The 230,686-nt window shown below is 54.9% G+C and carries 221 protein-coding genes, 11 tRNA genes, 1 riboswitch and 1 other annotated feature (2 of these 234 running past the window's edge); of the genes, 116 read left to right on the top strand and 116 right to left on the bottom strand.

Translation table 11 applies throughout. The features are described from left to right. A protein-coding gene (locus PO881_RS04940) for an efflux RND transporter periplasmic adaptor subunit (protein WP_101762404.1) crosses the window boundary here: on the bottom strand, positions 1–392 show its beginning. 799 nt of this gene lie to the left of the window's left edge; 392 of the gene's 1,191 nt are visible here — the first part of the coding sequence; its start codon is at positions 390–392; its stop codon lies off the left edge, out of view. Between the two features lie 142 nt (positions 393–534). On the opposite strand from PO881_RS04940, the gene acrR reads away from it, so the two are divergent. Continuing rightward, the gene (acrR, locus tag PO881_RS04945; RefSeq protein WP_110867732.1) at positions 535–1,173 is read left to right on the top strand and encodes a multidrug efflux transporter transcriptional repressor AcrR; all 639 of its coding nucleotides are present in this window, start codon (positions 535–537) and stop codon (positions 1,171–1,173) included. Here acrR and rsmS read toward each other — a convergent pair. From rsmS to PO881_RS04960, 3 genes are read right to left on the bottom strand one after another with little or no spacing between them, the layout of a single operon-like run. Next, a complete protein-coding gene (gene rsmS / locus PO881_RS04950; protein ID WP_192414050.1) occupies positions 1,160–1,318 on the bottom strand; it encodes a pleiotropic regulatory protein RsmS in 159 nt (52 codons plus the stop codon). The genes acrR and rsmS overlap by 14 nt on opposite strands. 8 nt (positions 1,319–1,326) lie before the next feature. Next, positions 1,327–1,572, bottom strand: a complete 246-nt coding sequence (locus PO881_RS04955) for a hypothetical protein (RefSeq protein ID WP_280172535.1) — start codon at positions 1,570–1,572, stop codon at positions 1,327–1,329. Between the two features lie 52 nt (positions 1,573–1,624). Next, positions 1,625–2,137, bottom strand: coding sequence for a primosomal replication protein (locus PO881_RS04960; protein ID WP_101762400.1), 513 nt, complete (start codon positions 2,135–2,137; stop codon positions 1,625–1,627). 58 nt (positions 2,138–2,195) lie between these two features. Here PO881_RS04960 and PO881_RS04965 point away from each other — a divergent pair, with 58 nt between their 5' ends. The 6 genes from PO881_RS04965 (at position 2,196) to htpG (ending at position 8,370) form a co-directional block, all read left to right on the top strand. Continuing rightward, positions 2,196–2,579, top strand: coding sequence for a DUF454 family protein (locus PO881_RS04965; RefSeq protein WP_101762399.1), 384 nt, complete (start codon positions 2,196–2,198; stop codon positions 2,577–2,579). Positions 2,580–2,728: 149 nt separating this feature from the next. Beyond that, positions 2,729–3,280: an adenine phosphoribosyltransferase gene (apt, locus tag PO881_RS04970; RefSeq protein ID WP_101762398.1), complete on the top strand. Its 552-nt coding sequence runs from the start codon at positions 2,729–2,731 to the stop codon at positions 3,278–3,280. Between the two features lie 151 nt (positions 3,281–3,431). Continuing rightward, positions 3,432–5,411, top strand: coding sequence for a DNA polymerase III subunit gamma/tau (dnaX, locus tag PO881_RS04975; RefSeq protein ID WP_280172536.1), 1,980 nt, complete (start codon positions 3,432–3,434; stop codon positions 5,409–5,411). Then, positions 4,753–4,814: a sequence feature (DnaX frameshifting element), on the top strand. Its footprint overlaps the gene before it by 62 nt. A 50-nt stretch (positions 5,412–5,461) precedes the next feature. Further along, complete coding sequence (locus tag PO881_RS04980) at positions 5,462–5,791, top strand: YbaB/EbfC family nucleoid-associated protein (protein ID WP_008103874.1); 330 nt, start codon at positions 5,462–5,464, stop codon at positions 5,789–5,791. Then, entirely contained in the window at positions 5,791–6,396 is a 606-nt protein-coding gene (recR, locus tag PO881_RS04985; RefSeq protein WP_008103873.1) for a recombination mediator RecR, read from the top strand. The genes PO881_RS04980 and recR overlap by 1 nt, the downstream gene beginning before the upstream one ends. A gap of 99 nt (positions 6,397–6,495) precedes the next feature. Beyond that, positions 6,496–8,370: a molecular chaperone HtpG gene (gene htpG, locus PO881_RS04990; RefSeq protein WP_101762396.1), complete on the top strand. Its 1,875-nt coding sequence runs from the start codon at positions 6,496–6,498 to the stop codon at positions 8,368–8,370. Positions 8,371–8,423: 53 nt separating this feature from the next. Here htpG and PO881_RS04995 read toward each other — a convergent pair whose 3' ends face one another. Beyond that, positions 8,424–9,293, bottom strand: a complete 870-nt coding sequence (locus PO881_RS04995) for a LysR substrate-binding domain-containing protein (RefSeq protein WP_101762395.1) — start codon at positions 9,291–9,293, stop codon at positions 8,424–8,426. A 188-nt stretch (positions 9,294–9,481) separates the two neighbouring features. On the opposite strand from PO881_RS04995, the gene PO881_RS05000 reads away from it, so the two are divergent. The 4 genes from PO881_RS05000 to PO881_RS05015 all read left to right on the top strand — a co-directional run bounded on the left by PO881_RS05000 (position 9,482) and on the right by PO881_RS05015 (position 13,549). Further along, positions 9,482–10,312: a DUF6024 family protein gene (locus PO881_RS05000; protein WP_110867728.1), complete on the top strand. Its 831-nt coding sequence runs from the start codon at positions 9,482–9,484 to the stop codon at positions 10,310–10,312. 151 nt (positions 10,313–10,463) lie between these two features. Continuing rightward, positions 10,464–11,108, top strand: a complete 645-nt coding sequence (gene adk, locus PO881_RS05005) for an adenylate kinase (protein WP_008103865.1) — start codon at positions 10,464–10,466, stop codon at positions 11,106–11,108. A gap of 121 nt (positions 11,109–11,229) precedes the next feature. Next, a complete protein-coding gene (gene hemH / locus PO881_RS05010; protein ID WP_101762393.1) occupies positions 11,230–12,189 on the top strand; it encodes a ferrochelatase in 960 nt (319 codons plus the stop codon). Positions 12,190–12,247: 58 nt separating this feature from the next. Next, positions 12,248–13,549 carry an inosine/guanosine kinase gene (locus PO881_RS05015; protein WP_101762392.1) on the top strand — a complete coding sequence of 434 codons (1,302 nt, stop codon included), beginning with the start codon at positions 12,248–12,250 and terminating at the stop codon, positions 13,547–13,549. Positions 13,550–13,596: 47 nt separating this feature from the next. Here PO881_RS05015 and ybaL read toward each other — a convergent pair whose 3' ends face one another. Beyond that, entirely contained in the window at positions 13,597–15,285 is a 1,689-nt protein-coding gene (gene ybaL, locus PO881_RS05020) for a YbaL family putative K(+) efflux transporter (RefSeq protein WP_101762391.1), read from the bottom strand. Positions 15,286–15,744: 459 nt separating this feature from the next. Between ybaL and ushA the strand changes: the two genes are divergently transcribed. Next, on the top strand, positions 15,745–17,496 hold the full coding sequence (gene ushA, locus PO881_RS05025) for a bifunctional UDP-sugar hydrolase/5'-nucleotidase UshA (RefSeq protein WP_280172537.1): 1,752 nt from the start codon (positions 15,745–15,747) through the stop codon (positions 17,494–17,496). A gap of 50 nt (positions 17,497–17,546) precedes the next feature. On the opposite strand, the gene PO881_RS05030 is transcribed toward ushA, so the two are convergent. Beyond that, positions 17,547–17,978 (bottom strand): multidrug/biocide efflux PACE transporter, encoded by a 432-nt coding sequence (locus PO881_RS05030; RefSeq protein WP_192236693.1) that lies wholly within the window; start codon positions 17,976–17,978, stop codon positions 17,547–17,549. Positions 17,979–18,068: 90 nt separating this feature from the next. Here PO881_RS05030 and PO881_RS05035 point away from each other — a divergent pair, with 90 nt between their 5' ends. After that, positions 18,069–18,938 carry a LysR family transcriptional regulator gene (locus tag PO881_RS05035; RefSeq protein ID WP_101762388.1) on the top strand — a complete coding sequence of 290 codons (870 nt, stop codon included), beginning with the start codon at positions 18,069–18,071 and terminating at the stop codon, positions 18,936–18,938. On the opposite strand, the gene ybaK is transcribed toward PO881_RS05035, so the two are convergent. The 3 genes from ybaK to copA all read right to left on the bottom strand — a co-directional run bounded on the left by ybaK (position 18,935) and on the right by copA (position 23,064). Then, positions 18,935–19,414 (bottom strand): Cys-tRNA(Pro)/Cys-tRNA(Cys) deacylase YbaK, encoded by a 480-nt coding sequence (gene ybaK / locus PO881_RS05040; RefSeq protein WP_137385298.1) that lies wholly within the window; start codon positions 19,412–19,414, stop codon positions 18,935–18,937. The genes PO881_RS05035 and ybaK overlap by 4 nt on opposite strands. A 261-nt stretch (positions 19,415–19,675) precedes the next feature. Beyond that, entirely contained in the window at positions 19,676–20,476 is an 801-nt protein-coding gene (locus tag PO881_RS05045) for a TraB/GumN family protein (RefSeq protein WP_192414064.1), read from the bottom strand. A gap of 68 nt (positions 20,477–20,544) precedes the next feature. Then, positions 20,545–23,064, bottom strand: a complete 2,520-nt coding sequence (gene copA, locus PO881_RS05050) for a copper-exporting P-type ATPase CopA (protein WP_280172538.1) — start codon at positions 23,062–23,064, stop codon at positions 20,545–20,547. 96 nt (positions 23,065–23,160) lie between these two features. Between copA and cueR the strand changes: the two genes are divergently transcribed. Then, the gene (gene cueR, locus PO881_RS05055) at positions 23,161–23,577 is read left to right on the top strand and encodes a Cu(I)-responsive transcriptional regulator (RefSeq protein ID WP_101762384.1); all 417 of its coding nucleotides are present in this window, start codon (positions 23,161–23,163) and stop codon (positions 23,575–23,577) included. Here cueR and PO881_RS05060 read toward each other — a convergent pair. The 5 genes from PO881_RS05060 to tesA form a co-directional block, all read right to left on the bottom strand. Further along, positions 23,553–24,011, bottom strand: a complete 459-nt coding sequence (locus PO881_RS05060) for an NfeD family protein (protein WP_101762557.1) — start codon at positions 24,009–24,011, stop codon at positions 23,553–23,555. The genes cueR and PO881_RS05060 overlap by 25 nt on opposite strands. Beyond that, positions 24,011–24,925: an SPFH domain-containing protein gene (locus tag PO881_RS05065; protein WP_101762383.1), complete on the bottom strand. Its 915-nt coding sequence runs from the start codon at positions 24,923–24,925 to the stop codon at positions 24,011–24,013. The genes PO881_RS05060 and PO881_RS05065 overlap by 1 nt, the downstream gene beginning before the upstream one ends. 63 nt (positions 24,926–24,988) lie before the next feature. Then, positions 24,989–25,843 (bottom strand): co-chaperone YbbN, encoded by an 855-nt coding sequence (locus PO881_RS05070; RefSeq protein WP_280172540.1) that lies wholly within the window; start codon positions 25,841–25,843, stop codon positions 24,989–24,991. Between the two features lie 79 nt (positions 25,844–25,922). Then, complete coding sequence (locus PO881_RS05075; protein WP_137385302.1) at positions 25,923–26,696, bottom strand: SDR family oxidoreductase; 774 nt, start codon at positions 26,694–26,696, stop codon at positions 25,923–25,925. 31 nt (positions 26,697–26,727) lie between these two features. Beyond that, on the bottom strand, positions 26,728–27,354 hold the full coding sequence (gene tesA / locus PO881_RS05080) for a multifunctional acyl-CoA thioesterase I/protease I/lysophospholipase L1 (protein ID WP_210421272.1): 627 nt from the start codon (positions 27,352–27,354) through the stop codon (positions 26,728–26,730). On the opposite strand from tesA, the gene ybbA reads away from it, so the two are divergent. From ybbA to PO881_RS05095, 3 genes are all read left to right on the top strand, one after another. Then, on the top strand, positions 27,322–28,008 hold the full coding sequence (gene ybbA, locus PO881_RS05085) for a putative ABC transporter ATP-binding protein YbbA (protein WP_101762379.1): 687 nt from the start codon (positions 27,322–27,324) through the stop codon (positions 28,006–28,008). The genes tesA and ybbA overlap by 33 nt on opposite strands. Then, positions 28,005–30,422 (top strand): putative ABC transporter permease subunit YbbP, encoded by a 2,418-nt coding sequence (gene ybbP, locus PO881_RS05090; RefSeq protein WP_280172541.1) that lies wholly within the window; start codon positions 28,005–28,007, stop codon positions 30,420–30,422. Before ybbA ends, ybbP begins: the two co-directional genes overlap by 4 nt. 82 nt (positions 30,423–30,504) lie before the next feature. Continuing rightward, complete coding sequence (locus tag PO881_RS05095; RefSeq protein WP_101762377.1) at positions 30,505–31,248, top strand: class I SAM-dependent methyltransferase; 744 nt, start codon at positions 30,505–30,507, stop codon at positions 31,246–31,248. A 127-nt stretch (positions 31,249–31,375) separates the two neighbouring features. On the opposite strand, the gene purK is transcribed toward PO881_RS05095, so the two are convergent. The 4 genes from purK to ppiB all read right to left on the bottom strand — a co-directional run bounded on the left by purK (position 31,376) and on the right by ppiB (position 34,288). Beyond that, positions 31,376–32,440: a 5-(carboxyamino)imidazole ribonucleotide synthase gene (gene purK, locus PO881_RS05100; protein WP_280172542.1), complete on the bottom strand. Its 1,065-nt coding sequence runs from the start codon at positions 32,438–32,440 to the stop codon at positions 31,376–31,378. Further along, entirely contained in the window at positions 32,437–32,946 is a 510-nt protein-coding gene (gene purE / locus PO881_RS05105; RefSeq protein ID WP_192236684.1) for a 5-(carboxyamino)imidazole ribonucleotide mutase, read from the bottom strand. The genes purK and purE overlap by 4 nt, the downstream gene beginning before the upstream one ends. 131 nt (positions 32,947–33,077) lie before the next feature. Beyond that, the gene (locus PO881_RS05110; RefSeq protein ID WP_280172543.1) at positions 33,078–33,794 is read right to left on the bottom strand and encodes a UDP-2,3-diacylglucosamine diphosphatase; all 717 of its coding nucleotides are present in this window, start codon (positions 33,792–33,794) and stop codon (positions 33,078–33,080) included. Continuing rightward, complete coding sequence (ppiB, locus tag PO881_RS05115) at positions 33,794–34,288, bottom strand: peptidylprolyl isomerase B (protein WP_008103818.1); 495 nt, start codon at positions 34,286–34,288, stop codon at positions 33,794–33,796. Before ppiB ends, PO881_RS05110 begins: the two co-directional genes overlap by 1 nt. Before the next feature lie 218 nt (positions 34,289–34,506). On the opposite strand from ppiB, the gene cysS reads away from it, so the two are divergent. Together cysS and PO881_RS05125 are read left to right on the top strand one after the other, a co-directional pair. Further along, entirely contained in the window at positions 34,507–35,892 is a 1,386-nt protein-coding gene (gene cysS / locus PO881_RS05120) for a cysteine--tRNA ligase (RefSeq protein WP_280172544.1), read from the top strand. A 33-nt stretch (positions 35,893–35,925) separates the two neighbouring features. Next, entirely contained in the window at positions 35,926–37,032 is a 1,107-nt protein-coding gene (locus PO881_RS05125; protein ID WP_280172877.1) for an AAA family ATPase, read from the top strand. 25 nt (positions 37,033–37,057) lie between these two features. Here the strand turns inward: PO881_RS05125 and ybcJ are convergent, their stop codons facing one another. Both ybcJ and folD read right to left on the bottom strand, forming a co-directional pair. Beyond that, positions 37,058–37,270 carry a ribosome-associated protein YbcJ gene (ybcJ, locus tag PO881_RS05130; RefSeq protein WP_007890771.1) on the bottom strand — a complete coding sequence of 71 codons (213 nt, stop codon included), beginning with the start codon at positions 37,268–37,270 and terminating at the stop codon, positions 37,058–37,060. Further along, positions 37,270–38,136, bottom strand: coding sequence for a bifunctional methylenetetrahydrofolate dehydrogenase/methenyltetrahydrofolate cyclohydrolase FolD (gene folD, locus PO881_RS05135; RefSeq protein WP_036648219.1), 867 nt, complete (start codon positions 38,134–38,136; stop codon positions 37,270–37,272). Before folD ends, ybcJ begins: the two co-directional genes overlap by 1 nt. A 175-nt stretch (positions 38,137–38,311) precedes the next feature. On the opposite strand from folD, the gene PO881_RS05140 reads away from it, so the two are divergent. Next, positions 38,312–38,815, top strand: a complete 504-nt coding sequence (locus PO881_RS05140; protein WP_192236681.1) for a DUF1198 family protein — start codon at positions 38,312–38,314, stop codon at positions 38,813–38,815. 95 nt (positions 38,816–38,910) lie between these two features. Continuing rightward, positions 38,911–38,987 (top strand) — tRNA-Arg (locus PO881_RS05145). A 429-nt stretch (positions 38,988–39,416) separates the two neighbouring features. Here the strand turns inward: PO881_RS05145 and PO881_RS05150 are convergent. Beyond that, complete coding sequence (locus PO881_RS05150) at positions 39,417–39,653, bottom strand: hypothetical protein (RefSeq protein ID WP_192414080.1); 237 nt, start codon at positions 39,651–39,653, stop codon at positions 39,417–39,419. 1,337 nt (positions 39,654–40,990) lie between these two features. Here PO881_RS05150 and hxsD point away from each other — a divergent pair. The 5 genes from hxsD to PO881_RS05175 are packed head-to-tail and all read left to right on the top strand — an operon-like array spanning position 40,991 to position 46,024. Further along, positions 40,991–41,266 (top strand): His-Xaa-Ser system protein HxsD, encoded by a 276-nt coding sequence (gene hxsD / locus PO881_RS05155; RefSeq protein WP_280172545.1) that lies wholly within the window; start codon positions 40,991–40,993, stop codon positions 41,264–41,266. After that, positions 41,263–42,657 carry a His-Xaa-Ser system radical SAM maturase HxsB gene (hxsB, locus tag PO881_RS05160; protein WP_280172546.1) on the top strand — a complete coding sequence of 465 codons (1,395 nt, stop codon included), beginning with the start codon at positions 41,263–41,265 and terminating at the stop codon, positions 42,655–42,657. Before hxsD ends, hxsB begins: the two co-directional genes overlap by 4 nt. Then, positions 42,650–43,762, top strand: a complete 1,113-nt coding sequence (gene hxsC / locus PO881_RS05165; protein ID WP_192414083.1) for a His-Xaa-Ser system radical SAM maturase HxsC — start codon at positions 42,650–42,652, stop codon at positions 43,760–43,762. Before hxsB ends, hxsC begins: the two co-directional genes overlap by 8 nt. Then, positions 43,759–44,394: a His-Xaa-Ser repeat protein HxsA gene (gene hxsA, locus PO881_RS05170; RefSeq protein ID WP_192414084.1), complete on the top strand. Its 636-nt coding sequence runs from the start codon at positions 43,759–43,761 to the stop codon at positions 44,392–44,394. Before hxsC ends, hxsA begins: the two co-directional genes overlap by 4 nt. A 19-nt stretch (positions 44,395–44,413) precedes the next feature. Next, a complete protein-coding gene (locus PO881_RS05175; RefSeq protein ID WP_280172547.1) occupies positions 44,414–46,024 on the top strand; it encodes a TIGR04141 family sporadically distributed protein in 1,611 nt (536 codons plus the stop codon). A 744-nt stretch (positions 46,025–46,768) separates the two neighbouring features. On the opposite strand, the gene tssG is transcribed toward PO881_RS05175, so the two are convergent. The 24 genes from tssG to PO881_RS05295 form a co-directional block, all read right to left on the bottom strand. Then, positions 46,769–47,797, bottom strand: coding sequence for a type VI secretion system baseplate subunit TssG (gene tssG / locus PO881_RS05180; protein WP_280172548.1), 1,029 nt, complete (start codon positions 47,795–47,797; stop codon positions 46,769–46,771). Next, positions 47,794–49,578, bottom strand: coding sequence for a type VI secretion system baseplate subunit TssF (gene tssF / locus PO881_RS05185; protein WP_280172549.1), 1,785 nt, complete (start codon positions 49,576–49,578; stop codon positions 47,794–47,796). Before tssF ends, tssG begins: the two co-directional genes overlap by 4 nt. 7 nt (positions 49,579–49,585) lie before the next feature. Further along, positions 49,586–49,987, bottom strand: coding sequence for a hypothetical protein (locus tag PO881_RS05190; protein WP_192414097.1), 402 nt, complete (start codon positions 49,985–49,987; stop codon positions 49,586–49,588). Beyond that, complete coding sequence (locus PO881_RS05195) at positions 49,972–51,291, bottom strand: phosphatase PAP2/dual specificity phosphatase family protein (RefSeq protein WP_192414099.1); 1,320 nt, start codon at positions 51,289–51,291, stop codon at positions 49,972–49,974. Before PO881_RS05195 ends, PO881_RS05190 begins: the two co-directional genes overlap by 16 nt. Position 51,292: 1 nt before the next feature. Further along, complete coding sequence (locus PO881_RS05200) at positions 51,293–53,047, bottom strand: bifunctional alpha/beta hydrolase/class I SAM-dependent methyltransferase (protein WP_280172550.1); 1,755 nt, start codon at positions 53,045–53,047, stop codon at positions 51,293–51,295. After that, positions 53,044–53,676, bottom strand: a complete 633-nt coding sequence (locus PO881_RS05205) for a lysophospholipid acyltransferase family protein (RefSeq protein ID WP_280172551.1) — start codon at positions 53,674–53,676, stop codon at positions 53,044–53,046. The genes PO881_RS05200 and PO881_RS05205 overlap by 4 nt, the downstream gene beginning before the upstream one ends. Before the next feature lie 9 nt (positions 53,677–53,685). Beyond that, on the bottom strand, positions 53,686–54,615 hold the full coding sequence (locus PO881_RS05210; protein ID WP_137385335.1) for a phosphatidate cytidylyltransferase: 930 nt from the start codon (positions 54,613–54,615) through the stop codon (positions 53,686–53,688). Continuing rightward, positions 54,608–55,210 (bottom strand): CDP-alcohol phosphatidyltransferase family protein, encoded by a 603-nt coding sequence (locus PO881_RS05215; protein WP_280172552.1) that lies wholly within the window; start codon positions 55,208–55,210, stop codon positions 54,608–54,610. The genes PO881_RS05210 and PO881_RS05215 overlap by 8 nt, the downstream gene beginning before the upstream one ends. A gap of 29 nt (positions 55,211–55,239) precedes the next feature. Then, positions 55,240–55,761 (bottom strand): type VI secretion system lipoprotein TssJ, encoded by a 522-nt coding sequence (gene tssJ, locus PO881_RS05220; protein ID WP_280172553.1) that lies wholly within the window; start codon positions 55,759–55,761, stop codon positions 55,240–55,242. Continuing rightward, positions 55,758–59,084, bottom strand: a complete 3,327-nt coding sequence (locus PO881_RS05225) for an ImcF-related family protein (RefSeq protein ID WP_280172554.1) — start codon at positions 59,082–59,084, stop codon at positions 55,758–55,760. Before PO881_RS05225 ends, tssJ begins: the two co-directional genes overlap by 4 nt. Continuing rightward, positions 59,065–60,201, bottom strand: coding sequence for a hypothetical protein (locus PO881_RS05230; RefSeq protein ID WP_280172555.1), 1,137 nt, complete (start codon positions 60,199–60,201; stop codon positions 59,065–59,067). The genes PO881_RS05225 and PO881_RS05230 overlap by 20 nt, the downstream gene beginning before the upstream one ends. After that, on the bottom strand, positions 60,198–60,461 hold the full coding sequence (locus tag PO881_RS05235) for a PAAR domain-containing protein (RefSeq protein WP_192236665.1): 264 nt from the start codon (positions 60,459–60,461) through the stop codon (positions 60,198–60,200). Before PO881_RS05235 ends, PO881_RS05230 begins: the two co-directional genes overlap by 4 nt. Next, on the bottom strand, positions 60,458–62,767 hold the full coding sequence (locus PO881_RS05240; protein WP_280172556.1) for a DUF2235 domain-containing protein: 2,310 nt from the start codon (positions 62,765–62,767) through the stop codon (positions 60,458–60,460). Before PO881_RS05240 ends, PO881_RS05235 begins: the two co-directional genes overlap by 4 nt. Then, positions 62,752–63,279 carry a DUF3304 domain-containing protein gene (locus tag PO881_RS05245; protein WP_280172557.1) on the bottom strand — a complete coding sequence of 176 codons (528 nt, stop codon included), beginning with the start codon at positions 63,277–63,279 and terminating at the stop codon, positions 62,752–62,754. The genes PO881_RS05240 and PO881_RS05245 overlap by 16 nt, the downstream gene beginning before the upstream one ends. After that, positions 63,276–64,061 carry a YceK/YidQ family lipoprotein gene (locus PO881_RS05250; protein ID WP_280172558.1) on the bottom strand — a complete coding sequence of 262 codons (786 nt, stop codon included), beginning with the start codon at positions 64,059–64,061 and terminating at the stop codon, positions 63,276–63,278. Before PO881_RS05250 ends, PO881_RS05245 begins: the two co-directional genes overlap by 4 nt. A gap of 5 nt (positions 64,062–64,066) precedes the next feature. After that, the gene (locus tag PO881_RS05255) at positions 64,067–64,804 is read right to left on the bottom strand and encodes a DUF4123 domain-containing protein (RefSeq protein WP_280172559.1); all 738 of its coding nucleotides are present in this window, start codon (positions 64,802–64,804) and stop codon (positions 64,067–64,069) included. A 2-nt stretch (positions 64,805–64,806) separates the two neighbouring features. Then, positions 64,807–67,191, bottom strand: coding sequence for a type VI secretion system Vgr family protein (vgrG, locus tag PO881_RS05260; RefSeq protein WP_277974628.1), 2,385 nt, complete (start codon positions 67,189–67,191; stop codon positions 64,807–64,809). A 36-nt stretch (positions 67,192–67,227) separates the two neighbouring features. Further along, complete coding sequence (tssL, locus tag PO881_RS05265; protein WP_280172560.1) at positions 67,228–67,884, bottom strand: type VI secretion system protein TssL, short form; 657 nt, start codon at positions 67,882–67,884, stop codon at positions 67,228–67,230. A 556-nt stretch (positions 67,885–68,440) separates the two neighbouring features. Next, positions 68,441–68,923 carry a tellurium resistance protein TerW gene (locus tag PO881_RS05270; protein WP_192236659.1) on the bottom strand — a complete coding sequence of 161 codons (483 nt, stop codon included), beginning with the start codon at positions 68,921–68,923 and terminating at the stop codon, positions 68,441–68,443. Between the two features lie 175 nt (positions 68,924–69,098). Next, complete coding sequence (locus tag PO881_RS05275) at positions 69,099–70,043, bottom strand: HpcH/HpaI aldolase/citrate lyase family protein (protein ID WP_280172561.1); 945 nt, start codon at positions 70,041–70,043, stop codon at positions 69,099–69,101. Next, positions 70,043–71,122, bottom strand: a complete 1,080-nt coding sequence (locus PO881_RS05280) for a cysteine protease StiP family protein (protein ID WP_280172562.1) — start codon at positions 71,120–71,122, stop codon at positions 70,043–70,045. The genes PO881_RS05275 and PO881_RS05280 overlap by 1 nt, the downstream gene beginning before the upstream one ends. After that, positions 71,112–71,897 (bottom strand): hypothetical protein, encoded by a 786-nt coding sequence (locus PO881_RS05285; protein WP_271460070.1) that lies wholly within the window; start codon positions 71,895–71,897, stop codon positions 71,112–71,114. The genes PO881_RS05280 and PO881_RS05285 overlap by 11 nt, the downstream gene beginning before the upstream one ends. After that, the gene (locus PO881_RS05290) at positions 71,890–73,017 is read right to left on the bottom strand and encodes a phosphoribosyltransferase domain-containing protein (protein ID WP_192414133.1); all 1,128 of its coding nucleotides are present in this window, start codon (positions 73,015–73,017) and stop codon (positions 71,890–71,892) included. Before PO881_RS05290 ends, PO881_RS05285 begins: the two co-directional genes overlap by 8 nt. A gap of 10 nt (positions 73,018–73,027) precedes the next feature. After that, complete coding sequence (locus PO881_RS05295) at positions 73,028–74,086, bottom strand: ATP-grasp domain-containing protein (protein WP_192414134.1); 1,059 nt, start codon at positions 74,084–74,086, stop codon at positions 73,028–73,030. Between the two features lie 320 nt (positions 74,087–74,406). Here PO881_RS05295 and PO881_RS05300 point away from each other — a divergent pair, with 320 nt between their 5' ends. Genes PO881_RS05300 through PO881_RS05325 form a run of 6 tightly spaced genes read left to right on the top strand, consistent with a single transcriptional unit; the run spans position 74,407 to position 78,966 of the window. Next, positions 74,407–74,991 carry a TerD family protein gene (locus PO881_RS05300; protein WP_192414135.1) on the top strand — a complete coding sequence of 195 codons (585 nt, stop codon included), beginning with the start codon at positions 74,407–74,409 and terminating at the stop codon, positions 74,989–74,991. Continuing rightward, complete coding sequence (locus PO881_RS05305; protein ID WP_280172563.1) at positions 74,991–76,166, top strand: TerD family protein; 1,176 nt, start codon at positions 74,991–74,993, stop codon at positions 76,164–76,166. Before PO881_RS05300 ends, PO881_RS05305 begins: the two co-directional genes overlap by 1 nt. 20 nt (positions 76,167–76,186) lie before the next feature. Next, positions 76,187–76,642, top strand: a complete 456-nt coding sequence (locus PO881_RS05310) for a tellurite resistance TerB family protein (protein ID WP_101763276.1) — start codon at positions 76,187–76,189, stop codon at positions 76,640–76,642. 24 nt (positions 76,643–76,666) lie between these two features. Beyond that, entirely contained in the window at positions 76,667–77,704 is a 1,038-nt protein-coding gene (locus PO881_RS05315; protein ID WP_008103746.1) for a TerC/Alx family metal homeostasis membrane protein, read from the top strand. 50 nt (positions 77,705–77,754) lie between these two features. Next, positions 77,755–78,333, top strand: a complete 579-nt coding sequence (locus PO881_RS05320; protein WP_008103744.1) for a TerD family protein — start codon at positions 77,755–77,757, stop codon at positions 78,331–78,333. A gap of 57 nt (positions 78,334–78,390) precedes the next feature. After that, positions 78,391–78,966 carry a TerD family protein gene (locus PO881_RS05325; protein WP_101763275.1) on the top strand — a complete coding sequence of 192 codons (576 nt, stop codon included), beginning with the start codon at positions 78,391–78,393 and terminating at the stop codon, positions 78,964–78,966. Positions 78,967–79,091: 125 nt separating this feature from the next. Here PO881_RS05325 and PO881_RS05330 read toward each other — a convergent pair whose 3' ends face one another. Then, a complete protein-coding gene (locus PO881_RS05330) occupies positions 79,092–79,772 on the bottom strand; it encodes an HAD family hydrolase (RefSeq protein ID WP_101763273.1) in 681 nt (226 codons plus the stop codon). 111 nt (positions 79,773–79,883) lie between these two features. Continuing rightward, entirely contained in the window at positions 79,884–81,008 is a 1,125-nt protein-coding gene (locus tag PO881_RS05335; protein WP_101763272.1) for an AI-2E family transporter, read from the bottom strand. A 204-nt stretch (positions 81,009–81,212) separates the two neighbouring features. On the opposite strand from PO881_RS05335, the gene PO881_RS05340 reads away from it, so the two are divergent. The 4 genes from PO881_RS05340 (at position 81,213) to PO881_RS05355 (ending at position 85,716) form a co-directional block, all read left to right on the top strand. Continuing rightward, on the top strand, positions 81,213–81,443 hold the full coding sequence (locus PO881_RS05340; protein WP_280172564.1) for a DUF1272 domain-containing protein: 231 nt from the start codon (positions 81,213–81,215) through the stop codon (positions 81,441–81,443). Between the two features lie 798 nt (positions 81,444–82,241). Further along, positions 82,242–82,727: an RcnB family protein gene (locus PO881_RS05345; protein ID WP_192414138.1), complete on the top strand. Its 486-nt coding sequence runs from the start codon at positions 82,242–82,244 to the stop codon at positions 82,725–82,727. Between the two features lie 107 nt (positions 82,728–82,834). Beyond that, positions 82,835–83,662, top strand: a complete 828-nt coding sequence (locus tag PO881_RS05350; protein ID WP_110865702.1) for a Cof-type HAD-IIB family hydrolase — start codon at positions 82,835–82,837, stop codon at positions 83,660–83,662. Between the two features lie 125 nt (positions 83,663–83,787). Then, positions 83,788–85,716 carry a methyl-accepting chemotaxis protein gene (locus PO881_RS05355; protein ID WP_192236650.1) on the top strand — a complete coding sequence of 643 codons (1,929 nt, stop codon included), beginning with the start codon at positions 83,788–83,790 and terminating at the stop codon, positions 85,714–85,716. 32 nt (positions 85,717–85,748) lie between these two features. Here PO881_RS05355 and PO881_RS05360 read toward each other — a convergent pair whose 3' ends face one another. Next, entirely contained in the window at positions 85,749–86,900 is a 1,152-nt protein-coding gene (locus PO881_RS05360) for an iron-containing alcohol dehydrogenase (RefSeq protein ID WP_233501651.1), read from the bottom strand. A gap of 283 nt (positions 86,901–87,183) precedes the next feature. Here PO881_RS05360 and gntT point away from each other — a divergent pair, with 283 nt between their 5' ends. After that, the gene (gene gntT, locus PO881_RS05365; RefSeq protein WP_101763267.1) at positions 87,184–88,500 is read left to right on the top strand and encodes a gluconate transporter; all 1,317 of its coding nucleotides are present in this window, start codon (positions 87,184–87,186) and stop codon (positions 88,498–88,500) included. Positions 88,501–88,539: 39 nt separating this feature from the next. Here gntT and PO881_RS05370 read toward each other — a convergent pair whose 3' ends face one another. After that, positions 88,540–89,622: a malate/lactate/ureidoglycolate dehydrogenase gene (locus PO881_RS05370; protein WP_210081530.1), complete on the bottom strand. Its 1,083-nt coding sequence runs from the start codon at positions 89,620–89,622 to the stop codon at positions 88,540–88,542. Positions 89,623–89,728: 106 nt separating this feature from the next. Next, complete coding sequence (locus PO881_RS05375; RefSeq protein WP_101763266.1) at positions 89,729–89,974, bottom strand: hypothetical protein; 246 nt, start codon at positions 89,972–89,974, stop codon at positions 89,729–89,731. A gap of 986 nt (positions 89,975–90,960) precedes the next feature. Here PO881_RS05375 and pagP point away from each other — a divergent pair. From pagP to PO881_RS05390, 3 genes are all read left to right on the top strand, one after another. Next, positions 90,961–91,494 (top strand): lipid IV(A) palmitoyltransferase PagP, encoded by a 534-nt coding sequence (gene pagP / locus PO881_RS05380; protein ID WP_280172878.1) that lies wholly within the window; start codon positions 90,961–90,963, stop codon positions 91,492–91,494. Positions 91,495–91,644: 150 nt separating this feature from the next. Next, positions 91,645–91,854 (top strand): transcription antiterminator/RNA stability regulator CspE, encoded by a 210-nt coding sequence (gene cspE / locus PO881_RS05385; RefSeq protein ID WP_007890714.1) that lies wholly within the window; start codon positions 91,645–91,647, stop codon positions 91,852–91,854. A gap of 355 nt (positions 91,855–92,209) precedes the next feature. Continuing rightward, a complete protein-coding gene (locus PO881_RS05390) occupies positions 92,210–92,635 on the top strand; it encodes a GNAT family N-acetyltransferase (protein WP_280172565.1) in 426 nt (141 codons plus the stop codon). Here the strand turns inward: PO881_RS05390 and PO881_RS05395 are convergent. After that, the gene (locus tag PO881_RS05395) at positions 92,619–93,974 is read right to left on the bottom strand and encodes an aminotransferase class I/II-fold pyridoxal phosphate-dependent enzyme (RefSeq protein WP_280172566.1); all 1,356 of its coding nucleotides are present in this window, start codon (positions 93,972–93,974) and stop codon (positions 92,619–92,621) included. The genes PO881_RS05390 and PO881_RS05395 overlap by 17 nt on opposite strands. 137 nt (positions 93,975–94,111) lie before the next feature. Here PO881_RS05395 and PO881_RS05400 point away from each other — a divergent pair, with 137 nt between their 5' ends. The 6 genes from PO881_RS05400 to tatE all read left to right on the top strand — a co-directional run bounded on the left by PO881_RS05400 (position 94,112) and on the right by tatE (position 98,800). Beyond that, positions 94,112–95,071 (top strand): ABC transporter substrate-binding protein, encoded by a 960-nt coding sequence (locus tag PO881_RS05400; RefSeq protein ID WP_277974638.1) that lies wholly within the window; start codon positions 94,112–94,114, stop codon positions 95,069–95,071. A gap of 2 nt (positions 95,072–95,073) precedes the next feature. Next, complete coding sequence (locus PO881_RS05405; RefSeq protein WP_008103707.1) at positions 95,074–95,868, top strand: deaminated glutathione amidase; 795 nt, start codon at positions 95,074–95,076, stop codon at positions 95,866–95,868. A gap of 19 nt (positions 95,869–95,887) precedes the next feature. Then, on the top strand, positions 95,888–96,775 hold the full coding sequence (locus PO881_RS05410; RefSeq protein ID WP_277974639.1) for an ABC transporter substrate-binding protein: 888 nt from the start codon (positions 95,888–95,890) through the stop codon (positions 96,773–96,775). After that, positions 96,772–97,731 carry an amino acid ABC transporter permease gene (locus tag PO881_RS05415; RefSeq protein WP_280172567.1) on the top strand — a complete coding sequence of 320 codons (960 nt, stop codon included), beginning with the start codon at positions 96,772–96,774 and terminating at the stop codon, positions 97,729–97,731. Before PO881_RS05410 ends, PO881_RS05415 begins: the two co-directional genes overlap by 4 nt. Continuing rightward, the gene (locus PO881_RS05420; RefSeq protein WP_110865712.1) at positions 97,728–98,498 is read left to right on the top strand and encodes an amino acid ABC transporter ATP-binding protein; all 771 of its coding nucleotides are present in this window, start codon (positions 97,728–97,730) and stop codon (positions 98,496–98,498) included. The genes PO881_RS05415 and PO881_RS05420 overlap by 4 nt, the downstream gene beginning before the upstream one ends. A gap of 98 nt (positions 98,499–98,596) precedes the next feature. Continuing rightward, entirely contained in the window at positions 98,597–98,800 is a 204-nt protein-coding gene (gene tatE / locus PO881_RS05425; RefSeq protein WP_064740541.1) for a twin-arginine translocase subunit TatE, read from the top strand. Between the two features lie 88 nt (positions 98,801–98,888). On the opposite strand, the gene PO881_RS05430 is transcribed toward tatE, so the two are convergent. The 14 genes from PO881_RS05430 to leuS form a co-directional block, all read right to left on the bottom strand. Next, positions 98,889–99,917 (bottom strand): hypothetical protein, encoded by a 1,029-nt coding sequence (locus tag PO881_RS05430; RefSeq protein WP_280172568.1) that lies wholly within the window; start codon positions 99,915–99,917, stop codon positions 98,889–98,891. A gap of 147 nt (positions 99,918–100,064) precedes the next feature. Further along, positions 100,065–101,030: a lipoyl synthase gene (gene lipA, locus PO881_RS05435; RefSeq protein ID WP_101763255.1), complete on the bottom strand. Its 966-nt coding sequence runs from the start codon at positions 101,028–101,030 to the stop codon at positions 100,065–100,067. A gap of 176 nt (positions 101,031–101,206) precedes the next feature. After that, positions 101,207–101,857: a lipoyl(octanoyl) transferase LipB gene (gene lipB / locus PO881_RS05440; protein WP_280172569.1), complete on the bottom strand. Its 651-nt coding sequence runs from the start codon at positions 101,855–101,857 to the stop codon at positions 101,207–101,209. 69 nt (positions 101,858–101,926) lie between these two features. After that, positions 101,927–102,190, bottom strand: a complete 264-nt coding sequence (gene ybeD, locus PO881_RS05445) for a DUF493 family protein YbeD (protein ID WP_008103691.1) — start codon at positions 102,188–102,190, stop codon at positions 101,927–101,929. Positions 102,191–102,286: 96 nt separating this feature from the next. After that, the gene (gene dacA, locus PO881_RS05450; RefSeq protein WP_101763253.1) at positions 102,287–103,498 is read right to left on the bottom strand and encodes a D-alanyl-D-alanine carboxypeptidase DacA; all 1,212 of its coding nucleotides are present in this window, start codon (positions 103,496–103,498) and stop codon (positions 102,287–102,289) included. A 117-nt stretch (positions 103,499–103,615) separates the two neighbouring features. Then, a complete protein-coding gene (rlpA, locus tag PO881_RS05455; RefSeq protein ID WP_280172570.1) occupies positions 103,616–104,710 on the bottom strand; it encodes an endolytic peptidoglycan transglycosylase RlpA in 1,095 nt (364 codons plus the stop codon). A 10-nt stretch (positions 104,711–104,720) separates the two neighbouring features. Then, the gene (gene mrdB / locus PO881_RS05460; RefSeq protein WP_101763316.1) at positions 104,721–105,833 is read right to left on the bottom strand and encodes a peptidoglycan glycosyltransferase MrdB; all 1,113 of its coding nucleotides are present in this window, start codon (positions 105,831–105,833) and stop codon (positions 104,721–104,723) included. A gap of 8 nt (positions 105,834–105,841) precedes the next feature. Beyond that, positions 105,842–107,746 carry a peptidoglycan DD-transpeptidase MrdA gene (gene mrdA / locus PO881_RS05465; protein WP_101763251.1) on the bottom strand — a complete coding sequence of 635 codons (1,905 nt, stop codon included), beginning with the start codon at positions 107,744–107,746 and terminating at the stop codon, positions 105,842–105,844. Positions 107,747–107,779: 33 nt separating this feature from the next. Next, positions 107,780–108,250, bottom strand: coding sequence for a 23S rRNA (pseudouridine(1915)-N(3))-methyltransferase RlmH (gene rlmH, locus PO881_RS05470; RefSeq protein ID WP_008103678.1), 471 nt, complete (start codon positions 108,248–108,250; stop codon positions 107,780–107,782). Between the two features lie 3 nt (positions 108,251–108,253). Beyond that, positions 108,254–108,571: a ribosome silencing factor gene (rsfS, locus tag PO881_RS05475; protein WP_008103673.1), complete on the bottom strand. Its 318-nt coding sequence runs from the start codon at positions 108,569–108,571 to the stop codon at positions 108,254–108,256. Positions 108,572–108,662: 91 nt separating this feature from the next. After that, positions 108,663–109,307: a nicotinate-nucleotide adenylyltransferase gene (gene nadD, locus PO881_RS05480; protein ID WP_277974643.1), complete on the bottom strand. Its 645-nt coding sequence runs from the start codon at positions 109,305–109,307 to the stop codon at positions 108,663–108,665. Next, positions 109,300–110,331, bottom strand: coding sequence for a DNA polymerase III subunit delta (gene holA / locus PO881_RS05485; RefSeq protein ID WP_110865717.1), 1,032 nt, complete (start codon positions 110,329–110,331; stop codon positions 109,300–109,302). The genes nadD and holA overlap by 8 nt, the downstream gene beginning before the upstream one ends. After that, entirely contained in the window at positions 110,328–110,927 is a 600-nt protein-coding gene (gene lptE, locus PO881_RS05490; RefSeq protein ID WP_110865718.1) for an LPS assembly lipoprotein LptE, read from the bottom strand. Before lptE ends, holA begins: the two co-directional genes overlap by 4 nt. A gap of 14 nt (positions 110,928–110,941) precedes the next feature. Beyond that, the gene (leuS, locus tag PO881_RS05495) at positions 110,942–113,524 is read right to left on the bottom strand and encodes a leucine--tRNA ligase (RefSeq protein ID WP_137385363.1); all 2,583 of its coding nucleotides are present in this window, start codon (positions 113,522–113,524) and stop codon (positions 110,942–110,944) included. A 222-nt stretch (positions 113,525–113,746) separates the two neighbouring features. Here leuS and PO881_RS05500 point away from each other — a divergent pair, with 222 nt between their 5' ends. Next, positions 113,747–114,229 (top strand): zinc ribbon-containing protein, encoded by a 483-nt coding sequence (locus PO881_RS05500; protein ID WP_007890691.1) that lies wholly within the window; start codon positions 113,747–113,749, stop codon positions 114,227–114,229. Between the two features lie 85 nt (positions 114,230–114,314). On the opposite strand, the gene PO881_RS05505 is transcribed toward PO881_RS05500, so the two are convergent. From PO881_RS05505 to miaB, 9 genes are all read right to left on the bottom strand, one after another. Continuing rightward, positions 114,315–115,040, bottom strand: coding sequence for an amino acid ABC transporter ATP-binding protein (locus PO881_RS05505; RefSeq protein ID WP_008103661.1), 726 nt, complete (start codon positions 115,038–115,040; stop codon positions 114,315–114,317). Next, complete coding sequence (gene gltK / locus PO881_RS05510; protein WP_101763247.1) at positions 115,041–115,718, bottom strand: glutamate/aspartate ABC transporter permease GltK; 678 nt, start codon at positions 115,716–115,718, stop codon at positions 115,041–115,043. Then, positions 115,718–116,458, bottom strand: coding sequence for an amino acid ABC transporter permease (locus tag PO881_RS05515; RefSeq protein WP_061717388.1), 741 nt, complete (start codon positions 116,456–116,458; stop codon positions 115,718–115,720). The genes gltK and PO881_RS05515 overlap by 1 nt, the downstream gene beginning before the upstream one ends. A 161-nt stretch (positions 116,459–116,619) precedes the next feature. Then, positions 116,620–117,513, bottom strand: a complete 894-nt coding sequence (locus tag PO881_RS05520; RefSeq protein WP_280172571.1) for a glutamate/aspartate ABC transporter substrate-binding protein — start codon at positions 117,511–117,513, stop codon at positions 116,620–116,622. Positions 117,514–117,950: 437 nt separating this feature from the next. Further along, entirely contained in the window at positions 117,951–119,477 is a 1,527-nt protein-coding gene (lnt, locus tag PO881_RS05525) for an apolipoprotein N-acyltransferase (protein ID WP_280172572.1), read from the bottom strand. Positions 119,478–119,481: 4 nt separating this feature from the next. Next, entirely contained in the window at positions 119,482–120,363 is an 882-nt protein-coding gene (gene corC / locus PO881_RS05530; protein WP_176971375.1) for a CNNM family magnesium/cobalt transport protein CorC, read from the bottom strand. A gap of 82 nt (positions 120,364–120,445) precedes the next feature. Beyond that, positions 120,446–120,919: an rRNA maturation RNase YbeY gene (ybeY, locus tag PO881_RS05535; RefSeq protein ID WP_280172573.1), complete on the bottom strand. Its 474-nt coding sequence runs from the start codon at positions 120,917–120,919 to the stop codon at positions 120,446–120,448. After that, positions 120,916–121,989 (bottom strand): PhoH family protein, encoded by a 1,074-nt coding sequence (locus PO881_RS05540; protein ID WP_101763243.1) that lies wholly within the window; start codon positions 121,987–121,989, stop codon positions 120,916–120,918. Before PO881_RS05540 ends, ybeY begins: the two co-directional genes overlap by 4 nt. A 207-nt stretch (positions 121,990–122,196) precedes the next feature. Beyond that, positions 122,197–123,621: a tRNA (N6-isopentenyl adenosine(37)-C2)-methylthiotransferase MiaB gene (gene miaB, locus PO881_RS05545; protein WP_101763242.1), complete on the bottom strand. Its 1,425-nt coding sequence runs from the start codon at positions 123,619–123,621 to the stop codon at positions 122,197–122,199. A gap of 169 nt (positions 123,622–123,790) precedes the next feature. Between miaB and ubiF the strand changes: the two genes are divergently transcribed. After that, positions 123,791–124,963, top strand: coding sequence for a 3-demethoxyubiquinol 3-hydroxylase (gene ubiF, locus PO881_RS05550; protein ID WP_192414172.1), 1,173 nt, complete (start codon positions 123,791–123,793; stop codon positions 124,961–124,963). Between the two features lie 105 nt (positions 124,964–125,068). On the opposite strand, the gene PO881_RS05555 is transcribed toward ubiF, so the two are convergent. The 12 genes from PO881_RS05555 to nagB all read right to left on the bottom strand — a co-directional run bounded on the left by PO881_RS05555 (position 125,069) and on the right by nagB (position 131,961). Beyond that, positions 125,069–125,143 (bottom strand) — tRNA-Gln (locus PO881_RS05555). A 28-nt stretch (positions 125,144–125,171) separates the two neighbouring features. Then, positions 125,172–125,246 (bottom strand) — tRNA-Gln (locus tag PO881_RS05560). A 6-nt stretch (positions 125,247–125,252) separates the two neighbouring features. Further along, positions 125,253–125,329: transfer RNA gene (locus PO881_RS05565), tRNA-Met, on the bottom strand. A gap of 26 nt (positions 125,330–125,355) precedes the next feature. After that, positions 125,356–125,430 (bottom strand) — tRNA-Gln (locus tag PO881_RS05570). 34 nt (positions 125,431–125,464) lie between these two features. Further along, positions 125,465–125,539, bottom strand: a tRNA-Gln gene (locus tag PO881_RS05575). Between the two features lie 21 nt (positions 125,540–125,560). Further along, positions 125,561–125,645 (bottom strand) — tRNA-Leu (locus PO881_RS05580). A 7-nt stretch (positions 125,646–125,652) separates the two neighbouring features. After that, positions 125,653–125,729 (bottom strand) — tRNA-Met (locus PO881_RS05585). A gap of 214 nt (positions 125,730–125,943) precedes the next feature. Then, positions 125,944–127,611: an asparagine synthase B gene (gene asnB, locus PO881_RS05590; RefSeq protein ID WP_277974647.1), complete on the bottom strand. Its 1,668-nt coding sequence runs from the start codon at positions 127,609–127,611 to the stop codon at positions 125,944–125,946. Between the two features lie 317 nt (positions 127,612–127,928). Then, entirely contained in the window at positions 127,929–128,681 is a 753-nt protein-coding gene (locus PO881_RS05595; RefSeq protein WP_036649098.1) for an HAD-IIA family hydrolase, read from the bottom strand. A gap of 41 nt (positions 128,682–128,722) precedes the next feature. After that, a complete protein-coding gene (locus tag PO881_RS05600; RefSeq protein ID WP_137385370.1) occupies positions 128,723–129,943 on the bottom strand; it encodes an N-acetylglucosamine repressor in 1,221 nt (406 codons plus the stop codon). Positions 129,944–129,950: 7 nt separating this feature from the next. Further along, the gene (nagA, locus tag PO881_RS05605; protein WP_137385371.1) at positions 129,951–131,099 is read right to left on the bottom strand and encodes an N-acetylglucosamine-6-phosphate deacetylase; all 1,149 of its coding nucleotides are present in this window, start codon (positions 131,097–131,099) and stop codon (positions 129,951–129,953) included. 61 nt (positions 131,100–131,160) lie between these two features. Then, positions 131,161–131,961: a glucosamine-6-phosphate deaminase gene (gene nagB / locus PO881_RS05610; protein WP_101763237.1), complete on the bottom strand. Its 801-nt coding sequence runs from the start codon at positions 131,959–131,961 to the stop codon at positions 131,161–131,163. Between the two features lie 341 nt (positions 131,962–132,302). On the opposite strand from nagB, the gene nagE reads away from it, so the two are divergent. The 3 genes from nagE (at position 132,303) to PO881_RS05625 (ending at position 136,782) form a co-directional block, all read left to right on the top strand. Further along, entirely contained in the window at positions 132,303–134,330 is a 2,028-nt protein-coding gene (gene nagE, locus PO881_RS05615; protein ID WP_192414251.1) for an N-acetylglucosamine-specific PTS transporter subunit IIBC, read from the top strand. 152 nt (positions 134,331–134,482) lie between these two features. After that, the gene (glnS, locus tag PO881_RS05620; RefSeq protein ID WP_280172574.1) at positions 134,483–136,150 is read left to right on the top strand and encodes a glutamine--tRNA ligase; all 1,668 of its coding nucleotides are present in this window, start codon (positions 134,483–134,485) and stop codon (positions 136,148–136,150) included. Between the two features lie 236 nt (positions 136,151–136,386). After that, on the top strand, positions 136,387–136,782 hold the full coding sequence (locus PO881_RS05625; protein ID WP_101763235.1) for a hypothetical protein: 396 nt from the start codon (positions 136,387–136,389) through the stop codon (positions 136,780–136,782). A 61-nt stretch (positions 136,783–136,843) separates the two neighbouring features. Here PO881_RS05625 and fur read toward each other — a convergent pair whose 3' ends face one another. From fur to ybfF, 4 genes are all read right to left on the bottom strand, one after another. Beyond that, on the bottom strand, positions 136,844–137,293 hold the full coding sequence (gene fur / locus PO881_RS05630; RefSeq protein ID WP_007890672.1) for a ferric iron uptake transcriptional regulator: 450 nt from the start codon (positions 137,291–137,293) through the stop codon (positions 136,844–136,846). Positions 137,294–137,647: 354 nt separating this feature from the next. Beyond that, positions 137,648–138,178 (bottom strand): flavodoxin FldA, encoded by a 531-nt coding sequence (gene fldA, locus PO881_RS05635; protein ID WP_110865727.1) that lies wholly within the window; start codon positions 138,176–138,178, stop codon positions 137,648–137,650. 137 nt (positions 138,179–138,315) lie between these two features. Continuing rightward, positions 138,316–138,591, bottom strand: a complete 276-nt coding sequence (gene ybfE / locus PO881_RS05640; protein WP_007890670.1) for a LexA regulated protein — start codon at positions 138,589–138,591, stop codon at positions 138,316–138,318. A gap of 167 nt (positions 138,592–138,758) precedes the next feature. Next, a complete protein-coding gene (gene ybfF, locus PO881_RS05645; protein ID WP_280172576.1) occupies positions 138,759–139,523 on the bottom strand; it encodes an esterase in 765 nt (254 codons plus the stop codon). A 248-nt stretch (positions 139,524–139,771) separates the two neighbouring features. On the opposite strand from ybfF, the gene seqA reads away from it, so the two are divergent. Together seqA and pgm are read left to right on the top strand one after the other, a co-directional pair. Then, on the top strand, positions 139,772–140,311 hold the full coding sequence (gene seqA, locus PO881_RS05650; protein WP_101763231.1) for a replication initiation negative regulator SeqA: 540 nt from the start codon (positions 139,772–139,774) through the stop codon (positions 140,309–140,311). A 24-nt stretch (positions 140,312–140,335) separates the two neighbouring features. Further along, the gene (gene pgm / locus PO881_RS05655) at positions 140,336–141,976 is read left to right on the top strand and encodes a phosphoglucomutase (alpha-D-glucose-1,6-bisphosphate-dependent) (RefSeq protein ID WP_137385374.1); all 1,641 of its coding nucleotides are present in this window, start codon (positions 140,336–140,338) and stop codon (positions 141,974–141,976) included. 39 nt (positions 141,977–142,015) lie between these two features. On the opposite strand, the gene kdpE is transcribed toward pgm, so the two are convergent. After that, positions 142,016–142,690: a two-component system response regulator KdpE gene (kdpE, locus tag PO881_RS05660; protein ID WP_101763229.1), complete on the bottom strand. Its 675-nt coding sequence runs from the start codon at positions 142,688–142,690 to the stop codon at positions 142,016–142,018. Positions 142,691–142,936: 246 nt separating this feature from the next. Between kdpE and PO881_RS05665 the strand changes: the two genes are divergently transcribed. The 11 genes from PO881_RS05665 to nei all read left to right on the top strand — a co-directional run bounded on the left by PO881_RS05665 (position 142,937) and on the right by nei (position 152,191). After that, entirely contained in the window at positions 142,937–143,137 is a 201-nt protein-coding gene (locus PO881_RS05665) for a YbfA family protein (protein WP_280172577.1), read from the top strand. Positions 143,138–143,289: 152 nt separating this feature from the next. Next, complete coding sequence (locus tag PO881_RS05670; protein ID WP_101763228.1) at positions 143,290–144,246, top strand: 2-thiouracil desulfurase family protein; 957 nt, start codon at positions 143,290–143,292, stop codon at positions 144,244–144,246. A gap of 12 nt (positions 144,247–144,258) precedes the next feature. Then, positions 144,259–145,686 carry a deoxyribodipyrimidine photo-lyase gene (gene phrB, locus PO881_RS05675; RefSeq protein ID WP_280172578.1) on the top strand — a complete coding sequence of 476 codons (1,428 nt, stop codon included), beginning with the start codon at positions 144,259–144,261 and terminating at the stop codon, positions 145,684–145,686. Positions 145,687–145,704: 18 nt separating this feature from the next. Continuing rightward, complete coding sequence (locus tag PO881_RS05680; protein WP_280172579.1) at positions 145,705–146,448, top strand: type 2 GTP cyclohydrolase I; 744 nt, start codon at positions 145,705–145,707, stop codon at positions 146,446–146,448. A gap of 174 nt (positions 146,449–146,622) precedes the next feature. After that, positions 146,623–147,279 (top strand): 5-oxoprolinase subunit PxpB, encoded by a 657-nt coding sequence (pxpB, locus tag PO881_RS05685; RefSeq protein ID WP_280172580.1) that lies wholly within the window; start codon positions 146,623–146,625, stop codon positions 147,277–147,279. After that, a complete protein-coding gene (pxpC, locus tag PO881_RS05690) occupies positions 147,273–148,205 on the top strand; it encodes a 5-oxoprolinase subunit PxpC (RefSeq protein ID WP_280172581.1) in 933 nt (310 codons plus the stop codon). The genes pxpB and pxpC overlap by 7 nt, the downstream gene beginning before the upstream one ends. Next, positions 148,195–148,932 (top strand): 5-oxoprolinase subunit PxpA, encoded by a 738-nt coding sequence (gene pxpA / locus PO881_RS05695; protein WP_101763223.1) that lies wholly within the window; start codon positions 148,195–148,197, stop codon positions 148,930–148,932. Before pxpC ends, pxpA begins: the two co-directional genes overlap by 11 nt. Positions 148,933–148,991: 59 nt before the next feature. Then, on the top strand, positions 148,992–149,720 hold the full coding sequence (locus tag PO881_RS05700) for a DUF969 domain-containing protein (RefSeq protein WP_110865738.1): 729 nt from the start codon (positions 148,992–148,994) through the stop codon (positions 149,718–149,720). Beyond that, entirely contained in the window at positions 149,720–150,736 is a 1,017-nt protein-coding gene (locus PO881_RS05705; protein WP_101763221.1) for a DUF979 domain-containing protein, read from the top strand. Before PO881_RS05700 ends, PO881_RS05705 begins: the two co-directional genes overlap by 1 nt. A gap of 7 nt (positions 150,737–150,743) precedes the next feature. Further along, on the top strand, positions 150,744–151,391 hold the full coding sequence (gene pcp, locus PO881_RS05710; protein WP_101763220.1) for a pyroglutamyl-peptidase I: 648 nt from the start codon (positions 150,744–150,746) through the stop codon (positions 151,389–151,391). An 11-nt stretch (positions 151,392–151,402) separates the two neighbouring features. Next, positions 151,403–152,191, top strand: coding sequence for an endonuclease VIII (nei, locus tag PO881_RS05715; RefSeq protein ID WP_280172582.1), 789 nt, complete (start codon positions 151,403–151,405; stop codon positions 152,189–152,191). A 36-nt stretch (positions 152,192–152,227) separates the two neighbouring features. Here nei and PO881_RS05720 read toward each other — a convergent pair whose 3' ends face one another. Beyond that, complete coding sequence (locus PO881_RS05720) at positions 152,228–153,511, bottom strand: citrate synthase (protein ID WP_008107361.1); 1,284 nt, start codon at positions 153,509–153,511, stop codon at positions 152,228–152,230. Between the two features lie 594 nt (positions 153,512–154,105). On the opposite strand from PO881_RS05720, the gene sdhC reads away from it, so the two are divergent. The 22 genes from sdhC (at position 154,106) to PO881_RS05830 (ending at position 173,849) form a co-directional block, all read left to right on the top strand. Then, on the top strand, positions 154,106–154,537 hold the full coding sequence (sdhC, locus tag PO881_RS05725; RefSeq protein WP_168197448.1) for a succinate dehydrogenase cytochrome b556 subunit: 432 nt from the start codon (positions 154,106–154,108) through the stop codon (positions 154,535–154,537). Then, a complete protein-coding gene (gene sdhD, locus PO881_RS05730) occupies positions 154,531–154,878 on the top strand; it encodes a succinate dehydrogenase membrane anchor subunit (RefSeq protein WP_049850912.1) in 348 nt (115 codons plus the stop codon). The genes sdhC and sdhD overlap by 7 nt, the downstream gene beginning before the upstream one ends. After that, positions 154,879–156,645 carry a succinate dehydrogenase flavoprotein subunit gene (gene sdhA, locus PO881_RS05735; RefSeq protein WP_280172583.1) on the top strand — a complete coding sequence of 589 codons (1,767 nt, stop codon included), beginning with the start codon at positions 154,879–154,881 and terminating at the stop codon, positions 156,643–156,645. 14 nt (positions 156,646–156,659) lie between these two features. Beyond that, a complete protein-coding gene (locus tag PO881_RS05740; protein ID WP_007890649.1) occupies positions 156,660–157,376 on the top strand; it encodes a succinate dehydrogenase iron-sulfur subunit in 717 nt (238 codons plus the stop codon). A gap of 207 nt (positions 157,377–157,583) precedes the next feature. After that, a complete protein-coding gene (gene sucA / locus PO881_RS05745; RefSeq protein WP_280172584.1) occupies positions 157,584–160,391 on the top strand; it encodes a 2-oxoglutarate dehydrogenase E1 component in 2,808 nt (935 codons plus the stop codon). A 15-nt stretch (positions 160,392–160,406) separates the two neighbouring features. Further along, the gene (gene odhB / locus PO881_RS05750; RefSeq protein WP_101763215.1) at positions 160,407–161,633 is read left to right on the top strand and encodes a 2-oxoglutarate dehydrogenase complex dihydrolipoyllysine-residue succinyltransferase; all 1,227 of its coding nucleotides are present in this window, start codon (positions 160,407–160,409) and stop codon (positions 161,631–161,633) included. Between the two features lie 60 nt (positions 161,634–161,693). Then, on the top strand, positions 161,694–162,860 hold the full coding sequence (sucC, locus tag PO881_RS05755; RefSeq protein ID WP_007890646.1) for an ADP-forming succinate--CoA ligase subunit beta: 1,167 nt from the start codon (positions 161,694–161,696) through the stop codon (positions 162,858–162,860). Next, on the top strand, positions 162,860–163,735 hold the full coding sequence (sucD, locus tag PO881_RS05760; RefSeq protein WP_101763214.1) for a succinate--CoA ligase subunit alpha: 876 nt from the start codon (positions 162,860–162,862) through the stop codon (positions 163,733–163,735). Before sucC ends, sucD begins: the two co-directional genes overlap by 1 nt. 664 nt (positions 163,736–164,399) lie before the next feature. After that, complete coding sequence (cydA, locus tag PO881_RS05765) at positions 164,400–165,971, top strand: cytochrome ubiquinol oxidase subunit I (RefSeq protein ID WP_101763213.1); 1,572 nt, start codon at positions 164,400–164,402, stop codon at positions 165,969–165,971. Positions 165,972–165,982: 11 nt separating this feature from the next. Next, positions 165,983–167,122, top strand: a complete 1,140-nt coding sequence (gene cydB / locus PO881_RS05770; protein WP_101763212.1) for a cytochrome d ubiquinol oxidase subunit II — start codon at positions 165,983–165,985, stop codon at positions 167,120–167,122. 15 nt (positions 167,123–167,137) lie between these two features. Further along, positions 167,138–167,251: a cytochrome bd-I oxidase subunit CydX gene (cydX, locus tag PO881_RS05775; RefSeq protein WP_007890642.1), complete on the top strand. Its 114-nt coding sequence runs from the start codon at positions 167,138–167,140 to the stop codon at positions 167,249–167,251. Continuing rightward, positions 167,251–167,544: a cyd operon protein YbgE gene (gene ybgE, locus PO881_RS05780; protein ID WP_101763211.1), complete on the top strand. Its 294-nt coding sequence runs from the start codon at positions 167,251–167,253 to the stop codon at positions 167,542–167,544. Before cydX ends, ybgE begins: the two co-directional genes overlap by 1 nt. A 198-nt stretch (positions 167,545–167,742) precedes the next feature. Further along, the gene (gene ybgC / locus PO881_RS05785) at positions 167,743–168,147 is read left to right on the top strand and encodes a tol-pal system-associated acyl-CoA thioesterase (RefSeq protein WP_008107385.1); all 405 of its coding nucleotides are present in this window, start codon (positions 167,743–167,745) and stop codon (positions 168,145–168,147) included. Further along, entirely contained in the window at positions 168,144–168,830 is a 687-nt protein-coding gene (tolQ, locus tag PO881_RS05790) for a Tol-Pal system protein TolQ (protein ID WP_101763210.1), read from the top strand. The genes ybgC and tolQ overlap by 4 nt, the downstream gene beginning before the upstream one ends. A gap of 13 nt (positions 168,831–168,843) precedes the next feature. Beyond that, complete coding sequence (gene tolR / locus PO881_RS05795) at positions 168,844–169,272, top strand: colicin uptake protein TolR (RefSeq protein ID WP_008107389.1); 429 nt, start codon at positions 168,844–168,846, stop codon at positions 169,270–169,272. Between the two features lie 26 nt (positions 169,273–169,298). After that, a complete protein-coding gene (tolA, locus tag PO881_RS05800) occupies positions 169,299–170,576 on the top strand; it encodes a cell envelope integrity protein TolA (protein WP_280172585.1) in 1,278 nt (425 codons plus the stop codon). A 116-nt stretch (positions 170,577–170,692) separates the two neighbouring features. Next, entirely contained in the window at positions 170,693–171,988 is a 1,296-nt protein-coding gene (gene tolB, locus PO881_RS05805; protein WP_101763208.1) for a Tol-Pal system beta propeller repeat protein TolB, read from the top strand. A gap of 64 nt (positions 171,989–172,052) precedes the next feature. Beyond that, positions 172,053–172,571, top strand: a complete 519-nt coding sequence (pal, locus tag PO881_RS05810; protein WP_101763207.1) for a peptidoglycan-associated lipoprotein Pal — start codon at positions 172,053–172,055, stop codon at positions 172,569–172,571. A gap of 9 nt (positions 172,572–172,580) precedes the next feature. After that, on the top strand, positions 172,581–173,375 hold the full coding sequence (gene cpoB / locus PO881_RS05815; protein WP_101763206.1) for a cell division protein CpoB: 795 nt from the start codon (positions 172,581–172,583) through the stop codon (positions 173,373–173,375). A gap of 166 nt (positions 173,376–173,541) precedes the next feature. After that, positions 173,542–173,617: transfer RNA gene (locus tag PO881_RS05820), tRNA-Lys, on the top strand. Positions 173,618–173,670: 53 nt separating this feature from the next. Continuing rightward, positions 173,671–173,746, top strand: a tRNA-Lys gene (locus PO881_RS05825). Positions 173,747–173,773: 27 nt separating this feature from the next. Beyond that, positions 173,774–173,849, top strand: a tRNA-Lys gene (locus PO881_RS05830). Positions 173,850–174,273: 424 nt separating this feature from the next. On the opposite strand, the gene PO881_RS05835 is transcribed toward PO881_RS05830, so the two are convergent. Next, positions 174,274–175,740, bottom strand: coding sequence for an AlkA N-terminal domain-containing protein (locus PO881_RS05835; RefSeq protein WP_280172879.1), 1,467 nt, complete (start codon positions 175,738–175,740; stop codon positions 174,274–174,276). A gap of 158 nt (positions 175,741–175,898) precedes the next feature. On the opposite strand from PO881_RS05835, the gene PO881_RS05840 reads away from it, so the two are divergent. From PO881_RS05840 to pnuC, 3 genes are all read left to right on the top strand, one after another. After that, positions 175,899–176,405, top strand: a complete 507-nt coding sequence (locus PO881_RS05840) for a methylated-DNA--[protein]-cysteine S-methyltransferase (protein ID WP_280172586.1) — start codon at positions 175,899–175,901, stop codon at positions 176,403–176,405. A gap of 135 nt (positions 176,406–176,540) precedes the next feature. Further along, positions 176,541–177,602, top strand: coding sequence for a quinolinate synthase NadA (gene nadA / locus PO881_RS05845; RefSeq protein ID WP_280172587.1), 1,062 nt, complete (start codon positions 176,541–176,543; stop codon positions 177,600–177,602). Positions 177,603–177,629: 27 nt separating this feature from the next. Further along, positions 177,630–178,352, top strand: coding sequence for a nicotinamide riboside transporter PnuC (pnuC, locus tag PO881_RS05850; protein ID WP_110865748.1), 723 nt, complete (start codon positions 177,630–177,632; stop codon positions 178,350–178,352). Here pnuC and zitB read toward each other — a convergent pair. The 4 genes from zitB to PO881_RS05870 all read right to left on the bottom strand — a co-directional run bounded on the left by zitB (position 178,346) and on the right by PO881_RS05870 (position 183,392). Further along, positions 178,346–179,311 (bottom strand): CDF family zinc transporter ZitB, encoded by a 966-nt coding sequence (gene zitB, locus PO881_RS05855; RefSeq protein WP_277975817.1) that lies wholly within the window; start codon positions 179,309–179,311, stop codon positions 178,346–178,348. The genes pnuC and zitB overlap by 7 nt on opposite strands. Beyond that, the gene (locus tag PO881_RS05860; protein ID WP_280172588.1) at positions 179,280–182,366 is read right to left on the bottom strand and encodes an ATP-binding protein; all 3,087 of its coding nucleotides are present in this window, start codon (positions 182,364–182,366) and stop codon (positions 179,280–179,282) included. The genes zitB and PO881_RS05860 overlap by 32 nt, the downstream gene beginning before the upstream one ends. Continuing rightward, complete coding sequence (locus tag PO881_RS05865; protein WP_137385389.1) at positions 182,348–182,932, bottom strand: response regulator transcription factor; 585 nt, start codon at positions 182,930–182,932, stop codon at positions 182,348–182,350. Before PO881_RS05865 ends, PO881_RS05860 begins: the two co-directional genes overlap by 19 nt. A gap of 103 nt (positions 182,933–183,035) precedes the next feature. Continuing rightward, positions 183,036–183,392, bottom strand: coding sequence for a YbgS-like family protein (locus PO881_RS05870; RefSeq protein WP_192414256.1), 357 nt, complete (start codon positions 183,390–183,392; stop codon positions 183,036–183,038). Positions 183,393–183,691: 299 nt separating this feature from the next. Between PO881_RS05870 and aroG the strand changes: the two genes are divergently transcribed. After that, complete coding sequence (gene aroG, locus PO881_RS05875) at positions 183,692–184,744, top strand: 3-deoxy-7-phosphoheptulonate synthase AroG (RefSeq protein ID WP_110865751.1); 1,053 nt, start codon at positions 183,692–183,694, stop codon at positions 184,742–184,744. A 61-nt stretch (positions 184,745–184,805) separates the two neighbouring features. On the opposite strand, the gene gpmA is transcribed toward aroG, so the two are convergent. From gpmA to modE, 6 genes are all read right to left on the bottom strand, one after another. After that, positions 184,806–185,558 carry a 2,3-diphosphoglycerate-dependent phosphoglycerate mutase gene (gene gpmA / locus PO881_RS05880; RefSeq protein ID WP_008109047.1) on the bottom strand — a complete coding sequence of 251 codons (753 nt, stop codon included), beginning with the start codon at positions 185,556–185,558 and terminating at the stop codon, positions 184,806–184,808. 150 nt (positions 185,559–185,708) lie between these two features. Continuing rightward, a complete protein-coding gene (galM, locus tag PO881_RS05885; protein ID WP_280172589.1) occupies positions 185,709–186,743 on the bottom strand; it encodes a galactose-1-epimerase in 1,035 nt (344 codons plus the stop codon). Then, positions 186,737–187,885, bottom strand: coding sequence for a galactokinase (galK, locus tag PO881_RS05890; RefSeq protein WP_280172590.1), 1,149 nt, complete (start codon positions 187,883–187,885; stop codon positions 186,737–186,739). Before galK ends, galM begins: the two co-directional genes overlap by 7 nt. After that, on the bottom strand, positions 187,886–188,929 hold the full coding sequence (gene galT / locus PO881_RS05895) for a galactose-1-phosphate uridylyltransferase (protein WP_222233149.1): 1,044 nt from the start codon (positions 188,927–188,929) through the stop codon (positions 187,886–187,888). Between the two features lie 291 nt (positions 188,930–189,220). After that, a complete protein-coding gene (modF, locus tag PO881_RS05900; RefSeq protein ID WP_280172591.1) occupies positions 189,221–190,693 on the bottom strand; it encodes a molybdate ABC transporter ATP-binding protein ModF in 1,473 nt (490 codons plus the stop codon). Positions 190,694–190,769: 76 nt separating this feature from the next. After that, on the bottom strand, positions 190,770–191,552 hold the full coding sequence (gene modE / locus PO881_RS05905) for a molybdenum-dependent transcriptional regulator (RefSeq protein WP_280172592.1): 783 nt from the start codon (positions 191,550–191,552) through the stop codon (positions 190,770–190,772). A gap of 118 nt (positions 191,553–191,670) precedes the next feature. Here modE and PO881_RS05910 point away from each other — a divergent pair, with 118 nt between their 5' ends. From PO881_RS05910 to modC, 4 genes are all read left to right on the top strand, one after another. Then, positions 191,671–191,829: an AcrZ family multidrug efflux pump-associated protein gene (locus tag PO881_RS05910; protein WP_007890616.1), complete on the top strand. Its 159-nt coding sequence runs from the start codon at positions 191,671–191,673 to the stop codon at positions 191,827–191,829. 128 nt (positions 191,830–191,957) lie between these two features. Then, positions 191,958–192,731, top strand: a complete 774-nt coding sequence (gene modA, locus PO881_RS05915) for a molybdate ABC transporter substrate-binding protein (protein WP_280172593.1) — start codon at positions 191,958–191,960, stop codon at positions 192,729–192,731. Continuing rightward, the gene (modB, locus tag PO881_RS05920) at positions 192,728–193,420 is read left to right on the top strand and encodes a molybdate ABC transporter permease subunit (RefSeq protein ID WP_192236612.1); all 693 of its coding nucleotides are present in this window, start codon (positions 192,728–192,730) and stop codon (positions 193,418–193,420) included. Before modA ends, modB begins: the two co-directional genes overlap by 4 nt. Next, a complete protein-coding gene (gene modC, locus PO881_RS05925) occupies positions 193,420–194,478 on the top strand; it encodes a molybdenum ABC transporter ATP-binding protein ModC (RefSeq protein WP_280172594.1) in 1,059 nt (352 codons plus the stop codon). The genes modB and modC overlap by 1 nt, the downstream gene beginning before the upstream one ends. Positions 194,479–194,540: 62 nt before the next feature. Here the strand turns inward: modC and PO881_RS05930 are convergent, their stop codons facing one another. After that, entirely contained in the window at positions 194,541–195,359 is an 819-nt protein-coding gene (locus PO881_RS05930; protein WP_280172595.1) for a pyridoxal phosphatase, read from the bottom strand. 148 nt (positions 195,360–195,507) lie between these two features. Between PO881_RS05930 and pgl the strand changes: the two genes are divergently transcribed. Beyond that, positions 195,508–196,503, top strand: a complete 996-nt coding sequence (gene pgl, locus PO881_RS05935) for a 6-phosphogluconolactonase (protein WP_192236609.1) — start codon at positions 195,508–195,510, stop codon at positions 196,501–196,503. Between the two features lie 60 nt (positions 196,504–196,563). Here pgl and PO881_RS05940 read toward each other — a convergent pair whose 3' ends face one another. Beyond that, entirely contained in the window at positions 196,564–197,040 is a 477-nt protein-coding gene (locus PO881_RS05940) for a kinase inhibitor (protein WP_280172596.1), read from the bottom strand. Positions 197,041–197,070: 30 nt separating this feature from the next. Then, on the bottom strand, positions 197,071–198,366 hold the full coding sequence (gene bioA / locus PO881_RS05945; RefSeq protein WP_280172597.1) for an adenosylmethionine--8-amino-7-oxononanoate transaminase: 1,296 nt from the start codon (positions 198,364–198,366) through the stop codon (positions 197,071–197,073). 88 nt (positions 198,367–198,454) lie between these two features. Here bioA and bioB point away from each other — a divergent pair, with 88 nt between their 5' ends. The 4 genes from bioB to bioD are packed head-to-tail and all read left to right on the top strand — an operon-like array spanning position 198,455 to position 202,045. Beyond that, positions 198,455–199,486, top strand: coding sequence for a biotin synthase BioB (gene bioB, locus PO881_RS05950; RefSeq protein WP_192236606.1), 1,032 nt, complete (start codon positions 198,455–198,457; stop codon positions 199,484–199,486). Beyond that, positions 199,487–200,638 carry an 8-amino-7-oxononanoate synthase gene (gene bioF, locus PO881_RS05955; RefSeq protein ID WP_280172598.1) on the top strand — a complete coding sequence of 384 codons (1,152 nt, stop codon included), beginning with the start codon at positions 199,487–199,489 and terminating at the stop codon, positions 200,636–200,638. It begins immediately after the preceding gene. Further along, positions 200,622–201,377 carry a malonyl-ACP O-methyltransferase BioC gene (bioC, locus tag PO881_RS05960; RefSeq protein WP_280172599.1) on the top strand — a complete coding sequence of 252 codons (756 nt, stop codon included), beginning with the start codon at positions 200,622–200,624 and terminating at the stop codon, positions 201,375–201,377. Before bioF ends, bioC begins: the two co-directional genes overlap by 17 nt. Beyond that, the gene (gene bioD, locus PO881_RS05965; RefSeq protein WP_280172600.1) at positions 201,374–202,045 is read left to right on the top strand and encodes a dethiobiotin synthase; all 672 of its coding nucleotides are present in this window, start codon (positions 201,374–201,376) and stop codon (positions 202,043–202,045) included. Before bioC ends, bioD begins: the two co-directional genes overlap by 4 nt. Positions 202,046–202,084: 39 nt before the next feature. On the opposite strand, the gene PO881_RS05970 is transcribed toward bioD, so the two are convergent. Next, positions 202,085–202,801, bottom strand: a complete 717-nt coding sequence (locus PO881_RS05970) for an ATP-binding cassette domain-containing protein (RefSeq protein WP_110865765.1) — start codon at positions 202,799–202,801, stop codon at positions 202,085–202,087. A 901-nt stretch (positions 202,802–203,702) separates the two neighbouring features. Between PO881_RS05970 and uvrB the strand changes: the two genes are divergently transcribed. Continuing rightward, the gene (uvrB, locus tag PO881_RS05975; protein WP_101763180.1) at positions 203,703–205,724 is read left to right on the top strand and encodes an excinuclease ABC subunit UvrB; all 2,022 of its coding nucleotides are present in this window, start codon (positions 203,703–203,705) and stop codon (positions 205,722–205,724) included. Positions 205,725–205,839: 115 nt separating this feature from the next. Here uvrB and yvcK read toward each other — a convergent pair whose 3' ends face one another. Next, positions 205,840–206,742 (bottom strand): uridine diphosphate-N-acetylglucosamine-binding protein YvcK, encoded by a 903-nt coding sequence (yvcK, locus tag PO881_RS05980; RefSeq protein ID WP_280172601.1) that lies wholly within the window; start codon positions 206,740–206,742, stop codon positions 205,840–205,842. A gap of 195 nt (positions 206,743–206,937) precedes the next feature. Continuing rightward, positions 206,938–207,073, top strand: a riboswitch (molybdenum cofactor riboswitch). Between yvcK and moaA the strand changes: the two genes are divergently transcribed. From moaA to PO881_RS06015, 7 genes are all read left to right on the top strand, one after another. Continuing rightward, a complete protein-coding gene (moaA, locus tag PO881_RS05985; protein ID WP_137385410.1) occupies positions 207,063–208,049 on the top strand; it encodes a GTP 3',8-cyclase MoaA in 987 nt (328 codons plus the stop codon). (Overlaps the previous riboswitch by 11 nt.) 17 nt (positions 208,050–208,066) lie before the next feature. After that, positions 208,067–208,582, top strand: a complete 516-nt coding sequence (gene moaB / locus PO881_RS05990; protein ID WP_101763177.1) for a molybdenum cofactor biosynthesis protein B — start codon at positions 208,067–208,069, stop codon at positions 208,580–208,582. Positions 208,583–208,584: 2 nt separating this feature from the next. Then, a complete protein-coding gene (moaC, locus tag PO881_RS05995) occupies positions 208,585–209,070 on the top strand; it encodes a cyclic pyranopterin monophosphate synthase MoaC (RefSeq protein ID WP_280172602.1) in 486 nt (161 codons plus the stop codon). Continuing rightward, positions 209,063–209,308, top strand: coding sequence for a molybdopterin synthase sulfur carrier subunit (gene moaD / locus PO881_RS06000; protein ID WP_101763175.1), 246 nt, complete (start codon positions 209,063–209,065; stop codon positions 209,306–209,308). The genes moaC and moaD overlap by 8 nt, the downstream gene beginning before the upstream one ends. A 2-nt stretch (positions 209,309–209,310) precedes the next feature. After that, on the top strand, positions 209,311–209,763 hold the full coding sequence (moaE, locus tag PO881_RS06005) for a molybdopterin synthase catalytic subunit MoaE (protein ID WP_280172881.1): 453 nt from the start codon (positions 209,311–209,313) through the stop codon (positions 209,761–209,763). Positions 209,764–209,844: 81 nt separating this feature from the next. Continuing rightward, positions 209,845–210,939 (top strand): DUF1615 domain-containing protein, encoded by a 1,095-nt coding sequence (locus tag PO881_RS06010; protein ID WP_101763173.1) that lies wholly within the window; start codon positions 209,845–209,847, stop codon positions 210,937–210,939. Positions 210,940–211,002: 63 nt separating this feature from the next. Beyond that, on the top strand, positions 211,003–211,710 hold the full coding sequence (locus tag PO881_RS06015) for a Bax inhibitor-1/YccA family protein (RefSeq protein WP_101763172.1): 708 nt from the start codon (positions 211,003–211,005) through the stop codon (positions 211,708–211,710). Positions 211,711–211,767: 57 nt separating this feature from the next. Here the strand turns inward: PO881_RS06015 and PO881_RS06020 are convergent, their stop codons facing one another. Genes PO881_RS06020 through PO881_RS06030 form a run of 3 tightly spaced genes read right to left on the bottom strand, consistent with a single transcriptional unit; the run spans position 211,768 to position 214,744 of the window. Then, the gene (locus PO881_RS06020) at positions 211,768–212,742 is read right to left on the bottom strand and encodes a lysylphosphatidylglycerol synthase domain-containing protein (RefSeq protein ID WP_280172603.1); all 975 of its coding nucleotides are present in this window, start codon (positions 212,740–212,742) and stop codon (positions 211,768–211,770) included. Then, complete coding sequence (gene clsB, locus PO881_RS06025) at positions 212,742–213,986, bottom strand: cardiolipin synthase ClsB (RefSeq protein WP_137385413.1); 1,245 nt, start codon at positions 213,984–213,986, stop codon at positions 212,742–212,744. The genes PO881_RS06020 and clsB overlap by 1 nt, the downstream gene beginning before the upstream one ends. Then, the gene (locus PO881_RS06030; RefSeq protein WP_280172604.1) at positions 213,983–214,744 is read right to left on the bottom strand and encodes an endonuclease/exonuclease/phosphatase family protein; all 762 of its coding nucleotides are present in this window, start codon (positions 214,742–214,744) and stop codon (positions 213,983–213,985) included. The genes clsB and PO881_RS06030 overlap by 4 nt, the downstream gene beginning before the upstream one ends. 177 nt (positions 214,745–214,921) lie before the next feature. Here PO881_RS06030 and PO881_RS06035 point away from each other — a divergent pair, with 177 nt between their 5' ends. The 4 genes from PO881_RS06035 to PO881_RS06050 all read left to right on the top strand — a co-directional run bounded on the left by PO881_RS06035 (position 214,922) and on the right by PO881_RS06050 (position 219,259). Next, positions 214,922–215,314 carry a YbhQ family protein gene (locus tag PO881_RS06035; RefSeq protein ID WP_101763168.1) on the top strand — a complete coding sequence of 131 codons (393 nt, stop codon included), beginning with the start codon at positions 214,922–214,924 and terminating at the stop codon, positions 215,312–215,314. Between the two features lie 215 nt (positions 215,315–215,529). Further along, positions 215,530–216,918 (top strand): ATP-dependent RNA helicase RhlE, encoded by a 1,389-nt coding sequence (gene rhlE / locus PO881_RS06040; protein WP_008102680.1) that lies wholly within the window; start codon positions 215,530–215,532, stop codon positions 216,916–216,918. Between the two features lie 4 nt (positions 216,919–216,922). Further along, positions 216,923–217,873 (top strand): tRNA dihydrouridine(16) synthase DusC, encoded by a 951-nt coding sequence (gene dusC, locus PO881_RS06045; protein ID WP_137385415.1) that lies wholly within the window; start codon positions 216,923–216,925, stop codon positions 217,871–217,873. A 177-nt stretch (positions 217,874–218,050) separates the two neighbouring features. Then, a complete protein-coding gene (locus tag PO881_RS06050) occupies positions 218,051–219,259 on the top strand; it encodes an MFS transporter (protein WP_101763166.1) in 1,209 nt (402 codons plus the stop codon). A 44-nt stretch (positions 219,260–219,303) separates the two neighbouring features. Here PO881_RS06050 and PO881_RS06055 read toward each other — a convergent pair whose 3' ends face one another. Next, positions 219,304–220,914, bottom strand: a complete 1,611-nt coding sequence (locus tag PO881_RS06055) for an inorganic phosphate transporter (RefSeq protein WP_280172605.1) — start codon at positions 220,912–220,914, stop codon at positions 219,304–219,306. A 162-nt stretch (positions 220,915–221,076) separates the two neighbouring features. On the opposite strand from PO881_RS06055, the gene PO881_RS06060 reads away from it, so the two are divergent. Further along, complete coding sequence (locus tag PO881_RS06060) at positions 221,077–222,102, top strand: transporter (RefSeq protein WP_280172606.1); 1,026 nt, start codon at positions 221,077–221,079, stop codon at positions 222,100–222,102. 83 nt (positions 222,103–222,185) lie between these two features. Here PO881_RS06060 and PO881_RS06065 read toward each other — a convergent pair whose 3' ends face one another. Together PO881_RS06065 and PO881_RS06070 are read right to left on the bottom strand one after the other, a co-directional pair. Further along, positions 222,186–223,238 (bottom strand): L,D-transpeptidase family protein, encoded by a 1,053-nt coding sequence (locus tag PO881_RS06065; protein ID WP_101763163.1) that lies wholly within the window; start codon positions 223,236–223,238, stop codon positions 222,186–222,188. 196 nt (positions 223,239–223,434) lie between these two features. Further along, a complete protein-coding gene (locus PO881_RS06070) occupies positions 223,435–225,249 on the bottom strand; it encodes a glycoside hydrolase family 15 protein (RefSeq protein WP_101763162.1) in 1,815 nt (604 codons plus the stop codon). 117 nt (positions 225,250–225,366) lie between these two features. On the opposite strand from PO881_RS06070, the gene PO881_RS06075 reads away from it, so the two are divergent. Further along, complete coding sequence (locus PO881_RS06075) at positions 225,367–226,143, top strand: SDR family oxidoreductase (protein ID WP_280172607.1); 777 nt, start codon at positions 225,367–225,369, stop codon at positions 226,141–226,143. Here the strand turns inward: PO881_RS06075 and PO881_RS06080 are convergent, their stop codons facing one another. Further along, positions 226,144–226,719 (bottom strand): DedA family protein, encoded by a 576-nt coding sequence (locus PO881_RS06080; protein ID WP_271460024.1) that lies wholly within the window; start codon positions 226,717–226,719, stop codon positions 226,144–226,146. 166 nt (positions 226,720–226,885) lie between these two features. Here PO881_RS06080 and PO881_RS06085 point away from each other — a divergent pair, with 166 nt between their 5' ends. From PO881_RS06085 to PO881_RS06095, 3 genes are all read left to right on the top strand, one after another. Beyond that, positions 226,886–227,473 (top strand): Yip1 family protein, encoded by a 588-nt coding sequence (locus PO881_RS06085; RefSeq protein WP_101763159.1) that lies wholly within the window; start codon positions 226,886–226,888, stop codon positions 227,471–227,473. A 222-nt stretch (positions 227,474–227,695) separates the two neighbouring features. Then, positions 227,696–228,625, top strand: coding sequence for a D-alanyl-D-alanine endopeptidase (gene pbpG / locus PO881_RS06090; protein WP_137385419.1), 930 nt, complete (start codon positions 227,696–227,698; stop codon positions 228,623–228,625). A 254-nt stretch (positions 228,626–228,879) separates the two neighbouring features. Beyond that, positions 228,880–230,686, top strand: the 5' portion of a protein-coding gene (locus tag PO881_RS06095) for a DUF3772 domain-containing protein (RefSeq protein WP_101763157.1). 635 nt of this gene lie beyond the right edge of the window; 1,807 of the gene's 2,442 nt are visible here — the first part of the coding sequence; the start codon lies at positions 228,880–228,882; the stop codon falls past the right edge of the window.

Below are 230,686 nucleotides of genomic sequence, written 5' to 3' on the forward strand. Positions count from 1 at the left end.
TTATAGCGAGTAATGGTTAACTGCGCAACACGCGCATTGGCTTCAGCCTGGGCGAGATCCGCTTTAGCGCTGTCGTAGGCCGCCTGATAGGTGGCGGGATCAATCTGATACAGCGACTGACCGGCTTTTACATCACTACCTTCAACAAAATTACGCTTGAGGATAATTCCTGACACCTGAGGGCGCACTTCCGCAACGCGGAAAGCCGAGGTACGGCCCGGCAGCTCGGTGGTAATTTTCAAGGGTTCGTTTTTTAACGTTACAACACCCACTTCTGGGGGCTGCTGCTGGGCGGCTTGCTGGGATTTATTATCATCACATCCTGTTAACACAAAGCTGCCTGATAGCATCAGGACGGCCGCCAGAGGCGCTAATCCTCTGTTTTTATTCATAAATAAACCTCTAGTGTCCGATATCAAATGATCAATGGATCACAAACCGATAAACCCATTGCTGCGTTAAAACACGGGTCATGCTATGGTACATACATTCACAAATGTATGTAAACTTACAAGTTTGTAAAAAAAGCCCAGCATGGCACGAAAAACCAAAGCGCAAGCTCTTGAAACACGGCATCAAATTCTTGACGCCGCATTAGCACACTTTTCCGAACATGGTGTGGCCGCCACGTCTCTGGCGGATATCGCAACAGCGGCCGGCGTCACGCGCGGGGCTATCTACTGGCATTTCAAAAATAAAGCCGATCTCTTACAGGAAATCTGGCTGCGTTGTGACGCTGGGCTGGACGATGTGGAACTTGAGTATCAGACAAAATACCCGGGCGATCCACTTTCTGTTGTTCGTTCTATGTTGATCTATATCCTTGACGCCACAGCAAAGGATCCGCAAAGACGCGCATTAATGGAGATTATCTTTCACAAATGTGAGTTTGTTGGCGAAATGTCGACGTTACAGGATATGCAGCAGAGCTTACTGCAAGCGTGTTACGATCGAATTGAAACTGTACTACGTCTTTGTATTGATGCCAGCCAATTGCCTGCGAACCTGAATACGCGTCAGGCGGCGCTACTGATGCGCGGCTATATCAATGGCATGATGGAAAGCTGGCTGTTCAACCCGCAAAGTTTTGATTTAGCAGCCGATGCGCCTCAGCTGGTGGATGCGTTTCTTGATATGTTGCGCCTGAGTCCAACGCTGCTTAGTCGGCCTTGATTTCCGCCGCTTGTTTCTGCTCATAATCTCGCTGAACAATCGCCAACGCAGCCAGCACGGTGGCGGTAGGGACATTATTCTCTTCAAGCAGTTGAATCAGATCGACGGCAAGTTTGATTTCGTCGGGTGCGCTGTCCAGTGACATTTTTTCTCCTAAATACGTAATTTCGCCGCGACCAGCAGCATTAACAGTGCGCCCAGCAGTGCGCTAGCGAAACCGGCTGGATGCAGGGCGGCCAGATCGCCGGTGGTGAAGTAGGTGGCGATATAGCCGCCAATCAGCGCGCCAATCACCGCCAGCACCAACGTCGGCACAAATCCTCCCGGACGACCGGGAAAACTCACCCGTTTGAGCCAACCTGCCGCTAAACCGATCACAATCCATAATACCAGCGTCATGATTTTACTCCTTTTTCTCACCGCAATGAGTATAGAGGAAAAAGCGCCGCGTTCAGCGCGGCATAGGCGGCAACTCCAGTTTGTAGATAGCGGCGCGGCAGCGTGCCAAACGTTCTTGCAGCTGATCGACTTCACGAATCAACTGCTGCTGAACGCTCAGCGTTTCAGCGCGCGCCAGATGCTGCTCGCGCTGCGCAATCATCGCCAGTAAGCGTTTTTCGTAGCCTTGATACTCTTCACGCTTGGCCTGGCGTGCATCGACACGTGGCCGCTCGCGCTTGACGCGCAGCTGCTGGCTCTGGCATTCGCGCTGCAAGGCGGCAATTTGATCCAGCACTTTCTCCGCCAGCCATTGACGGCGCGCCACATCAGTGTCAGCAGCGGTTAACTGCGTCACATTGCCCTCCAGTTCGCGCAGATAATCCGCCAGACGCGTGCCGCTGGTGCGAAACAGGTGAGAATCAAAACGGGGCTGACGACAGGCACCATCCGGCTGCTGCGCAATCTGCTGGCGCAGTAACTCTAACATGGCATGGAGACGTTGCTGGGCGGGCGGTTGGGGCATCACTCTGTTTCCGACTGTGTTAACGTAACGCTGTTTTTGACTTATTCAGGCATCAGGCATGCAGCGCATTTTACTACTGAGCCTTGGCTGGCTGGCGATTGTGCTAGGTACGCTGGGCATTGTATTACCTTTATTACCAACGACGCCATTTGTGTTGCTGGCGGCCTGGTGTTTTGCCCGCTCGTCGCCGCGTTTCCATCATTGGTTGCTGTGGAAGTCGCCGTTTGGTCGCTTTATTCGCCACTGGCAGCAGCATCGTGCCATGCCGCCCGGCGCCAAAGGGCGCGCCATGTTGCTGATTGTGATTACCTTTTCGGTGTCCCTTTATTTAGTAAACCTGCTGTGGGTGCGCATCCTGTTAGGCGCGATGCTGTGCCTGCTGCTGCTTTTTATGTGGCGCATTCCGGTTGTAACCGAGGATGCCAACCCGCCACAACAGTAGCGTGAGGGTTGCATTTAGCCGGGTATTTGAATAGATTTGGGCATCTTCGTGCGTGGCTTCCCTTATAAACGACTTCGCTTAACCCGGTTTCCGGGGTTTGGCGCTAGAGAAGCTGCGCGTATTAGATATTTTCTCCAGGCGTAACATTTATGACCGCAACTGCGCAGCAGCTTGAACTCATCAAAAACAGCATTAAAAGCATTCCTGACTATCCGAAGCCGGGCATTCTGTTCCGTGACGTGACCAGTCTGATGGAAGATCCGCAGGCGTATGCCGCGTCGATCGCCATTCTGGTGGAGCGTTATCGTAACAAAGGCATCACCAAGGTGGTGGGAACGGAAGCGCGTGGCTTCCTGTTTGGCGCACCGGTGGCGCTGGGTTTGGGCGTGGGTTTTGTGCCGGTGCGTAAGCCGGGCAAACTGCCGCGTGACACCTTCAGCGAAAGCTACGAGCTGGAGTACGGCACCGATGCGCTGGAACTGCACAAAGATGCCATTAAACCAGGCGATGTGGTGCTGGTGGTGGACGATCTGCTGGCGACTGGCGGCACGCTGGAAGCAACGGTGAAGCTGATCCGCCGCGCCGGTGGAGAAGTGAAAGACGCCGCATTCGTGATTAATCTGTTTGACCTGACCGGTGAAGCCCGCCTGACTGCTATGGGCGTCGAGTGCTTCAGCCTGGTGAATTTCCCCGGCCACTAAGGCCTGCGCGCTCCGCTGCACGGCGGGGCGCCACCTCTGCAAAGTTAGTGGTTGCTGATCCGCTGGTGGCTGTTAAACTACTGCCAAAATAAACAGGGTTTGCGAAGCTGCATTTTCTCCCTTCTCCCTAAATTCCAGTGATTGAATCCACATGAGCTATCAGGTACTTGCGCGAAAATGGCGTCCCCAGGCCTTCGCTGACGTAGTCGGTCAGGAACATGTGCTGACTGCGCTGGCCAACGGGTTGTCACTGGGACGAATCCATCATGCTTATCTCTTTTCTGGCACACGCGGCGTCGGGAAAACCTCGATCGCCCGTCTGCTGGCGAAGGGGCTTAACTGTGAAACCGGCATCACGTCAACGCCGTGCGGGCAATGCGATAACTGCCGCGAAATCGAGCAGGGCCGTTTTGTCGATCTGATTGAGATCGATGCCGCATCACGCACCAAAGTTGAAGATACGCGCGATCTGCTCGATAACGTGCAGTACGCGCCGGCGCGCGGTCGCTTCAAGGTCTATCTGATCGATGAAGTGCACATGCTGTCGCGTCACAGCTTCAACGCGCTGCTGAAAACGCTGGAAGAGCCGCCATCGCACGTTAAATTCCTGCTGGCGACCACCGATCCGCAGAAGCTGCCTGTGACGATTTTGTCCCGCTGCCTGCAATTCCATCTCAAAGCGCTGGACGTGGAGCAAATCCAGCAGCAGCTGGCGCATGTGTTGCAGCAGGAGCAGATTGCTGCCGAACCGCGTGCGCTGCATCTGCTGGCACGCGCCGCTGACGGCAGCATGCGCGATGCGCTGAGCCTGACCGACCAGGCGATTGCCATGGGGCAGGGCAGCGTAACGCGTGACACCGTGGCACAAATGCTCGGCACGCTCGACGATGAACAGCCGCTGGCGCTGATTGAAGCGCTGATGGATGGCCAGGGCGAACAGGTGATGGCGCTGCTGAATCAGGCCGCGTCGCGTGGGGTTGAGTGGGAAGCGCTGCTGGTCGAGATGCTGCGTTTACTGCACCGCATTGCGATGGTGCAGCTGCTGCCAAGCTCGCTCAGCGAGGACGATCTCAGCCAGGCCGATCGCCTGCGCGAGTTAGCCCGCGTGTTGCCACCGGCTGACGTGCAGCTCTATTACCAAACGTTGTTGATGGGACGTAAAGATCTGCCGCTGGCACCGGATCGGCGCTTAGGCGTAGAGATGACGCTGCTGCGGGCGCTGGCGTTCCATCCGCAGGCAACGATTGCGGAGCCGGTGGCGCGTCCCACCTTGACGCCACAAGCTGCTCCGCAGGTTGCTGCGCCACAAGCCGCAGCGAAAGCCGCGCCCGCACCGGCTGCGCAGCCGCAGATGGCACCGCCGAACCCTGACGCGCCGCCGGTGTCGGATGATTATCCAGACATGCAGCCCGCGCCCGATCCGTTACCTGACTCCACCAGCCAGTTGTTACAGGCGCGAACGCAGTTGCTGCGTCAGGGAGCCGGCAAAGCAAAAAAGAGTGAGCCGGCAGCGCGTTCCGCGCGGCCGGCGAATCCGGCGCTGGAACGTCTCGCTAGCGTCACTGAACGTGTGCAACAACGTGCGTCTGAACCCACGGTAAAAGCCCCGGCCAAACCGGAAGCTTATCGCTGGAAAACGCAGCTGCCGGTGGAGGTTAAAGCGGAGCCGGTGGCGACGCCAAAAGCCTTGCGTTCGGCACTGGAGCATGAGAAAACCCCTGAGCTGGCGCTGCGTCTGGCGGAAGAAGCCCAGCAGCGCGATGCGTGGGCTGCTGAAATCGCCGCGCTGACGCTACCGAAACTGGTGCAGCAAGTGGCGCTCAATGCGTGGAAAGAGGTGGGCGAAGCAGGCGTTACGCTGCATCTGCGCAGCAGTCAGCGCCATCTGAATTCAGCTTCTGCCAGGCAGGCGCTGGCGGAAGCGCTAAGTCAGTCTGCCGGTCAGCCGGTTGAATTGACGATTATTGAAGACGATAATCCTACGGTATTGACGCCACTGGAGTGGCGCCAGGCCATTTATGAAGAGAAGCTGTCGCAGGCGCGACAGTCGATCGAAAGCGATACCCATATTCAGACATTGCGTCGATTCTTCGATGCCGATTTGGATGAAGAGAGTATTCGACCGGTGTGAACATGCTGCCGCGCGTCAACTGCGCGCAGCCCCAGCAGAGAGAGAAAACTATGTTTGGTAAAGGCGGATTGGGCAACCTGATGAAACAGGCCCAGCAGATGCAAGACAAAATGGCCAAAGTGCAGGAAGAGATCGCCGCGATCGAAGTGACCGGTGAATCAGGCGCTGGCTTGGTTAAAGTAACCATCAACGGTGCGCACAACTGCCGTCGTGTTGAAGTCGATCCTAGCTTGCTGGAAGATGACAAAGACATGCTGGAAGATCTGATCGCCGCGGCCTTCAACGATGCGGCACGCCGTATTGACGAAACGCAGAAAGAGAAGATGGCTGCGGTCTCTTCAGGTATGCAGCTGCCGCCTGGCTTCAAGATGCCGTTCTGATGCAAACCAGTCCACTGCTTGAATCTTTGATGGAGTCGTTGCGCTGCCTGCCGGGCGTTGGCCCGAAGTCGGCGCAGCGTATGGCTTTTCAGCTGTTGCAGCGCGATCGTAGCGGTGGCATGCGTCTGGCGCAGGCATTGACCCGCGCCATGTCGGAAATCGGTCACTGCGCCGATTGCCGTACCTTCACCGAACAGGAAATCTGCACCATCTGCGCCAATCCGCGTCGTCAGCAAAACGGCCAGATTTGTGTGGTGGAGAGCCCGGCAGATATCCACGCCATTGAGCAGACCGGCCAGTTTGGCGGCCGCTACTTTGTGCTGATGGGGCACTTGTCACCGCTGGATGGCATTGGTCCACAGGATATCGGCCTGGATCGGCTGGAGCAGCGTCTCGAGCGCGAAACCTTAACCGAAGTGATCCTCGCCACCAATCCCACGGTGGAAGGGGAAGCCACGGCCAACTACATCGCCGAGTTGTGCGGACAATATGGCGTTGATGCCAGCCGCATTGCACACGGTGTGCCGGTCGGTGGTGAGCTGGAAATGGTCGATGGCACCACGCTGTCGCACTCGCTCGCCGGACGCCACAAGATTAATTTCTAATCACTTGCCGATGTCTTCACAGACATCGGCTTGAAATCCTCTCCTTCATCCCCATTTCTCTCTCAACGTATCATCAACCCCGATTCAGTTGAGGTAGCAATGACCATGAAAGGACAAGAGACGCGTGGCTTCCAGTCAGAGGTAAAACAACTTCTGCACCTGATGATCCATTCACTCTATTCAAATAAAGAGATTTTCCTGCGCGAGCTGATTTCCAACGCTTCAGATGCCGCCGACAAACTGCGCTTCCGCGCGCTGTCGACGCCCGATCTGTATGAAGGCGACGGCGACCTGCGCGTACGTATCTCGGTCAATCCGGAAAATCGCACGCTGACGCTCAGCGATAACGGCATCGGTATGCGCCGTGATGAGGTGATTGAGAACCTCGGCACCATCGCTAAATCCGGCACCAAATCCTTCCTCGAATCCATGGGCTCCGACCAGGCGAAAGACAGTCAGCTGATCGGCCAGTTCGGCGTGGGCTTCTACTCTGCGTTCATTGTGGCGGATAAAGTCACCGTGCGCACCCGCGCCGCCGGTGCGAAAGCCGATGAAGCGGTGTTCTGGGAATCTGCTGGCGAAGGCGAATATACGCTGGCAGAGATTGAGAAAGCCGATCGCGGTACCGAAATCACGCTGCACTTCCGTGAAGGCGAAGATGATTTCCTCGATGCGTGGCGCGTGCGTAACGTGATCAGCAAATACTCCGATCACATCGCGCTGCCGGTTGAGATTGAAAGCAAAGACGAAGAGAGCGACACCACCACCTGGGAAAAGATCAACAAAGCCCAGGCGCTGTGGACGCGCAACAAGTCTGAGATCAGCGACGACGAGTACAACGAGTTCTACAAACACATCGCCCACGATTTCAGCGATCCGGCGATCTGGAGCCATAACCGCGTGGAAGGTAAGCAGGAATACACCAGCCTGCTGTATATCCCGGCGCGTGCGCCGTTCGACATGTGGAACCGCGACAGCAAGCACGGCCTGAAACTCTACGTACAGCGCGTGTTCATCATGGACGATGCCGAGCAGTTCATGCCGAACTACCTGCGCTTCGTGCGTGGTTTGATAGATTCCAACGATCTGCCGCTGAACGTATCGCGTGAAATCCTGCAGGACAGCCGTGTGACCCAGAGCCTGCGTGGCGCGCTGACCAAGCGTAGCCTGCAAATGTTAGAGAAGCTGGCGAAAGACGACGCGGAAAAATATCAGCAGTTCTGGAAAGAGTTCGGTCTGGTACTGAAAGAAGGTCCAGCCGAAGACAACGCTAACCAGCAACAGATTGCCAAACTGCTGCGTTTCGCCACCAGCCAGAGCGAAAGCGCAGAGCAGACCGTTTCGCTCGACGATTACGTGACGCGCATGGTGGAAGGTCAGGACAAGATTTACTACATCACCGCCGACAGCTATGCCGCCGCGAAGAGCAGCCCGCATCTGGAACTGTTCCGCAAGAAAGGCATCGAGGTGCTGCTGCTCTCCGATCGTATCGACGAATGGATGATGAGCTACCTCACCGAGTTCGACGGCAAAACCTTCCAGTCAGTCAGCAAAGCGGATGATTCGCTGAGCAAACTGGCCGATGAAGAGACCGAAGAGCAGAAAGAAGCGGAGAAGGCGCTGGAGCCGTTTGTTGAGCGCGTGAAAACGCTGCTGGGCGAGCGTGTGAAAGAGGTGCGTCTGACGCATCGTCTTACCGACACGCCAGCGATCGTCACCACCGATGCTAACGAAATGACCACGCAGATGGCGAAGCTGTTTGCCGCGGCCGGTCAGGACGTGCCGGACGTGAAGTACATTTTCGAGATCAATCCGGATCATACGCTGGTGAAACGCGTGGCCGATACCCAGGACGAGACGCGCTTTGCCGAGTGGGTTGAGCTGCTGCTGGATCAGGCGCTGCTCGCCGAGCGCGGTACGCTTGACGATCCAAACCAGTTCATCCGTCGTATGAACCAGTTGCTGACGGCGTAATCGCACCAAACCCGAAAGGTCGCCATTCATGGCGACCTTTTTTATATCTGCTGTTAAATCTGCGCCTGATCTCGCAACCAATCGCGAAACAACGTAATCTCCGCATCGTGCTGACGCGAAGTCTTGGTCATCATCAACGTGGCACGATCGACGCGCACAAAGCCCAGCGGTGCGATCAAGGTGCCGTCACTCAACTCCTGACGCACCAGCAAGCGTGGCGCCATAATCACGCCCAATCCGTTTCTCGCCGCCTGAATGGCTAACGTCAAATTATCGAAATGCTTGCCGATCCAGTAATTGCCGCGTACGCCGCTGGTTTTCGCCCATTCGGCCCACGCATGCAGCCGCGTATCGGCGTGCAGCAGCGGCAGCGAGGCGAGATCCTGCTCGCTTTGAAAGCGGGCGGCAAACTGCGGGGCGCACAGCGGGCCGATGTAATCATCGCTGATCAAGGTGGCATCAATATCGTCATCCGGCGACTGCTCGGCACTGAGAATCAGCACATCGGTGTGCTCGCTGCGCAGCTGGTCAATCTCCACCAGCGGCTGAAACTGCACTTCAATATCGGGATAGCGCTGATAGAAGCTGGCGATGCGCGGAATTAGCCATTGCGAGAGAAAGCTGGGCGCGCAGGAGACGCTGATATGATGGCGCATGCCGGTACGAATGCTTTCGCAGGTGGTGGAGAGCTCGCTAAAGGCTTTCTGACAACTCACCAGCAAACGTTCACCGTGTGAGGTTAATTTGACGCGTCCATTGGTACGCACAAACAGCGGCTTCCCCATCCAGCTCTCCAGCTGTCGAACCTGATGGCTAATGGCGCTATGGGTGACATGCAGACGTTCGGCCGCTACGCTAAAACTGCTGAACAGTGCCGCCTGGTGGAAATAGTGCAGTGCACGTAACGATGGAAGCACGGTCATACTCGTCCCCTGTGTAAAAACCTAACAGGGATTGTCAGTTTATATCATTTTAATGTCCAGCCGCATTGGCCTAACCTTTCCACCAGATTCTGGCAGGTTGACGGCTACGGCTCTCTGTGTTTTACGCCGACTATCACCGCAGGTTTCACCTCCCACACACAGCATAATAACCAGAGACATACCACGCGATGGCTCCACAACTTGCTTCTGCCAGGGCGGCGGCGGCGCGCGATAAGCTTCGCGGCTCGCTTTCCCGTTATTACCGGCTTGAAAATTTCGATCTCTTCTTCGCTCCCTCTTTGCATATCTCGCGAGTGCTGCTTTCCCAGCTGTTTCTCCGTCAGGAGCAATCACGTAATCACACGCGCTATGCCTCGCACTATCCGGTTAGTGAACTGAGCGTGCTGCCCACTTTGCCGATGACGGCGGGCAATATTGCGCTGGTGGATCATGTTGATATGCAGCAAGGTCGCGTGCGAGCGTTAAGCGAATGTCAAAGCCACGGCGTTACCGATGCATCGGAGTCGTTTGCCACGCAGCTGCATAAACGGCTGGTGAGCGATGCGCGACTGTTTGTCGCCCGCCTTGATCGCCATGCGGCGTTATGCGGCGATCTGGTGTTAATCGCATTGCGCACCGCCGATTTCAGCACATTGGTGCGCAGCGAGCTGCGGCTGTTTGAGCAAGGATTAGCGCTCGGTGGCGCGCCAGAACAGGCGCTGGCAATGATGAAGGACAGCGAATGGCGTCCGTACAATATTGCGATGGTGGAAAAAATCGCGCTCGACTCGCCATTCATCCTGCACTCCATTCAGCAACCGGGTTTACCCTTTGCACTTTTTCCGCTGCCGAACGGCCTTAATGCCAGTGAATTGCCGCAGGATGTTCAGGTGCTGCCCGAACAGGCGCAATTACGCTTGCGCGCCGACGTGCGCGGTGGGGTCAACAAACAGCTGAACGTCACACCCGCACTGAAAAAACGCCTCAAAGACGTGCTCATGCTTAGCCGTGATTCCTAAAAACGGGCACTCTGCTGGTATTTGCTGACAAAGCAGGTCAAAGTAGACCTTTCGTGGCGAGCGCGCCCGTTTCCTTGTGGTGCGCGGGCCATAATGGTATGTTCTTCGCCTTCTCAGATTGAACAATGCGATTCGCAAGGGGAATTACGCAATGCGTATTATTCTGCTCGGAGCTCCGGGCGCAGGTAAAGGCACTCAGGCTCAATTCATCATGGAGAAATACGGTATTCCGCAAATCTCCACCGGTGACATGTTACGTGCGGCAGTAAAAGCAGGTACGGAACTGGGCCAACAGGCAAAAGCGATCATGGATGCCGGTAAACTGGTGACTGACGAGCTGGTGATTGCGCTGGTTAAAGAGCGTATCGCGCAGGAAGACTGCAAAAACGGTTTCCTGCTCGATGGCTTCCCACGCACTATCCCGCAGGCTGACGCGATGAAAGAAGCGGGCATCAAGGTTGACTACGTGCTGGAGTTCGCTGTACCGGACGAGCTGATTGTGGATCGTATTGTTGGCCGTCGCGTACACACGCCATCGGGCCGCGTTTATCACGTCACTTACAATCCACCGAAAGTGGAAGGTAAAGATGACCTGACCGGCGAAGAGCTGACCACGCGTAAAGATGACCAGGAAGAGACCGTGCGTAAGCGTCTGGTGGAATACCATCAACTGACTGCGCCGCTGATTGCCTACTACGGCAAAGAAGCGCAAGACGGCAACACCGAATATCACAAAATCGACGGCACGCGTCCTGTCGCCGAAGTGAGCACGCAATTGGCCACGATTCTCGGTTAATGCGTTGAGGGGCCGGTTGTCCGGCCCTTTTGCAGCAATTGCTTTCCCCTCCTTCAATTTCCGCTACAATTTCCCCCTGATTTTGCATTCGACCCATTCGTTTCGACATCAAGGAAATACCATGAGGCAAGAAAAGCCCGGGGTTTTGCTGGTTAACTTAGGCACACCAGACGCACCCACAACACCTGCGGTTAAACGCTATCTGAAGCAATTCCTCGGCGATCCACGAGTGGTTGATACACCGCGCTTATTGTGGTGGCCGATTCTCAATTTCATCATCGTGCCTTTCCGTTCGCCACGCGTATCGAAACTGTATGCTTCCGTATGGATGGATGAAGGTTCGCCGCTGATGGTATTCAGCAAGCGTCAGCGTGAAGCATTGGCGCAGCGCCTCGATATGCCGGTTGAACTCGGTATGAGCTACGGCCAGCCAAGCCTCGACAGCGCGCTGAAACGCTTGCTGGATCAGGGCGTGACCAAACTCATCGTGCTGCCGCTCTATCCGCAGTTCTCCTGCTCGACGGTTGCCGCGGTTTGGGATGGCTTAGCCACCAGCTTTAAACCACTGCGCTCGCTGCCGGAAGTGGCGTTTATCCGCGATTACGCGGAGCATCCGGCTTACATCGCTGCGCTCAAAGCCTCGGTTGAGCGCTCGTTTGCGCTGCATGGCGAACCGGATCTGCTGGTGCTGTCCTATCACGGCATTCCGCAGCGTTTCGCCAATGAAGGCGATGATTATCCGCTGCGTTGCAAAGACACCACCGATGCGCTGGCCGCGGCGTTGGGCATTGCGCCGCACAAGATCATGATGACCTTCCAGTCGCGCTTTGGTCGCGAGCCGTGGCTGACACCGTACACCGATGAAACCATGAAAAGTTTGCCGGCCAAAGGCATAAAGCACGTGCAGGTGATGAGTCCGGGCTTTGCGGCGGATTGCCTTGAAACGCTGGAGGAGATCAGCGGTGAGAACTGCGAGATCTTCCTGCATGCCGGCGGCGAAAAGTTCGAGTACATTCCTGCGCTCAACGCCGATGCGGAGCACATTGAAATGATGGTGCAACTGGTCAACGCGCGCCGTTAAGGGTGTGGCAGAGAGTGTGATATCATTCTCTGCCTGATTTTCCCTGACGGCACTCTCGATGAAATTTCCCGGCAAACGCAAATCCAAACACTATTTCCCCGTCAACGCGCGCGATCCGCTGCTGCAAGCCACGCAGCAAGAGCAGGAAGAGGGCAGTTGGGTGGTGGGTATCGACCAGACGCTGGTGGATATTGAAGCCAAAGTCGACGACGACTTTCTGCAGCGTTACGGTTTAAGCGCCGGTCACTCGCTGGTGATCGACGATGCCACCGCCGAGGCGCTCTACAACGAACTGATGCGCGAAGCGCTCATCAGCCATCAATTTGCCGGTGGCACCATCGGAAATACCCTGCATAACTACTCGGTGCTGGCAGATGACCGCTCGGTGCTGCTCGGCGTGATGTGCAATAACATTCAGATCGGCGGCTACGCCTATCGCTACCTGTGCAACACCTCCAGCCGCATGGATCTTAACTTCCTGCAGGGCGTCGATGGCGCGATTGGCCGCTGCTTTACGCTGATTGGCGAGCAGGGCGAGCGTACCTTTGCCATCAGTCCCGGCTTGATGAACCAGCTGCAGGCCAACAGCATTCCGGAAGAGGTCATTGCAGGCGCGTCGGCGCTGGTGCTGACTTCCTATCTGGTGCGCTGCCAGCCGGGCGAACCGATGCCGGAAGCCACTTTACGCGCCATCGACTACGCCAAAAAACACAACGTGCCGGTGGTATTGACGCTCGGCACCAAATACGTGATTCAGGATAATCCGCAGTTCTGGCGCGATTTCCTGCGCGATCACGTCTCAATTGTGGCGATGAACGAAGAAGAAGCCTTTGCGCTGACCGGCGAGCAGGATCCGCTGCTGGCGTCGAATATGGCGCTGGATTGGGTGGATTTGGTGCTGTGTACCGCTGGGCCAACCGGTTTGTACATGGCCGGTTTCACTGAAGAAGAGTACAAGCGCAAAACCAACCATCCGCTGCTGCCGGGCGCGCTGGCTGAGTTCAACCAATATGAATTTAGCCGCGCGATGCGCCACAAGGATTGCGATCAGCCGCTGCGCATCTTCTCGCATATCGCGCCATATATGGGCGGCCCAGAGAAGATCATGAACACCAACGGCGCAGGCGATGGTGCGCTGGCGGCGCTGCTGCACGACATCACCGCTAACAACTTCCACCGCCAAAAAGTGCCGAACTCCAGCAAACACGGCCGCGCCTACCTGACCTATTCGTCGCTGGCACAGGTGTGTAAATACGCGAACCGGGTAAGTTATCAGGTGCTGAACCAGCATTCACCGCGCCTGACGCGCGGCCTGCCGGAGCGGGAAGACAGCTTAGAAGAGTCATATTGGGACAGATAAAACGCAAGGTCGCCGTTCATGGCGACCTTGCCAAAGACCGCACTCACTTAAATCGGGCACTCACGTACAATCGGGTTCTGCGCAATCTCTTCTTCCAGCACATGCAGCATGCTGTTGGCGATCTCACGCTCGCCCATCACCACGCGATTCGCGCCGCGCTCCATTATGTAGGTCACTTCATCGTCATAATGCGCACGGGCAATTATCTCAATGTCCGGACGCTTTTCGCGCGCTGCCGTCACGACTTCACCGGCTTCGTAGCCATTCGGAATGGTCAGCAGCAGCCAGCGGGCGCAGTCGAGGCGCGCCAGTTCCATGGTATCCACGCGTGCCGCATTGCCCAGCACCGCTTTGATCCCTTGCTCGCGCAGCGCTTCAACGCGCGGACGGGAGTTCTCCACCACCACCAGCGGCACATCCGCTTCCATCAGCTTTTGCCCCAGCAGGCTGCCGACGCGGCCATAACCTACTAAAACTGCGTGATTGCAGATATCCACCGGAATCTGCTTCTCTTCTTCGATCGCTTCTTCCAGCGTCTGTTCTTCGATGGTCTCGGTTTTGTCGAGGTAGCGTTCCAGCACGCTAAACAGAATCGGGTTAAGCATGATGGAGAGAATCGCCGCCGCCAACACCAGATTGCGGCCTTCCTCGCTCAGCATGCCGAGCGAGATGCCGAGGCCGGCGAGAATAAAGGCGAATTCACCAATCTGCGCCAGGCTCACCGAAATGGTCATCGCGGTGCGACGTGAATGACCCAGCAGCGTTACCAGCAGCCAGGCGGCAATGGATTTGCCCAGCACGATAATCGCCAGCGCGCCAAGCACCGCCAGCGGCTGCTCAATCAGGATCATCGGGTCAAACAGCATGCCGACGGACACAAAGAACAGGACGGCGAACGCATCACGCAGCGGCAAGGTATCGTGCGCCGCGCGGTGGCTAAGTTCAGATTCGTTCAGCACCATGCCGGCAAAGAAGGCGCCGAGGGCGAAGGAGACATCAAAGAATTCGACGGCGCCAAAGGCGATACCGAGCGCCAGCGCTAACACCGCAAGGGTAAACAGCTCACGCGAGCCGGTCGCGGCACTTTTTGCCAGAATCCACGGCACCACGCGACGGCCAACCACCATCATCAGCACCATAAAGGCGACGACTTTACCGATGGTCAGCAGCAGATCCCACAACAGCAGCGTTGGGCTGGCGTTGCCCTGTTCCAGCATGCCGGCGATGGCTGGCAGCAGCACCAGCGTCAGCACCATCACCAAATCTTCCACGATCAACCAGCCAATGGCGATTTGCCCGCGCTGGCTATCAATCAGCTGACGCTCTTCCAGCGCACGCAGCAGCACCACGGTACTGGCGGTGGAAAGACACAAACCAAATACCAGGCCGGTCATCCACGACCAGCCCATTGTCCATGAAAGTCCCATTCCCAGCAGCGTCGCCACGGCGATTTGCGCGATGGCGCCAGGAATGGCGATGGACTTTACCGACATCAAATCCTTCAGCGAGAAGTGCAAACCGACGCCGAACATCAGCAGAATAACGCCGAGTTCAGCCAGTTCAGGGGCAAGGTTGGTATCCGCGACAAAGCCTGGCGTGAAAGGGCCGGCCAGGACGCCAGCCAGAAGATAACCGACTAACGGTGAGATGCGCAGGCGGTTTGCCAGCATACCAAGGAGAAATGCGAGGACCAGTCCCCCGACAATGGTAGTGATCAACGGTGTGGTGTGATGCATGCCTGTCTCCTTGTGTGCAAATGTATCCGCTTGTAACAACCTAGTGTAATGCACAATCACTCACCGCGTTTAAACATTTGAGCGGTTAAAGCCCACTAAATTGAAAAAATGAGACTAAAACGCAGCTGAAGCTCCATTTTCGTCAGTTATCTCACGATATCGACTGGAAATACGCAGAATGACGGGTGACGCGGAAAAAATAGTTGCAGTGGGAAATTGGCTTCGCAGCAGGGGTTGTTACGGATAAAGCGGTCCTAAGTCGATAAAGTCACCGCCAAGTGTAGAATTGGGTTGTCATTCCCAGCGAGAAGCGAATTTAAAAATGCTGGTCGTCACGCTGTGCCATGATGCAATGCGTGTTTCATCTTGAGTTAGCCAGCCATCTGTGCGACACAGAAGGGCGATAACGCACATTAAGTCCACCGCTAAGTGGAAAAACGCAGAATAAGGAGATCGACTTTGTTTTTATCACCGCGAAAAGGGCGCTGGCTAGCGCTGACAGTGTTACTGCTGCCGATGCTGGCGCAGGCGTGGCAAACGGATCGCAGTTATCGTTTCAGCATTCTGCACACCAACGATCATCACGGTCGTTACTGGCCGAACGCACAAGGCGAATATGGCCTTGCGGCACAGAAAACGCTGATGGATCAACAGCGCTACGATGTGCAGGCCAAAGGTGGCGGCGCGCTGATCCTGTCGGCGGGCGATGTGAATACCGGCGTGCCAGAGTCAGACATGCTGGATGCTGAACCCGACATTCGCGGCATGAACCTGGTGGGCTATGACGCCATGGCGTTGGGCAACCACGAATTCGACAAACCGCTTAGCGTGCTGCAACAGCAGCAGAAGTGGGCCAAATTTCCGTTCCTTTCGGCCAACATCTATCAAAAAGGCACCGACACGCGCTTATTTAAGCCGTGGGCAACCTTTAACCGCATGGGGCTGAAGATTGCGGTGATCGGCCTGACCACCACCGACACGCTGCGCATCGCCAATCCGGAAAACATTGCGACGATTGATATTCGCGATCCGGTGAAAGAGACCGAAAAAGCGGTGGCGGAACTACGCGCCAGCGAAAAGCCTGATGTCATCATCGCGCTGACACACATGGGCCACTACGACGACGGTCAGCACGGCAGCAATGCGCCGGGCGACGTGGAGCTGGCGCGCAGCCTGCCGCTGGGCACCATCAACGTGATCATTGGCGGCCATTCGCAGGATGCGGTGTGCATGGAGAAAGAGAACGTCAGCGTAAAAGATTATCAGCCAGGCCAGCCCTGCCAGCCGGATCGGCAAAACGGCGTGTGGATCATGCAGGCAAAAGAGTGGGGCAAATTTGTTGGGCGCGGCGACTTCACCTTCCGCAATGGTGAGCTGACGCTGGAGAATTACCAGCTGATCCCGGTCAACCTCAAGCATAAAGTAAAGAATCTTGATGGCAGCGAATCCTGGCTTACCTGGCAGGAAGAGATCCCGAAAAACAGCGCGATGATGAAGCTGTTAACGCCGTATCAACTGCGTGCTGGCAAGAAACTGGATGTCAAAGTCGGCAGCAGCGACGGCGTGTTTGTCGGTGAGCGCGACAAGGTACGCTTTGAGCAGACCAATCTTGGGCAGCTAATTTTGCGCGCCCAAATGGCGGCGACCAAAGCGGACTTTGCGGTGATGAGCGGCGGTGGCATTCGCACTTCGCTGGCGCAGGGTAATCTCAGCTGGCGCGATTTGTTGCAGGTGCAGCCGTTTGGCAATCAGGTGGTGTCGGTGACGCTGAGTGGTAATGAAGTGCTGAATTATCTGGCGACGGTTGCCAATATCAAAGTGGATTCCGGCGGCTTCGCGCAGTTCAGCAACATCAGCCTGGTGGCGGATGGTAAAGGCGTCAGCGACGTGAAGATTAATGGCGAACCGCTGCAAAAGGATAAAACCTACCGCATGGCGACTAACAGCTTTAACGCCAGCGGCGGCGATGGTTATCCGAACATTGAAACCCATGCTGGCTTCAGCAACAGCGGGCAGCGCGATGCGGATGTGCTGCGTGATTATGTCAGCCAGCATTCACCGCTGAAGGTAGCGGATTATCAACCTGGCGGGATTGTGCATCTGACAGCAGCACAAATTGAAGAGCGCAACAAAGCGCTGGAGAAGCAACGCAAACCAAGCTACCCGCAAATGATTCTGGCCTGGATCTGGCCGCGCGCCGCACAACATTAAACTCTGCGCTCGTAGGTCGCCATTTATGGCGACCACTTTTTATATGCGCATCAGGCCCGACAGGATTTCTGCGTCACCCAACGGTGTCGCAACTTATCCCACATCCAGTTGTAAACCATGGTATAGGGCAGGAAGAACAGGAAGAACGCCACTTCCAGTACAAAGGCTTCCAGTAGCGAAATATTCAGCATCCAGGCGGCAATCGGCAAGCCAATCAGGATAAAACCGCCTTCAAAGCCTAGCGCATGCATGGCGCGTAAACCGAATCCGCGTTTCACCTGTGGCGGCCAGATGCGGTCAAAGCCGGTGTTATAGATCATGTTCCACAGCATGGCGACGGTCGACAGCATAATCGCCAGCGCGCCCATCTGAAACAGCGGTTTCTCCATGATCCAGGCAGCCAGCGGCGCAACAGTGATAAGTGCTAACCCTTCAAAGCCTGCGGCATGACAAAAACGTTCTTTCAGCGAACGGGTACGCATATAAACCTCCTTATTGGTGATAACCCCTATTTTCGCACTGGGTGATGCTAAGATAAAATGATCACCTATCGATAAAAGCGATGGTTCAACATGAAATATTCCCCGGAATCCCTTGAGGCGTTTGTGCAAACCGTGGCCAGCGGATCCTTTTCGGCGGCGGCGCGCGCGTTGTCTAAAAGCCAGTCCACCATCAGTAACGCGATCGCTAATCTGGAAGACGATCTGGGTTTCACGCTGTTTGATCGCAGCGGACGTAACCCGGTATTGACCGAGCATGGCCAGCGCGCGTTTGCGCAGGTGCAGCAGATTCTGGCCGCCAGCCAGCGGCTGGATGAGCTGGCAGTGCGCTTGTCGCAGGGCGTAGAACCGCGCCTTAGCCTGGCGATCTCCGATTTTTGGCAAGCGGATCACCATGAAAATCTGCTTAACCGGTTTGAGGTGCGTTATCCAGATATCGATTTTGAGTGCATGATCGCCGAGGATGCTGATGCATTAGATTTGATACAAGCCGGGCGCGTGCACCTTGGCGTGGTGCGGGCGCAGCCACAATTGCCACCGGATTTGGCGGTGGCACGCTTGCAAGTGGGGGCGCAGATGGCGATTTACCTTCATCAGGATCATGCGCTGTCGCAGGCTCAGCAGGTGAGTGAAGGGCAGTTAGGTGAGTTGCGGCATCTGCGACTCAATACCTGGGTACAAAATCGCGATCCCTTGCCCGCCGGACGCGTGTGGTCGGCGCCATCTTATTTATTGCTGTTAGAGATGGCGGAGCAGGGTTTTGGCTGGAGTATATTACCGCGCTGGCTGGTGGAGCAGTTTGGTCATCAGGTGCTGAAGGAGTTGCCGGTGCCGGGCTGGCCGCAGCATATCGCGGTTGATGTGGTGTGGTCGCGGCGTAATCCGCCGGGACCGGCCGGGCGCTGGATGATCGATCAACTCTGCGCCCAGCAGCCCGACTAATCGCGCCGTGCGACGTCGGCCAGCGGCGCATCCAGCAGGCGAGACAAATCTTGCGCGGCCAGCTCGATATCCAGCCCACGTTTGCCGCCGGAGATAAAGATGGTGGCAAACTCCGCTGCCTGCCGATCGATCACCGTCGGCAGACGTTTTTTCTGTCCCAGCGGGCTAATGCCGCCTACCAGATAACCGGTCACGCGCTGTGCCAGCTGCGGATCGGCCATATCCGCTTTCTTCGCGCCCAGCGCTTTGGCGACCTTTTTTAGATCCAATTGGGTTGAGACCGGCGTCACCGCAACCGCCAGCGCTTTAGCATCGCCGTTGAGCGATACCAGCAAGGTTTTGAACACCTGGCGCGCATCCAGATTAAGTTTACGCACCGCTTCGTCGCCAAAATTGGTTTCGTGGCTATCGTGGTCGTAGGGATGCAGGGTAAAGGTGACTTTTTGTTTTTCCAGAAGTTTTACCGCAGGCGTCATGATCGGTCCTTGTTAGGAAAATTCTTATTTCAGTTTTGATGGAAAAACAGTGGCGAAATTCTGAACTTTGCGCGAGAATTGGCCCGCGCCAGCAAGAGATTGTTGGTGATAACCAAAATCATAAACAAATTCCTCTTTGACGGGCCAATAGTATTATTGGCCTTCTTTTTTTCTGCCAAACGCACAGTTAATCAACCGCACAAGCCCGTAGCGGCGCGTCTCAACGCGCAATAAATTGCGCCGCTACGAAATGTGCATAAATCAGCTCTTCAGCAGTCCCGGCAAATTATCATCGCCATACAGATGCAGTGCGCCCACCGCCACCACATAACGCCCTTTCGGTAACGCCAGCAGCAGCTCGCGCCAGTGCTGGTTGCGGTTGCGCATCAGCGTGTCGTTCAGCTCGCTGCTAAAGGTGGTCGGCAGCGCCACCGGTTGCTGGGTGGGCGGCGCATCCAGCCACCAGCTGATCATGGTTTGCAGCAGGCGCGCGTTGGTGTGCCAGTGTTCCAGCGTATCCAGCAACAGCGGCAAACCATCCTGCGGCAGCGATTTCAGCAGGGCGATCTGCGTTTCCGGACCTTCCAGCTCGATAATGCGTTTGTTGGCCGCTTTGGCCGCCTGCAACAGCTGATAATCGATACCAAACTGCGGACGCAATCCCAGCCGCTGCGCCTGTTGCGCCTGCAACATCAGCGCGATCTGCCAGAACGGCAGCGTATCGAACAGGCTCAGTGACAGCGAAAGCTCATCGCACAAGGCCTGCAAGCGCTGCAGCACGTCGTCGTCGAGTCGCATTGCCAGCGGCGGATGTTCATCATCATTGCTGAACGGCGATTCGCCTTGAGTGATATCGGCTTCGACAATCAGCGCGTCGGCTTTATGCAGCTGGCGCAATAGCCCGGCAGGCAGCGGCTGCATATCGCGCGTGCCCATGTGAATGCTGCCCGCCAAATGCAAACGACGATCGCCCAGCTGAATATCCATGGCCGGCCAGCTGTAACTGGCCGGAAAAAGGGTCGCGATCCGTTGTTGGATGCTGTGCCACAGACCGTGTCTCATTCCCTGTCCTTTTTAAGGCAAAAAACCATGCTAGCGATTTCATCTCATGAAAAACAGGGCTGGAATGGCTATTGCCGTTGCGCCGGCTTGAAGCGCAACAAACGGTTAGCGTTGCTCACCACGGTAATGGATGACAGCGCCATCGCCGCGCCCGCGACAATCGGGCTCAGCAGCATGCCAGTAAACGGATAGAGCACGCCGGCCGCAATGGGAATCCCGAGGCTGTTGTAGATAAAGGCGCCCAACAGATTTTGCCGCATATTGCGCAGCGTAGCGCTGGAGATCGACAGCGCATCGGCGACGCAGTGCAGATCGTTGCGCATCAGCGTCATGGCGGCGGTTTCTACCGCCACATCGCTGCCGCCGCCCATTGCAATGCCGACATCGGCCTGCGCCAGCGCGGGCGCATCATTAATGCCGTCGCCGACCATCACCACTTTGCGGCCTTGCTGCTGTAACTGAGTAATCGCCTGCGCTTTGCCATCCGGCAACACGCCGGCAATCACTTCATCAATACCCGCTTCGGCGGCAATGGCCTCCGCGGTTTTCTGGTGATCGCCGGTCAGCATAATCAGGCGATAACCTTGCTGATGCAGACGCTGCAGCGCCGCTTTACTCTCGGGACGCAAGCTGTCACGCAGCGCGATCAATCCCAGCAGCTGCTGATTGTCGGCCAGCAGCACCGGCGTTGCGCCTTGTGCGGCGAAGCGCGCGATATCGTCCTGCGCGGCGCGGTAATCAACCTGCTGCTCATCCAGCAGCGCCTGATTCCCCAGCAGCAGCGTTCTGTTTGCCACTGTAGCGCTGATGCCTTTGCCGCGTATTGTACGAAATTGCTTAACCGCTTCGGCGTTCACCGCAGGCGCAGCCTCAAGAATCGCTTTGGCGAGCGGATGGCTGGAGCCTTGCTCCATCTGCGCCGCCGCGCTGAGCACCTGCTCGCGATTCCAGTCGCCATACAGCACCACATCGCTGACCTGCGGCGTGCCGCGCGTCAGGGTGCCGGTTTTATCAAACACAATGGTATCGACTTCGCTGGCTCGCTGCAGCGCATCGGCGTCACGCACCAGCACGCCCAGCTCTGCGGCGCGTCCGACGCCAGCAATCACCGACATCGGCGTGGCTAAACCCAAAGCGCAAGGGCAGGCGATGATCAGCACCGTGGTGACAATTACCAGCGTGTAAGCCAGTTGCGGCTGCGGACCCGCCAGATACCAAATAACCCCGCTCAGCAGCGCAATCGCCACCACCACCGGCACAAATACGGCGGAGATGCGATCCGCCAGTCGGCCAATATCCGGTTTGCTGCTTTGCGCCTGACGCACCAGATTGATAATGCGCGCCAACGTGGTGTGGCTGCCGATGGCGCGCGCCACAAAGTGCAGCGTGCCGTCTTGTACCTGCGTACCGGCAAAGATTTTATCTCCCGGCTGTTTGGCCTGCGGCACTGCCTCGCCTGTCAGCATCGCTTCATCCAGCCAGGCTTCACCGCTGGCGACCTCACCGTCCACCGGTACGCGATCGCCGGTGACCAGCTTCAGCGTCATGCCGGACTTAACCTCGCTGAGCGGCAGCAGTGTTTCACCCTGATCGCTGATGACCCGCGCCTGCGCCGGAGTTAAATCCAGTAATCGTTCCAGCGCCTGCGAGGCGCGCTGGCGTGCGCGCTGCTCCAGCGCGTGGCCGAGATTGATCAGGCCAACGATCATCACGCTGGCTTCAAAATAGAGATGACGCGCCTGATGCGGGAAGAATTCGGGCCAAAGGGCGACGCTCATCGAATAGAGCCACGCCGCGCCGGTTCCCAGCGCCACCAGCGTGTCCATGGTGGCTGTGCCGTGACGCAAACTGCGCCACGCGCTGCGATAGAAGTGGCCGCCGGCCATCACCATCACCAGCAAGGTAATCACGCCGAGCGTGCGCCACAGCGTTTGGTTATCTGCGCTCAGCATCATGTTGTCGCCGAGCATGCCCCATATCATCATCGGCACGCCGAGCAGCAACGCCAGCGCCGATTGCCAGCTAAAACGGCGCATAGCGTGCTGCGCGCTAACCTGCTGGCGTTCGCGGCGGGTTTGTTCATCCTCGATCACTTCGGCGGAATAACCAGCCTGATCGACCGCGCTCACCAGCGCTTCGGCGCTTGCATCACCCATGATCAGCGCGCTGCGCTCACCGAGATTGACGCGTGCCTGGCTGACGCCCGGCACTTTTTGCAGCGCCTGTTCCACGCGGCTTACGCAGCTGGCGCAGCTCATGCCGCCAATCAGTAAATGATGCACAGGAAGCTCAGCTTCAGTGGATTGTGCCGGTTGCGACTCCGTTGTCAGCGCCTCCGGCGGCGGCTCTGTAGCTGTCAACGGATCAAGCTTTGGGCTGGCTGCGCCGTCTTTCAGCACCGCGTGATAACCGGCTTGTTCAACCGTAGCGATCAGATCGCTGGCGCTCGCCGCACCGGTCACGCGCGCTTCTTGCTGCGTGACGTCCGCCTGTTCAACATCGCTGCGCTGCTCCAGCGCTTCTTTGACGCGTTTTACACAGTGGCCACAGGACAAGCCGTCCAGCGCCAGCAGTTGGGTATGTGACATGGTGTACTCCTCAGGCTAATGATTTTGACTGCATGCAAAATTTGCATTAGAACTACAGCCTAAACCTTCCCCTGAATGGAAGGTCAAGGGGGAAAAATGAACATCAGCGATGTGGCAAAAAAAACCGGACTCACCAGCAAAGCGATTCGCTTCTACGAAGAGAAGGGCGTGGTGACGCCGCCGTCGCGCGGTGACAATGGCTATCGCCATTACGCGGCGCATCATATTGATGAGCTGAATCTGCTGCGCCAGGCGCGTCAGGTGGGATTTACGCTGGAAGAGTGCCGTGAACTGGTGACGCTGTTCAACGATCCCGCGCGCCACAGCGCCGATGTAAAAGCGCGCACTTTGCAGAAAGCCGACGAGATTGCTGCGCACATCGAAGAGTTACATGCAATGCGTGCGCGCTTGCTGGAACTGGCGGAGGCTTGCCCCGGCGATGACAGCGCAGAGTGCCCGATCATCAATCACCTGGCCGGTTGCTGCCATCACGCCGATGGAAAGCGCGGCTGAATCATCAGCGTAATGCCGACCACGCCAGTGACAATCACCGGCGTGCCCGCCGGCAGGTCGCTGTCCGCCTGCACGCGCCAGCTGCTGTCACCAATGCGTACGTGTCCAAGGCCGTTTTTCAGCGCATTATCCAGCGTCAGCTGCATGCCCATTAACTGGTTACCGCGTTGGTTAAGCGTGTTAGCGACCTGCGACGATTCGCGATAGCGCATCCAGCGATGCCAGAAGAACGCGCTGAACAACGTCATCACCGCAAACACAATGCCCTGACTGGTCCATGAGATGGGAAACAGCCACTCAATCAGCGCCACCGCGACGGCGGCTAAGCCACTCCACAGCAGATAACCGCTGGTGCCGAGCATTTCGGCGGCCAACAGCAGGCCGCCCAGCGTCAGCCAGAACCAGTGTGGATGCGCAATCAGCTCCATCAGGATCATGGTCTGCGCTCCGTCCGGTTCTCCTTCAGCAATTCACTGATACCGGCAATTGAACCGAGCAGGCTGCTGGCGTCCAGCGGCATCATCACCACTTTGCTGTTGTTGGCTTCGCCGATTTTTTGCAGCGCGTCGGTGTATTTCTGCGCCACAAAGTAGTTCACCGCCTGAATATCACCGGCGGCTATCGCCTCGGAGACCATGCGCGTCGCCGTGGCTTCCGCTTCTGCCTGACGCTCGCGCGCTTCAGCTTGCAGGAAGGCCGAGGTGCGTTCGCCTTCTGCTTTGAGGATCTGCGACTGCTTGTCCCCTTCGGCGCGCAAAATCGCCGCCTGACGTACGCCTTCGGCGGCAAGGATATCGGCGCGTTTGGTGCGTTCCGCCTTCATCTGCGCGTTCATCGCGGCGATCAACTCCTGCGGCGGGCGCACGTCACGAATTTCGATACGGGTAATTTTCACGCCCCACGGATTGGTGGCTTCATCAACGATATGTAGCAGACGCGTGTTGATGTTGTCGCGCTGCGACAGCATCTCATCCAGCTCCATGCTGCCGAGCACGGTGCGGATATTGGTCATGGTCAGATTCAGGATCGAGAGTTCAAGATTGCTGACTTCGTAGGCGGCGCGCGCCGGATCGACAACCTGAATAAAGCAGACTGCATCAATGGTGACGTTGGCGTTGTCTTTAGAGATGATTTCCTGCGAAGGGATATCGAGCACCTGTTCCATCATATTGATTTTGCGACCAATACGATCCATGAATGGCACAAGCAAATTGAGGCCGGGCGCCAGGGTTTTGGTGTAGCGGCCAAAGCGCTCTACCGTCCACTGGTAACCTTGTGGAACAATTTTTACACCGGCCCACACGGTAACGAGTGCGAGCACAATGATGACGGGAATGACCGTTAACATATAACCTCCTGGCTGTCAGATTGTCGGGCCGAGTCGTTCGGCCCGTTTAACGCGCGGTACCGATCAGTACAGCAGCGAGTAAAGCTGGCGGCGATAGCGCGTGGCGAGGGTGTCGCCGGTGCCGAGTGCGGCCAAAATTTCCTGGAACATTTTACGCACCTGGCCGTCACCAACGCTGAGATCGCTTTTCAGGAAGCTGAATAACAACTCCAGCGCTTCCTCGTTGCGACCAACCTGATGCAGCTGTAACGACAGTTTAGCAGCCAGTTCGGCATTGGTCGGATCGCTGGCTAACTGCTCCTGCAACAGCTGAATTTCTGGCGTATCGGCGGCCTGCTTTAGCAGATCGATTTGCGAAATCAGGCTCTGATAGCGCGTGTCCTGATCCTGCAGCGGCACCGCATCCAGCACGGTTTCTGCTTCGTTGCTGCGGTTCAGGGTGATCAACACTTCTGCCAGCAGGAAGCCAATTTCGCTGTTTTTGTTGCTCAGCTGCCAGGCGTCTTTCAGCAGCGGCAGCGCTTCCAGCGGTTTGCCTTCGTGCATCAATTGCATCGCCTGCTGCGCTTTAACTTCTTCTTCACGCGGCAACACTTTTTGCAGCAGAGCGCGAATCGCCTCTTCCGGCTGCGGTCCCTGGAAGCCGTCAACCGGCTGACCGTTCTGGAACAGATAAACGGTTGGGATCGAGCGCAGGCCAAACTGCGATGCCACCATTTGCTCTTTATCGCAATCCAGCTTCGCCAAAATAAACTGACCCGCATACTCCTGCGCCAGGCGATCCAGCACCGGCGTCAGTTCCAGACAGTGCTGACTGCGTTCGGACCAGAAATAGAACAGCACCGGCAGCTGCATCGACTGTTCTAAGGTCTGCTGCAGGTTGGATTCGTTGATGCCGATAATCAAAGCGTGTGACATGAATACGTCTCTTGTCAGAAAGTGTGTTGAGGATATGGGGGCAAGCTGCCCCGGTTCAAGTTTGATTCTGCGTTGCAGCTTAGTTGCTGCGCAAAATGCGATCCAGTATCCAACCTGGCAGCAGGCGTTTCAGCAGGCTCATCGCCCAAGCCACCAGCGTTACCGGATAGCGCAGGCGCGGATGTTTGCTCTCTAACGCGTGGCGCAGCTTCGGCAAAATCGCTTCCGGCGGCAGCGTGAAACGCGCAGCGATGCCCGGATTTTGTACCGGTTTATCCTGCTGGCCCTGATGCACGTTATCGGTGAAACGCGTGCTTATCGGGCCCGGTTCAATCAGGCTAACGCGCACGCCAGAGTCGCGCACTTCAAGACGCAGCGCATCGCTCCAGGCTTCCAGCGCCCATTTGCTGGCGGCATAGGCGCCGCGCCCCGGCGTCGAGATCAGTCCCAGTACCGAACTGGTATTGACGATGCGTCCGTTGCCGCTGGCTTGCAGCGCGGGCAGCAGGCGCATGGTCAGTTGATGAGTGCCAAACAGATTGGTGGAAAATTGCTTCTCTAATTGCTGACGCGAAACGCTGCTGAGCGGCCCATATTGACCAAAACCGCCGTTGTTAAACAGCGCGTGCAGGCGATGATCGGTGAGTTCCAGCACGCGATCGGCGGCGGCATCGACGCTGGCGGCATCATCGAGATCGAGCTGCACGCCAATAAATCCCAATGCTTCCATGCGCGCCACATCGTCGGCGCGGCGACAGGCGGCCAGCACGCGATAGCCGCGCGATAAAAGGTCATTTGCGGCGACCAAACCAATGCCGCTCGAGCAGCCGGTGATGAGAATTGTTTTTTGCATTTCTTTACCCGTTAAAAATCACACGCCTGCATTAATCATGCTTTACTAGCGGAGCCAGTTCGGTCGCCATCAGGTTGGCGATAAACGGCTGAGCATCCGGATTGGGGTGAATTCCATCCTGCTGCATCCACTCCGGCTTCAGGTAGACCTGCTCCATAAAGAAGGGCACCAGAGGAATGTCGTACTGCTGTGCCAGGCGCGGATAGATCGCGCTAAACGCTTCCGTATAACGACGTCCATAATTAGCCGGCAGACGAATCTGCATCAGCAGCGGCTGCGCTTTCGCGGCTTTCACTTCGTCAATCACTTTGGTCAGGTCTGCGGCGATATTCTGCGGCGGGAAACCACGCAGGCCATCGTTACCGCCCAATTCGATTAACACCCAGCGGGGTTGATGCTGTTTTAATAGGTCCGGTAAACGCGCCAGCCCTTGCCCTGCGGTATCTCCGCTGATGCTGGCGTTGACCACTTTGGGCTGCTGTTGCCACTCTTTATTTAGCAGGCTGGGCCAGGCCGCCGTGGCCGACATGCGATACCCGGCGCTCAGGCTGTCGCCCAATACCAGCAAGGTATCGGCGGCGGCGAGTCGGGACACCAGCAGAAGCAATAACAACAGGAAGGGATAATGCCAGCGGAAAACATTGTTGCAGTTCATCATCTTACTAAGTCCGTCGGTCAGGGAGAGCATCAGCTGACCATCCTTACCGGAGTTGAGCTGGTTGTCAAACCAGCTGAGACCATCGCCCTGATTGGCGAGTCCGGCTCGGGCAAATCCACGCTGCTGGGGATTCTGGCCGGACTGGACGACGGCAGCAGCGGCGAAGTGCATCTGCTTGGCCAGCCGCTGCACAGCATGAATGAAGAGCAGCGAGCGGCGCTGCGCGCGCGTGAAGTGGGCTTTGTGTTTCAATCCTTTATGCTGGTGCCGACGCTGAATGCGCTGGAAAACGTGCAGCTGCCGGCGCTGCTGCGTGGCGACAGCGATCGCGAAAGTCGCCGCCAGGCGGTGGAACTGCTGACGGTGCTGGGTTTGAAAGATCGTCTGCACCATCTGCCGGCGCAACTTTCTGGCGGGGAGCAACAGCGTGTGGCGCTGGCGCGTGCCTTTAGCGGCCGTCCCGGTTTGCTGTTTGCCGATGAACCCACCGGCAACCTCGACCGTAAAACCGGCGATCGTATCGCCGATCTGCTGTTCTCCCTCAACCGCGATTTTGCCACCACGCTGATTCTGGTGACGCACGATGAACAACTGGCGGCGCGCTGCGACCGTCGCTTACGGCTGCGCGACGGCAAATTGTGGGAGGAGTCATGATTTGGCGCTGGTTTTGGCGCGAGTGGCGTTCGCCCTCGCTGCTGATTGTCTGGCTGGCGCTCACTTTAGCCGTGGCCTGCGTGCTGGCGCTGGGTTCGATCAGCGATCGCATGGAAAAAGGCTTAAGCCAGCAGAGCCGCGACTTTATGGCGGGCGATCGCACGCTGCGTACCACCGCGCCCGCGCCGGAAGCGTGGCTTAACAAAGCGCGTGATGAAGGGCTGTCGGTCAGCAGCCAGCTGCACTTTATGACCATGACCTTCGCGCAAGAGACGCCGCAGCTGGCGGACGTAAAGGCGGTGGACAATGCCTATCCGATGTTCGGCACGCTGCAAACCGATCCGCCGGGCCTACGTCCACAAGCGGGCACGGTGTTGGTCGCACCGCGTTTGCTGGCGCTGTTGAATCTGAAAGTGGGCGATAGCGTGGATGTCGGCGACACCACGCTGCGCATTGCCGGGGAAGTGATTCAGGAGCCGGATGGCGGCTTCAATCCGTTCCAGACCGCGCCACGTCTGCTAATGAATCTGGCCGACGTGGAGAAAACCGGTGCGGTGCAGCCGGGCAGTCGTCTGAGCTGGCGCTATAAATTCTCCGGCGATCCGGCACCCCTGGCGCGCTATGACAGCTGGATCGCGCCGCAGCTAAAAGCCGATCAGCGCTGGATCAGCGTGGAGAATTCGGAAGATGCGCTGGGCCGCTCAATGCAGCGTGCGCAGCAGTTTTTACTGCTTTCCGCCTTGCTGACGCTGATGCTGGCGATTGCTGCGGTGGCGGTGGCGATGAGTCATTACTGCCGCAGCCGCTACGATTTGGTGGCGGTGCTGAAAACGCTGGGCGCAACGCGCAAGGCGCTGCAGCGGCTGATTATCGGTCAATGGCTGGCGGTGCTGCTGCTGGCGGCGATTGTCGGGAGCGCCCTGGGGCAGGGCATTGAAGTGATTCTGCTGCTGATGCTGAAACCGGTGCTGCCGGGCGCGCTGCCTGCGGCGAGTTTCTGGCCGTGGTTGTGGGCGATCGGCGCGATGTTTGTGATTTCGCTGCTGGTGGGTTTGCGTCCGTATCGTTTGCTGATGGCGACGCAACCGCTGCGCGTACTGCGGCGGGATGCGGTGGCGAACGTTTGGCCGCTGCGATTCTATCTGCCGGCAATGGCGCTGGTGGTGATTGGCTTGCTGGCGCTGCTAATGGGCGGCAGCAAAATGCTGTGGGCGCTGCTGGCGGGCGTGGTGATGCTGGCGCTGCTGCTGGCGTTACTCGGCTGGGGCACCTTGCTGCTGCTGCGTCGGCTGGTGGTGCGTAATCTGGCGCTGCGCCTGGCGATCAACCGTCTGCTGCGTCAACCAGCGATGACGCTCAGCCAACTGGCGGCGTTTTCGCTGTCATTTATGCTGCTGGCGCTGCTGCTGGTGATGCGCGGCGATCTGCTGGATCGCTGGCAACAGCAACTGCCGCCGGACAGTCCGAACTATTTCCTGCTGAACATCACCAAAGAGCAGGTGCCGCAGGTACGCGAGTTCCTGGCTGGGCATCAGCTTAAGCCGGAGACCTTCTACCCGATTGTGCGTGCACGTCTCACCGAGCTAAACGGCAAAGAGGCCGATCCCCAGCTGGATAACGCGCTGAATCGCGAACTTAATCTGACGTGGCAAGCGGAGCGTCCGGATCACAATCCGCTGATTTCCGGTAACTGGCCGCCGCAGCCTGGTGAAGTGTCGATGGAGGTGGAGCTGGCGGATCGTCTGGGCGTGAAGCTCGGCGATAGCTTAACCTTCAGCGGCGATACTCAGCAGTTCAGCGCCAAAATCACCAGCTTGCGCAAGGTGGATTGGGAAAGTCTGCGGCCGAATTTCTTCTTTATCTTCCCGCCGGGCGCACTCGATCAGCAGCCACAAACCTGGCTGACCAGCTTCCGTATGGAGAGCAATCCGGCGCTGCTGGCGCAGCTTAATCGTGCATTCCCGACGCTGAGCCTGCTGGATATCGGCAGCATGATGCGCCAGATCGGTCAGGTGCTGACGCAGGTGAGCCAGGCGCTGGAAGTGATGGTGGTGCTGGTAACGGTGTGCGGCGTGCTGCTGTTGCTGGCGCAGATCCAGGTTGGCATGCGTCAGCGTCGGCAGGAGTTGGTGGTCTATCGCACGTTGGGTGCCAGTAAGCGCCTGCTGCGCGGCACCTTATGGTGTGAGTTTGCGCTACTGGGCGTGGTGTCGGGGATTGCGGCGGCGCTGGGCGCGGAAGCGGCGCTGTGGGGCTTGCAGCGTAAGATCTTCGATTTCCCGTGGCAGCCAGACTGGACGTTGTGGATCGCCTTGCCGATCGGCGGCGCGCTGCTGCTCTCGCTGTGCGGTGCCTGGTTGGGGATTCGGCTGTTAAAACAGAAGGCGCTGTTCAGAAGCTTCAATGCCGGATAAGCAAAACGATTTGTCTTAAATTTAAGTTCTGGTCTGCGTGAGTCGACTCATAAAAGCAGACCAGACTTATTTAAGGCTAAACATGTCATCTCCACTTATCGTCAAATCCGTTGTTGAAATCGGCTGCTGTAAAGTCTGCCAGGGCGAGGCCACGCTGTATGGTGTGACCGATTTCAATACCATCTGTCATTCGGAAAATGCCAGTCGTTACACTTATCCGCTCACCGGCGTGGCGATTTATTATCATCAATGCCAGACCTGTGGTTTGGTGTATACCCACGCATGCGATGACTGGACGCCAGCGGATTATGCACAGCATATGTATAACGAGGCTTACGGGCAGTTTGATCCTAACTATGAGATCAATCGACCGATGAGAAATCGCGATCTGATTTTGACGTTATTCAAAAAATATCACGGCAAAAAAATGCTGGATTACGGTGGCGGCACCGGCACGCTGGCGCGCTTAATGCAGGAAGTGGGCATTGATATGGTGGCGTGGGATCCGTTTGTGCCCGGCGATTATCCAGAACTGAATTCTTATGAATTTATGACCAGTTTTGAGGTGTTTGAGCATACGCCGGATCCGCATAAAACGCTGGCAGAAGTATCAGGTTTTTTGAAAAAAGGCGGGGTGTTTTTCTTCAGCACCGCGACCACTGACGAAGTGAGTCATTTGGGGATGACTGACTGGTATATTGCGCCGCGCACCGGTCATATTACGATTCATTCGGAAGCGTCGCTGAATGCATTGTTCAGTGCGCATGGGTTCCAGATTACGCATCTGAATCGCTGGAGCCATGTGGCGATGAAGATGGTGGGATAAAGGGAGTTCTGAGCGGGCTGATGCCCTCACCCCGGCCCTCTCCCACAGGGAGAGGGAGACAACATGTTAGCGCGATCGGTTCCCTCTCCCAGTGGGAGAGGGCTAGGGTGAGGTAAAAACAGCTGAACTACAGCTTCTCAACCGCCCACGCAATCCCGCTTGCATACGCTTCCGGCAGCAGCGGCACCAGCGCATTCAAGGCTGACGCCAGACGCGCGTGATCGCTATCGGTGAGATTAAGATGCCCAACCTTGCGGCCTTCACGCACCTCTTTGTCATACCAATGCAGATGCACCAGCGGCTGCTGCAGCCACGCCAGATTCATCTCAGTACCAATCAGATTCACCATCACCGACGGCGCAAACACCACCGGCTTTGGCAGCGCCAGGCCCAAAACCGCGCGCAGATGCAGTTCGAACTGGCTGATTGACGCGCCATTCTGCGTCCAGTGGCCGCTGTTGTGCACGCGCGGTGCTAACTCGTTGATCAGTAAACCTTCTGGCGTAATGAAACACTCCATCGCCATCACGCCGACGTAGTTCAGCTCATGCATGATGGCGCTAAGCATCGCTTCTGCCTGCTGTTGCTGTGCGGCATCGGCCTGCGGGAACGCCACGCTGGTGCGCAGAATGCCGTCCTGATGCAGGTTGTGCGTCAGCGGATAAAATACCGTGCTGCCATCGTGTCCACGCGCGCCGACCAGCGACACTTCGCCGCTGAAATTAATGCCCTGCTCAACGATGCATTCGCCGTAGCACTCATCCGGCAGCGCATCGGTTTCATTGGCGCGCAAACGCCATTGGCCACGGCCGTCATAGCCGCCGGTACGACGCTTTACAATCGCCAGTTCGCCAAGCGAGTTGAACACATTTGGCCACTCGGCTTTATCGGCCAGCAGCTGCCACGGCGCGGTAGCGAGGTTCAGCTGATCCAGCAGCTGTTTTTGCGTCAGGCGATCGGCCAGACGCGGGAAAATATCGCGATTCACAAAGGCCGGATGGCTCGCCAGTTCGCGGGTTAACGCGGTTTCCGGCCAGCGCTCGATCTCGGCGGTGATCACGCTTTCGGCGATCGGCAGCGCAGAAGGTTCTGCATCCAGGCCCACCGGATACACTGCGATGCCGAGCGGTTCACCCGCCTGGCGCAGCATGCGGCCTAACTGACCATTTCCTAATACGCAAACCGGCTTCATGCGTCCTCCCGCGGATCCGGGTTGTTCAGCACTTCATCAGTTTGCGTTTGACGCCAGTGGGCGATGCGCGTTGACAGCGCGCTGTCGTGGATCGCCAGAATCTGTGCCGCCAGCAGGGCGGCGTTGGCAGCACCGGCTTTACCAATTGCCAGCGTACCCACCGGAATGCCGCGCGGCATCTGCACGATGGAGTAGAGGCTATCGACGCCGCTCAGCGCCGCGCTTTGCACGGGCACGCCCAGCACCGGCACCAGCGTTTTCGCGGCCAGCATGCCCGGCAAATGGGCAGCACCGCCGGCACCGGCGATGATCACCTGAAAACCGTTGTCGGCGGCGGTTTCCGCGAAGCTGAAAAGTTTGTCGGGCGTACGGTGAGCTGAGACCACTTCAACGTGGAAGGGAACATCCAGGCTGTTAAGAATTTCCTCGGCGAACTGCATGGTAGCCCAGTCACTTTTGGAACCCATGACAATGGCGATACGGGCCGGGGCGGCGTTGGATGACATGCGGTCAACTCCTGTGAATATGCAAACGAACCTGGCCGGGCGGGCAGGCGAAGAAGGGCACAGAGAATAGCATGAGATGGCAGCAAGGAAAACGGTTGCGTAGGCGGAAAACGGGCATTGATGCCCGGATTTCAGAAGGGGAATTCGATCAGGCTGACGCCGCTGGCATCAAGCTGAATCATCGATCCGTTCTCATGCCAGGCACCCAGCACCGCGCGCTCGGCGTTTTTGCTGTGCAGCGGGAAGGCGTGAATGGCGGGACGATGCGTGTGGCCGTGAATCAGAATCGGCACCTCTTGACGCGTCATCGCGGCTTCCACCGCGGACTGATTGACGTCCATGATGCTGACCGATTTATGCTGATTCGCCTGCTTGCTGCCATTGCGCATGCGCGCGGCAATGCGCATGCGCAGACGCAGCGGCAACGTGAGGAACAGACGCTGCAACCAGCGCTGATGCACTTTGGCGCGGAAGCGCTGATAGCCTTCATCGTCGGTGCACAAGGTATCGCCGTGCATGATCAACACACGATGTCCGTAGCGATCGAGCACCTTCTCTTCCGGCAGCAGCGTCATGCCGCTGGCACGCGCAAAACGCTGGCCGAGCAGGAAGTCGCGATTGCCGTGAATAAAGAACTTCGGCACCGGCAGCGCCTTGAGCGCCGCAGCGATTTGCTGATGCAGCGGGTTAGGATCGTCGTCGCCGATCCAGGCTTCAAACAGATCGCCGAGGATATAAAGCGCATCGCACGTGCGCGCTTCACCCTGCAAAAAATGCAGAAAACCGGCAGTAATTGCCGGTTCTTCATGACACAGATGCAGATCTGCGATAAACAGCGTGCGCGACATTACTCGCTAACAGTCACTTTCTGGATGACAACATCTTCAACCGGAACGTCCTGATGCATGCCGCTGCGGCCGGTTTTCACCGCTTTGATTTTCTCAACCACGTCCATGCCTTCAACCACTTCAGCGAACACGCAGTAACCCCAGCCTTGCAGGCTTTCGTCACGGAAGTTCAGGAAGTCGTTGTCTGCCACGTTGATGAAGAACTGGGCTGTTGCAGAGTGTGGCGCCTGAGTACGCGCCATCGCCAGGGTGCCTTTGGTGTTTTTCAGGCCGTTGTTCGCTTCGTTGCGGATGTCTGCTTTGGTATCTTTCTGCTTCATGCCAGGCTCAAAACCGCCGCCCTGAATCATGAAACCGTTGATTACGCGATGGAAGATAGTGTTATCGTAAAAACCTTCCGCGCAGTATTCCAGGAAGTTCTTCACGGTAGCCGGCGCTTTGTCATCGAAAGTTTTGATTACGATATCGCCATGGTTCGTCTGGAAAGTGACCATTATTTTCTTCCTGTCAAGGTTGTCGTCAGTATCAACTGCCACGCCTGTAAGGCGGCGGGGCATTTTTGTAGACGCTTCTTATATCACAATTTCCAATAACGCGTCAGTAACCGGACGGCAGTTGGCAACCGAGCGATGCACAAGTCAGAAAAATACGGCACAATAACCGGCTACGCTGCAAGGGCGTATCCCGCAAACGTCAATAACGGAACCATTCAATGTTGAAGATCTATAACACCCTGAGTCGACAGAAAGAGGAATTTAAACCTATCCACGCCGGTGAAATCGGTATGTACGTGTGTGGTATCACGGTTTACGACCTCTGTCATATCGGCCATGGGCGTACATTTGTGGCATTCGACGTGGTGGCGCGTTATCTGCGTTACGTGGGCTATCAGCTGAAGTATGTGCGTAACATCACCGACATCGATGACAAAATCATCAAACGTGCCAATCAAAACGGGGAAAGCATTGAAACGCTGACCAACCGCATGATCGCTGAGATGCACAACGATTTCGCCGCGCTCGGCATTCTGCCGCCGGATCTGGAGCCGCGCGCGACCCGCCACATCGAAGAGATTATCGAGCTGGTCGGCAGGCTGATTGAACGCGGTCACGCTTATGTCGCTGACAACGGCGACGTGATGTTCGATGTGATGAGCGACAAAGAGTACGGCGTGCTGTCGCGTCAGGATCTGGAGCAGCTGCAGGCCGGCGCGCGCGTCGAAGTGGCGGATGTGAAGCGCAATCCGATGGACTTCGTGTTGTGGAAGATGTCTAAAGCCGACGAACCGGCGTGGAACTCGCCGTGGGGCAACGGCCGTCCAGGCTGGCACATCGAATGTTCGGCGATGAACTGCAAACAGCTCGGCACCCATTTCGACATTCACGGCGGCGGTTCGGACCTGATGTTCCCGCACCACGAAAACGAAGTGGCGCAATCCACCTGTGCGCACGATGGCCCGTATGTAAATTACTGGATGCACTCCGGCATGGTGATGGTTGATCGCGAGAAGATGTCGAAATCGCTGGATAACTTCTTCACCGTGCGCGATGTGTTGCAGCACTACGATGCCGAAACCGTGCGTTACTTCCTGATGTCGGGACACTATCGCAGCCAGCTCAACTACGGCGAAGACAACCTCAACCAGGCGCGTGCGGCGCTCGAGCGCTTGTACACCGCGCTGCGTCATACCGATGCCAATGCCACGGCGGCGGGTGGCGAAGAGTTTGAAGCGCGTTTCCGTACTGCGATGGATGACGACTTCAACACGCCGGAAGCCTATTCGGTGTTGTTCGATATGGCGCGTGAAGTGAATCGTCTGAAGACCGAAGACAAAGCCTCCGCTGATGCGCTGGCAGCGAAACTGCGCCAGATTGCTAACGTGCTGGGCATTCTGCAGCAGGATCCCGAGCTGTTCCTGCAAAGCGGTGCGCAGGTAAATGACGATGAAGTGGCGGAAATCGAGCATTGGGTGAAAGCCCGCTCCGATGCTCGAGCAGCCAAAGATTGGGCGCAGGCGGATGTGGCGCGCGATAAGCTCAATGAGTTGGGCGTGATCGTTGAGGATGGGCCGCAAGGTTCCAGCTGGCGCCGCAAATAACCGGAGAGGGCGAGAAATCGCCCTTTTTTATTGATGGCGATTGAACAGATTCATATTCACGGCTTCCGCTCGGTGCGCGACCTGACGCTAACGCTGCAACAGCTCAACGTGGTGAGCGGCCCGAACGGCTGCGGAAAATCCAACCTTTATAAAGCGGTGAGACTACTGCACGAAGCGGCGAGCGGACGTTTAGCGCTGGCGCTGGCGGAAGAGGGCGGCATCCAGAAAGCGATGTGGGCGGGCGGATTGCGGCGCGGCGATCGTCGCCACGATCCCAAACGTCTGGCGCTCGCGGTGGTAATGGATGATATGGATTATCAGCTTGATATCGGTTTTCCTGAGCCGTTAGCCACCAGCATGTTTAACCTCGATCCGCTGGTGAAAGAGGAGCGTATATGGATGAGCGGCCAGCGTCGGCGTCCTTCCTCCTGCATCCTGCAGCGGCAAAATCAAACCGCTTTCCTGCACAACGTTGAGGGCGAACGCGTTGCTTATCCTGCGGTGCTGCATCCGGAAGAGTCGCTGTTTGGGCAGCTTGGCGAGCCGCACCTTTATCCCGAGCTTTCCCAGGTACGTGAAAGGCTGCGCCAGTGGCGTTTCTATCATGAGTTTGCGGTGTGGCCCGGTTCGCCGATTCGTGCGCCGCAGATTGGCGTGCGCGCGCCGGTACTGAGCCACGATGGCAGCAATTTGGCCGCAGCCTGGGCTACGATTGTTGAACGCGGTCATTCCGAATTACTGCTTGAGGTGATGGCCGAAGCCTTCCCGGACACGGAATTTCACGTTGACGTGCAGAACGGGCGTTTTCAGATGCTGATGTCACGGCGGGGAATTTTGCGTCCGCTGGAGAGCGCCGAGTTCTCGGATGGCACGCTGCGCTTTCTCTGCTTAGTGGTGGCGCTGCTCAGCCCGCGTCCGCCGGCGTTTATGGCGCTAAATGAACCGGAAAACAGTTTGCATGAAGACTTGTTGCCTGCATTAGCGCGACTGATCGCCGAAGCCAGCCAGTTTAGCCAACTGTGGATCACCAGCCATTCACCGAAACTGGCGACGCTGATTGCGCAGCATACGGCGGTGAATCATATCGCGCTGGAGCAAATCCAAGGGGAAACTCGGGTGGTGGGGGAAGAGCGGATTTAGGCGTCCCGATTGGGACGCCTAAAGGTCAGGCAACAACCGTAATCTTAAAGCCCGCAAACTCGACCTTCTGGCCTTCAACAATCTTGCAGCGCTTACGCGTTTCAACTGCGCCATCGACGCGCACTTCGCCTTCCGCAATCACCGCTTTCGCCTGCGCACCGCTTTGCACCCAACCTTCGAGTTTCAGCAGGTCGCACAAATCTACGTGGGCATGTTTACCGAGAGAAAAACTGGCCATTATGCCTCCTCAATGTCGTGAAATTCTTCACACGCCGTCAGCGTGTTTTGGATCAATGTCGCGACCGTCATTGGACCGACGCCGCCTGGAACGGGCGTGATGTACGAGGCGCGCTCAGCAGCCGCTTCGAACTCCACATCGCCCACCACTTTGCCGCTGTCGAGACGGTTGATACCCACATCAATCACCACCGCGCCCGGCTTGATCCAGTCGCCTGGAATAAAGCCCGGCTTGCCGACCGCCACCACCAGCAGATCGGCGTGCTCAACGTGATGACGCAGATCTTTGGTGAAACGGTGCGTCACGGTGGTGGTGCAACCGGCGAGCAGCAGCTCCATGCTCATCGGACGGCCAACGATATTCGATGCGCCAACCACCACGGCGTTCAGGCCGTAAGTATCGATATTGTAGCGCTCCAGCAAGGTGACGATGCCGCGCGGCGTACACGGACGCAGCTTCGGTGCGCGCTGGCACAGACGACCGACGTTGTACGGATGGAAGCCATCCACGTCTTTGTCCGGCACGATGCGCTCCAGCACTTTGACATTATCGATGCCGGCTGGCAGCGGCAGCTGCACCAGAATGCCGTCGATATCGTTGTCATTGTTGAGCGTATCAATCAGTTCCAGCAGCTCGGCTTCGCTGGTGGTGGCAGGCAGATCGTATGAGCGGGAGATGAAGCCCACTTCATCACAAGCACGACGTTTGCTGGCGACATAGATCTGCGAAGCCGGGTTTTCACCCACCAGCACAACTGCCAAACCGGGCGCACGTTTACCGGCCGCCAGACGCTGCTGTACTTTTTCGGCAACCTCAAGGCGCACCTGCTGCGCAATCGTTTTACCGTCAATAATTTTTGCTGCCATCAGAGAGGAAATCCATCTGTAGAGGGTTAGATCGGGGATGGCGCCTATTCTGTCAGAAGCGCGTGCGGCTGTCAGGTAGAGATTCGCCATCAACGCCGCTTTCCCGATTTTTCGCCGTGGCGCCCGCCCGCGTTAGCGCTTATGATGCCCGGCAGTGAATGAGATGGATGACTTGATGATTTGGTTAATTCTCGCCACGCTGGCGGTGGTGTTCGTGGTAGGTTTTCAGCTGCTGACGGCCAGCTCGCGCCATGCGGTGCAGGCGCTCAATAAACGGTTGCAGCTGCCGCCGGTGCATATCGAATCGATGTTGTCGCTGATGGGCAAAGAGGCGGCAAAAGAGTTTACCGACTACATCGCGGGCGATAACGACACGCATCTGCACAATGGCGCGGCGGTGCTGCTGATTTGGCAGGTGCTGATTGTCGATGGCAGCGACGAAAATAGGCAGCGCTGGCATGGCATTTTGAGCCGGGCGGGATTTTCTGCGTTGATTTCACGGCAACAGCTGTTGCTGGCGTTGGGGTTCTTGCGTCAGCTGGAGCCGGACAGCCAGGAACTGCATGCGCTGCGCGACCAATACAATGCGCACTTCACGCAGCAAGGGATTGAGCTGGAAGGCGAAACGGAGCAGGGCGGGAATCTGGTGTCGATGAGCGAATGGCGCAAGCGGCATTAAGGGGTTTTGGTTAATCTGGCAGCACTCCGCTGCTCGTGAAGGGCAAAAACGTTGACGCGCGAGCCGCTGGACGTATAATCCGACCCAATCACTATGCGCCCTTAGCTCAGTTGGATAGAGCACCGGCCTTCTAAGCCGTAGGTCACAGGTTCGAATCCTGTAGGGCGTACCATTTTTTCGGCTATTCTCATCTGTTAAATTCTATAAATCCCTTTAAAATCAGTATTTTTACCTGACGCAAGGTCTGTTGGTGAGGTTCCTTTCCAATTCTGACTGAAGGACTGACCAGGGGGATGGTTTATCCTGTCGTTCCTCCATTTGCTGTTCATTACGGGAAATTTTCTCGCGTCTGGCTGGTACCAACTTGTTAATGGGGGCCGGACTTTTGGTTCGGATGAGTTGGTTTTCTCGCTCCAGCTCCCCGATAATACGGGTGCTGATCAAATTTACGTTTCAGCCCAGGTAGAGTTTTCCACCAACGATAGCGATCCTGCTAGCGATATTTGAATGTGCTGATCGGCCGCATCCTCATGGAGTTTGCAGGTTCGCATGTGGGTTGAGCTGAACCCATTTTTTTCATGTAATCGTAATCGATCTCTGCTCACTTCTTGTGGGATAAGGTTTCTCCGTGTGGCAGACGAAGATAATTGTGCCAGACGGGTTTTGCCACTTCCTGACGGAGCTGGCTTGTTCTCCTGAATTCGACCACCAGTTCGTCAAAGGTGACACCGGATGCATTACCACCGATAACGACCGGAACCTGAAGGTGGTGAGGCGCTGGCTTTAATGCATACGACTGCACACCAGAGAAGCTTTTGCCCTTGCGAATACGATCCATGTCTTTCATGAAATCAGGCTTAATTTTGGTCTAATCCTGTTAAGGCATTTCTCAGTCTGTTTATTTTTGCTTAAATAGCATTCAGCTCATATTCAAGTAGCTCAGTATTATTTTTCTTTTGCTGAATATATACAGTGAGATTACTGATTCCAATAACAGTGACAGCAAGTTTGTTCCACGCATCTTTATTCACTTTAGGTATTACTTCGGGAAGCTGTTGCAGTGCTGATTTTCTAAGCCATTAACCTTTAGTATGATCACCACGATAATTATTCAGTTGCAGTAACTCAAGAGCATTAGGCGCACGCTGGAACAATGTACTATGAGATTTTGTAAGGGCGTATTATCTTTGATAGAGATCGCTCTGTTAAACTGGAAGGGAAATCATCATCTAAAACGTTATTCGCATTATTCATATAAACTCCTTTTCATATGTAAAATACTGGCAAGCACAGTCCGTGTTCTACTTACTGATATGCCAGTATCTTATTGCTTATAATCAATATTAGTATTATTTCAGCTATTTAAGAATACAACTTTCTGGGTTATTATCTTGCTTTGTATTCAGGAGCAAAAAAGCAGCCTTTTATATATGGAGCGAATCCGTGTTATAAAGGCACTAAAATCAGAACTGAATCGCCACGGTTTTCACAGACTGGACTGTACGCTCCTTGGTCGATGATCCTGATGTGGGGTGATCTCCTTTACGGAAATATCAGTATGCCGAAAGATCTCTAAGCATTACGGAACTATTAAGCGTGATGGTTAAAATAGATAAAGATTAACATGTAAATTCTTTGTGTGGATGTGCACCATCCTGTAATCGGCATCCACGGCACCAAGACTGTACGATAAATCGACCATCACCCATATTTCTCATACCAAAATCATTATACTTGTAGAAAATATGTAATCTAGCTTTGCTGGAGCATGACGGGCAGCTTTTAAACATCTCGCCATTTTTTTCAATGACCATAGAATCATGAAGTGAGTTTTGACATGTAACACATACATCTTCATGCTGCATTTCAGACATAAAATCAACCTCTTCATTATATTCTAAATCAGGCTAGGTGAATGCTAGGTGCTTAAAATGCACCCTAAATCATTAGCGTGTGTAATGATACTGGCACGGGACAAAAATTTTTCAAAACAAATTTACATTCTCAATCGTAATGGTTAGCATTATGAAATAAGAATTTTCTGTTATTTTTTTAATAAAATCGTTAAAAAACAATAGCTTAATTTTTTAAGTCAAATTAGTTATGAGTCAATACGGTTTTGTACTTGTAAATAAAATTTTTAATTTTTCTTTTAATGACATTCTGGATGGTAATGTGATCGAGAAAAATTTCGCAAAAACAACAAATTCTGAGTGGGTGCTTAGAAATAGCCTCTACTGGATGAGTGCTGTAACTCGCTGGAAGCTGGATGAAGACGAGCTGAACTGGATCGTATCGTTTGAGTCTTTCAACGATGAAGTTAAATTCGAATTTCAACGGTTGCTGAACGACTACAAACTTCGAGAGAAGCTTCAGGTACAAACCGGTCATGCCAGAACTTCGATCATCGACAGTGTTCTACGAAGCATCGATTCGAGACTTGCCGAATGAATACGATGCCATTCAACTTTGACCGCCTTAGCAACGGCAAAGTCTTCATCAGTAACCTTGCTGGCTTTCACAGCTTCGTCGATAACGAAGAACTGAACCTTCTTGCTGAAAACAACTTTTCTCCAGAGCAAACCACTTCCCGACTGCTTGAAAGCAGATTGTTCATTGCAGACGATGCTACTCAAGCAGTTTCAATAGCCTCCCTGAGTTCTGCTTTTGCCAAACGACTGATGAACGAGCTGGCCGTCAGACCAATCTTCATGATTGTGCCTACTCTCAGGTGCGATCATACATGCAGGTATTGCCAGGTCAGCAGAGCATCGGTCACCGCTGATGGTTATGACCTAAACCCAGAACTGATACCGCAAATCGTCAGCACCATTAAGAAGCTGGGCACTTCACCTTACAAGATAGAAGTGCAGGGCGGAGAACCGCTTCTCAGGTTCGATCTCGTCCAGGCAATTTATGAAGAGTGTGTGAGTTCGTTAGGTAGTGATGCTTTCGAAATGGTTATTGCCACGAGTCTTTCAATACTCGATGAAAGCATCCTATCTTGGGTTAAAGAACGGAATATCACCTTTTCTGTCTCTCTTGATGGTAATGAAGCCGTCCACAATAAAAACCGTATCCTCACCAACTCTCGGGCTCACACTAAAGCTGTTACGGGCATTAGAAAAATCACTGAAGAACTGGGAGCAAACCGGATAGCTACTGTAACTACAGTTACAAAAGAGTTAACAAAAGAGCCAGCTTCCATAGTGGATGCTCATCTGTGCCTTGGCCTCACTGACATGTTTATCCGTCCAGTAAGTCCCTATGGTTTTGCTCAGAAGCAGAGCTTCACTTTTTCAATGCTTGAATATTTTGAGTTTTATAAGAAGTTAATGCAGGAAGTATTGCTTCAGAACCAGAAGGGCATACCCGTCGTTGAGCACTCAGCCTCAATCCACCTCAAGAGAATTTTCAATCCAGGCTTCAGTGGTTATGCAGATCTGAAATCACCAAGCGGAGTAGTGCTGAACTGCATCCTCTTTAACTATGACGGTAAAGTCTACGGTAGCGACGAAAGCCGTATGCTTCAGAAAGTAAACCCCGAAGCAGATTTCAGTGCTGGAGAATTTGCTTCACTCTCATTCAGTAGCAACGAATACTACCGTTCCGTCCTTTCCTCTTCATTTAACTTTGCCATGCCCGGCTGTGATACATGTGCCTATCAGCCTTTCTGTGGTACAGATCCTTGTCAGAACATAAGTGTTCATGGTGAACCTGTTGGAGACAAGAGTCGTTCCACTTTCTGTCAGTATCATAAAGGGATGTTCCGCTTCCTTCTGAACGAAATTTCTCAGGATGGGCCAATGGCTGAGATGCTCAAAAGGTGGGCTTATGTCTGAGGTGCTGAGAAACGATATTTTCCGGTTTTCATCAGACTTACCAGTTCAACAGGGCTTTTATCGCCTGTGTAAATCAAAGCCCGAAAATCCTCAGTTTTATCTGCCAAATTTGCTGATTACTAAAACTAAGTTTCATTCAAGACTGCCTGCATATTTTGCTGATTCCGTAGCAAGCAAATACCTTTTCGATTCGATAGAAGATGGCGATATTGGGATCGTCAACAACGGAAATATGCTCCGGGTGGTTCTGTCCCGAAGAGCAAACCATAACACTGTCCTTATCACGGAAAGGTGCAACAACAGTTGCCTGTTTTGTTCTCAGCCTCCTAAGACAGGTAACGATGACTGGCTTCTCAACCAGTCAGCTCTCGCTATCGCTTCTTTTTCCCTGAATGGAGTAGTAGGGGTAAGTGGGGGAGAGCCTCTACTCTATGGAGAAGACTTTCTGCACTTCCTCGATTTCATCATCGAAAATGCCCCTGACACAGCACTGCATGTACTAACCAATGGACGGAAGTTTGCGGATGTCAGCTTTACCCAGCAAATGAAAGAACGAAGTGAAAAAATCAAAATCACTTTTGGCATTCCACTTTATTCTTCAAGAGCAACAGTGCATGACTACTTGGTCGGAAGCGAGGGAGCATTTAATGAAACAGTCAGGGGACTGATCAATGCAGGTAACTCAGGAATCAACATCGAATTGAGGGTCATCCCTACTCAGGCAAACTATACAGAGCTTGATGACATCGTAGAGTTAGCTGGTCGTGTCTTCTCCAACATTAACCAGATATCTCTGATGGGGTTAGAGTCAATTGGATGGGCCCGTAATAACTGGTCATCAATCTTCATAGAGCACGACAACTATAGTGAACGAATCCTTTCTGCTGTAGACACTGCACACAGATCAGGTATCCCTTTTACCATCTTCAATTACCCGTTGTGCCACCTTCCTGAAAGGGCATGGAATTTTGCAACTCAGTCGATCTCTGACTGGAAAAATTACTATCCCAAAGAATGTGATGAATGCACTCAGAAGTCTTCTTGTGCTGGTTATTTCAGTTCATCAAAAGGCCGTTTTCATCAACCTCCGAGACCAATAATATGAAAAAGTTTAATTTCGCTGCTCTGCTTCCGGGATTTTTGGCTCTTAACAATTCTGTCTGGGCGAGTGATTCGTCTACTGGTGCCAGTGACTTACCTGGTATGACCCTGAATGAACATGATTTAGTGATAGCTCCGCTCAACACCGAAGTGCCGTTCTACATCGCCGGACACAGAAGTCACAGTTCTCATCGTAGCCACAGCTCACACCGTTCCTCATCAGGCGGTGGTTACTATGGTGGAAGCACTCCTTACTATCCCAAAACATACAGCTCACCTAGTACTTCCGACTCATCCAATTTAGGAACTCGTTCGTCATCATCTTCATCTTCTGTCCGTTCACTTCGTTCAAATGACTCTGATACCTCAACCACAACAAATTCAGCAGGAACAACAGGTGCCAATCGTGCAAGTAGTGGGCTGACTTCGGATACAGAAAAACGTAAGCGATTAATTATGAGAGTGCAGTTCGCTTTACTCGATAAAGGTTTCTATAGCGGTAATATTGACGGGAGCATGGGTCCTGCAACAAGGACAGCAATAAAGAATTATAGAGTTGCAAATGGATTGCCTACTCAAGCAAGAGAAACATTAGATACTCAATTATTGAACTCTTTAAATATATTGGCCCGATAAAATATTGGGGATAAAAAGAATGAAGATAAAACTGTCAATTTATAAAACAAAAAGATTTACAGATGACATTGATCAAGTTTTGAATCTAGAAAGAGTCAAAAGGCCTGTCGAATTCGAGGTGGAGAATGCCCGAGTGTACCTTTATGCAAAGCAAGTGGTGGATCCAACACAACCTGAATGGACAACTTTATTCACAAGCCAAAGTACGGACTTAGAACCCGATTTCTTCGGTATGAATAGTAGCACTGGTGCAGTATTAGTTGTTGAGGTTGATAATACAAGGTATCTTATTCCGTTCGGAACTGGCCATCACTTAATTAATGATGATCGTATCGTCAAAGGTTTTGGACTTAAAACAACCTTGAACTGTATTGAGCATAAAAAAATTCGTAGCTTGGATAAAGGCAGTCATAACGAAACAAATTTGCTAACTCGTAGTCAGAGCAGTAAAGAAGTTGATATATACAATCTTAAAATAGATTCTGAGATGGATATTCTCACGACACTCATAGGCACTTCCACTGAAGATGTATTAGGAAATAAAATAACAGGAAAAGATGCGTTTATAATTGTGCCTGATGTAGACATAAAATCAATCCCTGGATTATTAACTAAAATAGACTCAATTTATCTGTTACCTCTTCCCGAAGAATTCGAATGGGTTAATAATATCAAAGAAGCTGATGAAGCTGAAATTGAGATATTGGATTCAATTTTGATCGATTTAATGAAAGAAAGGGACTTCAGTGATATTTGGTTAGGTGAGCCAGAAATTGTGGATTGGGAAAACCAAATAGGCTATTGTTTCGAGAGGAAACAAAGAAGTGTTATTTATGAAAGCTTATCAGTAAATCATATATGTGAGTATTTTGATGGGAAAAATGCTGATATAACTGTTGATGAACTTAAAAGAAGTTGTTTGCATGTGTTGAATGCCGATTACGAAGCCATAAAAAAATGGTCTTTGTATAGATGTATTTATGCTGAAATAAAGGAAGGAGATCAGAACTATATTCTGCGAGATTCCATATGGTATGTTGTAGATAGAAAGTTCGTAACGAACATTGATGATGAAGTAAAAAAAATATTAAAATATGAGGAGTCAGATAAGTTCCCGGTATACTCCTATAAAAGAGAAGAAGATTACAATAAAAACGTGTGCCTATATGATAAATCATTTATACATATGGATCAAAAGTTTATTCATTACGGTGGGGGTAAAAGTAAAATTGAATTTTGCGATCTTATAAAAGACGCTTCAGATTTTATTCATTTGAAATATTATAGTGGTTCACAAAGTATGAGCCATCTTTTCTCACAAGGATTTGTCGGTTCTGAGCTTTTTATAAGCGATTCAGAGTTTCGCGCGAAGCTTAATGAGAAGCTTCCTGACCATATAAAATTAGCTGATCATATAGCACGACCTGATGCCAAAAATTATAAATTAGTTTTCGCCATAGCTACGAATAAACAACTCCCTGAAGATCTACCTTTGTTTTCAAAAATAAATTTAAAGAACTTTTACAAGAGTATCAGCAATTTTGGTTACGAAGTCAGGATCTGCAAAATAGATGTAGATCCTAAAATTTACAAAAAGAAATTATGTAGGCCTCAAAAGAACAAGCTTTAAGTTGATTATTTGATATCAGAGTTTTCTGTCAGTTAATTGAGGTAATCGCTTTAATCCCTGAGGAGTCAATGAAACACTTTCGGATTCTCAAGCATTTTCTTAATGTGAGAAGTAATAATCGTGAGATTTAAAAAATGTTCGAGCTGTAAATTTATTTAATATTTTGAGTATTAAAATGAATATGGGCTATTTATTTTTCGAGTCTCTCTGTCTTTTTTATTATCAGATTTATAATCTGCTTTCTTTCCATGTTGCTTTATAAGATACTCTGAAGATAAATTGTGATATAGATATGCCAAAATAGCGCTGGATGTTTTTCAAGCTTAATAATTAAGTTGGCACACTCTATTTGTCTCAAAGGAACCATTTTCTTCAAGGGTCTAAAAGTATAGGTCGGGAGATCTTTATCATTAATCAACTCTATCACTTTCGGGGATATGTCTTTTAAAACTGACAGGCTCGATTTCAGAGGCTCAACAATTATATTCAATGCTGTACAAAGCATTTCAACAGGAACTCCTACTCTTACAGCTTCTTTTTGACCTGCTCTCGGTTGATTAATAAACCCCGATGTTAGTCATCTCTTCATCTGACCCTGACCCCGAATATGATACAGGCATAATCAGGAATAACCGGCTTCAGGTTGGTTGCTTATTCTGGCAACCGGCAGACGTTTCGGCAAATTCGGATGGGGTCATCCAGCCCGAAAATCGTAGCATTAGCAACCTAAAAGATAAGCAGAAGTCAAGCTCGCGTAATCTCTCGATCTCCCTCACGCAAACGTCCTATTCGGATGCGCACCGTTTCCGGCATCGCACTCTGATTCTCCTCCCTCAGCCCCAGCATCATATTGCATCCATTGAACAACCCGGAATCGCCTAGCCGCGGCATTGGCAGCAATCGGGTGGGAATCGTCAGCCAAAACCGCAAATCATAGTCACAGCCCAGATAGGTACGCAGCAGCGCCATCACGTCCTGCCGGATTTGCCCGTCAGGCATCCAGCCTTTCGCTTCATCAGGATCGTCTGTTGAAAGCTCTACCCGTGAGCAGTAATCAGCCACGCGGGTTTCATCACCTAGTATCGGATTCTGATCAAGCGTCATGCCACTGCGCATTGCAAGCCGGGCGCGTTTTGCCACCGGCATCGTCACCGGATGGTGTGCGAAAACCTCAACCTTCGTATTCGGTGCCTGGCTGCGTATCACCGCTGCAATACCTTCAGCTGTGTGCGTGGTGTGCAGTAGCGGTTTTAGTATCGCCAGCAGGGGTGATGAAGGTTGGTCGCCGCTATGGTAGATGCCGGTTAGCGCCATCACGCTTTGCGAAACCGTATCGGTACCGCCTGGCTCAAAGGTTGCCGGATAGCTGTACTTGCGCCAGATGCGGTAAAACTGCGTCATCAGCCGATGATTGAAGATATCCAGAAACGCGGCCATCGCATCAGCGCCGTCACGTCCCTGGTTGATGTCATTAATGATGCTGGTGGGCAGCGGCGAATCCACGCCGTACAGGCCGAAGAAGTTGGTTCGGACCGTTGGTATCGCATCAGGGTTATCGGCGTCAATTTCCGTGCGTTTTAGCTCCCCGGCGGGAAAGCCCAGATGCGGATTGGGACGAAAACGCACTGGGTCACTTTCTGGCGTGCGGCCCGTGCCGAGGCGGCTGCCGGTCGTTTGCTCAAGCAACTGGCAGAAGCGGTAGAAGTTGTACTGCGCGGTCTGGTCATTGCCGTTATCGTCTAGCCAGAACGGCTTTTTGTTTTCTTCGCTCACATCAGCACCCTGTCAATGCGCCGCTCCGGCCAGGCCCACTCGGTGCCCGACGCGGTCAGCAGCACCGTCAGCTGGGTAAAGCGCATCACGCTGGCGTACTGCGTCAGGAACTGTTCCAGCAGCTCGCAGAACAGGCGGGCATCGCCGGTGCCGCTGAACTGGGTTTCATCAAGCGCCACGCGAATACGCACCCCGTGCCAGTGATACAAGGCGTTATAGTCCTGACGCCAGCTGACGTGACGAATACCGCTGATGCGACGGCGGTTGTTATCGTCATTGCTCCAGTCAAACAGAGCCAGCACGGCTCGAAGGCTTGCAGCGTCGTTAATCATCTGGCTCAGCGCGCGCGGATGCAGCAGCGATATCACATGCCACTGATACAGCTGCGTGGTTGGCGGGTAGTAAGGCATAGAAGGGGGATGACGCGTTGTGCACTGCAACGTTAGGTTGCCGGTGACCGCGCTTCCATCAAATACGGCTTTCTCCAGCGCCATACGCGGATAGTTACCATTGGTGCAGGTGATGTTCATAAACAGCGTGGCATCATCCTCGCCCCGATCGGTCTCGCTTGCATCGCCACCCAACATCAGCAAGGTTTCATAAAGACCGCTGACACCACGCCAGATGCGCGTATGGAAATATCGCTCCGGCCACGACTCTTTGCGTTGCAACATGCCCCCTTTTTGCCGGAAGTGCCGATACGGCACATAACGCCGCTTATCCAGTGTTTCGCTGGCGGCAACTTCATCAACACTGTAAATCTCAGTGTGCTGATCGCGCAGGCGGTGAGGACGCAGACGATAATCGAGCACCGCAGGCTTCACCTTCAGCGGCTCGGCGTTCAGCGTAAACAAGTTAATCACCGGCACGCAATGAATGCGCAGCGCGTCTGCCGGCAGGGAAATATCATGCGGAAGCGGCTGACTAAGGTGAATATCGAGAAGCACCTCGCGGCAGCGTTCGTTGAAGAGAAGTGTGTTTAGCCCCGAAAGAGTAAAGAAGGCGTAGCGAGCCGGAAAACTGAAATATTCCAGTAGCGGGCGCACTTCACCACAGAGTGCAGGACTGTCGCTTTCCGGCCAGACCGGACGCCAGTGCTGTTGCCAGCGGGCACGGATGTCGCCACTAAATGGCTGCGGATCGGGGTTATCACTCTGCGGCAGGCGAAAAGTGATGTTGCGCAGATGACAGGTCAGCGCATGGTATAGCAGCGACTGCACTGGGCGATCTCCGTTGATATAAAGCGGAATATCACTGAGATCGACCTGGCTCGTATCGGCCTGAGGGCTGAGTGTAAACCGCAGGGAGATCATCTGGTGTCCATCGGGATGGAAGGGCGTCGTTATCTCGCCCAGCGTCAGCGGATGCAATTTCAACGCATCGGTCGTGCGATAAGGGCAGCGCAGGCCAGTGATATCCATCGGTCGGGTCAGCAGCGTTGTACCTTCCGGCAGCACCGCATCACGTACCTGAGCGACGCTATCGGGCGTAAGTTCCACCACAGACATTGATGGCAGCGTGCGGTTCACCACGGGCAGCAGATGCCCAAGCAGCGGCTCCGTCAGCTCCGGAATATCGTCATCAATCTTGCGACGCATCTGCGCCATCATCAGCGAAAAACCCTGAAACAGCTGCTCGACCGAGTCGTCCATCTTCAGAGATTTGCCGTCTACGCCCAGTCGCCGTCCCGCCTCCGGATACTGCTCCGCAAACTCCTGCGCAGCGGCTTTCAGATAACGCATTTCGCTGTCGAAATATTCCAGAAAATCATGGTCGTTCATGGTTCACCTACTCACCCAGCGTGAGTGCCAGATAACTCACTGAGCAGAGTGAAGCCAACCACAGCACCAGCAGTGAGATCATTGCCCGGTAAAACATGACTCTTGTTCCGTGCAGGCGATCAGCCATAGAACGCGGGCGGGCAAATTTTTTCGGCCATAGCTGCGCCATGCCTCGGTCAAACTCAGCAAGGTCGTCTTCGTTGTTGAGCAATGCGAAGAGCCGTTCATCGAGCCATAAACGCCAGCAGTAGTAGTGTGTGATGAAGAACAACACCATTAACGGCAGGCTCAGCGCGGAGTAGAAAAGGCTGAGTATCAGCGCCAGTGGCGGCAGTGTCAGCGCGGCAAAGTAGCGCCAGCTTGCCAGATGAATTTGCACAATTCGTTTGGTCATCATGATGTCTGACATAGCTGTTCCTTGCTAAAGGCTTCGAGGATTGCAATGTGTGCAGGGGTGAGAACAATCTGCGGGCGTCGGGACTTAATGAGTTCAACGGCCTGAGTGACAGAAGCTGCATGTCCTTCCGCCAGCAGCCACGCCGCAATCACTGTGGCACTGCGCGATAAACCCAGCGCGCAGCAAACCAACACCTTGTCACTTTCCCGGTGCAGTTGCTGGAGCTGTCTTACTGCAGTGCGCAAATGCGCAATGTCGGGCACCAGCAGATCCATTAGCGGATAGGCCTGCCATCGCTGTGCGCTCCGGTTGCCTTTGTGAAATTCTGCGGTCAGATCAAAAACGGCAAAATCTTGCTGCGCCTTGTCCGGAAACCTGCCCAGCGCTACGCCAGCGGCAATCTCATTACTTTGCGCGCTATGTCGGGAAAACCAGCGGCGGGAAATCCTCACGCCTGTCAGATAGGGTAAAAGCACCAGGCGTGCGGAGAGGGATAAGTTGCCGCAACTGTTTTTTTGGAACACCGTCACGCCCAACCCGGCATAGCCCGCAGCCACCGCCAGCAGCGCTATGGCAGGCCACAACAGCAAATGACCACAGGGAATCGCTATCCCCGCCAGTAAAAACAGCATTCCACCCAGGCCGTATTTGCTTGCGAGACGTTGCGCGTGCAGAGTTGGCCGCTGCCAGCGCCATTCTCCTCTAATCGGAATCAGGTAGCTGATGATGACCGCGACCCCAATCCCGCTAATGACATCGATAACATGGTGCTGCCAGGTGGTCAGTACCGAGACAGCAATCAGCAGGAACCAACCGCCCGCAAAGATTCTTGCATTGCGATTCAGATGCTGGCGAAAGCGCAGCCAGAGCAGCCAGGTCAGAATAATGTGCAACGAAGGGGCCTGGTTATAGGGTAAATCAAACTGTTCAAGCTGGCGGAACAACCAGCCGAAGGCACCCTGGGTTTCCGGGCGCGTGAAGGTAAACTTCAGCGGGAAAAGTAAAAACGCTGCACACGCCACCAGCGATGCTGCAAGCAGGCGATAGCCGTGACGCGTCAGCTCCTGTCTTGATGTGCAGGTGAACAGTGAAATACCGTAAAGCAGGTCGATGCTCCAGTAAGGCACGATAGTCCAGGGAACAAATGGAATCGAACGTTCCCAGGCAAACACCAGGCTTTCCACATCATTGCGGGTCGCGGTGTAGGTATTCACCTGCCCGTAGCTGAGGAAAAACAGTGGTCCCAGCAACATCAGCCAGCAAAGCCCCTGTTTCCAGGGGCGAAAAGGGCGTTGTGTCAGCAACGATTCAGTCATGCTATTTTCTTACCGCCAGCGACACGGTAAAGATGCCAAACTCATCGATCAGCTGGTGGCATTTCTCAAATCCAGCTTCTTCGACCAGCGTATCCATCTCTTTCTGGCTGCGTACGCGCATCAACCAGGGAATACCGTTCTGATGGCTGGTTAAGGTCCATGCGATGGTTTTCAACTGCGGATGCCACGGTTGCCCGGTATAAACCAGCACGCCGCCCGGCGGAATGGCTGCTGCCAACCCGGCCAACGAAGTTTTAATTAATTGGTTGCTCGGGAACAGTTCATACAGGCCGGAGACAATCCCCAGCGTCGGCGCAGGCGCGAGTGTGGCGAGCGAGTCATAATCGAAGGCATTGCCTTTTTTGAACTGCGCGAGATGGCCTAATTGACGCGCTTCAATCATCGCCTGGCCTTTCTCCACATTTAGATCGCTGTAATCTCGCAACAAGATGCTTTCAATTCCCGGCTGTTTCTCTAGTGCATCAAGAACGTAGCGGCCATGTCCGGCGGCTATGTCGACTACGCGAATCGGCAAATTGTGCTCTTGCAGTTTTGCTACGGCCTGCGCAATCATCTGCTGGATATTTTCTTTGCGCATGCGAATGCCGCGCCAGCCAATGCTGTTGAGGTACTGCCTGTCGATGATACGGCCAATAATGCCGGTGCCTTCAGCCGTGTTGCGGTAGACATAATCCAGCGTGCTGCCAGAGTCAAAGCCGGTTTCATATCCGAGGCGCATGCCTTTTGACAGCCGACCAATGGTTTTCATGCCAAAACTTAATGAAGCGTAGGACACACCTTGTAGTGAGCAGCGCTTAGGTGGCGCCTGCAACTCACGGTACGCATCAGCGCCCGGACTCCACTGATCTTCATGGCTGTAATCGAAGGTGTAAGGCGCAGCGTGGTAAAGCTGTTCAATAAACGGCTTCATTTTATCGAAGGCAAGCTGGCGATCCTTCTCTCCCAGCGTATCGTGATAAAAACCGGGCAGAATATGCTGCTCTTTGATGGCGCTACGCAGCCCCTGATAGAATTTTTTCTGCGGTTTGGTGTGCACCACAAAATCATCGCCGGAAATCAGCAGCTGTGTTGGCACGGTGATGGCGGCAGAGTCAGCAACAATACGCTCCGCCGTTTTATACAGATCCAGCAGAATATTCACGGCAATCTGACGGGTGATGAATTTATCCTGCTCAAAGCTGCGAATGCGCTCGGGGTCGTGGCTGAGAAATTTCCCTTTGACGTAAGAGTTCACGTAAAACAGACCGCGAATACGTTGCAGCATAGCCAATCCCGTGCGTGCGAAAGGCACATACAGCTTCACCTTGAACGCTGGAGAGGCCAGCACCATACCGCGAATTTTAGGTGCGTAATCATGCACCCAGGTAGCGACCAGCACCGCACCGACGCTTTGCGCAATCACAACAATATCTTCAATGCTCACCCTGGCTTGTTCAGCGACAAAGCGAACAAATTCATCGACGTCCTGCACTGAGCGAGCCAGGCTTGGGCTATAACCTCGCTCTCCCGGCGAATGTCCGTGTCCACGCGCATCCCATGCGTAAAAATGGGCATCCGGCATAAGTAACTCATCGACAACATGCTGCAAACGTCCGGAGTGCTCATGCCCGCGATGAAATAGCACAATCACTTTTTTGCTCTGCGCATCCTGCGCGGGCCAGTGGCGAAAATAGAGAGATTCACCGTCGCTGGTTGAAAAAGATCCTTCGTGAAATAAACGTGCTTCCTGGCTCATGATGATTTCCTTATGGCTTGCTGTTGTAATTCGACAAAACGATTTAATAACGCGCTTTTAAATTCGGCCTTGTTGTCCTGATAACGCAGCGGATCGTCGATATAAATATCGATAAAGAACGGAACCGGTATTTTCTGACCTTTACCCATTGAGCGATCCAGCCCGTGCATATAGACCGGAATGATGGGCACATCCGGGCACTGCTGGCTGAGATGCCACAGGCCAGATTTAATTTCTGACAGTTTCCCCGGCTCGCCGCGCGTGCCTTCCGGGAAAATAATCACGATTTTCTTTTCCGCCAGTGCATCGACGCAGGCCTGCAATGGATTAGCCTGATGTGCTCCTCGATATACCGGGATGATGCCAATCACCTTGAGGGCAAACCAACCCACCACTTTGTTTTTCAGGAAGTAATCAGCCGCAGCCACCGGCTGTACGTCCACTGATGTCGAGAGGGGGAACAAGGTGAACAGCGTCAGCACATCAAGATGGCTGTTGTGGTTTGCCACAATGATCGCCGGGCCTGTTTTCGGTAGCTTCTTGCGGTTGGCCACGGCGACACCCAGCCAGATCCACACCACCGGATAAGCGATGCACAGGGTAAAGATCCAGCGCAGCATGCGGTTCATGTGCGCCTCCTACACGTAGAAGTAGTAATAGAAGTGGAAGAACAGCGGCGCAGTGTAGATGAGTGAATCGAGTCGATCCAAAATGCCACCGTGTCCGGGCAGCAATTTGCCGGAATCCTTCACACCAAAATCGCGCTTGATCGCCGACATCACCACATCGCCGCAAAAGCCGCTTGCACCAATAATCAACCCAGCACCCAGCGAGTGGAGAAAGCTCATCGGTGTCAGAAGTGGACCAAGAATCACGGCCAGCAACATGGTGGTAAAGATGCCACCCAGCAAACCTGCCAGCGTCTTATTCGGGCTGACGTTGGGCGTCACGCGAATCCTGCCCAGCGATTTTCCCCACAGATACTGGGCAATATCATTCAACTCAGTCAGCGCCACGAGGAAGAAAACCAGCAGCGCACCGGCGCTGGCATCGGCACCGGGTAAAGTCATCAGGTAGGCAACGTGGCTCAGAGCGAACACGGTGGTCATCATGCCCCAGTGCATTACCGACGCAGAGTGCAGAAAACCTTTGGTATCACCGGCAATCACCATGCGAGCGGGCAGGAACAGGAAGACATAAACCGGGATAAAAATGATGAACATGCCGTACCAGGCCATGCCGGTCCAGAGATATTGCACAGGGATAGCGGCATACATCCACAGCAGCGGCATACTGTCAGAACGCCGCGTGGGTGCTAGCGTCAGATACTCTTTTAACGACAGGAAGCTGATGAAGCCGAAAAAGGTTAGCGCCAGCCACTTCGGCGACAGCATTGCTAACGAGAACAGGCAGATAATCACCCACCAGCTATTAACGCGCTGCTGCAATTCCAGCCAGTTGCGTTGTGGGCGGCACTTTCTCAGCACAAAAATAATCAGCGTCGCCAGCATGAGAACACCGAAGATACCGCCCAGGCAGTAATAAAGCAGGTGTCTGGAGTCAGCCATTTTTCGCCTCCATCGCATTGCGGCAGCGATTCAGGCTGGTCAAGCACAGGAACAGGGCGGCGATGGCAAACACTGCGTTAGCGTAGCCGATAGACTGCGGCCACAGCGCAATAGTCAGGCCGAGAGCGCCAAAGATAAATGCGCGGTCACTTTTGCCTAACGGGCCACGGTAGCTTCGGATGCCGTTCAGCGTCTGGCACATCACACCGCAAAATTCGCTCAGCCAGGCAAGCAGCACCACCAGCACAACCCACCAGGCAGAGATGCCAGTAACAAAGGCAAAAGCGAGGTAGAGTGCGGCGTCGGAGATAATGTCACCCACCTCGTTGAGGATTGCCCCGAGGGTGGATTGCTGATGGAATTCCCTGGCTAACATGCCATCAATGGCGTTTAGCGCCATGCGGAAAAACAGGAAAACGGGCAGGGTGATAAAAAAGCGTGGATCGGGGAAACGCATCAACAATGCGCCCAGTACTACAGAGGTGAGCATGGCAAACAAGGTTACCTGGTTCGCAGTGATACCCTGCGCATGTAACCTGACGACCAGCGGTCTTAATAAATGCTGAAACTTCGGTTTTATATCGTATAGCGTCACTTTGTGGCTCCTGCCGTTAAATTGAATAGTTACTTCAATAATTCCAAATTCAGGGTGTTATCCCTTACTTCAATCGTGCGTGGTGAATCCGCATCAAGCTCCTCACGGCTCAGCACCCGTTTCCATGTACCGCGCTCCCGGTCTGGTTGGCGGAACAAGCCCACGACTGCGACAAACTGCGCCTGCTTCTCCATTGGCATATCGAGGCTGACGCTTTGTCCCGGCATGATGCTGATTTGCCGCTGCGCCACCAGACTCTCTTTCAGCACCCGATCTGGCTGTGCCAGCAGGTTGCTGTATTCGGCGTTATCGAAAGGTTGACGCGTGCTGAGCTGCAAAATAATCAGGCGCAAAGGCATCGACTGCTGGGCGTCGTCCTGATTGATCGCCGTGCGCGCAGTGAAGGTCAGGTGCAGGGTGTTGACCTGACGATAAAACACGGCATCGGCAATGCTTGCTGTTCCCTGTTTGGTTTTTTGCCACGCTCCACAACTGCTCAGCAACTTTGGCGACAGCAAAATCAGCAACATATGAGCGAAGCGAACTTTCATTGTTCACCTCCCTGATACGCATCTTCATTTTGCGTAGCGGAAATAAATATCCGCGCAGGCATGCGGAAGCCGCGCAATTCGAGTAGCGCCAGCGGGCCACTGCCGAGCTCCGTACGTATCTGATAGTTGAGTGCCAGCCCGTCTGGCGTCGGCCAGGCAACACGATAGATGTTGTTCCCCAGATTGGTGATGCGGGCTTTATCCAGCAGGCGGATCAGGCCCCAGCTTCCAGGGTGATCGGCATAAATGCGGGTTCCGGTATGGGTGCTGCGCCAGGTCAGCGTGGTTTGCGGTTGCCAGCGGTTGTCAGGCCAGTTCAGCGTTTGCCAACTCTCTTCCTGGTTAAAATATTGCAGCTTCTGGCGATCCACCGTCAGCTCCGATTCCACCACGTCGCGGGAAGGTTTTGCCATCATCTGAAAGTGCAGCTCTACATCTCCCCGGACAAATGCGGTGTTCGCGATGTGCGTCAGTTTATTCAGCGCATTCAGAAAAGCAGGATCAAAAGTCAGTCCCTGGCTGTTCATGGCATCCGGCACCCAGCGATCCCCTTCAAGCCGTAGCAGGCCAGCGAGGCGACTGTTAACGAACTGCGCGATACGTCCGGTGTCGGTACGCATAAACTGCGCTAAATGCGGTAAGGAGACGTCGCTTTGTCGGTTAGCAAACGGATAGCGGTCGGCAAACGATTGATCCCACGGCGTTACAATATCGTTCTGCCATTGACTGTTAATACTTTCAGCAGTGGGGCTGAGCACTTGCTCCCACGCCTGCACCATCGGCTCGACAAATATCGCCTGACCAAACCCGCTCCACTCCTGTCCGAGGCTGGCAGCAATCAGACTGCCGTAATCGCGGGTGTCAGTGAGATCAACGGCTTTGCCCTGAAACACCGTTAATGCTAACGACTGCATCATGGCCTGTGGATCCGGCGCGTTGGTGACCTGCTGCAGCCGCAGCCGAACACGGGTGATACGCGTCAGGAAGGTTGGCAGGCTGAGGCTATCTTTAGCCGCTGCGCCGGTATCGGTCAGCGCCAGCAAGGGTCCAAAGGCGTCATCCATTGGGCCACGTGCACCTTGTGGTCTGGCGATGGCCTGGGTTTTGTCACTGCTGAGCAAATTCTTTGCAGAGCTCACCAGCGAATCGGTAAGATTACCGCCAGTTTGCCCCGTCCGGCCTTGCACATTCAGCGTGTTCATCAGTGCAATCAGAGGTGACTGGCGTATGTCGGCCAGCAGGGTTAACTGTTCAATCGATTCTGACAGGCTCTCCGCCCGCTGCCATTGCAGGCTATTGAGAAATTTCAGCCAGGCTCCGGCGTAATCGGAGAAATAGCGATCTGTCAGCCGCGCTTGCAACGTATCCGCAGAGACATCAATATTGCTGGCCGTTTTGTTATCACTCAGCACCCAGTCAATTTCATCGCGACGCACTTTCGCCGCTTGCTCAATCGCAGGCTCTACTGCCTCTTCCCACGCTTTACGGGTAAAGACGCCGGGCACGGTTTCATCGGTGTTGAACAACCTGCTGCTGTCGGTGCCGCTGACCATCTCATTGAGTGTCATATCAGCATAATCACGGGACACCTGCTCAATAAGTTGCTGATAGCGCGAGGTCTCCGCATTGCTGGCACCAATCTGACGCAGCAGCGCTGAGCACATACTGCTGACCAGTCGCATATCCGGTTGTAACTGCCACTCTGGGTGCGCAGGCAGATTCGTCATCATAAAGGCCAGCATAGCGCCGCCATTGTTGCGCCAGCTTGCGTCCGGAATGCCATCACGCCGTTGCCAGACCTTCATTACCGTGGCGCTGAAAAACGCCGGATCGAATTGTTCGGGATGTGCCAGCATCAGGTACGCCTTCAGCAGGTCATACATGCTTTTGGCCTCATCGGCCCGCAGCGGGCTATCGGGCGGCAGGTTACGCCAGCCGCTCATCAGCGTAGCCAGGCGCTTGACGGAGGCATCACGCAGCAGCGGCATGGCCGCCTGCTGCCATTGTTGCCACAGCGAATCCAACAGTGTGTCATTCTGGCTGAGGCCAAAACGCATATACCAGGGCGCACCATATTGCTGACGATGCTGCAGACGCTCGATCTCTCTCTGCAACTCGCGCAAGGCTGAAAGTTGCTGCTGCAGCGGCTGACGGAAATCTGTTGCGGCGGCGGCAAGCTGCTGATCTGCCTGTATAAGACGCATATTGGCAATCCAGGAAAACACTAGGCAGGCCATCCACATCACCAGCAGGCAGGAGCAGAGCGTCAGCACCGTTTTCCGCCATGAGGCACCGTTAGTTAGCGGCCTGCGCCAGCGTAGCGCCAGTAAATCCCGCCAGGCTTTTCCCGGCTGCCAGGCATTTCGCAATGAAGCGCTTCCGGTGATCTCCGGCTGGCTGAGCACGACTCCCGCCAGCGGCAGCGCTCTTGCGCCTGCGGAGAGCTGCGACAAGGTTCGGGTCAGGCGATCCGCGCCACCGCTGCGCAGCACGTGCGCCAGTTCCAGTAAAAAACTGTGCTGGCGATTACGCTCAATTTGCTGCATGCCGCGCTCAACCAACTGGTGCTCAAGATCATCCAGTGACTGACGGTAATCGTCCGCACTATCACTTTGCGCAATGGTAAATCCGATCCCCTGCGCGGGGGCATTATGCAGAGAGGGCGCGTGAATCTCCCACAGCCATAGTGGGATATCCTGGCCCAACAGGTTGTAGCGCTTCTGCATCTGGCGAGCCGTGGTATCCAGCACATCCTGAGTCATTTCCGCCTCTGCGTTCACTACCCACACCACCGCATCGGCCAGATGGCGGCGAATTTTGCGTAACGCCCGCAGCTGCGCGGGTAGCTGATCTTCCTGCGGACTGCCGTGCCAGAGCAGCAAGGTATGATGCCCCTCAAGCCAGTGTTGAGTTGTCAGGCCGGGAATACTCCGTTCAACCAGATGCTCATCGCCGACCACCAGCAGAATGCGTACCCGGCTACGCCAACGCCACCGATACTGGTAGCGCATCTGGGTAATGATCTCCTGCACCCACTGATTCTCGGCAGGGCGCTGTTTCTGCGAGCCCGTAGCCTCACGCGCGTTGAGTCGCACCAGCCCGCGCCAGGCGAGAATAAACAGAGGACAGAACCACACCAGCGCCAGCCAGACCATCAATGACCAGAAAGCAATCTGGCGCGGCAGAGCTTCCGGCAGATCAATGCTGCTGCCTGCGAAGTAATAGAGCCCTGCGCCAGTCAGCACCAGCAGGGTTACGGCTAGCAAATAGCCACAAACCAGCCAGAACAGCGAGTGCCGGGAATTAGTGCGGGAGGTTTCCACGGGGAATACAAACTCCTGTAATGTATTGAGATTCCATTTCCGCGGCGATCCAGCCGCAGGACTGGCCGTTGAGCGCCGAGAGCAGCGCCAGCGACCGTAACGTAAACGGTGTGATTTGCCCGGCATGGCCGAGCCATGGGGCAAGTACGTGATCCAGCGCGGACCAGCCGCCCTCCAGCAATGCTTCCATGGCGGGGGCATCTGCCGCGATCACCGTATCCGGCATATCACTTAATCCGGCATAACGGGAAAGCTGTGCGACGATCAGAGTGGCCGTTTCACCCAACGCCGGCTGCCAGCACTCCGAGCGATGCATCAGCGCAGTCCCCTGCGCCGAGCAGAGCCAGGCAAAGGCGGCTTCCCCGGCAACCGGGGTGCAATCAGCCAATCCTTCGCCACTTCCGGCACACAGCAGCAAAATCGGAGCAGTAGTGGCGAAGAGATCGATAACGGTATCTGCGCCATCAATCGCAATGAGTCGAAGGGTTTCCTCTGGCAACGTCATGCCCGCTGCCAGTAGCGTTTCGCGAAAGGCGAGCAGACTTTGGTCATCACCCAGCCAACAGAGATGGGTGATTGGGCGTGCATTACCTGACTGAGCAAAATGCGTCACCAGGCGATTGGCGAGATAAGCCGCCAGCATGACAGGACGACTGCGGGCGCTGTTAAGCACCCGTGGGCAACGCAACGTAGCATAACCTTGCGCAGTGATGCCCGGTTGTGGGGCGTCTGCTGAGTGTGACAACAGCGCCAGATGTTCGGATGCGTCTTCTCCGGCTGGCGTCACCAGCAACACGGCTTCAACTGGCAAGGCCTGGCTGCGCTTTCGCCACCAGGCATCCAGCGCCAGTGAGGTTTCTGCATAGTGCGTGCGGCGGTTATCGCTAGATTGCAGCCATACCAACCAGCGCAGCGTCACCGCCAGCAACCAGCACAGCAGCGGCAAGACCAGCGCGCAGAACCAGAAAAGCGGCGAACGGGTCGGTTTTCCCTCCGGCCACAACAGAATGGTGGTCATCGCTGATATAAACAGCAGCACGGGCAACGCCACCCACCAGCGCCGCCAGCGGACCGGATAAATGGTGGCGTAATCGGCATAAACCGGCGGTTGGTTCATCCGCAGACATCCATGTCCGGCAGGGAACTGACCAGCGTGCAACCACAGGCGCATTTATGCCCATCGAGCGCCACCGCTTTACCGTTTACGGTGCTGTTGGTTGCTCCCTGAATAATGGTGGTCATGCCGTGCTCGTTGCATTTCGCTTTGTCATTGACGCAGGCCACCGGCTTGCCAAATGCGTCAAAGCTCCCGCTGAGCACTTCACCACCGTAAGGTTTGAGCTTATCGCCAACGCGTACCAGTTTTTTAAGCGTCATACCACTCGCGCTCCCGATGATTTCAGCATATCGACGGCAGAGGTCATCATGGCCTGGTGCTGTTCGCTCACCACACTGGTGCGAGCCAGGGCAACTGCGGTGCCTGGTTGGGTGGTTGCCTCTGGTGGAGTAAGTGTCTGAACGATACCTGTCGCCATATCCTTCACTTTATAAGTCACATTGTTATAAGCGGTTTTCGGCTCGATAAAATAGATGACGTTATTGGAGGTTGGCGCGGCGTTAATTACTTTGCCTTCGACGGAAATCAGGCGAAGGTTCTTATTGGTCTGGTTGCCGCAGTAAATCATGCGATAGCGGAAATAACCGCCCCAGGGTTCACGTCCCCCCAATGCACTTTGCATAAACCAGGCGCGGGAATCGTGAATTTGTTCATCGTAAAGGGCTAACAAGTCAGCACGCGGTTGAGTACGAATGCCGGTGCCCAGCTTGTCGATAAACAGCTGCGGATAACGACGATTGCCATCGGCTTTCATCTGCGCGTATTCCGCGTCTTCATCGTCACCGTTGATCAGGAAGATGGCGTGCTTGGGGATCACATCCAGAACGATCTGCGCAGTTTTATCTATCAAGCCACCATTAATGTCTCGCCGCCACAGCCTATAGTCGTGTTGGAATTCACGCGCAGCTTCGCGGAGTTGATATTGGGCGTTAGTCGGATCAAGATCGGGCTTGCCCTGCAAGCTTTCGTCCAGCGGCAAGCGGCTCTTTTTGGCTTCTGCTCGCCGTAAGTTAAGCGCTTTTACCGCTGCTTTATGGTCATCCGCTTCTTTTTTAAGTCCTTCAGGAGTTAGCTGGGGTGCTTTGTTAAAGAAACTGTGGGCAAACTTATCGCCCTGAGGAAGCATACTGCCGTGAGCGTAGCGGCCAATGCGCCACGCGGTGATCCAGCCAATCTGATCGATCAGCGCGCTTTCAAGTGTCTGAGAAAGTTGATAGGCGCGATAGTCTTCTGATGTATCTCCCGGCTCTTCGCTGCCTTGCAGGGTTGTGTTGAGCAGGGTTTGACGCCAGATGTTGAAGCGTTTGGCTAACATAGGTGCAACAGCAAACTCAGTAACAGAATCACCAGACATCACGCGTGATGGAGAGATATCTTTAATTAGTAAGGTTATTGCGGAGGGATGTACCAGCAATGGAGCGCCGGACTCGAATGCTGCAGCATACATATCGTGAAGAACGATTTGCGATAGAATTTCACCTGTGCCATTACATGATTTTCCCTGATCCCCTGGAGGATAGCCGCCGCCAACATCTGAGTGCATTCCAGGATAAATGACCTCCTGAGTGTTGGCCGGGTAACTGCCATCAGGGCGACGAACGGAGTCAAGAGGGAAACATAAGCGCTGTTCGTGTGCGGCAACAAAATGCCGACAACACTTAATCAATCCAGGAAATTTACGCTCATCAGGTAATTGCTGACTATTATCCGCCCAGCCCATATGTCCTGCTGCACCCGGCATCATGTGAGCAGCCCCAACAGATGCCACCGTATCCAGTAATCCCAGAAACTCAATACTGATGAGTAAACCAGCAAGTTGCAGATGATCGTTTTTTAACTTGGGGTCGGGTAACTGGGTTAACCAGTTCACAAAGGTTCGCGCTTCAGCAGCACCGCGAGAAAAACCATAGATAAACAACTTAATACCCAGAAGGTGGGGCTGCTGAGTTTGCGCTGCCTGACTTTCTAACGCTTTTAACAAGGGATTGATCGCATTACGTCGGTTCACTTCCCCTGAAAAAGCTCCGCGAGCCTGCATACTGGACAGCATTCCTTTAGCCAGGCCATCATCAAGGCGTTTAGCCCCTTTGGTAACGGCATAAGTCAACGCATCCACTAATCTGAGCAACGCCCAGTTAATTCGATCCTCTCCACCTGCGGCGAAAGCAAGACCATCGTTGCTGTAATCCATTTCGCCAATTTTTGGGAATGGCGTACCAACACCGGGAATGTAATAGCGAAAATAGCCTTCATCATCAGCATTTTGATAGGTCGCATGATACAATTTAGCGATATTGGTCGGATGAGTTGGTTTAGCTACACGCGTATCGTTCTCTTCATTATTTCCCGTGCCATCGAAAAATAGACTGATATTTAGGGTTCTACAGCAAGGTACGACGCCTTTCTTCCCAGTTTCTTCGGCAAGGTTGGCTCGGTAATCAATTTCTTCTTGAATCTGCTTTTTATAATTGGCATTAACTTGCGCTTCGCTAAGCGACAAACGACCACTATCAGGGAACTGCGGTGGTGCAAAACATGGCAGTGCTAAATTCATTTCACGGGACATGTAGCAGGCTCCTTCATGTTAATAGGCTCTTTAACCGGATAGCCCGATGTACCGTATCCAGAGCATGCGGTTGTCACCTTAACCTGTTTACAGGGTAGAAAGTGCACAGTTAGTCCACAGCGTTCCTTGCCATACTGCGGAATATTAACGATGGCGCTATGTTGCTTAAAACTGCTTTTAAGTTGTTTTTCCCAAACTAAATAATTGTCCCAATCTTTATAACTGGGTGGTGGTGGTGCAATATGAGGATCAACTTCCCATTCAACCCGAGCTTTCAAATCAGGCGTCCATTTTTCAGGAAGCATGATGCAGCAATATCCACCGCCTAAACCTGGAACGTGGTATCCATTCACTGAAAACCCATTTATACCCTGTCCCTCAACATGGTTGACTGCACGAAGATCGCCAGCGGTATAGCCGTCATCAACGCTGGCCTGCGAGCAACCTGAAAGTATCGAAGCAACGATAAAAAACAATCCTTTATTCAACCAATCGGATGTTTTCTTTTTCATTTCCAAGCTCCTTCCATCATTAACGTTATCTGTCCTGAAGCAGAACACTGAGAACGCTCGGACAATGACTGTAATTGCTGGAAAACATCTTGTATGGCTTGCTTATGAATGAAATCGTAGTTGTAATATTCATCTTCATAATTAACCAGCATGACTCGATTGCAAGGCATAAATATTGCGATGATACTTGCGGCTTTAAGCAGAGATTCATCGGGAGTATATGATTCAGTGAAGTCGCTGATATCCGTCGTCTCTGCTTGTAGAAGCCTTGTTCCAGCATCCCAGCTAATCGTCACAGATTCTGGAGCAACAGATGGATTCTCCTTTGTCATCAGGGATGCTTTATTAAGTTTTCCTGATGCGCTACCAGCCTGAGGGATAATTCTAGTTCGGGATTGAGTAAGTATTTCTCCAGTGCTTTTTTTTCGAATAGTATAATCAACGTCTGGTTGACCCGTCATATTGACGGCAAAAACTGGGACATAATTTTCCGCGGGTTGTTTATAAACTTTAGGCGAATTGCTGATGGCTAGATCGACAGGCAATAAAAGTGTATCGATCACTGCATCAAAGGGCATCGAAATAATTGAGAAAACGGGTAAAATTCCACCACTAAATAACCACATGAATGCATTAGTGGTAATGCGTATATCGGTATCAACTCCGCGATAAACTTTTTCGCTACTTTCTCCGCGCATCAATGTCCCGCATCCAGCTAGCTGCACAAACAAACTTGCGCAGATTAACTGTTTGCTCAGCGTACTAAATATCCATTTTTTCATTCGCTTTATTCCTTATAGTCCAGTAGATCGCCTATATATCCCGCCCGGCTTGCTTTAATAGCTATTTCCAGGCATTGCGCAAAGTGTTCCTCTCGTGAGGGAACCAAAGTTGCCTGCTCCTTCATCAGCGCCTCGGCATCACTGATACATCCCATCAGCTCAACCTGCTCATCACTCATGCGGTGCATCTCTGGCGCATCAGCAAGTTGTCGACCCGGGTTCCAGGTACCGGTTTTCCATACCACCTCGTCATCACGATCTCGCCAGCCCCAGAACAGCGCAATATCGGTGAAAGCCGCCTGCTGCTCTGGCGTCAGGACGTGCTCAAGTAGCGAGGGAAATACGCGATTGTCGTAATAGCGCAGTAAACCGGTTTGCTCTTCCCAGTGAACCTGTGACAGTGCCTGCAAATGGCTACTCAGCAGGTCGAATGCCAGTGGCGATATCAGCAACGTCAATCGCGGTGTCGTGGAGAAGTGTTCCACCAGCTGTTCAAGCCAGCGCTGGTGGCTGCTGATGCTAAAATGCAATCGCATCACCAGCGGTGAATACTCTGGCGTTGCCGCTTCAGGCGTGTTCGCAAACAGCTCGAACCAGCGTAACGGCGGGTTAATCTGGTTCAGCGCCTGTTGCAGCGGCTGTGCTGTGCCAGCCTGATCAACCAGCACATCGAGATAATCCTGTCCGGCAGCAGTGCAAAGCGCGTTAGCCTGTTTCAACCATCCATTATTCATGTCCGTCATCGCTATCCCCTTGGCGCAAAAGCCAGCGCGGCTTCCTGCGCTTTTTTCAGGCACTCTTTGCACACGGATTTAGGCAGATCAGGCAGCGTTGTTTCTTCGCTGGCAGGAGAATTCCAGGCATGAACGCCACGGATGCTGGTTTTACCCGGCGAATGAATTTGGATATCACCCTGCGGCGTAATCCTGATGGTTGCGCCGCCACATCCCAGCACAATGCCGTTTTTCGCGGTCAGGCGCAGTTCACCCTGAACGGTCTGCACGCTGATATCTTTCATCGCCGTCAGTCCCAGGGTATCGCCGTGCGATTCCACCGTCAGCGGGCCCTGGCCCGACACCATGCGAATCCCTTCCTGCTGCGACAGCAGGGAAATCGCCTGACCGGCGTTGACCTGAATGCGTTTGCCACTGGCAATGCTGGTTTCCGTCTGGCTTTGCAGATGCAGAGTGCTGCCTGAGTTGAGCAGAATGCTTTTGGGGCTGACAACGCCAATGCCTTCTGGCGCACTCAGCAACATGGCAGGGGATTTGAGCTGGTCGACAGCGGCCAGATAAGCCCTCAGATGCGTGACATCAGGCTGGAGATTATGGTGCGACTGAGTGATCGACTGCCAGCCGCTCATCTGGCTGATCGCACCTTTGACCAGGCTTATTGCCGGTGTCATTTCCAGCACCGGCCCGGTTGCCGTGGTCTGCTTATCAGCTGTCAGGAAAAGGCCTTTACCGGCTCGCAGCGTACCGGTGCTGTCTGTACGCAGCTCAAACCCTTCGCCGCGCTTGCTACGTGAACTGTCAACGATATGTCCGAGTGAGAGTTGACTCTTACCGCCAAATTCCGTCGACAGTTTGACATGCTCATATCCACGGCGATCCTCAAAGCGGAGTTTGTTATTCGCCGGCGTCCTCAGCACATTGCGTTGATAGTTATAGAGATTGACATGATCTTCATGGCGAGAATCATGTACCGAGCAGAGAATAAAAGGTCTGTCAGGATCGCCGTTGGTGAAGGCAATCATCACCTGCGTTCCGGCTATCAGTGGAAAGTGCCAGCCGTAGACATTGCCTGCATAGGGCTTCGCCAGCCGCACCGGTACACTTTCAAAACCAGACTGCCAGGATTCGTTTAGATCGAACTGAAAACGCACCCGATAGCGGCCATGTTCATCAAGTTCTGCATATTGCGCATTTTCTACCGGGCTGGTGACGCGAGCCAGCAGCGTGCCTGCAATGTGCGGCCAGCTTTTCAACGGTGGACGATAAGTGCTTTGCGGCCGAACGGGCACAGCGGTAAAGCGGATAACATAGGCGGTATCGCGCGAAATACGGGTTGATGAGGTAGACACTACCAGCAGGCCATCCGGCGCGTCTGGCCACTCTTTACCTTGTGGCGAGATCACCATGCCCGGACGGATATCCATGCCGTTGCTCATACCGTCGAAAGTGACCTGCTCGGTGATCAGGCGTTCCTGGCGACGTCTGACAAACCACTGTCCCTGTTCCGGTAGAGCCTGGTACTCCTTGCCGAGCAACTGATAGTTTTCACCATAGCGATACAGCTCTCCCGTAAGCGCAGGCTTATCAGGATCGGTTTCCGCTTGCGCCTGCATGTCATTTTGCGCGTTGCGGTAATACTCATCATTGAGTCGTGTGCTGGCGGCAACGGATTGGCGATTAACGGAAATATCCCAGAGAGATTCCAGGCCGCCATCAAATAACCCTGACGGATGGCGAAAGACGATGCTTTGCTCAGCACCATAGGCCTGCGCGCTGTCACCCAGTACCAGCACATCTCGGTGGTTTTCTTCATCCCAGGTGAAGTAATAAAAGACACCAATGCGCGACAGATGACGCTCTATAAAGGCGAGATCGCTCTCCGCATATGAGATATAGAAATCGCGAATAGGATATTGAGTATTCAGGCGAAAGTGATAATCCAGCGAGGAGTATTCCCAGCGTTTAAGGATATCCTCTACCGCACCCGGTACACTTTTATGCTGGTAAACGGCATAGGTCAGGCTGTTTTTTAGCAGCGCAAGGCGCGATTCCAGCGTGACCACATAACGTGTTTGGTCAGCAGAGGATTCGCACTGCTGGAAAGCGGTAACTACACCGCGCAAAATGCGGGGTTCCACTGACTGCCAGGGTTGGCCGTCAGGGTAAAACAATAACTGGGCCGTGCTGTTAATCAGAATATCGGCGGGAATATCGCGTGTAGCACTGGTGAGTTCAATACTGTACTTCCACGGCGAATTTAATGCCTCTTCACCGCTAAAACGCAGCACTGACAAAAGAATATCGGGACGCTGATTTTTCAGCGTCTGGATGCTCAGTTGATAGTGGCTGTATATCGGCGTCTTGCCAGCCGTAATCACAAAATCCTTCTTGCCCATTTACAGATTCCTTCCTGAAATTTGTTTGCCTGAAGCCTACCCTTTGACTAACAGATATTGCAGATGACCGTTCATGATGAAAGTGGCGAGAATAATGGCAACCAGCACACTGCTGCGAATAAGCCACGGAGAACGTTGCCAGAAAGATATTTTATGTTTCGAGCGCTGGATAATTATTGCTGAGTCGGCAGATCCAATCTGCTTCGGCATTAGCGCTTTTAGCTGCTGCATCAGCAACTGGCGCTCCTCATCGTCTTCCGTTCGGTATTTTCCGGCATAACCCAAATGCAACATTCTGTAGTAGCAGCTAATAGCGGCTTGAGCTGTTGCAGGTTCACGAAGCAGATTTTTGACGCGGTCAAAGAATTGCTCACCACCAATGAGGTGCCCGAGAAAGTGCCCCTGCAAAGGTGTGCGTTTCCACCAGGCAGAGATATCAGCTTGCGGAATGGTCATGATCAGTTCGTCGAGAAAGACGCAGTGCGCAAATTTGATTTCTTCGCAGAGAGAAGCTGATGCTCCCGCTGTCGTGAGGTGATGCTGAACCTGTTGAATCGTATTGAAGCAGCGCTGATAGAGTGCATCATCAATCGTGATGGATTGCCCATTACGGATCGCGAGCGCCAATAGCCAGGTATCCTGCATCAACTCATCGAGAGTATTCGCTGTGATGTTGTGTTGTGAAAACGTCATGGGCACCTTCCTGGTAACGCCTGAACATTGTTAATCCATTAATCCAATTACCGATTTCAATCGAGAAATGGCTGTTGCTCACGCTGCTTACTTAGCCGAGCAAAGGTGGACTCGCTGCCCTGAAAGAGCGATCTCCACCTACCAACGGCCCTGAGGATATTACAAGGAGTGATAGTTGATCAAACTAACAATTTGAGTTTGTGAAACAGGATTCCAATTTTAAGCAAGGATTTTCACTCGACATTACTAGTAATCCTAATGCGATTCAGTAACTGCGGTTTTTTATTTTACATTCTGATTTTGAACGATTTTTGATAATTTAATAAAGGGGAAGGCTGTTCTGCGTGAGTAAACATGTGGTGCGAAGATGTGAATGTTGAGGATGAAAATAACGATCGATGAAACGTGATTACGTTAACAGTTTTGGCAGGTTAGGGGACATTGGCAAGGTCTATAAGGTCCAGCAAAAATTTAAGGGCCTGAGGTAGATTGGTATCGCTGAAGTGCGTCGGCAATACATCCCACCACTCAATGTTGTTAAACCACTGCTGAAATATTACTGCCGTTTTAACTCGTTCTTTTTAAGCACTAACTTTTCAATCAACTCATCCAGCCCGCTCTCGACCAGCATCTCCACCGCATCACTCCGTGTCGTTTCACTCAATCGCACAACCTGGTCGATCTTCCTTAAAACAGACATCCTCAACGACAGCGACACCGCTTTCTTTTTCTCTTTATCCAGAAATACCCGGCTGACGGTTTCGCTCTGTTGCAGTTCGGCATTAAGTTTGAGCGCTTCATTAATATGGCGCAGGCTTTTCTTATCGAGTTTGCCGGGTTCAGTGAGTTGGTAGCAGTGGGTGAGGCGGCTGTATTTGATCTCCGCAGACCAGGATTCACGCAGCTCTTTTAGCGCGCGCGTCAGCGTGGGTTCGGAGCAGTCTAGCGAGGCGAGAATACGGCTGGATGCAACCGGTTTGCCGCTGCTGAGCAGTGAGGCGAGCATGAATACGCGTGTCTGTCGGGTACTGAGTTGCATGGTCGATTGAGGCCTGCGTTAGTGGTCAATGGTCGGTATCGCCCTCCTGGCAAATGGTTTTCGACAGTATCAGAGGGTATTTAAATATCAGGTAAATAGGGCCCGAAAATTCCTACGTCCGGTTTGTGATTCAGTGGTAACGCGGTGGGCAGGAATGCCCACCCTGCGGGGGTTGTCAGGTTACCAGCATCAAGGCGCCGTCTGAGCGGGTATCGGGTGCGATGCCATATTCCTGCGCGCGCGCCAGGATGGCGGCGGCCCAGCGGCGATGCGTCGCCGGTTCGCACATCGCGCCCTGCGATTTGAATACCGCCTGGCTTGAATTAAGGATGCGGAAGGCATCCGCTTGATCGCTGGCGGAAACCATCAACATCTCCTGAATCTTGCCGATTTGGCTCGGGTGAATGGCGGTTTTGCCCACCAAACCGTGCGCGATATCCAGCGCCAGTTCCTGATCCATAATCTGCTGATCGTCGATGTGCTCGCACACCGGCGCGGTCAGCGCAAAATCGCGCGACGCGAATACCGCCACCAGCATTTTGATGGTGTAACCCATCGGGCTGTCATACAGCGTGAAGTGGCGCGAACGGCGCAGCGACAGCACATTCATCAAATCGTTACCGCCGATGCGCAGGGCGATCACGCGCTCGCGGCAGGCATGGTTTTGCAGCGTGAGGGCCAGCTCGCGCATCGCCACCACATCGAACACCTCTTCGGTTTCCAGCGTCGGCATCATGCACAGATGGCTCGGTTCGAGAATCTGCCACCACATCGGCAAGGAGTCGGCGGTGAATTTCGGCAGCACAAAACCGTCTATCGCGCTGAGGTTGAGGTTTTCCACCAGCCACGCGCCCATCTCGCTGTTGCGCGGACGGATAAACACCAACGGCCACTGCGCGTTGCCATTGGCACGCTGTTCGGCGTTCAACACATTTAAGATTTGCTGGAGATTGTGCAGCGCCTGCGGCAAATCCGCATCACTGACCGCATCTTCCAGGCAGATCACCAGCGAGCGCAGGCCACTGATTTTATTGTGCAGAATGGCATCGACGATATCGCTGCGCACCGCCGGCATATACAGCGTTGCGCCCAATCGCCATGGAGAGAGACGGCCGTTCATCACAGCACCTTTTTGATTATCGTCACGGCGCGGTATTGCCCAAGATCGGCACCCGCTTCTGTGATGGTCAGCCCTTTTTGTTGGGCAAGATAGACCAGCAGCGCCACGTCGGGATCGTTCACCGAACGTACCAGCACCAGATCCGGCACGCGACGCAGCACGGCGCGCGTGGCTTCGGCGATGCCCGGCTTAATGCGGTTGATGCTGTTCACCTGATAACGCGCCGCCAGCATGGCGATCACCGCTTCACTTTGCGCCACCAGCTGCTGCTGATGTTGTGGATCCTGCTGGCACGCGGGCAGGGCGCTGACATCCAGCGATCGCGCATATTCCGCCACGGTGTTCACCAGCTGCTGGCTGCAATCGTATTGCGCCAGATGGTCGCATTGTACGCAGCCGTGCAAGCCCGCTTCAGACCACAATGATCGCGAGATTAACCCTGAAACCGGCGCGCCCATAATGCCAAACGGGATCAGCCAGTCATCATCGCTGGCCGAAAGCCACGCCCGACCGCACGGATCGGCCAGCACCACCAAGCGCGGCTGTGCCGGATAGCCGGGACGATGTTCGAGGCTGCGGATCAGCTCGCCGGTGATGGCGCCTTTGCCGGTCCAACCATCGACGAACACAATGCCTGCGGTGCCGTGGCGCGCTTCGATGATCTCCAGCGCAGCCTCATCAATCCCGCGATCGCGGATGATGCTGATGCCGTAATGGTAGGATTCGCGGCCCATCGCGCGCAGCGCCTGTTGCAGCATCACGCCGAGCGGCACACCCGCGCGTACCAGGCTGGCGAGCACAATCGGCGTGTCGCCAAACTGGTGTGCCAGCGTCCGCGCCAGCATGGTGACTTCTTTCGCCAGGCGCCCGGCACCTGCGTCAAGCGCGCGGGAAAACAGCTCAAGGTGCCAGCGCGTCGGTTCCGGTTCCTGGCTCAACATCTCGGAATAGTGACGCGCACCGGATTGGATCAGCTGCTCTTTTTGCTCCACCGGCGTCATGTCGATCTCGACCGGCTTAAGCAGAAATTCGACGTCGCCGGCTCGGTACGATCCAGAGAAAGGCAAGTTATTCACCATCTGTTTGTTCTCCGAATATTGCCTGGTTGATGCGTTCGGCAAACTGGCTCTGACGCGGAATGCCGTACCAGCTGCACAGCTTCATAAAGCGGTGATCGCTGAGGCTGTCGCCAAGGCCAATCACCGGGAAAACGCCGCGCTCGTCACGCAGTTTTTCCAGCAGGTAGCTGACGGCTAAACCTTTTTCCACCACGTTCGGTAGCCAGGCGACGTTGTTGCTGTTGCGATGGATGTAGTAGCCGGCGGTGGGGAAGCGTTGCTCGATTTCATCGGCGATGGCGTAAAGCTCTTCGAGGCGCGTGCTGTCGCGGTGCTTCATCACCAGATAGATCGGCGTGACGCCATATTCATAGTTGATGCGCGCCCAGCCGTTGATATCGCGCTCTGCCATCAGGTCGGTGATCGCCTGCTGCATCGAGAGCAGCGCCGGGCCGTACGGCGTCAGTTTTTCCAGCATCTGCGCGCGCCATTCGGCATCTTCCTCGCCTTGCGGATTGAGGATCACCGCGCCGTGCGTGGTCACCGCCCACGATCGGAAAGGGATCTGCACGCGGGCGATCTCTTCGGTGCCGCGCGCGGTGACCGGGATCAAATCGGCCTGCTCGATCATCCAGTCAACCAGCATCGACTGCTCTTCCGTCATAAAGCTGCGCGGCTGCAGGCTGAGATCGAGCGCGCCAGTACGGAACGGCTCAAGATCCAGCTCGTCCACCATTTTGCGGCGCGTTTGAAATAGCGTGTCGTCAAGGTCGGAAAAAATCACCGGTTTATTCATAGCTGATCACCTCCACCTGTGGCGCAACCTTGGCCAGTGCCGTGGTTAACAGCGGATCCACGCTGTCGACCGGCGTTTCGATGCACAGCAAAATGCGGTCAAATTGCTGATGCGCCACGTTATAAACGAAGTTGGCGATGCCGAGACCGTAGTTATCACCGAAGGCGATAGCTGATTCGATGGCAAATCCGGTAGCGATTGGCGAGCGCGTGGTGGAGCTGTATTTCACCTCTGCGCCTTGTGCCGCCAGACGTTCAGCCAGCAAGAAGGGTTCCCAGACAAATTCGCTGCTGCCGAGCACGAGAATTTTCTCTCCCGGCTGCGCCTGAATCGCGCGGCCTAAATCGCCCGCTGGCGCTGCCATACCAAGTCGGCCCCAGCGCTGTTTGCCGGTGATGGGCACGGTGGCGGCATCGTTAAGCACCATCGCTGGCATCGGCGGCAGTGCGGCGTCGGGATCCTGCTGCCAGTGCCAGTCGCCTTGCACCAGCGACACGCTGCGCACCGGCACCGGACAGCGCGCGGATAACGCATCGCCGCTCCAGTCGGTGAGCGTGACGGCGATAACCTGCTCGATCTGCGTTAAGCCGCCGTCGTTGCGCAGCGCTTCGAGCAGGTTAATAAAGGTGTTGCCGGTGGTGGCTTCGTCATCAATCATCACCAGCGTGCGCGCGTTGAGCACGCGCTGGCGCAGCTGCGCATCATCGGGCAGGTAGATCAGATGATCGGTGGCGTGGCTGTGATTTTCTTTAAACTCGCACAGCAAATCCGCCTGCTGCGGATGACGCGTTGAGGTGAGATACACCGGCTCCCTGACGCGCTGGCGCACTTCATCAAACACGCCTGCGCCGAGGCCAACGGCGGTTTCCGCCATGCCGATAAACAGCACCGGACCGTCAGAAAACGGCGGGAACTGCTCCGCCAGCTGGCGATACACGGCGCGCATTTTCTCCGGCGCCACCGGGATGTGGCGGCCAAGCACTTTACTGACGAACAAAAAAGCGCGCTTGGGATTGCGGCGCTCGGCGATCTCGAACAGATCGTCGATGGCGCTGATGCCGCCGGTTGGCGTGACGCTCAGCGTGCCGCATGACAGCGTCCTGCTCCAAAGTGTGGTCATGGATTGTTCCTTATTGAACCTGGTTGGACAGGACGGGGTTGTACGCCACCACGTCGCTCAGCGCGCGGACGGTGGCTGGCGTGAAGTCGCGGCGGGCGTCGTCAATCACCTGCTGCTGACTGATCAAGCCTAGCTGGCGCAGGGCAAACAAGCCGGGAAGATTGACGCCGCTGAAGCGGGTATAACCAATGCCGCCGGAGGGGCGCATATTGATCTCCAGTAATAGCGGTTTGCCGCTGGCGTCATTGCGCGTCTGCACGTTGATCAATCCATCCGCGCCCATCGCAGCGGCACAGGCTAGCGCCAGCTCAAAGGCTTCGCCGCGGTTTTCCAGATACTGCAGCGCCCCTTCTTTGCGGCGCGCCACGGCGGCCAGCACCTTGCCGTTTTCCGCCAGCATATCAACCGAATATTCCGGGCCCGGCAGATACGGCATCAGGACCAGCGGCTCCATGCTGTCGGCGGCCTCCAGCGCCTGTAAGTAATATTCGGCTTTCACCCGGCGTGCGTCGGGATGGGTAAACGGCGCCATCGGCGAGACACTTTCATCAAACTGCCAGAATCCCATGCCATAAATACCGGTAACCGGCTTTACGCACAGCGGCAGATCGCCAAAGGGTTTACCGGCGATCAGCTCACGCAACTGTACGGGTGAATCCACGCGCAGTGAAGGCACCACCGGCAAATTCAGGCTTTTCATATGGTGGGCAAACGCGACTTTGTCATCGGCCAGATCCAGCATCGCAACATCGCGTGCGCCGGTGGTTAAGCGCGCACCGCTGGCTTCGATAGCGGCGCGATGGGCTTCAAACCAATGAGCATGTCGACCGGTATGGATCGCCTGAATGGCATATTTTTCTACGGTGGAAAGAATAAATTCGAGGCGCTGATTAACATCACCGGGTTCAATTAATGCATGATCCGCCAGAGAAAGTATTTCATTACGCGATTGGCGATGTGATGCATAAATCGACACGTTGTAGTTATGTTTTTTAACTGCAGATGTTATGCCATTAATTATATCGCGCTGGGAGGATAAACCTTCCATTAGCCAAATTTTGTGAGACATTTCTAATTATTTCCGCAAGAGGCTGGTGGCTGGATTATGGTTTGCGAGTTTATTTCTCACTTCGAAATGAGTCAATCATAATATGATTTTTTACCCTAACGTAACCTTATGAATTTTAATGTAAAGAATTGTCATGTTTAGTGCGTTGCTGGTTCGGGCTGGATTCTTTTAAGTTGTTCTTCTGCAAGGATTTATTGTATTTCATAAAATTGCTGTGAAAATTAATGCTGAACATGAATATCCTCATGTTATGATTTTGCCCTCATGGAATTTGTTGCAAATATAAAACCCTTTTCAAACCTGTTTGAAGGAATTATGACATGGTTTCATTAAGCAAGAATCAGACGGTTTCACTCAGCAAACAAACCGCTTCGCTGAATAAATTACATTTCGGCTTAGGCTGGGATCCCATTAAAAAGAAAGGCTTCATGGGCAAGCTTTTTGGTGGTGGCAGCGATTCCATCGATCTGGATGCCAGCTGCGTATTATTGGATCAATCTGGTCATGCCATTGATACCATCTGGTTCCGCGCATTAACCTCTAAATGTGGTGCGGTGAAACACAGCGGCGATAACCGTACTGGCGAAGGCGATGGCGATGATGAAGTGATCAACGTTGAGTTGTCACGTTTGCCTGCCAACGTTGAGTATCTGGCGTTCACCGTGAACAGCTTCCAGGGGCAAACCTTCAACGAAGTGGAAAATGCCTTCTGCCGCGTGGTGGATCAAAACGGCAAAGAGCTGGCGCGCTATGAGCTGACTGAGCAAGGCAGCCATACCGGCATCGTGATTGCTTCGCTGCACCGCAACGGCGGACTGTGGGACTTCACGGCGCATGGCCGCGCGAGTGCCGGCCGTACCATTGACGCGATGCAAAACGACATCGTTGCCGCAGTGGTGCGCTAATGAATATGACGCCGGGGAGCAATGCTCCCGTTCCCGCTAATCTGCTGACGGTGCGCGTACTCGCTGGCGCCGCCGTTGATGCTTCGGCCTTTCGTCTGTTCGCCAGCGGCAAAGTCAATGGCGATGCCGATATGGTGTTCTACGGTCAGCCGGATAACGATGACCGCACCATCAGCCTGAAAAGCGAAGGGCACAACTCTGCCTTTTCTGTCGATCTCACCCGCCTGCGTCCTGACGTGCAGAAAGTGGCCTTTACCGTTACCTGTGACGGCGGCCGCAACGTGTCGGGTTTGCAACGTCTGGCTATTCAGGTGGAGCAGAGCGGTGAAGTGTTGCTGAATGGCAGCGTTGAGCTGGTAGGACGTCAGGAAGCAGCGTTGATCCTCGGCGAACTTTACCGCCGTAATAATGAGTGGAAATTCCGCTTTATTGCGCAGGGTTTCAACGGCGGCTTAAAGCCGCTGGCGGAACATTTTGGTGTGGATGTGGCTGAACCCGCGCCTGCCCCAACGCCTGCACCGCAGGCGGCACCGGCTCCAGCACCGACACCCGCGCCGGCAAAAATCAATCTGAGCAAAGTGTCTCTTACCAAAGAGAAGCCAGCCATCAGCCTGACCAAGCGCGATAACTTCGGTGAGATCCGCATCAATCTGAACTGGCACCGTGAAACCAGCAGCGGTGGCGGCGGGTTGCGCGGATTGTTCGGCGGCAACAAAGGCGTGGATCTCGATCTCGGCGCCTTCGTTGAGCTGCAAGACGGCTCGCGCGGTGTGATCCAGGCGCTGGGCGGCAATTTTGGCGCTATGCATGCCAAACCTTTCGTACACTTGCAGGGCGACGATCGCACCGGTGAAGTGACCGACGGCGAATGGCTGCACATCAACGGTCGCGAATGGAGTCAGATTCGCGAGGTATTAATTTTCGCCTTCATCTATCAAGGTGCGGCGAGCTGGGACAAAACGGATGGCGTAGTCACGCTGCACATTCCAGACCAGCCTCCGATTGAAACGCGTATGACTGAAGGGGAGAACCGCCGCAACATGTGTGCGATTGCTCGCCTGGTCAATGAGAACGGCAGTATCCGCGTCGAGCGTATCAATCAGTTCTTTAACGGGCATTCCGATATGGACAAAGCTTTCAGTTGGGGATTCAACTGGCGAGCTGGCTCCAAATAATAACAGACAGAGGATTCACTATGAGCTTTTTCAACAAGGTTAAAGGGGCATTTAATTCCGGCCGCGATGAATTAACCAAACAGGTTAGCCGCTTTAAGAACAAGAAATTTATGCAAGGAACCGTCGCGGTGTGCGCACGCATTGCGGTGGCAGACGGCGGCGTGAGCGCGGAAGAGAAGCAGAAGATGATCGGTTTTCTGCGCGCCTCCGAAGAGTTGAAAGTCTTTGATACCAATGAAGTGATTGAGTTCTTCAACAAGCTGGTGAGCAGCTTTGATTTCGATCTGGAAATCGGCAAGGGCGAAACCATGAAGTACATCATGGCGTTGAAAGATCAGCCGGAAGCCGCACAGTTGGCGATCCGCGTAGGTATTGCTGTCGGTAAGAGTGATGGTGATTTTGATGCTGACGAGCAGAAAGCGGTGCGCGAAATCGCCGTCGCTTTGGGCTTTGATCCAGCAATATTTGGTCTGTAATTTTTAATCTTTTAAGGGTTCATCATGGTGTCTACGCACATTGGCTTCCCAACTGAAACAGTCGCGGTTTTCATCGCGCTGTCGGTGGGCGCTATTTTTATCGACCTGTTCATGCACCGCGGCGACAAGCCGATTTCGCTGAAAAGCGCGGCGCTGTGGTCGGTGTTCTGGGTGGCGGTGGCGATGGGTTTCGCCGGCTTCCTCTATATCCATCACGGCGCTGAAGTTGCCAGCCTGTTTGTGACCGGTTACGCGCTGGAGAAAGTACTTTCCGTCGATAACCTGTTCGTGATGATGGCGATCTTCTCGTGGTTTGCCGTTCCGGACCGCTATCGTCACCGCGTGCTTTACTGGGGCATCATCGGTGCCATCGTTTTCCGTGGCATCTTCGTGGCGATCGGTACCGGCTTGCTGAGCCTTGGTCCGTACGTCGAAATCGTGTTTGCGCTGATCGTCGCATGGACGGCGGTGATGATGCTGAAAAGCGGCGATGACAGCGACGAGATCGAAGATTACTCGCAGCACCTTGCTTATCGCATGGTGAAGCGCTTCTTCCCAATCTGGCCAAAAATGCGCGGTAACGCCTTCCTGCTGAATCAGAAGGAAGTTGATGAAGAGCTGCAGAAGCCAGAAAACAAAGACGTAGCGATTGGTCGCGGCAAGAAAGCGGCACTGTATGCCACGCCGTTGATGCTGTGTGTGGCGGTGGTTGAACTCTCTGACGTGATGTTCGCCTTTGACTCCGTGCCGGCGATTATCGCAGTAAGCCGTGAACCGCTGATCGTTTATAGCGCCATGATGTTCGCCATCCTCGGCTTGCGTACACTGTACTTCGTACTTGAAGCATTGAAGCAGTATCTGGTTCACCTCGAGAAAGCCGTTATCGTGCTGCTGTTCTTCATCGCGGTGAAACTGGGTCTGAATGCTACCGATCATATCTGGCATCACGGCTACAGCATCTCTGCTAGCGCCAGCCTGTTTGTGGTACTCGGCGTGTTAGCGGTCGGTATCGTGCTCAGCGTGATGTTCCCCGGTAAACCCGAGGAAAAAGAAGAGAGCTGATCTTCTGCCAGCAATGAGTCTGAAAAATCATTAACCAAGAGGTAATTACAATGAGCGTTTCTCTTTCTAAAGGCGGTAACGTTTCGCTGAGCAAAGCGGCACCAACCATGAAAAACGTCCTCGTTGGCCTTGGCTGGGATGCACGTTCCACCGATGGTCAGGACTTTGACCTTGATGCGTCAGCGTTCTTGCTGTCCGCCAGCGGTAAAGTCCGCGGCGATGCTGACTTTATTTTCTACAACAATCTGGTCTCTTCCGACGGTTCCGTTTCCCACACCGGTGACAACCGTACTGGTGCAGGCGATGGCGATGATGAATCGCTGAAAATCAAACTGGATTTGATTCCGGCTGACGTCGACAAGATTGTGTTTGTGGTCACCATCCACGATGCGCAGACCCGTCGTCAGAGCTTTGGCCAGGTTTCCGGCGCGTTTATCCGCCTGGTGAACGATGACGATCGCAGTGAAGTGGCGCGTTACGATTTGACCGAAGATGCCTCCACCGAAACCGCGATGCTGTTTGGTGAGCTGTACCGTAACGGCGCCGAGTGGAAATTCCGCGCGGTAGGCCAGGGTTATGCCGGCGGTCTCGCTTCGGTATGTGCTCAGTACGGTATCAACGCGTCTTAATTATCACGGGCAGCTTCGCGCTGCCCGCATCATCCAATTAAAAGCAGGAGCTTTAAAATGGCAGTTTCTCTGGTAAAAGGCGGTAACGTTTCCCTGACTAAAGAAGCACCAACCATGAATGTTGCCATGGCGGGTCTGGGTTGGGATGCACGTGTAACAGATGGTCAGGATTTCGACCTCGACGCGTCAGTATTTATGGTCGGTGACGACGGTAAAGTGCTGAGCGATGCCAGCTTCATCTTCTTCAACAACAAGCAGAGCGCTTGTGGTTCCGTTGAGCATCAGGGCGATAACCGCACCGGTGCTGGCGATGGCGATGACGAGCAGGTTAAAATTACCCTGTCTAAAGTACCGGCTGAGGTGAAGAAGCTGGTCTTCGCGGTGACCATTTATGATGCCGAAGCGCGTAAGCAGAACTTCGGCATGGTGAGCAACAGCTTCATGCGTATCTTCAATAATGACAGCGGTGCTGAAATCGCCCGTTTTGACCTGTCTGAAGATGCGTCTACCGAAACCGCGATGGTGTTTGGTGAGCTGTATCGCAATGGTGCCGAGTGGAAATTCAAAGCCGTTGGTCAGGGCTTCGCAGGCGGCCTGTCAGCGCTGGCTTCGCAGCACGGCGTGAGCGTCTGATTCAAAGCATTGCTAACAAAGCCCCGGCTGGTCCGGGGCTTTTTACTGTCTCAATAATGGATCAAAACGACTAAGTGCTTATTGCGTAGCGACGAAGTGTCAATCGGTCGCCATGAATTGTGCCCCTAAGGATCCAGACGCAGCATGCGCAGTTTTTCCATTGGCACGCGGCGTTTTTTCCACGTTGGATGGAAATGACGCCAGTGTGGATCCTGCGCGGCGGCCAGTAACTCAAAATCACCGCGCGTATCGCCCCAGGCGCGCAGGTGATAGTTATGCAGCGGGCCGTAAACGCTTTCCAGTCGCTTGACCTTTTGCCCGCAGCGGCAGTTATGGCCGGTAATTTTACCAGTAAGAATGCCGTCAACGACTTCTAATTGGGTACCGATCAGATTGATGCCCAGACGCTCGGCGAACGGTTCTAATACCATCGCCGGCGAGGCGGAACAGATGGTCACTTCGGCGCTGGAGTTCACTTCGGCGGCAACCGCTAACAGCCCGGCTGGGCGCATTAGCTTATTCCAGTTTGCCGCGCAGAAAAGTTGCGCCTGCTGACGAATCCATTGCTCCTCAACGCCGGTTAAAAAGGTGTGAATCAACACTTCTTTTAACTCATCACGCGTTAGCTTTTTCCGCATGCAGCGCAGCGTTGGGAATGCCAGTTTGGCAATTTTGCGAGCGAACGCGCGTTTGCCAAAGCTGAAGCGCAGAAAGGGGATGAAGCTGTCGTGAATGGTCAGCGTGCCGTCAAAATCGAAGACTGACAGAACCTGATTTTCACGCGCTAAGGAGGATTCCATGGACATGTTGTTCTCTTTTGTCGCAAGCCGTAATCAATGCCACGATGATAGCAAATGGCTGGCCGATATTCTCATGCGTGAATGCGGCTACCGATAAACGGTAGCCGTTTGAAACGATTACTCGCGGATTTTGCCCTCTTCCTCGCGGGTTTTACCCTCTTCGATAAACTCTTCGTCAATCTCTTCGGAGTTCTCACGGTTATCGCGACCAGAAAGCAGATTCCAGCAGGCAATAAACAGCGCGGCGATCAGCGGACCAATGACAAAGCCGTTGATGCCGTACACTTCCATGCCGCCCAGCGTGGAGATCAGGATCAGATAGTCCGGCATTTTGGTGTCTTTACCGACCAGCAGCGGACGCAGAATATTATCCACCAGGCCAACCACCACCACGAAGAAGCCAATCAGGAACAGCGCTTTCCAGATGGCGCTGGTGGCGAAGAAGAAGATGGTTGCCGGTACCCAGACAATGGCGGAACCGACCGCCGGAATCAGTGACAGGAACGCCATCAAGGTGCCCCACAGCAAGCTACCATCAATGCCGGTGATCCAGAAGGCGATGCCGCCCAGCACACCTTGTACTACCGCAACCACCACCGTGCCTTTGACCGTGGCACGCGATACCGCTGCGAACTTCATCAGCAGGTGATGTTTCACGTAGGTTGAAAGCGGCAGCGCTTCAAGAATTAAATTCACCAGCCAGGCGCCATCTTTCAACAGGAAGAACAGCAGATAGAGCATCACGCCAAAGCCAACGGTAAAGGTGAAGGTCCCTTTGCCGATCAGGAACACGCTGCCCGCCATGTACTGGCCGCCTTTCAGCGCAAAGCCAGAGAGCTTCTGCTGAATCTCCTGCGCGTTGTTCAGGTTGTTATCGGCGAGATAGTTGCGTGCCCAGGAAGGCAGATGCTGCAGCAGATCAGCAAACACCGCAGGGAACTGCGCGGAGTTGTTCTGCAGCTTGGTGTAGACGGTGTTAACTTCAACCACCATTGAAGAGGTGATTAACGCCAGCGGCGTGAACACCATCAGGCAGATAATCAGTAACGTAGCGAACGAAGCCAGACCGTTGCGATCGCCCATTTTACGGCGCAGCAGCGACTTCAGTGGATGGAAGATCACCGCCAGAATCGCGGCCCAGAAAATGGCAGAAAAATAGGGTGTCAGCACATCAAAAAAGGCGAAGGTGACGATCGCCAAAATAACGATAAAGAAGCCTAAATTAAGTCCTTTAATACGCATTACATAGTCTCGTCAGTAGATAGGGCGAATGAACTATAGAACGCTTAACGGGGAAAGTAATGTTTTTAGGATCGATGGTTCGCTCAAGCTCGTGAAGAGAGCAGACACAGGATGTCCCGATTTGTCCGCCTGATGTCTGTTCACTGGCTGGCGCGGCAGCACTATTACGGTGATGATGGTGGCTGAAACTCACCGGAGGAAATCATGCTGGAACTACGTCCTAACTGCGAATGCTGCGATAGAGATCTGCCGCCGGAGTCGCTTGAGGCGCGCATCTGTTCATTTGAATGCACGTTCTGTGTGGCGTGCGCGGAAGGTATCCTAGCGCAGCGCTGCCCGAATTGCAGGGGTGAACTGGTGCGTCGACCGATTCGTCCTGCTGCAGCGTTAGCACGTCATCCGGCGTCCTCAACGCGCCATTTATCTTCTTCATGAGATAGTGAGCGTGCAAACCAATATTCTGCTCATGTAAACGTTTACCCTAAATAGTTTATCAGGCTGCCTCGTGATATTTAAACGTTACGCAAGCAGGGTAATTTTGAGCACGATAGTAATCACCGCTGTGTATTAATGTTGGTGATAAACAATCCGGGCCTAATAAGGAGCAGTAATTGTTAAATACTCATCAGGTTGCGCGTGCGGCGTGCTGAGATTATAAAGGTTTAAAAAGCCAATGGTGTTGTTTTTAAAGGGATATTAACCATTCTTGATAGCATGGATTAGCTGCTTGAATGCCTTATTGTTGTGTCTTTGCTGAATCTGGTCAGAGCACAGACCTTATTTATCCTGAAACAACGTTCCTAAAATAATATTTCTTTCTATCATTTAGTTTTTGCGTATTTTTCTGAAAAATAGCCCTTTTCAAAAGAATTTTTCAATTTTAAATGGTATTGTTTGCTGGCAATGCTAGTGATGTGGCGTTGTGTGCTTCAGTTTTACCCTCACTTTTGCAGGGTTTACCCCTTTATGCAATTTATGGAAATTGAATTATCCTCCCGATCCTTGCGATCGGGTTTTTCTTTATATTTCCCGCTCTCGCCGCAATAAACGCTGATGCGTCTCTTCGATCCCGTTAATGTTAGAAAATACACAATCGTTAAGAAAGTGATAAGTTGACGTAATTTCCTGTAAGTGTGCAGTTTTTAAGAGTTTTGGAAATGCTTTTCTGTCTCCAGTTAATCAATAGTAATGCTCAACGGCACAGCAACCGCCGTTATCATTGGAGGCAACACCATGAAAAAAACAACATTAACTCTTATTGCGTCATTTATTGCATGCAGCACACTGTTTTCTAGCGTCTCCTGGGCAGACGGCCCTGGTGACCAGCGCTGGCAGCCGCACGGCGGCGACCAGCATCAGGACCACGGACGTGGCCCGGATCGTGGCGGCGACCGCGGACCGGATCGCGGCAATCATCATGACCGTGGCCACGATCGCGGCCCCGGCCCGGATCGTCATGACCGTTATGCTGACCATCGTATGCCGGAAGGGCATCGTGACGGCGACCGCTTCGCCTGGGGCGGACATGACTTCCGTCGCGGCTATCCGGCACCGCCGGAGTTTCGTGGTCCGCACTATCGCGTAGATGACTGGCGCGACCGTGGACTGTATGAACCACCGCGTGGTGAGCATTGGGCTTACATCGACGGTAATTACGTGCTGGTGGCCGCAGCAACCGGCATCATTACCGCAATTCTGCTCAACGGCGCGTTCAACTAATCCCTCCGCGGATGGCTGCGGCCATCCGTGTTTCTCTGCGCTTTATCCGCTCACCAGGTTATTCTCTCTACGACCCGTTTTTCCTTTCGATACGTTAAGGAGTGATGATGACCGTGGTAAAAATGGTGGCGGTGGATAAAGACGGCACCTTTCTCGACGACAAGAAACAGTACAATCGCGCGCGTTTTAACGCCTGCTATCAGGAAATGAAGCAGCGCGGCATCAAGTTTGTGGTAGCCAGCGGCAACCAGTATTACCAACTCAAATCCTTCTTCCCTGAGATCGCCCACGAAATTGCCTTCGTGGCGGAGAACGGCGCGTGGATTATCGATTGTGATGAAGAGTTATTCTGCGGCGAGTTTTCCCGTCCGGATATTGATGCGGTGCTGGATACATTGCACAACGGTAACTATCCCGAACTGCGTTACATCCTGTGCGGACGTGACAGCGCTTACTACTTCGAAGGCCTTGATGAAAAGTGGCTGGTGAAAATGCGTCACTATTGCCATCGCCTGAAGGCGATTCGCAGCCTCGATGACGTGGCGGGCGATAAGCTGTTCAAGTTTGCGCTGAATCTGTCTGATGATTACGTGGAACCGCTGATGGCGGACATTGAGCGTCTGCATCAGGGGGCGGCTGCCGCCACGTCCAGCGGTCATGGATCGGTGGATTTGATCGTGCCGGGCAACCATAAAGGTCACGGCCTCGATCTGTTGGGCAAACGCTGGGGCATCGAACGCAGTGAAATTCTGGTGTTTGGCGACGGCGGTAACGATCTCGAAATGCTGCAGCAGTCGGGCTTCAGCTTTGCCATGGCGAACGCACCGCAGAAGGTCAAAGATGCGGCCCGCTTTGAAGCGCCGGGTAATAACGACGAGGGCGTTTTACAGGTGATTGAGCAGATGCTGGCCGGCAAACCGCCGTTTGTCATCTGATCGTCATTTACAGCTGAATTTATTCTTTGCTTTGCCGATATTCGATTGTGACGGAACGCACAATTCGCCGCTGAGCGGCACTTCTTATCTCAATCGTTAATGCAGTCGGTTAGAAAGGATAAATTATGTTGCCAACCCGTTTGGCTGCCCGCATGACGCTGGGTGGCCTGCTATTACTGTGCGTCACCACCGCAGTGGTGTTTTCCGTTCTATTGTTGCGCGGTCAGCCGCGCGTCATTGAAGCCAGCCATACGCTGATTGAGCAGGCCGGTAGCAATCTGGTCAGCCAATTAAATCAGCAGCTGGTGCGCATTGAAGGCGAGGCCGTCAGCATGGCGCGCCTTGCTGAAGTGTTGCCGCACGATGCCACGCTGTGGCAGCAAAGCTTCCCACAAATCATCAACAGCAGCGGCAATAAAACCATTGCCGGCGGCGGCGTGTGGCCGGAACCCGATGCGTTTAGCGCCGGAGTGCAGCGTCGTAGCTTCTTCTGGGCGCGTCAGGGTGATGGCGCGCTGGCCTATTCCGATGACTACAACCTGCCTGCGGGCAACGGCTATCAACAGGAAAGCTGGTACAGCGCGGTGCGTAACGGACCGCGCGATCGTTGCGGTTGGTCGGAGGTGTATCAGGATCCGGTCTCCGGTGTGAAAATGGTGACCTGCAGCGTGCCGTATGCGGCGGGCGATCGGTTTGCCGGTGTCGCAACGCTGGATGTGCAGCTGGATAATCTTGCGGGCTTTATGCAGCAGAAAGGGCAGGTGACGGGCGGTTATGCCTTTGCGCTCGATAGCGCGGGCAATCTGCTCTATTACCCAGGCCAGGATATGAAATCGCTCACCACCTTGAGCAGCCTGGCGGAAAAATCCAGCTGGCTGGCGCCGCTGGCCGCCCGTATCACCCAGTTGAAGGGCGATGGCGATGTATTACAACTGTCGGATTTTGCAGACGGCTACTTGCACAACAGCGCGCAGGTGACGCTGTTCCGCATGCCCGGCACCGGTTGGGTGATTGGCCTGGTAACGCCGGAAAGTGCCGTCAGCGGCCTGGCGCGTACCATGATGCGCGACATCTTCACTTTCCTGATTCCGGCGATGATCGTGCTGCTGCTGTTAACCTGGGCGTTTACCCAACGCATTGGCCAACGTCTGAAGGCGACGCACGCGGCGCTGGATGAGATTGCCAATGGCGATGGCGATTTAACCCGCCGTCTGACCAAAAGTGGGCGCGATGAGCTGGCGGATATTGCCGGTGCGTTCAACAGCTTTGTCGATAAGATCGCTGGCGTGATTACCCGCGTGCAGGGCAGCGGCGAAACGGTGGCGGCCAACGCATCGGGATTAGCGCACAGCAACACCGCGCTGTCGGAGAAAATCGCTGAGCAGGCTGCGGCGCTTGAGCAGAGTGCGGCGGCGATGGAGCAGCTTAACGCCACCGTGCAGCAAAACGCTGAAAATACCCGACTGGCCGATGCTGCCGCCGAACAGACCGCGCAGATTGCCCGCAGCAGCAGCGAAGTGATGGGCGAAGTGGTGAGCACCATGGGCGCTATTCAATCCTCGTCGCGCCGCGTGGCGGAGATTCTGACGGTGATCGACAGCATCGCGTTTCAAACCAACATCCTTGCCCTGAATGCGGCGGTGGAAGCGGCACGCGCCGGTGAGCAAGGGCGTGGTTTTGCGGTGGTGGCATCGGAAGTGCGGGCCTTAGCCCAGCGCAGCGCCACGGCGGCGCAGGAGATCAAAGCGCTGATTGCCGATTCCGACAGCAACGTGCTGGCCGGCAGTAAACTGGTGGAAGGCGCGGGGCAGCAGCTTTCGCAACTGGTTTCCGACGTGCATAAAGTGAAGCAGGTAGTCAGCGAAATGCGCGTGGCCGGTGATGAGCAGAGCAAAGGTATCGCGGAAGTGACGCTGGCCGTATCGCAAATGGAGCGCGGTATTCAGCAAAATCTGATGCTGGTGACGCAAACCGCCGAAAATACCCAGGCGCTGCGTGATGAAGCGGCGCAGCTGGCGCAAGAGATGGCGATGTTTAAAGTGGCTGAGCAGTAAAAAATCGGGCAGCGTCGGCTGCCCGTTATCATTTAGACGATGCGCCAGGCGGCGGCGATCATCTCGGTTAACGTCGGTGCATCGTAGCTGACCCAGCCGTTTTTGCTGTTGGCGCGCGACACAATCCAGTCAACGTCGGTGGCTGACAGCGTTGGGCCCTCTAACCAGAACGGCACGATCGCCTGCTGCTGGATCCAGGCTTTCAACGCCAGCGCGGGCGGCGCGGGATCGTCCGGCAGCAGCTGTTGGCCGAACTGCGCCATCAAACGTTGCTGTTCAGCATGCTCGGTTTCTGCCAGCACCTCGAGGAACGGGAACAGTAAACGTCCGCACACTTCGCCGTGATGGAACGGCTTGATCGCCCCCAACTCACCGGCAATGCCGTGGATCACGCCCAATCCGGCGCTGCTCAGACACACGCCACCCAACCATGACGCCATCATCATCGCTTCGCGCGCGGCATCTCCACGCTCGTCGTCACGGTTTAAATCTGGCCAGGCCTGGAAGAACAGTCGTAGCCCATTAAGCGCAGTTTGCTGGGTGAACAAATTGCCTTTGCGCGACAGATAGGCTTCGAAAAGATGGGTGAAGGCATCGATGGCGCAGGTTGCCAGCACGCTGTCGGGCGCGCCTTTTAGCAGATCGGGATCGAGAATCGCGACCTGCGGCACAAACACCGGATGGCGCAACGAGGCTTTAACCTGAATGTGCTGCTGATCGGTCACCACTGCGTTCTGCGTGGCTTCGCTGCCGGTGCCGGCCGTGGTGGGAATGGCGATCAGCGGCAAGGTCACCGCTTGCACTGGCGTATCACCGACTTTCTCCAGATAGCGCGCGGTATTCAGCGGGTGCTGCATCATCGCGCTAAAGGCTTTAGCCGCATCCAGCACGCTGCCGCCGCCAATCGCCACCACGCGATCAACATGGCCGCGCCAGCGTCGCACCCAGCCATCAATCTCATCTGGCGAGGCTTCATGGCTGACAATCTCGTAACCGATGATGTGATCGTTGAGCGCGGCACCTAAGCGCGTCCAGGCCGGACCATTCAGGAATGAGCGGCCGCAAAACAGCAGCGTCGGCTGGGTATTGGCCGCCAGCAGCGGAATCAGTTGGTCAATGCTGCCGCGCCCAAACAGGGTTTGTTGATTACTGTACAACTCGATCAGATTCTCACTCACCTGCACGTCCTTCTTGTTTGGCTCAAAGACCTAAGTGTAACCAAAAGCCGTGACACTCCCGCTGCAAACATTCTGATAACCCGCTGGCAAAAAGTTGATCACCTTCGCAAAACAGAAATTCCGCTGCGGCGCCAGGTGCTTTGTACGCAATGTTACCCTTAACATGATACCCGTAACATTGCTCAGCAGGATGTTTACTGTGGTGCACGTTGTTGATTCTCATGTCCTCTGGGATAACCAAAATAAACCGCTGCCGGTAACTTACCGTGCGCAAAAGTGGAGAAAAATTATGCCATTACTCTATGTGGCGATTGGCGTAGCGTTACTGCTGTTGCTGATGATTCGTTTCAAACTGAACGGATTTATTGCGCTGATTCTGGTGGCGCTGGCCGTTGGCATGATGCAGGGCATGCCGGTCAACAAAGTTATCGTTTCGATTAAAACCGGCGTCGGCGGCACGTTGGGCAGCCTCGCGCTGATCATGGGCTTCGGCGCAATGCTGGGTAAACTGCTGGCGGATTGCGGCGGGGCGCAGCGTATCGCCACCACGTTAATCGCTAAATTTGGTGAGAAGCATATTCAGTGGGCGCTGGTGCTGACCGGCTTCACCGTCGGCTTTGCGCTGTTCTACGAAGTGGGCTTTGTGCTGATGCTGCCGTTGGTGTTCAGCATCGCCGCCTCCGCGCGCGTGCCGCTGCTCTACGTGGGTGTGCCGATGGCGGCCGCGCTCTCGGTCACACACGGTTTCCTGCCACCGCATCCGGGCCCAACTGCGATCGCCACGCTGTTTAATGCCGATATGGGTAAAACGCTGCTGTACGGAACGCTGCTGGGAATTCCAACCGTTATTCTCGCCGGTCCGGTTTATGCGCGCTTCCTGAAAGGCATTGATAAGCCGATCCCGGAAGGCTTGTGGAACCCGAAAACCTTTACCGAAGCGGAGATGCCTGGCTTTGGCGTCAGCGTCTGGACGGCATTGGTGCCGGTGGTGCTGATGGCGTTGCGCGCAGTAGCGGAGATGCTGCTGCCGAAAGGTCACGTGTTGTTGCCTTATGCCGAGTTCTTTGGTGACCCCATTATGGCAACCTTGATTGCCGTGCTGATCGCCATCTTCACCTTTGGTCTCAACCGTGGCCGCAGCATGGATGACGTGATGGGCACCATCACCGATTCGATCAAGATCATCGCCATGATGCTGTTAGTGATTGGTGGTGGCGGGGCGTTCAAACAGGTGCTGGTGGACAGCGGCGTCGATAAATATATCGCCAGCATGATGCATGAAACCAATCTGTCGCCGATCTTCATGGCGTGGTCGATTGCTGCGGTGCTGCGTATTGCGCTGGGTTCCGCTACCGTGGCGGCGATTACGGCAGGCGGCATTGTCGCACCGTTGATCATCACCAGCGGCGCCAGTCCGGAACTGATGGTGATTGCGGTCGGCTCCGGCAGCGTGATTTTCTCTCACGTCAACGATCCGGGCTTCTGGCTGTTTAAGGAGTATTTCAACCTGACCATCGGCGAAACTTTCCGCTCATGGTCGGCGCTGGAAACCATTATTTCGGTGTGCGGTTTGCTGGGTTGCTTACTGCTTGCCAACGTCATCTAAGCATCAAGGCTGAGGCACTGCGCCTCAGCCGCTTGCGGTTTACTGCGTTAAGGCGCGGAACGCCGCGAGTTCCTCTTGCGGCATTCCCGCTTGTAACGCCGCGTCACAGATTTGCTCCCAGCTGTTGCTGTCGAGAGGAATGCCATCGCGTTCACGTGCCACGCGGTTTTGCTCTTCCCACTCGCCGGGCACCTGAATTGGTGCTTCGCCACTTTGCGGCGACTGTTTCACCCAATCCAGGAATGATTCCGCTTCTTCCTGCATCGCAGGCGCATCAAACGCATCCGGATTCACGATGATGGTGGTCATGCAGTTGAAAATGGCATCGTGGCTGGTGACCAGCGTCTCATCATGTGTGGTGCGTCCGCCGGACAGCGCGCCGCCGAGAATTTCACACATGGTTGCCAGCGCATAGCCTTTGTGCAGACCAAACGGCATCAGTGAACCATACGGCGCCTGGTGCATCACGCCTGGCTCGGTGGTCGGCTGGCCTTGATGATCAATCAGATAACCTGGCGCGACCTGCTGCTCTTTATTCCACGCTACTCGCGTTTTACCAAAGGCGATGCCGCTGGTGGCGAAATCGAGCAGCAGTGGTTTGGCATTGCGGCGCGGGAAAATGGCGCAAAAAGGATTAGTGCCAAAACGACGATCGCTACCGTTAAACGGCGCGACCATCGGATCGCCCATCACGTTAACAAAATGGAACGAGACAAAACCGGCGGCCGCACACTGTTCTGCCCAATGGCCGATGCGACCAATGTGGTGCGAATGGTGTAAACCAACCGCCGCAATACCTAACCTGGCTGCGCGCTCAATACCGAGTTGCATCGCCTCAAAGGCCGCCACCTGACCAAAACCGTTGTGCCCGTGTAGCGTCAGCACCGCGCCGGCGTCTTTTGCAATGCTGGCATGTTGGTTGAGTTGCAAAAAGCCCTGTGCCAGCGATTTCATGTAGCTCGGAATCATGCCAACGCCGTGTGAATCGTGACCCGCCAGATTCGCGGCCACCAAATGGTCGGCGACCAGGCGCGCTTCTTCGGCGCTGCTGCCAGCATGTAACCAAATGGCTTGAACAAACTGATGAAGGCGAGAAGGGGGAATAAGATGCAGAGTACTCATACGGTCAATCTCCTTATCATGAACAATCATGCATCCTGTGCCGAAACCAGTAATAACTGCAAGTCAATGATAAGAAGTAAAGGGCCACAACGTGTGGCCCAAAAACTCAGTGCGGCTGTTCAAAGCCCGCTTTGACCATCTGATCGCGCAGTGCGCGGGTAATTTCACGGTTTCCGCCAGTGATCGGATAAATGACATTGTTGACGACATCGTCAAGATAGTGTTCTTCAAACTCCTGCAGGGTGAGTTGCGTGCCACCTTCATCATTAATCGCAATACTGCCGCTGATGTGGTTGCCGTAATCCTTTGCCTTAAGGCTATAACGCCCCATGCTGGTATTAATCGTGCTCATAAAAATCTCCTTGTTACGTCGGCATTGATAACAATCGAGGCCTCTTCAGGCGCTATAAGTTTAGACCGCGGACAGGCGCTGAGTGCGGAATCAAGGAGAGGGAAAATCGCAGGCTGCGACCCGTCTCGCAGAATTAAATCGGCATTAAGCGAAACGATAGCCAAGGGTTGTGACCACTCTCGCAGCGCCCAGCGAAAGCAGAATGATCATCTATACTGGTTAGCAGACACGTTATTTTTCATACTTGAAGGAGCGAACAATGAAAATAATTCTGTGGGTTATCGCCATCATCTTCATCGTTGGGTTACTGACACTAACAGGCGTCTTTAAACTGATTTTCTGACAACAACAGGCACCTGCGGGTGCCTGAATTTTTTATTCAGCATAGGATTTTTCGCTGTCATTAAAAGACGCAATCGGCAGGATGAGATCGCCCAGCGTCAACGGTTTCTGACACTGTGCGCAGCAGGCGCCATGATGATTTATTGCATCGACCTGTTTGCAGTCCGTTAAGGTGTAAAAAAATTTAGTGCAACCGCAGCGGCTACAACGAATAGTCATGTCAGTTTTTTCCCCATCTCCGTCCTGGAGTATCGAGATTTATCTTATTCGTCGGGTGAGTTCAATTGATAAATTTTGTTAATTTATTCCATGCGTGAATAGTTGACACTAAGTTACTGAAAGCTATCTTATTGCTTGCCGTCATCATCACAACATGATTGCACTTTGTGTACATCCCTCAGTAATACCTTTCCGTTTATCCGGCGTTTCAATTTCACGTTCCGCATGAGGTAAAATTCGCCGTCAACCGAGAATTAGCCTGGAGATATTAAGCAGGTTTTTTAATATCCTTTCGGCGATTACTTAGGAATGCGTCGTACAAGAATCTGAAAAACTTGCCTTAGGGTAGTGCATTTTTTCAGCATGAATTAACAGGAAATTACGTTGTGAATCGGCACTTTTCTGCAGTTTTGTTAGGCTGCATTTTGACCTCATCGGTCTCATTTTCGGCATCAGCGGTAACAACTTCACAAGCCATCAAATCAGGCTGGAACACCTTTAGCGATAACGTGTCGCAAACCTGGTCGCAACCGCAGAATTATGATTTTTATCTGCCGGCGATTACCTGGCACAACCGTTGGACTTACGACGATGAACACATCGATAAATACAACGAGCGCCCGTGGGGCGCAGGTGCGGGCATTTCGCGCTGGGATGAGAAAGGTAACTGGCACGGTTTGTACCTGATGGCGTTCAAGGACTCCTTCAACAAATGGGAGCCGATTGGCGGTTACGGTTGGGAAGCGACCTGGCGACCGCTTAGCGATCAGAACTTTCATTTGGGCGCCGGATACACGGCGGGTGTAACGGCGCGGGATAACTGGCGCTACATCCCGGTTCCGCTGATATTGCCTTTGGCATCAATTGGATATGGTCCAGCCACTTTCCAAATGACTTATATTCCCGGCACTTACAATAACGGCAACGTTTACTTTGCTTGGCTGAGATTTGAGTTTTAAGCGCTGGCGGCACGCATAAAGTGTGATCGGCATGCAAAAAATCAATATTTATCACTTTTTCATCAAATCGCACTGGACAAATGTCACCGCAATTGCTGTACTAGACGTCGACACAGTTTAGTGTCCTTTTTTCATGTAAAGGTAATATAGATGTCTAAGATCAAAGGTAACGTAAAGTGGTTTAATGAGTCGAAAGGCTTCGGTTTCATTACTCCAGAAGATGGCAGCAAAGATGTATTCGTACACTTTTCTGCAATCAACAGCAACGGTTTCAAAACTCTGGCTGAAGGTCAACGCGTTGAGTTCGAAATCACTGACGGCGCTAAAGGCCCATCAGCTGCTAACGTTATCGCACTGTAATTAACAGTTCGAATTCTGAAAACCCGCCTTCTGGCGGGTTTTTTTTATTCATTTTTAGGCTCGCCACCAAATAATCATCCAGCTCGCTAAGGCAAGCATGCTGATGCTCAGTGCCATTAACTCATCGAAAGTGCGTGGAATAAGGTTTTTCATTTCGCCTGCCTCAGAAAGAGATTTCCCTCAGCATGCCAATGCCAGATTAAGCCAGCCTTAAGCCGTTATGACATTCTCGTGACAAGGCAGATTCTGCGGCACATCTCACAGATAACTTCCGTAACATAGCCACAACAATGCTTACTTGCAGATTTTTGTCCGGCAACGCTATATAACTGCTCAGGGAAAATGAGGAGGCAGGATGAACATACGTCAGGCACAGGCAAAAGACAGTTTTGCATTGAGCGCGTTGCTAACCGAATTAGGTTATAGCGCGACGGAAGGATTTATCGATACGCGTTTGACTCAGCTTATTCATCATCCCGATGAAATGTTGTTGGTCGCGGAACACGGCAATCAGGTGCTGGGCTTCCTCTCGTTGCACTTTATTCCGCAGCTGGCATTGGCCGGCGATTTTGCCCGAATCAGCTACTTCTGTATTGCCGAAGGCGAGCGCAGCAAAGGCAGCGGGCAGCAGTTATTGAACCACGCCGAACAGCTGGCGCGGTCACGCGGTTGCGACCGTATGGAAGTGCACTGCCATTCATCGCGCCTCAAAGCCAACCAGTTCTATGCGCGTGAAGGCTATGTGGAATCACCGCGCTATCACATTAAAGCTCTGTGTTAAGATTGAGCTCGCGTCCGCTGGCTATCACGATGGCATCGGCGATGCTGTCGAGTTGTGCCACAGGCAGCAGCGCGGCGCTGACGCGAATGAACTGCCGGCTGCTAATGCTACAGCGTTCACCGGGCAGCACGGCGATACCGCGCGCGGCTAGCGTGATCATCGCGTACTGCTCCGATTCCACCGGAATCCACACGCTCAATCCATCGCGCTCTTCCAGCACCAGACCGCGTTTCGCCAGCGCGGCCAGTAACTGCTGGCGACGCTGCGCATAGGTGGCTTTGGCCTGCTGAATACGCTGCTGAGTCTCTTCATCATTGAGCATCCACGCCACGGCATCCTGCAAAATACGGCTGGTCCAGCTCACGCCAAAGTTGCGCCACGCTTGCAGGCGCTTCACCATTTCGGCGTTTCCTGATAACACCGCCAGCCGCAAATCCGGCCCATAAGCTTTAGAAAACGAGTGCACATGCAGCACGCGTTCGGGATAGTGGAAGCCGAGGCTAAACACCGGGTAGCGCGACAGATCGCCAATGCCGTCATCCTCGACAATGACGGTGCTGCTGTTTGCCAGCACGCGCGCCAGCTCTGCACTGCGACGATGGCTCACGCTGTTTCCGGTAGCGGAATGGGTGCGCGGTTGATAAATAAACATCGCCGGAGATTTCTGCATCAGCGTGGTCAGCGTCGAGGGAATGGGACCTTGCTCATCGCAGGGCAGCGGCAGAATTTCAGCACCCATGTTGTCTAAAATATCCAGTAATCGCGTGGCGGTAGGATCTTCGATCACCACACGATCGCCCGGTGACAGCAACGTCTGAACGATCAGGTTCATGGCATCGAAGCCGCCATCGGTTGCCAACCAGGCTTCGGCGGGATAGGGCCAGCGTGGCGCTACGGCATCCAGCAATTGCGGTGAAATCGCCTCACGCTGATAACTATTCAGTTGCGGCGATGCAATGCCCGCCAGCATCGCCTGACGTAGATCCGGCAATAACGTTGGATCCGGTGAGGCCATTGCCAGTGACGCCTGAACATTCTCGCCGTAATTGCCGATCTTCTCGAAGCGAATCGGACGCGGCATCACGCTGTTACCGCTCACCCACACGCCGCTGCGACCTTTACCCGCCAGCACTTTCTGCTTCTTCAGTTGCGCCCAGGCAGCCGAAACGGTTGCCGGGCTCACGCCTAATCGCTCAGCCAATTCCCGTACTGCCGGCATCTGCATGCCCACCGCAATCTGCCCATCGCGAATCAGCGTGGATGCCGCATGCGTGATGCCTTTCACCGAAGCATCCGTGATCTGCTGGCTGAGCCACTCCAAATCCACACTTTGCGTCATAAGAAAATCCTTTGTTCAGTAACAAATAATAGATTGTTCAGATTAGTATTCGCGATTTAGACTCAAATTCAAGCACTATTTGCTGCATAAATAATCACAGCCGCAGGGCTGGCAGAACAGACGGGGAAGGCAAAACTATGGTAACCATCAGACTGGCGGTACGTGACTGGGATTACTTCACACCGCTGGCACTTGGCGATATCAAACCGGAAGGTTTCTCGCTGGAGATCGATCGTGTTGGCACGCTGGTGGATAACCTCGCCACCAGCGATAAATACGATGCCGGTGAAGTGTCGTTTAGCCGCTTTGCTCAGGCCCGGGCAAAAGGTGACACTTCACTGTTGGGACTGCCACACTTTCTGATGCGCGGTTTCCGTCAGCGCTGCATCATTACGCGCAGCGACAGCCCGATGACTTCGCCAGCGCAGCTGAAAGGTAAAAAGATCGGCGTTACCGGCTGGCAGGATTCGGGCAACACCTGGACGCGCACCGTGCTGCGTGAAGCAGGCGTAGAGATTGATGATGCGTACTGGTTTGCCGGGCGTTTGACTGAGGATCACCCGATTGTTGATCGTCTGGCCGGTTTTGGTCGTCCGGGGCGTATTGAACCGGCACCAGGTGAGCGTCCACTGATCGCGTTGCTGAAAGCGGGCGAGCTGGATGCTGTGTTTACCCCTTTTATGCCGGAAGGTTTTTTCCTCGCCGATTCAGGTTTGCGCCAGCTGCAGGTGGATTTTGCTGCTGCCGAGCGTGACTACTTTAATCGCGTCGGTTATGTGCCTGGCATTCACTTACTGGCTCTGAAGCCTGCCTTAGCCGAGGCGCATCCTTGGCTGCCTCAGGCGCTGAGCGACATCATCGATCGTTCGTACCAGATGTGGATGAAGAAGCGCGAGAAATACGCCGACACTACGCCGTGGCTGCTGGACGATTTGCGGCGCACCGCGCAGGAATTACCGGCCAACTGGAATCAGAACGGATTTTCCGTTAACAAAAAGATGATTGCCGACTTTGCGAATGAGCTGTTTCAGCAAGGCCTAACCCAAACATTGCTGACGCCGGAAGCGATTTTCCCGGCTGCGGCGCAAGGAGAATAACCATGAAAGTAGCAATGGGACAATTTGCCGTCAGCCGCGAATGGCAGGAAAACACCGATATCTGCATCGGATTGATGAACCAGGCATTGGCGGGCGGTGCTGATCTGCTGGTGCTGCCGGAAGGCGTGCTGGCGCGTGATATCGCCGATCCTGATCTGGTATTGAAAGCGGCGCAGCCACTTGATGGTCCTTTCGTCACGCAGCTGCTGGCGGTTAGCAAAGGCAACAACCTGACCACCATGATGAGCGTGCACGTGCCGACAGAAGGGCAGAAGGCGCTCAATGTACTGATCGCCATTCGCAACGGCGAAATCATCGCCGAGTACGTGAAACTGCACCTTTACGATGCCTTCGCCATGCAGGAGTCGCAGCGCGTGAATCCGGGGCGCGAAATTCCGCCGCTGGTTGACGTGGCGGGCATGAAAGTCGGGTTGATGACCTGCTACGACGTGCGCTTTCCGGAGCTGGCGCGTCGCTTAGTGCTTGACGGCGCGGATGTGCTGGTGCTGCCGGCAGCGTGGGTGAAAGGCCCGCTGAAAGAGATGCACTGGGAGTTGCTGACCACCGCGCGTGCGCTGGAAAACACCTGCTACATGGTGGCGGTGGGCGAATGCGGGCCACGCAATATCGGCAACAGCCTGGTAATCGATCCTTTGGGCGTGGCGATTGCCAAAGCGCCGGAATCGGCCGCGTTGGTGTTTGCCGATCTCGATCCACAGCGCATCGCCTACGCACGCAGCGTACTGCCGGTGCTGGAAAATCGCTGTTTTGCGCGTCCCGAACTTAAACCACTTTGATCGCTGGGGAATCTGACTGATGAAAATTTTTGCTACTGCCATCGCGCTGTCATTGGGCCTCACGGCCTGTTTCGCTCAGGCCGCCGACGTGATTCCTGCGCAAAAAGTGGATCAGGCGCTGCACGATCGTCTGCCAGCAGAGATCAAAAGCAGCGGTAAAATGATCTCGGTGAACAACGGATCTTTTCCTCCGTATGAGATCGTTAACGGTCCGCACTCAATGGACGGCGCTTCCGCCGATCTCACCGAAGCGCTGGCACAATTGCTGGGCGTGAAGATTGAACATGCCACCGTCAGCGGTTTATCGGGCGTGCTCACCGGCATTAATTCCGGCCGCTACCAGATGGCGATTGGCCCGATTGGCGATTATCCGGATCGTCAGCAGAAGGTTGATTTTATCGACTTCGTGCAGGAGTTCGTGGTGTTTGGCGTGCAGAAAGGCAATCCCTCGAAGATTAACGGTCTGGAAGATACCTGCGGTAAACGCATTGCGGTAATGGCGGCCGGTTCAGCAGAACAGGTGATTCGCAAGCAGTCCGATGCCTGTGTCGCGGCGGGTAAACCGGCGGTGGTGGTGCAATCCTTCACCGACCAACCATCATCGATTTTAGCCGTGCGCTCAAAACGTTCCGATGCTTTCTTCTCCTCGCAGGCGCCGCTGACTTACTTCATCGAACAGGCCAATGGCCAGCTGGAGCTGTCGGGCAAAGGCAAGAAAAACGGCTTTGGCGACATTTTCCAGGGCACCGTGGTACCCAAGGGTTCTGAACTCGGCAACGTGGTGCTGGATGCGTACAAAGAGCTGTTCAATAACGGCACTTACGCGGCCATCATGAAGAAATGGAAATTAGACGGCAACGTGTTGCAGCAACCGGGACGTAACCTGGCGCAAGGGGCAGCAAAATGAGTCCGGTCACCAACAATTCGCGAGCCAGGGATAAGGCCGACGTGCAGCAGCGCGATGTGGCTTTTGCCCGCAGTGCGCCCACTTATGGGCGCTGGATCTCATGGATTTTGGTGCTGGTTATTGCCGCGAACTTCCTCTGGCTGGTGGCGACCAATCCCAATTTCGAGTGGAACGTGGTGCTGCAGTGGTTCACCGAAGGTTCGGTGATGAAAGGCCTGCAGGTCACGCTCGGCTTGACGGTGGTGTCGATGATTCTCGGCACGCTGCTCGGGCTGCTGTTGGGCGTGTGGCGTCTCTCGGAAAACAAATTGCTGAGCGGCTTATCGTCGCTCTACATCTGGTTTTTCCGGGGTACGCCGCTGCTGGTACAGCTGATCTTTTGGTACAACCTGTCGACGCTGTTTCCCACCATCGCAATCATTCTTCCGTGGGCGGATATCACTTTTGCCAGCTGGAACACCAACGATCTGATCACGCCACTGACCGCAGCCATTGCCGGACTGGCGCTCAATGAAGCGGCTTATATGGCCGAGATCATTCGCGCCGGCCTGCTGTCAGTGGATAACGGTCAGGTCGAAACCACCCAAGCGTTTGGCATGAGTCGCAGTCGTGCGCTGCGCCGCGTGATCATTCCACAGGCGATGCGTTCAATTATTCCGCCTACCGGCAACCAGTTGATTAGCATGATCAAAGCGACCTCGCTGGTAAGTGTGATCGCTATGGGCGATCTGTTGTACTCGGTGCAAGCCGTTTATAACCGCACCTTTGAAATTATCCCGATGCTGATGGTCGCAGTGATCTGGTATCTGTTTATCACCTCAATTCTTAACCTTGGCCAGTCCGCCATCGAGCGTTACTACGCCCGTGGCACCACCCGCACGGTGGTGAATAAACGTCGCGTTGCCGCTAATGAAGCCGCACCAGCCGTCGCGCACCGTCTGAAGGAGGATGTATGAGTGAAGTTCAGCCGCTGGTGCGTGCGCGTAATGTGCAGAAGAGTTATGGCGATAATGAAGTGCTGAAAGGCATCGATCTCGATGTATTTCCCGGTGAAGTGGTGGTGATTCTCGGGCCATCGGGTTCGGGTAAATCCACCTTTTTACGCTGTATTAACCATCTGGAAGACATGAATGCCGGTTCGATTGTGGTCGGTGACGATCAGATCGGTTATGAACTGAAGCGCGGTATTTTGCATCGCCTGTCGGCGCGTAAAATTGCTCATCAGCGCCAGAAAATCGGCATGGTGTTTCAGCAGTTCAATCTTTATCCGCACATGACGGTACTGCAAAACATCATTGAAGCGCCGATAGGTGTGCACAAGTTTGCACGGCAGGATGCGCTCAAGCATGCGCGTGAGCTGCTGGCGACCGTGGGATTGAGTGACAAAGCCGATGCCTGGCCGCGTCATCTGTCCGGTGGTCAGCAGCAGCGCGTGGCGATTGCGCGTGCGTTGGCGATTAAACCGGCGCTGATGCTGTTCGATGAACCCACTTCGGCACTCGATCCGGAGTTAGTCGGCGAAGTGCTGGCCACCATGCGCACCTTAGCCGATCAAGGGCTGACCATGATTGTCGTCACCCATGAAATTGGTTTCGCGCGTGAGGCGGCCGATCGCGTGGTGTTTATGGATGGCGGCGTGGTAGTGGAGCAGGGCAGTCCGGAGCAGGTGATTGGTAACCCGCAACATCCGCGCACGCAGGCATTTCTCAGCCGCTTTATCTGAGCAGGCGGTCTCACTCTGTTACAGATTGCAGTTGAGGCCGTTTATAAACTGCGCGTTAATAGTCAGGTCCGTTTTTCACATTGGTTGAAAGGTAAATTATGGAAGGTATCAGTATTGCCAAACTGCTGATCATCGGTGCGCTCATCGTACTGCTTTTTGGCACCAATAAGTTACGTTCACTGGGTGGCGATCTGGGTTCCGCAATCAAAGGCTTCAAAAAAGCCATGAAAGATGATGAATCCGGCGCATCCAAAAGCAGCGCTGAAGAAGTGCCTGCTGAACGTGTCAGCCACAAAGAGTAATCTCTGCGCCTAACGTCAATAAGTGTAAATATTTATTACGTTGATAAAAAACCAGACTGTCGCCAGCCTGGTTTTTGTTTTTTGCGTCTTAGTGCCAATTGGCGTAAATGATTTCCTGCTCATCCACATCAAATATTGTTGAGCCATATAAGCCATCAAAGTCGCTCAACCCATCCTGTGTATGCCAGCCCTGCAACATATCATCAGTTAAAATTAAGGGTATCAACGATATTGTTTCTTCTTCCTCGGCTGTAATAACATCAATGAGTGCTATTTCAATTTTATCTGATTCACTCTCATCAATTGGCATAATGATTTCGCCTATTTTAGGCTTAGTCAAAAACGGATAATCAATTTTGCCACCCATTACGCCTTGCGGATTAATGGGGACTGCACTAAAAACATGCTGAGCGACAGAAATCTCGGTGGGCAGTTCAAACTGCCAACGGCCTTGGCTATCAATTTCAGAGCTGCCGACCCACACATCATCAAGATAAAAGTATAACGTCGTACCAACTGGCGCATTACCGCTGAAAGACCCTTCATCCTCATTCAGATCATCAATGATGACCTCATCTTCAGTGATGACCTTTGACTTTACCTGTACTGAAAGTTGAGGTTTGGCACTCTCGCGTTCAGGTAGCGTGGCAATTTCCACAATCTCGTGGTGCATGCCGATAGCCGGTTGCCACAGTTGTGGCTGAGGAGCATTGAATTTCGCTTCCAGCAAATCAAAATTCCATTCAGGTTCAGGCTCTTCATTAATCACAGGGAGTACATTCTCCTGGGAAGTTTGAAAAGCGATGTCTTCAGCATAAGGCATGATGTGTCGCACCTCTTCGGGCATTACAGCGACAGTTTCATGACCCTTTAGTGGCAACTCTAAATGAATTTCATCGTATCGATGCTCAATACTGATAGCGGTAGCGATAAATGCATTGGCACAGGAGGCGTGAGATGAAGTATAGGGATTGGTGTTATCTATGGGCGTGGTGCGCGCTTTAAGCGCATCCAAACTCTCTCCGGATGCACTGTTAAGCCGCACATCGGGTATTTGACCTGACAAATCGGGTTCCTGGAGAAAATCGAGCCCCTTTAAGTGAGAGGATGTTTGCATTATCTGACCTTCAAAAATAAGCACTGAGAAAAGAGAAATAGGCTCTTATGGCCTCAGCGATTAAAGCGACAGATTTGAGACAGGGATTAAGATTTTTAAGGAGATATTTGCGATTGCGCCCTGGTAAGAGCGCAATCGCGAAGCATATTACTTAACTTCCAGACCTTTGGCCTGCATATCGGCGTGATAAGAGGAGCGCACAAACGGGCCGCAGGCGGCATGGGTGAAGCCCATCGCCATTGCTTCTTCTTTCATTTCGTCAAACTCGGCCGGGCTAACGTAGCGCTGCACCGGCAAGTGGTGACGGCTCGGCTGCAAATACTGTCCCAGCGTCAGCATGGTGACGCCGTGGCGACGCAGATCGCGCATCACTTCAATGATTTCAGCATTGGTTTCGCCCAGACCGACCATCAAACCCGATTTAGTCGGGATATCCGGATGCGCTTCTTTGAAACGCTCCAGCAATTTCAGTGACCAATCGTAGTTGGCGCCAGGACGGACCTGACGGTAAACGCGCGGCACGTTTTCCAGATTGTGGTTAAACACATCCGGTGGCGTCGCGGTGAGGATTTCCAGCGCGCGATCCATACGACCACGGAAGTCCGGTACCAATGTTTCAATTTTGATGGTTGGGCTTTTTTCGCGAATCGCGCTGATGCAGTCAGCAAAGTGCTGGGCACCGCCGTCGCGCAGGTCATCACGGTCCACTGAAGTGATGACCACATAACGCAGCGCCATATCGGCGATGGTTTGTGCCAGTTTCAGCGGTTCGTTAGCGTCAGGCATATTCGGACGGCCGTGCGCCACGTCGCAGAATGGGCAGCGACGGGTACAGATCGCGCCGAGGATCATAAAGGTCGCGGTACCGTGGTTGAAACACTCTGCGAGGTTAGGGCAGGAGGCTTCTTCACACACCGAGTGCAGACCGTTTTTACGCATCGCGGCCTTGATGCCCTGAATGCGGCTGGAGTCCGCAGGCAGTTTGATCTTCATCCATTCCGGCTTACGCAGAATTTCTTCACGCTCAACCATCACGGTTTTCACCGGGATCAGCGCCATTTTGTCGGCATCGCGATACTTGACGCCACGTTCCATCTGAATTGGTTTACTCATAAATCTGCAGGTTCCGGTCGGGATTGCGATTTGAAAGCTTCCTCACTCAAACTGAGAACCAGGCTTTCAACTTTTTTTGAAAATATGGCAAAAATTATATCATCTCGTCTGCCCATAAGCAGCCGATTCGCCGGTGCAAAAGTTACAATTTTGTAAATAGGCACGTACAGTCAAGGTCAGACCGCGGCATCACTTTGCCATTCCAGTTGGGTAAATCCGGTTAAATGGGCGAAATGCTGCACTAGACGCGGCTGCACATCTGCCGGTGTGACGCCCGGCTGCAGCTGGCTAAGCTGCGTCATTTGCATCCCGGCATATCCGCACGGATTGATGCGCAGGAACGGCGCTAAATCCATCGCCACATTCAGTGCCAGGCCGTGAAACGAGCAGCCTTTACGAATGCGCAGTCCCAGCGAACAAATCTTGTCATCGCCAACGTACACGCCCGGCGCATCCGGTCGCGCCCGCGCGCTGATGTCATAGTCGGCCAGCGTGGCGATCACCGTTTCTTCTAACGCCGTCACTAACTCGCGCACGCCCATCTTGCGACGTTTCACGTCAATCAGCACATACATCACCTGTTGGCCGGGGCCGTGATAGGTTACCTGGCCGCCGCGATCGCTTTGTACCACCGGAATATCGCCCGGCATCAGCAGATGTTCAGCTTTCCCTGCCTGGCCTTGGGTAAACACCGGATGATGTTCCACCAGCCAGATTTCATCGGCAGTGCTGCTGTCGCGTTGATCGGTAAAGTGATGCATGGCATCGGAGATGGGTTGCCAATCGCGCTGGCCGAGTTGACGAACAAGAAGCGTATTAGCTGACAAAGCAGAGATCCGGTAAAGAGTAGAAGGCAGAGTATAACGCTGGCAAAGCGGACTTTGCCAGCGCCAGAATTACAGCACCATGCGCACGATTTCGATGTTGCCCAGCTCTTCATACAGGGTTTCAACCTGCTCAATGTGGGTGGCGATGATGGTAATGGAAACAGAGTGATAGTTGCCTTTGCTGCTTGGCTTAACGTCCGGTTTGTAATCGCCTGGCGCGTGGCGCTGCACCACTTCAACCACTTGATCAACCAGCTCCGGTTGCGCCAAACCCATCACTTTGTAAGTGAAAGGCGTAGGGAATTCGAGCAGTTCATTCAATTTGGTTTTCATACATTGACTCCGGTGCTTAAAAAACAGGCTCCCGCCAAGGCGGGAGCAAAGATAGTAACTTAATTGGGGGCAAATTGGCGTTTTTTCAAGCGCGCCTTAGCCGAACCAGTGGTGGAACATCAGTTTGATGTAATCGATGATGCGGCCGAAGAAACCACCTTCTTTCACTTCATTCAGCACCACCAGCGGACGCTGTTCCACCGTTTTGCCGTCGAGCTGGAAGTTGATGCTGCCCACTACCTGATTTTTCTGCAGCGGCGCATGCAGTTCAGTGTTGTTCAGCACATAGCTGGCTTTGAGATCTTTCATGCGGCCACGCGGAATGGTCAGATAGGCATCTTTCTCCACGCCCAGCTGGACACGATCGCTGTCACCGAACCACACAGGCTCAGAGGCAAACTCTTTGCCCGCTTTCAGCGGTGCGACGGTTTCAAAGAAGCGGAAGCCCCACGTCAGCAACTTCTTGCTCTCGGTTTCACGGCCTTTAAAGGTACGACCGCCCATCACCGCGGAGATCAAACGCATCTGGCCTTCTGTTGCCGAGGCGACCAGGTTGTAACCCGCTGCGTCTGTGTGGCCGGTTTTAATGCCATCGACGTTCAGGCTGGTATCCCACAGCAAACCGTTACGGTTGGTCTGCTTGATGTTATTAAAGGTGAAATCTTTTTCACGGTAAACCGCGTACTCATCGGGTACGTCACGGATCAGCGCCTGGCCGATCAACGCCATATCGCGCGGCGAGCTGTATTGGCCTTCGGCATCCAAACCGTGCACGGTCTGGAAGTGGGTGTTTTTCAGACCCAGCGCGCCAACGTAGTTGTTCATCAGGTTGACGAATGCGTCCTGGCTGCCGGCAACGTAATCCGCCATCGCTACACAAGCGTCGTTACCTGATTGCAGCACGATACCGCGCGTCAGTTGAGAAACCGGCACACGATCGCCAGGCTTGAGGAACATCAGTGATGAACCTTTGAATACCGGATTACCGGTTGCCCAGGCATCTTTACCCACGGTCACGATGTCATCGTTATGGATTTTTCCCGCTTTGACCGCCTGACCAATCACGTAGCTGGTCATCATTTTGGTCAGGCTTGCCGGATCGCGGCGTGCATCCGCGTTCTTTTCGGCCAGCACTTTGCCGGAGTTATAGTCGATCAGCACATAAGCTTCAGCATCAATGTCCGGTACACCCGGAATCATAGTCTTAAGATTAACATCGTCCGCAAATGCGGCATGGCTGAGAGAAAGGGCGACCAGTGATCCCACTGTCAGGCGTTTCAGAAAACGAGAAGGTTTCAGCGTATTCATGTTCAGGACTACAACATCCGTGGGTTTAGAGTGAAAAAAGTGCCTAACTATAGCAAACGTCCGATCGGGCGACATCTTGCTTTGCAAATCAGTTTCAGCAGGAAATGTCACTGTCCGTTACATCGATGGACGGGCAGTGGTAATAAATGAGCTCATTTGCGCTTCAGTGTTCAGACGTTGCTGCAAGGCAGCGGCTTCGGCACGGCTTTTATAGCCACCTAACTGAATGCGATAGACGTTGCCATTGGCTTCAACCGCGCCCGGCACGCCAAAGCGTTTACCCAGACTTTCGGCCAGCTGACGTGCACGCGCCGGATCGTTAATCGCGCCGACCTGAACCACATAACCGCTGCCGGCATGGGCATTCTGGCTGGTAGCTGGTGCGGCAGCAGCGGCTGGCGCGGAAGACGTTGCTGGGGCTGGCGCGGCAACCGGCTCGTTCCCTTCCAGCACGCCCGTGGCTAACGGCTGTGGCGCGCCGAGAAAACCGCTGCTCTGGACGGGCGCACCCATGCTGTCATTGCTTTGTAAGGTGCTGTTATCGACAGCGCGCACATCCTGCGGTGCAGGCGCTGGCGCCGCATTGGCGCTGCCGCCCATCATCACCATGCCGCCGCCGAGATCGGGACGCGCGGGCAGGGCGTAGCTCTGTTTGGCGACGGTGGTACCGATGGTGCCGGGACCGGAAACGGAACCATCCGGCGCCACTTTAATGTAATCAACCCGCACGCGGGTGTTGTTAGAAATATTCAGGCGATCGCCCGCCGCACGCGACAAGTCGATAATGCGGCCTGGCGTGTAAGGGCCACGATCGTTGACGCGTACCACAATTTGGCGGCCGTTGGCGAGGTTAGTGACACGCACATAGCTCGGCAGCGGCAGCGTTGGATGCGCGGCGGTCATGCCTTCCGGATCGTAAGATTCACCGATAGCGGTGCGATTCCCCTGCGCTTCGTCACCGTACCAGGTGGCTAAACCCACTTCGCTGTAGTTCGAGGGATCTTTGATCACGCGGTAGCTTTTACCGTTGACGCTGTAATCCTGGCTGGTGGAAGGATTGATCGGTTCATAACGTGGTTCCACGCCAGGAATTTCCACTACCGGGCCGTTATAGGCCGGTTGCGGTGGCGCAGTATTATTCTGCGGTTCCGGTGTGGAACAGGCAGCCAGTACCAATGATGCCAGTGCAACCCCAAGCCAGTCCTTACGCATGTGCAGCCTCTTAAACGCTTTTAGATAACATTTTTCGATGAGTATGGATCGACATCACGATGCCAAATCCAGCCATTAACACAATCAATGCCGATCCGCCGTAGCTCACCAGCGGCAGCGGTACGCCAACCACCGGTAAGATACCACTTACCATGCCAATGTTAACGAAAACATAAACGAATAAAATCAGCATCAAACCGCCCGCCATCACGCGACCAAAGGTGGTTTGCGCGCGCGCCGCGATAATCAGTCCGCGCATGATCAGCAGCAAATAGAGTACCAGCAGTAACAACACGCCAACCAGACCCAGTTCTTCCGCTAAAACGGCAAAAATAAAGTCGGTATGGCGTTCAGGCAGGAACTCCAGCTGCGATTGGGTACCGTGCAGCCAGCCTTTGCCGCGCAGGCCACCGGAACCGATAGCAATCTTCGACTGAATGATGTGATAACCGGCGCCGAGCGGATCGCTTTCCGGGTCCAGCAGCATCATCACGCGGGCGCGCTGGTAGTCATGCATCAGGAAGAACCACAAAATCGGGATAAAGGCGGCGACCAGCAATACCGCGATACCAATCAGCTTCCAGCTCATGCCGGATAAGAACAGTACAAACAGGCCGGAAGCGGCGATCAGAATCGAGGTGCCGAGATCGGGTTGTGCCGCCACCAGCAGCGTCGGCATGAAAATCAAAATCAACGCGATGCCGGTGTTTTTCAGCGTCGGCGGGCAGACATCGCGGTTAATAAAGCGCGCCACCATCAGTGGCACGGCAATCTTGGCAATCTCCGAGGGCTGAAAACGCACAAAACCAAGATCGAGCCAGCGCTGTGCGCCTTTACTGATGTGACCAAACGCGTCCACCGCTATCAGCAATATCACGCAGACAATATAGAGATAGGGCGCCCAGCTTTCATAGACGCGCGGCGGCACCTGCGCCAGCACCAGCATAACGATGATGCCCATGGCAATTTGCCCGAACTTACGCTCGGTCATGCCTGGATCCTGTCCGCTGGCGCTCCAGATGACGATGGCGCTGTAGGTCAGCAAGCTGAGAATGATCAGCATAAACAGGGGGTCGATATGGATGCGCGTCCAGATCGATCTTTTCTGCGGACTATCGTTCATGGACATTGTCATTCACCTTCGTAGCCGGGCGGTGTCGGTGCGGCTTCTGGCAGCACGGTATTGTTGTCGCCTAACATAATGTGGTCGAGAATCTGGCGCATCACGGTGCCGACAGCCGGGCCTGCGCCGCCGTTTTCCAGAATCATGGTGACGGCCACGCGCGGTTTATCGTAAGGCGCGTAGGCAGTCATTAATTTATGGTCACGCAGACGTTCGGCAATCTTGTGCGCGTTATAGACTTCATTTTCTTTCAGTCCGTAAACCTGCGCGGTACCGGATTTGGCGGCGATTTTGTAGGGCGCATCGGCAAAGCTCTTGTGTGCGGTACCGTTAGCGCGGTTGGCTACGCCATACATGCCGTCTTTGGCAATTTCCCAGTAACCTGAATGAATATCGCCAATCGGTGCATCCGGAACCTGGCGATAGGGGACCATCACCTGGCCTTCACGCGTGGCGCGCAGTAAGTGTGGCACTTTGATCACACCGTCATTGATCAGAATCATCATCGCTTTGTTCATCTGAATGGGGGTTGCGGTCCAGTAACCCTGGCCTATACCCACCGGAATGGTGTCACCTTGATACCACGGCTTCTTAAAGCGCTTCAGCTTCCATTCGCGCGTGGGCATGTTGCCCGCGCTCTCCTGCGGCAGATCAATGCCGGTGCGATGGCCGTAACCAAACTTGGTCATCCACTCTGACAGGCGATCGATGCCCATATCGTAGGCAACCTGATAGAAGAAGGTATCCGCCGATTCTTCCAGCGATTTAGTGACGTTCAGGCGACCGTGGCCCCATTTTTTCCAGTCACGATAGCGCTTTTCCGAGCCGGGCAGTTGCCACCAGCCGGGATCGAACAGGCTGGTATTGCGGTTGATCACGCCTGCGCTCAGCGCCGACACGGCAACGTAAGGTTTCACCGTTGACGCTGGGGGATAAGAGGCCTGCAGCGCACGGTTATACAGTGGACGGTTTTCGTCGCTTAACAGCGCTTTATAATCTTTGCTCGAGATACCGTCGACAAACAGGTTCGGGTCGTAGCTGGGGGTAGAAACCAGTGCAAGAATTTCGCCGGTGCGTGGATCGCTCACCACCACTGCCGCGCGGCTGCCGGTCAACAAGGTTTCGATGTACTGCTGCAGTTTGAGGTCAACCGTCAGGTAGATATCGCGTCCGGCCTGCGGAGATTGCTCGTGCAGCTGTCGAATGACGCGGCCACGGTTGTTAACTTCAACCTCTTCATAACCGGTTTTACCGTGCAGCACATCTTCATAATAGTTTTCGATGCCGAGTTTGCCGATATCATGTGTAGCCGCATAGTTCGGCCATTTGCCTTCCTGATCGAGGCGCGTAACGTCGCGATCGTTGATTTTGGAGACGTAGCCCACTACGTGCGTCAGCGTCTGGCCATACGGATAGTAGCGGCGCTGATAGCCTTTTACTTCCACGCCAGGAAAACGGTATTGATTGACGGCGAAACGCGCCACCTGCACTTCGTTTAAACCGATTTTGACCGGAATCGAGGTAAAGCGGCGCGAGCGTTTACGCTCTTTGTCAAACGCATCGAGATCGTCGTCGGTCAGATCCAGTACCGGACGCAGATCCTGCAAGGTCTGCTTCAGGTTGTCGACCTTTTCCGGCATCAGTTCGGCCTGATAAATCGTGCGGTTTACTGCCAGCGGGACGCCGGTACGATCGAAAATAATGCCGCGGCTCGGTGCCACCGGCACCAGCTTAATGCGGTTTTCATTTGAACGGGTGCTGTAGTCGTCAAAGCGCAGAATTTGCAGGTGGTACATGTTGACCACCAGAATGCTGGAGAGCAGCAGAATGCCAACAAAAGCCACCAATGCTCGGCGGACAAAAAGTTTCTGTTCGGCAGTGTAATCGCGAAAGGCGTTGCTCTGTAATTTCATCCGCTACATTTATTGTCTGGGGTTGTCAGGCGTTTATTCACGATGATAAGGATGATTCGTGGTGATGCTCCACGCACGATACAGGCTTTCCGCTACCAGCACACGCACCAGCGGATGTGGCAACGTGAGCGCTGACAGTGACCAGCTTTGTTCAGCAGCGGCTTTGCACGCGGGCGCCAGTCCTTCCGGACCGCCGATTAACAGGCTGACATCGCGGCCATCCAGTTTCCAGCGTTCAAGCTGCTGCGCCAGCTGTGGGGTTTCCCACGGCTGTCCGGGGATATCCAGCGTGACAATACGATTGCCTTTACCCACGGCGGCCAGCATCGCTTCACCTTCTTTTTCAAGAATGCGTTTGATGTCAGCGTTCTTGCCGCGTTTGCCGGCAGTTACTTCGATCAGTTCAAACGGCATATCTTTCGGGAAGCGGCGCAGATACTCCATGAAACCGGTCTGAACCCAGTCGGGCATTTTGGTGCCGACGGCCACAAGCTGCAGTTTCACGTCTTAGCTCCAGAGTTTTTCCAGCTCGTACAGCTGGCGGCTCTCTGCTTCCATCACGTGCACAATCACGTCACCCAGGTCAACGACCACCCAATCGGAGGCGGTTTTGCTGTCTACACCCAGCGGCTTAAGGCCCGCAGTGCGCGATTCCTGCACCACATGATCGGCGATAGAAGCGACGTGACGTGTTGAAGTGCCGGTGCAAATGATCATGCAATCGGTGATGCTGGATTTGCCCTGAACATCAATAGCAATGATGTCCTGGCCTTTGAGATCATCAATCTTATCAATAACGAACTCTTGGAGTGCTTTACCTTGCAAAAGGTTCCCCTTAAAAACAGGTGATTACGGACGGGCTAACGATGCGAGAAAGGTAGCCGAAAATGAAGCGGCGCAGTATAGCATGCTGCCTTTAGCTGCGATATAAGCCAACGCTATCGATGTAGCCGATCACTGCATCTGGCAGTAAATCCGCGCAGGAGATGCCTGCATGGCGGCGCTGACGGATTTCGGTGGCGGAAATGTCGAACAGCGGCGTATCCGCCAGCCAGATGTGTCCCGCCGGTGCGTGATGGAGTTGCTGCACCTCATCGGCGAGATGCTCATCAAGCCACTGCTGCATCTCTGGCGTCTCCATCTGCGCGGCGTAACCTGGACGCTTACACACCAGCAAATGGCACAGCGACAATAGATCCTGCCAGCGATGCCATTTGGCTAACGTTAGCAGAGAATCCTGACCAATGATAAACCCGAGGGGCTGTTCTGGGCCGCGTTCCGCACGCAGTGCTTCCAGCGTGGCAACTGTCCAGGACGGCGTTGCACGCGCCAGTTCACGCGTATCGATATCAAACAGCGGGCGATCGGCAATAGCACAGCGCAGCATCTCAACGCGCTGTTGCGCACTGGCTTCCGGCTGCGGGCGATGCGGCGGCACGTTGTTCGGCAGCAGCGTGACCTTTTTTAATCCCACTTGCTGTGCCAGCGCTTCTACCGAGCGCAAATGGCCGTAGTGAATCGGATCGAAGGTGCCGCCAAACAGAGCGTAGAGTTTAGACATCAGTAAAGCTCAATGGGAAATCGCGGTGACACAGCAGCAGCGACAGTGTTTCCAGCTGCGGCCACAGGTTTTGTCCGTAATCCTGCTTCATGCTGAGTTCCAGCTCTGCCAGCAAATGCACCGCGCGCTGTAAACGCTGTGCATCAAGGCGCTGCAAGGCTTCAGTAAACAGCGCGCGACGGTTTTGCCAGATACGTTGCTGATCCATCAGCGTGCGCAGCGCTTGTTTCGCCTGATTCCGCTGCAGGTGCAGCAGCGTGAGTAAATCGCGTTGCAGCGTGCGCAGTAGAATCACCGCTTCGCTGTCCTCTTTCTCCAGCTGATGCAGGATGTGCAGGGCGCGTTTACTTTTCCCTGCCAGCAATGCATCCACCCAATGGAACGGGGTAAAGTGCGCGGCATCGTTGACGGCGGCTTCCACGCGCGGCAGCGTTAATTTGCCATCCGGCCACAGCAGCGATAAGCGTTCCAGCGCCTGCGACAGCGCCAGCAGATTCCCTTCGTAGCAGTAGCAAAGCAACTGGATCGCCGCATCATCTACGCTGAGTTTCATCGCTTTGGCGCGACTCGCCACCCAGCGCGGTAGCTGTGCCTGTTCAGGGGTCTGGCACGGAACCATTACCGCCTGCGTACTCAGCGCCTTGAACCAGGCGCTGTTCTCCTGCGCTTTGGTCAGTTTCGCCAGACGCAGCACCAGCAAAATATCGCTGTGCAGCAGCGTGGAGAGTTTCACTAACTGCTCGGCGATAGCGGCATTGGGGCCGTTTTCGGGCAGTTGCAGCGTCAGGGTTTGGCGTTGGGTAAACAGGCTGAGCGATTGGCAGCTAACGAAGATCGCATCCCAATCGGTTTGCGCATCAATGGTGACGCTGAAGTGCTCTTCAAATCCCTGTGCGCTGGCGGTAGCACGGATTGCATCCGCGCTTTCCTGAATCAGCAGAGGTTCATTACCGGTGAGAAAATAACAGGCGCGCAGCCCCTCTCGAAGCTGCGCGCTCAGTTGTTCAGGATAAATCCTGATCATTGCAGACTGGTAGCTGACGAAGAGGACACTTCCGGTGAGTTCTGTCCCGGTGCAATCGTCTCAGGCTGCGGCAAAGTATCTTTGTTGCTTTCCTGCGCGGCATGCACGGTCAGCAGTTTGCGTACTAACTGCTCGGACGCGCGCTGACGCATCTCCTGCACGATCATATCTTGCTCGGCATCCTTCGCCAGTGCGGCGTTCGGGTTGTCGAAGAAAGAACGATACACGGTGGTGCTGATCGGGTAGATACCTTTACCCGGCAGCAGAACCTGTGCGGTGACCGTCATCACCAGCGAGTATTCCGCGGTGGTACCGCTGATAAACACCGATGCGGTATCACGTCCCTGGCCTTCAGCACCCAGACGCAGCGTTGGGTATTTGGCGCTGGCCGCTTTGCTGTCTTCAATGATGGTGACATTGTTGATGCGCAGCTGCTGGCGCACGGCACGCGCCAGTGGGCCATAGGGATCGCCGCTCTGGACGATAAGGGTTTTCATCTCACTCGGCACCGAGGTGGTGCCGCGGGGGTGGAAACCACAGCCTGCGGTAATCACTACCGCAAGCAGGACAAACAGCCTGATAATCAGTTGTCGCACAGTTCCTCCTGAACTTAACCTACGACCAGGTTAAGCAGTTTGCCAGGGACATAAATCACTTTACGAATGGTGACGCCATCCAGATATTTCGCCACCAAATGCTCCTGCGCAGCACGCGCCTGCACCTGCTCCTGCGTGGCATCCGGCGCAACGGTAATCTTGCCGCGCACTTTGCCATTCACCTGCACTACCACCAGCAGCGAATCTTCCACCATGGCCGCTTCATCGGCTACCGGCCAGCTGGCTTCGTCGATGCTGCCTTCGCCGCCCAGCGCTTGCCACAATACATAGCTGGCGTGCGGAGTGAATGGATAGAGCAGACGCGTCACTGCGACCAGCGCTTCCTGCAGCAGCGCGCGATCTTGCTCGCTCTCCTGCGGGGCACGGATCAGTTTGTTCATCAGCTCCATAATGGCAGCGATGGCGGTGTTGAACGTCTGACGACGACCCACATCATCGGCCACTTTGGCGATGGTTTTGTGCAGATCGCGACGCAACGCTTTCTGGTCGTCATTCAGGTTATTGACGTCCAGCGCCACGGTCGCGCCTTTCGCAATGTGCTCGTAAGCCAGTTTCCATACGCGCTTCAGGAAGCGGTTAGCACCTTCAACGCCCGATTCCTGCCACTCCAGCGTCATCTCTGCTGGCGAAGCAAACATCATGAACAGACGAACGGTATCTGCACCGTAACGCTCAACCATCAGCTGGGGATCGATGCCGTTGTTTTTCGACTTCGACATTTTGCTCATGCCGGCGTAAATCACTTCACGACCTTCGTTGTCGGTGGCTTTGATAATGCGGCCTTTCTCGTCGCGTTCTACGGTCACGTCAACCGGAGAAACCCAGTTACGCTCGCCGTTCACGCCGAGGTAGTAGAACGCATCAGCCAGCACCATGCCCTGACACAGCAGGCGTTTGGCCGGCTCATCAGAGTTCACCAGGCCAGCATCACGCAGCAGCTTGTGATAGAAGCGGAAATACATCAGGTGCATGATGGCGTGTTCGATACCGCCAACATACTGATCGACCGGTAGCCAGTAGTTCGCCGCCGCCGGATCCAGCATGCCTTCATGATAGTTGGCGCAGGTATAACGCGCGTAATACCAGGATGACTCCATAAAGGTGTCAAAGGTGTCGGTTTCACGCAGCGCAGGCTGGCCATTAACGGTGGTTTTGGCCCACTCAGGATCGGCTTTGATTGGGCTGGTGATACCATCCATCACCACGTCTTCTGGCAGGATGACCGGCAACTGATCTTCTGGCGTTGGCATCACGGTGCCATCTTCCAACGTCACCATTGGAATTGGCGCGCCCCAGTAACGTTGACGGGAAACGCCCCAGTCGCGCAGACGGTAATTGACTTTACGCACGCCCACGCCTTTGGCAGCCAGCGCATCGGCGATGGCGTTAAAGCCCGCCTGATGATCCAGACCGTTGTATTCACCCGAGTTGAACAGCGCGCCTTTTTCGGTCATCGCGGCAGCACTCAGGTCCGGTTCAGAACCGTCGAGATTCAGGATCACCGGCTTAATGTTCAGGTTGTACTTGGTAGCGAACTCCCAGTCACGCTGATCGTGGCCTGGAACAGCCATTACCGCGCCGGTGCCGTATTCCATCAGCACGAAGTTAGCGACCCACACCGGAATTTCTTCACCGGTCAGCGGATGGATAGCGAACAGGCCGGTGGCCACGCCTTTCTTCTCCATCGTTGCCATATCGGCTTCGGCGACTTTGGTGGTACGGCATTCGTCGATAAATTCAGCCAGCGCAGGATTAGTGGCAGCTGCTTGCTGCGCCAGTGGGTGACCTGCGGCAACCGCCACATAGGTTGCACCCATAAAGGTATCTGGACGGGTGGTGTAAACGGTCAGCTTCTCAGCGCTGTTGGCAACGTCAAAGGTGATTTCCACGCCTTCAGAGCGGCCAATCCAGTTGCGCTGCATGGTTTTGACCTGCTCCGGCCAATCTTCCAGCTTATCGAGATCGTTGAGCAGCTCCTCCGCATAAGCGGTGATTTTGACGAACCACTGTGGAATCTCTTTGCGCTCAACTTTGGTATCACAGCGCCAGCAGCAGCCGTCGATAACCTGTTCGTTGGCCAGCACGGTCTGATCGTTCGGGCACCAGTTCACCGCCGAGGTCTTTTTATAGACCATGTCTTTTTCATACAGCTTAGTGAAGAACCACTGTTCCCAGCGATAGTATTCTGGCTGGCAGGTCGCCAGTTCGCGGCTCCAGTCATAGCCAAAACCCAGTAATTTCAGCTGGTTCTTCATGTAGGCGATGTTGTCGTACGTCCACGGCGCCGGCGCGGTGTTGTTTTTCACCGCAGCACCTTCGGCTGGCAGACCAAACGCATCCCAGCCAATTGGCTGCAGAACGTTTTTGCCGAGCATACGCTGGTAACGCGCAATCACATCGCCAATGGTGTAATTACGTACGTGCCCCATGTGCAGGCGGCCAGAAGGATAGGGCAGCATCGAAAGGCAATAATATTTCTCTTTGCCTTCCTGCTCGGTCACTTTAAAGGTTTCGTTTTCGTCCCAGTGTTGTTGGACGCGGGATTCTATCTCTTCCGGGCGGTATTGCTCTTGCATGGCTGCCTGTGGTCCTTTGTGAAAATCGCTAAGCATACTTTTAGATCCGCATAGCATACCCATAAGGCTGCGCATCAACAACTTTTCACGCCCTCGCCGGCCGGATTTCTGCCGAATGCGCCGCCGCTTTCACCCTTTTGTGATTTCTCCACTTGCTGCCGATGCAATTGTGACAAAACCGCTAAACTTAACAGCAGTGTCCGCAGCGGAAAGGAGAATAAAATGAATAACGTGGCGCAGGAATACCGTGCAACGATTGAAGCATTATCCCAACGATTGGATCATGGCGAGCGCGATGTTGATGCGTTGGTGGCCGAGGCGCGGCAAAGTTTGCTGGCGAAAAAAACGTTGTCACCCGCCGAGGTCAATGAAGTGATGCGCGCCGTGCGGCGCGATTTACACGAGTTTGCGCTGAGCTATCAGGAGTCTTCTGATGTGGTCGGCGATTCAGTGTTTTTGCGCGTGATTCGTGAAAGCCTGTGGAAAGAGCTGGCGGATATCACCGATAAAAGTCAGCTCGAGTGGCGTGAAGTGTTTCAGGATTTGCGCCATCACGGCGTCTACCAGAGCGGTGAAGTGGTGGGGCTGGGGAATTTAGTCTGTGAGAAGTGCGGCTTCACACGGGCGATTTATACGCCAGAGAGCTTAACGCGCTGCCCGGAGTGCGGGCACGATCAGTTCCAGCGCCAGCCGTTTGAACCCTGATGTTATGAATGTATAACCCCCGCGCGATGAATCGCGCCGCTACGGGTACGAGCACTTATCGTAGCGGCGCAATTTATTGCGCTAATCAGTGCAGGATCTTCGCCAGGAAGTCTTTCGCACGATCGGATTGCGGATTGTTAAAGAAGTCATCCTTATTGGTGTCTTCAATAATTTTCCCCTCATCCATAAAGATCACGCGGTTAGCGACTTTGCGCGCAAAGCCCATTTCATGCGTTACCACCATCATGGTCATGCCTTCATTCGCCAGCTCAACCATCACGTCCAACACTTCGTTGATCATTTCAGGATCAAGCGCTGACGTCGGCTCATCAAACAGCATCGCCACCGGATCCATGCACAACGCACGCGCGATTGCTACGCGCTGCTGCTGGCCGCCGGAAAGCTGGCCGGGAAACTTATCCGCGTGCGCAGAGAGCCCAACACGTTTTAGCAAGCCCTGCGCTTTCTCACGCGAGGCCGCTTTATCACGCTTCAGCACTTTGACCTGCGCCAGCGTCAGGTTCTCGATAATGCTGAGATGAGGGAACAGCTCGAAGTGCTGGAACACCATGCCCACTTTGCTACGCAATTGAGCGAGGTTGGTTTTTTTGTTGTTCACTTCGGTGCCGGTCACCTGAATGCTGCCCTTTTGAATCGGCTCCAGACCGTTCACGGTTTTAATCAGCGTTGATTTACCTGAGCCAGACGGACCGCAGACCACCACCACTTCACCTTTTTTCACTTCGGTGGAGCAGTCGGTCAGCACCTGAAAGTGCCCATACCACTTTGAAACATTTTTCAGGCTAATCATTTAAACCGTCCTCTTTCTTTTCAGATAGGTAACCAACAGCGAAGCGCTCAGGCTGATCACAAAGTAGACCAGACCAGCAAACAAAATCATTTCAACCTGGGTTCCGTCACGCTCACCTATGGTTGAAGCGGTGCGGAAGAAATCGGCCAGGCTCAGTACATACACCAGCGAGGTATCCTGGAACAGCACGATGCCTTGCGTCAGCAGCAGCGGCACCATGGCGCGGAACGCCTGCGGCAATACGATCAGTTTCATTGATTGCCAGTGCGTCATGCCGAGCGCCAGCGCGGCATTGGACTGCCCGCGTGAGATGCTCTGAATACCGGCGCGGATGATTTCCGAATAGTACGCGGCCTCAAATAGCGCAAATGCCACCATGGCTGAAATCAGGCGGATATCGGATTTAGGCGATAAGCCCAGCACCTGTTGCAGGAAGGCGGGCACCACCAAATAGAACCACAGCAGCACCATCACCAAGGGTACGGAGCGGAACAGGTTGACGTACAGCTTGGCAAACCAGCGTATCGGCGCAATCGGCGACAAGCGCATCACCGCCAAAATCGTGCCCCAGATAATGCCAAACACCACGGCAATCGCGGTGATCTTGAAGGTAATGATCAACCCGTTCCACAAGTAAGGCAGGCTGGGAACAATTGAACTCCAGTCAAACTCGTACATTATTTGCCTCCCATATTGCCAGGCAGGCGAATTTTGCGTTCTACCACACTCATAATCAGCATGATGACCAGGTTAATGCCGACGTACGCCAGAGTGATGGCGGTAAAGGATTCATAGGCATGCGCGGAGTAATCCAGCAGCTTGCCGGCCTGCGCCGCCATATCCACCAGTCCGATGGTTGAGGCGATCGCCGAGTTCTTCACCAGATTAAGCATTTCCGACGTCATCGGCGGCACAATCACGCGATAGGCATTCGGCAGCAGCACATAGCGATAGGTTTGCGGCAGCGTCAGGCCCATCGCCAGGCCGGCATTTTTCTGACCGCGTGGCAGCGACTGAATCGCCGCGCGTACCTGTTCACAGACGCGCGCTGCGGTGAACAAACCAAGGCAAATCGTCGAGGAGACGAAGAACTGAATATTGGGATCCAATTCCGACTTAAACCACATGCCCAGCTTTTCGCCCACCAGTTCTGGCGCAACCAGATACCAGAAGAAGAACTGCACAATCAGCGGGATATTACGGAATAGCTCCACGTAGCAGGTGCCAATTGCCGCCAACAGGCGGTTGGGCACGGTACGCAGAATGCCAAATAAGGAACCTACCAGGAAGGCGATAATCCAGGCGCAGCAGGACACCGCAATGGTGACCTGAAAACCGGACCACAGCCAGCCGAGGTAAGTCGTATTGCCGAACGGGGCCTGTTCAAGAAAAATGCCCCAGTTCCAATCGATACCCATAACGAGCTCCGGTAAAAAAAGGGTAGCGAGGCTACCCATAAGATTGTTGAGCGGTGTCTTGCATCCTGCTTCAGGGGAACGGCCTGTTACAGTCTGTCTGTCCGCACCGCATGTTCAGCAATCGAGAGGGCAGCGGGGCTGCCCTTGTTGTCGTTGTTAATTCAGAGTGCTTTGTCGTTCGGTGCTTTGAACAGGGCCTGCATATCGCTTGAGAGTTCGAAGTTCAGGTTCAGATTCTTCGGTGGAATCGGTTTTTTGAACCAGGTTTCAAACCATTTTGAGGCTTCGCCAGAGGTTTGCGCTTTAGCAATGGTTTCATCCATCAGATGTTTGAACTGTGGATCCTGATTACGCAGCATGCAGCCGTAAGCTTCTTTCGACTGCGGTGTACCCACGATGTCCCAGTTGTCTGGCTTCTTGGCTTTGGCACGTTCACCTGCCAGCAGCGCGTCATCCATCATGAAGGCCACAGCACGACCGGTTTCCAGCGTACGGAAAGAATCGCCATGGTCTTTCGCGCTGATGATGCGCATATCCATTTTTTGCTCGTCGTTCAGTTTGTGCAGCAGAACTTCTGAAGTGGTACCGGAGGTCACGACAACGGTTTTACCCTTCAGATCAGGGAAATCTTTGATGTCGCCGCCTTTTTTCACCAGCAGACGCGTACCGATGATGAACACGGTGTCAGAGAATGCCGCTTGCTTCTGACGCTCCAGGTTGTTGGTGGTAGAACCGCACTCAAAATCGTAAGTTCCGTTCTGCAACAGAGGAATACGGTTCTGCGAAGTAATCGGCAGCATTTTGATCTGCAAATCAGGCTTATTCAGTTTGGCTTTAATAGCCGCGATGATGGCGTTTGAATAATCCTGTGAATAGCCAACCACTTTTTGCTGGTTGTCATAGTAAGAAAAGGGAACTGATGATTCACGATGCCCAACGACGATCACGCCGCTATCATTGATTTTTTTCAGGGTACCGGTGAGATCTTCCGCCTGGGCCGCTCCCGCTGCTGCTCCCAACAGCAAAAGAGATAATGCCACTTTGCGTATCTGCATGTTCCAACTCCTTCGTATGGATGTCGCGCAGAACATAAACTGCGCAGATTGTGATGTTGTGTGTATTTCGTGCTGCTTTTTTTGTTATCCCATAGCGCAACCGCACGCAGGATAGTGATTAACATAGCGAATTGTTAACGCAATGAAACAAAAAAGTTTCTTTTTTGCGAGCCGCTCCGCACCAATAAAAGGCAAAAATTCCCCAATGCGCCAATAGAGTGCGCATCATTGCCATAAATTAGTGCGTAAAGGTTGCACTACGCTGACAAAAGCCGATGTTTGCGAAAATCACTGAAATAAATAGCAATGATCGTGCCAGCACGATGAAGAAGTGTAAAAAGCCAGCAGAGAATCGGGGAAAGCACCACGGAAGGAAGAGAAAACAGCGCATAAAAAAGGCGAAGTATTCACTTCGCCTGTTTGCATAGCTGCCTGAACTAGTGGCGACGGCGCAGAATGGCCACCACAATGCTAATCAACGTCACTAGCCACACTGGCCAGATGCCCGCTTTCGCATACGGCGTTTCACCCTTGGTTGGCGTGACTTTGGCTTCCAGCACATCGCGTGTGAACTGCGGCAACGCTTTCTCCACCTCACCATTGGCATTTACTACTGCGGTAACACCGTTATTGGTGGAGCGCAGTAACGGACGTCCCAGCTCCAGCGCACGCATGCGCGCCATCTGGAAATGCTGCCACGGTCCGATGGAGTGACCGAACCAGGCATCGTTGGAGACGGTCAGCAGGAAGTTGGTATCGGGACGGAAGTTGGCGCGCACTTGTTCGCCCAGCACGATCTCATAGCAGATAGCGCTGGTCAGGTGATAACCCGCTACTTTCAGCTGCGGCTGGACATAGGCGCCACGGCTGAAGGAGGACATCGGCAAATCGAAGAACGGCGCCAGCGGACGCAGCAACGCTTCCAGCGGCACAAACTCACCAAATGGCACCAGATGATTCTTCTGATAGCGGTTCTGGCTTTGATAGCTGTAAGGCTGCTCGCCACCCAGCACAATTACCGAGTTATAGTCGTGATAGCGATTATCGCCTTCCACGCGAGAATCCACGATACCGGTAATCAGTGAGCTGCCGCGCGCGCGCAGGTCAGCATCCAGCGCCCGCAGGAACGGCTGCTGGTTGCTTTCCAGATCGGTAATCGCTGATTCGGGCCAGATAATGATCGGTGCTTTGCCGATAAAAGGCTGGCTATAGGAGGTGTAAACGCGCAGCGTGTTCAGCAGTTGCTGCGGATCCCACTTCATCGACTGCGGAATATTGCCTTGCACCATCGCAACATCAACGCTGCGTTCCGGCAGCGGCTGATACCACTGCATCATGCGCAGCGGCCACGGCAGTAACAGCAGGAGCGCGGCGGCTATCAAGCTTTTCACCGTACGATGATGCAGCGCGTGCACCAGCAAGCCGGCGATCACCATCAACAGGAAGGTAATGGTTTCAACGCCTGCGAGCGGCGCGAGGCCTTTTAGCGGACCGTCAATCTGGCTGTAGCCAAACTGCAGCCACGGAAAGCCGGTGAGCACCCAACCGCGCAGGAATTCGCTAATCTGCCACAGCGCGGGTGCCGCTAAAGCCAAACGCCACAGCGTGGCGCGCGGCCAGAAACGGTTGAGCAGAAGGGCAAACAGCATCGGATAAAGCGACAGATAAGCCGCCAGCAGAATCACCAGCAAGATGTTTACCGGGCCGGGCATGCCGCCAAAGGTGGCGATGCTGACGTAAACCCAATTGATGCCGCTGCCAAACAGTCCAAAGCCCCAAACGAAGCCGATTGCCGCAGCCTGCGCAGTGCGACGTTCCAGCAGCAACAGTTGCAGACCAAACAGCGAAATTATCGCCGCAGGCCAGAAATCGTAGGGGGAAAAGGAAAGGGTGCCAATGGCACCCGTAACTAACGCCAGCAGCAGGCGAACCCGCTGCTGCGAGTAAAGAGAGGCTAAAGCCATAAAGTTATTCGTCTTCCAGTTGCGGTTGTGGTGAGTCTTCCGGAATTTTTACATGCACCTGGATGATACGGCGGCTGTCAGCCATGGCGACTTTGAACTGATAGCCATCAATGACAATACTTTCGCCGCGAGCGGGAAGGTGGCCGAATCCCTGCATGACCAATCCGCCAATGGTATCGACTTCGTCATCGCTGAAATCGGTGCCAAAGACCTCATTAAAATCTTCAATTTGCGTTAAGGCGCGCATGGTGTAGGTGTAACGATTGAGCTGGCGGATATCACGATCTTCTTCATCGTCATACTCATCTTCAATTTCGCCAACAATCAGCTCAAGAATATCTTCAATGGTCACCAGACCAGAGACGCCACCAAATTCATCAATGACAATCGCCATGTGATAACGCTGCGAGCGGAACTCCTTCAGCATGCGATCGACGCGCTTGCTTTCAGGAACCACCACGGCGGTGCGCAGCACTTTTTCCATGCTGAACGGCTCAGACGCGCTGGCCATAAACGGCAGCAGGTCTTTGGCCATCAAAATGCCTTCAACATGGTCTTTGTCTTCGCTGATCACCGGGAAGCGTGAGTGGGCGGATTCAATAATCACCGCAAGGCACTCTTCCAGCGTTTGGTTGCGTTTCAGGGTGATCATTTGCGAGCGAGGGATCATGATGTCGCGCACGCGCTGTTCGGCAATGTCCAGCACCCCTTCGAGCATGTCGCGGGTGTCCTGATCAATCAGCTCTTTTTGCTCAGAATCGCGGATTAACCCCAGCAGTTCATCACGGTTTTTGGGTTCACCGTGAAACAGTTGGTTGATTAACAGGGAGAAAAATCCCTTTTTACTACTGGGTGCGTCGCTGTTTTGAGAATGGTCGTCGCTCATGGCGTTTTTATTTCGTTCTCTCTAATGAGGGATTGGGGCTGCTGGCATCCGCGCCAGCAGCGCAATAACCTGAACCAGCGGCTCAGGCGTCTTCTTTCTCCGAAATGTACGGATCAGGATAACCAAGAGCAAGCATTATCTCGGTCTCCAGCGCCTCCATCTCTTCGGCTTCTTCATCTTCGATATGGTCGTAACCCAGCAGATGCAGCGTACCGTGCACCACCATATGCGCCCAGTGGGCTTCGACGGTTCTGCCTTGTTCAGCAGCCTCTTGCTCGACAACCTGACGGCAAATAATCAGATCGCCGAGCAGTGGCAGTTCAATTCCCGGCGGTGCTTCAAACGGGAATGACAGCACGTTGGTCGGCTTATCTTTGCCGCGATAAGTCAGATTAAGCTCATTACTCTCGGCTTCATCCACCAGACGAATCGTGACTTCGCTTTCTGGTTGAAACGGCGTTACCGCCGCTTCCAGCCAGCGTTGAAAATCACTCTCCGCTGGCAGATGGTTTTCATCGGCGCAGGCCAGTTGTAAATCAAGAATCACCGCGCTCATGAACGCTCCTGCGGGCTGGTTTGGCTGGCAAGCTGAGCCGCGATAGCTTCGCGTTTGCGCTCTTCTGCCTGTTGATCACGGCGTTTCTGGTCGGCGGTTTCCCAGGCTTCATAAGCATTCACGATGCGTGCGACAACCGGATGACGCACCACGTCTTCGCTGTGGAAAAAGTTAAAGCTAATCTCATCGACTTCTGCCAGCACTTCAATGGCGTGGCGCAGGCCGGATTTGGTGCTGCGCGGCAAGTCAATCTGCGTGATATCGCCGGTAATGACCGCTTTCGAATTAAAGCCGATACGCGTCAGGAACATCTTCATCTGTTCGATAGTGGTGTTCTGGCTCTCATCGAGAATCACAAAGGCGTCGTTCAGCGTGCGTCCGCGCATGTAGGCCAGCGGAGCCACTTCAATCACGTTGCGCTCAATCAGTTTCTCTACGCGCTCAAAGCCGAGCATTTCGAACAGCGCGTCGTACAGCGGGCGCAGGTAGGGATCGACCTTCTGGCTGAGATCGCCAGGCAGGAAGCCGAGTTTCTCACCCGCTTCAACCGCCGGACGCGTCAGCAGAATACGGCGAATCTCCTGACGCTCCAGCGCATCCACTGCGGCAGCGACCGCCAGATAGGTTTTACCGGTACCTGCCGGGCCGATACCAAAGGTAATGTCGTGGGAGAAGATATTAGCGATGTACTGCGCCTGGTTAGGCGTACGCGGTTTGATTACGCCACGCTTGGTTTTGATGTTCACCGCTTTGCCGAATTCCGGCACGCTCTCAGCGCTCTGTTCCAGAACGCCGCTCTCTTTGATTGCCAGGTGAATCTGGTCCGGTTCGATATCTTTGATCTGACCGCGCATTGGGGCGGTATCAACATACAGCGTGCGCAGGATATTGACGGCAGCGTCCACACAGAGCGAGCGGCCGGTAAGCGTGAATTGGTTGTCACGGCGTTTGATTTCAAGGCCCAAACGGCGCTCCAGCTGTTTCACATTGTCATCCATCGGACCGCACAAGCTCATCAGTCGTTGGTTATCTGCCGGTTCAAGGGCGATTTCACGCGTTTCGATATTCAAATGAATCCTTAAGGTCACTCAGGGCCAGTTGAAAAGGTGTGCCGGATGTCGAAGAGCAATCTCTCCACATCTTTATGAAATTATTTATGGCGCTGCGCACTGGCGCAAGCTTCAGAGTCGATATTTGGGCAGCACTTGTGGAAAGCAAGGGCCTGGGGATGAAACAGGCGACAGCGCTTTGTGCGCTATCGCTCAACGTTCGAGGTTTCAAGGCTGGAACAGTCCGACGCCGATGTCGTTCTCTTTGCGGGTACGCGCAATCACTGACGCCGGGCTTTCGGCCACACGGAGCGCCATTTGATCTTCGGTGCGCACCAGCACGCCGCGCAGGGAGCTGGCATAGACATCAACAATTTCGACATCAACAAACTTCCCGATCATTTCAACCGGTGCTTCGAAGTTCACCACGCGGTTATTATCGGTGCGGCCGGTCAGTTCCATCACATTTTTACGCGAAATGCCTTCCACCAGCACGCGCTGCGTGGTGCCCAGCATGCGGCGGCTCCACGCCATCACCTGCTGATTGATGCGGTCCTGCAGGATGAAAAGACGCTGCTTTTTCTCCTCTTCTGTCACATCGTCGGGCAGATCGGCGGCCGGCGTGCCTGGGCGCATGGAGTAGATAAAGCTGAAGCTGACATCGAAATTCACTTCACCGACCAGCTTCATGGTCTGCTCAAAATCCTGCTGCGTTTCGCCGGGGAAACCGATGATGAAATCAGAGCTCAGCTGGATATCCGGCCGTGCGGCTTTCAGCTTGCGGATAATCGCTTTGTACTCGAGTGCGGTGTGCGCGCGCTTCATCAGCGTCAGGATGCGATCTGATCCGCTCTGAACCGGCAGATGCAGGAAGCTCGCCAGCTCGGGTGTATCGCGGTAAACCTCGATGATGTCATCGGTAAATTCAATAGGATGGCTGGTGGTGAAGCGAATACGGTCAATGCCGTCGATCGCCGCCACTAAGCGCAGCAACTCAGCAAAGGTGCAGATATCGCCATCAAAGGTGGCGCCGCGATAGGCGTTGACGTTCTGGCCCAGCAGGTTGACTTCACGTACGCCCTGAGCGGCAAGCTGGGCGATTTCCAGCAGAATATCGTCGCTCGGACGGCTGACTTCCTCGCCGCGCGTGTAAGGCACCACGCAGAAAGTACAATATTTGTTGCAGCCTTCCATGATCGACACAAAGGCGGTTGGGCCATCGGCGCGCGGTTCTGGCAGGCGATCAAACTTCTCAATTTCAGGGAAGCTGATGTCAACAACCGGGCTTTTACTGCCGCGCACGGTGTTAATCATCTCCGGCAGACGATGCAAGGTCTGCGGGCCAAAGACGATATCGACGTAACTGGCGCGCTGGCGCAGACGTTCACCTTCTTGTGAGGCCACGCAGCCACCCACGCCGATGATCAGATCGGGATTGCTCGCTTTCAGCTTTTTCCAACGGCCTAACAGAGCAAAAACCTTCTCCTGCGCCTTTTCACGGATGGAGCATGTGTTGAGCAGCAGAACGTCCGCCTCTTCAGCTTCCTCGGTAAGGGTGTAGCCGTGCGTGCTGTTCAGCAGATCGGCCATCTTCGATGAATCGTATTCATTCATCTGACAGCCCCAGGTTTTGATGTGCAGTTTTTTGGTCATCGAACTAGCCATTGATTCAAGCGAAGTGCAGGGCGCGTATTGTAATGCTTCGACGCTGTTGTTACCAGGCTTCACGCATCTGCATCGCATCGCGCTGCTAATTTCCGGTACACTTTAGCTATCAACGTGATGCTGGAAGGTTTCACGGCAAAAAGAAGGATTAGAGTCGATGCAGGATTCACATTTTGATGTGGTGATCGTGGGCGGTGGCATGGTTGGTGCGGCGCTGGCGTGTGGCCTGGCGCAGCAGCAGTTTCGCGTAGCGGTCATTGAACGGGCGGAACCGGCAAGCTTTGATGCCGGCAGCGAGCCAGATGTGCGTATCTCCGCCATCGGTGCGTCGTCGGTGGCGCTGCTGCAGCAACTGGATGTCTGGCAGCGTGTGCAGGCGATGCGCTGTGCGCCCTATCGCCAGTTGGAAACCTGGGAGTGGCAAAACGCGCATGTGAAGTTTGATGCGGCGTCGCTTGGGTTGCCCGAGCTGGGCTTTATGGTGGAAAACAGCGTGCTGCAGCGTGCGCTGTGGGAAAAAATGCAGCAAGAGGGCATCACACTGATCTGCCCGGCGAGCTTGCAGGGTTTGCAGCCGCACAGCGCTGGCTGGCAGGTGCAACTCGATAACGGCCAAACGTTGGATGCGCGTTTAGTGGTCGGCGCAGATGGTGCTAACTCGCGTGTGCGTCAGTTAGCGGGTATTGGCGTGCGCGGCTGGAACTATGCGCAATCCTGCATGCTGATAAGCGTGGAGTGCGAGCAGGAGGCGGGCGATGCCACCTGGCAGCAGTTTACGCCGCAAGGGCCGCGCGCTTTCCTGCCGCTGTTTGATCGTCGTGCTTCGCTGGTGTGGTACGACGCGCCAGCACGAATTCGTCAGCTGCAAAGTTTGCCGCTCCCGCAACTGGAGAAAGAGATTTATGCTCACTTCCCGGCACGCGTTGGCCGTATTCAGGTCAAAACTGCGGCCTCTTTCCCGCTGGTGCGACGTCATGCAACACGTTATGTGATGCCGGGATTGGCGCTGGTGGGGGATGCGGCGCACACCATCAATCCGCTGGCCGGACAGGGCGTTAATTTGGGCTATAGGGATGTGGATGCGTTGATCACGACGCTGGTCGAGGCGCGCAACCAGGCGGAGCTCTGGTCATCGGATGCTGTGCTGCAGCGTTATCATCGTCAGCGTTACAAAGATAATTTACTGATGCAGGGCGGTATGGATCTGTTCTACTTCGCGTTTAGCAATAAACTGCCGCCGCTGCGTTTTGCGCGAAACCTGGCGCTGATTGCGGCGGAGAATGCCGGAGCCTTGAAACGTAAGGTGCTGCGTTACGCATTAGGTTTGTGATTGTAGGGAGCGTATTGATGCGCTCCTGATCGAAAGTTTGCTCGCCATACTTTGCCAAACGCAGAAAACAATAAAGCCCGCATAAGCGGGCTTTATTGTGCAATTTGGCTGGGGTGCAGGGATTCGAACCCCGGAATGCTGGTATCAGAAACCAGTGCCTTACCGCTTGGCGACACCCCAATAGGTGTTTGATCAAATTGTCTTTTTATGGCTGGGGTGCAGGGATTCGAACCCCGGAATGCTGGTATCAGAAACCAGAGCCTTACCGCTTGGCGACACCCCAATAATTTGGTGGCTACGACGGGATTTGAACCTGTGACCCCATCATTATGAGTGATGTGCTCTAACCAGCTGAGCTACGTAGCCTTTGTACTGCTTACTGCGTCCGACGATGGCTGGGATACCTGGATTCGAACCAGGGAATGCCGGTATCAAAAACCGGTGCCTTACCGCTTGGCGATATCCCATTCGTCGACTTTGTATCCACAACATAATCCGGATTGGCTGGGGTACCAGGATTCGAACCTGGGAATGCTGGTATCAAAAACCAGTGCCTTACCGCTTGGCGATACCCCATCCGGCTGCCGAAGACTGAAATGGTGCGGGAGGCGAGACTTGAACTCGCACACCTTGCGGCGCTAGAACCTAAATCTAGTGCGTCTACCAATTTCGCCACTCCCGCAAAAAGATGGTGGCTACGACGGGATTTGAACCTGTGACCCCATCATTATGAGTGATGTGCTCTAACCAGCTGAGCTACGTAGCCATCTTTTTCGCGTAACCTTCATCGGCGTTGCGGGGCGCATTATGCGTATTGAGTCTTGTAGCGTCAACAATTTTTTTGCCGTTTTTCGCCTTAAAACGCCTGTTTGTCTGGCTTGTAACCAGGCTGGTGATTTATTCGGCAAATTTCAAAGGTTGTACGATAGATTGCATAAAAAAGGGCTCGAATGAGCCCCATATCTTGTTGAGTAAAAACCTTATTTATACGCGGACTGATGCACACCAACGGCGCGACCAGAAGGGTCATCCATGGATTTAAAGGCTTCATCCCACTCGATCGCTTTAGCCGAAGAACAGGCCACTGATGGACCGCCTGGCACACACTCTGCGGCGCTGGCGATCGGGAACAATTCCTCAAAGATTTCGCGATACAGATACGCTTCTTTCGAATTCGGCGTGTTGTACGGGAAGCGGAAGTGCGCAGTCGACAACTGTTGGTCGCTGATTTGCTTCGCCGCCACTTCTTTCAGCGTATCGATCCAGCTGTAGCCCACACCATCAGAGAACTGCTCTTTCTGACGCCACGCCACGCTCTCCGGCAGGTAAGAAGAGAAGCATTCGCGCAGGATATGTTTTTCCATCTTGCCGTTGCTGCCGCACAGTTTGTCTGCCGGGTTGATGCGCATCGCCACGTCGAGGAATTTCTTGTCGAGGAACGGCACACGCGCTTCCACGCCCCAGGCGGACATCGCTTTGTTGGCGCGAGCACAGTCAAACATGTGCAGAGCCAGCAGTTTACGCACGTTCTCTTCATGGAATTCTTTGGCGTTCGGCGCCTTATGGAAATAGAGGTAGCCGCCAAAGACTTCATCCGCACCTTCACCGGACAACACCATTTTGATGCCCATCGCTTTGATCTTACGCGACATTAAATACATCGGCGTAGAGGCGCGAATGGTGGTCACATCATAGGTTTCGATGTGGTAAATCACGTCACGGATCGCATCCAGGCCTTCCTGCACGGTGAAATGGATTTCGTGGTGCACGGTACCGAGGTGTTCTGCGACTGATTTCGCTGCTTTCAGGTCTGGAGAACCTTCCAGGCCAACCGCGAAGGAGTGCAGCTGCGGCCACCATGCATCGCTCTTATCCGCATCTTCAACACGTTTCGCAGCAAAGCGCTTGGTCACGGCAGAAATGATGGAGGAGTCCAGGCCGCCAGACAGCAGCACGCCGTAAGGCACGTCAGACATCAGGTGACTTTTTACTGACTCTTCCAGCGCATGTTTCAGCTCGGCGGCATCCGTAGTGTTATGCTCAACGGCGGAATATTCCATCCAGTCACGCTGCCAGTAACGACGGATTTCACCATCGGCGCTCGACATGTAGCTTCCCGGCGGGAACTCTTTGATGCTGCGGCACACTGGCACCAGCGCTTTCATCTCGGAAGCGACATATAGGTTGCCGTGCTCGTCGTTGCCCATATACAGCGGGATAATGCCGATATGGTCGCGACCAATCAGATATTGTTGCTTCACGCTGTCCCACAGAATGAAGGCGAACATGCCTTGCAGCTCGTCGAGGAAATCGACGCCTTTTTCCTGATACAGCGCGAGGATCACTTCACAGTCAGAACCGGTCTGGAAAGCGTAACGATCGCTCAACTCAGCACGCAGCGCCTGATGGTTGTAAATTTCGCCGTTAACAGCCAGTACGTGGGTGTGGTCAGCGTTATACAGCGGCTGTGCGCCGTTGTTAACGTCAACAATCGACAGACGCTCATGCACCAGAATGGCTTTATCATCCGCATAAACACCTGACCAATCCGGGCCGCGGTGACGCATCAGACGAGAAGATTCCAGCGCTTTCTTGCGCAGCTCAATAGGATCGCTTTTCAGATCCAGCACACCAAAAATTGAACACATAACTGACTCCTGATCTCACCTTGTGGCGAAGTTATTTCTACGTTTGTCCGGCAGCCTTGGCTGCGTGATGTATAAGAAAATGCGCTAAATGGCGGTGTTAGTGCAAGTAAAATTGCGATTCTTTGATAAAAAGAATGTTCATGGGCAATTAATATTGAATATTATTCAATTATTACGTGTTTATTTTAGATGTCATCTAATGAAACTGCATTATCGTTCGTTTTGTAGGCATGTGGCGAGCGGTAAAGAAAGGCATAACCACAGAAAAAACAAAAGCCCTGCATAAGCAGGGCCATAAGGAGAGGTAATGGTTGGGATCAGAACAGGTCGATATCGGCGACCGATGGATAAATCCAATCCGGGCGGAAAGGCATCGCATCAATATCACTCAGTGTGGAAACGCCAGACAGCACCAGAATGGTTTCCAGACCCGCCTGGAAGCCTGCCAGAATGTCTGTCCGCAGGTTATCGCCGACAATGACCGTCTCTTCCGAATGCGCATGCATTTTGTTTAACGCCGCGCGCATGATGTACGGACTCGGTTTGCCGACGTAAAACGGTTTACGACCGGAGATGGTTTCGATACCGGCGCAGAGTGCTCCGCAGGCAGGAACAAAGCCGCGTGCATGTGTATCGGGATTAGTGGCGATAAAGCGGGCGCCATTTGCCACGAAGAAAGCGGCTTTATGCATCATTTCCCAGTTGAAGGAGCGGGTTTCGCCGACGATAACGAAATCTGGATTAACGTCGGTGATGGTGAAGCCAGCTTTATACAGCTCATGAATCAGCGCACCTTCGCCAATTACGTAGGCTTTTTTCCCTTCCTGACGGCGCAGGAAATCGGCGGTGGCCATCGCCGAGGTGTAAAACACCGAATCCGGTACGTCAATGCCGGCGTTGGCAAAGCGGTTCGCCAGATCCAGCGCGGTTTGCGAAGGATAGTTGGTCAACACCACCAACGGCATATCCTTCGCCAGAATGCGCTGCAGAAATTCGTTCGCGCCGGGAACGGCGGTATTGTCATGCATCAACACGCCGTCGATGTCACAGATTACGCTTTTAATCGTCATAGATTGCATCCGGTCGGGCCTGCTTGACAGCAGGCTGGTGATTACTCTTCCAGCAGATGTTGCAGCAAAATGCCATTCAGCATTGCGCGTTTTGCCAACGCAAAGGCGCCAATCGCCGAGCGATGATCGAGCTCGGAACGCACCACCGGCAGATTTTTACGGAAGGCAGGCAGCGTCTGCGTATTGATACACCCTTCAATGGCAGGAAACAGCACTTTATCGGCTTCAGTGATTTCACCGGCCAACACCACTTTTTGCGGATTGAACAGGTTGATGGCGATAGCAATCGCCTTGCCTAAATAGCGGCCGACATATTCAATCACTTCGCACGCCAGCGCGTCGCCATGATTAGCGGCGCGACAAATCTGCGGCATCAGGCAATCATTTAACGTTAGTGAACTGGGATACCCTTGATTCAGTAGATGACGTACGCGGTTTTCAATCGCGCCATTAGCCGCAATGGTTTCCAGACAGCCAAAGTTACCGCAGTGGCAGCGTTCACCCAGCGGATCAACCTGAATATGGCCAATCTCGCCCACGTTGCCGTTACTGCCGAGGAAAATGTGGCCGTTGGCGATGATTCCGGCACCGGTGCCGCGATGCAAACGCACCAGAATGGAGTCTGCGCAATCGCGACTTGCACCGAAGTAGTGCTCGGCCAGCGCCAGGCTACGGATGTCATGACCAACAAAGCTGGTGACGTTGAAGCGTTTTTTCAGGCTGGAAACCAGCGGCCAATGACTTACCGCGATGTGCGGCATGTAGCGAATGATGCCGTTAATGGGATCGACCAATCCGGGCAGAATCACCGAGATAGCAATCAGTTCATGAATCTTACGCTGATGCGCGGCCATAAAGGCGCTGATGGCATTGAACAGCGCGTTCTCCAGCGTTTCCTGCGTGCGCTCGGGCAGCGGATAATCTTCCTGCGCCAGCGATTTCCCGCTCAGATCAAACAGCGTCAAGGTCGCATCATTACGCCCTAAGCGCACGCCGATAGTATGAAAATGACGGGTTTCAGTAATGATGGAGATCGCGCGACGCCCACCGGTGGAGGCTTGTTGCTCCACCTCTTTGATGAGGCCGCGCTCAATGAGCTGGCGGGTAATTTTGGTGACACTGGCGGGCGCAAGCTGACTGTGTTCGGCAATCTGAATGCGCGAAATTGGCCCCTGCTGATCGATTAGCCGATAAACGGCTGCACTATTGAGTTGTTTAACAAGATCAACATTTCCTATTTGAGACTGGCCGCCAGTGGTCATTCAATGCTTACTCGCTGAGGACGTTGTCTCCGTTGACGAACGTCTTAGTGATTTGATAATCGCGGGTAAAGACAGTCAGGTTGGCGACTTTTCCTGCTTCGACCGTGCCTAACTGCTTCTCCACACCCATCGCCTGCGCTGGATAGAGCGTCGCCATACGCAGCGCTTCATCGAGAGCGATACCGCAATGTTCAACGCTGTTCTGCACCGCTTCAATCATGGTCAAGGCAGAACCGCTGAGCGTACCGTTCTCGTCAACGCACAGGCCATCGCGATAGTATATTGTTTTGCCTGCAAAAATAAATTGATCAATCGATGCGCCCGCCGGTGCTGTGGCATCCGTCACTAACACCAGTTTGTCGCCTTTAATGCGTTTTGCATTGCGCACATTAGCGTAATGGACATGTAAACCATCCGCAATGATGCCGCAGTATACATCAGGCGAATCAAACAGCGCACCGATCAGACCTGGCTCACGTCCAGCGAAGGTTGGCATGGCATTGTAGAGATGCGTAGCAAAGCTGACGCCCGCGCTGAAGCCAATTTTTGCTTCTTCATAGGTCGCGTTGGAGTGACCCGCTGACACGATGATACCGGCATCACGCAGCTGACGAATCACCTCGCTGCCTGCATTTTCAGGTGCCAGTGTGACTTTAGTGATGACGTCGGCATTGGCGCAGAGGAAATCCACCAGCTCGGCATCTGGCAGGCGAATCAATTCAGGATTGTGTGTACCTTTTTTAGCTTTATTCAGCCACGGACCTTCCAGATGCAGGCCGATTGCCTGATTCTGATGCTTCGCCAGGTAAGCGCGCATGGTTTCGACTGCGCGTCTCATCAGCGCATCGGTGCTGGTAATCAGTGTTGGCAAATAGCTGGTGCAGCCTGATTTCTCGTTGGCGCGCTGCATGATCTCCAGCGTCTCAACGCTTAACGCATTGATGTCATCATTGAACTGCACGCCGCCGCAGCCGTTAAGCTGCAAATCAATAAAACCAGGAGCGATAAACGCACCAGCCACATCCTGCTGTGCAATTGCCGCGTCCAGGGCATCACGCGGACACACGCGCTCAATCAGGCCATCTGCAATCACAACTGCATGATTGTCCAGAATTTCATGACCAGTAAAAATCCGGCCGTTCACTAATGCGTACATCGTTTCTCTCTCCCGGCTAAGCCTGCTGCCTGAAAGCAGCAGGTTTTGTTACAACGTGTTTTCACACACCTTTCATATTTTCCGCTTCCATTTCGCGGAAATATTTCACGGTTTTCACTTTCAGTTCCATGGTGGCTGGCTCGTCACATACCACGACAGATTTGGCATGTAGCTGCAGGCAGCTGATGGTCCACATATGGTTGACGTTACCTTCAACCGCAGCCTGCAGCGCTTGCGCTTTCAAGTGGCCGGTAACCAGAATCATCACTTCTTCAGCATCCAGCAGCGTACCGACACCGACCGTCAGGGCGTATTTCGGCACCTGATCCACATCACCATTAAAGAAGCGTGAATTTGCAATACGCGTATCGTGCGTCAGGGTTTTGATGCGGGTACGTGAGGAGAGGGAAGAAGCCGGTTCGTTAAAGGCGATGTGACCATCGTTGCCCACGCCGCCCATAAACAGGTTAATTTTGCCGTAAGCGCGGATCTTCTCTTCGTATTGGCGACATTCTGCGTCAATATCTTCGGCATTACCATTCAGAAGATTGATATTTTGCTGTTGAATATCAACATGATCGAAAAAGTTACGGTACATGAAACTGTGGTAACTTTCCGGATGCTCTTTTGGCAGGCCAACGTACTCATCCATGTTGAAGGTGACGACGTGCTTGAAACTAACCTGGCCCGCTTTGTGCATATCGATCAGGTGCTTGTAAGCTTCCAGCGGTGTTCCACCGGTTGGCAGACCCAGCACGAAGGGACGTTCTGCGCTAGGATTGAACGCATTAATGCGGTTAACAATGTGGCGTGCAGCCCATTTACCCACTTGGGTCGGTGTGGCCAAAGGGATCAGTCTCATGTCTTCACCTCAATTAAGATTGGAAATGTGGAGTTGCCGTTTCTCTGACAGTTTTGCCCTTAAGCGTAATGCGTTTAAGCGTAGCCACCAGGGATAAGTGCGACTCGATATTTTTTATCATAAAATAAGTTTGTGGTGCTGGCTAGCATTTCGCATTATCAAACCACCATTTTGGTGATTAAAGTCACAGTTGTAGTGGTTTTAATTTGCGAGGCGAATTAATTTATCTTTACACTGCGCCTCGTGGTGAAAAGTGTCATCAAGGTACCGGGCGACGGGATAATAAAATCAACCTGCGCCACGGCATAACGCCAGTCTCATAGGGGGAGAATAAGGTGAGTATTCTAGGATATCTGCAAAAGGTCGGCCGCGCGCTTATGGTGCCGGTAGCGACTTTGCCGGCAGCGGCAATCTTGATGGGCGTTGGATACTGGATCGATCCAGATAGCTGGGGCGCAGGCAATGCGCTGGCAGCACTGTTGATCAAATCGGGTTCGGCAATCATCGACAATATGCCAGTGCTGTTTGCCATTGGTGTGGCATACGGTATGTCAAAAGATAAAGACGGCGCTGCAGCGTTAACCGGTTTTGTCGGCTTTCTTGTTGTGACCACACTCTGTTCTCCGGCAGCGGTGGCAATGATTCAGAAGATGCCGGTGGAGCAAGTTCCCGCTGCCTTCGGTAAAATTAATAACCAGTTTGTTGGCATTCTTGTCGGGATTCTTTCTGCTGAAGTCTATAACCGCTTTAGTCATGTTGAACTGCCAAAAGCGTTATCCTTCTTTAGCGGTCGCCGTCTGGTGCCGATCCTTGTATCGTTCCTGATGATCCTGGTTGCGTTCATTCTGATGTATATCTGGCCGATCATTTTCGGTGGACTGGTAAGTTTTGGTGAGCATATTCAGAAGCTGGGTTCCGTCGGTGCGGGCATCTACGCCTTCTTTAACCGTCTGCTGATTCCTGTTGGCTTACACCACGCATTGAACTCGGTATTCTGGTTCGATGTTGCCGGTATCAACGATATTCCTAAATTCCTTGGCGGCGCACAGTCTATCGCTGAAGGTACAGGTATCCCAGGCATCACCGGTCGTTATCAGGCGGGCTTCTTCCCAATCATGATGTTTGGTCTTCCAGGTGCAGCGCTGGCAATTTACCACTGCGCACGCCCGGAAAACCGCGCTAAAGTCGGCGGCATTATGCTGGCGGCGGCCTTTGCCGCCTTCTTTACGGGTATCACTGAACCGCTGGAATTCTCCTTCATGTTCGTGGCGCCGGTGCTGTATGTGATTCACGCGGCACTGACCGGTCTTTCAGTTTTCATCGCCGCGAGCATGCAGTGGATTGCCGGTTTCGGCTTCAGTGCGGGTCTGGTGGATATGGTGCTGTCAACGCGCAACCCGCTGGCGGTGCACTGGTGGATGCTGATCCCACAAGGTCTGGTGTTCTTCGTTATCTACTACGTGGTATTCCGCTTCACCATCCAGAAATTCAACCTGATGACGCCGGGCCGCGAACTCTCTGCGGGCGATGAAACCGATGGTTATGACGTCAATGTCGATAACAGCGGCAACGGTGAAAGCCAAACTGAATCTCTGGCGCGTCGTTATATTGCGGCGGTAGGTGGCTCAGAAAACCTGACCAACATCGATGCCTGTATCACACGTCTACGTCTGAACGTTAAAGATTCCGCGCAGGTTAATGAAGGTGTCGCTAAACGTCTCGGTGCTTCAGGTGTGATTCGTCTGAACAAGCAGAGCGTACAGGTTATTGTCGGTACGCAGGCGGAAAGCATTGCAACAGCAATGAAAACCGTACTGAGCAAAGGTCCAGTTGCGGCATCTGCCGCGGCGTCAACGGCTGCTCCTGCTGCTGCTGTAAAACCGCAGGCGGTGCTGAACAGCGAAAAAGCCGTGATTGCTACGCTGCTGGCGCCAGTAACCGGTGACATCGTTGCGCTGGAAAATGTGCCTGACGAAGCATTCGCCAGCAAGGCAGTCGGTGATGGTCTGGCCATCAAGCCAACCGGCAAAACCGTGGTTGCGCCAACCGCCGGAACCGTGGTGAAGATCTTCAATACCAACCATGCGTTCTGCCTTGAGGCGGAAAACGGCGTCGAGATCGTGGTACATATGGGGCTGGATACAGTAGCGCTGGAAGGTAAAGGCTTCACGCGTCTGGTTGAAGAGGGCGCAACGGTCACTGCAGGTCAGCCAATCCTGGAAATGGATCTGGACTTCCTCAATGCCAACGCCCGCTCGATGATCAGTCCGGTTGTGGTCAGCAATAGCGATGATTTCGCTGGTCTGAATTTACTGGCAACCGGTTCAGTGGTTGCAGGCCAAACCCCGCTGTACGAGGTTAAAGGCTAAGTCCTTGTGATTGAGCCAGAAGGCAGGAAGCGATTCCTGCCTTTTTTGTTTTAAAACGACCAACAAACGGTTGTTTCCCTCCTGCGCTTTGTGGATCATACTCCGTTACTTCGTGGTACAAATCACCCGTTATAGTTTTTGAGGATTTTGAGATGAGTGAGGCTGAAGCCCGCCCAACGAACTTTATTCGTCAGATCATCGACGAAGATTTGGCGAGCGGTAAGCACAACAGTGTGCATACCCGTTTCCCGCCTGAGCCCAATGGTTATCTGCATATTGGCCATGCGAAATCTATCTGCCTGAACTTTGGTATCGCGCAAGACTACCAAGGTCAGTGCAATCTGCGTTTCGACGACACTAACCCAGTTAAAGAAGATCTGGAGTTTGTCGAATCCATTAAGCGTGACGTGCAATGGCTGGGCTTTGAGTGGAGCGGCAACATTCGTTACTCCTCAGACTACTTCGACCAACTGTTCAACTATGCGGTTGAGCTGATCAACAAAGGTCTGGCTTACGTTGATGAACTGTCGGCGGATGAGATCCGTGAGTATCGCGGTTCACTGACGGCGCCGGGTAAAAACAGCCCATACCGCGATCGCAGCGTGGAAGAAAACCTGGCGATGTTCCAGAAGATGCGCGATGGCGGTTTCGAAGAGGGCAAAGCCTGTCTGCGTGCCAAAATCGACATGGCGTCCAGCTTTATCGTGATGCGCGATCCGGTGCTGTACCGCATTAAATTTGCCGATCACCATCAGACCGGCAGCAAGTGGTGCATCTACCCGATGTACGACTTCACTCATTGCATTTCGGATGCGATCGAAGGCATTACGCACTCTCTCTGCACGTTGGAGTTCCAGGATAACCGTCGTCTGTATGATTGGGTGCTGGATAACATCACCATTCCGGTTCATCCGCGGCAGTACGAGTTCTCACGCCTGAATCTGGAATACGCGGTGATGTCAAAGCGTAAACTGACTCAGCTGGTAAGCGAGAAGGTGGTAGAAGGCTGGGACGATCCGCGCATGCTGACCGTTTCGGGTCTGCGTCGTCGTGGTTATAGCGCCGCTTCTATCCGTGAGTTCTGCCGCCGTATTGGTGTGACCAAACAGGACAATATCGTGGAGATGGCTTCACTGGAATCGTGCATTCGTGACGATCTCAATGAAAACGCACCGCGTGCGATGGCGGTAATGGATCCGTTGAAAGTGGTGATCGAGAACCTGCCTGCAGGTCACGATGAGATCATCACTATGCCGAATCATCCAAACAAACCGGAGATGGGCACGCGTGAAGTGCCATTCAGCCGTGAAGTGTGGATCGATCGCGCTGACTTCCGTGAAGAAGCCAACAAGCAGTACAAACGTCTGGTGCTGGGTAAAGAAGTGCGTCTGCGTAATGCTTACGTGATCCGTGCCGAACGTGTGGCGAAGGATGCTGAAGGCAATATTACCTGCATCTATTGTACTTGCGACGTTGATACGCTGAGCAAAGATCCGGCCGATGGCCGTAAAGTGAAAGGCGTTATCCATTGGGTTTCTGCAATCCACGCGCTGCCAGCGGAATTCCGCCTGTACGATCGTCTGTTCAGTGTGCCAAATCCGGGCGCGGCTGAGGATTTCCTCACCACCATCAACCCGAACTCACTGGAAATCAAACAGGGCTTCGTTGAGCCTGGCTTACGTGCAGCCGATCCGATGGCACCGTACCAGTTCGAACGCGAAGGCTATTTCTGTGCTGATAGCGTCTATTCACAGCCCTCCAGGCTGGTGTTTAACCGCACCGTGGGTTTGCGTGACACTTGGGCAAAAATCGGCGATTAATATTTTTAGTCGCGAGCACGATAAGATCATGAAAGGGCGAGCAATCGCCCTTTTTTATTATCTCTATTTGGCCAGATACGACCTTTTATGCTGCACGCCCTCAACGAGCCATTAATTCCCTATTTGCGACTATTCTGACTTTAGAAAAATTAACCCATTTGGCAGTGTGAAAAACTTTTTTTCAGGTAGGCTATGCGCTCTCAGACGGTGCTCTGCGGCTTATCTAAGGAAAAAAAATGACAACTCTCGCCCAGGAAGCCAGGCATAGCGTGGTGGTTTTACATCAGCTTATTGAACGTATTTTCAATCAGGCGGAAGGCAGTGACGACAGCATTGATCTTTTTTTATCGCACTTTCATCCCGAGTTCAAAATGGTCACGCCGCAAGGCAAACGATTGGACCTCAATGAAATGGAAGTGCTGTTTCGCCAGTTGCAGGGGCAGCGTGAAGGCATGCGCATTGCCACCAGTGAGCACGCCATCATCTCGCAGCAAAGCGAGGAAGTGACGATTCAGTATCGTGAATTACAGATGATGAACGGCATCAATCAGAGTCGCATTTCACTGGCGGTATTGGATTGCAGCACCGCCATTCCGCGCTGGCGCTACCTGCAGGAAACGCTTGTCGCCTGATTACAGGCATAAAAAAACCGGCTCAAGCGCCGGTTTTTTTTATACTGCATAGCACACTCAATTACTTATCGTGGAGCGTATCGTCTTCGCGGCAGTCTCCCAGAGCACAATGACCGTACAGGTACAGGCTGTGGTTGCTGAGCTTAATGCCGTGGCGAGTGGCAATTTCACGCTGACGCGTTTCGATTGATTCATCGCTGAATTCGATAACTTTGCCACAATCCAGGCAGATCAAGTGATCGTGGTGATGCTGCTGAGTCAGTTCGAAGACAGATTTGCCGCCTTCAAAGTTGTGACGGGTTACGATGCCCGCGTCGTCAAACTGGTTAAGAACGCGATACACCGTTGCCAGACCAATCTCTTCGCCCATATCAATCAGGCGCTTATACAAATCTTCCGCACTGACGTGATGGGACTCTGGGCCGGGTCCCTGAAGCACTTCCAGAATTTTCAGTCTGGGTAGCGTGACTTTCAGGCCAGCCTTCTTCAATGCGGAGTTGTTGTCAGTCATGCGGATATTGTCCTGTTACTTTGCTAGTCACTTGCGGCGCAGGGGCCTTGAATGTTTAGGTCAACGCGCATTCTCATTTGCGTCTCATTATAGAACTCAAGCAGTGAAATGAAAACCAAGGCAACGTCCTTAATCACCAAAGGTTGTAAGGATATCGTCACTAACGTCTTCAAGACGCTTGGGTTTTGGATTCCATTTCACTCAGCCTCATTCTACTGCCAGAGGAATAAGCGGATGACCATTGCGGGTATTCTACAGATTTGCGGGGAAAAGTTAAAAAACCGTAGCTATTATTTTTATAGGAAATTCCGTTACCCGATGTGAGGCAGTGCGCACATCGGGCAGAGCAGGGAATTAAGCTTCAATAATCTCTTTCAGCTGCAGCTCATCAAAGATCTGCTTCACCCACTTCTCAACACGTTCGTTGGTCAATTCCGGCTGACGGTCTTCGTCAATGGCCAAACCAAGGAAGTTTTTGTCATCGGCCAGGCCTTTAGAGGCTTCAAAATGATAGCCTTCGGTTGGCCAGTGACCGACGATCACCGCACCATTCGGCTCAATGATGTCACGGATAGTACCCATCGCATCACAGAAGTACTCGGCGTAATCTTCCTGATCGCCACAACCAAACAGCGCTACCAGCTTGCCATTGAAATCAATCTCTTCCAGCGTCGGGAAGAAATCATCCCAGTCACACTGCGCTTCGCCGTAATACCAGGTTGGGATACCCAGCAGCAGGATGTCGAACGCTTCGAGATCTTCTTTGGTGCTCTTAGCAATGTCATGCACTTCGGCGACATCTTTACCCAGTTGTTTCTGGATCATCTTTGCAATGTTTTCAGTGTTGCCGGTATCGCTGCCGAAGAAAATGCCTACGATTGCCATGGGTTAGGTAACCTCTTAAATCCTGATTGTGAAAGTAAGTCAGTTGACTGCACAGTTATGCGAATAATAGCAGACCGGTAAAAAGTGCGGAACGTATAAAGCCGTGACTTTGTGTTCCAGCGTGCGGTCTTCGCGCGTTACGACAGTTTGAGCTGTGCCAGCAGCATTTGTTCAATCAATTCGCTGCGACTGATGTTTTGCTGATCGGCCAGCGTGCTGAGCGCGTCAACCGCCTCGCTCGACATCTTTAGCTCAACACGACGCAGCCCACGCACTTTATCGCGCTTGAGCTGATTGCGTTTGTTGATGCGTAACTGTTCATCACGCGTCAGCGGGCTGGTTTTCGGGCGACCAGGACGCCGCTCGTCTGCGAAGAGATCAAGCGTAGTGCGGTCTGTCTGTTCTTTTGCCATGGTTTGTAAAACTGAGTGGGCGCGAACGGCGGAAAGGCGCTGCGCGATTAAAACATTATCGGCCCGACCACGGCGAAAAAATATCCGTGGCAAATTTTTAGCGCGACATCATACTCCAGCGCCTTCCCTGACGCCAACCCTAAAGCGCAAGCGGCAAGCTTTTGCTTTTACAGGTTAAAAAAACGCCGAACGGCGCGTAACACCGCATCGGGTTTCTCGGCGTGCACCCAGTGTCCAGCACCGCTGATCACATGTGCATGTGCCTGCGGGAACTGACGCAGCAGCGCATCGCGATGCTGATTATCCAGATAAGGCGAGTCGCCGCCGCGGATAAACAGCGCCGGATGCGGCCACGCAGGAATCTCTTCCCAGCCGGAAATGGTGCTGTAGTTATCCCACAGCACCGGCACATTAAAGCGCCATTCGCCCTCTGCGAAAGATTTGAGGATGAACTGGATCACGCCTTCTTCATCAATATGCTGACGCATTACTTCAGCGGCTTCGCTGCGGCGCGTGACGCCCGCGGCGCTCACGGCCCGAATAGCGGCAAAAATTTCGTCATGGCGGCGCGTTTGGTAATCAACGGGCGCGATATCGATCATTACCATTTTATCAATACGCTCCGGCGCGATGGCACTGAGTGCCATGGCGATTTTGCCGCCCATCGAGTGTCCGATTACACCCGCGCGATCGATATGGTGCGCATCCAGCGTTTCGACAATGTCCTGCGCCATCACGTGATAATTCATCTCATCGCTACGCGCCGACAAGCCGTGATTGCGCACGTCAACTTGCAGCGTCGGACGTGCATCACGCACCCCACGCGCCAGCACGCCAAGGTTATCAAGGCTGCCAAAAAGACCATGGATCAACAGAATCGGCGTGGCATCGGGGGCAGATTGTTCAGTTTGCAGACGGGCGTTCAAAATCATGGCTAAAGTTCTTACGGTTGTGACCTTGGCTTAGGTTATCATGGATTCACCTGTCCAGCAGTCAGGCCGGTGGGCATTAGGGCATATTCCGACTTTTGCCCGTAAACGTTGCCAACGCTATCGGCTGCCACGGATTTAACTTTATAATCCTTATGTTAGAACCCGCTCACGTTTTGCACGACTGGATTTTGCTAAGGCCGTTGCAATAATGCGTGGTTCTGTCATTTGCCAGAATCGTACGGAAAAAGATGAAAACGATTGAAGTTGACGAAGAACTCTACCGTTATATTGCCAGCCACACGCAGCACATTGGTGAAAGCGCCTCAGATATTTTGCGCCGCATGTTGAAGTTCACCGCCGGACAGAGCGCACCCGCTGCGCCCGCCGCTGGTGCATCAATCAAAGAAGCGCAACCTGCCAGCCGTGAAGCGCGTCCTCAGGATCGCGTCCGTGCGGTACGTGAGCTGCTGCTTTCCGATGAATATGCCGAGCAGAATAAGGCGGTTAACCGCTTCATGTTGGTATTGTCAACGCTCTATCGTCTTGATCCGGCTGCGTTTGCTGAAGCTACTGCCTCGCTGCAGGGCCGTACCCGCGTCTACTTTGCGGGCGACGAGCACACGCTGCTGCAAAATGGCACCCATACCAAGCCGAAGCACGTTCCCGGCACACCGTACTGGGTGATCACGAACACCAATACAGGTCGCAAATGCAGCATGGTGGAACACATCATGCTGGCTATGCAGTTCCCACAGGAACTGACAGAGAAAGTTCGCGGCACCATTTAACTGAAGCGTCAGGGAGAAGCGCCAATGGCCAATCACCCCCGTGCCGGGCAGCCTGCCCAGCAGAGCGATTTGATTAACGTTGCACAATTAACCTCGCAGTATTACGTCCTGAAGCCCGATGTGGCGAATCCGGATCATGCGGTGAAATTTGGCACTTCAGGCCACCGCGGTAGCGCGGGACGCCAAAGCTTCAATGAACAGCACATTTTGGCGATCGCGCAGGCGATTGCTGAAGAGCGTAAAAAGAATGGCATCACCGGTCCGTGCTACGTCGGTAAAGACACGCATGCACTGTCTGAGCCAGCGATTCTGTCGGTGCTGGAAGTGCTGGCCGCTAACGGCGTGGACGTAATTGTTCAGCAGGACAATGGCTACACGCCAACGCCTGCAATCTCGAACGCGATTCTTGAGCACAACAAACGCGGCGGCGCGCAGGCGGACGGCATCGTTATCACGCCTTCGCATAATCCACCGGAAGATGGTGGTATCAAATACAATCCGCCAAACGGTGGCCCGGCTGATACCAACGTTACCAAAGTGGTGGAAGATCGCGCTAACCAGCTGATCAAAGGCGAGCTGAAAGACGTGAAACGTCTGCCGCTGGATCAGGCATGGGCGAGCGGCCACATCGTTGAGCAGGATCTGATCCAGCCATACGTTGAAGGTCTGGCGCAGGTGATTGACTTCGCCGCCATCCAGAAAGCCGGCCTGAAAATTGGCGTCGATCCGTTAGGCGGTTCCGGCATTGCTTACTGGCAGCGCATTGCTGAGCACTACAAACTGGATCTGACCATCGTGAACGATGCGATCGATCAGACTTTCCGCTTCATGCATCTGGATAAAGATGGCGTGGTGCGTATGGACTGCTCATCCGAGTGCGCGATGGCCGGTTTGCTGGCGTACAAAGACAAATTCGATCTGGCCTTTGGTAACGATCCTGATTATGACCGTCACGGCATCGTCACGCCTGCGGGTCTGATGAATCCGAACCACTATCTGGCGGTGGCGATCAACTACCTGTTCCAGCATCGCCCGCAGTGGGGCAAAGACGTTGCTGTAGGGAAAACCCTGGTTTCCAGCGCGATGATCGACCGCGTGGTCAACGACATTGGACGTAAGCTGGTGGAAGTGCCGGTTGGTTTCAAATGGTTCGTTGATGGTCTGTTCGATGGCAGCTTCGGTTTCGGCGGTGAAGAGAGCGCGGGCGCATCCTTCCTGCGTTTCGATGGCTCAGCCTGGTCAACCGATAAAGACGGCATCATTCTGTGCCTGCTGGCTGCTGAAATCACGGCGGTAACTGGCAAGAATCCGCAGCAGCACTATGACGAGCTGGCCGAGCGCTTTGGTGCGCCAAGCTATAACCGTCTGCAGGCTCCGGCGACTTCTGCACAGAAAGCCGCGCTGTCTAAGCTGTCACCCGAAATGGTGAGCGCAGATACGCTGGCGGGTGATCCGATCACCGCACGCCTGACTGCCGCGCCGGGTAACGGTGCGTCAATCGGCGGTCTGAAAGTGATGACGGAAAACGGCTGGTTCGCCGCGCGTCCATCAGGTACAGAAGACGCGTACAAAATCTACTGCGAAAGCTTCCTTGGTGCTGAACATCGTCAGCAAATCGAGAAAGAAGCGGTTGAGATTGTTAGCGAAGTACTGAAAAACGCCTGATTGGGCAGTGAAGAAAAAAGGCCGCTTAGCGGCCTTTTTTTATGGCATAAATCGATAGCCGATGCCGGTTTCGGTCAGCAAATGGCTGGGCTGCGTGGGATTCGCTTCCAGCTTCTGCCGCAAGTGCCCCATATAGATGCGCAAATAATGACTGTGCTCCACCGCATTGGGCCCCCAAACCTGATTCAGTAATTGACGCTGGGTCAGCACTTTTCCGGCGTTGTTCACCAGCAAACTCAGCAGACGGAATTCAGTCGGTGTCAGATGCACTTCCTGTTGGTTGCGCAGTACACGGCGCGCCGCCAAATCGACGCTCACTTCACCAAATTTCACAATCGGTTCTGGCTGGTTGCTTTGATGGCGACGCAGCGCCACGCGCACACGCGCCAGCAGTTCACCTATGCCAAACGGCTTAGTGAGATAATCATCCGCACCCGCGTCCAGCGCATCAATCTTATCCTGCTCATCGCTCCGTGCCGACAGCACAATCACCGGCATGCTGCTCCATTGACGTACTTCACGGATAAAGTCATTGCCATCACCATCCGGCAAGCCGAGATCGAGGATCACCAGATCCGGCTTACGCGTCGCCGCTTCAATCAGGCCGCGCTGCAGTTGCTCCGCTTCCACAATCTTCAGGCCTTCGCTCTCCAGCGCAAGGCGCACGAAACGGCGAATCTCTTTTTCATCTTCCACTATCAAGATGGTCGTCACGCTGCCTCCAGCGGCAAAAAAGTTAACGCATCACTTTAGCAATAAAGCGGCCCGGCGTCCGTCACGAAGTTTTTAACTTGAATGGAACGTTTAATTCACAATCTTGTAACTAACTTTCACCACCACACAAATTGCTGAAAAAAAGCGCAAATATAGTGGTCGGATGAGTAGTAAAATTACACAATAACGGGTAATATCTGAACCAGATCACATTTCAACGCAATGTTTACCACAAGGGGGCCAAAGATGGATCGCGCATATCCACTGTATAAAATCGTACTGCGCCGCTTGCTGGTGGTAGCAATCGGTTTGCTGGCGCTGCCAGTGATGTTATTCCGCTCAGATCGCGCACGTTTGTACAGTTACCTGCATCGTATGTGGTGCAAAACCAGCACGAAACCCGTCTGGCTGGCGCAGTCTGAAGCGGCTGCCGGCATTCACTGGTAAGCGATTCTAGCGCAGTATTAACCCGGCGACTTCACGTGAAGCGCCGGGTTTTTTTATCGATAATTTTCACGCCCACCGCGCGTTCCCGCTGTTATCTCCGCGCATTTCAGCTACACTTAAAACCTCTACAAGATTTATGAGGTTGTACAAGTATGAGCGAGAAAATTCCTGTTGGTATCAGCGCCTGCCTGCTCGGGGATAACGTCCGATTTGATGGTGGCCATAAACGTTTTGCTTTCGCCACGGACGAACTCGTGCCATTTGTGCGCTTTGAACCTGTATGTCCCGAAATGGCGATTGGCCTACCGACGCCGCGTCCGGCTTTGCGCCTGGTAAAAGAGAGCGATGAAAACATCCATCTCTGTTTCAGCAAAGATGGCGGCGAAGAGGTGACGGAAAAGATGCAGCGCTGGTCCGCCGAGCGCGTGAAGTCGCTACATCATCTGTGCGGCTACATCCTCTGTGCCAAATCCCCTAGCTGTGGGCTGGAACGTGTCCGCGTTTACGAGCCTGAAACCAACAACAATCGTAAAGCGGGCACCGGCATGTTTACCGCATTTTTACAGAAAGAGATGCCGTGGCTGCCGCTGGAAGAGGATGGTCGTCTGCATGATGACGCTATCCGCGAAAACTTTATCGGCCGCGTCTATGCGCTGCACGAATTCAACGAAATGTGGCGCAGCGGATTATCGCGCCACAAGCTGATGGCCTTCCATAGTCGCTACAAATTGCTGCTGCTATCTCATGCGCAGGACGAATACCGCGAGATGGGCCGCTTTGTCGCGGCGATGGACCAGTGGGATTCGCTGGAGGATTACGCCTTTGAGTACCGCAGTCGTCTGATGCACCTGATGTCACATCAGGCATCACGACGCAATCACACTAACGTGCTGATGCATGTACAAGGCTACTTCCGTCCGCAGTTGAGTTCGCCGCAGCGTCAGGAGCTGGCGCAACTGATTGATCGTTATCGTCAGGGCGTACAGCCGCTGTTAGCTCCGATCACCATGCTGAAACATTACATGGCGGAATACCCGCATCCGTGGCTGGCACAGCAGCGCTATTTTGATCCTTATCCGGAAGCGCTGCGTTTGCGCTACGGCCAATAATTTCGGGGCTTTATGACCACCCATTTGGTTTGGCTGCGCAACGATCTGCGCATCAATGACAACATGGCGCTGGCCGCTGCCTGCCGCGATAGCCAGGCCAAAGTGATTGCGCTGTTTATCGCTACACCACAGCAGTGGCAGCAACACCATATGGCGCCAAAGCAGGCGGCGTTCATCCAGCAAAATCTCAGCTTGTTGCAGAAGTCACTGGCTGAACGCGGCATTCCTCTGCATTTCCATCAGTGCGATGACTTTGCCGCTTCGATTGAATATCTGGCGAAATTTTGCCAGCAGCAACGGGTTGATGCGCTGTTCTACAACTACCAGTACGAAATTAACGAGCGTGAACGCGATGCGCAGGCGGAGAAACGTCTGGATGCGCAGGGCGTAATATGTCAGGGATTCGATGACAGCTTGCTGTTGCCGCCGGGCAGCGTGCAAACCGGCAGCAACACCATGTTCAAAGTGTTCACGCCGTTCAGCAAAGCCTTTGTTCGTCGTTTACATCAGGGCTTACCGGAGTGCCATCAGGCACCGAAAGCGCGTGATGGTGCGCCCATTAGTATCGAAAAGAAGATTCCCGCTTTTGATTATCCTTGTGAAGCCTTTGATGAAAGTCTGTTCCCGGCGGGAGAAGAGGCGGCGTTAAAACAGCTGCGCCACTTCGCTAAACAGGCGGTGCAGCATTATCCGGATCAGCGTGATTTACCGGCCATTGACGGCACCAGCCGCCTATCGGTTTATTTGACCACTGGCGTGCTGTCGCCGCGCCAATGTCTTCATCGCGTGCTCAAAGAGCATCCCGATGCGCTCAACGAGGGTAAGGCCTTTACCTGGCTGAACGAACTGATCTGGCGCGAATTCTATCGTCATCTGATGGTGGCGTTTCCGGCGCTGTGTAAGCATCAGCCGTTTGTCGACTGGACGCGCAACGTGGATTGGCAGCGAAACGACGCACATCTCACAGCCTGGCAACAGGGCAAAACCGGTTATCCGATTGTTGATGCGGCGATGCGCCAGCTCAACACGCTCGGCTGGATGCATAATCGCTTGCGCATGATTACCGCCAGTTTCCTGGTGAAGGATCTGCTGATCGACTGGCGTGAAGGTGAGCGTTATTTCATGCAGCAGCTGATCGATGGCGATCTGGCCGCTAACAATGGCGGCTGGCAGTGGGCCGCGTCAACTGGCACCGATGCCGCGCCCTATTTTCGTATCTTCAATCCCACCACGCAGGGCGAGCGATTCGATAAACAGGGCGAGTTTATTCGTCAGTGGCTGCCGGAACTCAGCGACGTGCCCGACAGCGATATCCATCAGCCGCAAGTGTGGGCGCAGAAAAATAACAAGAAACTCGATTATCCCGCGCCAATCGTGGAACATAAGGACGCACGTAAAAAGACACTAGACGCCTTTGAGCGCGCTCGCAGCGCGGCTTAAGGCGGTCAGGGAGCCGTAATGAATAATGTCGAGTTAGAACAGATTGTTAACCAGCAGCTGAATAACAGCGCCTTCAGCGACTACGCGCCGAACGGTTTGCAGGTGGAAGGGCGCGCCGAGGTGAAAACCATCATCACTGGCGTAACCGCGTGTCAGGCGCTGCTGAATGAGGCGGTGAAGCGCAACGTCGACGCGGTGCTGGTGCATCACGGTTATTTCTGGAAAAGCGAAGCGCCGGTGATTAAAGGCATGAAGCGCCAGCGTCTGCGCACGCTGCTGGCCAATGATATCAATTTGTATGGCTGGCACCTGCCGCTGGATGCGCATCCCGAGTTGGGTAATAACGCGCAGCTGGCGCGTCTGTTTGATATTGCAGTGAAAGGCGAGATTCAGCCGCTGGTGCCGTGGGGCGAGCTGGCACAACCACTGAGTGGCGCGGCGCTGGCGGAAAAAATTGCCCAACGTTTAGGTCGTACACCGCTGCACTGTGGCGATAACGCGCCGGCATTGATCAAGCGCGTTGCCTGGTGCAGCGGCGGCGGTCAGGGCTTTATCGATAGCGCGGCAGCCTTTGGCGTCGATGCCTTTATTACCGGCGAAGTCTCCGAGCAAACCATCCACAGCGCGCGCGAACAAGGTTTGCACTTCTATGCCGCCGGACACCACGCGACCGAACGCGGCGGCATCAAGGCGCTGGGCGAATGGTTAGCAGCCCATCATGGCCTTAATGTGACCTTTATCGACATCGACAATCCTGCCTGATTTTTTCCCTCTCACGCCCTTAACCTGCGTTAAGGGCGCAAATCTGTTGACACATCTCTGTCACTTTCGCATAACTTATGGCCTTTACGCATAAACGAGAAGTTCGGTCGCTATGAATGGCGATCCTGCAACATTCGTTCTGCGACATGTAAGACTTTTACCAGGAGGTTGTTTTTGCAACGAGCACGTTGTTATCTGCTAGGTGAGCGCGCGGTGGTGCTGGAACTGGAGCCACCGGTTTTGTTGACCAGCCAGCAGCGCATCTGGGGATTGTGTCAGCGACTGCAGCAAAACGAGCAGGTTGAGGAAGTGATTCCTGGCATGAACAACCTGACGTTGCTGCTGCGCGATCCGCAACGCAATGCATTGGACGCGATTGAGCGTTTGCAGCGTTGGTGGGAAGAGAGCGAAGCGCAGCTGCCGGAATCGCGCTGCGTCGAGATTCCAGTTGTGTACGGCGGCGCAGGCGGGCCGGATCTGCAGGAGGTGGCGGATCGCGCCAACATGACGCCCAGGCAAGCGGTAGAACTGCACAGCAGCATCGATTACGTGGTCTATTTCATCGGCTTCCAGCCTGGTTTCCCTTATCTCGGTGGCCTGGATGAGCGTTTACACACGCCACGCCGCGCTGAACCGCGCGTGCTGGTGCCGAGCGGCTCGGTGGGCATCGGCGGCAGCCAAACCGGCATCTATCCCTTAGCCGCGCCCGGCGGCTGGCAACTTATTGGTCATACGCCGCTCAGCCTGTTCGACCCGCTTCAGCATCCACCGACACTGTTACGTCCCGGTGATAGCGTGCGCTTTGTGCCGCAGCAGGAGGGCGTATGTTGAAAATTCTCCGCGCGGGCATGATGACCTCGCTGCAAGACCACGGCCGCGCCGGCTTCCGCCAATATGGCATCAGCGTGGGCGGCGCGCTCGATCAACCGGCAATGCGCACCGCCAATATGCTGGTGGGTAACCCCGAGCAGAGCGCGGTGCTGGAAATCGTGCTGGGACAATTTAAAACGCAGTTTACGCGCGATGGCTGGTTTGCATTGACGGGCGCAGGCTGCAATGCCGATCTGGACGGCAAACCGGTCTGGACCGGCTGGCGTCTGCCGGTGAAAAAAGGGCAGGTGCTGACGCTGGCAACGCCAACGCGCGGCATGCGCAGTTATCTGGCGGTCAACGGTGGTTTTGCCGTGCCGGACATGCTCGGTTCGGTCAGTACCGATCTCAAGGCAGCGTTTGGCGGCTGGCAGGGACGTAAACTGCAGGATGGCGACGAGCTGCCGTTGGGTAAACCGACGCGCGACTTCAAAGATAAAGCCGGCGTGCGTCAACTGCTGTGGGGCAACCGCATCCGCGCCTTAGCGGGCCCGGAATATAACGAGTTCTCGCGTGAGGCCCAGCAGGGTTTCTGGCGCAGCCCGTGGAAGCTCAGTCCGCAAAGTAATCGCATGGGTTATCGCCTGCAGGGACGTCAACTGCATCGCGATGCGACGCGCGATTTGCTGTCGCACGGTTTAGTGCCTGGCGTGGTACAGGTGCCGCCCAATGGTCAACCGATTGTGTTGATGGCGGATGCACAAACTACCGGCGGCTATCCGCGCATTGCCTGCATCATCGAAGCCGATCTCTATCATCTGGCGCAAATTCGTCTCGGCGAACCGATTCACTTTATCCACTGCACGCTGGAAGACGCGATACACGCCAAACAGCATCAACAGCGTTCCTTCGACCAAATAGCCTGGGGATTGGCCCATGAAGATTGATCTTAACGCCGATCTTGGCGAAGGCAGCGCCAGCGATCGGGAGCTGCTGACGCTGGTGAGTTCAGCCAATATCGCCTGCGGCTTCCACGCTGGTGATGCGCAAACCATGCTGCAATCGGTGCGCTGGGCGAAAGCGTCTGGCGTGGCGATTGGCGCGCATCCGAGTTTCCCCGATCGGGAAAACTTTGGCCGTACCGCTATGCAGCTGCCGCCGGAAACGGTGTATGCGCAGATGATCTACCAGATTGGTGCGCTGAAAAGCATTGCCGAGAGCGAAGGCGAACGGCTGGTACACGTCAAGCCGCACGGCATGCTGTACAACCAGGCGGCGGGCGATCCGCAACTGGCGGATGCCATCGCGCGCGCGGTAAAAGCCGTGGATAGCGGATTGATTCTGGTCGGATTGGCGGGCAGCGCGTCGATTGCGGCGGCGGCGCATCATGGTCTGCGCACCCGCGAAGAGGTGTTTGCCGATCGCGGCTATCTGGCGAGCGGGGCGTTAGTGCCACGCAGCCAGCCGCAAGCGATGATTGAAGATGCCGAACAGGCGCTGGCGCAAACGCTGGCGATGGTGCAGCAGCGTCAGGTGCAGAGCATCAGCGGAGAATGGGTCAAGGTTAACGCCGAAACCGTCTGTTTACACGGTGATGGCGCACATGCGCTGCAGTTCGCCCGCACGCTGCGCGCGGCATTTGCGACCAGTCAGATTGCGGTCACCAGCGCATAACGTTTTTACTCATTGCCCGGCATCACGCCGGGCTTTGTCTTTTCACATAAGGGAACAACATGGATAACGTAGTAAACCTCTGGCCGCTGCTGGGCATTGCCGCCATCATTCTGGGTTTTGTGCTGCGCTTTAACCCGGTGCTGGTGGTGATTGTGGCGGGCTTCGTCACCGGGCTGGCGGCGCATCTGCCACTGGCAGACATTCTGGAAAAGCTCGGCTCTGGCTTCCTCAATACGCGTAACCTGCCGCTGATTCTGCTGCTGCCGCTGGCTGTTATCGGTTTGCTGGAGCGTCATGGCCTGAAAGAGCGGGCGCAAAGCTGGATCGCGCAGATCAAAACCGCCACCGCCGGCCGCTTGCTGATCGTCTACCTGTTTGTGCGTGAAGCCACCGCCGCGCTGGGCTTAACCAGCCTGGGCGGGCATCCGCAGATGGTGCGTCCGCTGCTGGCGCCGATGGCCGAAGGTGCCACAGAAAACCGCTACGGTGATGTCCCGCCAGAGGTGCGCCATCGTCTGCGCGCCATGTCTGCGGCGACTGATAACATCGGCCTGTTCTTCGGCGAGGATATCTTCGTTGCCTTTGGCGCGATTATCTTCATGCATAACTTTATGCAGGAATCTGCCGGTATCAGCACCGAACCGCTGCATATCGCGCTGTGGGGCATTCCTACCGCGCTCTGTGCTTTCCTCATTCATTCAGCTCGTCTGGTGCGTCTCGATCGCCAGCTGTCGCGTGAATTGGGCGCGTTAAACCAGCAGGCGCTGAACGCCAAAGGAGCGAAGTGATGTTCCAGCAACAATATTTGATGTGGCTGGCAGGGGTAATCCTGCTGGTGGTTGCCGTGCTTTCATGGCGTGACAGCGCTAACCCGCGCCGTTTTACCACCGGTCTGTTCTGGGCACTGTATGGCCTGATTTTTCTGATTGGCGACGGTGCTTATCAGCTGATGGGACAATGGGCGGGCGATGCGGAACTGGGCCGCCGCGGGTTGCATATCGGCGTGGGTGTGGCCGTGGTGTTGATGGCACTGATTGCCGGTTTCGGCGGCGTGCGTCTGGGGCGTTATCATCAGCGCAGCGATGAGCAGAAACAGGAAAGTGCTAAACGTCTGCACAACAAACTGTTCCTGCCAGCGCTGGCGATTCCACTGGTGACGGTGATTGGCGTGCTGGCGTTTAACCATATTCCCGGTTTGCAGGACACGGTGTTTGGTCCCGGCAATCACGCCACGCTGGTGACGCTGTTCTCCATGATGATTGGCTGCCTGCTGGGCTGGCTGATTGCATTGAAAATCACCCATGAAAAGCCGCTGCAGTCGATGCAGGAAACCCGTCGCCTGCTGGATGCGGTCGGTTGGGCGTTTATTCTGCCGCAGATTCTGGCCACGCTTGGTCTGCTGTTCACCAGCGCCGGTGTCGGCACGGCAATTTCGCATCTCACCGAACAGTATCTGGCGGTAGATAATCGCCTGATTGCCGTCGCGGTATATGCGGGTGGCATGGCATTGCTGACCATGGTGATGGGCAATGCGTTTGCTGCCTTCCCGATTGTGACCGCCGGCATTGGTATTCCGATTCTGGTACTGCAGCACGGCGGCAATCCAGCGGTAATGGCGGCGATTGGGATGTTCTCCGGCTATTGCGGCACGCTGATGACGCCGATGGCGGCCAACTTCAACATTGTGCCGGCGCGCCTGCTGGAGCTGCCGGACCGCAACGCGGTGATCAAGGCTCAGGTGCCAACCGGTGTGCTACTGTTGGTAGTGAATATTTTCCTGCTCTACTTCCTGATGTTCTTGTGAGGTTGCAATGAAAACGGTGTTAATGACGGCGTTTGAGCCTTTTGGTGGCGAAAACATCAATCCTTCGTGGGAAGCGGTGCGCACCTTCGACGGCAAAGAGATCGCCGGTGCGCGCATTGTGGTACGCCAGCTGCCGGTGGTGTTTGCTACCTGCGGTGAAGTGCTGACGCGCGCGCTAGAGGAGATTCAACCCGACCGCGTGTTGTGCGTCGGGCAAGCCGGCGGCCGCGCCGATATTACCGTTGAACGCGTTGCGATCAACGTGGATGACGCGCGCATACCGGATAACAACCAGCAGCAACCGATCGATCAGCCCATCGAGGCGGATGGCCCGGCGGCTTATTTCTCCACGCTGCCGATCAAAGCGATGGTTGCCGCGCTGCGTGAAGTGGGTGTGCCGGCCTCGGTATCGCAAACCGCCGGCACCTTCACCTGTAACCACGTGATGTACAGCCTGCTGCACTGGATCCACACCACCAACAGCAAGGCGCGCGGCGGTTTTGTTCATATCCCGTATATGCCGGAACAAGCGGTGCACCATCCCGGCGTGGCCAGCATGGCGACTGCAAGCGTGATTCAGGCGCTGGAAACCTCGCTGCAGGTGATCCTGAGTACCGAAAATGATATCCGCGTCGTCGGTGGCGCTACGCATTAAAAGGAGTTGTTATGCCTGAGGGACCGGAGATCCGCCGCGCGGCGGATCAGCTGGCAGAGGCAATGGTCGGCAAACCCCTTACCGATGTGTGGTTTGCCTTTCCACAGCTGAAAACCTACGAACCGGCGCTGATGGATGCCACCATCAACGCCTTCGAAACGCGCGGTAAAGCGCTGCTCACCCACTTCTCCAATGGTTTGACGCTCTACAGCCACAATCAGCTGTACGGCGTGTGGCGCGTGGTGCCAACCGGTACGCAACCGAATACCACGCGCCAGCTGCGCGTACGACTCGCGACGGCGGATAAAACCATTTTGCTGTATAGCGCCTCGGATATTGAGCTGCTCAACGCCGATACTTTAGCTGCGCATCCGTTTTTGCAGCGCGTGGGCCCGGATGTGCTGGATGCCAGCTTAACGGTGGAAGAGGTGCGCGAGCGTTTGCTGTCGCCGCGCTTTCGTCGTCGCCAGTTCAGCGGCTTGCTGCTTGATCAGGCCTTTTTAGCCGGCCTCGGCAATTATCTGCGCGTGGAGATTTTGTGGCATGCCGGATTGCTGGCGTCGCATCGGGCGCAGGACCTCAGCGAACAGCAGCTGACGGCGTTAAGTGAGGCGATGCTGGCGGTGCCGCGTTTGTCATACGAGATGCGTGGCAGCATGAAGAAGTATCATGAAGAAGCAGCGTTACGCTTCGAGGTGTTTCATCGGCAGGGGAAAAAGTGCCGGCGGTGCGGCGCGGTGATTGAGAAGGGCGTGCTGTCATCGCGGCCGTTTTACTGGTGCCCGGGATGCCAGTTGTAGCGCTATAAAAAAGGCGGCCAGATGGCCGCCTTTCTCTTATTTATCCAGCGCCGAGGTGAATGGGCGCTCGGTGTAACCGGTATAAAGCTGACGCGGACGGGCGATTTTCATGCCTTCGTCGTGCATCTCTTTCCAGTGTGCAATCCAGCCCACGGTGCGCGCCATGGCGAAGATAACGGTAAACATGGAAGACGGAATGCCCATTGCTTTCAGGATGATGCCTGAATAGAAATCGACGTTTGGATAGAGTTTACGCTCGATGAAGTACGGGTCGTTCAGCGCGATGTGTTCCAGCTCCATCGCCACTTCCAGCAGATCATCTTTCATGCCCAGTTCGTTCAGCACTTCGTGACAGGTATCGCGCATCACGGTGGCACGTGGATCGTAGTTTTTGTACACGCGGTGGCCGAAGCCCATCAGACGGAACGAATCGTTCTTATCTTTCGCTCGTTTAACAAACTCAGGGATGTGATCAACGGTGCTGATCTCTTCCAGCATGCGCAGTGTCGCTTCGTTGGCACCGCCGTGTGCTGGTCCCCACAGAGAAGCGATACCGGCGGCGATACAGGCAAACGGGTTCGCGCCTGAAGAGCCTGCGGTACGCACGGTAGAGGTAGACGCGTTCTGCTCATGGTCGGCGTGCAGAATCAGAATACGGTCCATCGCGCGTTCCAGCACTGGATTCACTTTGTACTCTTCGCACGGCGTGGCGAACATCATGTGCAGGAAGTTACCGGCATAAGAGAGGTCGTTGCGCGGATAGACAAACGGCTGGCCAATCGAGTACTTGTAGCACATCGCTGCCATGGTCGGCATTTTCGACAGCAGGCGGAACGCAGCGATTTCACGGTGACGCTCAATGTTGACGTCTAAAGAGTCATGATAAAACGCTGCCAGCGCACCGGTCACACCACACATTACTGCCATTGGATGCGAATCGCGGCGGAAGCCGTGGAACAGTCGGGTGATTTGCTCGTGAATCATGGTGTGGCGGGTAACGGTGGTGCGGAACTCTTCAAACTGGGCTTGGGTCGGGGCTTCGCCATTTAACAGGATGTAACACACTTCAAGATAGTTAGAGTGGGTTGCCAGCTGATCAATCGGGAAACCGCGGTGTAACAGAATACCTTCGTCACCATCAATAAAGGTGATTTTAGATTCGCAGGACGCCGTAGAGGTGAAGCCGGGATCGAAGGTGAACAGGCCTTGTGAGCCAAGGGCGCGGACATCAACTACATCTTGTCCCAGCGTGCCTTGCATCACGTCCAGTTCAACAGAAGTATTATCTTGTAGGGTTAGCGTCACTTTTTTATCTGTCATTATTTCGTCTCCATAGCGCCTTTAAGGTAAGGATCTTAGACACCAGAATAGCCATGTTGTTACGTAAAACCACAATCTTCACAGCATCACTCTGCGGTAACGTTGGTCGTGCAGGGTTACAGAGTAAATGCTGAACTGGGCCATTCGGTGGCGTCGGGGCATGACATGCTGCACATCGAGGATGTTAAAGTTCCTGTCACGACATAACTTCTTGGTAACCAATAACCTGATGCTTTGTGTTACTTGTATTGGCAATGTTACATAACTTGAGCTTAGGGGAAAGTGTATCCCCATAACTTTTGTGCATCATAGGACTTTAATGCGATTGTTTGTAACTGAAATGTTGATTCTTTGTCAAATCAGATAATTAAAAATGTATAAATTGTGAAAATCGTGAAGGTGATCACTGTTCAGCCTAAATGTGACCAAAGAGATTGTAGGGGAATTGTAATCAGAATGTGATCCTCCTATACTGCGGCCAGGTCTCCGGAACACCCTGACACCAGGAGCCACCCAGCGTTTTACCCGCTTTATTTAACACTGGATGTTGCTATTTTGGTGGCGGTTGCAGTCTGAACACACGCTGTGTCTCTGATGCAACTCAGGACCGGAGGAAGCAAAATAAAAAAGAGCTGTGTGGGCAAAACCGTGAAAAAACAAAGACCTGTTAACTTGGATCTCTCGACGATCCGGTTTCCCGTTACTGCAATATCGTCCATTCTCCACCGCGTCTCCGGCGTGATCACCTTTGTCGCTCTCGGAATTCTGCTCTGGTTACTGGGTCTCTCTCTCTCCTCTCCAGAAGGTTTCCAGCAAGCGGCGTCCATCATGGATAGCTTCTTCGCCAAATTCATCATGTGGGGCATTTTAACTGCGCTGGCGTATCACGCTGTGAGCGGTATTCGCCATATGTTGGCTGATTTTGGCGTAACAGCAGAAACCCTGCAGGTGGGAACCCGTTCCGCGCAAGCGGCTTTTGTTATCACTGTCGTGCTCTCAATTTTGGCTGGAGTCCTCGTATGGTAAGCAATGCTTCTGCATTAGGACGCAACGGTATCCATGACTGGCTGTTACTGCGTGCTGCTGCAATCTTAATTACGCTCTATATTCTCTACATCCTCGGTTTTGTCGTGATGACAGGCACGCTGACGTATGACGTCTGGCATGGCTTCTTCTCGTCCGCCTTCACGAAAGTGTTCACCATGTTGACGCTGTTCTCGATTCTGATCCACGGCTGGATTGGAATGTGGCAGGTGCTGACTGACTACGTGAAACCTGTTGCAACCCGTTTGTTGCTGCAGTTTGTGATTGTGGTTGCGCTGTTGTCATATGCGATTTATGGAACCGTTGTTGTGTGGGGTGTGTAAATGAGTTTGCCAGTCAGAGAATTTGATGCCGTGGTGATCGGCGCGGGTGGCGCAGGAATGCGCGCCGCTCTGCAAATCTCCCAATCGGGCCAGACTTGTGCCCTGTTATCCAAAGTATTCCCAACCCGTTCCCATACCGTATCGGCGCAGGGCGGTATTACCGTTGCGCTGGGTAACACCCATGACGATAACTGGGAATGGCACATGTACGACACCGTCAAAGGTTCCGACTTTATCGGCGACCAGGACGCGATCGAATATATGTGTCATGTCGGTCCGGAAGCGATTCTGGAACTGGAACACATGGGATTGCCGTTCTCCCGTCTTGATGATGGCCGGGTGTATCAGCGTCCGTTTGGTGGTCAGTCGAAGAATTTCGGCGGTGAGCAGGCGGCGCGTACCGCAGCTGCGGCCGACCGTACCGGCCACGCCTTGCTGCATACGCTGTATCAGCAGAACCTGAAAAACAAAACCACCATCTTCTCCGAATGGTATGCGCTGGATCTGGTGAAAAACGAAGACGGCGCGATTGTCGGCTCTACGGCTATCTGCATGGAAACCGGCGAAACCGTCTATTTCAAAGCCAAGGCAACTATTCTGGCGACCGGCGGCGCGGGCCGTATTTACCAGTCCACCACTAATGCTCACATCAACACCGGTGATGGCGTTGGCATGGCGCTGCGCGCCGGCGTGCCGGTGCAGGATATGGAAATGTGGCAGTTCCACCCAACCGGTATTGCCGGTGCGGGCGTGCTGGTTACTGAAGGTTGCCGTGGTGAAGGTGGTTACCTGCTGAATAAGCACGGTGAACGCTTTATGGAACGTTATGCGCCGAACGCCAAAGATCTGGCGGGTCGTGATGTGGTTGCGCGTTCGATGATGGTGGAAATCCGTGAAGGTCGCGGTTGCGATGGCCCCTGGGGTCCGCACATTAAACTGAAACTCGACCATCTCGGTGCCGAAGTGCTGGAGTCGCGTCTGCCGGGCATCCTTGAGCTGTCGCGTACCTTTGCCCACGTCGACCCAATTAAAGAACCGATTCCGGTGATCCCGACCTGCCACTACATGATGGGCGGCGTGCCGACCAAAGTGACCGGCCAGGCGCTGCGTGTGAATGAGCAAGGCCAGGATGAGGTGATTCCGGGTCTGTTCGCCGTCGGTGAAATCGCCTGCGTATCGGTTCATGGCGCTAACCGCCTCGGCGGCAACTCGCTGCTCGATTTGGTGGTGTTCGGTCGCGCAGCCGGTGTGCATCTGCTGGAGTGTATTGAAGAGCAGGGCGAACTGCGTGAAGCCACGCCGGAAAATATCGATGCAGCGATGGCGCGCTTCAACCGCTGGGAAAATAACACCACCGGTGAAGATCCTGTCGAAATCCGTAAAGCGCTGCAGCGCTGCATGCAGAACAATTTCTCGGTGTTCCGCGATGGCGATGCGATGCGTGAAGGTCTGGAAGAGCTGAAAGTGATTCGTGAGCGTCTGAAATCGGCGCGTCTTGATGACCGTTCGCCAGACTTCAACACCCAACGTATCGAGTGCCTTGAGCTGGATAACCTGATGGAAACCGCTTACGCCACCGCTGTTGCCGCCAACTTCCGTACCGAAAGCCGTGGTGCACATAGCCGCTTCGACTTCCCGGACCGCGATGATGAAAACTGGCTGTGCCACAGTCTCTATGTTCCGCAGACGGAAAGCATGACGCGCCGTGAGGTGAACATGCAACCGAAACTGCGTGCGGCCTTCCCGCCGAAAGCGCGTACCTACTAATTGCGGAGATCATCATGAGACTCGAATTTTCAATCTATCGTTACAACCCGGAAGTCGATGCCAAGCCGCGCATGCAGGAGTACACCCTGGAGTCGGAAGATGGTCGCGACATGATGCTGTTGGATGCGCTGATCCGTCTGAAAGAGAAAGACCCTACGCTGGCTTTCCGTCGCTCTTGCCGTGAAGGCGTGTGCGGTTCAGATGGTCTGAACATGAACGGTAAAAATGGTCTGGCGTGTATCACGCCGATCTCTGCGCTGGGCAACGGTTCGAAGAAAATTGTTATCCGTCCACTGCCAGGTTTGCCGGTGATCCGCGACCTCGTGGTAGACATGGGACAATTCTATGCACAGTATGAGAAGATTAAGCCTTTCCTGTTGAATAATGGGGAAAATCCACCGGCGCGCGAGCATTTACAGAGCCCAGCCGAGCGTGAGCATCTGGACGGTTTGTATGAGTGTATTCTCTGCGCCTGTTGCTCAACGTCGTGCCCGTCGTTCTGGTGGAATCCGGACAAGTTTGTCGGTCCGGCTGGCCTGCTGGCCGCTTACCGTTTCCTGATCGACAGCCGCGACACGGAAACCAATGCGCGTCTCGACAATCTCAACGATGCTTTCAGTGTTTTCCGCTGTCACAGCATCATGAACTGTGTGAGCGTGTGCCCGAAAGGCCTAAACCCAACGCGCGCCATCGGCCATATTAAGTCGATGCTGCTGCAACGCGGGGCGTAACAGAAAAAGTCACTCTCCGGGAACCTGAGTTCCCGGATGTTTACGGAAGCCTCTATAAGCGCGGTGCTGACCACGCTTATAAAGGTTCCCTTACGAGCCAGGCGCCGGTAGCGCACAGGTTCGTATCGCTGAACTCACTACGGCAAGCCGCGTAAGCGGTAAAAAATGAAACCTCATAAAAAGCAGATTAATGCTTAAGGGATCACAATGCAGAACAGCGCGATGAAACCCTGGCTGGACTCCTCCTGGCTGGCCGGCGCGAACCAATCTTACATAGAGCAGCTCTATGAGGATTTCCTGACCGATCCTGACTCAGTTGATGACATGTGGCGCGAGCTGTTCCAGCAGCTGCCGGGCACTGGCGTGAAACCTGAGCAATTTCACTCCACCACGCGTGACTACTTCCGCCGCCTGGCTAAAGACGCTACGCGTTACACATCAACCGTGACCGATCCGGCAACCAACTCCAAACAGGTAAAAGTGCTGCAGCTGATTAATGCGTTCCGCTTCCGCGGCCATCAGCATGCAAACCTCGATCCGCTTGGCCTGTGGAAACAGGACACGGTAGCCGACCTCGATCCGGCTTATCACGATCTGACCGACGCCGATTTTCAGGAAAGCTTTAACGTAGGCTCTTTTGCTATCGGCAAAGAGACCATGAAGCTGGCCGATCTGTTTGCGGCGCTGCAGCAGACTTACTGTGGCTCGATTGGTGCTGAGTACATGCACATCAACAACACCGACGAGAAGCGCTGGATTCAGCAGCGTCTGGAATCGGTGGTGGGCCACGCGTCTTTCAGCAGTGACGAGAAAAAAGGTTTCCTGAAAGAGCTGACCGCGGCAGAAGGCCTGGAAAAATATCTGGGTGCAAAATTCCCGGGTGCGAAGCGCTTCTCGCTGGAAGGCGGCGATGCACTGGTGCCCATGCTGCGCGAGATGATTCGTCACGCGGGCAAGAGCGGTACGCGCGAAGTGGTGCTGGGTATGGCGCACCGCGGTCGTCTCAACGTACTGATCAACGTATTAGGTAAGAAGCCGCAGGATCTGTTCGACGAATTCTCCGGCAAGCACAAAGAACACCTCGGCACCGGCGACGTGAAGTACCACATGGGCTTCTCGTCTGACGTGGAAACCGAAGGCGGCTTAGTGCACCTGGCGCTGGCGTTCAACCCGTCGCATCTGGAAATCGTAAGCCCGGTAGTGATGGGGTCGGTGCGTGCGCGTTTAGATCGTTTGGCTGAGCCAAGCAGCAACAAAGTTCTGCCAATCACCATTCACGGTGATGCCGCTGTTATTGGTCAGGGCGTGGTGCAGGAAACCCTGAACATGTCGCAGGCGCGTGGCTACGAAGTGGGCGGTACCGTTCGCATTGTGATCAACAACCAGGTTGGTTTCACCACCTCCAACCCGAAAGATGCGCGCTCTACGCCGTACTGTACGGATATCGGCAAGATGGTGCTGGCACCGATTTTCCACGTTAACGCGGACGATCCGGAAGCCGTAGCCTTTGTGACTCGCCTGGCGCTGGATTATCGCAACACCTTTAAACGTGATGTCTTCATCGACCTGGTGTGCTATCGCCGTCACGGCCACAACGAAGCCGACGAGCCAAGTGCCACGCAGCCGTTGATGTACCAGAAAATCAAAAAGCATCCGACGCCGCGTAAACTCTATGCCGATCAGCTGGAAAGCGAAGGCGTAGCGACCAGCGAAGATGCCACCGAGATGGTCAATCTCTATCGCGACGCGCTGGATGAAGGCGAATGCGTGGTGCCAGAGTGGCGTCCGATGAGCCTGCACTCATTCACCTGGTCGCCGTATCTGAACCACGAGTGGGACGAAAGCTACCCGGCGACCGTGGAACTGAAACGCCTGCAGGAACTGGCGCGCCGCATCAGCAGCGTACCGGAATCGGTAGAAGTGCAGTCTCGCGTTGCCAAGATCTACAACGATCGCAAAGAGATGGCCGAAGGCAACAAAGCGTTCGACTGGGGCGGTGCAGAAAACCTCGCCTATGCCACGCTGGTTGACGAGGGGATTCCGGTGCGTCTTTCCGGTGAAGATACCGGTCGCGGGACCTTCTTCCACCGTCATGCGGTAATCCACAACCAGACCAACGGCTCAACCTACACGCCGCTGCACCATGTCCATAACGGCCAGGGTCAGTTCAAAGTGTGGGATTCCGTGCTGTCTGAAGAAGCGGTACTGGCTTTCGAATACGGTTATGCCACCGCAGAACCGCGCGTGCTGACCATCTGGGAAGCGCAGTTCGGCGATTTCGCCAATGGCGCGCAGGTCGTGATCGACCAGTTCATCAGCTCCGGCGAACAGAAATGGGGCCGTATGTGTGGCCTGGTCATGTTGCTACCGCACGGTTATGAAGGCCAGGGTCCTGAGCACTCCTCAGCGCGTCTGGAGCGTTATCTGCAACTCTGTGCTGAACAGAACATGCAGGTGTGCGTGCCTTCTACGCCAGCGCAGGTTTACCACATGCTGCGTCGTCAGGCGCTGCGCGGTATGCGCCGTCCGCTGATCGTCATGTCACCGAAATCACTGCTGCGCCATCCGCTGGCGATTTCCAGCATGGAAGAGTTGGCCACAGGCAGCTTCCAGCCAGCGATTGGTGAAATCGACGATCTCGATCCACAACAGGTAAAACGCGTGGTGCTGTGTTCGGGCAAGGTTTATTACGATCTGCTGGAGCAGCGTCGTAAAAACGAGCAGACCGACGTGGCCATCGTGCGTATCGAACAACTCTATCCGTTCCCGCACAAAGTCGTGCAGGACGTATTGAAAAACTATGCTCATGTGCAGGATTTCGTGTGGTGTCAGGAAGAGCCGCTGAATCAGGGCGCATGGTATTGCAGTCAGCATCATTTCCGCGAAGTGGTTCCATTTGGTGCGTCACTGCGTTATGCAGGCCGTCCGGCTTCTGCTTCACCGGCCGTGGGCTACATGTCCGTACATCAAAAACAGCAGCAAGACCTGGTTAATGACGCGCTGAACCTTGGTTAATAAAAAGGAAAGAAAATGAGTAGCGTAGAAATTCTCGTTCCCGATTTGCCTGAATCCGTAGCGGACGCAACGGTTGCAACCTGGCACAAAAAACCTGGCGACTCTGTGAGCCGCGATGAAGTACTGGTAGAGATTGAAACTGACAAAGTGGTTCTGGAAGTGCCTGCTTCAGCGGATGGCATCCTGGAAGCCGTGCTGGAAGAGGAAGGCGCTACCGTCACTTCTCGTCAGATTCTGGGCCGTCTGAAAGAGGGCAACAGCGGCGGGAAAGAGACTGCGGCCAAAGCGGAAAGTAACGAATCTACACCGGCACAGCGCCAGACCGCTTCGCTGGAAGAAGAGAGCAACGATGCGCTCAGCCCAGCGGTACGCCGCCTGATTGCTGAAAACAACCTCGATGCCAGCCAGATCAAAGGCACCGGCGTTGGTGGCCGTCTGACGCGAGAAGATGTGGAAAAACATCTGGCGAAGAAAGCTGACGGTGGCAAAGCTGCACCGGCTGCAGCGCCAGCCGCTGCTGCACCGCAGGCCGCTGTGGCTAACCGCAGCGAAAAACGCGTACCGATGACGCGTCTGCGTAAGCGTGTTGCCGAGCGTCTGCTGGAAGCGAAAAACAGCACCGCGATGTTGACCACGTTCAACGAAATCAACATGAAGCCAATCATGGATCTGCGCAAGCAGTACGGCGACGCGTTCGAGAAACGTCACGGCGTGCGTCTGGGCTTCATGTCCTTCTACATCAAAGCGGTAGTGGAAGCGCTGAAACGCTTCCCGGAAGTGAACGCGTCTATTGATGGCGAAGATGTGGTTTACCACAACTATTTCGATGTGAGCATTGCGGTTTCTACCCCGCGTGGTCTGGTTACGCCGGTGCTGAAAGATGTTGATGCACTGAGCATGGCCGACATTGAGAAGAAAATTAAAGAGCTGGCGGTGAAAGGCCGTGACGGCAAGTTGACGGTTGAAGAGCTGACCGGCGGTAACTTCACCATCACCAACGGTGGTGTGTTTGGTTCGCTTATGTCTACGCCAATCATCAACCCGCCGCAGAGCGCGATTCTCGGCATGCACGCCATCAAAGATCGCCCAATGGCGGTTAATGGTCAGGTTGTGATTCTGCCAATGATGTATCTGGCGCTCTCTTACGATCACCGTTTGATTGATGGTCGTGAATCCGTTGGCTATCTGGTGGCGGTGAAAGAGATGCTGGAAGATCCAGCTCGCCTGCTGCTGGACGTCTAATTTCGCCGGGCGCGCGGTGTGAAGGCGCGCCCAAACTCATACCTGAATGGATAGAACATCATGAATTTACATGAATACCAGGCGAAGCAGCTGTTTGCACGCTATGGCATGCCAGCACCGACAGGCTACGCCTGCACCACGCCACGTGAAGCTGAAGAAGCCGCGTCTAAAATTGGCGCAGGTCCGTGGGTAGTGAAATGTCAGGTTCATGCCGGTGGCCGCGGTAAAGCGGGCGGCGTGAAAGTGGTGAACAGCAAAGAAGACATTCGTGCTTTTGCTGAACACTGGCTGGGCAAACGTCTGGTGACCTATCAAACTGATGCGCACGGTCAGCCGGTAAACCAGATTCTGGTTGAAGCCGCGACGGATATCGATCAGGAGCTGTATCTGGGTGCGGTTGTTGACCGTGCTACCCGTCGTGTCATCTTCATGGCTTCGACAGAAGGCGGTGTTGAGATTGAGAAAGTGGCAGAAGAAACGCCACACTTGATCCACAAGATGGCGCTCGATCCATTAGCGGGTCCACAGCCGTATCAGGGCCGCGAGTTGGCGTTCAAACTCGGCCTGACCGGCAAGCAAGTTAGCCAGTTCACCAAAATCTTCATGGGCCTGGCGACCATGTTCCTTGAGCGCGATCTGGCGATGGTAGAGATCAACCCGCTGGTGATCACTAAGCAGGGCGATCTGATCTGCCTCGACGGCAAACTGGGCGCGGACGGTAACGCACTGTTCCGTCAGCCGGAACTGCGTGAAATGCGCGATCCGAGCCAGGAAGATCCACGTGAAGCCCACGCAACGCAGTGGGAACTGAACTACGTTGCGCTGGATGGCAACATCGGCTGTATGGTGAACGGCGCCGGTCTGGCGATGGGCACCATGGACATCGTGAAACACCACGGTGGTGAGCCAGCAAACTTCCTGGACGTTGGCGGCGGCGCAACCAAAGAGCGCGTCACCGAAGCCTTCAAAATCATCCTGTCTGACGATGCAGTGAAAGCTGTGTTCGTTAACATCTTCGGCGGCATTGTGCGTTGCGATCTGATCGCAGACGGCATCATCGGTGCCGTGGCAGAAGTGGGTGTCAACGTGCCAGTTGTGGTACGTCTGGAAGGTAACAACGCCGAGCTGGGCGCTAAGAAATTGGCGGACAGCGGTCTGAACATCATTGCAGCAACCAGCCTGACAGACGCTGCACAGCGTGTTGTAGCTGCAGCGGAGGGTAAATAATGTCCATTTTGATCGACAAAAACACCAAAGTCATTTGCCAGGGTTTCACCGGTGGTCAAGGGACGTTCCACTCTGAGCAGGCGCTGGCTTACGGTACGCAGCTGGTTGGCGGTGTAACGCCAGGCAAAGGCGGCACCACGCATCTCGGCCTGCCGGTGTTCAACACCGTACGTGAAGCAGTAGAAGCCACTGGCGCAACCGCCACCGTGATCTACGTTCCAGCGCCGTTCTGCAAAGACGGTATTCTGGAAGCGATCGATGCGGGCATTAAACTGATCATCACCATCACCGAAGGTATCCCAACGCTGGATATGCTGACCGTGAAAGTGAAGCTGGATGAAGCTGGCGTGCGCATGATCGGCCCGAACTGCCCAGGCGTGATCACGCCTGGCGAATGTAAGATCGGTATCATGCCAGGCCACATTCACCAGCCAGGCCGCGTAGGTATCGTATCGCGTTCAGGTACGCTGACTTATGAAGCCGTTAAGCAGACCACTGACATCGGCTACGGCCAGTCAACCTGCGTAGGTATCGGTGGTGATCCGATTCCAGGCTCTAACTTCATCGACATCCTGAAATTGTTCCAGGAAGATCCACAGACCGAAGCGATCGTGATGATCGGTGAGATCGGTGGTAGCGCGGAAGAAGAAGCAGCAGCTTACATCAAAGCCCACGTGACCAAGCCGGTTGTCGGCTACATCGCCGGTGTGACTGCACCGAAAGGCAAACGTATGGGCCACGCAGGCGCCATCATTGCCGGTGGTAAAGGTACCGCTGATGAGAAATTTGCTGCACTGGAAGCGGCCGGTGTGAAAACCGTACGCAGTCTGGCAGACATTGGTGACGCGGTTAAAGCGGTTTTACCAATCAAATAAGCCAATACACACTGACAATGAAAAGCCACCTTCGGGTGGCTTTTTTTTTGGTAATAACCCGCCTGAAAGGGAGGGAAAAAAGCGCAACGGCTTCAAAAAATTGCGGCTATGCTTACTCTGTCATCAAGGTAAAGAAGGGAAAAGGCGCTGGATTTTTGTCAAGCAATTGGCGTGCGACTTTCCTAAATGAGGTTAAATAATTGCGGAAAAGGTAATTATATTCTTAATAATATGATGATGTTGTGACATCTAATTAACAACCACTGTAACACTACATATCTGGAAATTTATTGTCTTAATCTAGATCAATAATTGGCGACTTATAGGAAACTTTACCGCTAGCAAAAGGCCGACTAACCGGTATAAATTGCGCTGCATCAATTCAGTCTTCGTCATAATTTATCAGGAGTTTGTGCCAGGCGTTGTTATATCAATTCTGCCGCCTCCTCGTGTTACTCCTGCTTTAAATTGACTGAAAAGATCGGTTTTTAAGGGAATTTTATCACTGTTACTCGCTCTCTTCGGGCAACAGCTTTCTCTGTTCTATCAGTAACAAAACTGGAATCAATAATCAGTCGTTCCTGAATCTTGTTCTGCGCGTCAATGTCTGTTGTTTGCCGTTGTCATCCGCAGGGGAAGTTCATGCGAGGAGCAAGGAGTCATCATGTTAGATATTGTCGAGCTGTCGCGTTTACAGTTTGCCCTGACGGCGATGTACCATTTCCTGTTCGTGCCATTAACGCTGGGTATGGCGTTTTTATTGGCGATCATGGAAACGGTATATGTCCTGACGGGGAAACAAATTTATAAAGATATGACCAAGTTCTGGGGCAAGTTGTTTGGTATTAACTTTGCACTCGGCGTGGCTACCGGCCTGACCATGGAATTCCAGTTCGGTACCAACTGGTCATATTATTCACACTATGTCGGCGATATCTTCGGTGCGCCGCTCGCCATCGAAGGTTTAATGGCGTTCTTCCTCGAATCCACCTTTGTTGGCCTGTTCTTCTTCGGCTGGGATCGCCTCGGTAAGGTGCAACACCTTGCGGTGACCTGGCTGGTGGCGCTCGGTTCGAACATGTCCGCGCTGTGGATTCTGGTGGCGAACGGCTGGATGCAAAACCCCATTGCATCGGAATTCAATTTCGAAACCATGCGTATGGAGATGTTGAGTTTCTCCGAGCTGGTGCTGAACCCGGTTGCGCAGGTGAAGTTTGTCCATACCGTGGCCGCCGGTTACACCACGGGCGCGATGTTCATCCTTGGTATTAGCGCATGGTATCTGCTGAAAGGGCGCGACATTGCTTTCGCTAAACGCTCTTTCGCCATCGCAGCCAGTTTCGGTATGGCGGCGATTCTGTCAGTGATCGTACTGGGTGACGAATCCGGTTATGAAATCGGTGACGTGCAGAAAACCAAACTGGCGGCAATTGAAGCGGAATGGGAAACCCAACCGGCTCCGGCTGCATTTACGCTGTTTGGTATTCCGGATCAGGAGACGCAGGAGAACAAATATGCGATTCAGATTCCGTATCTGCTCGGCCTGATCGCCACGCGTTCAGTGGATACGCCGGTCACCGGTTTGAAAGAACTGCTGGCACAACATGAAGTGCGTATTCGTAACGGCATGAAAGCCTACGCGCTGCTGAACGAACTGCGTGGTGGCAGTAAAGATCCTGAGGTGCGCAGCCAGTTTGAAGCCAGCAAACAGGATCTCGGTTATGGCCTGCTGCTGAAGCGCTATACGCCGGATGTGGCTAACGCCAGCGAAGAGCAGATTCAGAAAGCGACACAGGATTCGATCCCACGCGTTGCGCCACTGTACTTCGCCTTCCGCATCATGGTGCTGGGCGGTGTGCTGATGCTGGGCATTATTGCGCTCTCCTTCTGGAGCGTGATTCGTAACCGTATCGGTAAGTCTCGCTGGTTACTGAAAGCCGCGTTGTACGGCATTCCGTTACCGTGGATTGCGATTGAAGCGGGTTGGTTCGTTGCCGAGTATGGTCGCCAGCCGTGGGCAATTGGTGAGGTGCTGCCAACCGCGGTCGCTAACTCCTCATTGACCGTTGGCGATCTGCTGTTCTCAATGACGCTGATTTGCGGTCTCTACACCTTGTTCCTTGTGGCGGAAATGTACCTGATGTTCAAGTTCGCGCGCCTCGGTCCAAGCAGCCTGAAAACCGGCCGCTATCATCATGAAACGCTGAAGACATCATCTCAGCCGGCGCGTGGATAAGGAGAGCGACCATGTTTGATTACGAAGTATTGCGCTTTGTCTGGTGGCTGCTGATTGGCGTGTTGCTGATCGGTTTCGCAGTCACCGATGGCTTTGATATGGGCGTTGGTATGCTGACGCGCATTCTGGGTCGTACTGATACCGAACGTCGCATCATGATTAATACCATTGCGCCGCATTGGGACGGAAACCAGGTTTGGCTGATCACCGCCGGTGGCGCGCTGTTTGCCGCCTGGCCAATGGTATATGCCGCCGCGTTCTCCGGCTTCTACGTGGCGATGATTCTGGTGCTGGCTTCACTGTTCTTCCGTCCGGTTGGATTTGATTACCGTTCAAAGATTGAAGATATGCGCTGGCGCGGCATGTGGGATTGGGGCATTTTCATCGGCAGCTTTGTTCCGCCGCTGGTGATTGGTGTGGCGTTCGGCAACCTGCTGCAAGGGGTGCCGTTCCACGCTGACGAATATCTGCGTCTCTTCTATACCGGCAATTTCTTCCAGCTGCTGAATCCTTTTGGCTTGCTGGCGGGTGTGGTGAGTGTGGCGATGATCCTGACGCAAGGCGCAACCTATCTGCAGATGCGTACTGCCGGTGAGTTACACGTCCGCAGCCGCAGCACCGCGCAAATCTCGGCGCTGGTAATGATGGTGTGCTTCATTCTCGCGGGTGTGTGGGTGAAATACGGCATCGACGGTTATGTGCTGAAAAGCGTTATCGATCATCACGCGGCATCCAACCCGTTGGGTAAAGATGTGGTGCGTGAAGCCGGTGCGTGGATGGTGAACTTCGATCAGATGCCAGTACTGTGGCTGTTCCCGCTGTTGGGCGTGGTGTTGCCGCTGCTGACCATTCTCTGCTCGCGTATCGAGAAGGGCGCTCTGGCGTTTATCTCGTCTTCATTAACTTTGGCTTGCGTGATTATGACGGCCGGGATTGCGATGTTCCCCTTCATCATGCCATCCAGCACCGTGCCGGGCATCAGCCTGACCATGTGGGATGCCACGTCTAGCCTGCTGACGCTGAAAGTGATGACCATCGCCGCCATCATCTTTGTACCGATTATCCTGGCGTACACCGCCTGGTGTTATTACAAGATGTTTGGCCGTATCACCAAAGAACACATTGAGAGCAATACGCACTCCCTTTACTGATTAAGGAGATTGAGCATGTGGTATTTTGCCTGGATTCTTGGCACCTTGCTGGCCTGTGCGTTCGGTGTGATTACGGCGCTGGCGCTGGAGCACGTTGAAGAGAGCAGCGCGAAGGACGAGCAAGTCTGATGCGCACACTGATTCAGACGCTTTATCGTCTGATGGACAAGGGCCCGCTTCGGGCCCTTTCGCTAATCCTCGCGTTGTGGCTGGCGGGCTGTGTCATTTGGCAGCCTTCACGCTTTGCCGCGCGCACCAGTGATTTAGCGATATGGCACGGAATGCTGCTGATATGGGCCGTTTGTACCGGCGTGATACACGGCACCGGATTTCGCCCGCAGCGCCTGCGCTGGCAAGCGCTCTTCTCGCCGTTGCCCGCGATGATAGTTTTAGTGGCAGGAATTTTCTGGTTCTACTATTAAGTCCAGGCTCAGGACTTAAAAACGCCGCAATTTCAGACGCTGACGTGAGGTTTTGTCAGCGTCCGGTCAAGAAACATCCTATAAATCCTTCCAGTTGTTAACCTGTGATAATTATTTTCTCGCGGCGTCAGCGGACCATTCCCAAGCTGATCTCTCTTGCGTATAGTAGCAACGTTTAAAATGAGACCGGGATGTAGAGTGAGTACAACGCTGTTTCGCTGGCCGGTTCGTGTCTATTACGAAGACACCGATGCCGGTGGTGTGGTTTACCACGCCAGTTATCTTGCTTTCTATGAACGAGCACGTACCGAAATGTTGCGCCAGCACCATTTCAATCAGCAGGTCCTGTTGGAAGAGCAGGTGGCTTTTGTGGTACGACGCATGACGATCGATTTTGTTGCGGCTGCACGTCTGGACGATCTTTTGGAAATTCAAACAGAAGTGACCTCAATGACGCGTGCAACGATGACGTTCTCGCAGCGTATCGTGAATGCAGAAGGCAAAGTGCTAAATGAAGCAGAAGTCCTGATTGCCTGCATCAACCCACATCTAATGAAGCCAATTGCGCTTCCCAAGTCTATTGTCGCGGAGTTCAAGCAGTGACTGACATGAATGTTCTTGATTTGTTCCTGAAGGCGAGCCTTCTGGTCAAACTTATCATGTTGATTTTGATCGGCTTTTCTATTGCCTCATGGGCGATCATTATTCAGCGTACGCGCATTTTGAATGCGGCGGGGCGCGAAGCCGAAGCGTTTGAAGATAAGTTCTGGTCGGGTATCGAGCTGTCACGCCTGTATCAGGAAAGCCAGGGACGCCGCGATGAACTGAGCGGATCTGAGCAAATTTTCTATTCGGGTTTCAAAGAGTTTGCGCGTTTGCATCGTGCTAACAACCATGCGCCTGAAGCGGTTGTTGAGGGCGCGAGCCGTGCGATGCGTATCTCCTTCAATCGTGAACTGGAAACGCTGGAAACTCACATTCCTTTCCTTGGCACCGTTGGCTCCATCAGTCCGTATATCGGTCTGTTTGGTACGGTGTGGGGGATCATGCACGCCTTTATCGCCCTCGGTGCGGTAAAACAGGCCACGCTGCAGATGGTTGCACCGGGTATTGCCGAAGCGTTGATCGCGACCGCAATCGGTCTGTTTGCGGCCATTCCTGCCGTTATGGCGTACAACCGTCTGAACCAGCGCGTTAACAAGCTGGAACAGGGCTACGACAACTTCATGGAAGAGTTCACGGCTATCCTGCATCGTCAGGCTTTCTCCACCGACAACACGAAGTAAGTCGAGGTTTACGATGGCCAGAACCCGTGGTCGCGGTAAACGCGACCTTAAGTCGGAAATCAACATTGTTCCACTGCTGGACGTGCTGTTGGTGTTGCTGCTCATCTTTATGGCAACCGCGCCGATTATTACCCAGAGCGTGGAAGTGGATCTGCCGGATGCGACAGATTCAAAAACCGTCTCAACTGATGATAATCCACCGGTGATTGTTGAAGTGTCTGGTGTTGGCCAGTACAGCCTGGTGGTGGATCACGATCGTATGACGCAGTTGCCGCCGGAGCAGGTGGTGAGCGAAGCGCAGCGCCGGATTGAAGCCAATCCGAAAACGGTCTTCCTGATCGGCGGTGCGAAAGACGTCCCTTACGACGAAATCATCAAGGCGCTGAACCTGTTACATCAGGCAGGCGTGAAATCTGTCGGTTTGATGACGCAGCCGATTTAAAGCGAACCGTTTTTTGGGAACCGAGTGTGTCGAAGGCAACCGAGCAGAACGACAAGTTAAAGCGCGCGATAATCGTTTCGGTGATTCTGCACATCGTGCTGATCGCCCTATTGATTTGGAGCTCGTTTAACGAAAAAATCGAATCCAGCGGCGGTGGCGGTGGCAGTGATATTGACGCAGTGATGGTCGATTCCGGCGCCGTGGTTGAGCAGTATAACCGCCAGCAGAATCAGCAACGAGACAGTCAGCGCGCCGAGCAGCAGCGTCAGAAGCAGTCGCAGCAGCAGGCCGAAGAGTTACAGCAGAAACAAGCTGCTGAGCAGCAGCGCCTGAAAGAGATGGAAAAAGAGCGCTTGCAGGCCCAGCAGGAAGCCAAAGAGCAGGCGAAGCAGCAGGCCGAGCAGCAGAAAGCGGCTGAAGCCGCCGCTAAGCAAGCCCAGGAACAGCAGAAAACTGCCGAAGCCGCCGCAGCAAAAGCTAAGGCTGATGCCAAAGCGGAAGCCGATGCGCAGGCAAAAGCAGCGGCTGACGCCAAAGCCAAAGCGCTAGAAGAAGCCAAGCAAGCCGCAGCTGACGCGAAGAAGAAAGCAGAAGAGCAGGCGAAAGCCGCTGCCGCTGAAGCAGCGAAAGAGAAAGCGGCGCAGCAGGCAAAAGCTGCCGCAGAATCGAAAGCCAAAGCGGATGCTGAAGCCAAAGCGCAGGCTGCTGCCGATGCCAAGGCGAAAGCGGCTCAGGAAGCCAAAGAGGCTAAAGAGCAAGCGGCTGCTGAGGCGAAGGAAAAAGCCGCAGCAGAAGCCAAAGAGAAGGCTGCCGCCGAGGCGAAAGCCAAGGCCGATGCGGCTGCTAAGGCCAAAGCGGATGCAAAAGCGAAAGCGGCTGCGGATGCTAAAAAAGCCGCCGCTGAAGCTGCGAAGAACGAAAATGCGGTTGATGACCTGTTAGGTGGTTTGTCTTCTGGTAAGAATGCACCGAAAAGCGGCACCGCATCGGGTGGCGCTGCAGGGCAGGGCAATCAGAAGAAAGCGGGCGCGTCAGGCGCAGATATCAATAATTATCTGGGGCAAGTGGTCGGGGCGATTCAGAGCCGTTTCTACGATGCAGATTTGTACAAAGGTAAAGAGTGTAACCTGCGTATTAAACTGGCACCGGATGGTTTGCTGATTGACGTTAAATCGGAAGGTGGCGACCCCGCCTTGTGTCAGGCGGCAATTGCTGCTGCGAAGCAGGCGCGGATTCCGAAGCCGCCTTCGCAGGCGGTGTATGAAGTGTTTAAAAACGCACCGATGCGTTTCAAACCAGAATAATGCAGTAACGTACGGCAGGTTGAACTAAGGATAGCTTGCCATACTCTATGAGTACTCGTGTTTTTCAGGAACTGTGCGAATTATCATGAACCTCTGGTTCAGGTAAGGGAGAAAAAATGAAGCAGGCACTTCGTGTAACCTTAGGTTTTTTTGTACTGCTGTGGGCAGCAATGCTTCATGCAGAAGTCCGTATTGAAATTACGCAGGGCGTTAACACCGCACGTCCTATTGGTGTGGTTCCGTTCCAATGGGCTGGCCCAGGCGCGGCACCAGAAGACATCGGCGGGATCGTTTCTGCTGACTTACGTAACAGCGGTAAATTCAATCCGCTCGATCGTTCTCGTCTGCCACAACAGCCAGCCAGCGCGCAGGAAGTTCAACCTGCCGCATGGAGCGCATTGGGTATTGATGCGGTTGTGGTTGGTCAGGTAACGCCTAACGCTGACGGCAGCTATCAAGTTGCCTATCAGCTGGTGGACACCGGTGGCGCGCCAGGCACCGTGCTGGCGCAGAACTCTTATAAAGTGACTAAGCAGTGGCTGCGTTACGCAGCGCACACCGCCAGTGACGAAGTGTTCGAAAAGCTGACCGGCATCAAAGGCGCATTCCGTACCCGCATTGCCTATGTGGTACAGACCAATGGCGGTCAGTTCCCGTATGAGTTGCGCGTGTCGGATTACGATGGCTACAACCAGTTTGTGGTTCACCGTTCACCGCAGCCATTGATGTCTCCGGCCTGGTCGCCAGATGGCAGCAAAGTGGCTTACGTGACCTTCGAAAGCGGCAAATCTGCGCTGGTGGTTCAGACGCTGTCTAACGGTGCAATCCGTCAGGTGGCTTCTTATCCGCGTCATAACGGTGCGCCAGCCTTCTCACCTGACGGTTCTAAACTGGCCTTCGCGCTGTCGAAAACCGGTAGCCTGAACCTGTATGTGATGGATCTGGCTTCTGGTCAGACGCGCCAGGTGACTGATGGTCGCTACAACAGCACTGAACCAACGTGGTTCCCGGACAGCCAGACACTGGCTTACACCTCGGATCAGGCCGGTGCGCCCCAGATTTATAAAGTTGGTATCAACGGCGGTGCGCCACAACGTATTACCTGGGAAGGTGCGCAAAACCAGGATGCGGATGTGTCAACCGACGGTAAAACTATGGTGATGATCAGCAGCGCCGGTGGCGCTCAGCACGTCGCCAAACAGGATCTGGTAACGGGAGCCGTTCAAACAATAACGGACACGTTCCTGGATGAAACGCCGAGTCTGGCGCCAAACGGCACAATGGTAATCTATAGCTCTACTCAGGGGATGGGTTCCGTGTTGCAATTGGTTTCAACCGACGGGCGTTTCAAAGCGCGTCTTCCGGCAACTGATGGACAGGTCAAATTCCCTGCCTGGTCGCCGTATCTGTGATGCATAGGTCCCCTGCACGGCGGGGGATTAAAATGTATGGCAAACAAAATAATAGGATAAAGAAATGCAACTGAACAAAGTGCTGAAGGGTTTGATGCTGGCTCTGCCGGTTATCGCAGTAGCTGCATGTAGCTCACACAAAAACAACAACAACGATCAGACTGGCATGGGCGCTAACGACGGTGCTTACGGTGCTGGTCAGAACGGCGGTAACATGTCTTCTGATGAGCAAGCGCGCCTGCAGATGCAGCAGCTGCAGCAGAACAACATCGTTTACTTCGGTCTGGACAAGTATGACGTGGCTTCTGACTACGCTCAGATGCTGGATCAGCACGCTGCATTCCTGCGTGGCAACCCGTCATACAAAGTGACCATCGAAGGTCACGCGGATGAGCGCGGTACCCCAGAATACAACATCGCTCTGGGCGAACGTCGTGCAAGCGCCGTTAAGATGTATCTGCAAGGCAAAGGCGTTTCTGCTGACCAGATGTCTATCGTTTCTTACGGTAAAGAAAAACCAGCTGTACTGGGTCATGACGAAGCGGCTTACGCTAAAAACCGTCGTGCCGTACTGGTTTACTAAGAAAATATCATGATGAGTAACTTCAGACTTCATCTGTTGAGTCTGTCGTTACTGGTTGGTTTAGCGGCTCCTTTGGGGGCCGCTAATGCCCAGGCGTCAATCAGTAGCGTTGGCTCAGGCTCGGTCGAAGACCGTGTCACCACTCTTGAACGTATCTCTAATGCCCAGGCTCAGCTTTTGCAGCAATTGCAGCAGCAGATGAGCGACAACCAAAGCGATATCGATTCGCTGCGCGGGCAAATCCAGCAAAACAGCTATCAGCTTAATCAGGTGATTGAGCGCCAGAAGCAGCTCTATCAGCAAATCGACAGCCTTAGCTCCGGCAGTAATGGTGCGCAGGCGAGCGGTGGTGCTGATGCCGCTGCAGCGGGCGCTGCGGCTTCTGCGGATAGCGGTAGCAGCGCCAGTTCGGCCGCGCCAGCGCAAACCGGCGATGCCAACACGGACTACAATGCTGCGGTTGCGCTGATTCTGGAGAAGAAGCAGTACGATCAGGCGATTACTGCCCTGCAGGCTTGGGTGAAGAAATATCCTGATTCTACCTATCAGCCGAATGCCAATTACTGGCTGGGTCAGCTGTATTACAACAAGGGTAAAAAAGACGATTCGGCTTATTATTTTGCCACTGTGGTAAAAAATTACGCGAAATCGCCAAAAGCCCCGGAAGCGCTGTTTAAGGTTGGTGTGATCATGCAAGAGAAGAACGACACGGCGAAAGCCAAGGCTGTCTTCCAGCAAGTGATCAAACAATTCCCAAATAGTGATTCTGCTAAGCAGGCGCAAAAACGTCTTGCTGGGTTGTAATTTGTGCCTAAAAGACCGGATTTCGTGTGATTTCTGGTCTTACAGCATGAAAGGTAAGCAATTGAGACATTTAGTGGAAAATAAGGGTTGCGCCCTCCCGCTAAATCAGTAATATATGCCGCCGTTGCCGGGACATATCTTAACAAGTATCGGCAGCACTGAAGATGGGTCGTTAGCTCAGTTGGTAGAGCAGTTGACTTTTAATCAATTGGTCGCAGGTTCGAATCCTGCACGACCCACCATCTCAACCCGTTATAAGAGAGATGATTTCTTCAGTAAGCTTCACAACCTTGATGGGTCGTTAGCTCAGTTGGTAGAGCAGTTGACTTTTAATCAATTGGTCGCAGGTTCGAATCCTGCACGACCCACCATCAAGTAAAGGTTGTAAGCCCCACAGCGGGTCGTTAGCTCAGTTGGTAGAGCAGTTGACTTTTAATCAATTGGTCGCAGGTTCGAATCCTGCACGACCCACCAGTTATGTAGAAAGGCGCCCTAAAGGCGCCTTTTTGCTTTTCTACGCTAGGTGGATTTGCTTTGAGATGGTGCACCGGCCAGATAAGGCGGGGCGGATCGCGAAGAAACCTCACATCCCTGTGGATCGGCCTCGCAAGTACTCGCCTCATCCATGAGGCTCGCCCGCAAGCGGGCAACGCTTCGCGTTGTGCAAAAACGCTCCCGGCGTTTTTGTCCATGGCTCGGACGCTTCGCTCCTCCTGCTCCCACCTTTTAGAGCGATCAGGCTCAAGAGTCGCTTCTAAATAAGTGCACATATTTGCATGAAGGCGGGGATAAGGGGCGGTGGAGTAAAGCTTCCGGCGCATGGATGCGCCGGCAGAGCCTACAGGGATGTATCCACGGCGACTTTACGCAACCGCCCCTTATTTCCGCCTGAAACGCACTATTTGGATTTCTTAACTGGCGTCAGACTTTTCCAGATATGCAGCACCGCATAGCTGCGCCACGGCCGCCAAACCTGCGATATCTGCTCCGCCACTTTGGCACTCACGCCGCCGAGATTATTACGAATCGCAATATCCTCTTTGGGAAACGCATCAGGCCAACGCAGCGCGCGCATGGCGATATAACTTGCCGTCCACGGCCCTATGCCTTTCAGCGCCAGTAACTGCTGCTGAACCACGTCCGGATTCACCGCACCGTTAAAGCGTAATGCGCCAGAAGCGCAGGCCTGCGCCAACGCCTGAATGGCATGTGAACGCGCACTGACGATTCCCAGGCTGGCAATATCATCGATGCTCGCCGCCGCCAGCGACTCCGCATTTGGCGGCAAACGCGAAAGTTCTGACCACGGCGTCACCAGCGGCTCACCAAAGCGCTGTGCCATTCGGCTGCTTAGCGTGGTTGCGGCTTTCACGGTAACCTGCTGCCCGAGTATCGCGCGCACACCCAACTCAAAGCCGTCAAACGCACCAGGAACGCGTAAGCCGGGAAAGCGCGATAAGCTCTCGGCTAAAAGCGGATCGTGGCTTAGATGCTCAGCTATGTGCTGTGGCTGCGCATCCAAATCAAATAGATCGCGTAGCCGACGCAGCAAAGCGGGCAGCACTGGCGTCAGCGACGTTGTGAATTGCACCTTCAGCGACTGTTTACCCGCAACATGGCTCACGCGCACCCAGCCGCGACAGTTGCCCAGCGCCACGGTGCGGTGATACATGCCCTCGTTCACCCATTCCACTTCCTTCATCACGCGCTGTTGCAGGAAATCGAGCATCGCATCCCAATCGTAAGGCGGCCGATAACTCAGGCGCAGTTCGGCGCTCTCCTGCGTGGTTTTCACGGCGTCGGGTTGATTCTGCTTGCGCAGGCGGGAGGGCGTCATGCGATAGCGCGCCTGGAACACATCGTTAAAGCGCCTCAAACTGCGGAAGCCGCTGGCGTAAGCAATTTCCGTGACCGGCAAAGAGGTTTCTGTCAGAAGTTGCTTGGCTAGCAGCATACGACGTGTCTGACGCAGCTCTAAAGGCGATACGCCGAGCTCCTGCTGCACCACGCGACGCAATTGACGTTCACTGAGGTCAAACTCGCCAGCGATGTCTGCCAGCGTCTCCTGCTCTTCCAGCAAGCCCTCTTCGATGCGGCGAATTAAACGATCGGCAATGCGGTGATGGCTATCCACCGGCGCAGAGCCGGGCGCCAGTTCCGGACGGCAGCGTAAACACGGGCGGAAGTGCGCTTTCTCGGCGGCCTCTGCGCTGCTAAAAAACAGGCAGTTCTTCTGCATCGGCGCTTTCACCGGACAAATGGGGCGGCAATAGATGCCGGTGGATGTCACGCCAACAAAAAACAGCCCGTCGAAGCGGCTATCGCGCGACGTCAGCGCCTGGTACGCAATTTCAGCATCAAACATCATCGTCTCCGGCAAATAAACGGCATGGTCGCGCAAGCTGAACAGGAAAACTCGCTGCTTTCGGACAGCTAACCAGTTTATGCTGATGACCGAAAACAGCCAGTTTCCTTCGGCGGAAATGCGATAATCGCCAGCAGAGAATATGCCGGAGGTGCACCATGTATCATGCCAAAATCATCGCGACGCCCGTTGGTGAGCTCACGCTTGTTGCCACCGATAAAGGATTGTCGGCGATTCTGTGGGAAAACGAAGGGGCGCAGCGCGTGCCGTTCAAGCCGATCAACCGTAACGATCAGCATCCGATTCTGTGTGAGGCCGAACGCCAACTGCGCGAATATTTCGCCGGTGAGCGTCAGCAGTTTGATATGCCGTACGACACCGTCGGCACCGAGTTCCAGAAAAAAGTGTGGCAGGCACTGCTCACCATCCCGTTTGGTGAAACGCGCAGCTACCAGCAAATCGCCGAGCAGATCGGCAATCCGAAAGCGGTGCGCGCCGTGGGAGCAGCGAACGGTAAAAATCCGCTGTCGATTATGGCGCCGTGCCATCGCGTGATTGGCAGCAACGGCAAACTCACCGGTTTTGCAGGCGGACTCACCGTTAAAGCCTTCCTGCTGGAGCTGGAAAGTCCGCAGAAAACTTTGAGCAGCGCATTGTTGCTGTAGAGCGCGCAAAAAAGAGACGACACTCTCGCGCAATTCCGCTATCGTGTTTAGCATATAAAACACTATAGCGGTTTTGATGCCGCATCATTGCCGTAACCGGCAATTTTGTTAAATTGAGAAAACGAGAGCCGTGTCATGAGCCTGATGTTCGATCCTGAAAGCGCGATCTATCCTTTCCCGCCGAAACCGGCACGTCTCAGCGACGATGAAAAAGCCCACTACAAAAACAAAATCAAACGCTTGCTGGAAGAACGCGATGCGGTGATGGTGGCGCATTACTACACCGATCCCGAAATTCAGGCGCTGGCGGAAGAGACCGGCGGCTGCGTATCGGACTCACTGGAAATGGCGCGTTTCGGCAGCACCCATCCTGCTAAAACCTTGCTGGTGGCGGGCGTGCGTTTTATGGGTGAAACCGCAAAAATCCTTAGCCCGGAAAAAACCGTGCTGATGCCCACCTTGCAGGCGGAATGCTCGCTCGATCTCGGTTGCCCAATTGAAGAGTTTAACCGCTTCTGCGATCAGCATCCCGATCGCACGGTGGTGGTGTATGCCAACACCTCGGCGGCGGTGAAGGCGCGCGCGGATTGGGTCGTCACCTCGAGCATCGCGGTTGAGCTGATTGAGCATCTCGATAGCCTCGGCGAGAAAATCATCTGGGCACCGGATCGCCATCTCGGCCGCTACGTCACGCAAAAATCCGGCGCGGATGTGCTGTGCTGGCAGGGCGCCTGTATTGTGCATGACGAATTTAAAACACAGGCTTTGCAACGCATGAAGGCGCTCTATCCGCATGCGGCGGTGCTGGTGCATCCTGAATCACCGCAGGCGATTGTCGATCTGGCTGATGCGGTGGGATCCACCAGTCAGCTGATTCAGGCGGCGCAAAGTTTGCCGCATCCGCAGATGATCGTCGCCACCGATCGCGGCATCTTCTACAAAATGCAGCAGGCGGTGCCGAACAAAGAGTTGCTGGAAGCGCCCACCGCAGGCGAGGGCGCCACCTGCCGCAGCTGTGCGCACTGCCCTTGGATGGCGATGAACGGCCTGAAAGCGATTGCCGAAGGACTGGAGCGTGGCGGCAGCGCGCATGAGATCCATGTGGATAGCGCGTTGCGTGAGGCCGCGTTGCTACCGCTCAACCGCATGCTATCCTTTGCTGCAGATCTCAAACTTAAAATCAAAGGGAATGCATGACGGGCTCCCGTTACACAGGCACTTTATATGGACTTCTTTAGCACGCAAAATATTCTGGTTCACATTCCGCTCGGCGTTGGCGGCTACGATCTCTCATGGATTGAAGCCGTTGGTACCCTTGCGGGCCTGCTGTGCATCTGGCTCGCCAGCCTTGAGAAAATTATCAACTACTTTTTCGGGCTGATAAACGTCACGCTGTTCGCGGTGATTTTCTTCCAGATTCAGCTTTACGCCAGCTTGTTGCTGCAACTGTTCTTCTTTGTCGCCAACGTTTACGGCTGGTACGCGTGGAGTCGGCAAACCTCTAACAACGAAACGGAGCTGAGAATTCGCTGGCTGCCGCTGCCGAAAGCATTGGGCTGGGGCGCGGCGTGCGTGGTGGCGATTGCGCTGATGACGGTGTACATCGATCCGGTCTTTGCCTTCCTGACCAAAACAGCGGTCGGCATCATGCAAAGTCTGGGGCTTAACGTGGCGATGCCGCAACTGCAGCCGGATGCGTTCCCATTCTGGGATTCGTGCATGATGGTGCTGTCGATTGTGGCGATGATTTTGATGACGCGAAAATATGTTGAGAACTGGCTGCTTTGGGTGGTGATCAACGTTATCAGCGTGATGATCTTTGCGCGTCAGGGCGTATATGCCATGTCACTGGAGTACGCGATTCTGACGCTGATTGCGCTTAACGGTTCGCGCCTGTGGATGCAAAGCGCACGCGAACATGGCTCGCGCGCGCTGTCCCATCAGTGATGATGAGCGTGACCTTCCAGCGCAGCATGATCGTGGTGATCGTGCTGCGCGGCGCTATTATCTAAACACAACTCGCAGTCCGGCCCGCTGCACGGCTGATATTCCATCTGCACCGTGGCGTGGGCAATCTGATAGTGCTCATGCAAATAGTGGTGAATGCGCTTAAGCAGGCCGTCATGATCGTATGGCGGAATCACCTGCACATGCAGCGTCAGCACCGGTTTTTCACCCACTTGCCACAAATGAACGTGATGCACGTTACGTACTTCATCGATATTGCGCGTCAGCTCGCGTGACAGTTTATCCGCGTTGATATGGCCCGGCGCACCTTCCAGCAACTCATGCAGGCTCTCGCGCAATAGCGACCAGGCGCTACGTACCACCAGCAATGACACCAGCAGCGACAAAATCGGGTCGATTGGCGTCCAGCCGGTCAGCATGATGATCACCGCCGCGACAATCGCACCGACCGAACCCAGCAAATCGCCCAGCACATGCAATGCCGCCGCACGCACGTTGAGATTCTTCTCTTCGCTGCCGCGATGCAGCAGCCAGAACGACAGCAGATTGGCCAGCAAACCGGCAATGGCGATGCCGAGCATCAATCCGCCGGCAATCGGCTGGGGTTCATAAAAGCGACGCAGCGCTTCCCAGACAATCAGCACCGTAATCACCAATAGCGCAATGGCGTTGACGAACGCCGCTAAGGTGGTGAGACGCAGCAAGCCGAAGGTATGGCGCGCGTTAGGCTTGCGCTGGGCAAACTGCACCGCGAGTAACGCCATCAGCAGCGCGGCGGCATCGGTCAACATATGTCCGGCATCGGCCAGCAGCGCCAGCGAGCCAGAAACCAGCCCGCCGATCACTTCGGCCACCATAAACAGCGCCGTTACGCCAAACGCCGCGGCTAGTCGCGTGCGGTTGCCGTTAGCGGTCCCGTGAGAATGCGTGTGTGCCATAATTATCCAGTTGTTTAAGTAACCTGTTTGTTAATGATATCAGTAAATTGAGATCATCAAGCGGCAACTGCTGCTGTTTAACCTGCTCAATCAACTGCTGACAGCGCTCGGCAACCTCATCCATACCCAGCATCAACCAGCTGCCCTTCATGCGGTGTGCAGCCTGTTCCAGCGCCGACCAATTCTGTGTATCGCGCGCGTTCAACAGCAAATCCCGATCCTGTTGCAGCGTGCGCTGCAAGGTTTGACAGATGCGCGGAATAAATGCCTGATTATCCTGCGCCAGAATCAGTAAGCTGTTTGGCAAGACATCCAATGGATCTTTTACTGCGCGCGCCAGCAGCGGTGCCAGATGATCGAGCTCAATGGGTTTGAGCAACAAAGCTTCGTCATCCTGCAAGGCGATTTTCAGCAACTGAACATCCGCAGAGCAGAGCACGCGTAGCGAGGTGCTGCCGCGCTGGCGCTGACGACGGCGCAGAACACGCAGCAGCGTTAAACCATCCGGGCGCGGCATCATCTGGTCGATAAACAGAATATCGAAGGCGCGCTGAGCATCGGCGCGCAGCAGCGCTCGGCCCTCTTCAAATACCTGCGCCTCAACGCCAAACATCGCCAGCTGCTGCTGCATCACCAAAAGATTGGTCGGGTGATCGTCCACAATCGCCACGCGCAGCTGCGGGTAAACAGGCCAGCTGGCTGTGCGCTCGGTTAACGGCTCTTGGCTCACGACTAATGGCAACTGCACGCTGACCGTGGTGCCGCTGCCCGGTGCTGAAGTGAGCGTTAGCGTACCGCCCATTCGTTGCACAATCTCGCGACAGATAAACAAACCTAAGCCGCTGCCTTGCACCGCATGGCTTTTGCCGGACGGCGCCTGATACCACGGCTCAAACAGTTTTGCCTGCTCGTTAAGCGGGATGCCGCTGCCGGTGTCGGTGACCGTAAGCTGGATGTGCTCACTGACCGCCAGCGACAGGCGCACTTCGCCTTCGCGGGTAAACTTAAGGGCGTTGGCCACCAGATTATTCACCACCTGCTGCAGGCGATCCCCATCCAGCAACACGCTGGCAGGCAGCGGCGTCAGGGCTTCGGCAATCAGGTTCGGCCCGGCATCGCGCATTAAGGGATGATAAAACTGCTGCTGTTGCTGCAGCCAGAGCGTTAGATTGAGCGGACGCGGCGCCAGACGGAAGCTCTGGCTCTCAATACGCGCGTGATCCTGCAAGTCGTTCAATAGCGCCATCAGCGACCGCGCGCTGCTGTGCATCAGCGCCAGCCGTTCACTCGGATGCTGCTGCTGTTCCAGCTCCAGCAAACCGAGAATCGCCTGCATCGGCGTGCGCAGTTCGTGGCTGGCGGTGGCGAGAAACTGGCTTTTGGCGGCATTGGCGCGTTCGGCCTGCTCACGCTGCAATCGGTCACGACGCTGCTGCCAGTAACGACGCGTCAGCAAGCCCAACAGCAACAGAATAATTACGCCTGCCGCAAGCAAAATCATCAGCGGAATATTGCGCATCGCCATCGTCGTGCCGGGCTGCGGCGGCTGTGACCAGCTGACTCGCATCTGGTTGAGCGTATCAGGCGGGATTTGCTGCAATGCATGGTCGAGCAGGGCGCGCAGCTTAGGCTGTTCAGCACTGACCTGCGGCGCCAGCGGCCAGGCGATATCGCTGGCAGCAAACGCCAGATGCACACGATTATCTTCGTGACTCGCCATACGCCAGCGGGCAGAGAGCACGTTATCTACCAGCGCATCGATCTGACCGTTATTCAGCGCTTGCCACAGCTGCGTCCGATCGTCGAACGGCTGCGGCGTAATACCTGACGGCAGCAAACGTATGGCGAGATCGTCGCGTAATACGCCCACGCGCTGGCCTTGTAACGATTGCCAGTTCATTGGCTGATGCGTGGCAAGCGTGTAAATGCCCCAAATGGCGCGCCATACCGGCAAAGTATTGCTGCCGGGATCGTCGCCATACAGCGGCTGCAACAGGTTGAGCATCACCTGCTGTTGCTGCAGTAGCGTGGCGGCCTGCTGCGGATTGTTGACCCAGCGCGGGGTAAAACGCAGGCCGGTACTTTGGCTCAGCGCGTTCAGCATGTCGATGCCGAAGCCGCGCGCGTTGCCGCTGCTGTCGCGATAACTCCAGGGCGCGTTATCCGCCTCAACCGCATACGGAATCTCAGTATGTTGCGCCAGCCACTGCTTTTCGCTGGCCGACAGCATCAGAGTTTGTGTGTCCTGATAACGCAGCAGCGGCGGGCTCCAGCGCTGCTGGACCCGACTGCTGAACTCGGCGGGCAGCAGACGCAGCTGGCTGTTAAGCCAGTGGATCAGCGCGGCATTGCGCGTCATTGCGCGTAGCGTTAATTCGCCCGCGCCAGGATCGGCAGTGATTTGGTAAATTTGTCCTTGCTGCAGCTGGCCCAGCAAGAAACCGGCGCTGGCTTCATCGGCGACCAGATAATCGCTTTGCTGATTGAGCAGCGCATACAGCGCCTGCAGATCGCCCGGCAAGGTGTGCCAGCGATGCTGCTGCACAAATTCAGTGGGCAACTGCGCCAGCGTCGCTTCGGCAATGGTGAGCTGCGCGGTTTCGCTATTGAACATCACCGCGCGCTGATTATCCCGGTTGCGATAGATGCGAATCGGGCTGCTGTACCAGCTGTCGCTGAGCAGCACATCGGATGGGAGCTGGGCATGTTGATTACTTAACACCAAATCCACCTCGCCGCGCTGCAAGGCTGCCAGTTGCTGCGCGCGATCGGCATAGCTTTGCAGCGTGAAATGCGTACCGGTCAACTGGCTTAGGGCGCTGAGATAGTCGGCGTCGATGCCCCAGAGGTGATCGCCAATACGCATCGCCCAGGGTGCGCTGTTTTGTGCCGGCACCGCGACGCGCAACGTTGCGCCAGGCCACGGCTCGGCGTGTGGGGCCGGCATCATCGCGGGTAACATCACGCTGCTGGCGGGTTGCAGATCGGCTTTCGCCATCACACTCAGCAGCAGCGTACACAGCAGCAAACAGATCCTCACTGCTGCGCTTTCCACAGCTCAGCCAGCTCAACCACCGACTGTACGCCGGTTTTCTCCAGGATGTTCTTCTTGTGAGTGCTAACGGTTTTATTGCTGATATGCAGCTGTTCGCCAATCTGCAAATTCGAAAGGCCGCGCACCAGCAGCGCTACAATCTGCTGCTCTTTCTCGGTTAACGGCAGTTCGATACGTTCCGGCAGCGGCGGAAAAGCCTGCTGGCCGCCGAGCACCGCCAGAATCGCGCTCAGCAGTTGCGCCATGCTTTGGCTTTTCACCACGTAACCAGCAGCGCCAAGCGACACGGCGCTGAGCAGTGTGTGGCGGCTCTGCTGCGCGGAATAGATCAACACCGGGCAGTGCTGATTACGCACGCGCAACCGGCGCAGCAGTTCGAGTCCGTCGCAATCGGGTAAACCGATATCCAGCACAATTAAATCGATGGGATGTTGTTGAAGCAGTTGGCGCGCCTGCGCTTCGTCGCCAGCGGCGTGAATGTTCAACGTGATAGGAGCGTTAACGCAAGCCGCTTCCAGTGCGACGGCAACTAACGGGTGATCATCAATAAGCAGCAATGAAGCCATGAAACAGTTCCTGTGAATTTCATTGCTTCAGCATAGCGGAAAAGGGCGGGAGGCAAAATAAAAGGGAGAGCCGAAGCTCTCCCTTGATCAAACAGAAGGAACCTTATTGCGAAGTACCATCTGTTTTATGTTTCACGTGGCCGCCACCCTCTTTGGTGTCGACTTTTTTATTCATGTCCGGGCATTTGCCGTCTTTGCACATGCTGTTTTTGTGCACCTGGCTGGCTGACATATTGCTTGAGTCAGTGCCTGACGTTGCTGCGCTGTTGGTATTGGTGCTACCGCTGTTAATTTTGCTGTTATCAACATTATTAGGTGGCAGATTTTGTTTTGCACCGCCAGCTGCTGCACCGGCTTCAGCTGAAGCGTTGGCCGCACCATTGTTGTTATCCGCAGCCATTACAGCACCGCTACCCATGGTCATCGCTGCTGTCAGAAAGATCATTGCAAACTTATTCATCATTATGCTCCAGTAATTAATGGATAGTTGCCGTCTAACACCCGCTGGTGTTGAGTGACGAAAATAGCGTGCCGCGATGGAATAAAATCCACCTTATACGCTTCACTTAAAAATTTAATTTTGCAAACACATCATTCCTTAGTGCTTACATTTAAAAAGCTTAGTGCATGGATATATAAATGCAAATTTGAGATGTACATTTTAAGCGCTATGCGTAATTTACACCCACCGCGCGAAGGGCTAAAGTGGGCGGGTTGCGCCCGACGGACGTTGGGCCAGAAATTTGAATGGAATTGTGTATGGATTACCAGAACGATGATTTACGCATCAGAGAGATCAAAGAGTTACTGCCTCCTGTTGCTTTGCTTGAAAAATTCCCCGCCACCGATAAAGCGGCTGCAACCGTAGCGCAGTCACGTCAGGCGATTCACCGCATTCTGCATGGCGAAGACGATCGTCTGCTGGTGGTGATCGGTCCGTGCTCAATTCACGATACCCAGGCTGCGCAAGAGTATGCGACGCGCCTGCTGGCACTGCGTGATGAGCTAAAAGACGATCTCGAAGTGGTGATGCGCGTTTACTTTGAAAAACCGCGCACCACGGTGGGCTGGAAAGGGCTGATCAACGACCCGTTTATGGATGGCAGCTTCCAGATCAATGACGGCCTGCGCCTGGCGCGCAAGCTGCTGGTGGATATCAACGATATCGGGTTGCCAGCCGCCGGTGAGTTCCTCGATATGATCACGCCACAATATATGGCCGACCTGATGAGCTGGGGCGCGATTGGCGCACGTACCACCGAATCGCAGGTGCATCGCGAACTCTCTTCCGGCCTCTCTTGCCCGGTGGGCTTCAAAAACGGTACCGACGGCACCATCAAAGTGGCGATTGACGCCATCGGTGCGGCCAGCGCGCCACACTGCTTCCTGTCAGTCACCAAATATGGTCACTCGGCGATTGTCGAAACCAGCGGTAACGAAGACTGCCACATCATCCTGCGCGGCGGCAAAGAGCCGAACTACAGCGCCGAACACGTGGCTGCCGTGAAAACCGGTCTGGAGAAAGCAGGCTTGCGTCCGCAAGTGATGATCGACTTCAGCCATGCTAATAGCAGCAAGCAGTTCCAGCGTCAGATGGTGGTTGCCGACGACGTGGCACAGCAAATTGCCGGTGGTGAGCAGGCGATTACTGGCGTGATGATTGAGAGTCATCTGGTGGAAGGTAATCAGAGCCTCGAAAGCGGCAAACCGCTGGTGTACGGCCAGAGCGTGACCGATGCCTGTATCGGCTGGGAAGACACTGAGAAGGCGTTGCGTCAGCTGGCTCAGGCGGTCAAACAGCGCCGCAGCTAAGCCAATGCGGCAATAAAAAAGGCCAGACTTGCGTCTGGCCTTTTTGCGTTTCAGCGTTCGCTTACTTCGCTTTACCCTGGTTGGCTACGGCTGCGGCTTTCGCAGCAATCTCATCAGCATCACCCAGATAGTAACGTTTGAGCGGCTTGAAGTTCTCATCGAACTCATACACCAACGGCACGCCAGTTGGGATGTTCAGTTCGAGGATCTCGTCTTCGCTCAGGTTGTCGAGGTATTTAACCAGCGCACGCAGTGAGTTGCCGTGTGCAGCAACGATCACTTTCTCACCGCTCTTAATGCGCGGCAGAATGCTTTCGTTCCAGTAAGGAATCACGCGTTCGATGGTCAGCGCCAGGCTTTCGGTGGTTGGCAGCTGCGCGTCAGTCAGTGAAGCGTAACGCGGATCGTGGCCAGGGAAACGCTCATCAGCGCGATCCAGTTCGGGTGGCGTGATAGCAAAGCCACGACGCCACTGTTTCACTTGCTCGTCACCGTATTTAGCGGCGGTTTCTGCTTTATCCAGACCTTGCAGCGCACCGTAGTGACGCTCGTTCAGACGCCAGGTTTTTTCAACCGGCAGCCAAGCCTGATCCAGCTCATCCAGCACGTTCCACAGGGTATGGATAGCGCGCTTCAGCACTGAGGTGTAAGCGAAATCAAACACGAAACCTTCTTTCTTCAGCAGCTGACCGGCTGCTTTGGCTTCAGTGCGACCTTTGTCAGACAGGTCAACGTCGTACCATCCGGTGAAGCGGTTTTCCTGGTTCCACTGGCTTTCGCCGTGTCGCACCAGTACCAGCTTAGTTACGGCCATAGCTTTACTCCTTAATGCTCGATTTACGATTAGTATTGAAACCGGCTGCGGCCACTGAGAAGCGGCTCACTAATAGCGCCATACCATAGCGGAAAACAACGCACGGCGTAAGCCTGTCGGCAGCGCAGTGCGCGTTTTTCATCCGGTGGCTCAGTGCGGCGTGAAGCGATAACGCGTCACGGACTGCCAGCTGTCGCCGGGTTGTAGCCAGCAATCGGGCTGCGGCCACTCTGCATGGTTAGGCGAATCCGGTAAAAATTCGCTCTCCAGAGCGATGCCCTGGAAAGCAGTATAGCTGTCCTGCTCACGGGCGCGTGTTCCCGCCAGATAGTTGCCGGCGTAGAACTGCAGCGCCGGAGCGGCAGTAAACACGCTCAGCTCCAGCTTGCCATCGGCAGACCATAAATGGGCGGCGGGCTGGCTGCTGTCGCCAGCGGTGTTGAGCAAAAAGGCGTGGTCATAGCCTTTCACCGCTTTTTGATCGTCATCGGCGAGGAACTCATCGGCGACGCGCTTCGGCTGGCGGAAATCAAAACTGTTTCCCGCCACCTCTTTCAGCGGCGCGTTAGGAATGCCTTCGCTGTCCACCGGCAGGTAACGATCGGCGTGCAGTTGTAAGCGATGCTGGCGCGCATCACCATGATGCGCATCAAGATTAAAGTAAGCATGGTTGGTGAGATTGACCGGGCAAGGCTTGTCGGTTTGCGCTTCATAGCGAATCGACAAGCAATTATCGTCATCAAGTTGATAGATGACATTGGCGATCACATTGCCGGGATAACCCTGATCGCCATCGGGCGAATCGAGGCGATAGTGCACCTCGCTTTCGCTCTGACTGAGAATCTGCCAGCGACGTTTATCGAAACCTTCCGGCCCGCCGTGCAGCTGATGTGCGCCCTGATTCGCTGCCAGCAGCAGGTTAAGCGGCTTCAGTTCGGCCGAGGCGATGCGGTTCGCGTAGCGGCCAATCGTCGCGCCAAGATAAGCATCCTGATGCAGATAATCGGACGGCGTGGCACAGCCGAGCAGCGCTTCACGCACGCTGTGGTCCAACATTGGCACGCGCGCTGACAGCCAGGTCGCGCCCCAATCCATAAAAGTAGCCACCATGCCGTTGCGATTGCGCAGCACAGTGATGCGCCACGGTTGCCCGTCTGGCGCGTGTGAATTCACATCACTTACCATTGGCCTGCTCCTGCGGACGCTTTGCACACGTAGAAGGTCTCTTTGATGCCGGTTTGCGCTTCATACTTCTCAGCGACCACCGCTTTCACCGCATCGACCAGATCGATTGGCATCAGCGCCACGATGCAGCCACCGAAACCGCCGCCGGTCATACGCACGCCGCCGCGCGGGCCGATTTCTGCTTTCACAATCTCAACCAGCTGATCGATTTGCGGCACGGTGATTTCGAAATCGTCACGCATTGAGGCGTGCGATTCGGCCATCAGTTCGCCCATGCGTTTCAGATTGCCCGCGCTTAACGCATCGGCGGCTTCCAGCGTGCGCGCATTTTCGCTAATCACGTGACGCACGCGTTTTGCCACCAACGCATCCAGCTCACCAGCAGAGGCTTCAAACTCTTCCAGCGTCACATCGCGCAGCGCCGGTTTATTGAAGAAGCGTGCGCCAGTTTCACACTGTTCACGACGCGTATTGTATTCGCTGCCCACCAGGCTACGACGGAAGTTGGAGTTGATGATCACCACCGCGACATCTTCCGGCATTGATACCGCGCGCGTGCCGAGCGTACGACAATCCAGCAGCATGGCGTGATCCGGCTGACCGAGCGCCGAGATCAGCTGATCCATGATGCCGCAGTTGCAGCCGACAAACTGGTTTTCCGCTTCCTGACCGTTCACCGCAATCGCTGCGCCATCGAGGTTTAACGCATACAGCTGCTGGAATACGGTACCGACCGCCACTTCCAGCGACGCCGAAGAACTCAGGCCCGCGCCTTGTGGCACGTTGCCGCTGATCACCATATCCACGCCGCCAAAGCTGGCATCGCGTTTCTGCAGATGTTTCACCACGCCGCGCACGTAGTTGGCCCACATTGGCTCTTTCAGCGGCTCAATCGGCGCATCCAGCGAGAAGCTGTCCTGCTGATTGTCGTAATCGACGGCAATCACGCGCACCTGGCGATCGTCGCGTTTGGCGCAGGCAATCACGGTTTGATAATCGATGGCGCACGGCAGCACAAAGCCATCGTTGTAGTCGGTGTGTTCGCCAATCAGATTGACGCGGCCCGGCGCCTGAATGCTGTGTGTCGCCTGATAGCCGAAAGTGTCAGCGAAAACCTGTTGAGTAATGGATTTTAATGACATTTATTGCGCCTCGCGGAAATGGACATCGCTGACAGAACGCAGACGTTCAGCTGCCTGTTCCGCCGTTAAATCACGTTGGGTTTCGGCCAGCATTTCATAGCCAACCATAAATTTGCGTACCGTGGCTGAACGCAGCAGCGGCGGATAGAAGTGTGCGTGCAGCTGCCAGTGATCGTTGGCTTCGCCGTTGAACGGCGCGCCGTGCCAGCCCATCGAATAGGGGAAAGAGCACTGGAACAGGTTGTCGTAGCGGCTGGTGAGCTGCTTAAGCGCCAGCGCCAGATCGGTGCGCTGCGGCTCGGAGAGATCGGTGATGCGTTTCACATGGGCTTTCGGCAGCAGCAAGGTTTCAAACGGCCACGCCGCCCACCACGGCACCACGGCCAGCCAGTGTTCGGTTTCCACCACCGTACGGCTGCCATCGCTCAACTCGCGCGCAGCATAATCGACCAGCAGCGGCGTGCCTTTCTCGGCAAAATAGTGACGCTGGTTGTCATCTTCTTTCTGCGCTTCGTTTGGCAGGAAGCTGTTGGCCCAAATCTGGCCATGCGGATGCGGGTTGGAGCAGCCCATCGCCGCACCTTTGTTTTCAAACACCTGCACCCACGGATAGTGCTGACCGAGATCGGCAGTCTGTTCCTGCCAGGTCCGCACGATATCTTCCAGCCCGCTCAGCGGCAGTTCCGGCAGCGTTTTGCTGTGATCCGGCGAGAAGCAGATCACCCGGCTGGTGCCGCGCGCGCTTTCGCAGCGCATCAACAGATCGTCGCTTTGCGGTGCGTCTGGCGTGTTAGTCATCAGCGCGGCAAAGTCATTGGTGAACACGTAAGTGCTTTTATAGTTAGGGTTTTTGTCACCGGTAATGCGGGTGTTTCCAGCACAAAGGAAGCAGTCAGGATCGTGCGCTGGCAGTTGCTCCAGTGCCGGGGTTTCCTGCGCACCTTGCCACGGGCGCTTAGCGCGATGGGGTGAGACCAGCACCCATTGATCGATCAATGGGTTATAACGGCGATGCGGGTGATCGACCGGGTTAAATTTTTCCATGATGAGTCCTGGTAAACGGCAAACAGATAAAAATGATTTTGATCAAAGTAGCACAAAGACCAGCGTGAAAGCGTGATCCAGTCTGGATAAATGGTATCGTTTACACAAGGTGACGATTCTCATTTTGTGGGGTTGTTGCGTGTGTTTGTTGAATTACCAGGCGATGAAATGGTAACGCTTACATTGCCTTCATACTTCGAACTGCTGCTGCTTGCCGCAGCTCGAATTATTTTGGCAATGGCGCTATGCACGTTAGATGTTTGTAGGATTGCCACTTATGGCAACCGCTATTTAACGCAGCGACTCTTGCAGGAAACCGTATCCCTGTTCCTGCGCGACAAAACTCAGGCGATGGGTGATGCACTGCGGCGCATCTTCGGCGTGGTGGGAGACAAACAGCAGTTGCGTACGGCCTTCGCCAATCAGCACATCAACAAAGCGGCGCACCAACTGGCGGTTAATCGGATCAAGCCCCTGCAACGGTTCATCGAGAATGAGTAGCGTGGGATGTTTCACCAGCGCGCGCGCAATTAGCACCAGCCGCTGCTGGCCCCACGACAAACTGTGGAACGGCGCATCCGCCAGCTGATTATCCATACCGAGCAGCGCCAGCCACTGACGCGCCAGCGCTTTTTGCCGATCGGACACCGCCTGATACAGACCAATCGAATCGAAGAAGCCGGAGAGCACCACGGTGCGCACATTACAGCTGACGCGATAATCGAGGTGCAGGCTGCTGCTGACGTAACCGATGTGCTGCTTGATGTCCCAGATGGTTTCACCGCTGCCGCGTCGGATGCCAAACAGCGTCAAATCGTTGCTGTAACCCTGCGGATGATCGCCGGTTACCAAACTGAGCAGGGTGGATTTACCCGCGCCGTTCGGCCCCACAATCTGCCAGTGTTCACCGGGATTAACCTGCCAGTTCAGGCCATCAATCACCGCTTTGTCGTTGTACGACACCACGCCGTTGCGCAGTATCACGCGCGGCGCATCTTCGGCCAGCTGCGGCAGTTGATCGGGTTGATCCGCCTGCGGCAGTGCCATGCCAGCAAGCTTCTCGCTGTGCGCCAGCTGCGCCACCAGCGCTTCGGCCAGAATCGCGCGCCGTTCGCCCACGTGGGTTAACGTGCATTCGGCCAACACGCCGACCTTCTCGACAAAATCGGGAATATCATCAAAGCGATTGAGCACCAGCACTACGCTAAAACCGCTTCGATGCAGATCGTTGAGGGTTTGCGCCAGGCTGGCGCGCGACGCCACATCCAGCCCATCGAAAGGTTCATCAAGGATCAGCAGATCCGGCTGCGCCATCAGCGCCTGGCACAACAGCGTTTTGCGCGTCTCGCCGGTGGAGAGATATTTGAAGCGACGATCGAGCAGATAAGTGATGCCAAACTGCTGCGCCAGCGCCTGACAACGCGTCGCATCTTGCACTTCATCCTGAATGATCTGTGCGGCGGTGCGACCGGTATCGTCTTCGCGTTCACTCAGTAGATCGGTGTTATTACGTTCCCACTCATCGCTGACCAGTTTCTGTAGCTGCTCCAGCGATAGGCGCGTACGACGCTGAAAATCCTGCTGCACGCTGCCTTTACCGGGCTGCAACTCGCCGGATAGGGCGCGCGCCAGCGATGACTTGCCGCTGCCGTTGGCGCCGACAAACGCCCAGCTTTCGCCGCTGTTGAGGGTTAAATCGTTAAGGGACAGTGCTCGGGTGTCGCTAAGGTGAAACGTGCCTTGCGAAATTTGCAATGAAGCCATGATCTATTCCGTTTTATGCATCGTGTCGTCCAGTTTTAGCCAGCGATGCAGGCGAAGTCAAATCATGGCGTGGATTTCAGAGCAGTGTGGCGATGATGGCGTGTTCGGCATTAAAACTGGCGGTGACGCTGGCGCCAACCTGCAGATTCTGCTGTTTCACCGCCTCATTGGTGACGGTCGCGCACAGCGTTTCGCCACTCGGCAACACCATCAATACTTCGCTAAGCTGATCGCCGGGCTCAATTGCGCTGATCTGCGCAGCCAGTTGATTGTCGCTGCTGGCGGCGGCGTGACTGACGTGAATCCACGGTGCTTTAATCAGCACCAGCACCTCTTTGCCGCTATCGAGCTGCAAGCGTTCGGCACTGTGTGCGGTGATCGCCACCTGCAGGCGCGTTACGCCATCGGCGAGCAGCACCTCAATGTGCTGCTGCACCTGCTGATGATCGCTGGCCAGCACCGTACCAAACAGCTGATTGCGCGCGCTGGTTTGCAGCGAGAAACGCGCAATCGCCGCCAGCAAACTGTCGAGCGGCAAGCTGTCGTTTTGCAGCACATCGAAGGCCTTTTGTTGAATCTGCTCCATCAACTGGAACAGCTGAATCAGCCGCTCGCCATAACGCGTCAGCTGCGCGCCGCCGCCGCCTTTACCGCCGGTGGCGCGATCCACCAGCGTTTTGTCGGCCAGCTGATTCATCTCATTGATCGCATCCCAGGCACTTTTATAACTGATGCCCGCCAGTTTCGCGCCCTGGCTGATGGAGCCGGTTTGCTGCACGCGTTTCAGTAATTCGATGCGACGCGGATCGGCAAACAGCTTTTGCTGAAGACGAATATGGAGAGAAAGTTCTGCCTGCATGTCAGCTCCTTAGGTTAATCCGCTCAGTTTACTGCTTAAAAGTAAAAGCACGAAAAGGGCAGTGCGTTTTTTTCGCTAACCGTTACAATCACTTTTTTATTTTCTGCGTGAGGTTTCCATGCTGGAACTGTTAAAAAGCCTGGCTGTGGCTATCATCATGGTGCCGATTGTGATGGCGATTATGCTCGGTTTGATTTACGGCCTGGGTGAAGTTTTCAACGTCATCTCAAAATTTGGCCGCCGCGACGATCGTCCTGCCAACAGCTCACAACACTAATTTCTCAACGCCCGCTTCCTGCGGGCGTTTTGTTTCTGAACTTCCGTAAAATCCTGCCGATATAAAGCTCATGACGCATTTGCGCGTACGTTGTATTATCAAATATATAACGTAACAAGGAGCAACAAATGCGAACCATCAAGTACCGTTGGGCTGCTGCAACCGTTTTAAGCGTTTCATTGGCCGGTCATGCCGCGGCCGCAGAGAAAATCACCGTGTTTGCAGCGGCATCGCTGACCAATGTGCTGCAGGACATTGCGACGCAGTACCAGAAGAAAAGCGGTGTAGAAGTGGTATCCTCTTTTGCCTCTTCTTCGGTGCTGGCGCGCCAGATCGATCAGGGCGCACCGGCCGATCTGTTCATCTCTGCCGATCAGCAGTGGATGGACGATGTGGTGGCAAAAAACAGCGTGGTGAGCAGCACGCGCTATACGCTGCTCGGCAATGATCTAGTGCTGATTGCACCGAAAAGCGACGCGGCTAAAGCGGTCACCCTTGATAGCAAAACCGACTGGAAACGCCTGCTGAAAGGCGAGCGTCTGGCGGTGGGCGATCCGGATCACGTGCCTGCCGGCATTTATGCCAAAGAAGCATTACAAAAACTCGGCGCGTGGGACGCTTTATCCCCGCAGCTGGCGCCAGCCAACAACGTGCGCGCCGCGCTGGCATTGGTTGAGCGTAACGAAACGCCGTACGGCATCGTGTATGGTTCGGACGCGGTGGCCAGTCAAAAAGTGCAGGTCGTAGGACGATTCCCGGAAGATAGCCACAAGCCAGTGGAATATCCGATGGCGATTGTCAAAGAACATCAGAACGCAACGGTGGAAGCCTTCTACAACTATTTGCAGGGGCCGGATGCCGCTGCCGTGTTTAAACAGTATGGATTCACGCCGAAGAAATGATATTGAGCGATCCCGAATGGCAGGCCGTTTTTCTCAGCCTGAAAGTGTCCTGTGTAGCTGTGATATGCAGCTTGCCGTTTGGCATCCTGATGGCCTGGATTCTGGCGCGCTGCCGCTTTCCGGGCAAAACCCTGCTGGATAGTATTGTTCACTTGCCGCTGGTGCTGCCGCCGGTGGTGGTCGGTTATCTGCTGCTGATCGCCTTAGGCCGGCGCGGTTTTATTGGCGAATGGCTGTATGACTGGTTCGGTTTCACCTTTGCCTTTAGCTGGCGCGGCGCGGTGATCGCTTCGGCGGTGATGGCGTTTCCGCTGATGGTGCGTGCAATTCGTCTTGCGCTGGAAGCGGTGGATACCAAACTGGAGCTGGCCGCACGCACGCTGGGTGCCGGGCGCTGGCGCGTATTTTTCACCATCACGCTTCCGCTCACCTTGCCGGGCATTATTGTTGGCACGGTGCTGGCCTTTGCCCGTTCGCTGGGCGAATTTGGTGCCACCATCACGTTTGTTTCCAACATTCCCGGCGAGACGCGCACCATTCCGTCGGCGATGTTTACCCTGATTGAAACGCCGGGCGCGGAAGGCACCGCCGCGCGCCTCTGTGCGGTGGCGATTGCGCTGGCGCTGATGTCGTTAGTGGCATCGGAAATGCTGGCGCGCTGGGGCCGTAAACGGCTGGGAGCGGCATAATGCTCAATCTGCAACTTTCTCAGCAGTTGGGCGAGCACCTGCTCGACGTTAACGTCAATATTCCCGCCAGCGGCATTACCGCCATTTTCGGCGTGTCGGGTGCGGGCAAAACCTCGTTGATTAACGCGATTGGCGGATTAACCCAGCCGCAGAGCGGGCGTATTGAGTTAAACGATCGCCTGCTGTTCGATTCGGCCACGCGCGTGAATTTGCCGCCGGAAAAGCGCCGTATCGGCTATGTGTTTCAGGACGCGCGGCTGTTTCCACATTATCGCGTGCGCGGCAATCTGCAATACGGCATGGCGGCCTCAATGAAGCCGCAGTTCAACGCGCTGGTGGCGCTGCTGGGTTTAGAATCGCTGCTGACGCGTTTTCCTGCGTCGCTTTCGGGCGGTGAAAAACAGCGCGTGGCGATAGGCCGCGCGTTGCTGACGGCGCCCGATATTCTGCTGATGGATGAGCCGCTGGCGTCGCTTGATCTGCCGCGCAAACGTGAGCTGATGCCCTATCTGCAAAAGCTGGCGAAGCAGGTCGATATTCCCATTCTTTACGTATCGCACAGCCTCGATGAAATCCTGCAGTTAGCGGATAACGTGCTGGTGCTGGATGCGGGCCAGGTGAAAGCCTTTGGCCCGCTGGAAAAAGTGTGGAGCAGTTCGGCGATGCGTCCGTGGCTGCCGCTCGCCGAGCGCACCAGCGTGCTGCGTGTGCAGGTGCTGGAGCAGCATCCTGATTACCCAATGACCGCGCTGTCGCTTGGCGATCAGCATATTTGGGTGAGCCGGGTGAATCAGCCGCTGAAAACGCCGCTGCGTATTCGCATCGCCTCAGCCGATGTGTCGCTGGCATTGCAGCCGCCGCATAACACCTCGATCCGCAATATTCTGCCGGCACAGGTGGTTGAGCTGCTGGAGATTGACGATCAGGTGGAAGTGAAGCTGCGCATTGGGATAAGCGAACTGTGGGCGCGCATTTCGCCGTGGGCGCGCGATGAGCTGGGCATTCGACCGGATCAGTGGCTGTATGCGCAGATCAAGAGCGTGTCGATAGCAGCGTAAATGGATTCATTGCGCGGTGTGAGAAAAATCCGCGCCATGAATTGCGCCGCGACATCTTACGGTTACAGAACCTCTTGATAGATCACTTCGGCGATGCCCGGCTCCAGATTGGTGCCAATTACCTTTTTGGCGCGCGCTTTGATGGCGTCATCGGCATTGCCCATCGCCACGCCCAACCCCACCTGTTCCAGCATGCTGAGATCGTTGTAGTTGTCGCCAAACGCTAGCACGTCTTGCATGCCAAAGCCCTGACTCTCAACCCACTGCGCCAGACGCTTGCCTTTACTGTTGCCGCCTTTGGCGATATCCACCTGATCGTGCCACGACCATTCACACGCCAGACCAAGTTCGGCTTCGGTGCGTTCGGCAAACTGCTGCAGCGCGCGCGTGTCGGGATGCGACAGCGCGAATTTCCAGATCGAATCAGCCTTAATCGCCGCCTGCGCCAGGCTTGGCACCTGCAGGAACAGCGGACGCTGCGCTTCCGGCAACGATTGCGCCCAGTTAAGCGTACGCGTCACATGGCCGGTTGGCGTTTGGTACAGCATCGCATCATCGACATACAGCAGACCGTGAATGTTCTCTTCATCCAGCATCTCAATCACCCGAGCAGCTTTGCTTTTATCCAGCGGATCGGCGGCCAGCACCTGTTTCGCGGGATAATCATACAAATAGGTGCCATTACAGCAAATTGCGGGTGTATCCAGTTTAAGTGCCTGATAAAAAGGGTGGATAGCGCAGTGGTGGCGACCGGTAACGATCAACACTTTCACGCCCGCCTGTTGCGCGCGGGCCAGCGCTTCGATGGATTCAGGCAAAATGGTTTTATTCGGGGTTAGCAGGGTGCCGTCGAGGTCAAGGGCGATTACGCGGTAGCTCATTACACTTTCCGTCCGGGAGTTGGCAAAGCATTGAGTCTACACCCGGCAGCGGCCCTGAGACAAAAAACAGGGCACAAATGAATCCAGCGCGACAAAATGAAACGCGCTACAGTTATCCCTTTCATCAGGCAGCGAATAAGGAAAACGCATGAAACAAGTCGTGTATACCGCCAGTCCCGAGAGCCAGCAGATTCATGCCTGGCAGTTGCAGGAAGATGGCGCACTGACGTTATTGCAGGTAACAGATGTTGCCGGCCAGGTGCAGCCGATGGTGGTGAGCCCGAAGAAAGATTTTCTCTATGTCGGTGTGCGTCCGAATTTTCGCGTGCTGGCGTTTCGCATTGCGGCCGACGGCACGCTGAGCCTCGCCGGTGAAGCACCGCTGCCGGGCAGCCCAACCCACATCTCCACCGATCGTCAGGGCAATTATCTGTTCTGCGGTTCGTACAACGATGCCTGCGTCAGCATTAGCCCGATTGGCAGCGATGGTTTGCCGCAAGCGCCAGTTCAGGTGATCAGCGGGTTAGACGGTTGCCACTCCGCCAATATCGATCTGAATAACCAAACGCTGTTTGTACCGGCACTGAAGCAGGACCGCATCTGCCTGTATCAGTTGAACGCAGACGGCACCCTGGCTCCGCGTGAACAAGCGCAGGTCACCACCGTTGAAGGTGCCGGTCCGCGTCACATGGCCTTCCATCCGAACGGCGCATATGGCTACGTGGTGAACGAGCTGGATAGCACGGTGGATGTCTGGGCGCTGAACAATGTGCACGGCCAGGTTGAGCGCGTGCAGAGCCTTGATATGATGCCGAAAGATTTCAGCGACACGCGCTGGGCGGCGGACATCCACATCACGCCGGATGGCCGTTTCCTCTATGCCTGCGACCGTACCAGCAGCACCATTACGGTGTTTAGCATCAGTGAAGATGGCTCGGTGCTGGCGATTGAAGGCTACCAGCCAACTGAAACCCAGCCGCGCGGCTTCAATATTGATCACAGCGGTCAATATCTGGTAGCGGCGGGACAGAAATCGCACCACATCGAAGTGTATAAGATTCAGGAACGCGGCCTGCTTAATCCGCTGGCGCGTTACGCGGTAGGACAAGGCCCAATGTGGGTGGTTATCCACCAATTGGGATAAATAAAATGCCTGCCTGATCAAACAGGCAGGCATATTTTCTAACAGCGCGATTCTGTGCTGTTACGCGTACTTCACCGTAATCGACGCACTGGCCAGCGCATGGAAATGCACATTAAAGCCCACCATCGCGCCGCTCGCGCCTTCATCCACGTCAATTTTATCCGTATCCAGCGCATGCACCGTAAAGATGTAGTGATGGGATTCGCCCTGCGGTGGCGCTGCGCCGCCGTAGCCGGTTTGGCCAAAATCGGTACGCGTCTGAATGGCGCTCTCCGGCAAGTCCGCCACGCCGGAACCGGCACCCTGCGGCAACACGGTAACGTCAGCCGGAATGTTCGCTACCACCCAATGCCACCAGCCGGAACCGGTAGGCGCGTCAGGATCGTAGCAGGTGACAACAAAGCTTTTGGTGCCTGCCGGTACATCATCCCACGCCAGATGCGGTGACAGATTGTCGCCCTGGTAACCCATGCCATTGAAAACGTGTCGCTCTGGCATCTTATCGCCGTCGTTAAAATCCTGGCTAACTACGCGCATGATCGCTCCTTTTATGGTTGTGCAGAACCCTCAATCATGGTGGAAATGCGCCGCAACATCCAGTGCCGCACCGACCGCTTGCGTTAGTTTCGTCAGTTCGGCGGCAGAAATCAGATAAGGTGGCATCAGGTAGATCAAGCGCCCAAACGGACGAATCCACACGCCGCGTTCAACGAAGAAGTGCTGCAGCGCCGCCATGTTCACGGCCTGATGGGTTTCGATCACGCCAATCGCACCCAGCACGCGCGCATCGGCCACCGCGTGATGACGGCGCAGCGGCAGCAGCTCGGTGCGCAGCTGCTGTTGGATGTGCGCCACCTGCGTTATCCAGCCGCCTTCATTGATCATCTTCAGACTTTCCACCGCCACCGCGCAGGCCAGCGGATTGCCCATAAAAGTAGGGCCGTGCATAAAGCAGCCCGCTGCGCTGCGGCTAATGGTGTCGGCGACTTCACGCGTGGTCAGCGTGGCGGAGAGCGTCATGGTGCCGCCGGTCAGCGCTTTGCCCAGGCAGAGAATGTCCGGCGTGATACCCGCATGGTCGCAGGCAAACAGCTTGCCGCTGCGGCCAAATCCGGTGGCGATCTCATCGGCAATCAGCAGCAAACCGTAGCGATCGCACAGCTCGCGCACCTGCTGCAGATAGCGCGGATGGTAGAAACGCATCCCGCCAGCGCCTTGCACAATCGGCTCCAGAATCACCGCCGCAATCTCCCGATGGTGGATTTCCACCAGCTGCGCAAAATCGGCAAAATCGGCCTCGTTCCACGCGTCATCGAAAGCGCACTGCGGCGCGTTGGCGAACAGATGTTCCGGCAGATAGCCGCGCCACAGGCTGTGCATCGAATTTTCCGGATCGCACACCGACATCGCGGCAAAAGTATCGCCGTGATAGCCGCGCTTCAGCGTAAGGAATTTCTGTCGCGTTTGGTTGCGACCCAGCCAATATTGCAGCGCCATTTTCATCGACACTTCGACGGCGATCGAACCCGAGTCGGCGAGGAACACGCACTCCAGCGCGTCAGGCGTCATGGCAACCAGCTGGCGGCTCAGTTCCACCGCCGCCGGATGGGTGATGCCGCCAAACATCACATGCGACATCTGCGTCATTTGCTGCTGCAGCGCCTGATTGAGACGCGGATGGTTGTAGCCGTGGATTGCCGCCCACCACGACGACATGCCGTCCACCAGTTCACGTCCGTCGGCCAACTGCAGCTGGCAGCCGTGCGCCGCCACAATCGGATAACAGGGCAGGGGATCGCGCATCGACGTGTAGGGATGCCAGATATGCTGGCGGTCAAAGTTGAGGTCGTCCTGAGTGAACATGTGAGTTGTAAACAATTTTAAAAAGATTTAGTTTACAAGTATAACCACGTTAATCGTCGGGATGAACCCCCTTTTTCTGGAGTAAGCAATGGCAAACCGCTGGACACTGACACAAGCTCAGGCACTTTTCGATAAACCTTTCCTTGAGTTGATGTTTGAAGCGCAGCAAGTGCATCGTCAACACTTCGATCCACGCCAGGTGCAGGTCAGCACGCTGCTATCAATCAAAACCGGCGCCTGTCCGGAAGACTGTAAATACTGTCCGCAGAGCGCGCGCTACAAAACCGGGCTGGAATCGGAACGTCTGATGGAAGTGGACGCGGTGCTGGAGTCGGCGCGCAAAGCCAAAGCGGCGGGATCGAGCCGTTTCTGTATGGGCGCCGCGTGGAAAAACCCGCACGAGCGCGACATGCCTTACCTTCAGCAGATGGTGCAAGGCGTGAAAGCGATGGGCATGGAAACCTGCATGACGCTTGGCACGCTGGATGGCGACCAGGCGCAGCGCCTCGCCGAAGCGGGACTGGATTTCTACAACCACAACCTCGACACCTCGCCAGAGTTTTACGGCAACATCATCACCACGCGCAGCTATCAGGAACGTCTGGATACGCTGGATAAAGTGCGCGGCGCGGGCATCAAGGTGTGTTCCGGCGGCATTGTGGGTCTGGGTGAAACGGTGAAAGATCGTGCGGGCTTGCTGGTGCAGCTGGCGAATCTGCCGACGCCGCCCGAAAGCGTACCGATCAACATGTTGGTGAAGGTCAAAGGCACGCCGCTGGCCGATAACGACGATGTTGAACCCTTCGACTTTATTCGCACCATCGCGGTGGCGCGCATCATGATGCCCTCGTCGCATGTGCGTCTTTCTGCCGGACGCGAACAGATGAGCGAGCAAACGCAGGCGATGTGCTTTATGGCCGGCGCTAACTCCATCTTCTACGGCTGCAAACTGCTTACCACGCCAAATCCGGAAGAGGACAAGGATCTGATTCTGTTCCGCAAACTGGGCCTGAATCCGGAGCACACCGCGACAACGGCGGGTGACAATGAGCAGCAGCATCAGCTCAGCGAGCAGCTGCTGCACGCGGATACCGAGCAGTTCTACAACGCGGCGGTGTAAATGGGCTGGTCACAACGTATCGACGAGGCGCTGACGGCGCGGCGTGCCGCGGATGGCTGGCGTTTACGGCGTCGCGTTGAGCACAACAGCGTGCGGGAAATTACGCTGGAGGGTCAGCGTTATCGTCACTTTTCCAGCAACGACTATCTTGGCTTGAGCCAGCATCCGGCGGTAATTGCCGCGTGGCAGCAGGGCGCGGCCGAGACGGGTGCTGGCGCGGGTGCATCCGGGCATGTGACCGGCTACAGCCGCCACCATGCGCAGCTCGAAGCGGAGCTGGCGGACTGGCTGGGCTATTCGCGCGCGCTGCTGTTTATTTCGGGGTTTGCCGCCAATCAGGCGGTGATCCATCTGCTGGCGGAAAAGCAGGATCGCATCTTCGCCGATAAGCTGGCGCACGCTTCACTGCTGGATGCCGCCAGCCACAGCCCGGCGAGCCTGCGCCGTTTTGCCCATAATCAGCCGGAAAGCCTGGCGAAGCTGCTGGCAACGCCGTCGGAAGGCGGCACGCTGGTGGTGACCGAAGGCGTGTTCAGCATGGACGGCGACAGCGCTCCGCTAACACAGATCGCCGCAGAGACGCGGCGCGGCAACGGCTGGCTGCTGGTGGATGATGCGCACGGTATCGGCATGACCGGCGCGCAAGGGCGCGGCAGCTGCTGGCATCAGCAGGTCAAACCGGAACTGCTGATCGTTACCTTCGGCAAAGGGTTTGGCGTCAGCGGCGCGGCGCTGCTGTGCGATGACGCCACCGCTGATTACGTCGAGCAGTTTTCCCGCCATCTGATCTACTCCACCGCGATGCCACCGGCGCAGTGCTATGCGCTGCTGGCGGCACTGAGGCAGATTCAGCAAGGTGATGCGCTGCGCGAAAAACTGCACAGCCACATTGCGCGTTTCCGCGCCGCTGCGGCGGATTTGCCGTGGCAGCTGGTCGATTCTGCGAGCGCCATCCAGCCGCTGATCGTTGGCGAAAACAGCGCGGCAATGGCGTTGTCGCAGCGGCTGGCGCAGGCCGGCTGTTGGGTCAGTGCGATTCGGCCACCAACCGTGCCGCCGGGCACCGCGCGGCTACGCATCACGCTTACCGCTGCACATCACACCGATGACATTGATCGTTTGCTGGAGGCTCTGTATGACGCTGCAGGTTAACAAACAGGCCGTGGCGCAGGCTTTTGGTCGTGCGGCTGCCCATTACGAGCAGCACGCGCAGTTACAGCGGCTGAGCGGCGATGCGCTGCTGGCGCTGGCGCCCGCTGGTTTTGGTCCGCACCTGCTGGATGCCGGGTGCGGTACCGGCTGGTATAGCCGCTACTGGCGCGATCGCGGGCGCACGCTGACGGCGCTCGATCTGTCGCCCAACATGCTGCAAACCGCGCGCGATCAGCAATCGGCGCAGCACTATCTGTTGGGCGATATCGATGCGGTACCGCTGCCGGACGCCAGCGTTGACGGCGTGTGGAGCAATCTGGCGGTGCAGTGGAGCAGCGACTTGCATACTGCGCTGCTGCAGTTTTTGCGCGTCACGCGGCCGGGCGGCACGGTGCTGTTTTCCACGCTGCTCGACGGTTCGCTGCACGAAGTGCATCACGCGTGGGCGCAGCGGGATGGTCGCCGGCACGCCAACCGTTTCCTCAGCGCTGCCCAGTTTCATGCGGCCACCGCGACGCTGCCGATCGCCGTGCAGCAGCAGGTTATCACCCTGCATTTTCCCAGTGCGCTCAGCGCTATGCGATCGCTGAAAGGCATTGGGGCCACGCACCTGCACGATGGTCGCGGCGCCAGCGTGCTAACGCGTTCCCAACTGGCACAGCTTGAGCAGCGCTGGCCGCAGGACGAGTCCGGTTATCGCCTGAGTTATCACCTGATGTATGGAGTTTTAAGCAAATGACACGCTGGTTTATTACCGGAACCGATACCGAAGTGGGCAAAACCGTGGCCAGCGGCGCGCTGCTGCAGGCGGCAAGCGCCGCCGGTTTACGCACCGCAGGCTATAAGCCGGTGGCATCCGGCTGCGAAATCACGCCGCAAGGCATTCGCAACAGCGACGCGCTGGCGTTGCAGCGCTACAGCACCTTGTCGTTAAGCTACGAGCAGGTGAACCCGCTGGCGTTTGTCGAGCCGACCTCGCCGCATATCATCAGCGCGGAAGAGGGCAGGCCGATTAGCTTTGCCACGCTGTCAGCGGGCTTGCGCGCGCTGGAGCAGCAGGCAGAATGGGTGTTAGTCGAAGGCGCAGGCGGGTGGTTTACGCCGCTGTCGGAGACGAAAACTTACGCCGATTGGGTGGAAGCCGAGCAGCTGCCGGTGATTCTGGTGGTGGGTGTGAAGTTAGGCTGCATCAATCATGCCATGCTCACCGCCGAAGCGGTTAAAGCGCGCGAATTGCGCCTTGCGGGCTGGATTGCCAATGATATTCAGCCGCCGGGCAAACGCCATCAGGAGTATATGGCTACGCTGCGTCAGCGCATTGATGCGCCGTTCCTCGGTGAGATTCCGCACCTGCGCGATGAGGCGCAGCAGGCCGAGTGCGGGCGTTATTTGACGTTGCCGCAATAAATAACCCGGGTCGCCATTCACGGCGACCTGGCTACATCTTCACCTTGCGGTCAGCCACTTATTCACCGTCAAATCATCCAGCTGCGCCACTTTGCCGTGCGCCACATTGCGTCCGCGATGCAGCAGCAGGAAATAATCGGCGACGCGGCGGACAAACGAGACGTGCTGCTCAAGCAGCAGAATGGTTAAACCATACTCACGGTTTAAACGACGGATCAGATTGCCCATCTCCTCTTCCAGCCACGGCGACATCCCTTCTGTCGGCTCATCCAGAATCACCAGCTTGGGTTGCAGCACCAGCGCACGCGCCAGGGCCAAATGTTGTTGCTGTTCCATTGGCAACTCGCCGCTGCGCTGATGGCGCAATGAATAGAGTGCCGGGAACAGGTCGAACACCATTTCCGGAATGGCACGGCTACGATCGTCCTGTGCCGCCATCAGGGCGATCAGCAGGTTATCCTCCACGCTCATTTGCGAGAAAATATGCCGTCCTTGCGGCACATAACCAATGCCGGTGCGCGCGCGCAGTTCGGCCGGTTGCAACAGTAAATCTTCCGGCGGCGCGCCATCTTCCTGCCAGGTCATTGAGCCACTGTTAATTGGCAGGCGGCCCATAATGCAGTTCACCAACGTGGTTTTGCCCATGCCGGGACTGCCCAGCACGCCGGTACAGGTGCCCGGCGGCAGATCGAGATCGACATCCCACAGAATGTGATTTTGACCGTAAAACTGATTCACCGAACGTAAACTCAGCATCTGACATACTCCTTCCAGATTATTAGCCTGAATGCTCCCGCTCTGTGTCGTCTGGCATACAGTCGTGCACGATTGATGGACACCGCTGTCGTCGGCAAGCGCCGATATGGACTCGTCACTCCATAGTGCTAACACTGCAATTCCCAGGCCAGTTTAGCAATTCAGGCGCAACTGCGGCGGAAACCTGACAAATCAGCGGCTAAAAGTTGAGAAACGCTTAACAATTGCCAGCGGTGATAAACCGACTGCACTTTGACGGTGCTGACTGCTTAACGTTTCTGGTGCATTTGATCGTTCGTAAGGCAATAACCGGAGAAATAAATGGCCTTAACGCCTGACTTTTCGCCGGGCACGGGAAGGTAAAGCCGGAAAAAGGGGGGGAATGCGACACGCACGGCGGGAAAAATAAATGCGAAAAAATTTTTTTTCACGCTTAAGAATGGGCGGGAGAAAATTATACACAGCTGATGGGCTCGGGGCTGGATTCACTTATCCACCATTACTGTGGATAACCTTGTGCATTAGCGACTGAAAACCGTGTGGAAGCGAGTAAATTCGCGGCCTTCCTACATTATGATGAGAAACTGGGCTTTTGAGTCAAAGTGAATTAAAACAGCAGGTTAGTTAAAATCAAGCATGCGAATTATCTGCCTTGTCATCGGACTGCAATTTAATGACACTCTATTGACAAATGTTAAAAGCATCCTCCGCCTGGGGATAACATTGCGCAACAACAACTTGCCGCCTGCCGCTTAAATTGCACTGAAGAGAATCGCCGTCAGGTGCCATTATCGTGCAAGGTTACTGTGATTATGTCCAGTATTTTTTTCTGGCAAATTCGCCATAGCAGAGTAGAATTAGCAGCCTGCCCGCCGACTTCATCTGCTGGAACCGCTAAAACATGAGCAAAGTCTTTAAACTCAACTCCGCTTTCAAGCCTTCAGGGGATCAACCTGAGGCGATTCGCCGTCTCGAAGAGGGACTGGAAGATGGACTCGCGCATCAAACGCTGTTGGGCGTGACCGGCTCAGGTAAAACCTTTACCGTGGCGAATGTGATTGCCGACCTCAACCGCCCGACGATGGTGCTGGCGCCAAATAAAACCCTGGCGGCGCAGCTCTACGGGGAGATGAAGGAGTTCTTCCCGGATAACGCGGTGGAGTTTTTCGTCTCATATTACGATTACTATCAGCCTGAAGCCTATGTGCCGAGTTCTGACACCTTTATCGAAAAAGATGCCTCGGTGAATGAGCACATTGAGCAGATGCGTCTGTCGGCGACCAAAGCGCTGCTGGAGCGCCGTGATGTCATCGTCGTGGCCTCGGTTTCGGCGATCTACGGTTTGGGCGATCCCGATCTCTACCTGAAAATGATGCTGCATCTGACGCGCGGCATGATTATCGATCAGCGCAGCATTCTGCGTCGTCTGGCGGAGCTGCAGTACAGCCGCAACGATCAGGCCTTCCAGCGCGGCACCTTCCGCGTGCGCGGCGAAGTGATTGATGTGTTCCCGGCGGAATCGGACGACATTGCGCTGCGTATTGAGCTGTTTGATGAAGAAGTTGAGCGGCTGTCGCTGTTTGATCCGCTCACCGGGCAGATTGATTCGGTGATCCCGCGCTTTACCGTCTATCCGAAAACGCACTATGTGACGCCGCGTGAGCGCATTCTTAAGGCGATGGAAGAGATCAAAGATGAGCTGGTGGTGCGCCGCAAAGTGCTGCTGGAGAACAATAAGCTGCTGGAAGAGCAGCGTATTTCCCAGCGTACGCAGTTCGATCTCGAGATGATGAACGAGTTGGGTTACTGCTCCGGCATCGAAAACTACTCGCGCTATCTCTCCGGGCGCGGACCGGGCGAGCCGCCGCCGACCTTGTTCGACTATTTACCGGCGGATGGCTTGCTGGTGGTCGACGAATCGCACGTCACCATTCCGCAGATTGGCGGCATGTATCGTGGTGACCGCGCGCGTAAAGAGACGCTGGTGGAGTACGGTTTCCGCCTGCCGTCGGCGCTGGATAACCGTCCGATGAAGTTTGAAGAGTTTGAAGCAGCCGCTCCGCAAACCATTTACGTGTCGGCCACGCCGGGCAATTACGAGCTGGAAAAATCGGGTGGTGAGGTGATCGATCAGCTGGTGCGTCCAACCGGCCTGCTGGATCCGATTCTGGAAGTACGGCCGGTGGCGACGCAGGTTGACGATTTGTTGTCGGAAATCCGCAAGCGTGTTGAGATTAACGAGCGCGTACTGGTGACTGTGCTGACCAAGCGTATGGCGGAAGATCTTACCGAATACCTGGTGGAGCACGGCGAGAAGGTGCGCTATCTGCACTCGGATATCGATACTGTGGAACGTATGGAGATCATCCGCGATTTACGTCTTGGCGAATTTGATGTGCTGGTTGGCATCAACTTGCTGCGAGAAGGTCTGGATATGCCGGAAGTGTCGCTGGTGGCGATTCTTGATGCCGATAAAGAGGGCTTCCTGCGTTCGGAGCGTTCGCTGATACAGACCATTGGTCGCGCCGCGCGTAACATCAATGGCCGGGCGATTCTCTACGCCGATAAAATCACGCCGTCGATGGAGCGCGCGATGGGCGAAACCGAGCGTCGTCGTGAGAAGCAGCAGAAATACAACGAAGAGAATGGCATTACGCCGCAAGGGCTCAACAAGAAGATCACCGATATTCTTGAGCTCGGCAAAAACGTAGTGAAAACGCGCGGTAAAGGCAAAACCGCCTCACGTACCGCAGCAGAAGCGGAAGCCAACTATATGGCGCTTACGCCGCAGGCGATGCAGAAGAAGATTCACGAGCTGGAAGGGCAGATGCAGCAGCACGCGCAGAATCTGGAGTTTGAAGAGGCTGCCAGCGTGCGCGATCAGTTGCATCAATTGCGCGAGCTGTTTATTGCGGCTTCGTGATCGTGGTATCCAGGTCGCCATAATCGTGATGGTTGTAACCAGGTCGCCATAAATGGCGATCCTACGGGAATTCAGCGTGGTTTTCATAGGGTGCGCATTTATGCGCACCTGGAAATTAAACGGCCTGAATCGCGTGTTCCAGCGCGATGCGCAGCAGCTGGCGGTCATGGCGATATTTGATGTCGGCGGCCTCCAGCGGTTCGCGAATAATTAAACGCTCTTCCACGCCGCGAATATCGGCGGCCGGACTCACCACCACCGCATCAATCACCCGCTTGCCAATCGCTTTCTCCATGATCGCCAACTTATCGGCCACATTCAGGCTAGCTGCCGCTGGGCTCAGTTCGCGGCCCAGATTGCCGATAAACACCATGGTGGCAGGCGTACGGCGCAGCGCGCGCGCCATCTCTTCAATCAGCAGAATCGGCATCAGGCTGGTGTAGAAGCTGCCGGGGCCAATCAGAATCAAATCCGCTTCGCCAATCGCCTCGATAGCTTCACGGGTTGGCAACACATTCGGATGTAACATCAACTCTTGGGGCGGCTGCTTCATCTCATCAATTGCCGTTTCGCCGTACACCATATTGCCTTCGCCATCCTGCGCCACCAGATCGACCGGCTGTTCCGACATCGGGATCAGAAACGCATCGACCTTGAGCAGATTGCGGATGATGTTGATGGCTTCCAGCGGGCGCACGCTGAGATGATCAAGCGCCTTCAGCATTAGGTTGCCGAGATTGTGTCCGGCCAGCTCGCCATTGCCGGTGAAGCGATACTCAAACATCGCGGTGGCGACGCTCGGTTCGGTGATCAGCTGATTGATGCAGTTACGCATATCGCCCCACGCAATGCCGCCTTCCGAGCGGCGAATGCGGCCGGTGGATCCGCCGTTATCGGTGGTGGTGACGATGCCGGTCAGGCGCGAACCTAACGGTGCCAGCGCCGACATCACGCGGCCCAAACCGTGTCCGCCACCTAATGCCACTACGCGATCCAAATCTGCCAGGGTTCGATTCATGTTTCTCCTTTGTCACTGACGTCCTCGCGTTGAGGCGTAGTTGAACTGATGTGCATCAATATCTGTGGTGCATTTTACCGTATCCTGTCGCGAAAATGCGGTGAAAAAACGTTATGCATCAAGATATATAGCGAAAATCACTCATGGATGCTAACCGTTAATCGCGCTACCATTCGTTTTAACCGTGTTGTCCATAATGACAACAAACTCCCAAGCCTGGTTTCCTAAGTCGCTATAGATATGGAAGCCAGGCCGCAGCCTTGAGCTGCCAGGGTGCAGAAAGAAATGACTGCATCTCCCGACTTTGGAAAGGTGTTCAGGTGCCACAATTTACAGATGCCTATGCGCGCAGCTTTTACTATCTGCGCCTGTCGGTCACGGATGTGTGTAACTTCCGTTGTACCTACTGTTTGCCGAACGGCTATAAGCCGAACGGTACGCACAATAAAAGTTTTCTCTCGCTGGATGAGATTCGTCGCGTGACGCGTGCCTTTGCGGCGGCGGGCACGGAAAAAGTGCGCCTGACGGGCGGCGAACCCTCCATGCGGCGTGATTTCACCGACATCATCGCTGCAGTGCGTGAAAACGCCGCCATTCGCCAGATCGCGATGACCACCAACGGCTATCGCATGGCGCGTGACGTACATGCCTGGCGCGCTGCCGGTCTCACCCATATCAACGTCAGCGTGGATAGCCTCGACGCACGCCAGTTTTACGCCATTACCGGCCAGGACAAATTTGCCGAGGTGATGGCGGGAATCGACGCCGCCTTTGATGCCGGTTTCGAGAAAGTGAAAGTCAACAGCGTGCTGATGCGCGATGTGAACAGCCACAGCCTCAGCACCTTCCTCGAGTGGCTGCGCCTGCGACCGATTCAACTGCGCTTTATCGAACTGATGGAAACCGGTGAAGGCAGCGATCTGTTCCGCCGTCATCACATCTCCGGTGAAGTAATCCGCGATCAGCTGATCCTGCAAGGCTGGCAACGCCAGTCGCGCGGCCGCAGCGACGGTCCGGCGCAGGTGTTCCGTCATCCCGATTATCAGGGCGAAGTCGGCCTGATCATGCCGTACGAGAAAGATTTCTGTGCCAGCTGCAACCGCCTGCGCGTCTCGGCGCTGGGCAATCTGCATCTGTGCCTGTTTGGTGACGGCGGCGTGTCGCTGCGCGATCTGCTGGCCTCTGACGATCAGCAAGACGAGTTGCAGGCGCGCATTGCGCACAGCCTTGGACAGAAAAAGCAGACGCATTTCCTGCATCAGGGCAACACCGGCATCACGCAAAATCTCTCCTTTATTGGTGGCTAAACACAGGAGTTACGGCCATGGGTAAACCTTCCGGCGAATTTGTCGCCTTAAATGTGGCGGTGATGACCGTCTCGGATAGCCGCGATGCCAGCAATGACACATCGGGCGATTATCTGCGTGAAGCGCTGGCGGAAGCCGGGCATCAGGTGGTTGATCGCGCGATTGTGCCAGATAACCGCTATCGCATTCGCGCCACGGTATCGCGCTGGATTGCCAGCGACGATGTGCAAGTGGTGATCGTTAACGGCGGCACCGGTTTCAATAGCAAAAACAGCACGCCAGAAGCGTTGCTGCCGCTACTGGACCGCGAAATCGAAGGCTTTGGCGAGCTGTTCCGCATGATCTCCTATGAAGAGATCGGCAGCTCGACGCTGCAGTCGCGCGCGGTGGCTGGATTAGCCAATCAGACGCTGATTTTTGCCGTGCCGGGATCGACCAACGCCTGCCGCAGCGCCTGGGAGCGCATTATCGAAGATCAGCTGGATGCGCGTACGCGTCCGTGTAATTTCGTCTCACATTTGAAGAAGTTGTAAGCATGTCATCGTTAACACATATCAATTCCGCTGGCGAAGCCCACATGGTGGATGTCTCTGGCAAAACCGAAACGGTGCGCGAAGCGCAGGCCGAAGCGCTGGTGCTGATGAGCGCCGAAACGCTGCAGATGATTATTGACGGCAGCCATCACAAAGGCGACGTGTTCGCCACCGCACGCATCGCCGGTATTCAGGCGGCGAAACGCACCTGGGAACTGATTCCGCTCTGTCATCCGCTGATGCTGAGCAAGGTGGAAGTTAGCTTGCTGGCGGAACCGCAGCACAATCGCGTGCGCGTCACCTCACTCTGTCGTCTTACCGGCAAAACCGGCGTTGAGATGGAAGCGTTAACGGCGGCGTCCGTTGCAGCGCTGACCATCTATGACATGTGCAAAGCGGTGCAAAAAGACATCGTCATCGACCAGCTGCGTTTGCTGACTAAAAGCGGCGGCAAATCCGGCGACTTCAAGGCGGTGAGCCATGATTAAGGTGCTGTTTTTTGCTCAGGTGCGGGAATTAACCGGCACCGCTTCACTGGATTTGCAGCCTGACTACGCCGATGTCGCCACGCTGCGCGCGGCGTTAGCAGAGAAGGGCGATCGCTGGGCGCTGGCGCTGGAATCCGGCAAGCTGCTGGCGGCGGTAAACCAAACGCTGGTGCCGATGAGTCATCCGCTGCGTGCGGGTGATGAAGTGGCCTTTTTCCCGCCGGTCACCGGAGGCTGATGATGGAAACGCGGATTCGTGTGGGTTCAGAGCCGTTCAACGTCGGCGAAGAGTACGAAAAACTCGCCGCCCATGACAGCGACGGCGCGGTCGTCACCTTCACCGGCAAAGTGCGCAATCACAATCTCGGTGCCAGCGTGGCGGCCTTGACGCTGGAGCACTATCCCGGCATGACGGAAAAAGCGCTGGGGGAGATCGTAGAAGACGCGCGTCAGCGCTGGGCGCTGCAGCAGGTTACGGTGATCCATCGCGTTGGCGAACTGTTTCCCGGCGATGAGATCGTGTTTGTGGGCGTCAGCAGCGCGCATCGCGGCAGCGCATTCGCCGCCACCGAATTCATCATGGATTACCTGAAAACCCGCGCGCCGTTCTGGAAGCGTGAAGCCACCGCCGCAGGCGATCGCTGGGTTGATGCCCGCGACAGCGATCATCAGGCCGCTGAGCGCTGGAGCTAGCGCGCAAAATCCTCCCGCTCCGATAGCGGCAGACCACTGAAAACGTTAAGGTACGGTTTTTTATTGGCGTCAGGGAGCAGGATGAACACGAGCAAGATGATGAAAGGCGCAGCTTTGCTGGCTGCGCTGGTGCTGGCCGGTTGTAGCACGAAAAAAGAGCCGCAGGCGCCCGCGCGTCAGCCCGCCGATGTAAAAAGCCAAATCCAGCAGTTGTTGCCCAGCGACGTGAAACAGAAATCCGCCTGGGCCGACGATATCTATACCGCGTTCCGCGTGCAGCAAATTGATGCCAGCGTCAGCAACCTCTGCGCGGTGATTGCCGTCACCGATCAGGAGTCTAACTTCAGCGCCGATGCGGTGGTGCCGGGTTTACCGAAAATCGCCTGGGGCGAGATTGATCGCCGCGCTGCCAAAGTGCATGTGCCGGCATTTCTGGTGCGCACCGCACTGCTGATCAAATCACCGAATGGCGAAAGCTATGCCGCGCGTCTGGATAAGGTGCGCAGCGAGAAAGAGCTGAGCGCCATTTTTGATGATTTCATCGATATGGTGCCGATGGGGCAAAAGCTGTTTGGCAACCTCAACCCAATTCATACCGGCGGGCCGATGCAGGTCAGCATTGCGTTTGCGGAAGCGCACGCCAAAGGCTATCCGTATGCGGTTGACGGCTCGATTCGTCGTGAAGTCTTCACTCGTCGCGGTGGTATCTACTTCGGCACGCTGCATCTGCTTGGCTATCCGGCCGATTACAGCCAGCCGCTGTATCGCTTCGCCGACTTCAACGCCGGTTGGTACGCCAGCCGCAACGCCGCATTTCAGGCGGCCATCGCGCGCGCCAGCGGCATCAAGCTGGCACTGGATGGCGACCTGATCGTCTATGGCAGCGATCAGGCCGGTTCCACCGAATTGGCGGTGCGCAGCCTGAGCAAGCAGCTGGATATGAGCAATCGCGAAATCCGCCGCGATCTGGAGAAGGGCGACAGCGAAGATTTTGCTAACAGCACGCTGTGGAAGCAGACCTTTATCCTCGCCGATAAGATGGCCGGAAAACGTCTGCCGCGCGAAATGCTGCCGGGCATCAAGCTGGAGAGCCCGAAAATCACCCGCAATCTCACTACCGCGTGGTTCGCTCAGCGCGTAAATGGCCGCTATCAACAGTGCTTGACGCGCCGTTGACGCAAACGGGTGTACACTCCACACTTACAGAGTTTGTTAACGTAACCGCTAATGAGGCGCTTCATGGATCGATATCCACGTAATGATTCAATCGTGCAGCAGGCATCCACCTCGCTGCAGACCTACATGGCGCAGGTGTATGGCTGGATGACCTGCGGCTTGCTGCTCACCGCGTTTGTTTCGTGGTTTGCTGCCCGCACACCTGCAGTAATGGAACTGGTGTTTGCTAACCGCATCACTTTCTTCGGCTTGATCATCGCGCAGTTAGCGCTGGTGTTTGTGTTGTCTGGCATGGTGCATCGCCTGAGCGGCGCGGTCGCCACCGCATTGTTTATGCTCTATTCGGCGCTAACCGGATTAACCATGGCGAGTATTTTCCTCGTTTACACTTACTCATCCATCGCCAGCACCTTCTTCGTGACGGCCGGGATGTTCGGTGCCATGAGCTTCTACGGTTACACCACTAAGCGCGACCTGAGCCGTTTTGGCAGCCTGCTGTTTATGGCGCTGATCGGTATTTTGCTGGCGTCACTGGTGAACTTCTGGCTGAAAAGCCCGGCGCTGATGTGGGCGATTACCTATATCGGCGTGGTGGTGTTTGTTGGCTTAACCGCCTATGACACGCAGAGGCTGAAGGCGATTGGCGAGAACATCAACGTCAATGACAAAGAGAACCTGCGTCGCGCCTCAATCATGGGTGCGTTAACGCTGTATCTCGACTTCATCAACCTGTTCCTGATGCTGCTGCGCATCTTCGGCAACCGCCGCTAAACCACGCACCAAACTGTCCCCTTTCCCGCCTGCGGGAGAGGGGAACTCCGCACAAACTCACCGCGATACCGATTTCTCCATCTTCTGCTCATTCTTCTGCCGTAAATGCTTCGCGCGGCTCTCCAGCCACAAATAGAGCACCAACGCCACCAACAGCGGCAGAATAAAATAGAGCACGCGGTAAGCCAGCAGCGCTGCAATAATGGTGCCGTGCGAGGCGTGTTGCCCACTGAGCAGCGCCAAAAATACCGCTTCCAGCACGCCAATCCCGGCCGGGATGTGAATGATCACACCGGCGATACTGCTGATCAGCAACACGCCTAACACAATCGGATAATCCACCTGACGCGCCAGCAGCAGCCAGATAATCATGCCCATCACCATCCAGTTGGCGCAGGAGACCGCAAACTGGAACAGCGCCATGCGCAGCGAAGGCAGCTGCAGATGCTGGCCTTTAACCGTCCAGCGGCGCTTCTTCGCGAAGGCGCAAGCCCACAAATAGACCGCCACCATCACCAGCAGCACCGCGCCAATGATGCGCAGCGTGGTTTCACCAATGAACCAACCGGAGGGAATCGGCACCATGCCCGCCGCAAACACCACGCCGGCCAGCAGAATATAGCCTAGCCAGTTGGTGGCGATGCTCAGCGAGAAAATGCGCGTAATGGTATTGCCCGGCAAACCGAGTCTTGAGTAGAGCCGATAGCGCATCGCCACGCCGCCAACCCAGGTGCTGAGCGTCAGGTTGAAGGCATAACAGATAAACGACACCAGCATCACCTGGCGCTTCGCCAGCTTATGGCCGCAGTAGGCTCGTCCAATCAGGTCGTACAAGCCATAGGTCAGATAACTCACCACCACCAGTGCAGCAGCGCTTAGCACCACATAGCGGTTATAGCCGACGATCACCGTATAGACGTCTTCCCAGTTCACCTTGCGCGCATACACCACCAGCAGCACAATCACCGCAATAAAAAACAGCCAGGTGAGGATTTTCTTCGCCAGTTGCCAGCGCGGATTCTTTTTCGGCATTAGGATTTTGCTCCTGAATTATCGGCTTCAACCCGATCCTGAGTTTCCATTTCGGGTTGTACGGGGGGAGCAACTTGCGACAAGTGTGGCGTGTGCGCAGGCAACCATCCGGCAATAGCCGGGAAGTGACGTAAAAAGTGGAACACAATTACGCCCTTGGTGAGCTGCCACCAGTTGCGCGGCGGCAGCTTGTCATCCTCCACGCGCACGCAGTCCTGCTGAATCAGCAGTTCCAGATTGTCGCGCAGCGTCTGGTTGAAAGCGCGATCGTGCACCATCAAATTGGCTTCCAGATTGAGAGATAAACTCAGCGGATCGAGGTTGCTGGAGCCGACGGTGGACCACTGCTGATCCTGCACCGCAATTTTGCCGTGCAGCGGGCGGCGGCAATATTCATACACTTCCACACCGCCATCGACCAGATAGTTGTACAGCAGCTCGGCACCGACTTTGACGATCGGCATATCGGGCTCGCCCTGCACAATCAGCCTGACGCGCACGCCGCGCTGAGCCGCGCTGCGCATTTCGCGCAGCAGACGATAGCCGGGGAAGAAGTAGGCGTTGGCGATGATCACATCCTTCTGTGCCTTGCGCAGCATGGCGAGATAGTGCTGTTCGATGTCGTCGCGGTGTTCGTCGTTATCGCGGTAGACAAACAACACCTGCGCTTCACCGGGCATGGCGTTGACCGCCGGGCGATGGGAACGCGCACCCCACCAGCGCCGCGTGTGCTGTTCGCTGCCCATTTGTTGCTGCACGTATTGGGCAATATCCAGCACCACCGGGCCTTTCACCTCCACGGCATAATCCTGTTTGGCCTCTGCACCGAAATCGATGTTATGTTCAGCGGAGAAGTTGATGCCGCCGACAAAGGCGATCTGTTCATCGATCACCACGATCTTGCGGTGCAGGCGACGAAACACATTGGTGCGCATGCCGAGCACCAGCGGACGCGGATCGTAATAGATAAAGCGCACGCCCGCGGCCGTCAGGCTATCCACAAAGCGGTCGGAGAGATCTGGCGAGCCGTAGCCATCGACCATCACCTCGACTTTAACCCCGCGCTGCGCCGCCTTGAGCAGCTGTTCGTGCAGATCGTTGCCGACTTCATCCTCAAACAGGATGAAGGTTTCCAGCAGCAGCGTACGCTCGGCGCGTTGGATAGCGCCTGATACGCGCGGGAAAAACTGGTCACCATTTTCTAACAGACGGAGCTGATTACCGTCGCGCCAATTGAAACTCATAGGAAAATCTCCACCGCTAACGGCGCATGATCGGACAGGTGAGACCAGGGTTTAACCGGCAGCGCCCACGGCTTACTCACCGTAGCGTTGCGGATGTAGATAAGATCTAGCCGTAACAGCGGAAAACGCGCCGGGAAGGTGCGAGCAGGGCGGCCGGTTTTGATACTGAACACTTCCTCTAAGCCCACCGCGCGTTTGAGAAAGCGATTGGCGCTGACCTGCCAGTCATTGAAATCACCGGCTACCACCAAAGGCGCATCGGGCGGCAGCGTATCGATAAAGTCGCACATCATCTTCATCTGCGCCTGGCGATGTTTCTCCTTCAGACCGAGATGTACGCAGAACACATGCAACGGTTCCGCCCGATCCGGCAGGCGGATTTGGCAGTGCAACATGCCGCGTTTTTCACTTCCGGCGACGGAAATATCGCGGTTTTCATATTCAACGATGGGAAAGCGTGACAATATCGCGTTCCCGTGATGTCCCTCGGGATAAACCGCGTTGCGGCCATAGGCGAAATCGTTCCACATGGTATCGGCCAGAAATTCGTAATGGGAGGTTTCCGGCCAGTTTTCAATGTGCAGCGAATGGATGGCGTGGGTACCCATTACCTCTTGCAGGAAGACGATATCCGCCGATGTGGCGCGAACAGCGTCACGCAATTCCGGCAGGATAAAGCGGCGATTAAAGCTGGTGAAACCCTTGTGGGTATTGATCGTCAGGACTTTAAATGAAAATCCTTGCGTATTTTGTGGCATACTTCGACGCGCTCCTTTTCATCATCAACAGCACAAAGTGTAGTCTTTGTCACAAATGGATGGTGTTAAGGGCAGAAAATTAGGGCGTAATCCGAAATTTGCTTTACATTGAGGACGTTCGTCTGGCCTCCAGCCAGATACACTTGGGCGACCTGTTGGGTCTGCCAGGAGAAGAGAATGAAATGGTCTAATCGTGTTCAGATTGTTACCGGACAAACTTGTTTGCACATTGCAATGCACCTGCTGGTGATTGCCGCACTGGTTTGGGGCTGGAAACATAGGGCGCTGGTTGAAGTGAGCAGTACCCTGGTGGCAGCTTATGCGGTGGTATTCATTACCATGCTGGTCATGCAGCGTAGTGCCCGTTTACGTAGAATGGGTGATTCCCTCGAAGAGGTGACCACCACTTACTACTTTGGCGCAGCGATGTTAACGCTGTTCCTGATCTCCCGCTTTATCCACAACAACCTGCTGATTGGTCTCCTCGGCGTGGTGATGTTGGTGGGACCGGCGCTGGTTTCACTGCTGGCGAAAGAGCCGGTTCAGCGCATCGAGAAGAAGCGCAGTTGATCGATTAGGGACCGCAACCCTGCGGACCTGACAAAAAGGAGCCCAATGCGGCTCCTTTTTTTATGGATGCTGTCTGCGCGGAAAGCTGCTAAACTCGCGCCCTTACGCATGGTAGTTTGTGCCCTTTTCACACGTGAGCCCCGCGCTTGCGTCATATCCCTCCTGAAAACTACATCGCCTACGGCGGTCAGGACGGTTCGGAGTAATACACCTGCATGTCATTTGACTCTCTCGGCTTAAGTGCCGATATTTTGCGTGCGGTAGCAGAACAAGGCTACCAAGAGCCGACGCCGATTCAGCGTCAGGCCATTCCTGTGGTGCTGGCTGGTCGTGACCTGCTGGCGAGCGCCCAAACCGGCACCGGTAAAACCGCCGGCTTTACGCTGCCGTTGCTGCAGCGTCTGACTGCAAAACCGTCCACGGCGCGTGGCCGCCGTCCGGTGCGTGCGTTGATCCTGACCCCGACCCGCGAACTGGCGGCTCAGGTTGGCGAGAACGTGCGTGAGTACAGCCAATATCTCGATATCCGTTCGCTGGTGGTATTCGGCGGCGTGAGCATCAACCCGCAGATGATGAAACTGCGCGGCGGCGTTGACGTGCTGGTGGCGACACCGGGCCGTCTGCTCGATCTGGCGCACCAGAACGCGGTTGATCTGTCACAGGTTGAAATCCTCGTGCTGGATGAAGCGGATCGTATGCTCGATATGGGCTTCATCCACGACATCCGTCGCGTGCTGGCGCGTCTGCCTGCTAAGCGTCAGAACCTGCTGTTCTCTGCCACCTTCTCTGACGAGATCAAAACGCTGGCGGAAAAACTGCTTACCAACCCAGAACAGGTTGAAGTTGCGCGTCGTAACACCGCCTCTGAGCAAGTTTCACAGCAAGTGCATTTCGTGGATAAGAAGCGCAAGCGGGAACTGCTGTCGCTGATGATTGGTCGTGATAACTGGCAGCAAGTGCTGGTGTTCACCCGTACCAAACACGGCGCCAATCATCTGGCTGAGCAGCTGAACAAAGACGGCATTACCGCCGCCGCGATCCACGGCAACAAGAGCCAGGGCGCGCGTACCCGTGCATTGGCTGACTTCAAATCCGGCGGCATTCGCGTACTGGTCGCGACCGATATCGCGGCGCGTGGTCTGGATATCGAAGAGCTGCCACACGTGGTGAACTACGAGCTGCCAAACGTGGCGGAAGATTACGTGCACCGTATCGGTCGTACCGGCCGTGCGGCTGCTACCGGCGCGGCACTGTCGCTGGTGTGTGTTGATGAACACAAACTGCTGCGTGACATTGAGCGTCTGCTGAAACGTGAAATCCCGCGCATCGAGCTGCCTGGTTTCGAAGTCGATCCCAGCATCAAAGCCGAGCCAATCCAGAACGGTCGTCAGCAGCAGGGCGGCGGTCGCGGTCAAGGTGGACGTGGTCAAGGCCAGGGTCGCGGTCAGGGCGGCAACGTTTCTCGCCCGCATAGCGGCAATGCGCCACGTCCGCAGGGTGAAGCGCGTTCCGCGCGTCGTCCAGCGCAGGGCGCAAGCCAGGCTGCGCCAGCCGCCAACAGCGGTCGTCGTCGTCCGGCACCGAAGAAAACCGGGAACGCCTAACGTCATGAGGGTGTTGCTGGCGCCGATGGAGGGCGTGCTTGATTCGCTGGTGCGTGAGCTGCTCTCCGGGGTGAATGATTATGACTTGTGCGTGACCGAGTTTTTGCGCGTGGTCGATCAGCTGCTGCCGGTAAAATCCTTCTATCGTTTGTGTCCTGAGCTGCATAACCACAGCCGCACGCCGTCAGGCACGCGCGTTCGCATGCAGCTGCTCGGGCAATACCCCGAGTGGCTGGCCGAGAACGCCGCGCGCGCGGTGGAACTCGGTTCCTGGGGCGTTGATCTCAACTGCGGCTGTCCGTCGAAGCTGGTCAACGGCAGCGGCGGCGGTGCCACCTTACTGAAAGATCCCGAACTGATTTATCGCGGCGCGAAAGCGATGCGTGAAGCGGTGCCGGATCATCTGCCTGTGACGGTAAAAGTGCGGTTAGGCTGGGATTCTGGCGATCGTCGTTTTGAGATTGCCGATGCGGTGCAGCAAGCCGGTGCCAGCGAGCTGGTGGTGCACGGTCGTACTAAAGAAGACGGTTATCGCGCCGAAAGCATTAACTGGCAGGCGATTGGCGAAATCCGCCAGCGTCTCCGGATTCCGGTGATCGCCAACGGTGAGATCTGGAACTGGCAGGACGCGCAGGATTGCATGCGCATTACCGGCTGCGATGCGGTGATGATAGGGCGCGGCGCGCTCAACGTGCCGAATCTGGCGCGCGTGGTGAAGTACAACGAAGCGCCGATGGCGTGGCCCGACGTGGTTGCCTTGTTGCTGAAGTACACTCAGCTGGAAAAGCAGGGCGATACCGGCATGTATCACGTGGCGCGCATCAAGCAGTGGCTTGGCTACCTGCGCAAGGCGTATCACCAAGCCGACGGCTTGTTCAGCGAAGTGCGCACCTTGCGCGTTTCCGCCGATATTGCTGATGCAATTGACCGACATGCCACACGTATCATCGCATAATCACCAATACGCACATTTCGTAGCAGCGCGATTTATTGCGCCATATGAAAGACCGGATGTGTGCTCATTATTTCCTCCAATCTGTTAGTACTTTATAACTAAAAAAGTCGCGATCTCTTAGCAGGCTAAGGTTATAGTTATTGTCCATTTTCATCACCGTTCCCGACGCCACTTTCCATGTCTGACGCTGCTGTACTGAGTAACGCTCAGTTAAATAAACGTATTCTCTCCGTCATTGTTTTCACCTTCTTTTGCTACCTTTCGGTGGGTTTGCCGCTCGCGGTGCTGCCGGGATTCGTGCATAACCAGCTTGGATTCAGCTCGTTCATCGCCGGATTAATCATCAGCCTGCAATATTTCGCTACGCTATTAAGCCGCCCGCACTCCGGTCGTCTGGCGGATCGCTTTGGTCCGAAGCGCGTGGTGATGATGGGATTGGTGTTCTGCGGCATGAGCGGCGTGTTATCGATTATCGCCGCGCTGTGCAGCGACATGCCGCTGCTGAGCCTGGCGCTGCTGGCGGCGGGGCGCTTGTTCCTCGGCGTAGGTGAAAGCTTCAGCAGTACCGGATCGACGCTGTGGGGCATGAACATTGTCGGTCCGCTGCAAACCGCGCGGGTGATCTCGTGGAACGGCGTCGCCACCTATTTCGCCATGGCGATTGGTGCACCGCTCGGCGTGCTGCTGAATCAGTGGTTTGGCATCAGCGGCTTTGCTGGTTTGGTGGCGATCATGGGTGTTGCCGGATTCTGGATGGCGAGTCGCAAAGCGGGCGTCAGCGTCTCCGCCGGCGTGCGCATTCCGTTTCATCGCGTGGTCAGCCGCGTGTGGATGTTTGGGCTGGCGCTTGGCTTTGGCACCATCGGTTTCGGCGTAATTTCCACCTTTATCACGCTCTATTTCGCCAGCCGCGACTGGAGCGGTGCGGCGTTCGCGCTGACGCTGTTCAGCCTCGGCTTTGTGATTGTGCGCCTCGGTTTTGGTCGCTACATCACGCGTTTCGGTGGCCTGAAGGTGTCGCTGGTGTCATTCGTGCTGGAGTGTGCCGGACTGCTGCTGATTTGGCAGGCCGACAGCATCTGGCTGGTGGATTTGGGCGCGTTTCTCACCGGCGGCGGTTTCTCGCTGGTGTTCCCGGCGCTGGGCGTGGAAGCGGTGAAGCGTGTACAGCAGCAGGATCAGGGTTCGGCACTCGGCACCTATTCGGCGTTTCTCGATTTAGGACTGGGATTAACCGGTCCGGTGGCGGGCTTGCTGATTGGGCATTGGGGCATGCAATCGGTCTATCTGGCGGCGGCGCTGATGGTGCTGGGCGCGTTTGCCATCACGCTGCGTCTGCACCAGCAACACGGCCGGCAGACGGCCGCGCAAGCGCTGAGCGAATAACGCTTCATCGGCAAACCCCCGTGCGCCGCCGTTGTTTACCGCAGTTAAAAGTGGATAAACAGGGCGTAAAGCAGTCCCGAAAGTAACACGGACACCGGCAGCGTCAGCACCCACGCCATCGCCAGATTGCGGATGGTGGCGAGTTGCAGACCTGAACGGTTGGCGGCCATCGTACCGGCGACGCCGGAAGAGAGCACATGCGTGGTAGAAACCGGCAGGCCAAACGCGTCGGCCGCGCCGATGGTCGCCATCGCTACCAGCTCAGCGCTGGCACCTTGCGCGTAGGTCAGATGGGTTTTGCCTATGCGTTCGCCCACCGTCACCACAATGCGACGCCAGCCAACCAGGGTGCCGAGACCCAGCGCGATCGCCACCACCACTTTCACCCACATCGGGATAAAGCGCGTGGCGGCATCCAGCTCTTTCTTCACCGCCGCCAGGTTGCGCGCGGTCTCTTCCGGCAGCGCTACTTTGGCGCTTTGCAGATGCTTAATGGTTTCGGAGGCCAGATACATGTCGTTTCGCGTGTTGGTCACCGCCTGCGCCGGGATATTTTCCACCGCGCCGTAGCGACGAATCTGGTCGCCGATATCGCCCAGCATCATGCCGAGCGCCGGCAACACCTGTGGGCGATTCTGGCTGGTGCGCACGAATTCGGTCAGCACCTCGCGCGGCGCGGGCATGGCGGCGGGCGCCGGTTGCAGCGTCAGCAGTTGCTGTTCCGTCACCTGAGTTAAGGCGGCGACGCGCGGAATCTGCTCCGGCGGCAGCGAGCGGTTCAACGCGTAGGCAATCGGCATGGTGCCGACCAGAATCAGCATGATTAGGCCCATGCCTTTCTGCCCGTCATTCGAGCCGTGCGCGAACGATACGCCGGTGCAGGTGAGGATCAGCAAGCCGCGAATCCACACCGGCGGCGGCTGGTTGCCCTTCGGCGCTTCATACAGCTGGCGATTGCGGATAAAGGCTTTCATCGCCAGCAGCAGCAGTGCGGCGCAGACGAAGCCGACAATCGGCGACAGCAGCAGCGCATACCCGACTTTAATTGCCTGATCCCAATCCACGCCGCTGGTGCCGCTGCGGCCATGCAGCAAGGCGTTCGCCACGCCAACGCCGATAATCGAACCGATCAGCGTATGCGAAGAGGAGGCCGGTAAACCAAAATACCAGGTGCCGAGGTTCCAGATAATCGCCGAGAACAGCAGCGCATAGACCATGGCAAAGCCGTGGCCGCTGCCCGCTTGCAGAATTAACTCCACCGGCAGCAGCGAGATGATGCCGAACGCCACCACGCCGCTGGAGAGCAGCACGCCCAAAAAGTTACAGAAACCGGACCACATCACCGCCACGCCCGGCGACAGCGAATGGGTGTAGATCACCGTGGCGACGGCGTTGGCGGTATCGTGGAAACCGTTCACAAATTCAAAACCGAGCGCAATGATCAGCGCCACGCCGAGCAGCAGGAACGGTATGTAGCTGGTGACCGGCGCACCGGTCTCTTCAACGTCATTAAACAGGTTGATGCCGGCATACAGCAGGCCAGCGATCAGCAACAGTACAAAGATCAGGCGTGAGGCAGGGCCGTTGCCGCGGTTAAGGTTCGGGCGTCCGGTGTGGGACGAGGAGGTCGATGCAGGTAAACTGTTTTCAGCCATAAAACACCTCAGTGTTAAATCACGATGCTCGAACGGCACCCGTTAATGGCAGTGTGATACGTGGTTTGTATGACAGAATGATGATGGCGCACGCCCGGTGTCATCTTGCTGCAACATCCCTGTCGCACGCTGTGGATCTGACCGCTCGGGAATGACCTGCTAATGCTCCAGCCCGTACTACCGCTCGCCTCGCTGCCGGACTTCAATAACGACGTCGCCGGACTGATTCATGGTTATCTGTTTACGCCCGCGTCGCTGCCACAGCGGCTCAATGCACGCGAAGCGGCCCAGCTATCGCAGCAGCAGCTGCCGCAGTCGACCTTTATCTGGCTGCACATCAACCTTAATCACGCGCGTGCTGAACGCTGGGTTCAGGACCACTTTGGCGTAGACCACGATTTTTTCGACGAGATACATTCTGCTTCGCCGCGCACCCGTTTAGCCCAGCAAAACGATGCGCTGCTGGCGGTACTCAATGACGTCACCTTCAGTAAAGAGGAGCGCAGCACGCAGAACGCCACGTTGTGGATGTGGTGCTGCCCGCGTGTGGTGGTCACCGCGCGTTTTCGCCCGGTTGGCATGATCGAACGCATGCATCAGCAGATGAATGAACTGAAGTTCGCCGAGCCGGATGCGATGCTGCTATGGCTGCTTGGCGAGCAGGAAGCGCAGCTGGAGCAAGTGGTGCGGCGTTCCAGTCAGGCGGTGGATGCGATTGAAGAGCGCTTGCTGAGTGCGGCGATCAAAACCAATCGCCGCGAGCTGGGACAACTGCGTCGTATGCTGCTGCGCGTGCAGCGTTTGCTGGCACCGGAACCGGCGGCGCTGTTCCGCTTGCTGAATCGTCCGCCCAAATGGCTAAAGCGTGAACCCCTGGGCGAGCTGCGAATTTTCACCGAAGAGTTCAGCGTGGCGCTGAATGATTTGGCGAGTTTGATGGAGCGGATTCGTTTGCTACAGGAAGAGATTGCCGCACGATTGATGGAGCAGAGCAACCGCACGCTGTTTTTGCTGACAGTGATCACCGTGCTGGCGCTGCCGATCAATATCGTGGCGGGATTTTTTGGCATGAACGTGGGCGGGATTCCGCTGGCGAATAATCCGCACGGCTTTTTGCTGCTGGTGTTAGTAGTACTGGCGTTTACCTTGGTGGCGGGTTGGCTGGCGTTTCGACGACCGCGTGATTGATTGACGTTGCGCGATGAATCGCGCCGCTACGGTAGGTGCATATATCTGTAGCGGCGCAATTTATTGCGCGTCTTAACGCGCGATTACAGGCTGGTGGCCGGCTGCGCTGCTGGCGCTGCGCCATTGATACCTTGCGGTGTCATTGGCTCTTCTTTCGGCAATGCGTCAGAAGACTCCTGAACCGGCACCGGTGCTGGCTGCACTTCGCCAGCTGGACCGTTGATTTTGATCGGCATACCGTTACGCGCCTGGATAGCGTTGTTGACCGCATCCTGGTTGGTGCTGGCATCGGCAATCACTTTGGTCACAGCGGAAGTCAGATTGATCGGCACCACTTCGCGTGAATTGAACTGCTCTTCGGTGGTCGACAGCGGATTGTGTACTTCCACGTAGCGCGAACCATCTGGCTCAACGGTGGCTTTCACCGGCTGATCGATGAACTGTACGCGCGTACCAACCGGCACGTTGTCGAACAGCCATTTGATGTCGTCAGCACGCAGACGCACACAGCCGTGGCTTACGCGCAGGCCGATACCGAAGTTGGCGTTAGTGCCGTGAATTGCATACAGACGGCCGATATAGAGCGCGTGCAGGCCCATCGGGTTATCCGGACCCGCCGGGAACACCGCAGGAATGCTCTCGCCGCGTGCCGCATATTCTGCGTGCATCGCTTTGGTTGGCGTCCAGGTTGGGCCATCTTTCTTACGCTCAACCTTGGTCGTCCAGTTGACCGGCGTATCTTTACCCAGCTCGCCGATACCGATTGGCAGCACGACCACGGTCTTGGTCCCTTTCGGGTAGTAGTAAAGACGCATCTCAGCGCTGTTGATCACGATGCCTTCACGCGGCGCGTCAGGCAGAATCAGCTGCTGTGGGATGATCATTTTAGTGCCAGCTTTTGGCAGATAAACGTCAACGCCCGGATTGGCTTCCAGCATATTGCTGAGGCCCATCTGATACTGTGCAGCAAAGGCTTCCAGCGGAAGTTTACTGTCATCAGGGACAGTGATTTCAATATTTTCGCCGATCAGACGGCTGTTAGCCGGCGGCAGCGGATAGACTACTGCAAATGCCGACTGGCTGAACGCCGCCAGTGCGAGGGCGAGTGAAGCGAACGCGCGAATGCTCATTTTCATGTTTTTCAAGTCGTTATGGCCATGTTTCAGGCTTGTCAGTGTGTCGAATCCATCGTGGTCAGTATGACCCGCTGCGCATTATATGTGCATTGGCGCATTGATGGAAATCAGGATTTTTACTGGCTGCATATACTTTACGCAATTCCTTGTCTTTACCCGACAATTCCCTTCGATCCGCAGCCCAAAATGTGAATTTTCACGGCTGCCACAGCGTCACTTCATTACTCAGTTTGCGATTGAGGAAAAAAGCGGCACTGATTAACGCCAGATGCGTCAACGCCTGCGGCATGTTACCCAACGCTTCGCCGTGTGAAGTGAACTCTTCGGCGTACAAACCAAGCGGATTGGCGTAACTCAGCAGCTTTTCAAACTCAAAATGCGCCTCATGTACGCGACCGGCTCGCGCCAGACACTCCACATACCAGAATGAGCAGGCACCGAAAGATCCTTCTCCGCCGGTTAAAGCATCGGCAGGCGTCTCGTGAATGTTATAGCGTCGGACTAAACCGTCGCTCACCAGATGCGTTTTAATCGCGTCCAGCGTCGAAATCCAGTCGGGATCGGTGGAGCTGACAAAGCGCACCAGCGGCATCAGCAGCATCGAAGCATCCAGGAAATTACCGCCGCGCGTCGCGGTGAAATGGCCCAGCTCCGGGTTCCAGAAGTTCTGCCAGATATCGTCGCGGATCTCGCTGCGCACCTTATCCCAGCGGTCGTACGGCATCGGCAGCGAACGTTTCAGGCCAAGGCGCAGTGCGCGATCGAGCGCGACCCAACACATCAGGCGTGAATGCAGGAAATGTTCCGGCTCGCCGCGCATTTCCCAGATCCCGGCATCGGGCTGATTCCAGTTCACGCAGACGTAATCGATCATATCGGACACATACTTCCAGCCGCGATGCGAAATTGCCTCGCCATATTTATTGGCGAGGTAGATGGCATCCATCAATTCGCCGTAAATATCGAGTTGCGTCTGGCGCCAGGCATCATTGCCGATGCGCACCGGACGTGAATTGGCGTAGCCGGAAAGATTGAGCAACTCGGTTTCGTGCAGCTCGGTGCCGCTGTCGAGGCGATACATCACTTGCAGATGCGGCGTGTCGTCGTGGCTGTGCTCGACGCAGCGGCCGACCCATTTGGTAAAGTCGCGCGCTTCTTCGGTGTAGCCGAGGCGCATCAGCGCGTACATGCTGAATGAGGCATCGCGGATCCACGAGGCGCGATAATCCCAGTTGCGCTCGCCGCCCAACTCTTCGGGTAAGCCGAAAGTAGCGGCGGCGGCGATGGAACCGTGCTGATGCGAAGTGAGTAACTTCAGCGCCAGCGCTGAACGCGTCACCATCTCCTGCCAGCGGCCGCGGTAGGAACTGTGGCTGCTCCAGCGTCGCCAGTACTCCAGCGTGTCGTGGAAACAGTGCTCGGTGGCGATGGTGGCCACGTTAGGATCGTCATCGTTACCAAAGACAAACTCAGCGGTTTCCCCGGCTTTCAGGGTAAATTCCGCCACCGCGCTGTGATTCTCACGCGTCATCACCACCGAAGCGCTGAGGCGCAACGCCGGTTGTCCCGACGCAAGGAAGGCGATACCGCCTGGCCGCAGTTCGGTGGTGGTTTCGGCACGCGCGTAGTCGTGGCGTGGCGCACACAGCAGATGAAAGGTGGCGGTGCCGCGTACCATCTTTACGCGGCGCACGATACGCGGCACTTTGCTCTGCTCATCGCAGATCGGCATGTAATCGGTGATCTCTGCCACGCCGGCGTCATCCAGCCAGCGGGTTTGCAGAATATTGGTATCCGGTAAATAGAGCTGTTGCTGGCGGGCATTTTTCCAGTCCGGCGCGAGGGAGAACAGGCCGGCCTCATCGCTGTCCAGTAGCGCGGCGAAAACCGACGGGCTATCGAGCGCCGGCCAGCAGAGATAATCGATGGTGCCATCGTTAGCAATCAGTGCGCAGGTGCGTAAATCACCAATCACGCCATGGTCGTCTATTCTGCGTTTAATCTCGCTCATCGTGCCCCCTTTGCCGTAGGTAATTGTTAACTATAGACGAAACGGCAGATTCGGCGGCCCCGAGGCACAGAAGGATAACTTCTATACTGTAAAGACACCCTCAATCAGGAGAATGTTATGAGCTTAGGAAAACAGAAAGTCGCTGTGGTTACCGGATCCAGTTCAGGCATTGGTCGCAGCTGTGCGGTGATGCTGGCCGAAGCGGGTTATACGCTGGGCATCACCTGGAGTTCGGATGAAGAGGGCGCCCAGGAAACCGCGCGCATGGTGGAAAGTCGTGGACAGCAGGCGCAGGTGCGGCAGGTTGATCTCTCCGATCCGCAAGCCGGCGCACAGCAACTGACGCAGCTGATCAACTCGCTGGGGCGCATTGACGTATTGGTGTGTAATGCCGGCGTGATGACCAAAGCCGACTTTCTCGATGTCACCTTTGAGGATTGGCGCAAAGTGTTCAACGTGGATGTCGATGGCGCGTTTCTTTGCGGGCAGATTGCCGCGCGCCATATGGTTGATCAGGGCGACGGCGGACGCATCATCAACATTACGTCGGTGCATGAACACACGCCGCTGCCGGATGCTACCGCCTATACCGCTGCCAAACATGCGCTCGGCGGCTTGACCAAATCGATGGCGCTGAGTCTCTTACCGCACCACATTCTGGTGAACGCGGTCGCACCGGGCGCAATTGCCACGGCGATGAACGATATGAAAGATGACCAGCAAGGACGACGTATGCCGGAAATCCCGATTGGGCGTCCCGGCGATACGCGTGAAGTGGCGAGTTTAGTGGCGTGGCTCTGTTCGGAGTGGGCAACTTATACCACCGGACAATCGTTTATTGTCGACGGTGGTTTCATGTTGGCCAATCCGCAGTTTAAGGGGTACCACGCGTAATCAACCGGCGCGGCGGTGATTCCAGTGGCGAATGATGTAACGCAAGACAATGCCAAAAATCACCGCCGCCGCCAGCCATAACAGCGGCTTGAGGTGCTGATCGATCTTGTGCAGCCACGGCGCGACAATCTGTCCGGCAAAGTAGCCGAGCGAGACAAAGATCAGCGCCCACAGCGCCGCACCAATCACGTTCAGAATGAAAAAACGCAGCGGCTTGAGGCGGCTGGTGCCAATAATGATCGGCCCGACAATGCGGAAGCCGTACATAAAGCGCACGCCAATCACGAACAGGCTCGGGTGTTTTTGAATCAGGCGCTTAGCCTTACCAATTGTTTCCTGATGTTTACTGAAACGGCGCAAAATGCGCGTGCCATAACGGCGTCCCAGCCAGAACAGCAGCTGATCGCCAATAATGCCGCCGACCATCGCCGCCAGCACCACGCCGCTGAAGTGCAATAAGCCTTCATGCGCCGCCACACCGCCCAACAACGTGAACGTTTCCCCTTCGGCAATACAACCAATCAGCAGCGCCAGATAACCGTATTGGGTGATTAATCCATTGATATCGAGATGCAAATTATCCTCCCTGCAAAGTGTGAAATCGCTATTAGTGTATACCAGCGGCTTAATTTGTGTGGCGCCCCGCAAAAACGGCGACGACGATTATACTTGAGCTAACGCTGCCTCCGTTGATCAGGCCGTTGGCTGTAAGGGCAGCCCATCGCAGCAAAGGAGTAAATGTATGAATCATGTCTGGGGTTTACTGGCGCATCCAGGTCAGGAAATGCGCGATATTAAACAGGAAAATGAGAGCGTTTCGCACCATTACACCCATCATGTTCTGCTAATGGCGGCGATCCCGGTGATCTGCGCCTTTATCGGTACCACGCAGCTGGGCTGGAATCTGGGCGAAGGGCAGTTCGTACAACTCAATCTACTGACCGGTATCGGTCTCGGCATTCTGTTCTATCTGATTATCCTCGGCGGCGTGGCGGTAATGGGCCGCGTGATCCACTGGATGGCGCGTAACTATCCGCAGCGTCCCAGCTTGCAGCGCTGTACGGTGTTTGCCGGCTATGTGGCCACGCCGCTGTTCCTCAGCGGGCTGGTGGCGCTCTATCCGCTGGTGTGGCTGTGCGTGCTGGTGGGCGCGATGGCGCTGGTTTACACCGGTTATCTGCTTTACGTCGGCATCCCGGTGTTCCTGAGCATCGACCGTGATGAGAGCTTGCGCTTCTCCGGATCGACATTGGCGATTGGTGTGCTGGTGTTTGAAGTGCTGCTGGCGCTGACGGTGGTTCTGTGGGGTTACGGGCCACGGTTGTTCTGAGGAAGGCCTGGTCGGCATTAATGGCGACCTTCCCGCAACACGCACTCACCTCGTAAGGTCGTCATTCATGGCGACCTTTTTAACGCCCGGAAACAATCTCAATAAGAAATTTCTCAGGTAAGTGCGTATGATACTGCTGCCAGCCCGCATCCCGTCTGGATTGTTGCGGGCGGCCTGTGTCTCAACACAGCGCAAAACTCCTGACCGGATTTTTTTGACACGATGTCTGCAAAAATGCGTATTTCCTTGCTGTCGCTGGCGCTGTTTGTCGCCGCGCCAGCCGCTATAACGCCCGCGCTCGCTGCGCCGGCGGCACTCGCAAACCTGGCGCCGATTGCCCAACCGCAAATCGCCTCCGGCAGTGCCATGATTGTCGATCTGGAAAACAACAAAGTGCTGTTTTCCAGCCATCCTAACCGCGTACGTCCGATCGCCTCACTCACCAAAGTGATGACGGCGATGGTGGTGTTGGATGCCAAACTGCCGATGGATGAAATGCTGTCGGTGGATATCAGCCATACCGCTGAGATGCGCGGCGTGTTCTCCCGCGTCAAACTGAACAGCGAAATTAGCCGCCGCAACATGCTGCTACTGGCGCTGATGTCCTCGGAAAACCGCGCTGCCGCCAGCCTGGCGCATCACTATCCGGGCGGTTACGATGCGTTTATTCGCGCCATGAACGCCAAAGCACGCTCACTTGGCATGACGCACACGCGCTATGTCGAGCCGACGGGCCTGTCGATTCAGAACGTTTCCAGCGCGGAAGATCTGGTCAAGCTATTGAAAGCCACGCGACAGTACCCGCTGATTGGCGAACTGAGCACCACCAAAGAAGACACCGCCGTATTCAAACATCCGAGCTACGCTCTGCCGTTCCGTAACACCAACCATCTGGTGTACAAAAACGACTGGCGCATCCAGCTGACCAAAACCGGTTATACCGATGAAGCCGGGCACTGTCTGGTGATGCGCACGGTGATCAACAACCGTCCGGTGGCGCTGGTGGTGCTGGATGCCTTTGGTAAATACACCCATTTCGCCGATGCCAACCGCCTGCGCGACTGGCTGGAAACCGGTAAAGCCGCACCGGTTCCGGCCGCTGCGCTGGCGTATAAGAAGCAGAAGTCAGGTTTGACCGCGAATAATGAATAACTGGATTTAAAGCACGCACATACCGTAGCGGCGCAATCTATTGCCCATTGCAGATTCTGCAGGATGCGCAATAGATTGCGCCGCTACAGATTGTGCGTTGTGTTGTTACGCTCATCTGCAAAAACGCTTATCGTTAGCGCCAAAGTTTTACACCTTCATTCCTATAGTTTCAGTGTCGGCAACGTCTTAAACTAGCCGCCATTCACGATCGCACTTGCGTTTATCGGCTGTTATTACGCTGGAATCTCATTCATATGTTCAAGTTTCGTCATCTGTTTACCCCGTTTTTACTGCTGCTTGTGCTGTTAGCTCCCACGCTGAGCGTGGCCGCAGATACGCCGCCCAACGATCAGGCAGAGGACGCCGCACCCAAGGTGAATGCCTCGGTCGAGCTGCCTAAGATGCAGAAAATTCTCGACAAAATTAAAGGCCAGGTCTCGGGCGATACCAATGAAAGCCAGCTCAACCAGCTTAATGAGATGGCGCTGGAGCTTTCTGGTAATGCCGAAACCCTCGGCCAGGCGTTGATCCCGCAGGGCCAGCAATTGGATGCACAATTGGCGGTTCTCGGCCCGGCACCGAAAGCCGACAGCGGCGTGAAAGAGACGCCTGAAGTGACGCGCAAACGTGCGGCGCTGGAGAGCCAGAAAGCCAAGCTGGACGATCAGATCAAACAAGCCGATGGCATCAAAAACGGTGCGCTGGTGCTGTCATCGCAGATCGTCAACCTGCGTCGTGACCAGCTGAAAAGCCAGCTGGCGCTGAACTCTGGCAGTATCCTTGGCCCGCGCTTCTGGGCGCCGCTGGTTAGCAGTCAGGATCTTGATGGCGAGAAGATCAGCGAGTTTATTACTGAATTGCAGGACACCGCCGCGCTGTCGTGGGAATCTGGCTGGCGTTTCGGCACCGTTGCCTGGCTGTTTGCCGCGATGCTGGTGATGACGCTGGGCCGTCGCTACAGCGAAGAGTTCTTTGCCTGGGTCAGCATTCATAAGATGCCGGAAGGGCGCTTACGTCGCAGCTTCCTCGCCGCCACCACCGCGCTCACCACGCTGGCCGCGGTGGTGATCACCTTTAACTTCATCGCGCTGGCCTTTACGCGCCGTGATGAAGTCTCGGGTGATGTGCAGGATTTTGTTGATCGGCTGGTGCAGCTCAGCGTCTATTGCGGCTTGATTGCCGGCTTAGGCCGCGCGTTCCTCTCCACACGTCGCCCAAGCTGGCGTTTGCCGGCCATCTCCAACGAAGTCGCGCAAGCGCTGAAGCCGTTCCCGCCGTTCACTGCGGCGCTGGTGTTTATTTTTCAGACGGTGGAAGCCTTCAACTACAGCGTCGGCACCAGCCTGAATACCACCATTTTTGCTAACGGCTTGACCGCGCTGCTGATTGGCAGTACCGGACTGGCGATCGGCATGCGCATCAACCGCGTACGCCGCCGCATGGTGCAGGAAGGTCAGCAGCCTGAAGCGCGTTCAACGTTGGTGGGATTGGTGCAGCTGGCGCTGATGCTGACGGCGCTCGGCATCCTGATTTCACTGATCATCGGTTACGTCACGCTGGCGCGCTTCCTTAGTTATGAAGTGATTTGGTGCGGCATTTTGTTTGGTTCGTTCTACTTCCTCAGCCATCTGGTGAATGACGGCTGCGAAAGCCTGTTCTCCACCAGCAATGCCACCGGCAAGCGCCTGCAAACCACGCTGAATATTGATGAGCGTTACCTGCAACAGGCGGCGACGCTGCTCAGCGCGCTGGGTAAAACCGTGCTGATTGCCATTCTGGCGCTGGCACTGCTGAACGGCACCTTTGCCTCATCAACGCCGATTGAGCTGATCCAGAAGGTGATTGAGTTCTGGGGCGGCAAAGGGCTGGAGTCGCTGAACATTGTGCCGGCACACATGGTGAACGCGATTCTCTGTCTGGTGGTGGGCATTTACGTGCTGCGTTCGGTGCGTCGCTGGCTGGATAAAGATTTCCTGCCCAAAACCACCATGGACGTCGGCATGCGCGTGTCGCTGGTGACGCTGTTCAGCAATATCGGTTACGTGCTGATTATCCTGCTGA

The sequence above is a fragment of the Pantoea sp. SS70 genome, from assembly GCF_029866845.1.
Classification (GTDB): Bacteria; Pseudomonadota; Gammaproteobacteria; order Enterobacterales; family Enterobacteriaceae; genus Pantoea; species Pantoea leporis.

Bases quoted from the DNA above. Each gene is read 5' to 3' on its own strand.
- acrR (WP_110867732.1), top strand. From the start codon at position 535: ATGGCACGAAAAACCAAAGCGCAAGCTCTTGAAACACGGCATCAAATT.
- rsmS (WP_192414050.1), bottom strand. From the start codon at position 1,318: ATGTCACTGGACAGCGCACCCGACGAAATCAAACTTGCCGTCGATCTG.
- PO881_RS04955 (WP_280172535.1), bottom strand. From the start codon at position 1,572: ATGACGCTGGTATTATGGATTGTGATCGGTTTAGCGGCAGGTTGGCTC.
- PO881_RS04960 (WP_101762400.1), bottom strand. From the start codon at position 2,137: ATGCCCCAACCGCCCGCCCAGCAACGTCTCCATGCCATGTTAGAGTTA.
- PO881_RS04965 (WP_101762399.1), top strand. From the start codon at position 2,196: ATGCAGCGCATTTTACTACTGAGCCTTGGCTGGCTGGCGATTGTGCTA.
- apt (WP_101762398.1), top strand. From the start codon at position 2,729: ATGACCGCAACTGCGCAGCAGCTTGAACTCATCAAAAACAGCATTAAA.
- dnaX (WP_280172536.1), top strand. From the start codon at position 3,432: ATGAGCTATCAGGTACTTGCGCGAAAATGGCGTCCCCAGGCCTTCGCT.
- PO881_RS04980 (WP_008103874.1), top strand. From the start codon at position 5,462: ATGTTTGGTAAAGGCGGATTGGGCAACCTGATGAAACAGGCCCAGCAG.
- recR (WP_008103873.1), top strand. From the start codon at position 5,791: ATGCAAACCAGTCCACTGCTTGAATCTTTGATGGAGTCGTTGCGCTGC.
- htpG (WP_101762396.1), top strand. From the start codon at position 6,496: ATGACCATGAAAGGACAAGAGACGCGTGGCTTCCAGTCAGAGGTAAAA.
- PO881_RS04995 (WP_101762395.1), bottom strand. From the start codon at position 9,293: ATGACCGTGCTTCCATCGTTACGTGCACTGCACTATTTCCACCAGGCG.
- PO881_RS05000 (WP_110867728.1), top strand. From the start codon at position 9,482: ATGGCTCCACAACTTGCTTCTGCCAGGGCGGCGGCGGCGCGCGATAAG.
- adk (WP_008103865.1), top strand. From the start codon at position 10,464: ATGCGTATTATTCTGCTCGGAGCTCCGGGCGCAGGTAAAGGCACTCAG.
- hemH (WP_101762393.1), top strand. From the start codon at position 11,230: ATGAGGCAAGAAAAGCCCGGGGTTTTGCTGGTTAACTTAGGCACACCA.
- PO881_RS05015 (WP_101762392.1), top strand. From the start codon at position 12,248: ATGAAATTTCCCGGCAAACGCAAATCCAAACACTATTTCCCCGTCAAC.
- ybaL (WP_101762391.1), bottom strand. From the start codon at position 15,285: ATGCATCACACCACACCGTTGATCACTACCATTGTCGGGGGACTGGTC.
- PO881_RS05030 (WP_192236693.1), bottom strand. From the start codon at position 17,978: ATGCGTACCCGTTCGCTGAAAGAACGTTTTTGTCATGCCGCAGGCTTT.
- PO881_RS05035 (WP_101762388.1), top strand. From the start codon at position 18,069: ATGAAATATTCCCCGGAATCCCTTGAGGCGTTTGTGCAAACCGTGGCC.
- ybaK (WP_137385298.1), bottom strand. From the start codon at position 19,414: ATGACGCCTGCGGTAAAACTTCTGGAAAAACAAAAAGTCACCTTTACC.
- PO881_RS05045 (WP_192414064.1), bottom strand. From the start codon at position 20,476: ATGAGACACGGTCTGTGGCACAGCATCCAACAACGGATCGCGACCCTT.
- copA (WP_280172538.1), bottom strand. From the start codon at position 23,064: ATGTCACATACCCAACTGCTGGCGCTGGACGGCTTGTCCTGTGGCCAC.
- cueR (WP_101762384.1), top strand. From the start codon at position 23,161: ATGAACATCAGCGATGTGGCAAAAAAAACCGGACTCACCAGCAAAGCG.
- PO881_RS05065 (WP_101762383.1), bottom strand. From the start codon at position 24,925: ATGTTAACGGTCATTCCCGTCATCATTGTGCTCGCACTCGTTACCGTG.
- PO881_RS05070 (WP_280172540.1), bottom strand. From the start codon at position 25,843: ATGTCACACGCTTTGATTATCGGCATCAACGAATCCAACCTGCAGCAG.
- PO881_RS05075 (WP_137385302.1), bottom strand. From the start codon at position 26,696: ATGCAAAAAACAATTCTCATCACCGGCTGCTCGAGCGGCATTGGTTTG.
- ybbA (WP_101762379.1), top strand. From the start codon at position 27,322: ATGCCAGCGGAAAACATTGTTGCAGTTCATCATCTTACTAAGTCCGTC.
- tesA (WP_210421272.1), bottom strand. From the start codon at position 27,354: ATGATGAACTGCAACAATGTTTTCCGCTGGCATTATCCCTTCCTGTTG.
- ybbP (WP_280172541.1), top strand. From the start codon at position 28,005: ATGATTTGGCGCTGGTTTTGGCGCGAGTGGCGTTCGCCCTCGCTGCTG.
- PO881_RS05095 (WP_101762377.1), top strand. From the start codon at position 30,505: ATGTCATCTCCACTTATCGTCAAATCCGTTGTTGAAATCGGCTGCTGT.
- purK (WP_280172542.1), bottom strand. From the start codon at position 32,440: ATGAAGCCGGTTTGCGTATTAGGAAATGGTCAGTTAGGCCGCATGCTG.
- purE (WP_192236684.1), bottom strand. From the start codon at position 32,946: ATGTCATCCAACGCCGCCCCGGCCCGTATCGCCATTGTCATGGGTTCC.
- PO881_RS05110 (WP_280172543.1), bottom strand. From the start codon at position 33,794: ATGTCGCGCACGCTGTTTATCGCAGATCTGCATCTGTGTCATGAAGAA.
- ppiB (WP_008103818.1), bottom strand. From the start codon at position 34,288: ATGGTCACTTTCCAGACGAACCATGGCGATATCGTAATCAAAACTTTC.
- cysS (WP_280172544.1), top strand. From the start codon at position 34,507: ATGTTGAAGATCTATAACACCCTGAGTCGACAGAAAGAGGAATTTAAA.
- PO881_RS05125 (WP_280172877.1), top strand. From the start codon at position 35,926: ATGGCGATTGAACAGATTCATATTCACGGCTTCCGCTCGGTGCGCGAC.
- ybcJ (WP_007890771.1), bottom strand. From the start codon at position 37,270: ATGGCCAGTTTTTCTCTCGGTAAACATGCCCACGTAGATTTGTGCGAC.
- folD (WP_036648219.1), bottom strand. From the start codon at position 38,136: ATGGCAGCAAAAATTATTGACGGTAAAACGATTGCGCAGCAGGTGCGC.
- PO881_RS05140 (WP_192236681.1), top strand. From the start codon at position 38,312: ATGATTTGGTTAATTCTCGCCACGCTGGCGGTGGTGTTCGTGGTAGGT.
- PO881_RS05150 (WP_192414080.1), bottom strand. From the start codon at position 39,653: ATGGATCGTATTCGCAAGGGCAAAAGCTTCTCTGGTGTGCAGTCGTAT.
- hxsB (WP_280172546.1), top strand. From the start codon at position 41,263: ATGAATACGATGCCATTCAACTTTGACCGCCTTAGCAACGGCAAAGTC.
- hxsC (WP_192414083.1), top strand. From the start codon at position 42,650: ATGTCTGAGGTGCTGAGAAACGATATTTTCCGGTTTTCATCAGACTTA.
- hxsA (WP_192414084.1), top strand. From the start codon at position 43,759: ATGAAAAAGTTTAATTTCGCTGCTCTGCTTCCGGGATTTTTGGCTCTT.
- PO881_RS05175 (WP_280172547.1), top strand. From the start codon at position 44,414: ATGAAGATAAAACTGTCAATTTATAAAACAAAAAGATTTACAGATGAC.
- tssF (WP_280172549.1), bottom strand. From the start codon at position 49,578: ATGAACGACCATGATTTTCTGGAATATTTCGACAGCGAAATGCGTTAT.
- PO881_RS05190 (WP_192414097.1), bottom strand. From the start codon at position 49,987: ATGTCAGACATCATGATGACCAAACGAATTGTGCAAATTCATCTGGCA.
- PO881_RS05195 (WP_192414099.1), bottom strand. From the start codon at position 51,291: ATGACTGAATCGTTGCTGACACAACGCCCTTTTCGCCCCTGGAAACAG.
- PO881_RS05200 (WP_280172550.1), bottom strand. From the start codon at position 53,047: ATGAGCCAGGAAGCACGTTTATTTCACGAAGGATCTTTTTCAACCAGC.
- PO881_RS05205 (WP_280172551.1), bottom strand. From the start codon at position 53,676: ATGAACCGCATGCTGCGCTGGATCTTTACCCTGTGCATCGCTTATCCG.
- PO881_RS05210 (WP_137385335.1), bottom strand. From the start codon at position 54,615: ATGGCTGACTCCAGACACCTGCTTTATTACTGCCTGGGCGGTATCTTC.
- tssJ (WP_280172553.1), bottom strand. From the start codon at position 55,761: ATGAAAGTTCGCTTCGCTCATATGTTGCTGATTTTGCTGTCGCCAAAG.
- PO881_RS05230 (WP_280172555.1), bottom strand. From the start codon at position 60,201: ATGAACCAACCGCCGGTTTATGCCGATTACGCCACCATTTATCCGGTC.
- PO881_RS05235 (WP_192236665.1), bottom strand. From the start codon at position 60,461: ATGACGCTTAAAAAACTGGTACGCGTTGGCGATAAGCTCAAACCTTAC.
- PO881_RS05240 (WP_280172556.1), bottom strand. From the start codon at position 62,767: ATGTCCCGTGAAATGAATTTAGCACTGCCATGTTTTGCACCACCGCAG.
- PO881_RS05245 (WP_280172557.1), bottom strand. From the start codon at position 63,279: ATGAAAAAGAAAACATCCGATTGGTTGAATAAAGGATTGTTTTTTATC.
- PO881_RS05250 (WP_280172558.1), bottom strand. From the start codon at position 64,061: ATGAAAAAATGGATATTTAGTACGCTGAGCAAACAGTTAATCTGCGCA.
- PO881_RS05255 (WP_280172559.1), bottom strand. From the start codon at position 64,804: ATGACGGACATGAATAATGGATGGTTGAAACAGGCTAACGCGCTTTGC.
- vgrG (WP_277974628.1), bottom strand. From the start codon at position 67,191: ATGGGCAAGAAGGATTTTGTGATTACGGCTGGCAAGACGCCGATATAC.
- tssL (WP_280172560.1), bottom strand. From the start codon at position 67,884: ATGACGTTTTCACAACACAACATCACAGCGAATACTCTCGATGAGTTG.
- PO881_RS05270 (WP_192236659.1), bottom strand. From the start codon at position 68,923: ATGCAACTCAGTACCCGACAGACACGCGTATTCATGCTCGCCTCACTG.
- PO881_RS05275 (WP_280172561.1), bottom strand. From the start codon at position 70,043: ATGAACGGCCGTCTCTCTCCATGGCGATTGGGCGCAACGCTGTATATG.
- PO881_RS05280 (WP_280172562.1), bottom strand. From the start codon at position 71,122: ATGGTGAATAACTTGCCTTTCTCTGGATCGTACCGAGCCGGCGACGTC.
- PO881_RS05285 (WP_271460070.1), bottom strand. From the start codon at position 71,897: ATGAATAAACCGGTGATTTTTTCCGACCTTGACGACACGCTATTTCAA.
- PO881_RS05290 (WP_192414133.1), bottom strand. From the start codon at position 73,017: ATGACCACACTTTGGAGCAGGACGCTGTCATGCGGCACGCTGAGCGTC.
- PO881_RS05295 (WP_192414134.1), bottom strand. From the start codon at position 74,086: ATGTCTCACAAAATTTGGCTAATGGAAGGTTTATCCTCCCAGCGCGAT.
- PO881_RS05300 (WP_192414135.1), top strand. From the start codon at position 74,407: ATGGTTTCATTAAGCAAGAATCAGACGGTTTCACTCAGCAAACAAACC.
- PO881_RS05305 (WP_280172563.1), top strand. From the start codon at position 74,991: ATGAATATGACGCCGGGGAGCAATGCTCCCGTTCCCGCTAATCTGCTG.
- PO881_RS05310 (WP_101763276.1), top strand. From the start codon at position 76,187: ATGAGCTTTTTCAACAAGGTTAAAGGGGCATTTAATTCCGGCCGCGAT.
- PO881_RS05315 (WP_008103746.1), top strand. From the start codon at position 76,667: ATGGTGTCTACGCACATTGGCTTCCCAACTGAAACAGTCGCGGTTTTC.
- PO881_RS05320 (WP_008103744.1), top strand. From the start codon at position 77,755: ATGAGCGTTTCTCTTTCTAAAGGCGGTAACGTTTCGCTGAGCAAAGCG.
- PO881_RS05325 (WP_101763275.1), top strand. From the start codon at position 78,391: ATGGCAGTTTCTCTGGTAAAAGGCGGTAACGTTTCCCTGACTAAAGAA.
- PO881_RS05330 (WP_101763273.1), bottom strand. From the start codon at position 79,772: ATGTCCATGGAATCCTCCTTAGCGCGTGAAAATCAGGTTCTGTCAGTC.
- PO881_RS05335 (WP_101763272.1), bottom strand. From the start codon at position 81,008: ATGCGTATTAAAGGACTTAATTTAGGCTTCTTTATCGTTATTTTGGCG.
- PO881_RS05340 (WP_280172564.1), top strand. From the start codon at position 81,213: ATGCTGGAACTACGTCCTAACTGCGAATGCTGCGATAGAGATCTGCCG.
- PO881_RS05345 (WP_192414138.1), top strand. From the start codon at position 82,242: ATGAAAAAAACAACATTAACTCTTATTGCGTCATTTATTGCATGCAGC.
- PO881_RS05350 (WP_110865702.1), top strand. From the start codon at position 82,835: ATGACCGTGGTAAAAATGGTGGCGGTGGATAAAGACGGCACCTTTCTC.
- PO881_RS05355 (WP_192236650.1), top strand. From the start codon at position 83,788: ATGTTGCCAACCCGTTTGGCTGCCCGCATGACGCTGGGTGGCCTGCTA.
- gntT (WP_101763267.1), top strand. From the start codon at position 87,184: ATGCCATTACTCTATGTGGCGATTGGCGTAGCGTTACTGCTGTTGCTG.
- PO881_RS05370 (WP_210081530.1), bottom strand. From the start codon at position 89,622: ATGAGTACTCTGCATCTTATTCCCCCTTCTCGCCTTCATCAGTTTGTT.
- PO881_RS05375 (WP_101763266.1), bottom strand. From the start codon at position 89,974: ATGAGCACGATTAATACCAGCATGGGGCGTTATAGCCTTAAGGCAAAG.
- cspE (WP_007890714.1), top strand. From the start codon at position 91,645: ATGTCTAAGATCAAAGGTAACGTAAAGTGGTTTAATGAGTCGAAAGGC.
- PO881_RS05390 (WP_280172565.1), top strand. From the start codon at position 92,210: ATGAACATACGTCAGGCACAGGCAAAAGACAGTTTTGCATTGAGCGCG.
- PO881_RS05395 (WP_280172566.1), bottom strand. From the start codon at position 93,974: ATGACGCAAAGTGTGGATTTGGAGTGGCTCAGCCAGCAGATCACGGAT.
- PO881_RS05400 (WP_277974638.1), top strand. From the start codon at position 94,112: ATGGTAACCATCAGACTGGCGGTACGTGACTGGGATTACTTCACACCG.
- PO881_RS05405 (WP_008103707.1), top strand. From the start codon at position 95,074: ATGAAAGTAGCAATGGGACAATTTGCCGTCAGCCGCGAATGGCAGGAA.
- PO881_RS05410 (WP_277974639.1), top strand. From the start codon at position 95,888: ATGAAAATTTTTGCTACTGCCATCGCGCTGTCATTGGGCCTCACGGCC.
- PO881_RS05415 (WP_280172567.1), top strand. From the start codon at position 96,772: ATGAGTCCGGTCACCAACAATTCGCGAGCCAGGGATAAGGCCGACGTG.
- PO881_RS05420 (WP_110865712.1), top strand. From the start codon at position 97,728: ATGAGTGAAGTTCAGCCGCTGGTGCGTGCGCGTAATGTGCAGAAGAGT.
- tatE (WP_064740541.1), top strand. From the start codon at position 98,597: ATGGAAGGTATCAGTATTGCCAAACTGCTGATCATCGGTGCGCTCATC.
- PO881_RS05430 (WP_280172568.1), bottom strand. From the start codon at position 99,917: ATGCAAACATCCTCTCACTTAAAGGGGCTCGATTTTCTCCAGGAACCC.
- lipA (WP_101763255.1), bottom strand. From the start codon at position 101,030: ATGAGTAAACCAATTCAGATGGAACGTGGCGTCAAGTATCGCGATGCC.
- ybeD (WP_008103691.1), bottom strand. From the start codon at position 102,190: ATGAAAACCAAATTGAATGAACTGCTCGAATTCCCTACGCCTTTCACT.
- dacA (WP_101763253.1), bottom strand. From the start codon at position 103,498: ATGAATACGCTGAAACCTTCTCGTTTTCTGAAACGCCTGACAGTGGGA.
- rlpA (WP_280172570.1), bottom strand. From the start codon at position 104,710: ATGCGTAAGGACTGGCTTGGGGTTGCACTGGCATCATTGGTACTGGCT.
- mrdB (WP_101763316.1), bottom strand. From the start codon at position 105,833: ATGAACGATAGTCCGCAGAAAAGATCGATCTGGACGCGCATCCATATC.
- mrdA (WP_101763251.1), bottom strand. From the start codon at position 107,746: ATGAAATTACAGAGCAACGCCTTTCGCGATTACACTGCCGAACAGAAA.
- nadD (WP_277974643.1), bottom strand. From the start codon at position 109,307: ATGTCTAAACTCTACGCTCTGTTTGGCGGCACCTTCGATCCGATTCAC.
- holA (WP_110865717.1), bottom strand. From the start codon at position 110,331: ATGATCAGGATTTATCCTGAACAACTGAGCGCGCAGCTTCGAGAGGGG.
- leuS (WP_137385363.1), bottom strand. From the start codon at position 113,524: ATGCAAGAGCAATACCGCCCGGAAGAGATAGAATCCCGCGTCCAACAA.
- PO881_RS05500 (WP_007890691.1), top strand. From the start codon at position 113,747: ATGAATAACGTGGCGCAGGAATACCGTGCAACGATTGAAGCATTATCC.
- PO881_RS05505 (WP_008103661.1), bottom strand. From the start codon at position 115,040: ATGATTAGCCTGAAAAATGTTTCAAAGTGGTATGGGCACTTTCAGGTG.
- gltK (WP_101763247.1), bottom strand. From the start codon at position 115,718: ATGTACGAGTTTGACTGGAGTTCAATTGTTCCCAGCCTGCCTTACTTG.
- PO881_RS05515 (WP_061717388.1), bottom strand. From the start codon at position 116,458: ATGGGTATCGATTGGAACTGGGGCATTTTTCTTGAACAGGCCCCGTTC.
- PO881_RS05520 (WP_280172571.1), bottom strand. From the start codon at position 117,513: ATGCAGATACGCAAAGTGGCATTATCTCTTTTGCTGTTGGGAGCAGCA.
- lnt (WP_280172572.1), bottom strand. From the start codon at position 119,477: ATGGCTTTAGCCTCTCTTTACTCGCAGCAGCGGGTTCGCCTGCTGCTG.
- corC (WP_176971375.1), bottom strand. From the start codon at position 120,363: ATGAGCGACGACCATTCTCAAAACAGCGACGCACCCAGTAGTAAAAAG.
- ybeY (WP_280172573.1), bottom strand. From the start codon at position 120,919: ATGAGCGCGGTGATTCTTGATTTACAACTGGCCTGCGCCGATGAAAAC.
- miaB (WP_101763242.1), bottom strand. From the start codon at position 123,621: ATGACCAAAAAACTGCACATCAAAACCTGGGGCTGTCAGATGAATGAA.
- ubiF (WP_192414172.1), top strand. From the start codon at position 123,791: ATGCAGGATTCACATTTTGATGTGGTGATCGTGGGCGGTGGCATGGTT.
- asnB (WP_277974647.1), bottom strand. From the start codon at position 127,611: ATGTGTTCAATTTTTGGTGTGCTGGATCTGAAAAGCGATCCTATTGAG.
- PO881_RS05595 (WP_036649098.1), bottom strand. From the start codon at position 128,681: ATGACGATTAAAAGCGTAATCTGTGACATCGACGGCGTGTTGATGCAT.
- PO881_RS05600 (WP_137385370.1), bottom strand. From the start codon at position 129,943: ATGACCACTGGCGGCCAGTCTCAAATAGGAAATGTTGATCTTGTTAAA.
- nagA (WP_137385371.1), bottom strand. From the start codon at position 131,099: ATGTACGCATTAGTGAACGGCCGGATTTTTACTGGTCATGAAATTCTG.
- nagB (WP_101763237.1), bottom strand. From the start codon at position 131,961: ATGAGACTGATCCCTTTGGCCACACCGACCCAAGTGGGTAAATGGGCT.
- glnS (WP_280172574.1), top strand. From the start codon at position 134,483: ATGAGTGAGGCTGAAGCCCGCCCAACGAACTTTATTCGTCAGATCATC.
- PO881_RS05625 (WP_101763235.1), top strand. From the start codon at position 136,387: ATGACAACTCTCGCCCAGGAAGCCAGGCATAGCGTGGTGGTTTTACAT.
- fur (WP_007890672.1), bottom strand. From the start codon at position 137,293: ATGACTGACAACAACTCCGCATTGAAGAAGGCTGGCCTGAAAGTCACG.
- fldA (WP_110865727.1), bottom strand. From the start codon at position 138,178: ATGGCAATCGTAGGCATTTTCTTCGGCAGCGATACCGGCAACACTGAA.
- ybfE (WP_007890670.1), bottom strand. From the start codon at position 138,591: ATGGCAAAAGAACAGACAGACCGCACTACGCTTGATCTCTTCGCAGAC.
- ybfF (WP_280172576.1), bottom strand. From the start codon at position 139,523: ATGATTTTGAACGCCCGTCTGCAAACTGAACAATCTGCCCCCGATGCC.
- seqA (WP_101763231.1), top strand. From the start codon at position 139,772: ATGAAAACGATTGAAGTTGACGAAGAACTCTACCGTTATATTGCCAGC.
- pgm (WP_137385374.1), top strand. From the start codon at position 140,336: ATGGCCAATCACCCCCGTGCCGGGCAGCCTGCCCAGCAGAGCGATTTG.
- PO881_RS05665 (WP_280172577.1), top strand. From the start codon at position 142,937: ATGGATCGCGCATATCCACTGTATAAAATCGTACTGCGCCGCTTGCTG.
- PO881_RS05670 (WP_101763228.1), top strand. From the start codon at position 143,290: ATGAGCGAGAAAATTCCTGTTGGTATCAGCGCCTGCCTGCTCGGGGAT.
- phrB (WP_280172578.1), top strand. From the start codon at position 144,259: ATGACCACCCATTTGGTTTGGCTGCGCAACGATCTGCGCATCAATGAC.
- PO881_RS05680 (WP_280172579.1), top strand. From the start codon at position 145,705: ATGAATAATGTCGAGTTAGAACAGATTGTTAACCAGCAGCTGAATAAC.
- pxpC (WP_280172581.1), top strand. From the start codon at position 147,273: ATGTTGAAAATTCTCCGCGCGGGCATGATGACCTCGCTGCAAGACCAC.
- pxpA (WP_101763223.1), top strand. From the start codon at position 148,195: ATGAAGATTGATCTTAACGCCGATCTTGGCGAAGGCAGCGCCAGCGAT.
- PO881_RS05700 (WP_110865738.1), top strand. From the start codon at position 148,992: ATGGATAACGTAGTAAACCTCTGGCCGCTGCTGGGCATTGCCGCCATC.
- PO881_RS05705 (WP_101763221.1), top strand. From the start codon at position 149,720: ATGTTCCAGCAACAATATTTGATGTGGCTGGCAGGGGTAATCCTGCTG.
- pcp (WP_101763220.1), top strand. From the start codon at position 150,744: ATGAAAACGGTGTTAATGACGGCGTTTGAGCCTTTTGGTGGCGAAAAC.
- nei (WP_280172582.1), top strand. From the start codon at position 151,403: ATGCCTGAGGGACCGGAGATCCGCCGCGCGGCGGATCAGCTGGCAGAG.
- PO881_RS05720 (WP_008107361.1), bottom strand. From the start codon at position 153,511: ATGACAGATAAAAAAGTGACGCTAACCCTACAAGATAATACTTCTGTT.
- sdhC (WP_168197448.1), top strand. From the start codon at position 154,106: ATGCAACTCAGGACCGGAGGAAGCAAAATAAAAAAGAGCTGTGTGGGC.
- sdhD (WP_049850912.1), top strand. From the start codon at position 154,531: ATGGTAAGCAATGCTTCTGCATTAGGACGCAACGGTATCCATGACTGG.
- sdhA (WP_280172583.1), top strand. From the start codon at position 154,879: ATGAGTTTGCCAGTCAGAGAATTTGATGCCGTGGTGATCGGCGCGGGT.
- PO881_RS05740 (WP_007890649.1), top strand. From the start codon at position 156,660: ATGAGACTCGAATTTTCAATCTATCGTTACAACCCGGAAGTCGATGCC.
- sucA (WP_280172584.1), top strand. From the start codon at position 157,584: ATGCAGAACAGCGCGATGAAACCCTGGCTGGACTCCTCCTGGCTGGCC.
- odhB (WP_101763215.1), top strand. From the start codon at position 160,407: ATGAGTAGCGTAGAAATTCTCGTTCCCGATTTGCCTGAATCCGTAGCG.
- sucC (WP_007890646.1), top strand. From the start codon at position 161,694: ATGAATTTACATGAATACCAGGCGAAGCAGCTGTTTGCACGCTATGGC.
- sucD (WP_101763214.1), top strand. From the start codon at position 162,860: ATGTCCATTTTGATCGACAAAAACACCAAAGTCATTTGCCAGGGTTTC.
- cydA (WP_101763213.1), top strand. From the start codon at position 164,400: ATGTTAGATATTGTCGAGCTGTCGCGTTTACAGTTTGCCCTGACGGCG.
- cydB (WP_101763212.1), top strand. From the start codon at position 165,983: ATGTTTGATTACGAAGTATTGCGCTTTGTCTGGTGGCTGCTGATTGGC.
- cydX (WP_007890642.1), top strand. From the start codon at position 167,138: ATGTGGTATTTTGCCTGGATTCTTGGCACCTTGCTGGCCTGTGCGTTC.
- ybgE (WP_101763211.1), top strand. From the start codon at position 167,251: ATGCGCACACTGATTCAGACGCTTTATCGTCTGATGGACAAGGGCCCG.
- tolR (WP_008107389.1), top strand. From the start codon at position 168,844: ATGGCCAGAACCCGTGGTCGCGGTAAACGCGACCTTAAGTCGGAAATC.
- tolB (WP_101763208.1), top strand. From the start codon at position 170,693: ATGAAGCAGGCACTTCGTGTAACCTTAGGTTTTTTTGTACTGCTGTGG.
- pal (WP_101763207.1), top strand. From the start codon at position 172,053: ATGCAACTGAACAAAGTGCTGAAGGGTTTGATGCTGGCTCTGCCGGTT.
- cpoB (WP_101763206.1), top strand. From the start codon at position 172,581: ATGATGAGTAACTTCAGACTTCATCTGTTGAGTCTGTCGTTACTGGTT.
- PO881_RS05835 (WP_280172879.1), bottom strand. From the start codon at position 175,740: ATGTTTGATGCTGAAATTGCGTACCAGGCGCTGACGTCGCGCGATAGC.
- PO881_RS05840 (WP_280172586.1), top strand. From the start codon at position 175,899: ATGTATCATGCCAAAATCATCGCGACGCCCGTTGGTGAGCTCACGCTT.
- nadA (WP_280172587.1), top strand. From the start codon at position 176,541: ATGAGCCTGATGTTCGATCCTGAAAGCGCGATCTATCCTTTCCCGCCG.
- pnuC (WP_110865748.1), top strand. From the start codon at position 177,630: ATGGACTTCTTTAGCACGCAAAATATTCTGGTTCACATTCCGCTCGGC.
- zitB (WP_277975817.1), bottom strand. From the start codon at position 179,311: ATGGCACACACGCATTCTCACGGGACCGCTAACGGCAACCGCACGCGA.
- PO881_RS05865 (WP_137385389.1), bottom strand. From the start codon at position 182,932: ATGGCTTCATTGCTGCTTATTGATGATCACCCGTTAGTTGCCGTCGCA.
- PO881_RS05870 (WP_192414256.1), bottom strand. From the start codon at position 183,392: ATGAATAAGTTTGCAATGATCTTTCTGACAGCAGCGATGACCATGGGT.
- aroG (WP_110865751.1), top strand. From the start codon at position 183,692: ATGGATTACCAGAACGATGATTTACGCATCAGAGAGATCAAAGAGTTA.
- gpmA (WP_008109047.1), bottom strand. From the start codon at position 185,558: ATGGCCGTAACTAAGCTGGTACTGGTGCGACACGGCGAAAGCCAGTGG.
- galM (WP_280172589.1), bottom strand. From the start codon at position 186,743: ATGGTAAGTGATGTGAATTCACACGCGCCAGACGGGCAACCGTGGCGC.
- galK (WP_280172590.1), bottom strand. From the start codon at position 187,885: ATGTCATTAAAATCCATTACTCAACAGGTTTTCGCTGACACTTTCGGC.
- galT (WP_222233149.1), bottom strand. From the start codon at position 188,929: ATGGAAAAATTTAACCCGGTCGATCACCCGCATCGCCGTTATAACCCA.
- modF (WP_280172591.1), bottom strand. From the start codon at position 190,693: ATGGCTTCATTGCAAATTTCGCAAGGCACGTTTCACCTTAGCGACACC.
- modE (WP_280172592.1), bottom strand. From the start codon at position 191,552: ATGCAGGCAGAACTTTCTCTCCATATTCGTCTTCAGCAAAAGCTGTTT.
- PO881_RS05910 (WP_007890616.1), top strand. From the start codon at position 191,671: ATGCTGGAACTGTTAAAAAGCCTGGCTGTGGCTATCATCATGGTGCCG.
- modA (WP_280172593.1), top strand. From the start codon at position 191,958: ATGCGAACCATCAAGTACCGTTGGGCTGCTGCAACCGTTTTAAGCGTT.
- modB (WP_192236612.1), top strand. From the start codon at position 192,728: ATGATATTGAGCGATCCCGAATGGCAGGCCGTTTTTCTCAGCCTGAAA.
- modC (WP_280172594.1), top strand. From the start codon at position 193,420: ATGCTCAATCTGCAACTTTCTCAGCAGTTGGGCGAGCACCTGCTCGAC.
- PO881_RS05930 (WP_280172595.1), bottom strand. From the start codon at position 195,359: ATGAGCTACCGCGTAATCGCCCTTGACCTCGACGGCACCCTGCTAACC.
- pgl (WP_192236609.1), top strand. From the start codon at position 195,508: ATGAAACAAGTCGTGTATACCGCCAGTCCCGAGAGCCAGCAGATTCAT.
- PO881_RS05940 (WP_280172596.1), bottom strand. From the start codon at position 197,040: ATGCGCGTAGTTAGCCAGGATTTTAACGACGGCGATAAGATGCCAGAG.
- bioA (WP_280172597.1), bottom strand. From the start codon at position 198,366: ATGTTCACTCAGGACGACCTCAACTTTGACCGCCAGCATATCTGGCAT.
- bioB (WP_192236606.1), top strand. From the start codon at position 198,455: ATGGCAAACCGCTGGACACTGACACAAGCTCAGGCACTTTTCGATAAA.
- bioF (WP_280172598.1), top strand. From the start codon at position 199,487: ATGGGCTGGTCACAACGTATCGACGAGGCGCTGACGGCGCGGCGTGCC.
- bioC (WP_280172599.1), top strand. From the start codon at position 200,622: ATGACGCTGCAGGTTAACAAACAGGCCGTGGCGCAGGCTTTTGGTCGT.
- bioD (WP_280172600.1), top strand. From the start codon at position 201,374: ATGACACGCTGGTTTATTACCGGAACCGATACCGAAGTGGGCAAAACC.
- PO881_RS05970 (WP_110865765.1), bottom strand. From the start codon at position 202,801: ATGCTGAGTTTACGTTCGGTGAATCAGTTTTACGGTCAAAATCACATT.
- uvrB (WP_101763180.1), top strand. From the start codon at position 203,703: ATGAGCAAAGTCTTTAAACTCAACTCCGCTTTCAAGCCTTCAGGGGAT.
- yvcK (WP_280172601.1), bottom strand. From the start codon at position 206,742: ATGAATCGAACCCTGGCAGATTTGGATCGCGTAGTGGCATTAGGTGGC.
- moaB (WP_101763177.1), top strand. From the start codon at position 208,067: ATGGGTAAACCTTCCGGCGAATTTGTCGCCTTAAATGTGGCGGTGATG.
- moaC (WP_280172602.1), top strand. From the start codon at position 208,585: ATGTCATCGTTAACACATATCAATTCCGCTGGCGAAGCCCACATGGTG.
- moaD (WP_101763175.1), top strand. From the start codon at position 209,063: ATGATTAAGGTGCTGTTTTTTGCTCAGGTGCGGGAATTAACCGGCACC.
- moaE (WP_280172881.1), top strand. From the start codon at position 209,311: ATGGAAACGCGGATTCGTGTGGGTTCAGAGCCGTTCAACGTCGGCGAA.
- PO881_RS06010 (WP_101763173.1), top strand. From the start codon at position 209,845: ATGAACACGAGCAAGATGATGAAAGGCGCAGCTTTGCTGGCTGCGCTG.
- PO881_RS06015 (WP_101763172.1), top strand. From the start codon at position 211,003: ATGGATCGATATCCACGTAATGATTCAATCGTGCAGCAGGCATCCACC.
- PO881_RS06020 (WP_280172603.1), bottom strand. From the start codon at position 212,742: ATGCCGAAAAAGAATCCGCGCTGGCAACTGGCGAAGAAAATCCTCACC.
- clsB (WP_137385413.1), bottom strand. From the start codon at position 213,986: ATGAGTTTCAATTGGCGCGACGGTAATCAGCTCCGTCTGTTAGAAAAT.
- PO881_RS06030 (WP_280172604.1), bottom strand. From the start codon at position 214,744: ATGCCACAAAATACGCAAGGATTTTCATTTAAAGTCCTGACGATCAAT.
- PO881_RS06035 (WP_101763168.1), top strand. From the start codon at position 214,922: ATGAAATGGTCTAATCGTGTTCAGATTGTTACCGGACAAACTTGTTTG.
- rhlE (WP_008102680.1), top strand. From the start codon at position 215,530: ATGTCATTTGACTCTCTCGGCTTAAGTGCCGATATTTTGCGTGCGGTA.
- dusC (WP_137385415.1), top strand. From the start codon at position 216,923: ATGAGGGTGTTGCTGGCGCCGATGGAGGGCGTGCTTGATTCGCTGGTG.
- PO881_RS06050 (WP_101763166.1), top strand. From the start codon at position 218,051: ATGTCTGACGCTGCTGTACTGAGTAACGCTCAGTTAAATAAACGTATT.
- PO881_RS06055 (WP_280172605.1), bottom strand. From the start codon at position 220,914: ATGGCTGAAAACAGTTTACCTGCATCGACCTCCTCGTCCCACACCGGA.
- PO881_RS06060 (WP_280172606.1), top strand. From the start codon at position 221,077: ATGCTCCAGCCCGTACTACCGCTCGCCTCGCTGCCGGACTTCAATAAC.
- PO881_RS06065 (WP_101763163.1), bottom strand. From the start codon at position 223,238: ATGAAAATGAGCATTCGCGCGTTCGCTTCACTCGCCCTCGCACTGGCG.
- PO881_RS06070 (WP_101763162.1), bottom strand. From the start codon at position 225,249: ATGAGCGAGATTAAACGCAGAATAGACGACCATGGCGTGATTGGTGAT.
- PO881_RS06075 (WP_280172607.1), top strand. From the start codon at position 225,367: ATGAGCTTAGGAAAACAGAAAGTCGCTGTGGTTACCGGATCCAGTTCA.
- PO881_RS06085 (WP_101763159.1), top strand. From the start codon at position 226,886: ATGAATCATGTCTGGGGTTTACTGGCGCATCCAGGTCAGGAAATGCGC.
- pbpG (WP_137385419.1), top strand. From the start codon at position 227,696: ATGTCTGCAAAAATGCGTATTTCCTTGCTGTCGCTGGCGCTGTTTGTC.